Source organism: Chitinophaga cymbidii (genome assembly GCF_007992715.1).
Taxonomy (GTDB): Bacteria; Bacteroidota; Bacteroidia; order Chitinophagales; family Chitinophagaceae; genus Chitinophaga; species Chitinophaga cymbidii.
The window spans coordinates 345271-575956 of the sequence record NZ_BKAU01000002.1 but is presented as its reverse complement, the minus strand read 5'-3'; the positions used below and the strand labels follow the sequence as shown (position 1 = coordinate 575956).

General features: G+C 52.6%; 209 protein-coding genes, 7 tRNA genes and 1 other RNA gene (2 of these 217 running past the window's edge). 61 read left to right on the top strand and 156 right to left on the bottom strand.

From position 1 onward, the window contains the following. The 3 genes from CCY01nite_RS13570 to CCY01nite_RS13560 all read right to left on the bottom strand — a co-directional run. Positions 1 to 491, bottom strand: the 5' portion of a protein-coding gene (locus CCY01nite_RS13570; protein WP_146862414.1) for an endonuclease/exonuclease/phosphatase family protein. The gene continues 427 nt to the left of window position 1, outside the view; the window shows 491 of its 918 coding nt (coding positions 1-491); it begins with the start codon at positions 489 to 491; its stop codon lies off the left edge, out of view. A gap of 101 nt (positions 492 to 592) precedes the next feature. After that, entirely contained in the window at positions 593 to 1996 is a 1404-nt protein-coding gene (locus CCY01nite_RS13565) for an FAD-dependent oxidoreductase (RefSeq protein ID WP_146862412.1), read from the bottom strand. Positions 1997 to 2008: 12 nt separating this feature from the next. Continuing rightward, on the bottom strand, positions 2009 to 3265 hold the full coding sequence (locus tag CCY01nite_RS13560; protein WP_146862410.1) for an MFS transporter: 1257 nt from the start codon (positions 3263 to 3265) through the stop codon (positions 2009 to 2011). A 371-nt stretch (positions 3266 to 3636) separates the two neighbouring features. On the opposite strand from CCY01nite_RS13560, the gene CCY01nite_RS13555 reads away from it, so the two are divergent. Continuing rightward, positions 3637 to 4404, top strand: coding sequence for a DeoR/GlpR family DNA-binding transcription regulator (locus CCY01nite_RS13555; RefSeq protein WP_146862408.1), 768 nt, complete (start codon positions 3637 to 3639; stop codon positions 4402 to 4404). Between the two features lie 69 nt (positions 4405 to 4473). On the opposite strand, the gene CCY01nite_RS13550 is transcribed toward CCY01nite_RS13555, so the two are convergent. The 4 genes from CCY01nite_RS13550 to CCY01nite_RS13535 all read right to left on the bottom strand — a co-directional run bounded on the left by CCY01nite_RS13550 (position 4474) and on the right by CCY01nite_RS13535 (position 7953). Then, positions 4474 to 5169: a LytR/AlgR family response regulator transcription factor gene (locus tag CCY01nite_RS13550; RefSeq protein WP_146862406.1), complete on the bottom strand. Its 696-nt coding sequence runs from the start codon at positions 5167 to 5169 to the stop codon at positions 4474 to 4476. After that, complete coding sequence (locus CCY01nite_RS13545) at positions 5147 to 6490, bottom strand: sensor histidine kinase (RefSeq protein WP_186831043.1); 1344 nt, start codon at positions 6488 to 6490, stop codon at positions 5147 to 5149. The genes CCY01nite_RS13550 and CCY01nite_RS13545 overlap by 23 nt, the downstream gene beginning before the upstream one ends. 127 nt (positions 6491 to 6617) lie before the next feature. Next, positions 6618 to 6941, bottom strand: coding sequence for a DUF4907 domain-containing protein (locus CCY01nite_RS13540; protein WP_186831042.1), 324 nt, complete (start codon positions 6939 to 6941; stop codon positions 6618 to 6620). Further along, positions 6934 to 7953: a Kelch repeat-containing protein gene (locus tag CCY01nite_RS13535; RefSeq protein ID WP_146862400.1), complete on the bottom strand. Its 1020-nt coding sequence runs from the start codon at positions 7951 to 7953 to the stop codon at positions 6934 to 6936. Before CCY01nite_RS13535 ends, CCY01nite_RS13540 begins: the two co-directional genes overlap by 8 nt. A 283-nt stretch (positions 7954 to 8236) precedes the next feature. Here CCY01nite_RS13535 and CCY01nite_RS13530 point away from each other — a divergent pair, with 283 nt between their 5' ends. Then, a complete protein-coding gene (locus tag CCY01nite_RS13530) occupies positions 8237 to 9541 on the top strand; it encodes a DUF4270 family protein (protein WP_186831041.1) in 1305 nt (434 codons plus the stop codon). 9 nt (positions 9542 to 9550) lie between these two features. Further along, positions 9551 to 10783: a BamG family beta-barrel-assembly machinery protein gene (gene bamG / locus CCY01nite_RS13525; RefSeq protein ID WP_146862395.1), complete on the top strand. Its 1233-nt coding sequence runs from the start codon at positions 9551 to 9553 to the stop codon at positions 10781 to 10783. 173 nt (positions 10784 to 10956) lie between these two features. Here the strand turns inward: bamG and CCY01nite_RS13520 are convergent, their stop codons facing one another. Next, the gene (locus CCY01nite_RS13520) at positions 10957 to 11817 is read right to left on the bottom strand and encodes a lysophospholipid acyltransferase family protein (protein WP_146862392.1); all 861 of its coding nucleotides are present in this window, start codon (positions 11815 to 11817) and stop codon (positions 10957 to 10959) included. A 101-nt stretch (positions 11818 to 11918) separates the two neighbouring features. Here CCY01nite_RS13520 and CCY01nite_RS13515 point away from each other — a divergent pair, with 101 nt between their 5' ends. Continuing rightward, positions 11919 to 12302 carry a helix-turn-helix transcriptional regulator gene (locus CCY01nite_RS13515; protein ID WP_146862389.1) on the top strand — a complete coding sequence of 128 codons (384 nt, stop codon included), beginning with the start codon at positions 11919 to 11921 and terminating at the stop codon, positions 12300 to 12302. Here the strand turns inward: CCY01nite_RS13515 and CCY01nite_RS13510 are convergent. Further along, positions 12280 to 13632, bottom strand: coding sequence for a GH1 family beta-glucosidase (locus CCY01nite_RS13510; protein WP_146862386.1), 1353 nt, complete (start codon positions 13630 to 13632; stop codon positions 12280 to 12282). The two genes, CCY01nite_RS13515 and CCY01nite_RS13510, sit on opposite strands and share 23 nt — an antisense overlap. Positions 13633 to 13775: 143 nt before the next feature. On the opposite strand from CCY01nite_RS13510, the gene CCY01nite_RS13505 reads away from it, so the two are divergent. Further along, positions 13776 to 14813, top strand: coding sequence for a formylglycine-generating enzyme family protein (locus CCY01nite_RS13505; RefSeq protein ID WP_146862383.1), 1038 nt, complete (start codon positions 13776 to 13778; stop codon positions 14811 to 14813). A 3-nt stretch (positions 14814 to 14816) separates the two neighbouring features. Here CCY01nite_RS13505 and CCY01nite_RS13500 read toward each other — a convergent pair whose 3' ends face one another. From CCY01nite_RS13500 to hisG, 20 genes are all read right to left on the bottom strand, one after another. Beyond that, positions 14817 to 16694 (bottom strand): T9SS type A sorting domain-containing protein, encoded by a 1878-nt coding sequence (locus CCY01nite_RS13500; RefSeq protein ID WP_146862380.1) that lies wholly within the window; start codon positions 16692 to 16694, stop codon positions 14817 to 14819. A 25-nt stretch (positions 16695 to 16719) separates the two neighbouring features. Then, positions 16720 to 17079 (bottom strand): BlaI/MecI/CopY family transcriptional regulator, encoded by a 360-nt coding sequence (locus CCY01nite_RS13495; protein WP_146862377.1) that lies wholly within the window; start codon positions 17077 to 17079, stop codon positions 16720 to 16722. A gap of 22 nt (positions 17080 to 17101) precedes the next feature. After that, positions 17102 to 18238 (bottom strand): carboxypeptidase-like regulatory domain-containing protein, encoded by a 1137-nt coding sequence (locus tag CCY01nite_RS13490; RefSeq protein ID WP_146862375.1) that lies wholly within the window; start codon positions 18236 to 18238, stop codon positions 17102 to 17104. 222 nt (positions 18239 to 18460) lie between these two features. Next, on the bottom strand, positions 18461 to 19591 hold the full coding sequence (locus CCY01nite_RS13485; protein ID WP_146862372.1) for a TlpA disulfide reductase family protein: 1131 nt from the start codon (positions 19589 to 19591) through the stop codon (positions 18461 to 18463). A 79-nt stretch (positions 19592 to 19670) separates the two neighbouring features. Beyond that, positions 19671 to 20759: a TlpA disulfide reductase family protein gene (locus CCY01nite_RS13480; protein ID WP_146862369.1), complete on the bottom strand. Its 1089-nt coding sequence runs from the start codon at positions 20757 to 20759 to the stop codon at positions 19671 to 19673. Beyond that, the gene (hisIE, locus tag CCY01nite_RS13475; RefSeq protein ID WP_146862366.1) at positions 20756 to 21352 is read right to left on the bottom strand and encodes a bifunctional phosphoribosyl-AMP cyclohydrolase/phosphoribosyl-ATP diphosphatase HisIE; all 597 of its coding nucleotides are present in this window, start codon (positions 21350 to 21352) and stop codon (positions 20756 to 20758) included. The genes CCY01nite_RS13480 and hisIE overlap by 4 nt, the downstream gene beginning before the upstream one ends. Before the next feature lie 44 nt (positions 21353 to 21396). Further along, complete coding sequence (gene hisF / locus CCY01nite_RS13470) at positions 21397 to 22152, bottom strand: imidazole glycerol phosphate synthase subunit HisF (RefSeq protein ID WP_146862363.1); 756 nt, start codon at positions 22150 to 22152, stop codon at positions 21397 to 21399. Then, entirely contained in the window at positions 22152 to 23297 is a 1146-nt protein-coding gene (gene hisA, locus CCY01nite_RS13465; RefSeq protein ID WP_146862361.1) for a 1-(5-phosphoribosyl)-5-[(5-phosphoribosylamino)methylideneamino]imidazole-4-carboxamide isomerase, read from the bottom strand. Before hisA ends, hisF begins: the two co-directional genes overlap by 1 nt. Beyond that, positions 23294 to 23887, bottom strand: coding sequence for an imidazole glycerol phosphate synthase subunit HisH (gene hisH, locus CCY01nite_RS13460; RefSeq protein ID WP_146862358.1), 594 nt, complete (start codon positions 23885 to 23887; stop codon positions 23294 to 23296). Before hisH ends, hisA begins: the two co-directional genes overlap by 4 nt. 1 nt (position 23888) lies before the next feature. Continuing rightward, positions 23889 to 24656 carry a tryptophan synthase subunit alpha gene (trpA, locus tag CCY01nite_RS13455; RefSeq protein WP_146862355.1) on the bottom strand — a complete coding sequence of 256 codons (768 nt, stop codon included), beginning with the start codon at positions 24654 to 24656 and terminating at the stop codon, positions 23889 to 23891. Positions 24657 to 24662: 6 nt separating this feature from the next. Further along, positions 24663 to 25868: a tryptophan synthase subunit beta gene (trpB, locus tag CCY01nite_RS13450; RefSeq protein ID WP_146862352.1), complete on the bottom strand. Its 1206-nt coding sequence runs from the start codon at positions 25866 to 25868 to the stop codon at positions 24663 to 24665. An 8-nt stretch (positions 25869 to 25876) separates the two neighbouring features. Beyond that, on the bottom strand, positions 25877 to 26506 hold the full coding sequence (locus tag CCY01nite_RS13445) for a phosphoribosylanthranilate isomerase (protein ID WP_146862349.1): 630 nt from the start codon (positions 26504 to 26506) through the stop codon (positions 25877 to 25879). 69 nt (positions 26507 to 26575) lie between these two features. Then, positions 26576 to 27400: an indole-3-glycerol phosphate synthase TrpC gene (gene trpC / locus CCY01nite_RS13440; protein ID WP_146862347.1), complete on the bottom strand. Its 825-nt coding sequence runs from the start codon at positions 27398 to 27400 to the stop codon at positions 26576 to 26578. Then, on the bottom strand, positions 27397 to 28392 hold the full coding sequence (gene trpD, locus CCY01nite_RS13435) for an anthranilate phosphoribosyltransferase (protein ID WP_146862344.1): 996 nt from the start codon (positions 28390 to 28392) through the stop codon (positions 27397 to 27399). The genes trpC and trpD overlap by 4 nt, the downstream gene beginning before the upstream one ends. A gap of 1 nt (position 28393) precedes the next feature. Next, the gene (locus CCY01nite_RS13430; protein ID WP_146862341.1) at positions 28394 to 28963 is read right to left on the bottom strand and encodes an anthranilate synthase component II; all 570 of its coding nucleotides are present in this window, start codon (positions 28961 to 28963) and stop codon (positions 28394 to 28396) included. A 1-nt stretch (position 28964) separates the two neighbouring features. Continuing rightward, complete coding sequence (locus CCY01nite_RS13425; protein ID WP_146862338.1) at positions 28965 to 30374, bottom strand: anthranilate synthase component I family protein; 1410 nt, start codon at positions 30372 to 30374, stop codon at positions 28965 to 28967. 266 nt (positions 30375 to 30640) lie between these two features. Next, the gene (hisB, locus tag CCY01nite_RS13420) at positions 30641 to 31774 is read right to left on the bottom strand and encodes a bifunctional histidinol-phosphatase/imidazoleglycerol-phosphate dehydratase HisB (RefSeq protein ID WP_146862335.1); all 1134 of its coding nucleotides are present in this window, start codon (positions 31772 to 31774) and stop codon (positions 30641 to 30643) included. 8 nt (positions 31775 to 31782) lie between these two features. Beyond that, positions 31783 to 32838 (bottom strand): histidinol-phosphate transaminase, encoded by a 1056-nt coding sequence (gene hisC, locus CCY01nite_RS13415; RefSeq protein ID WP_146862332.1) that lies wholly within the window; start codon positions 32836 to 32838, stop codon positions 31783 to 31785. Positions 32839 to 32847: 9 nt separating this feature from the next. Further along, entirely contained in the window at positions 32848 to 34125 is a 1278-nt protein-coding gene (gene hisD, locus CCY01nite_RS13410; protein WP_146862329.1) for a histidinol dehydrogenase, read from the bottom strand. Positions 34126 to 34135: 10 nt separating this feature from the next. Continuing rightward, complete coding sequence (gene hisG, locus CCY01nite_RS13405; protein ID WP_146862324.1) at positions 34136 to 34990, bottom strand: ATP phosphoribosyltransferase; 855 nt, start codon at positions 34988 to 34990, stop codon at positions 34136 to 34138. A 330-nt stretch (positions 34991 to 35320) separates the two neighbouring features. Here hisG and CCY01nite_RS13400 point away from each other — a divergent pair, with 330 nt between their 5' ends. Continuing rightward, complete coding sequence (locus CCY01nite_RS13400; RefSeq protein ID WP_146862321.1) at positions 35321 to 36712, top strand: aminopeptidase P family protein; 1392 nt, start codon at positions 35321 to 35323, stop codon at positions 36710 to 36712. On the opposite strand, the gene CCY01nite_RS13395 is transcribed toward CCY01nite_RS13400, so the two are convergent. Then, entirely contained in the window at positions 36709 to 37446 is a 738-nt protein-coding gene (locus CCY01nite_RS13395; RefSeq protein ID WP_146862318.1) for an EcsC family protein, read from the bottom strand. The two genes, CCY01nite_RS13400 and CCY01nite_RS13395, sit on opposite strands and share 4 nt — an antisense overlap. 94 nt (positions 37447 to 37540) lie before the next feature. Between CCY01nite_RS13395 and CCY01nite_RS13390 the strand changes: the two genes are divergently transcribed. Next, positions 37541 to 38575, top strand: coding sequence for a sensor histidine kinase (locus CCY01nite_RS13390; RefSeq protein WP_146862315.1), 1035 nt, complete (start codon positions 37541 to 37543; stop codon positions 38573 to 38575). Further along, the gene (locus CCY01nite_RS13385; RefSeq protein ID WP_146862312.1) at positions 38544 to 39233 is read left to right on the top strand and encodes a LytR/AlgR family response regulator transcription factor; all 690 of its coding nucleotides are present in this window, start codon (positions 38544 to 38546) and stop codon (positions 39231 to 39233) included. Before CCY01nite_RS13390 ends, CCY01nite_RS13385 begins: the two co-directional genes overlap by 32 nt. A 6-nt stretch (positions 39234 to 39239) precedes the next feature. On the opposite strand, the gene CCY01nite_RS13380 is transcribed toward CCY01nite_RS13385, so the two are convergent. The 13 genes from CCY01nite_RS13380 to CCY01nite_RS13320 form a co-directional block, all read right to left on the bottom strand. Further along, positions 39240 to 40589: an ATP-binding protein gene (locus CCY01nite_RS13380; RefSeq protein WP_146862309.1), complete on the bottom strand. Its 1350-nt coding sequence runs from the start codon at positions 40587 to 40589 to the stop codon at positions 39240 to 39242. A gap of 147 nt (positions 40590 to 40736) precedes the next feature. After that, entirely contained in the window at positions 40737 to 41573 is an 837-nt protein-coding gene (locus CCY01nite_RS13375) for an alpha/beta hydrolase (protein WP_146862306.1), read from the bottom strand. A 146-nt stretch (positions 41574 to 41719) separates the two neighbouring features. After that, entirely contained in the window at positions 41720 to 42904 is a 1185-nt protein-coding gene (locus tag CCY01nite_RS13370; RefSeq protein WP_146862303.1) for a n-acyl-d-glucosamine 2-epimerase, read from the bottom strand. Positions 42905 to 42926: 22 nt separating this feature from the next. Further along, a complete protein-coding gene (locus CCY01nite_RS13365; protein ID WP_146862300.1) occupies positions 42927 to 43862 on the bottom strand; it encodes a DUF4434 domain-containing protein in 936 nt (311 codons plus the stop codon). Positions 43863 to 43864: 2 nt separating this feature from the next. Further along, entirely contained in the window at positions 43865 to 44539 is a 675-nt protein-coding gene (locus CCY01nite_RS13360; protein ID WP_146862297.1) for a GDSL-type esterase/lipase family protein, read from the bottom strand. A gap of 2 nt (positions 44540 to 44541) precedes the next feature. Further along, positions 44542 to 45213, bottom strand: coding sequence for a GDSL-type esterase/lipase family protein (locus CCY01nite_RS13355; RefSeq protein ID WP_146862294.1), 672 nt, complete (start codon positions 45211 to 45213; stop codon positions 44542 to 44544). 68 nt (positions 45214 to 45281) lie between these two features. Further along, positions 45282 to 47132, bottom strand: a complete 1851-nt coding sequence (locus CCY01nite_RS13350) for a sodium:solute symporter family protein (RefSeq protein WP_146862291.1) — start codon at positions 47130 to 47132, stop codon at positions 45282 to 45284. A gap of 10 nt (positions 47133 to 47142) precedes the next feature. Continuing rightward, entirely contained in the window at positions 47143 to 48474 is a 1332-nt protein-coding gene (locus tag CCY01nite_RS13345) for a DUF5009 domain-containing protein (RefSeq protein ID WP_222614384.1), read from the bottom strand. Positions 48475 to 48537: 63 nt separating this feature from the next. Continuing rightward, the gene (locus CCY01nite_RS13340) at positions 48538 to 49932 is read right to left on the bottom strand and encodes a family 10 glycosylhydrolase (RefSeq protein ID WP_146862285.1); all 1395 of its coding nucleotides are present in this window, start codon (positions 49930 to 49932) and stop codon (positions 48538 to 48540) included. A 119-nt stretch (positions 49933 to 50051) separates the two neighbouring features. Continuing rightward, the gene (locus tag CCY01nite_RS13335) at positions 50052 to 51728 is read right to left on the bottom strand and encodes a DUF5018 domain-containing protein (RefSeq protein ID WP_146862282.1); all 1677 of its coding nucleotides are present in this window, start codon (positions 51726 to 51728) and stop codon (positions 50052 to 50054) included. A gap of 32 nt (positions 51729 to 51760) precedes the next feature. Next, positions 51761 to 53467, bottom strand: coding sequence for a RagB/SusD family nutrient uptake outer membrane protein (locus tag CCY01nite_RS13330; protein WP_146862279.1), 1707 nt, complete (start codon positions 53465 to 53467; stop codon positions 51761 to 51763). An 11-nt stretch (positions 53468 to 53478) separates the two neighbouring features. After that, a complete protein-coding gene (locus tag CCY01nite_RS13325) occupies positions 53479 to 56676 on the bottom strand; it encodes a SusC/RagA family TonB-linked outer membrane protein (RefSeq protein ID WP_146862276.1) in 3198 nt (1065 codons plus the stop codon). 39 nt (positions 56677 to 56715) lie between these two features. Beyond that, the gene (locus tag CCY01nite_RS13320) at positions 56716 to 58569 is read right to left on the bottom strand and encodes an FAD-dependent oxidoreductase (RefSeq protein WP_186831040.1); all 1854 of its coding nucleotides are present in this window, start codon (positions 58567 to 58569) and stop codon (positions 56716 to 56718) included. 497 nt (positions 58570 to 59066) lie between these two features. Here CCY01nite_RS13320 and CCY01nite_RS13315 point away from each other — a divergent pair, with 497 nt between their 5' ends. From CCY01nite_RS13315 to CCY01nite_RS13305, 3 genes are all read left to right on the top strand, one after another. Continuing rightward, positions 59067 to 60296 (top strand): ROK family transcriptional regulator, encoded by a 1230-nt coding sequence (locus tag CCY01nite_RS13315; RefSeq protein WP_146862273.1) that lies wholly within the window; start codon positions 59067 to 59069, stop codon positions 60294 to 60296. A gap of 94 nt (positions 60297 to 60390) precedes the next feature. Continuing rightward, positions 60391 to 61701: a GntP family permease gene (locus CCY01nite_RS13310; RefSeq protein ID WP_146862270.1), complete on the top strand. Its 1311-nt coding sequence runs from the start codon at positions 60391 to 60393 to the stop codon at positions 61699 to 61701. A 40-nt stretch (positions 61702 to 61741) separates the two neighbouring features. Further along, positions 61742 to 62488: a DNA-formamidopyrimidine glycosylase family protein gene (locus CCY01nite_RS13305; RefSeq protein WP_146862267.1), complete on the top strand. Its 747-nt coding sequence runs from the start codon at positions 61742 to 61744 to the stop codon at positions 62486 to 62488. Positions 62489 to 62569: 81 nt separating this feature from the next. Here CCY01nite_RS13305 and CCY01nite_RS13300 read toward each other — a convergent pair whose 3' ends face one another. After that, the gene (locus CCY01nite_RS13300) at positions 62570 to 62974 is read right to left on the bottom strand and encodes a hypothetical protein (RefSeq protein WP_146862262.1); all 405 of its coding nucleotides are present in this window, start codon (positions 62972 to 62974) and stop codon (positions 62570 to 62572) included. Positions 62975 to 63128: 154 nt separating this feature from the next. Next, positions 63129 to 63485 (bottom strand): hypothetical protein, encoded by a 357-nt coding sequence (locus tag CCY01nite_RS13295; protein WP_146862259.1) that lies wholly within the window; start codon positions 63483 to 63485, stop codon positions 63129 to 63131. Positions 63486 to 63698: 213 nt separating this feature from the next. Between CCY01nite_RS13295 and CCY01nite_RS13290 the strand changes: the two genes are divergently transcribed. The 6 genes from CCY01nite_RS13290 to CCY01nite_RS13265 all read left to right on the top strand — a co-directional run bounded on the left by CCY01nite_RS13290 (position 63699) and on the right by CCY01nite_RS13265 (position 73459). Further along, positions 63699 to 64322, top strand: a complete 624-nt coding sequence (locus CCY01nite_RS13290; protein ID WP_146862256.1) for an RNA polymerase sigma factor — start codon at positions 63699 to 63701, stop codon at positions 64320 to 64322. A gap of 61 nt (positions 64323 to 64383) precedes the next feature. Next, a complete protein-coding gene (locus CCY01nite_RS13285; protein ID WP_146862253.1) occupies positions 64384 to 65505 on the top strand; it encodes a FecR family protein in 1122 nt (373 codons plus the stop codon). Between the two features lie 234 nt (positions 65506 to 65739). Then, positions 65740 to 69198: a SusC/RagA family TonB-linked outer membrane protein gene (locus CCY01nite_RS13280; RefSeq protein ID WP_186831039.1), complete on the top strand. Its 3459-nt coding sequence runs from the start codon at positions 65740 to 65742 to the stop codon at positions 69196 to 69198. Positions 69199 to 69228: 30 nt separating this feature from the next. Continuing rightward, the gene (locus CCY01nite_RS13275) at positions 69229 to 70746 is read left to right on the top strand and encodes a RagB/SusD family nutrient uptake outer membrane protein (RefSeq protein WP_146862248.1); all 1518 of its coding nucleotides are present in this window, start codon (positions 69229 to 69231) and stop codon (positions 70744 to 70746) included. 135 nt (positions 70747 to 70881) lie between these two features. After that, positions 70882 to 71949, top strand: coding sequence for a TlpA disulfide reductase family protein (locus CCY01nite_RS13270; RefSeq protein WP_186831038.1), 1068 nt, complete (start codon positions 70882 to 70884; stop codon positions 71947 to 71949). A 10-nt stretch (positions 71950 to 71959) separates the two neighbouring features. After that, positions 71960 to 73459 carry a redoxin domain-containing protein gene (locus CCY01nite_RS13265; protein WP_146862242.1) on the top strand — a complete coding sequence of 500 codons (1500 nt, stop codon included), beginning with the start codon at positions 71960 to 71962 and terminating at the stop codon, positions 73457 to 73459. A gap of 255 nt (positions 73460 to 73714) precedes the next feature. On the opposite strand, the gene CCY01nite_RS13260 is transcribed toward CCY01nite_RS13265, so the two are convergent. Continuing rightward, positions 73715 to 73924: a helix-turn-helix transcriptional regulator gene (locus tag CCY01nite_RS13260; RefSeq protein WP_222614383.1), complete on the bottom strand. Its 210-nt coding sequence runs from the start codon at positions 73922 to 73924 to the stop codon at positions 73715 to 73717. A 218-nt stretch (positions 73925 to 74142) separates the two neighbouring features. After that, positions 74143 to 74213: transfer RNA gene (locus tag CCY01nite_RS13255), tRNA-Gln, on the bottom strand. Between the two features lie 97 nt (positions 74214 to 74310). Between CCY01nite_RS13255 and CCY01nite_RS13250 the strand changes: the two genes are divergently transcribed. Continuing rightward, positions 74311 to 76215 (top strand): site-specific DNA-methyltransferase, encoded by a 1905-nt coding sequence (locus CCY01nite_RS13250; RefSeq protein ID WP_146862239.1) that lies wholly within the window; start codon positions 74311 to 74313, stop codon positions 76213 to 76215. Between the two features lie 11 nt (positions 76216 to 76226). Beyond that, on the top strand, positions 76227 to 78434 hold the full coding sequence (locus CCY01nite_RS13245) for a DEAD/DEAH box helicase family protein (RefSeq protein WP_146862236.1): 2208 nt from the start codon (positions 76227 to 76229) through the stop codon (positions 78432 to 78434). On the opposite strand, the gene CCY01nite_RS13240 is transcribed toward CCY01nite_RS13245, so the two are convergent. Beyond that, positions 78391 to 80325, bottom strand: coding sequence for an ATP-binding protein (locus tag CCY01nite_RS13240; RefSeq protein ID WP_146862234.1), 1935 nt, complete (start codon positions 80323 to 80325; stop codon positions 78391 to 78393). The two genes, CCY01nite_RS13245 and CCY01nite_RS13240, sit on opposite strands and share 44 nt — an antisense overlap. A gap of 246 nt (positions 80326 to 80571) precedes the next feature. Here CCY01nite_RS13240 and CCY01nite_RS13235 point away from each other — a divergent pair, with 246 nt between their 5' ends. After that, entirely contained in the window at positions 80572 to 80793 is a 222-nt protein-coding gene (locus CCY01nite_RS13235) for a dodecin family protein (RefSeq protein ID WP_146862231.1), read from the top strand. A 251-nt stretch (positions 80794 to 81044) separates the two neighbouring features. Here CCY01nite_RS13235 and CCY01nite_RS13230 read toward each other — a convergent pair whose 3' ends face one another. From CCY01nite_RS13230 to CCY01nite_RS13215, 4 genes are all read right to left on the bottom strand, one after another. Further along, positions 81045 to 82487: a sulfatase family protein gene (locus tag CCY01nite_RS13230; RefSeq protein ID WP_146862228.1), complete on the bottom strand. Its 1443-nt coding sequence runs from the start codon at positions 82485 to 82487 to the stop codon at positions 81045 to 81047. A 42-nt stretch (positions 82488 to 82529) separates the two neighbouring features. Next, on the bottom strand, positions 82530 to 82952 hold the full coding sequence (locus CCY01nite_RS13225; protein ID WP_146862225.1) for a secondary thiamine-phosphate synthase enzyme YjbQ: 423 nt from the start codon (positions 82950 to 82952) through the stop codon (positions 82530 to 82532). A gap of 117 nt (positions 82953 to 83069) precedes the next feature. After that, positions 83070 to 83495: an SRPBCC family protein gene (locus CCY01nite_RS13220; RefSeq protein WP_146862220.1), complete on the bottom strand. Its 426-nt coding sequence runs from the start codon at positions 83493 to 83495 to the stop codon at positions 83070 to 83072. Between the two features lie 114 nt (positions 83496 to 83609). After that, positions 83610 to 85097, bottom strand: a complete 1488-nt coding sequence (locus CCY01nite_RS13215; protein WP_146862217.1) for a hypothetical protein — start codon at positions 85095 to 85097, stop codon at positions 83610 to 83612. A gap of 129 nt (positions 85098 to 85226) precedes the next feature. Between CCY01nite_RS13215 and CCY01nite_RS13210 the strand changes: the two genes are divergently transcribed. Together CCY01nite_RS13210 and CCY01nite_RS13205 are read left to right on the top strand one after the other, a co-directional pair. Further along, entirely contained in the window at positions 85227 to 86252 is a 1026-nt protein-coding gene (locus CCY01nite_RS13210) for a S66 peptidase family protein (RefSeq protein WP_146862214.1), read from the top strand. An 83-nt stretch (positions 86253 to 86335) separates the two neighbouring features. After that, a tRNA-Gln gene (locus CCY01nite_RS13205) sits at positions 86336 to 86406 on the top strand. A gap of 108 nt (positions 86407 to 86514) precedes the next feature. On the opposite strand, the gene CCY01nite_RS13200 is transcribed toward CCY01nite_RS13205, so the two are convergent. The 19 genes from CCY01nite_RS13200 to rplK all read right to left on the bottom strand — a co-directional run bounded on the left by CCY01nite_RS13200 (position 86515) and on the right by rplK (position 113685). Then, positions 86515 to 86859 (bottom strand): hypothetical protein, encoded by a 345-nt coding sequence (locus tag CCY01nite_RS13200; RefSeq protein WP_146862212.1) that lies wholly within the window; start codon positions 86857 to 86859, stop codon positions 86515 to 86517. After that, on the bottom strand, positions 86856 to 87659 hold the full coding sequence (locus tag CCY01nite_RS13195) for a type II toxin-antitoxin system antitoxin SocA domain-containing protein (protein ID WP_146862210.1): 804 nt from the start codon (positions 87657 to 87659) through the stop codon (positions 86856 to 86858). Before CCY01nite_RS13195 ends, CCY01nite_RS13200 begins: the two co-directional genes overlap by 4 nt. Before the next feature lie 84 nt (positions 87660 to 87743). After that, positions 87744 to 88760 (bottom strand): glycosyltransferase family 9 protein, encoded by a 1017-nt coding sequence (locus tag CCY01nite_RS13190; protein WP_146862207.1) that lies wholly within the window; start codon positions 88758 to 88760, stop codon positions 87744 to 87746. Beyond that, positions 88744 to 89349: a DUF4254 domain-containing protein gene (locus CCY01nite_RS13185; protein WP_146862204.1), complete on the bottom strand. Its 606-nt coding sequence runs from the start codon at positions 89347 to 89349 to the stop codon at positions 88744 to 88746. Before CCY01nite_RS13185 ends, CCY01nite_RS13190 begins: the two co-directional genes overlap by 17 nt. A gap of 431 nt (positions 89350 to 89780) precedes the next feature. Next, positions 89781 to 90611: an endonuclease/exonuclease/phosphatase family protein gene (locus tag CCY01nite_RS13180; RefSeq protein ID WP_146862201.1), complete on the bottom strand. Its 831-nt coding sequence runs from the start codon at positions 90609 to 90611 to the stop codon at positions 89781 to 89783. 1 nt (position 90612) lies between these two features. Beyond that, the gene (locus tag CCY01nite_RS13175) at positions 90613 to 91800 is read right to left on the bottom strand and encodes a BT_3987 domain-containing protein (protein WP_146862198.1); all 1188 of its coding nucleotides are present in this window, start codon (positions 91798 to 91800) and stop codon (positions 90613 to 90615) included. Between the two features lie 73 nt (positions 91801 to 91873). Continuing rightward, the gene (locus CCY01nite_RS13170; RefSeq protein WP_146862194.1) at positions 91874 to 93715 is read right to left on the bottom strand and encodes a RagB/SusD family nutrient uptake outer membrane protein; all 1842 of its coding nucleotides are present in this window, start codon (positions 93713 to 93715) and stop codon (positions 91874 to 91876) included. A 10-nt stretch (positions 93716 to 93725) separates the two neighbouring features. Next, positions 93726 to 97046, bottom strand: a complete 3321-nt coding sequence (locus tag CCY01nite_RS13165) for a SusC/RagA family TonB-linked outer membrane protein (RefSeq protein ID WP_186831037.1) — start codon at positions 97044 to 97046, stop codon at positions 93726 to 93728. A 199-nt stretch (positions 97047 to 97245) separates the two neighbouring features. Next, on the bottom strand, positions 97246 to 98448 hold the full coding sequence (locus CCY01nite_RS13160) for a FecR domain-containing protein (protein ID WP_146862188.1): 1203 nt from the start codon (positions 98446 to 98448) through the stop codon (positions 97246 to 97248). A gap of 67 nt (positions 98449 to 98515) precedes the next feature. After that, the gene (locus CCY01nite_RS13155) at positions 98516 to 99082 is read right to left on the bottom strand and encodes an RNA polymerase sigma factor (RefSeq protein WP_146862185.1); all 567 of its coding nucleotides are present in this window, start codon (positions 99080 to 99082) and stop codon (positions 98516 to 98518) included. 160 nt (positions 99083 to 99242) lie between these two features. After that, the gene (locus CCY01nite_RS13150; protein ID WP_146862182.1) at positions 99243 to 100667 is read right to left on the bottom strand and encodes an APC family permease; all 1425 of its coding nucleotides are present in this window, start codon (positions 100665 to 100667) and stop codon (positions 99243 to 99245) included. A gap of 73 nt (positions 100668 to 100740) precedes the next feature. Beyond that, positions 100741 to 101343: an OmpH/Skp family outer membrane protein gene (locus tag CCY01nite_RS13145; RefSeq protein ID WP_146862179.1), complete on the bottom strand. Its 603-nt coding sequence runs from the start codon at positions 101341 to 101343 to the stop codon at positions 100741 to 100743. Between the two features lie 297 nt (positions 101344 to 101640). Then, entirely contained in the window at positions 101641 to 102630 is a 990-nt protein-coding gene (locus tag CCY01nite_RS13140) for a glycerophosphodiester phosphodiesterase (protein WP_186831036.1), read from the bottom strand. A 357-nt stretch (positions 102631 to 102987) separates the two neighbouring features. Further along, positions 102988 to 107283, bottom strand: coding sequence for a DNA-directed RNA polymerase subunit beta' (gene rpoC / locus CCY01nite_RS13135; RefSeq protein WP_146862173.1), 4296 nt, complete (start codon positions 107281 to 107283; stop codon positions 102988 to 102990). 111 nt (positions 107284 to 107394) lie between these two features. Then, positions 107395 to 111204 (bottom strand): DNA-directed RNA polymerase subunit beta, encoded by a 3810-nt coding sequence (rpoB, locus tag CCY01nite_RS13130; protein WP_146862170.1) that lies wholly within the window; start codon positions 111202 to 111204, stop codon positions 107395 to 107397. A 217-nt stretch (positions 111205 to 111421) separates the two neighbouring features. Further along, positions 111422 to 111796, bottom strand: a complete 375-nt coding sequence (gene rplL, locus CCY01nite_RS13125) for a 50S ribosomal protein L7/L12 (protein WP_146862167.1) — start codon at positions 111794 to 111796, stop codon at positions 111422 to 111424. Between the two features lie 97 nt (positions 111797 to 111893). After that, a complete protein-coding gene (gene rplJ, locus CCY01nite_RS13120; protein ID WP_146862164.1) occupies positions 111894 to 112457 on the bottom strand; it encodes a 50S ribosomal protein L10 in 564 nt (187 codons plus the stop codon). A gap of 48 nt (positions 112458 to 112505) precedes the next feature. Next, the gene (gene rplA, locus CCY01nite_RS13115) at positions 112506 to 113195 is read right to left on the bottom strand and encodes a 50S ribosomal protein L1 (protein WP_146862161.1); all 690 of its coding nucleotides are present in this window, start codon (positions 113193 to 113195) and stop codon (positions 112506 to 112508) included. Positions 113196 to 113241: 46 nt separating this feature from the next. Then, positions 113242 to 113685, bottom strand: a complete 444-nt coding sequence (rplK, locus tag CCY01nite_RS13110) for a 50S ribosomal protein L11 (protein WP_146862159.1) — start codon at positions 113683 to 113685, stop codon at positions 113242 to 113244. A 444-nt stretch (positions 113686 to 114129) separates the two neighbouring features. Between rplK and CCY01nite_RS13105 the strand changes: the two genes are divergently transcribed. Next, positions 114130 to 115254 (top strand): lactonase family protein, encoded by a 1125-nt coding sequence (locus CCY01nite_RS13105; protein WP_186831035.1) that lies wholly within the window; start codon positions 114130 to 114132, stop codon positions 115252 to 115254. Positions 115255 to 115257: 3 nt separating this feature from the next. Here the strand turns inward: CCY01nite_RS13105 and CCY01nite_RS13100 are convergent, their stop codons facing one another. Further along, positions 115258 to 116577, bottom strand: a complete 1320-nt coding sequence (locus CCY01nite_RS13100; RefSeq protein WP_146862153.1) for a M23 family metallopeptidase — start codon at positions 116575 to 116577, stop codon at positions 115258 to 115260. A gap of 107 nt (positions 116578 to 116684) precedes the next feature. Here CCY01nite_RS13100 and CCY01nite_RS13095 point away from each other — a divergent pair, with 107 nt between their 5' ends. Continuing rightward, entirely contained in the window at positions 116685 to 117245 is a 561-nt protein-coding gene (locus CCY01nite_RS13095) for a DUF1579 domain-containing protein (protein ID WP_146862150.1), read from the top strand. Between the two features lie 58 nt (positions 117246 to 117303). Here CCY01nite_RS13095 and nusG read toward each other — a convergent pair whose 3' ends face one another. From nusG to rpsU, 11 genes are all read right to left on the bottom strand, one after another. Beyond that, positions 117304 to 117885 carry a transcription termination/antitermination protein NusG gene (gene nusG, locus CCY01nite_RS13090; protein WP_146862147.1) on the bottom strand — a complete coding sequence of 194 codons (582 nt, stop codon included), beginning with the start codon at positions 117883 to 117885 and terminating at the stop codon, positions 117304 to 117306. Beyond that, positions 117885 to 118079, bottom strand: a complete 195-nt coding sequence (gene secE, locus CCY01nite_RS13085) for a preprotein translocase subunit SecE (protein WP_146862144.1) — start codon at positions 118077 to 118079, stop codon at positions 117885 to 117887. The genes nusG and secE overlap by 1 nt, the downstream gene beginning before the upstream one ends. Before the next feature lie 111 nt (positions 118080 to 118190). Beyond that, positions 118191 to 118261, bottom strand: a tRNA-Trp gene (locus tag CCY01nite_RS13080). A 107-nt stretch (positions 118262 to 118368) separates the two neighbouring features. Next, positions 118369 to 119556 carry an elongation factor Tu gene (gene tuf, locus CCY01nite_RS13075; RefSeq protein WP_146862141.1) on the bottom strand — a complete coding sequence of 396 codons (1188 nt, stop codon included), beginning with the start codon at positions 119554 to 119556 and terminating at the stop codon, positions 118369 to 118371. A gap of 288 nt (positions 119557 to 119844) precedes the next feature. After that, positions 119845 to 119916, bottom strand: a tRNA-Thr gene (locus CCY01nite_RS13070). A gap of 13 nt (positions 119917 to 119929) precedes the next feature. Beyond that, positions 119930 to 120002: transfer RNA gene (locus CCY01nite_RS13065), tRNA-Gly, on the bottom strand. Positions 120003 to 120097: 95 nt separating this feature from the next. Then, positions 120098 to 120180 (bottom strand) — tRNA-Tyr (locus tag CCY01nite_RS13060). A gap of 39 nt (positions 120181 to 120219) precedes the next feature. Continuing rightward, positions 120220 to 120293: transfer RNA gene (locus CCY01nite_RS13055), tRNA-Thr, on the bottom strand. 232 nt (positions 120294 to 120525) lie between these two features. Then, complete coding sequence (locus CCY01nite_RS13050) at positions 120526 to 120825, bottom strand: HPF/RaiA family ribosome-associated protein (protein WP_146862138.1); 300 nt, start codon at positions 120823 to 120825, stop codon at positions 120526 to 120528. A 253-nt stretch (positions 120826 to 121078) separates the two neighbouring features. Then, positions 121079 to 122020, bottom strand: a complete 942-nt coding sequence (locus CCY01nite_RS13045) for a tyrosine-type recombinase/integrase (protein WP_146862135.1) — start codon at positions 122018 to 122020, stop codon at positions 121079 to 121081. Positions 122021 to 122108: 88 nt separating this feature from the next. Beyond that, on the bottom strand, positions 122109 to 122306 hold the full coding sequence (gene rpsU, locus CCY01nite_RS13040; protein ID WP_146862132.1) for a 30S ribosomal protein S21: 198 nt from the start codon (positions 122304 to 122306) through the stop codon (positions 122109 to 122111). Positions 122307 to 122431: 125 nt separating this feature from the next. Between rpsU and CCY01nite_RS13035 the strand changes: the two genes are divergently transcribed. The 3 genes from CCY01nite_RS13035 to truB are packed head-to-tail and all read left to right on the top strand — an operon-like array spanning position 122432 to position 124735. After that, positions 122432 to 123028 (top strand): riboflavin synthase, encoded by a 597-nt coding sequence (locus CCY01nite_RS13035; protein ID WP_146862129.1) that lies wholly within the window; start codon positions 122432 to 122434, stop codon positions 123026 to 123028. Between the two features lie 7 nt (positions 123029 to 123035). Beyond that, complete coding sequence (locus CCY01nite_RS13030) at positions 123036 to 124022, top strand: NAD(P)H-dependent flavin oxidoreductase (protein ID WP_246129925.1); 987 nt, start codon at positions 123036 to 123038, stop codon at positions 124020 to 124022. A 26-nt stretch (positions 124023 to 124048) separates the two neighbouring features. Further along, positions 124049 to 124735 (top strand): tRNA pseudouridine(55) synthase TruB, encoded by a 687-nt coding sequence (truB, locus tag CCY01nite_RS13025; protein WP_146862126.1) that lies wholly within the window; start codon positions 124049 to 124051, stop codon positions 124733 to 124735. Positions 124736 to 124804: 69 nt separating this feature from the next. On the opposite strand, the gene tamL is transcribed toward truB, so the two are convergent. After that, entirely contained in the window at positions 124805 to 127174 is a 2370-nt protein-coding gene (gene tamL / locus CCY01nite_RS13020) for a translocation and assembly module lipoprotein TamL (RefSeq protein WP_246129950.1), read from the bottom strand. A gap of 123 nt (positions 127175 to 127297) precedes the next feature. On the opposite strand from tamL, the gene CCY01nite_RS13015 reads away from it, so the two are divergent. Further along, complete coding sequence (locus tag CCY01nite_RS13015; protein WP_186831034.1) at positions 127298 to 128038, top strand: TrmH family RNA methyltransferase; 741 nt, start codon at positions 127298 to 127300, stop codon at positions 128036 to 128038. Between the two features lies 1 nt (position 128039). Here CCY01nite_RS13015 and CCY01nite_RS13010 read toward each other — a convergent pair whose 3' ends face one another. Continuing rightward, the gene (locus CCY01nite_RS13010; protein ID WP_146862117.1) at positions 128040 to 129260 is read right to left on the bottom strand and encodes an ABC transporter permease; all 1221 of its coding nucleotides are present in this window, start codon (positions 129258 to 129260) and stop codon (positions 128040 to 128042) included. A 44-nt stretch (positions 129261 to 129304) separates the two neighbouring features. Between CCY01nite_RS13010 and CCY01nite_RS13005 the strand changes: the two genes are divergently transcribed. Then, complete coding sequence (locus CCY01nite_RS13005; protein WP_146862113.1) at positions 129305 to 130576, top strand: type IX secretion system plug protein; 1272 nt, start codon at positions 129305 to 129307, stop codon at positions 130574 to 130576. On the opposite strand, the gene CCY01nite_RS13000 is transcribed toward CCY01nite_RS13005, so the two are convergent. From CCY01nite_RS13000 to CCY01nite_RS12970, 7 genes are all read right to left on the bottom strand, one after another. After that, positions 130573 to 131907, bottom strand: coding sequence for an NAD(P)/FAD-dependent oxidoreductase (locus CCY01nite_RS13000; protein WP_146862109.1), 1335 nt, complete (start codon positions 131905 to 131907; stop codon positions 130573 to 130575). The two genes, CCY01nite_RS13005 and CCY01nite_RS13000, sit on opposite strands and share 4 nt — an antisense overlap. A gap of 167 nt (positions 131908 to 132074) precedes the next feature. Next, positions 132075 to 132842 (bottom strand): MIP/aquaporin family protein, encoded by a 768-nt coding sequence (locus CCY01nite_RS12995; RefSeq protein WP_146862106.1) that lies wholly within the window; start codon positions 132840 to 132842, stop codon positions 132075 to 132077. 31 nt (positions 132843 to 132873) lie between these two features. After that, positions 132874 to 134370 carry a glycerol kinase GlpK gene (gene glpK, locus CCY01nite_RS12990; protein WP_146862103.1) on the bottom strand — a complete coding sequence of 499 codons (1497 nt, stop codon included), beginning with the start codon at positions 134368 to 134370 and terminating at the stop codon, positions 132874 to 132876. A 139-nt stretch (positions 134371 to 134509) separates the two neighbouring features. After that, the gene (fsa, locus tag CCY01nite_RS12985; protein WP_146862100.1) at positions 134510 to 135163 is read right to left on the bottom strand and encodes a fructose-6-phosphate aldolase; all 654 of its coding nucleotides are present in this window, start codon (positions 135161 to 135163) and stop codon (positions 134510 to 134512) included. Positions 135164 to 135305: 142 nt separating this feature from the next. After that, positions 135306 to 135405: signal recognition particle sRNA small type (ffs, locus tag CCY01nite_RS12980), an RNA gene on the bottom strand. A 54-nt stretch (positions 135406 to 135459) separates the two neighbouring features. Beyond that, positions 135460 to 136131 carry a response regulator transcription factor gene (locus tag CCY01nite_RS12975; RefSeq protein ID WP_146862096.1) on the bottom strand — a complete coding sequence of 224 codons (672 nt, stop codon included), beginning with the start codon at positions 136129 to 136131 and terminating at the stop codon, positions 135460 to 135462. A gap of 97 nt (positions 136132 to 136228) precedes the next feature. After that, positions 136229 to 136930, bottom strand: a complete 702-nt coding sequence (locus CCY01nite_RS12970) for a hypothetical protein (RefSeq protein WP_146862093.1) — start codon at positions 136928 to 136930, stop codon at positions 136229 to 136231. A gap of 99 nt (positions 136931 to 137029) precedes the next feature. Between CCY01nite_RS12970 and CCY01nite_RS12965 the strand changes: the two genes are divergently transcribed. After that, positions 137030 to 137836 carry a class I SAM-dependent methyltransferase gene (locus CCY01nite_RS12965; protein WP_146862090.1) on the top strand — a complete coding sequence of 269 codons (807 nt, stop codon included), beginning with the start codon at positions 137030 to 137032 and terminating at the stop codon, positions 137834 to 137836. Between the two features lie 108 nt (positions 137837 to 137944). On the opposite strand, the gene CCY01nite_RS12960 is transcribed toward CCY01nite_RS12965, so the two are convergent. The 5 genes from CCY01nite_RS12960 to CCY01nite_RS12945 all read right to left on the bottom strand — a co-directional run bounded on the left by CCY01nite_RS12960 (position 137945) and on the right by CCY01nite_RS12945 (position 141674). Then, on the bottom strand, positions 137945 to 138424 hold the full coding sequence (locus tag CCY01nite_RS12960) for a DUF3800 domain-containing protein (protein WP_222614382.1): 480 nt from the start codon (positions 138422 to 138424) through the stop codon (positions 137945 to 137947). Next, the gene (locus CCY01nite_RS26760) at positions 138396 to 138554 is read right to left on the bottom strand and encodes a DUF3800 domain-containing protein (RefSeq protein ID WP_222614381.1); all 159 of its coding nucleotides are present in this window, start codon (positions 138552 to 138554) and stop codon (positions 138396 to 138398) included. Before CCY01nite_RS26760 ends, CCY01nite_RS12960 begins: the two co-directional genes overlap by 29 nt. Before the next feature lie 8 nt (positions 138555 to 138562). Next, positions 138563 to 139297, bottom strand: a complete 735-nt coding sequence (locus CCY01nite_RS12955) for a shikimate dehydrogenase family protein (protein WP_146862087.1) — start codon at positions 139295 to 139297, stop codon at positions 138563 to 138565. A gap of 47 nt (positions 139298 to 139344) precedes the next feature. Continuing rightward, positions 139345 to 140109 (bottom strand): phosphosulfolactate synthase, encoded by a 765-nt coding sequence (locus tag CCY01nite_RS12950; RefSeq protein ID WP_146862084.1) that lies wholly within the window; start codon positions 140107 to 140109, stop codon positions 139345 to 139347. Positions 140110 to 140243: 134 nt separating this feature from the next. After that, a complete protein-coding gene (locus CCY01nite_RS12945) occupies positions 140244 to 141674 on the bottom strand; it encodes a tetratricopeptide repeat protein (protein ID WP_146862081.1) in 1431 nt (476 codons plus the stop codon). Between the two features lie 148 nt (positions 141675 to 141822). Here CCY01nite_RS12945 and CCY01nite_RS12940 point away from each other — a divergent pair, with 148 nt between their 5' ends. The 8 genes from CCY01nite_RS12940 (at position 141823) to CCY01nite_RS12905 (ending at position 153085) form a co-directional block, all read left to right on the top strand. Next, on the top strand, positions 141823 to 142230 hold the full coding sequence (locus CCY01nite_RS12940) for a hypothetical protein (RefSeq protein WP_146862078.1): 408 nt from the start codon (positions 141823 to 141825) through the stop codon (positions 142228 to 142230). Between the two features lie 337 nt (positions 142231 to 142567). Next, on the top strand, positions 142568 to 143131 hold the full coding sequence (locus tag CCY01nite_RS12935; protein ID WP_146862075.1) for an RNA polymerase sigma factor: 564 nt from the start codon (positions 142568 to 142570) through the stop codon (positions 143129 to 143131). Between the two features lie 83 nt (positions 143132 to 143214). Continuing rightward, a complete protein-coding gene (locus CCY01nite_RS12930; RefSeq protein ID WP_146862072.1) occupies positions 143215 to 144357 on the top strand; it encodes a FecR family protein in 1143 nt (380 codons plus the stop codon). A gap of 188 nt (positions 144358 to 144545) precedes the next feature. Next, positions 144546 to 147971 carry a SusC/RagA family TonB-linked outer membrane protein gene (locus CCY01nite_RS12925; protein WP_186831033.1) on the top strand — a complete coding sequence of 1142 codons (3426 nt, stop codon included), beginning with the start codon at positions 144546 to 144548 and terminating at the stop codon, positions 147969 to 147971. 92 nt (positions 147972 to 148063) lie between these two features. Beyond that, a complete protein-coding gene (locus CCY01nite_RS12920) occupies positions 148064 to 149527 on the top strand; it encodes a RagB/SusD family nutrient uptake outer membrane protein (protein WP_146862066.1) in 1464 nt (487 codons plus the stop codon). Between the two features lie 11 nt (positions 149528 to 149538). Beyond that, positions 149539 to 150750, top strand: a complete 1212-nt coding sequence (locus CCY01nite_RS12915; RefSeq protein WP_146862063.1) for a TlpA disulfide reductase family protein — start codon at positions 149539 to 149541, stop codon at positions 150748 to 150750. A gap of 15 nt (positions 150751 to 150765) precedes the next feature. Continuing rightward, a complete protein-coding gene (locus CCY01nite_RS12910; RefSeq protein ID WP_146862060.1) occupies positions 150766 to 151851 on the top strand; it encodes a TlpA disulfide reductase family protein in 1086 nt (361 codons plus the stop codon). A 31-nt stretch (positions 151852 to 151882) separates the two neighbouring features. Next, on the top strand, positions 151883 to 153085 hold the full coding sequence (locus CCY01nite_RS12905) for a TlpA disulfide reductase family protein (RefSeq protein WP_146862057.1): 1203 nt from the start codon (positions 151883 to 151885) through the stop codon (positions 153083 to 153085). An 88-nt stretch (positions 153086 to 153173) separates the two neighbouring features. On the opposite strand, the gene CCY01nite_RS12900 is transcribed toward CCY01nite_RS12905, so the two are convergent. The 3 genes from CCY01nite_RS12900 to pafA all read right to left on the bottom strand — a co-directional run bounded on the left by CCY01nite_RS12900 (position 153174) and on the right by pafA (position 156490). Then, a complete protein-coding gene (locus tag CCY01nite_RS12900) occupies positions 153174 to 153836 on the bottom strand; it encodes a hypothetical protein (protein WP_146862054.1) in 663 nt (220 codons plus the stop codon). A 58-nt stretch (positions 153837 to 153894) separates the two neighbouring features. Then, positions 153895 to 154668, bottom strand: a complete 774-nt coding sequence (locus CCY01nite_RS12895) for an enoyl-CoA hydratase/isomerase family protein (RefSeq protein ID WP_146862052.1) — start codon at positions 154666 to 154668, stop codon at positions 153895 to 153897. A 142-nt stretch (positions 154669 to 154810) separates the two neighbouring features. Further along, complete coding sequence (gene pafA / locus CCY01nite_RS12890) at positions 154811 to 156490, bottom strand: alkaline phosphatase PafA (RefSeq protein ID WP_222614380.1); 1680 nt, start codon at positions 156488 to 156490, stop codon at positions 154811 to 154813. Between the two features lie 160 nt (positions 156491 to 156650). Between pafA and CCY01nite_RS12885 the strand changes: the two genes are divergently transcribed. Beyond that, positions 156651 to 157892: an aminotransferase class I/II-fold pyridoxal phosphate-dependent enzyme gene (locus CCY01nite_RS12885; protein ID WP_146862047.1), complete on the top strand. Its 1242-nt coding sequence runs from the start codon at positions 156651 to 156653 to the stop codon at positions 157890 to 157892. A gap of 799 nt (positions 157893 to 158691) precedes the next feature. On the opposite strand, the gene purL is transcribed toward CCY01nite_RS12885, so the two are convergent. Next, positions 158692 to 160914: a phosphoribosylformylglycinamidine synthase subunit PurL gene (gene purL, locus CCY01nite_RS12880; RefSeq protein WP_146862044.1), complete on the bottom strand. Its 2223-nt coding sequence runs from the start codon at positions 160912 to 160914 to the stop codon at positions 158692 to 158694. Positions 160915 to 161171: 257 nt separating this feature from the next. Between purL and CCY01nite_RS12875 the strand changes: the two genes are divergently transcribed. Together CCY01nite_RS12875 and CCY01nite_RS12870 are read left to right on the top strand one after the other, a co-directional pair. Beyond that, the gene (locus tag CCY01nite_RS12875) at positions 161172 to 163367 is read left to right on the top strand and encodes a glutamine synthetase III family protein (protein ID WP_146862042.1); all 2196 of its coding nucleotides are present in this window, start codon (positions 161172 to 161174) and stop codon (positions 163365 to 163367) included. A gap of 115 nt (positions 163368 to 163482) precedes the next feature. Continuing rightward, entirely contained in the window at positions 163483 to 164118 is a 636-nt protein-coding gene (locus CCY01nite_RS12870) for a hypothetical protein (protein ID WP_146862039.1), read from the top strand. 381 nt (positions 164119 to 164499) lie between these two features. On the opposite strand, the gene accC is transcribed toward CCY01nite_RS12870, so the two are convergent. From accC to efp, 3 genes are all read right to left on the bottom strand, one after another. Next, positions 164500 to 165837, bottom strand: a complete 1338-nt coding sequence (accC, locus tag CCY01nite_RS12865; RefSeq protein ID WP_146862036.1) for an acetyl-CoA carboxylase biotin carboxylase subunit — start codon at positions 165835 to 165837, stop codon at positions 164500 to 164502. Between the two features lie 74 nt (positions 165838 to 165911). Then, a complete protein-coding gene (accB, locus tag CCY01nite_RS12860; RefSeq protein ID WP_146862033.1) occupies positions 165912 to 166394 on the bottom strand; it encodes an acetyl-CoA carboxylase biotin carboxyl carrier protein in 483 nt (160 codons plus the stop codon). 66 nt (positions 166395 to 166460) lie between these two features. Then, positions 166461 to 167027: an elongation factor P gene (gene efp, locus CCY01nite_RS12855; RefSeq protein WP_146862030.1), complete on the bottom strand. Its 567-nt coding sequence runs from the start codon at positions 167025 to 167027 to the stop codon at positions 166461 to 166463. A 163-nt stretch (positions 167028 to 167190) separates the two neighbouring features. Here efp and CCY01nite_RS12850 point away from each other — a divergent pair, with 163 nt between their 5' ends. The 5 genes from CCY01nite_RS12850 (at position 167191) to CCY01nite_RS12830 (ending at position 170905) form a co-directional block, all read left to right on the top strand. Beyond that, on the top strand, positions 167191 to 167688 hold the full coding sequence (locus tag CCY01nite_RS12850; RefSeq protein ID WP_146862027.1) for a peroxiredoxin family protein: 498 nt from the start codon (positions 167191 to 167193) through the stop codon (positions 167686 to 167688). Between the two features lie 119 nt (positions 167689 to 167807). Beyond that, positions 167808 to 168746 carry a malate dehydrogenase gene (gene mdh, locus CCY01nite_RS12845; RefSeq protein WP_146862024.1) on the top strand — a complete coding sequence of 313 codons (939 nt, stop codon included), beginning with the start codon at positions 167808 to 167810 and terminating at the stop codon, positions 168744 to 168746. A 262-nt stretch (positions 168747 to 169008) separates the two neighbouring features. Beyond that, positions 169009 to 169536: a hypothetical protein gene (locus CCY01nite_RS12840; RefSeq protein WP_146862021.1), complete on the top strand. Its 528-nt coding sequence runs from the start codon at positions 169009 to 169011 to the stop codon at positions 169534 to 169536. A gap of 251 nt (positions 169537 to 169787) precedes the next feature. Next, on the top strand, positions 169788 to 170369 hold the full coding sequence (locus CCY01nite_RS12835) for a YceI family protein (RefSeq protein WP_146862018.1): 582 nt from the start codon (positions 169788 to 169790) through the stop codon (positions 170367 to 170369). Positions 170370 to 170443: 74 nt separating this feature from the next. Next, entirely contained in the window at positions 170444 to 170905 is a 462-nt protein-coding gene (locus CCY01nite_RS12830; protein ID WP_146862015.1) for a MarR family winged helix-turn-helix transcriptional regulator, read from the top strand. 2 nt (positions 170906 to 170907) lie between these two features. On the opposite strand, the gene CCY01nite_RS12825 is transcribed toward CCY01nite_RS12830, so the two are convergent. The 3 genes from CCY01nite_RS12825 to CCY01nite_RS12815 all read right to left on the bottom strand — a co-directional run bounded on the left by CCY01nite_RS12825 (position 170908) and on the right by CCY01nite_RS12815 (position 174397). Continuing rightward, positions 170908 to 172155, bottom strand: coding sequence for an MFS transporter (locus CCY01nite_RS12825; protein ID WP_146862012.1), 1248 nt, complete (start codon positions 172153 to 172155; stop codon positions 170908 to 170910). Between the two features lie 68 nt (positions 172156 to 172223). Then, positions 172224 to 172937, bottom strand: coding sequence for a DedA family protein (locus CCY01nite_RS12820; protein ID WP_146862009.1), 714 nt, complete (start codon positions 172935 to 172937; stop codon positions 172224 to 172226). Positions 172938 to 173017: 80 nt separating this feature from the next. Next, positions 173018 to 174397: a dicarboxylate/amino acid:cation symporter gene (locus CCY01nite_RS12815; protein WP_146862006.1), complete on the bottom strand. Its 1380-nt coding sequence runs from the start codon at positions 174395 to 174397 to the stop codon at positions 173018 to 173020. Between the two features lie 233 nt (positions 174398 to 174630). Between CCY01nite_RS12815 and CCY01nite_RS12810 the strand changes: the two genes are divergently transcribed. Both CCY01nite_RS12810 and CCY01nite_RS12805 read left to right on the top strand, forming a co-directional pair. Then, entirely contained in the window at positions 174631 to 176082 is a 1452-nt protein-coding gene (locus tag CCY01nite_RS12810) for an amino acid permease (RefSeq protein ID WP_146862003.1), read from the top strand. A gap of 110 nt (positions 176083 to 176192) precedes the next feature. Beyond that, complete coding sequence (locus CCY01nite_RS12805) at positions 176193 to 176903, top strand: YebC/PmpR family DNA-binding transcriptional regulator (protein WP_146862000.1); 711 nt, start codon at positions 176193 to 176195, stop codon at positions 176901 to 176903. Positions 176904 to 176945: 42 nt separating this feature from the next. Here CCY01nite_RS12805 and CCY01nite_RS12800 read toward each other — a convergent pair whose 3' ends face one another. From CCY01nite_RS12800 to CCY01nite_RS12785, 4 genes are all read right to left on the bottom strand, one after another. After that, a complete protein-coding gene (locus CCY01nite_RS12800) occupies positions 176946 to 177908 on the bottom strand; it encodes a D-2-hydroxyacid dehydrogenase (RefSeq protein WP_146861997.1) in 963 nt (320 codons plus the stop codon). Positions 177909 to 178186: 278 nt separating this feature from the next. Beyond that, on the bottom strand, positions 178187 to 178438 hold the full coding sequence (locus tag CCY01nite_RS12795) for a hypothetical protein (protein ID WP_146861994.1): 252 nt from the start codon (positions 178436 to 178438) through the stop codon (positions 178187 to 178189). Positions 178439 to 178962: 524 nt separating this feature from the next. Next, positions 178963 to 179889, bottom strand: a complete 927-nt coding sequence (locus CCY01nite_RS12790; RefSeq protein WP_146861991.1) for a DnaJ C-terminal domain-containing protein — start codon at positions 179887 to 179889, stop codon at positions 178963 to 178965. An 82-nt stretch (positions 179890 to 179971) separates the two neighbouring features. Beyond that, positions 179972 to 182347 carry an alpha-ketoacid dehydrogenase subunit alpha/beta gene (locus CCY01nite_RS12785; protein WP_246129924.1) on the bottom strand — a complete coding sequence of 792 codons (2376 nt, stop codon included), beginning with the start codon at positions 182345 to 182347 and terminating at the stop codon, positions 179972 to 179974. A gap of 325 nt (positions 182348 to 182672) precedes the next feature. Here CCY01nite_RS12785 and CCY01nite_RS12780 point away from each other — a divergent pair, with 325 nt between their 5' ends. Together CCY01nite_RS12780 and CCY01nite_RS12775 are read left to right on the top strand one after the other, a co-directional pair. Next, entirely contained in the window at positions 182673 to 182972 is a 300-nt protein-coding gene (locus tag CCY01nite_RS12780) for a DUF1573 domain-containing protein (protein ID WP_246129923.1), read from the top strand. Between the two features lie 106 nt (positions 182973 to 183078). Further along, positions 183079 to 184272, top strand: a complete 1194-nt coding sequence (locus CCY01nite_RS12775) for a pyridoxal phosphate-dependent aminotransferase (RefSeq protein ID WP_146861982.1) — start codon at positions 183079 to 183081, stop codon at positions 184270 to 184272. Between the two features lie 971 nt (positions 184273 to 185243). Here the strand turns inward: CCY01nite_RS12775 and carA are convergent. The 33 genes from carA to rpsJ form a co-directional block, all read right to left on the bottom strand. Next, on the bottom strand, positions 185244 to 186365 hold the full coding sequence (carA, locus tag CCY01nite_RS12770) for a glutamine-hydrolyzing carbamoyl-phosphate synthase small subunit (protein WP_146861979.1): 1122 nt from the start codon (positions 186363 to 186365) through the stop codon (positions 185244 to 185246). Positions 186366 to 186461: 96 nt separating this feature from the next. After that, positions 186462 to 187268 (bottom strand): hypothetical protein, encoded by an 807-nt coding sequence (locus tag CCY01nite_RS12765; protein WP_146861976.1) that lies wholly within the window; start codon positions 187266 to 187268, stop codon positions 186462 to 186464. Positions 187269 to 187317: 49 nt separating this feature from the next. After that, positions 187318 to 188124, bottom strand: a complete 807-nt coding sequence (locus tag CCY01nite_RS12760) for a hypothetical protein (protein WP_146861974.1) — start codon at positions 188122 to 188124, stop codon at positions 187318 to 187320. 76 nt (positions 188125 to 188200) lie between these two features. After that, entirely contained in the window at positions 188201 to 188704 is a 504-nt protein-coding gene (gene rplQ / locus CCY01nite_RS12755) for a 50S ribosomal protein L17 (protein ID WP_146861971.1), read from the bottom strand. Between the two features lie 110 nt (positions 188705 to 188814). Then, positions 188815 to 189810, bottom strand: a complete 996-nt coding sequence (locus CCY01nite_RS12750; protein ID WP_119078773.1) for a DNA-directed RNA polymerase subunit alpha — start codon at positions 189808 to 189810, stop codon at positions 188815 to 188817. 76 nt (positions 189811 to 189886) lie between these two features. Next, positions 189887 to 190492, bottom strand: coding sequence for a 30S ribosomal protein S4 (rpsD, locus tag CCY01nite_RS12745; protein WP_146861968.1), 606 nt, complete (start codon positions 190490 to 190492; stop codon positions 189887 to 189889). A gap of 169 nt (positions 190493 to 190661) precedes the next feature. Further along, a complete protein-coding gene (gene rpsK, locus CCY01nite_RS12740; protein ID WP_146861965.1) occupies positions 190662 to 191060 on the bottom strand; it encodes a 30S ribosomal protein S11 in 399 nt (132 codons plus the stop codon). A 108-nt stretch (positions 191061 to 191168) separates the two neighbouring features. Beyond that, positions 191169 to 191549, bottom strand: coding sequence for a 30S ribosomal protein S13 (gene rpsM / locus CCY01nite_RS12735; RefSeq protein ID WP_146861962.1), 381 nt, complete (start codon positions 191547 to 191549; stop codon positions 191169 to 191171). A gap of 43 nt (positions 191550 to 191592) precedes the next feature. Then, positions 191593 to 191709: a 50S ribosomal protein L36 gene (gene rpmJ, locus CCY01nite_RS12730; RefSeq protein ID WP_072360626.1), complete on the bottom strand. Its 117-nt coding sequence runs from the start codon at positions 191707 to 191709 to the stop codon at positions 191593 to 191595. 33 nt (positions 191710 to 191742) lie between these two features. After that, positions 191743 to 191961 (bottom strand): translation initiation factor IF-1, encoded by a 219-nt coding sequence (infA, locus tag CCY01nite_RS12725; protein WP_012789309.1) that lies wholly within the window; start codon positions 191959 to 191961, stop codon positions 191743 to 191745. Positions 191962 to 192197: 236 nt separating this feature from the next. Further along, complete coding sequence (gene map, locus CCY01nite_RS12720) at positions 192198 to 193004, bottom strand: type I methionyl aminopeptidase (RefSeq protein ID WP_146861959.1); 807 nt, start codon at positions 193002 to 193004, stop codon at positions 192198 to 192200. Positions 193005 to 193087: 83 nt separating this feature from the next. After that, on the bottom strand, positions 193088 to 194431 hold the full coding sequence (gene secY, locus CCY01nite_RS12715; RefSeq protein WP_146861956.1) for a preprotein translocase subunit SecY: 1344 nt from the start codon (positions 194429 to 194431) through the stop codon (positions 193088 to 193090). Between the two features lie 79 nt (positions 194432 to 194510). After that, positions 194511 to 194957, bottom strand: a complete 447-nt coding sequence (gene rplO, locus CCY01nite_RS12710; RefSeq protein WP_146861953.1) for a 50S ribosomal protein L15 — start codon at positions 194955 to 194957, stop codon at positions 194511 to 194513. Between the two features lie 97 nt (positions 194958 to 195054). Then, on the bottom strand, positions 195055 to 195240 hold the full coding sequence (rpmD, locus tag CCY01nite_RS12705) for a 50S ribosomal protein L30 (protein ID WP_146861950.1): 186 nt from the start codon (positions 195238 to 195240) through the stop codon (positions 195055 to 195057). Positions 195241 to 195301: 61 nt separating this feature from the next. Next, positions 195302 to 195820 (bottom strand): 30S ribosomal protein S5, encoded by a 519-nt coding sequence (rpsE, locus tag CCY01nite_RS12700; RefSeq protein ID WP_146861947.1) that lies wholly within the window; start codon positions 195818 to 195820, stop codon positions 195302 to 195304. A gap of 33 nt (positions 195821 to 195853) precedes the next feature. Beyond that, complete coding sequence (gene rplR / locus CCY01nite_RS12695) at positions 195854 to 196207, bottom strand: 50S ribosomal protein L18 (RefSeq protein ID WP_146861945.1); 354 nt, start codon at positions 196205 to 196207, stop codon at positions 195854 to 195856. Between the two features lie 135 nt (positions 196208 to 196342). Next, the gene (gene rplF, locus CCY01nite_RS12690; protein WP_146861942.1) at positions 196343 to 196897 is read right to left on the bottom strand and encodes a 50S ribosomal protein L6; all 555 of its coding nucleotides are present in this window, start codon (positions 196895 to 196897) and stop codon (positions 196343 to 196345) included. Between the two features lie 115 nt (positions 196898 to 197012). Continuing rightward, the gene (gene rpsH, locus CCY01nite_RS12685; RefSeq protein WP_146861939.1) at positions 197013 to 197411 is read right to left on the bottom strand and encodes a 30S ribosomal protein S8; all 399 of its coding nucleotides are present in this window, start codon (positions 197409 to 197411) and stop codon (positions 197013 to 197015) included. A 98-nt stretch (positions 197412 to 197509) separates the two neighbouring features. Further along, positions 197510 to 197779 (bottom strand): 30S ribosomal protein S14, encoded by a 270-nt coding sequence (gene rpsN, locus CCY01nite_RS12680; protein WP_146861936.1) that lies wholly within the window; start codon positions 197777 to 197779, stop codon positions 197510 to 197512. Positions 197780 to 197785: 6 nt separating this feature from the next. Further along, the gene (gene rplE, locus CCY01nite_RS12675) at positions 197786 to 198361 is read right to left on the bottom strand and encodes a 50S ribosomal protein L5 (protein WP_146861933.1); all 576 of its coding nucleotides are present in this window, start codon (positions 198359 to 198361) and stop codon (positions 197786 to 197788) included. Next, positions 198361 to 198699 (bottom strand): 50S ribosomal protein L24, encoded by a 339-nt coding sequence (gene rplX, locus CCY01nite_RS12670; protein WP_146861930.1) that lies wholly within the window; start codon positions 198697 to 198699, stop codon positions 198361 to 198363. The genes rplE and rplX overlap by 1 nt, the downstream gene beginning before the upstream one ends. Positions 198700 to 198904: 205 nt before the next feature. Then, complete coding sequence (rplN, locus tag CCY01nite_RS12665; protein WP_146861927.1) at positions 198905 to 199273, bottom strand: 50S ribosomal protein L14; 369 nt, start codon at positions 199271 to 199273, stop codon at positions 198905 to 198907. Positions 199274 to 199348: 75 nt separating this feature from the next. Continuing rightward, on the bottom strand, positions 199349 to 199606 hold the full coding sequence (gene rpsQ, locus CCY01nite_RS12660) for a 30S ribosomal protein S17 (protein ID WP_146861924.1): 258 nt from the start codon (positions 199604 to 199606) through the stop codon (positions 199349 to 199351). A gap of 89 nt (positions 199607 to 199695) precedes the next feature. After that, positions 199696 to 199896, bottom strand: a complete 201-nt coding sequence (gene rpmC, locus CCY01nite_RS12655; RefSeq protein WP_146861921.1) for a 50S ribosomal protein L29 — start codon at positions 199894 to 199896, stop codon at positions 199696 to 199698. Between the two features lie 53 nt (positions 199897 to 199949). Beyond that, complete coding sequence (rplP, locus tag CCY01nite_RS12650; RefSeq protein ID WP_146861918.1) at positions 199950 to 200369, bottom strand: 50S ribosomal protein L16; 420 nt, start codon at positions 200367 to 200369, stop codon at positions 199950 to 199952. A 53-nt stretch (positions 200370 to 200422) separates the two neighbouring features. Next, positions 200423 to 201208: a 30S ribosomal protein S3 gene (gene rpsC / locus CCY01nite_RS12645; protein WP_146861915.1), complete on the bottom strand. Its 786-nt coding sequence runs from the start codon at positions 201206 to 201208 to the stop codon at positions 200423 to 200425. A 51-nt stretch (positions 201209 to 201259) separates the two neighbouring features. Further along, positions 201260 to 201613 carry a 50S ribosomal protein L22 gene (rplV, locus tag CCY01nite_RS12640; RefSeq protein WP_146861912.1) on the bottom strand — a complete coding sequence of 118 codons (354 nt, stop codon included), beginning with the start codon at positions 201611 to 201613 and terminating at the stop codon, positions 201260 to 201262. A 116-nt stretch (positions 201614 to 201729) separates the two neighbouring features. Next, positions 201730 to 201996 (bottom strand): 30S ribosomal protein S19, encoded by a 267-nt coding sequence (rpsS, locus tag CCY01nite_RS12635; protein ID WP_120516921.1) that lies wholly within the window; start codon positions 201994 to 201996, stop codon positions 201730 to 201732. A 60-nt stretch (positions 201997 to 202056) separates the two neighbouring features. Continuing rightward, positions 202057 to 202890, bottom strand: coding sequence for a 50S ribosomal protein L2 (rplB, locus tag CCY01nite_RS12630; RefSeq protein ID WP_146861909.1), 834 nt, complete (start codon positions 202888 to 202890; stop codon positions 202057 to 202059). Between the two features lie 89 nt (positions 202891 to 202979). Continuing rightward, positions 202980 to 203279, bottom strand: coding sequence for a 50S ribosomal protein L23 (gene rplW, locus CCY01nite_RS12625; RefSeq protein WP_146861906.1), 300 nt, complete (start codon positions 203277 to 203279; stop codon positions 202980 to 202982). A 59-nt stretch (positions 203280 to 203338) separates the two neighbouring features. Continuing rightward, positions 203339 to 203986: a 50S ribosomal protein L4 gene (gene rplD / locus CCY01nite_RS12620; protein WP_146861903.1), complete on the bottom strand. Its 648-nt coding sequence runs from the start codon at positions 203984 to 203986 to the stop codon at positions 203339 to 203341. A 1-nt stretch (position 203987) separates the two neighbouring features. Further along, positions 203988 to 204611 carry a 50S ribosomal protein L3 gene (rplC, locus tag CCY01nite_RS12615; protein ID WP_146861900.1) on the bottom strand — a complete coding sequence of 208 codons (624 nt, stop codon included), beginning with the start codon at positions 204609 to 204611 and terminating at the stop codon, positions 203988 to 203990. 170 nt (positions 204612 to 204781) lie between these two features. Further along, positions 204782 to 205087, bottom strand: a complete 306-nt coding sequence (rpsJ, locus tag CCY01nite_RS12610; protein ID WP_012789286.1) for a 30S ribosomal protein S10 — start codon at positions 205085 to 205087, stop codon at positions 204782 to 204784. A 208-nt stretch (positions 205088 to 205295) separates the two neighbouring features. Here rpsJ and CCY01nite_RS12605 point away from each other — a divergent pair, with 208 nt between their 5' ends. Further along, entirely contained in the window at positions 205296 to 206093 is a 798-nt protein-coding gene (locus tag CCY01nite_RS12605; RefSeq protein WP_146861897.1) for an energy transducer TonB, read from the top strand. A 62-nt stretch (positions 206094 to 206155) separates the two neighbouring features. Here CCY01nite_RS12605 and CCY01nite_RS12600 read toward each other — a convergent pair whose 3' ends face one another. Next, positions 206156 to 206752: an outer membrane beta-barrel protein gene (locus CCY01nite_RS12600; protein WP_146861894.1), complete on the bottom strand. Its 597-nt coding sequence runs from the start codon at positions 206750 to 206752 to the stop codon at positions 206156 to 206158. A gap of 211 nt (positions 206753 to 206963) precedes the next feature. Between CCY01nite_RS12600 and CCY01nite_RS12595 the strand changes: the two genes are divergently transcribed. Continuing rightward, positions 206964 to 208043, top strand: coding sequence for a PQQ-dependent sugar dehydrogenase (locus tag CCY01nite_RS12595; RefSeq protein ID WP_222614379.1), 1080 nt, complete (start codon positions 206964 to 206966; stop codon positions 208041 to 208043). 82 nt (positions 208044 to 208125) lie between these two features. Here CCY01nite_RS12595 and fusA read toward each other — a convergent pair whose 3' ends face one another. Then, complete coding sequence (gene fusA / locus CCY01nite_RS12590) at positions 208126 to 210270, bottom strand: elongation factor G (RefSeq protein ID WP_146861888.1); 2145 nt, start codon at positions 210268 to 210270, stop codon at positions 208126 to 208128. Between the two features lie 434 nt (positions 210271 to 210704). On the opposite strand from fusA, the gene CCY01nite_RS12585 reads away from it, so the two are divergent. From CCY01nite_RS12585 to CCY01nite_RS12565, 4 genes are read left to right on the top strand one after another with little or no spacing between them, the layout of a single operon-like run. Further along, positions 210705 to 211208, top strand: a complete 504-nt coding sequence (locus CCY01nite_RS12585) for a T9SS type A sorting domain-containing protein (RefSeq protein ID WP_146861885.1) — start codon at positions 210705 to 210707, stop codon at positions 211206 to 211208. A gap of 34 nt (positions 211209 to 211242) precedes the next feature. After that, positions 211243 to 212403 carry a type IX secretion system outer membrane channel protein PorV gene (gene porV / locus CCY01nite_RS12580; protein WP_146861882.1) on the top strand — a complete coding sequence of 387 codons (1161 nt, stop codon included), beginning with the start codon at positions 211243 to 211245 and terminating at the stop codon, positions 212401 to 212403. Positions 212404 to 212413: 10 nt separating this feature from the next. Further along, the gene (locus tag CCY01nite_RS12575) at positions 212414 to 212833 is read left to right on the top strand and encodes a hypothetical protein (protein WP_146861880.1); all 420 of its coding nucleotides are present in this window, start codon (positions 212414 to 212416) and stop codon (positions 212831 to 212833) included. Between the two features lie 5 nt (positions 212834 to 212838). After that, on the top strand, positions 212839 to 215829 hold the full coding sequence (locus CCY01nite_RS12565) for a beta strand repeat-containing protein (RefSeq protein ID WP_222614378.1): 2991 nt from the start codon (positions 212839 to 212841) through the stop codon (positions 215827 to 215829). A 73-nt stretch (positions 215830 to 215902) separates the two neighbouring features. Here the strand turns inward: CCY01nite_RS12565 and CCY01nite_RS12560 are convergent, their stop codons facing one another. The 5 genes from CCY01nite_RS12560 to CCY01nite_RS12540 all read right to left on the bottom strand — a co-directional run bounded on the left by CCY01nite_RS12560 (position 215903) and on the right by CCY01nite_RS12540 (position 221320). Continuing rightward, on the bottom strand, positions 215903 to 218314 hold the full coding sequence (locus CCY01nite_RS12560; RefSeq protein WP_186831032.1) for a TonB-dependent receptor: 2412 nt from the start codon (positions 218312 to 218314) through the stop codon (positions 215903 to 215905). Positions 218315 to 218654: 340 nt separating this feature from the next. Continuing rightward, positions 218655 to 219122: a 30S ribosomal protein S7 gene (gene rpsG / locus CCY01nite_RS12555; protein WP_146861877.1), complete on the bottom strand. Its 468-nt coding sequence runs from the start codon at positions 219120 to 219122 to the stop codon at positions 218655 to 218657. Between the two features lie 32 nt (positions 219123 to 219154). Then, positions 219155 to 219535: a 30S ribosomal protein S12 gene (gene rpsL / locus CCY01nite_RS12550; RefSeq protein WP_026751391.1), complete on the bottom strand. Its 381-nt coding sequence runs from the start codon at positions 219533 to 219535 to the stop codon at positions 219155 to 219157. 133 nt (positions 219536 to 219668) lie between these two features. Further along, positions 219669 to 219968 carry a hypothetical protein gene (locus tag CCY01nite_RS12545; protein ID WP_146861874.1) on the bottom strand — a complete coding sequence of 100 codons (300 nt, stop codon included), beginning with the start codon at positions 219966 to 219968 and terminating at the stop codon, positions 219669 to 219671. A 245-nt stretch (positions 219969 to 220213) separates the two neighbouring features. Continuing rightward, positions 220214 to 221320 carry a branched-chain amino acid aminotransferase gene (locus tag CCY01nite_RS12540; protein WP_246129922.1) on the bottom strand — a complete coding sequence of 369 codons (1107 nt, stop codon included), beginning with the start codon at positions 221318 to 221320 and terminating at the stop codon, positions 220214 to 220216. A gap of 125 nt (positions 221321 to 221445) precedes the next feature. On the opposite strand from CCY01nite_RS12540, the gene CCY01nite_RS12535 reads away from it, so the two are divergent. From CCY01nite_RS12535 to CCY01nite_RS12520, 4 genes are read left to right on the top strand one after another with little or no spacing between them, the layout of a single operon-like run. Then, positions 221446 to 221943 carry a hypothetical protein gene (locus tag CCY01nite_RS12535; protein WP_146861871.1) on the top strand — a complete coding sequence of 166 codons (498 nt, stop codon included), beginning with the start codon at positions 221446 to 221448 and terminating at the stop codon, positions 221941 to 221943. A gap of 15 nt (positions 221944 to 221958) precedes the next feature. After that, the gene (rdgB, locus tag CCY01nite_RS12530; protein ID WP_146861868.1) at positions 221959 to 222549 is read left to right on the top strand and encodes an RdgB/HAM1 family non-canonical purine NTP pyrophosphatase; all 591 of its coding nucleotides are present in this window, start codon (positions 221959 to 221961) and stop codon (positions 222547 to 222549) included. Further along, positions 222536 to 222964 carry an acyl-CoA thioesterase gene (locus CCY01nite_RS12525; RefSeq protein ID WP_146861866.1) on the top strand — a complete coding sequence of 143 codons (429 nt, stop codon included), beginning with the start codon at positions 222536 to 222538 and terminating at the stop codon, positions 222962 to 222964. The genes rdgB and CCY01nite_RS12525 overlap by 14 nt, the downstream gene beginning before the upstream one ends. Continuing rightward, positions 222961 to 223530, top strand: a complete 570-nt coding sequence (locus tag CCY01nite_RS12520; protein ID WP_146861863.1) for a nitroreductase family protein — start codon at positions 222961 to 222963, stop codon at positions 223528 to 223530. Before CCY01nite_RS12525 ends, CCY01nite_RS12520 begins: the two co-directional genes overlap by 4 nt. Here CCY01nite_RS12520 and CCY01nite_RS12515 read toward each other — a convergent pair whose 3' ends face one another. The 5 genes from CCY01nite_RS12515 to CCY01nite_RS12495 form a co-directional block, all read right to left on the bottom strand. Continuing rightward, positions 223531 to 225057, bottom strand: coding sequence for a glycerol-3-phosphate dehydrogenase/oxidase (locus CCY01nite_RS12515; RefSeq protein ID WP_146861860.1), 1527 nt, complete (start codon positions 225055 to 225057; stop codon positions 223531 to 223533). Between the two features lie 122 nt (positions 225058 to 225179). Next, on the bottom strand, positions 225180 to 226688 hold the full coding sequence (gene glpK, locus CCY01nite_RS12510; RefSeq protein WP_222614377.1) for a glycerol kinase GlpK: 1509 nt from the start codon (positions 226686 to 226688) through the stop codon (positions 225180 to 225182). Next, complete coding sequence (locus CCY01nite_RS12505; RefSeq protein WP_146861857.1) at positions 226689 to 227039, bottom strand: PadR family transcriptional regulator; 351 nt, start codon at positions 227037 to 227039, stop codon at positions 226689 to 226691. Positions 227040 to 227643: 604 nt separating this feature from the next. After that, entirely contained in the window at positions 227644 to 229062 is a 1419-nt protein-coding gene (locus tag CCY01nite_RS12500; RefSeq protein ID WP_146861854.1) for a glycoside hydrolase family 125 protein, read from the bottom strand. A 310-nt stretch (positions 229063 to 229372) separates the two neighbouring features. After that, positions 229373 to 230074 carry a FadR/GntR family transcriptional regulator gene (locus CCY01nite_RS12495; RefSeq protein ID WP_146861851.1) on the bottom strand — a complete coding sequence of 234 codons (702 nt, stop codon included), beginning with the start codon at positions 230072 to 230074 and terminating at the stop codon, positions 229373 to 229375. A 268-nt stretch (positions 230075 to 230342) separates the two neighbouring features. Between CCY01nite_RS12495 and CCY01nite_RS12490 the strand changes: the two genes are divergently transcribed. Then, positions 230343 to 230686 carry the 5' portion of a SusC/RagA family TonB-linked outer membrane protein gene (locus CCY01nite_RS12490; RefSeq protein ID WP_146861848.1) on the top strand. The gene runs 2935 nt beyond the window's last position, so 344 of the gene's 3279 nt are visible here — the first part of the coding sequence; the start codon lies at positions 230343 to 230345; its stop codon lies off the right edge, out of view.

Sequence of the window (230686 nt, the reverse complement as noted above, 5' to 3'; positions counted from 1 at the left end):
ATCCAGTTAGCGTGACGGGCGCGCGCGGTGCCCCATGACATGCTGCCGGCTACCAGCGGCGTTTCGGACAACCAGTAGCAACCGCCGGCCAGCAGCTCGTAACGTTCCGTGGAAAAGAGCACAGGGTTCTTGGCGATGCCGTGATAGCCGGCAAGGTGCGCATCCATTTCAGGACCATCGAACCCGAACAGGCAGTGCTTCGGAAAGGCTTTCCTGATATCTTCGGCCTGCACTTTCAGCACTTCCTGGAAACAAACGATATCCGGCCGTTGCTCTTTGATGATCTTTATACACATCTCTTTCCGGTCTGGCCAGCCAACGCCTTTCACTTCATCTTCAGGGAGCGCCACGCGGATGTTGCAGGAAAGTACACGGTGGGAAGCGGGCACCGCCGGTGCAGCGGACCAGGCCAGCTCCGGAAGAAAGGGCAGCAGGGAGGCTGCCCCTAATCCTTTTATAAAGCCCCTGCGGGGCAATTGGTTTACTGTCATAACAAGAAAGAATAAACGGCAGCTACCTGTTTATAAAAATGCGAAACAACAGATGTTCTGCTGAAAAAACGATGGTGCTTGCTTCGAAGCCGGATAATAACCTAGCTATTTACAACTGAAGCAACCGGCGTGCGGAGATACGCCCCTTTCGCCAGCAATTCCTGCTGCAATTTCGATACATTGATATCCGCAGGCTGTACACCTTCCTGCACCGCCATCTTCGCGGCCCGGCCGGCCGCTTCGCCCATCGCCATGCATGGCGCCATTACGCGGATGGCGGACATCGCTTCATGTGTGGCAGAAATGCAGCGGCCCGCAACGATCAGGTTTTTAACTTTCTGCGGGATGAGCGAGCGGTAGGGAATGTCGTAGCAGTCACCGCACCATTCCAGCGTACAGCCGCCGCCCTGCGGATGGTGGATGTCCAGCGGATAGCTGGCGACGGCGATGGCATCGTCAAAATGACGGCAGCTCATGATATCTTCGCGCGTCATGGTGTAGTGTCCGTTGATGCGCCTTGTTTCACGAATGCCGAGGAACGGAGCGGTCTTCAGAAAGTACGCCTGCTCAAAGCCCGGCACGTATGTTGTCAGGTAACGCTGAATGTCGTATATCTGCCTGCGGCCTTCTATCTCTCCGTGGGTAAGGCTTTCGGGGTCCGTACCGTTCACGCCGTTCACCCGCGTCATGTTCACCCATACTTCACCCTTACGAAGACCGGTGATGAGGATCGTTCTTTCCGTAGTAAGCGTAAGGCCGGCAGCCTGCGCCTGCTGCACCAGGTTACGCATGCCCACGAGCACGAACTGGTTGTTCTGCCCGAAATACTCCGCGGGAATAAAATCCGTCAGGTAAGTTCTCGGTTCCTGCGCTACGCTGAGGCGCAGCTTTTCGGTGTCTACGCCACCAAGACAAAACATTAACGTTGGCGGCTGTACGCCGTTCTGTTCATTGCCGTATTCGCAGGGAACACCGCTCCTGTAAGCTACGTCGGCATCGCCGGAACAATCGATGATCACCTTTGCGAGGATGGCTTCACGGCCGGCCTTGCTTTCGATGATGATGCCTTTCAGCTCATCTCCTTCCATCACAACACCGGCGCAGAATGCATAGAAGAGTACTTCCACCTTGCTTTCCACGAGCGCTTCCAGCGCGACTGTTTTCACACTTTCCGGCTCCACCAGTGTGAGGCTCATGTGCAGGGGACAAGGGCGGTGCTCGCTGGCGGCGTTGCGTTCTTTCAGTTTGTCGATCAGCTTTTGCGGAAGCCCTTTGATGATCTGGTTGCCTTTTTGCCCGAGGAAACCGAGGATGGGCAGGCCGATGGTCATGTTTCCGCCAACAAAGCTCCTGCTTTCTACCAGCATTACTTTTGCGCCGTCTTCCGCCGCTGCCTGCGCCGCGATAATGCCCGAGGGGCCGCCACCCACTACCAGCATGTCCACCTGCGCACGCACGGGTATCGTCTTCGCCGGTTCGGTAATAACATCATGATGATTGTTCATACAAGTATGTAGTTAATGTAAAGACTTATTTTTCTCCGGATGCTCCCTCCGCACCATCGTCCATAATACCAGCGCTGCCAGCGGGTGCATGACGGACATCAACATAAATATCTTTTCCGCACCGAGGCTGCCGATCACCTGCCCTACGAAGTAGTTGAACAGTACTGCCCCGAGCGCTCCGAATCCCCCGGCGATGCCCAGTACGCTTGCTACGTTCTGCACGGGAAACGCTTCCGCCACCACCACGCTCACCGTGAACAGCCAGCTAAGCGCCATCACGGCCACAAGACTGAACACGATCAAAGTGCCGGTAACACCCGGGAGATAGGTTACCAGCATGCACAACGGCGCCAGTGCAGCCATCACCGTTAGCATGACCTTGCGCGCGCGCAAAGGCTGCATGCCCATGCGCACCATTCTGTCCGACCACGCGGAAGTGCCGATGCTGCCCAGATCCGCCACCAGGAAAGGTATCCAGCCCACCATACCTACCTGCGCAAGACTAAGCCCCGACCCTTCCTGCAAATAACCCGGCAGCCAGAACAGGCAGAAATACCAGACGGGATCGCTGAAAAAACGTATTAAAAGAATGCCCCAGAGGCTTTTTATGGTCCACAATCCCCACCAGCTAAAAGCTGCCGTGCCGGCAGAAGTTTCCGTAGCCTCAGGGGTTATGCCGGGAGGAGGATCACGGTATACGGCTTTCCATAAGATGGCGATCAGCAAGCCCGTCATCCCGCAAACGAAAAATGCTGTTTTCCAGTTGAACGATAAGGTGAGCCAGGCGATCAGCGGCGGCGCAATGATAGCGCCGATAGAGCTGCCGGCTACACATAAACTGTTTGCCGTGGCGCGCACGCGGCCGGAAAACCAGATGGTAACGGTTTTCAGTTGCGCGGGAAAATTGGCGGGCTCCGCTACGCCCAGCATACCACGAAAGAACCCGAACTGCCCGACAGTCCTTGAAAGTCCGCCGCCAATGCTGGCAACGGACCACACAATGATGCTGTAGAACATCACCTTTCCCGCACCGAATTTATCCACGAGCCACCCGGAAACCGGGTACATCACGGCATAACAGATCGTGAAAATATTTACGATCCATGCGTATCCGCTGTCATCCAGGCTGAACTCACGTTTCAGCAAAGGTTTCAGGATCGACACCATCTGCCGGTCCACATAATTGAACACGATCGCTAAAAATATGACCGCCACAATGAACCAGCGGCGTTTTTCATCGAACCATCCGCCGTTTTGCTGTTCTTCCATCTATATCCTGATTCCGTTCAACAGTAAATTCATCGAATAATTCCCTGCGCGGGGGAAGATGTTCCGCGACCGGCGGGCGGGCGCTTTTCTCTCCGGCCGAAATTCCGGTAAAAGCTCCGGCAGCGTTTCCGGCAGGCACCGGAAGCAGGCGAACAAGGTATGGGGAATCCATGCGTGTTTCTTCATAACGTTTTTCTTGTTTCGTGGTGGCAAAGCTGTGGAATCTTACCGATCCAAATTTAAGAAAATTAAATATTATTAAGCTAATTTAAACATATTTAAAGCATATAAAAGTAAAATAGGTCGATTTTCAGGGCTAACATTATTATTTTGTAAGTCTTTTTAAATGACGGTACTTTTATGCCGACGATATGAAGACAATTACCCAAAGGCACGAATTCATTCTGAAGAAATTAAAGCAAAAAGGAAAAGTAAGCATCCCGGAGCTGGTGAAAGACATGCGGGTAAGCGGCGTCACGGTGCGGAAGGACCTGAAGCTGCTGGAGGAAAAGAACCTGCTGTTCCGCATCCGCGGCGGCGTTTCCATCACCAGCCCTTACACCGTCGAAAGGCCCATCAATCAGAAAGAACGCATCAGGTCGGAAGAAAAGAAAAAGATCGCCCGGGCGGCGCTGCGCCTCATCGGGCAGAATGATTCCGTTATCATCGGGTCCGGCACCACGGTCTTTGAGCTGGCCCGCTGCCTTTCTCCCCAAAAAAGGATCACCGTAATCACGCCCGCGCTGAAAGTATCCCTGGAATTATGCAACCGCGCCAATGTGGAAATCCTGCAACTCGGCGGGCTCATCCACCGCAATTCGTCTTCATCTTCCGGCGACCTTACAGAGATGGTACTCGACGGCCTTTCCTGCGGCCTGCTGTTCCTCGGTGCCGACGGCATCGACGCGAAGCACGGGCTTTCCATCACCAATATGTCTGAAGCCAGCCTGAACCGGAAAATGATGAGCGTATCTCAAACCGTGGCCGTGCTGGCGGACAGCTCCAAGTTCGGGCGCCGCGGCGTTGGCCGGATCTGCCATCTCGGCGAAGTGGATTATATCATTACGGACGCGGGCGTTGACCCCGGCATGGTGAAAGAGATCGAACAAAGCGGCGTTCAGGTCATCATTGCAGACTGAATGAACGGATTACCTTGAGTTACAGCCTTTCCGGCCAAACCGGGGATCTTGCTGCAGCGGCTGCCTGTTTCAGGAATACTTCGCCACCACATCATAGAACCTGTCCCGGTAACCTTCACTGATGGGAATGGACTGATTGGCGATCATCACCGTATTCTTTTCCACAGAGTTGATCTTGTTCATCGCCACGAGGTATGAGCGGTGCACGCGGATGAACTTGTCTTTCGGTAAACGGCTCTCGAACGCTTTCAGGCTTTTCAGCGTAAGCACAGGCTGGTGTTGTGTATAGATCTTGATATAGTCTTTCAGCGCTTCAATGTAAAGGATATCTTCAAGATTGATCTTGATGATCTTGTATTCTGTTTTTACGAAGATGTAGTCATTATCCGCCTGGCTTTTCGGCTGCGAAACGGACATGTATTCATGCGCCTTGGTGACGGCGCGGATAAAACGCTCGAATGGTATAGGCTTGAGCAGGTAATCCACCACATCCAGGTTAAAACCGTCCAGCGCATATTCCTCGTGCGCCGTGGTGAAGATCACCATCGGCGGATGCTTCAGCGATTTGAGGAACTGAATGCCGGTAATATCGGGCATTTTGATATCAAGGAAGATCAGGTCCACCGTTTCTTCCTGCAAATAACGGAGCGCCAGCGCGGCATTCTCGAACGTACGGATCTGCATGGGAAAAGGCGCCCGTTTGGCAAAATCTTCGATGATCTCCAGAGCCAGCGGCTCGTCATCAAGAGCTAAACACTTCATCATGTTTCAGCGCAATTTTAAGGTCAGCAATAAATTCGTCTCCATGCTCTCTGACAGTTATGGTGTGTGCATCTGTATATAACAGGCTCAATCTTTTGAGCACATTCGTCAATCCTACGCCGCCTTTTTCTGAAACGCGCTGTTTGAATAATCTGTTGCGCACCACAAGGTGCAATACGCCCTCCGCCGAAATATCAATGCGGATGTTAATGAATGCCGGCTCTTTTATACTGATGCCATGCTTGAAGGCATTCTCCACAAATGGTATCAGCAGCATCGGCGCTATTTCAAGTCCGTTTGCGCTGCCTTCCACGGTAAACTCCACCGGCACCTGGCGCGTCATGCGCAAACGCTGTATGTCGATATAATCCTGCAGGTAGCGCAGTTCTTTTTCCAGCGCCACTTTGTCCTCATTGCTTTGATAGATCATATAACGCATGATGGTGGACAACTTCACCAGGGCATGCTCCGTTTCCGGCGACCGGCGGTGCGCCAGCGAATAGATCGTGTTCAGGCTGTTGAACAGGAAATGCGGATTGATCTGTGATTTCAGGAACTTCAGCTCCGCATTCAAATTGGCCACCTTCAAAGCTTCCCGCTGTTTTTCACTCTTGAACCATTCCAGCGCGATCTTGATAAAGCCGCTCATGAACAGCATCAGCAGTGCGAATACGGCTGATTTGCGCAACATCTCCGGGAAAAAGAAACGCCGTAAAAAGATCGAATCCTCCAGGGGATGCGCGGCTATCGCTGTTTCACCGAATGAATCCCGCAGCACCCTGATCCTCGGCCGCTGATTCCGCCAGTCTGCAAACAACCTTTTCCTCCAAGAAAAAATATGCTGCGTCAGCATGCTGTCTTCCTTCGCCATCGCCGCGGAGTCGGACAACACCGCCATATCCCGTTGAAGCATGGCAATATCCCTTTCCGGTAACGCGGGAGGATCGGAGAATGTTACAAGTCCCGTAGCCGGTGTGGAGATCGAAAAATGCGCCGGCCGCGAAAAAAGCGCCCGGCCGCCCGCCGCCAGCTTTACCCGCTGGAAAGGGCCGCTCTTTTCCATCATCGCGGTCATGAATTTATATTCCACCACCGCCTGCTGCAAGGCAATAAAAACGATCAGCAGCAACACATACATGATGTAGATACCGATCCGCTTCAGCGTAAAGAACCGTGGTATCAGCACGTATACGTTCAGGTAAAATATACCGATGAGAAATAACGTGTTGATCGCTTCCTTAATATAGAAGGAATGATCCTGCACCTGGATGCGGTAAACAAAGAAAGGAAACAGGAAAAGACAGAGCCATGCGATCAGATGCATGGAGATAATCACAAGCTTGTTCCTGAATATATTCCTGATATTGAGCATAGGTGCTAATCGGCGGTAAACATACATCAGAAGACTCTTAAACAAGTGTTAAAAGAACCTTCCAACTATTAAGCAAGTGTTAAAGTTGAATGCGCAGACTGTCCAGCTCACGGCGGGTAACAGCAGGAGAAAGCTTATGCCGGATCTTGTAGACCACCAGCGATCCCACCCGCATGGCATCTTCCTTATTGCGGAACGGCTGATATCCCGGGATGGCGGGAATGCAGTCCTGGTGGATGAACGGCTTGTTATCTATCGTGATCTGATAACCCCATCCGTATAGGGTCTGGACCGGCGCCAGCCGGAGCAGTTGCTTTTCCCTGCCGGAAAAAACGGTCAGCAATACCAACCCTGCTGCCAGCGGCGTAGTCCATATCACGAAGCGACGGAATCGTTTAGTCATTTTCATCATATGCTGCAAGCGGATCAAACTGGTAAAGATCATCGAGCGGAAGCGAGGAAGTACGGCCCGCGCAAACGTAAGCCTTGCCGCCCAGTACGAAAGCCACCGCCGCGGTGCGGGCGGGCCCTTCGAAGTCGGTGCGCCGGGTCCAGGTATCATCTACCGCGTTGTATTCCCACGTTTGTAAAGACAGGCCGCCTTTCGTGCCGGTGGCTACATAGCCTTTGTTGTTCAGCACGAAGCCAACGGCTCCGCTGCGCGGAACATCATAGTCGTTATCAAAATCTTCATCCGTGGCATCGGAGATCTTCCGTTTCTCCGTCCATATATCCGTATCGGGATTGTATTCCCACATGTCATTCTTCAGCTCGCTGTTGTTGGTACCGGTACAGATGTAAGCCCTTTCGCCGATCACGAAAGCCACGGCATCCGTTCGTTTGGCGCCGCCGAAGGTATTCTTGCTGGTCCATTTGTCCGCTGCCGGATCATACATCCATACATCTTTCAACGCGCCGCCGTCGTTACCGCATGCAATGTACCCTTTACCTTTCAGTACAAAGCTCACGGCATCTTTCCGGGAAAGATCGATGGACGGATTCGGATCCACGAGGCGGGCTTTCTCTACCCACTGGCCGGTAGCGGGAGAATAGGCCCAGAAATCGTTCAGCTCGTTATAGCGATCGAAACCCGTGCCCACATACGCAATGTTGTCGATCACAAAAGCCACCGCGCTGCTCCGCGCCGCGGCAGCGGCAGGCAGTTCAGCGATCTGCGTGATCCATCCGCCATTGTTGGCGTACTTCCAGAAGTCACGCCGGTAATCCGTTCCGTCAAACCCTGTTCCTACATAAGCCGTGTCGTTGATCACAAAAGCGACTGCTTCTGAACGGGGTTTGCCCGCCAGCTCGGATCTCTCAATCCAGTTTCCGATGAAATCATCATCATCATCGTTATTGGAACATGCAGCCAGCAGGCCCGCCAGTATCCAACAATAGTGTCTTGCATTCTGCATACAATTGTTTTTTTTGTCACCGCCAAAATTATCCGGGTAACTGTTAGGGTTAATATAAAATAGACGGACAGGGCTTGCAGCAGGATGAATATCGCTTTTTAATCGGCCAATAAGCGATTTTATGCTTTTAGCGAAAAATGGCCCTGATCAGCCTTAAAATGGCAACTAACGATGTGATCTATCAGCTCATCGATAAAAAGATGGAATTGGCATATTACGCCACACCGGGCAAAACCTTCGTGATTATCATTGCGCATCTATGCAAGTACAAAACCATTGCTTCATGTTCAGGACGATGCTTGTTGCAGCCACAGCCCTCCTGCTGTTCTCTGCCTGTGAAAAAAGCGGATTCAGTTACGATAATTCAACGAATGAGGAAGATGTGCAGTATACTTTACTGGATACCTTCACTATCCAGATGCGCACCGTGCAGCTCGATTCCATTCCTACATCCGGTACGGCCACTGCGCTGACCGGCGGGTATATGGACCCTGTCTTCGGTAGGCTGGACGCCGGCACCTATTTCAGGATCTCGCTGCCGCCGGAACGTGAAGTAGACATTCGCGCGGAATACGATTCCATAGAACTCATCATGCGGCCGAACGGCTACTGGTATGGCGATACGCTTGTGCCGCAGCAGTTCCGGGTGTACAAGCTGGCGCAAAAGCTGGAACTGCCGACGGACTATTACCGGCTGTTCAGTCACCAGCAATTCACAATAGAGAACATGCCCTGGGCGGATACCAGCATGATCGTCCGTCCCGTTCTGGGAGAGCAATTGCATATCCGCCTGAGCGATGTAAAAGGGCGGGAGCTGTTCGACATGCTGCGGAACAAGGTGCAGGAAGTTTCAACAGAAGATCATTTTGCGGAATATTTTAAGGGGATGGCGGTGCGCGGCAACAACAACCGCGCGGTGTTCGGCTTCCAGGCCATGGATACCAGCCTGTACATCCGCCTGCATTATCATATCAGCACTACGGAAGTGGAAGAGAAATATTTCGATTTTAAAATGACGAATGCGGAACTGCAATTCAATGAAATACAATCAGACCGCTCCGGCACTCCGCTGGAATCCCTCACCACCGGGCCCGCCGGCCTGCCCACCACCTCCACCGCCAGCCAGGCTTATGTGCAAAGCATTACCCGCACCGTTGCACGGATGGACTTCCCCGGCATTCCCGCATTGCAGGAGCTGGGCAAATACGGCCGGATCATGCGCGCGGAACTCGTGCTCAGGCCCGTTCTCGGCACCTATTCGGATTATGCGATGCCGCCGATGATGACGCTTTGCCCGGCGGACAACCTGCATTACGTAGCGCAGGGCGACACGCTGCTCAGCGAATACGGCACCCAGTACGGCAACATGCAGGTGGATTTCCTCAACCCGGAAAACACCGCGTATGTATATGACGTAACGGAATACTGCCGCGCGCTGTCTGATATGAACACCTATACCTACCGGGGCCTGCTTTTCATTCCCAATAACGGTGACTACTATACGACATTTAACAGGCTGGTGATCGGCGACGGGGAAAATACCAAATACCGCGCGCAGCTGAAAGTCTATTATCTCTTATACAAATAATCCGGTGTGATGCGAATATTTACCATAGGATGCTGTTTATTGCTGGCCGCCGGACAGGTGCAGGCGCAGAAAGGCGTTAATTCACTTTATTCTTCATACGGTATCGGCGACCTCGAGGAAAGGGACTACAGCCGTAACTTCGGCGTGGGCAGCTCCGGCATCGCGCGCGGCTCCAGCAGTTTCCTGAACGAGCTGAACCCCGCTTCCTACGGTCGGTTGCCGATGGAAACATTTTTCTTTGAAGCGTCGCTCGCGGCCAAGAGCCTTCAGTACAACGGCACCAATCTTAACCAGAATGCGGGCGACATTAATTTCAAACGGTTTGCGATCGGCTTCAAAGCCAGCAAAATGTGGGGCATCGGCGTGGGCCTCATGCCTTACAGCCGGGTGGATTACAAGCTGCTGAACACCCGCTACGTGGAAGGCACCAACCAGGGCACCCGCAACGCCATTGAAGGCACCGGCGGCCTGAACCGCCTGTATTTCTCCAATGCGCTCCAACTCACGAAAAATTTCTCTGTTGGCCTTTCATCCGCATTGTTGTTCGGCCCCATATCGCGGGTAGACAGCCTTGGCAGCACCGGCGCCGCCACAGATGTGTACGCGGAGCAGAAGCAGTTCATGCATAATTTCAACTTCACTACCGGCATGCAATACGCCGGAAAGCTCGGGCAATGGGTGATCGGCGCGGGCGCCACTTACCGCTTTGAAACAAAGCTCACCACGCAGGAGGATTTCTACATCCGGTTTACGGATGAAACGGTGCTGTTCGAAGAAAAGCTGAAGTCCAAAAACTTCACCCTGCCGGAGCAGATCGGCGGCGGGCTTTCGCTGACCAACGGGCACATCACCTGGCTGGCGGACTACCGCCGGCAGAACTGGAAAGGCGTGAACAAGGACGTGGGAGATTATACATTCGTTAATTCAAACCGCTATTCCGGCGGCATGGAATATACCTTTCAGAAGTTCCAGTATAACAAACAGGTGGAAGGGCTGATCGTGCAGGCAGGCATCAATTACCATACGGCGTACATGCAGATCAAGAATGAGCCGGTGCGGGACTTTGGCGTGACGGTGGGTGCTTCCCTGCCCAGCAGAACAGGTCATCTGCGCTACTACCTGGGGCTGGAAGCGGGGCAGCGGGGCACTTCTTCAAAAGGGCTCATACAGGAGAACTTCGTGAACGTAGTGCTGCACCTTTCCCTGCGGGACAACTGGTTCTATAAACTCAAGGAATTATAAAACAACGCGGCAGGTAAACCGGAGGATCAGACTTGCACTGATAAACCTTTATACATTCTCACCCCAAAACTGATCTTCCTTTTACCTGCCGCGTTCTTCATGAAACACAACAAGCAAAAGGCCCGGCACGAGCAGCAGCATACAAATAACGGCAATTATCAACAACAGCATATTCATTGATTTTGATGTTTCCAGCGGCGGTGCGTCCACAGCCAGTAAGGCGGATCATGCAGGATGTCCCGCTCCAGGTGCGCCGCAAAAGACCGCATGATCTCATGCGTGGCAGGCTCCTCCGTCAGCAATGAAAAAGACACTTCCCATCTCCGCAGCTGTTCATTTTTTTTCACGGTCGTATACAACACCACTGCATCCGCTGCCTTCGCCAGCTTTTCCGCACCCGCGAACAGGCTGGTAGGCTGGTGCAGGAAATCCACTTTACATTTTGCGCCGGGGGGCGGCGACTGGTCCGCAATGAAAATATACACGTTGGGCTGATCCCGGTGCAGCAGCATATGGCGCGCCACCTGCCCCGCCGGCAGCAGCTTCATCCCGAAGCGGGTGCGGACGTGGTACATCAGCGAATCAAAATATCCGCTGGAAAGCGGCTTGTATACAGCGTATACATCCACCGGAAAAAATTGCGGCAACACGTTCAGGCATTCCCAGTTCCCGTAATGCCCGAGCATCAGCACAACATTTCTTTGATGCCAGTATGCGGCCGGCAGTTCGGGATTGACGATATGCAGGTGGCGCTTCAGCCGTTTTGCCGGCGTTACCATCAAAGCGGTGATCTCCAGGAAAAGCCCGCTGAAATGCCGGTAGAATTTTATAGCGATCGCTTTGATTTCCGCATAGGATTTTCCGGGCAGTGAGCGGGATAAATTCTGCAGCACTACGTTGTAGCGGTAGTTGAACACCCGGAACAGGAGGGTGAATATCAGCTGCTGCAAACCCTTCCGCATGAAATACGGCAGCAGGTTCAGCAAACCGGCGACAGCGAGAACAGGCGTTAGCGCGAGGTGTTTCAGGTTCATGCTGCAATTTCCATTGCGCTTTTGTTTCGCAGTTGTATAATCGGGATTATATTTTTTTGGCGGGCATAGGGGTAGCTGCCGCCAATTCCGTTATTGTTTATATGAGCGTAGTGATCACCAACGATTCGCGGGAAGTGCTGTTCAGGGAGGAGCGGATCGTAAAGCTGTCCACCGCGGACATCCGCAACGTGCGGCTGGCGCGGGACATCATCCTGCAAGACATCCGCAACCCGCCTACCCTGCCGGCGCTCGCCATCCGCGCGGGATTGAACGAGTTCAAGCTGAAAGCGGGCTTCCGGCAGGTGTTCGCCAATTCTGTTTTTGGTTACCTGAGCGATCACCGGCTGGAACTGGCGAAGCAGGATGTATTGGAAGGAGATAAATCATTAACGGATATCGCGTACGAAACAGGATATGCTTCATTGTCGCATTTCAGTCATTCGTTCAAGAAGAAATTCGGGGTCAGCCCGGTGAAGATGCGTTGAGCAGCTGGCGGAACCACTGGCCGGAGGCTTTCACCGTACGCTGCTGCGTTTCAAAATCCACATGCACCAGCCCGAACTTTGCGCGGTAACCTTCGGCCCATTCAAAATTATCGGTCAGCGTCCACACAAAATAACCTGTAACGGGAACGCCCGCACGTTTTGCGTGCAGCACCGATTCGAGATACTCGCGGAAGTATTGTATGCGTGATTCGTCCTCCACCCTTCCGTTGAGCAATTGATCATCGAACGCCGCGCCGCTTTCCGTAACGATCAGCTCCTTTACACCGTCATATGCCGCGAACTGCCGCAGGATATTGTACATGCCGTTCCCGCTGATCTCCCAGCCCAGCGATGTAAGCGGCACATTGCGATAACGCGCCTTCACTTCAGACACCTGCACATACGGCATAAAAGCATTGTACCGCACCACCAGCGGAAAATAGTTCTGTATCCCGATGAAATCAAAATCAAACGCCAGCTTGTCCCAATCCCGCCATAACGCATAACGCCGCTCGATGCGCTGCAGCAGCGGAAACGCATCCACCGGATATCCCAGTCCCAGTGCGGGCTCAATAAAAAGGCGGTTGAACAGCGCATCGGCGCGCCTGGCAGCCTGCTGGTCATTGTTATTCTGTGTGTAGGGAATGATATGCGAGCAGGAATAGGTAGTGCCGATCCTCGCCTGCGGTACTTCCGCCCGCAGCACACGCCCACCGGCGGCCTGCGCCATCGTTACGTGATGCACGGCGGGCAGGAAATAGGACAGCCCGAATTTCCCCGGCGCATGCACACCGAGCATATAGCCCAGCGACGTAAACCCGAAAGGCTCGTTCAGCACGATCCAGTTCTTCACTTTGTGGCCGTACGCGCGGGCGCAGAGGGTTGCGAAATCCTCGAACGCATGCACCGTGCCGCGGTGGCACCATCCGCCCTTTTGTTCCAGCGCCAGCGGGAGATCCCAGTGGTACAGCGTCACATAAGGCTCCAGGCCGGCTTCGAGGCAGGCGTCTATCACTTTGTGGTAAAAGTCGATGCCGGTCTGGTTCACGCGGCCGGCGCCGTCCGGCAGGATGCGCGGCCAGGAAAGGGAGAAACGGAAAACATCAAAGCCCATTTGCTTCGCCAGCCGGATATCTTCGAGGTAAAGGCTGTAAAAATCACAGGCCGTGCAGGCATGCGTGCTGTCTTTGATCTTGCCTTTGCGGCGCGTGAAAGCGTCCCAGATAGAAAGCCCCTTGCCGTCCGCATCAAACGCGCCTTCGTTCTGAAAAGCGGAGATCACCACGCCCCATTTGAAATCAGTGCCAAAGTCGCTACGGCTGAAAGACATGTTGAATTGATGATTAGAGATCAAAATACGTATAATATGGCCGCTTCGGGCAGTGGCGGCCGCATTTCCGCATTAATTTAACAATTTGACAATCCGGGCTTGCGGCATTGATTTCACGATCCTGCGATGTAAATTTGTGCAGTATGATGAAGCTTTACTCCACCGTTATTGGAATTTCCCTGCTCGCGGCCTGCCATACGGCCGCTCCGGAACAGCAACAGGTAGCCGTACCGCCTGTTATAGCGCAACTGAACCCGATGGTCCTCATTCCGGGGGGTGAATATGAAATGGGGGCGGACGACAATACCGGCATGCCGGATGAATATCCGCGGCATGCGGTGAAGATCGATTCTTTCTGGATCGATGAGCATGAGGTGACCAACGCGGAATTCAGGGCGTTCGTAAAAGCTACGGGCTACATCACAACGGCGGAAAGGCCGATCAGTAAAGAAGAATATATGCGCAGCCTGCCGCCGGGCTCCCCGGAACCGGACAGCTCCATGCTGTTGCCGGGCTCACTGGTGTTCACGCCTACCGATCATGCGGTGGACCTGAACAATGTGGGGCAGTGGTGGCGTTTTGAGCTGGGGGCGGACTGGCAGCACCCCGAAGGGCCGGGCAGCGATATCAACGGAAAAGATCAATTTCCTGTCATACATGTTTCCTGGGAAGATGCGCAGGCTTACGCCAAATGGGCGGGCAAGCGGCTGCCCACAGAAGCCGAATGGGAGTTTGCGGCCAGGGGAAACCTGAAGGGGCAACCCTTTCCCTGGGGTACGGAGCTTCCGCAGGTGGGCAAAGCCAAAGCCAATATATGGAGCGGGCATTTCCCTTATGAAAACACGGAATCGGATGGATTTTATAACATCGCGCCGGTGAAATCCTTCGCGGCCAACGGTTACAAGCTGTACGACATGTCCGGCAACGTTTGGGAGTGGACGGCGGACTGGTACGCCAGCAACTACTATAACGAAGTGCAGCCCGGCGCCGCCAACCCCGGAGGCCCGGATACGCCTTATGATCCGGCGGACCCCAACTCGCCCAAGCGTGTGATCCGCGGCGGCTCTTTTATGTGCAGCGATGAATATTGCCGGGGGTACCGGGTTTCCGCGCGGATGAAAACGACGCCGGAATCAGGTTTGTCGAACCTCGGGTTCCGCTGCGCCAGGAGCGTCCGCTAATACTTATTTCTTCACAATTTTGGAAGATATCCTGGCTTTGTCTTTCGCGAGCACGAGGTAATAAACGCCCGCGGGGAAACGGCCCAGATCGATCTGCCCGTTGTAATTGCCCGTGAGGCCGTTGATGGATTTGCGGTATACCGGCTTGCCGCTGGCATCCGTTACTTCAATGTAACCCTTATCCACCTTGTCCTTCAGCTGGAATGAAACGTTCACGGTGCCGCTGGTCGGGTTCGGGTAGGTTTTGAATTCGCTGATCGTGGCGGCGGCTTTTTTGGCCATTACGTCTTCCAGGCTGATGTTTTCCACCTTTACACCGTTGACCGTTTTAGCGCTGAGGTCCGGCGCGGGCTTACCATCCAGTGAAATGTTCTCCACTTTCACCTGTGAACCGGGCTTGCCTTCTACCGTTGTGGCAGCTTCTTTCGAGCCGTAACCTACTACTACCACACCTTTCAGCGAACGTGTGCCGTCTTCGCTCACCGCTCCGAAATCAACATCGTCCTTATCTTTTTTTCCATATCCCACTACGGTCACTTCCTGCAGCGCGGGGTTCTTTTCTTTTGCTTTGGCTTTGGTGGAGATCAGGATCACGCCGTTGGCTGCTTTTGTGCCGTAAATAGCGGTGGCGGACTGATCCTTGAGCACGGTGATGGATTGTATGGTATTAGGATCGATATCTTCCAGCAATACACCGTTCAGATTTCTTTCCATCACCTTTCCATCCACCAGGATCAGGGGCTGCTTTGAAGTATCACCACTCATCCCGCCTATCCTGATCTTCGCCGGTTCACCACCGAAAGTGGTAGCTACAGGGGCGGATTCAGCCTGCGGCGCGGCGGATATTTCTTCGTTGATCTTCTCCGTGGTGATAACGATGCCGGATGCTTTTCCTTTGAGCGCGGGTTTCTTTTCCTCCACAACAACGGGAGCTTTAGCCGGCGGGGCGATAGTATCCACCGGCTTTTCTATGATCGCTTCCTTCACTTCCTGTACCGCTTCTTGCACAACGGTACCCGCTTTGGTAAAGTTCAGGGATAAAAGAACGCCGCACACGATGCAACCCAGAATGGCGTAACGGGTAATATGAAAGCGTGATGATCTTTGCTTGTTCATCATTTTGATGCGGTTTTTAAGATGAGAGAAATTAAAGTTGTTGGCAATGCCGGCGGCGAACTGCGCCGCGCTTACCTGCACAAGGCTGTACTGGTACGCCTTCCGGTCTACGCCGGTGCGGAGCATGGTACGGTCCGTCAGGAACTCGAGGTTTTCCTTCACCGCCGTTTTCATCAGCCATGCGCCGGGATTGAACCAGTAGAACACCTGGTTCAGCTCGCTCATCAGCACATCTGCAGAGTGCCATTCCCTTACGTGAATGGACTCGTGCTGCAGAATGGCTTTTAACTCATCGGGGCCATGTAACGATGGATTCACGTATATATGGCGGAAGAAAGAGAACGGGTTCATGGAGGCACGCATCAGCCGCACCCGGCGGTCCAGGATATTGGCGGAGCTTGTTTTCCGGTGCAGGAACAGCAGGGAAACCAGCTGAACGCCCAGGCGCACCGCCATCACGGCCACACCGGCCCAGAACATCCATTCCATGAAGGTCCAGATGCTGAAAGGCTCCGGCTGCGCCGCCTGCTGCCATGCGTTGAAATCCGGCAGATAAATAACGGCCTGCTGCGCCAGCGTTTCATGACGGTTCACAAAATCATTCACGTCCACCAGCGGGAAAAGGGAGGAAAAAACGATGCCGGACAACAGGAAGTACCGGTTGAGGGTATAAAAGGTCAATCTGCGCAAGCCCAGGCGGTAAGCCAGGTAGAACATGCAAAGCGCAATATTTGCTTTGATCAGGTATAAAATCAGTTCAGACATGCCTCGGTTGTTTACGCCATGAATCTTATTTCTTGTTCTCGATCATGTTGATGATCTCTTTCAGCTCATCCGGACTGATCTTCTTGTCCTTTGCGAAAAAGGTGACCAGCTCCTTGTAGGAATTCTCGAAGTAGTCCTTCACGAACCCGTTCATGAACTTCTTTTTGTATTCGCCCTCTCCGATGGTTGGCGTATATTCATAAACGTTACCAATCTTCTTTGCGTCCACATACCCCTTCTTCTCCAGGTTTTTAATAGTGGACGCCAGTGTGGTGTAAGGAGGCGCCGGGGCGGCGTGCGCTTCCAGGAAATCCTTCACGAAGCCTTTTCCGGCTTTCCATATCGCCTGCATGGCTGCTTCTTCCTGTTTGGTAAGTTTTTCCATATAAAAAGGATTGAAATTGATATCAGCGTTTATAGTTCAGCGGCAGCATTTCCGCCATTTTTTCCCATCCCCAGTATTGTTCGTACAGCACGTTGACGGGCGATTCCAGTATGCCGTTCATGTCCAGCGGCACTTCCGGTTCCAGGATGCTCATCACCGAAAGCTGGTCGCCCGGTTTGGCTTTGCTGCCTTCACCGAGGTAATCCCTGCCCTCCTTTTCTTTCGTGTAGGTGACGTGCAGGTAGTCGTGGAAATGAAGCACATAGCCGCTGTCCGTTTTCCGGTAGATGCTGTCGTACGGCAGGATGGCGGTGTACAGGTAGCTGACGTGCCGGGAGAACAGGCCGGGCTTCAGCACCTTTGCGCTGTCGTTTCCCGCCGGCGGCTCAAAATCTTTGCTCCGCTCCTTTCTCACCAGCTTCCGCACTTCGAATCCGTCTTCCTGTAAACGGTGATGAACAAGACTGTTAAAGAACTGAGTGGAGGAGCCGTTCCAGGCTTTCTCTCTGGCGGCCAGCCATTTTTTCTCCTGCCTTTTGTTCTTCGGCCGCATCGGTTCGAACAGGGGATTACCATAATAAATGGAATAGCCTGTTCTGAAGTTTATGTCGAAATTGATCAGCAGGAACCTGATCTTATACCCGAGCGCCTTGTTCTCGATGATGATGAAATCGTCGGAAGCGGCGCTAAGCCTGTTACTGACCATGTTGTACTGCAGATCGATGATCTCGTCGTTCAGGATCGTGCATTGTCTGGCGTTATTGCTCTTGCCGAGGAATGTTTCCCTGAACACCTTCATCCACCTGTCACGCTCGGCATTCCTTTTCACCACCACTTCTTTCAGCTGACCGGCTTTTGGTTTGAGCGTGGCCGTTACGCCGCTGATGTCTTTATCTACCGTGAGCGGTATCAAAAGCGGCTCATAACCAAGATAGGAAACGATCAGCTCATATTTGCCGGAGGGCACCTGCTGTATGGAAAAATCGCCCTGCTCCGTGGTGCGGTCGCCGATGGTCGTCTGGTTGAGGAACACGCTGGCGAATGGCAGCGGTTTTCCCTTTTCATCCTGCACTTTTCCGGTGATGCGGAAAGTTGACTGCGCGACGACTGGTGACGTACAAATCAATATCCAGGCAAATAATCCAACTACATGCTTCATAATACGAACCTATCGTAAATCTACGAATTATTCGTAGAACGACAAATATTTTTGGAGGATTTTTCAGGAATGATAGGAAATTACCCCTGTTCTCCTTCTGCTCTCCTTGTCTTCTCCTTGTGTTCTCCTTGTCTTGGGGTTGTGGTGGCGGGATTTGGTAAAATAATATTAAAAAAGGGCCGACCGGTATGTTGGTCAGCCCTGGTTATCTTGATGCAAATTTTATTTGAACAGCTCTGCCAGCTTGCTTTCGAGCGCTTCGCCGCGGAGGTTTTTCGCTACGATCTTGCCTTCGGGGTCCAGCAGGAGGTTCTGCGGGATGGCGCGGATGCCGTACATTTTGCCCACTTCGTTGGCCCAGCCTTTCAGGTCGGACACCTGCGTCCATTCCAGTTCATCCTTGGAAATGGCGTCCACCCATTTTTCCTTGTTATCGTCGAAGGAAACGCCCAGTACGGTGAAGCCTTTGTCTTTATAAGTATTGAAAGCTTTCACCACGTTGGGGTTTTCCGCGCGGCAGGGGCCGCACCAGCTTGCCCAGAAGTCTACCAGCACGTACTTGCCGCGGAAGGAAGCGAGGCTTACGGATTTGCCGGCGGGATCGTTCTGGCTGAACTCGATGGCGGGGTTGCCCACTCTTACTTTCTTCGCGATTTCGAGGCGTTCTTCGAACTGTTGGCCAGACGGCGTTTTACGTACGTCTTTGGACAGCTTTTTGAACAGCGGGTCGATCTTTTCGGGATCCAGGTCGTAACCTGCCACCTGTGAAAGCACGTACACGCCGAGCGCGGATTTGGAATGATCTTCCAGATACTTGTTCAGCACGGCTTTGCGGCTGGCTTCCAGCTCTTCAAAGCGGGATTCCAGTTTCTTCATACCGGCTTCGTCTTTTGCTTCACGGAGCTTGCGGTATTCCTTATTCAGGTCGTTGCTTTGTTTGTAAAGCGGATCCAGCAAGGCATTCAACTGGTTGTAATCTTCCTGCGCGGCAGTGCCGGTGGCCTTTCCTTTTTCACCCAGTTCGTCTACCGTGATCGTGGTGGTGCCGGGCGCCAGGAAAACAGCCGCTACTTCGGCCTTGCCGTACATATTGGTTTCGGATTTGGGAACATCCGCCACCAGCTGTACCTGCATGGGTTCGGGCACGGTCCCTTTAAAAACGAATTTACCATCCACCGTCATGGCGGTGTCTGTCACCGTTTTACCGTCTTTCCTGTATCTGAGGGTTATTTTGGCGGGAGCGTCCTGCTTTGCAATGGTGCCCTGGATGGTGTAGGGCTTCTCCTTTGCCTTCTTTTGTGCGGTTAGCACAACGGGGCACAACAGCGCCGCTGCAAGGATCAATTTCTTCATGCTTGGTTATGTTTATGATTTTAACTCTGACAAATTTGCTTTATCGCGCGGGGAAAAGCAACTTCAAAATGATAAGCGGTTACTGCAAGATTGCTGCCAGTTTTTGTTCCAGGGCTTTGCCTCTCAGGTTGGTGGCGATCACCTTGCCCTTCGGGTCGATGAGGAAGTTCTGCGGAATGCCGCGTACGCCGTAGAGCTGCGCTGCTTCATTGCCCCAGCCTTTCAGGTCGGAAACCTGCGTCCATACCAGCCCGTCCTGCTCAATAGCCTCCAGCCAGTCACCACGGCTTTTGTCGAGCGACACACCAAGTATGGTAAAATTTTTATCTTTAAACTGGTGGTAAGCGGCTACCACGTTGGGATTTTCCATCCTGCAGGGACCGCACCAGCTGGCCCAGAAATCGATGAGCACGTATTTGCCGCGGAAAGAGGACAGCTTTACCAGCTTGCCCTGCGGATCTTTCTGTTCAAATTCAATGGCTTCGCCGGATGCTTTGGTGGACTGCTCCATGGCGGCTACCTGCGCGGCCACGCTTTTGCCAAGGCGGCTGTTCTTCACCCCGGGGTCCAGCCCCTTGAACAGCTCTATGAACTGCTCTTCCGTCAACCTGCTTTTCAGCTCATTCATCAATAAAAACAGGCTGGCATGCGCTTTCGGATGATCCTTGATGAACGTAAGGCCGGTCATCAGCACTTCCTTTTCAAATGCCTGCGCTTTCTGCCGGAAGGCTTCTTTTCCCGCTTCGTCGTCACCCTCTATGCCGGCCGCTTCCATATTGAGTTTCATGGCTTTCTGGATCACGGACTGGTAGGCAAGATGATACTCCTGCATCCATTGCGTCTGCTGGCCGGCCTGCACGGCGGCTACCGGAAAATGCTGTTTTTCGCCTTCCACCTCCACCAGCGGCTGCTCGGCGAGGAAGAGCATGGGCGCGGGCAAGCCTTCGAGCAGCAACGCGAACATATCGTCTTTTCCCGGTTTATGTTTTGTGGTAAACGAGAATTCCCCCTCATCGAACAATTGCACCGTATCCCTGGTTTGTCCATCTTCACTCAGGAACACGAGGTGCAGGCTGTCTGCCCCGCTGATCTTTCCTTTCACGGTAAATTGCGCGCTGGTTGCGATGGCCGCTGCCATGCAAAGCACAAGGAGCGTTACGTTTTTCATTTATGCCGGTCTTTTAAAATGGTCACTACATCCTCCAGCGTAAAGCCTTTGGCCTGCAGCAGTATCAAATAGTGAAACAGCAGGTCCGCTGATTCATTCAAAAAGAGTTCATCGTTATCATCTTTTGCTTCAATCACCACTTCCACGGCTTCCTCTCCTACCTTTTGCGCTATTTTATTGATGCCTTTGGCGAAGAGGGACGCGGTGTACGATTTCTCCGTGGGATTGCTTTTACGGTCGCGGATCACCTGTTCCAGGGAATGCAGGAAAGCCGTTGCTTCCTTGTTCTTTTCTCCCCAGCAGGTGTCTGTGCCGGTGTGGCAAACAGGCCCTACGGGATGTACCTTAAAAAGCAGCGTATCACCGTCACAATCCACAGCCGTATGCTGCAAGTGCAGGAAATTACCGCTCTCTTCTCCTTTTGTCCACAGCCTGTTCTTTGAACGGCTGAAAAAAGTCACCTTTCCTTCCGCGAGCGTTTTGTCCAGCGCTTCACGGTTCATGTATCCGAGCATCAGCACCTTGTTGGTGATGGCGTCCTGGATGATGGCGGGCACTAGCCCGTCCGGTGACTTGGAAAAATCTACCTGCATCTATATTATGATTAAATATAATAAAACAATTTGTAAAGTTACGCCTAAAACCTGATCTGGATGCCTCTGTGGTAGAGGTAATTCTTCAGGTCCGGTATTTCCATTTCCTTGTAGTGGAAAATGCTGGCGGCGAGGGCTGCGTCCGCATGCGCAAATTCAAATACATCGGCAAAATGCTCCATGGTGCCGGCGCCGCCGGAGGCGATAACGGGCACGTTCAGGTTTTCGGACAGCCGGCCGGTGATGTCCAGCGCGAAGCCCTGCTTTGTTCCGTCGTTATTCATGGAGGTGAGCAGTATCTCGCCCGCACCGCGGTCTACCGCTTCTTTGGCCCAGTCTTCCGTGCGGGTATCTGTTTTTACGCGGCCGCCGTTGAGGTATACGAACCAGTCGCCGTCCTCAAACCGTGTATCGATAGCCAGCACTATGCACTGGCTGCCGAATTCGCGGGAAAGGTCGTTGAGCAGCTGCGGGCTCCGGAAGGCGGCCGTGTTTACGGATACTTTGTCTGCACCGGCGTTAAGCAGCACATTCACGTCTTCCACGGAAGAGATGCCGCCGCCGACGGTGAAGGGGATGTTCACATGCCGCGCGATGCGGGTCACCAGTTCGGAGAGTGTTTTCCTGCGCTCGTTGGTAGCGGTGATGTCCAGGAACACCAGTTCGTCCGCGCCCTGTTGCGCATAGAGCGCTCCCAGTTCGATGGGGTCGCCGGCATCGCGGATGTTCTCGAAATTGACGCCTTTCACCGTGCGTCCGTCCTTGATATCCAGGCAGGGTATGATGCGTTTTGTAAGCATTATATAAATTTCTTTAATTCCGCTAATGTGATGCGTCCTTCGTAGATCGCTTTGCCGATGATCACGCCGGCGAGGCCGGCGGCCTGCAGCTCTTCTACATCTTCGATACGGCTGACGCCACCGCTGGCGGTCAGCTGTATGCCGGGCAGCTTTTCAATGATCTTGCGGTACAGCTCTGTGGACGCGCCCTGCAACAATCCGTCCTTCGCAATGTCCGTACAGAATACCTGCGTAACGCCCTTTTCCATATTGGCCTGCAGGAAATCGAAGACGCTCAGCTCCGTGGTTTCCAGCCATCCGCCTACCGCAATTTTTTCTTCCTTGACATCCGCGCCGAGAAACATTTTGTCTGCCCCGTATTCTCCCAGCCAGCGGAAAAACAGATCGGGCTGCTTGACGGCTACGCTGCCGATGGTAGCCATGGCGGCGCCGCTTTCAAACACGATGGCTACGTCCTTATCACTTTTGATGCCGCCGCCAAAATCAATGACCATCCCGGTTTTCCCGGCGATGGTTTCGAGCACTTTCCAGTTCACCACAGCGCCTTTTTTGGCGCCGTCGAGGTCCACCAGGTGGAGCCGTTGAATGCCGCTGGCCTCAAATTCCTTCGCTACTTCGAGCGGATGTTCGTTATATACTTTTTTCTGGCTGTAATCGCCCTGCGTGAGGCGTACGCATTTCCCGTCTATGATATCGATAGCGGGAATGATGCTGAAACTTGCAGCTGTCTTTGGTTCCAGGCTGATCTCCATTTTATAGAATGCAATATCGTCTTTGTAAAATATGTCGCTGGTGCGTGTGAAGCCCAGCTGTAAATAAAAAGTTTCGGCGGAATCCCGGGCGTTGCACCAAAGCGTCCGGACGTTGTGGCGGAGGCAAACATTGCTGATGTGCTGCATCATCCGTTTGCCATATCCTTTGCCGCGGCAATGCGCGGCGGTGGCCAGTTTACGGAACTGTGCGGATGCGCCGCTGATGAACAGGGAAACGACCGTTACCAGCTCTCTCCCTTCATATAATCCGAAATGCAGGCCGTCATCGTCATGATCTACCCGTACCTGTTCCAGCTGCCAGTGCGGATATAATACGTCCCTGCGCAGGTGCAGGGTGTCTTCCGTAGTGATATTTCTAATGGATACGCTCACAGTTTCAGGAAACTTTCAATCAGGTTTTGCCCTGCGTCCGCGGATTTCTCCGGGTGGAACTGCACGGCGTAAAAATTATCTTTCTGCAGCGCGGCGCTGTAGTTGATCACGTAATTGGCGATGGCGGTGGTTTCCGGCCCCAGCGCGGCGTAGTAGCTGTGCACAAAGTACATGTAGGAGTTCTCCGGCACATGCTCGAAGATGACGCTGTGCAGGCCGGCGATGTTGTTCCAGCCGATCTGCGGGATCTTCAGCAGGTTGTCTACCGGCGATTCGAATTTCTTCACCGGCAGGTCGAAAATGCCGATGCAGTCCGTATCGTTCTCTTCGGAATGTTTGCATAACAGCTGCATGCCGAGGCAGATGCCGAGCACGGGCTGTTTGAGGTCGCGGATGAGCTGGTCCAGCTTCCTTTCCCGGAGGTAGTTCATGGCGGTGCTGGCTTCTCCCACGCCGGGGAAGATGACTTTGTCCGCCGCCAGCAGTTCTTCCGGGTCGTCGGTGACCGTGGCCTGCATGCCCAGGCGTTCCAGGGCGAAGAGCACGGAGCGGATGTTGCCGGCGTTGTATTTGATGATGGCTGTTTTCATATCATATAATGCCTTTCACAAAACTTTGAATATCGTGCTGCAAGTTAGTACTGTTTTCGATGGCTTTCACAAAAGCGCTGCCGATAATGGCGCCATTGCTGTTGGTGCAGGCGGTCTCGAAGGTGCCGCGATCCCTGATGCCGAAGCCGATCAGTACGGGATTCTTCAATTCCATCGCCTTCAGGCGGGCAAAATAAACCTGCTGGTCCGCCATCACCTTGTCTTTCCCCGTAGTGGAGGAGGAAGATACGGCGTACACGAAGCCTTTGCTGAGGCTGTCTATTTTGCGGATGCGCGCTTCGCTGGTTTCCGGCGTTACGAGGAAGATGAGATGAAGACCGTATTGTTCGAACAGCGGCTTGTATTCATGCTCGTATTCATCCATCGGCAGGTCCGGCAATATTAAACCGTCAATGCCCACTTCCGCGCACTTTTTGCAGAAGTTCTCCACGCCGAACTGCAGCACGGGGTTCATATATCCCATCAGTATAACGGGGAGGCTTACACGATCGCGGAAGCCTTTCAGCTGATCGAACAGCACGCTGATGCGCATGCCGTTGGCGATGGCGCGGGTGCTGCTGTCCTGTATAACGGGACCGTCCGCCAGCGGATCGGAGAAGGGCATGCCCAGTTCCACCATGTCCGCGCCGCTTTGCTGCAGGGCTTCCACAACAGAAACGGTATCGTTGAGCGCCGGGAACCCGGCGGTGCAATATATATTGAGGATGCGTTGCGGTTTGTTGCGAAAAAGTTGATCGATGCGATTCATGGCCTTTTACTTTAGATGTTTGATATAGGTTTCCAGGTCCTTATCCCCCCGGCCGCTCAGGCATACCACCACTACATTGTCCGGTTGCAGCGGCAGTTCTTTCAGTTTGGCGAGCGCATGGGCGGATTCCAGCGCCGGGATGATGCCTTCCAGCAGGCTCAGTTCGTATGCCGCGGCGAGGGATTCATCGTCTGTTGCGTTGAGGAACTGCGCGCGGCCTGTTTCATAGAGATGCGCGTGCAGCGGCCCTACGCCGGGGTAATCCAGCCCCGCGGAAATGGAGTGCGGCTCCACGATCTGGCCATCGTCCGTTTGCATGAGCAGGGTTTTGCTGGCATGGATAATACCGAGCCTGCCAAGCTGGGAAGTGGCGGCGGAATATCCGCTGTTCACGCCTTTGCCGGCAGCTTCCACGGCTACGAGCTTCACGTTCCCGCGGTCGGTGAAGTGAAAGAACGCGCCGGCGGCATTGCTGCCTCCGCCAACGCAGGCGATCACGTAATCAGGATCTTCGCTGCCTGTTTTTTCCAGCAGCTGCTGTTTGATCTCTTCGGAGATGACGGACTGAAAACGCGCGACCATATCGGGATATGGATGCGGACCAACAACGGAACCGATGATGTAATGGGTGTCTACCGGATTGTTGATCCAGTCGCGGATCGCTTCGTTGGTGGCGTCTTTGAGAGTTTTGCTGCCGCTGGTGGCGGGCACCACGGTGGCGCCGAGCATCTTCATCCTGGCTACGTTGGGGGCCTGGCGTTGAATGTCCACACTGCCCATGTACACGATGCATTCCAGGTCCATCAGGGCGCAGACGGTGGCCGTGGCTACGCCATGCTGGCCCGCGCCGGTTTCCGCGATGATGCGTTTTTTGCCGAGGCGCTTTGCCAGCAATATCTGGCCGATGGTGTTGTTCACTTTATGCGCGCCGGTGTGGTTCAGGTCTTCCCGCTTCAGGTAGATCTTCGCCTTGTATTTTTCGGATAGCCGTTTGGCAAAATATAAAGGAGAGGGACGGCCTACATAGTCTTTGAGCAGCTGCTCAAACTCCTGCTGAAAACCGGGGTCCGACATGATCTGCAGGTATTGCTGCCTTAGCTCTTCCACGTTGGGGTACAGCATTTCGGGGATGTAAGCTCCGCCGAACTGGCCGTAGTAGCCTTTTTCATTTACATGATACCTGGATTGTGAGGTATTCACCGCTATATCCATGATGCGTTTTATTTTTTTATGTTTTGTTTTAATTGTTTGATGAAGGCGGCGACCTTTTCCATGTCCTTTACGCCGGGAGCCGTTTCAAAACGGCTGTTCACATCCACCGCGAACAGCTTTTCATGACGCCATTGCAGCAAAGCTTCCACATCATCTGGACCAATGCCGCCGCTCAGGAAAAAGGGCTGATCGAGCCGGTAATCTTTCAGCAGTTCCCAGTTGAACTGCCGGCCGGTGCCGCCATAATCCGCGCTTGCCGTATCGAAAAGAAAATAATCGCTGACCTCCCGGAAAGACGATGCCTGCCCGTATCCTTTTTCATCCACATGAAACACTTTCATCACCGGCACCGTTGCGCGCAGCTGTTCGCACAGCGCGATGCTTTCATGGCCGTGCAGCTGTATCATGTCCAGCCCGTAATCCTTCACCGTCTGCAATACCTGCTGCGCGTCCGCATTCACGAACACGCCTACCTTGCCGATGTGCTTTCCTTTTTCCCGCACGGTGCGGCCGTCGAGCTTGTTGCCGGCGAAGCGCGGGGATTTACCGTAGAAGATAAAACCAGCGTAATCGGCGCCGAGTGCTACCAATGCTTCCAGGTCTTCCGGCCTGGTGATACCGCAGACTTTTATTTTCATGCGTCCATTTTGATTTTCGTACAGACTTAGTTCCTTTGATGTTTTCCGGCCTGATGGCGCGGGATCAACTCATCCACCGGTGTGGGGAGGCTGCTGTTCTGCCTGCAAGGCTTTCAACTGCCGGGTGAACGTCTCAAACGCGCTGCCCGGATTGTCTGCTTTCATAAAATGCTCTCCGATCAGGAAACCGTCGAACCCGGCGTTCTTCAGGGTGATGATCGTTGCCGGGTCATCCATCCCGCTTTCCGCTACTTTACTGTATTCCGCCGGGATCTGTTGCAGCAGTTCCATCGAGCGGTGAATGTCCACTTTAAAGGTGGTCAGGTCGCGGTTATTGATGCCCACGAGCGCCGTGTCCGGCGTGATCTTCTCCAGCTGCTCCGCGCTGTGCACTTCCAGCAGTACTTCCAGCCCGAGGTTTGTTGCGTATTTTGCAAGACGCGCCACTTCAGCTTTATGAAGGCATTCCGCGATCAGCAGGATCACATCCGCGCCAATCGCTCTTGCTTCCGCAATCTGGTATTCATCGATCACAAAATCCTTGCGAAGGATAGGTATGTTGTTCACAGCGCGCGCCTGCTGCAGGTCGTCCATCGAACCGCCAAAAAATTGCTGGTCTGTGAGCACAGACAAGCCGGAAGCTCCATTTCGTGCATACGCCGCCGTTACTTCCTGTACATTCGCGGTGCCATTGATCACGCCTTTGGAAGGCGACTGCCGCTTGAATTCGGCGATGATGCCGGTGCGCTCCGGGTTTTTCAGGAAAGCGCGCAGCGAATGAACGGGACGGCTGAACATGGGGGAACGCTCCAGCTCGTCGATCCCGCGCATCTTTCTGCGTTCGTCCACTTCTGTTCTTTTATGCGCGATTATTTCCTGTAAGATATTTCTCATGATTGTAACGCGATCAGTTGTTTGAATGATTGATATGCTGCGCCGGATTCCAGTGATTCCACCGCTGCCTGGAAGCATTCATCGTAGGTGGGGTATTCTTCCAGGCAGAACAGCCCCATGGCGGCATTCGCCATCACTACGGAGTTCTGCGCCCAGCTGCCTTCGCCCTTCAGCACTTTCATGAATATCTTCGCGGCTTCTTCGGTGGAATTGCCGCCGTAGATATCTTCCGCATGCACCTTGCGTTTGCCGAGCGCTTCGGGCGTCCAGTCCTGCTCGCCTTTGTTGGTGATGATGCGGGTATCACCGGTGAGGGAGATCTCGTCGTACCCGTCCAGGCTGTGCACGATGGCAAACTGTTTGTCCGTCTGCTGGAACAGGTAGTTGTAGATCCTCGCCATTTCCAGGCTGTACACGCCGATCAGCTGATGCTGCGCGAAGGCGGGGTTCACGAGGGGCCCGAGCATGTTAAAGAAGGTGCGGACGCCGAGCTGCCGGCGCACACCGGCCACGTTCTTCAGCGCGGGATGGAAAAGCGGGGCATGTAAAAAGCAGATGCCGGCCTCTTCCAGTTCATGCCGCAGTTGGCCCTGGTCGCTTTTGAATTTGTAGCCGACGGATTCCATTACATTGGAAGCGCCGCTGATCGAAGATACGCCATAGTTGCCGTGCTTGGCTACCTTTCCGCCAGCTCCCGCCACAATGAAGCAGGAGAGCGTGGAAACGTTGAAGGTGTTCTTTCCGTCCCCGCCGGTGCCAACGATATCCAGCACGGCGTGACCGTCAAGATTAACAGGCACACACAGTTCCAGCAAAGCGTCGCGGAAGCCGAGCAGCTCTTCTATGGTGATGCTGCGCATGAGGAAGACCGTCATAAAGGCGGCCAGCTCGCTTTCGTTGTAAGCGCCTTTGGAAATATTAGTGAGTATTTCCCGGGCGCTTTCGCGTGAGAAGGTTTTATGCTCGAAGAGGTAGTTGAGTATTTTTTTCATTTCAAATATTTAACCAGTTACGCAGTATCCGTTCTCCTTCGGGCGTCAGCACGCTTTCCGGGTGGAACTGCACACCGCTTACATCGTATTTTTTATGTTGCACGGCCATCACATAGCCGTTCTCGTCGCGGGCGGTCACTTCCAGCTCCGCGGGCAACGTTTTTTCGTCTATTACCCAGGAGTGATAGCGCCCAACATTGAGGCTGTCCGGCAGTCCGGAAAAAAGCCGTCCGCTCCGGGCGGTGATCTGCACGGGCGTCGCCACGCCGTGATACACATCTTTCAGGTTGATGAGCTTCGCGCCGAAAGCCTCGCCTATGGCCTGTTGACCAAGGCATACTCCGAAAATCGATTTGGAGGCGGCATACCTTTTAATGAGCGGCAGGAGTAATCCCGCTTCTTCGGGTATACCGGGACCGGGGGAAAGGATGATCCGGTCGTATTGTTCCACATCGTCCAGGCTGATCTCGTCATTACGCACCACGGTCACTTTGCCGCCGATGATCTTTTCCACGAGGTGCACAAGATTGTAGGTAAACGAATCGTAATTGTCAAACACCAGAATATTCATATCAGATATTTTGCGCCAGGTCGATCGCCTGTTTTAATGCATTGAGTTTATTGTTCACTTCCTGAAGCTCCGAGCTGGCAACGGATTTGGCTACTACACCGGCGCCGGCCTGGTAGTAGAGCGTGTTGTTGCGGCTGAGGATGGAACGGATCATGATGGCATGATTGAAATTGCCGTTAAATCCTACAAAGCCCACACATCCGCCGTAAAAGCCCCGCGCAGTCGGTTCATAGCTGTCGATCAGCTCCATGGCCTTGTATTTGGGCGCTCCCGAAAGAGTGCCTGCCGGGAAAGTAGCGGCGAGGATGTCGAATGGGCTTACGCCTTCGCTGATCTTCCCGGTTACTTCGCTGACGAGGTGTATGACGTGGGAGTAATATTTGATCTGACGGTAGGTTTCCACTTCCACATCTTTTGCATAGCGGCTCAGGTCGTTACGGGCAAGGTCTACCAGCATCACGTGTTCCGCGTTTTCCTTGGGATCTTCCAGCAGCTGGTCCGCCAGCTCTTTGTCCTGCTCGTCGTTGCCGGTGCGTTTGAATGTGCCCGCGATGGGGTGGATCACGGCTTTCCGGTCTTTGATGATCAACTGCGCTTCCGGCGAAGAGCCCATCAGTTTGTAATCGCCGTAATCGAAATAAAAAAGATAAGGGGATGGATTGATGGAGCGGAGGGCGCGGTAGACGTTGAACTCATCGCCCGAAAAAGTGCGGTGGAAGGCCCTTGACAGCACGATCTGGAACACGTCGCCGCGGAAGCAGTGCTGCTTGCCTTTTTCCACCATGGCCATGTAATCCTCGTCCGTCATATTACTTTGTTCCGCTTCTTTTACGGCAAACGGATAACTCGGAAAATCCTTGTTGCGGATCAGTGATTCAAGGAAGCTGAACTCGCTTTCCTGGCCGTCCACCAGGTTTTCGATGAGGAACATTTCATCCTTGAAGTGGTTGATGGCGATCACGTACTGGTAAAAACGGTAGCGCATGAGCGGAATGGTGTTTCCCGCCGCGGGGCGCTTTGTAAAGGCGATCTTTTCAAAGAACTGCACGGAATCGTAAGTACTGTAACCGAACAGCCCTTCCGCGAAGGGCACGGGCGATTTTTCGGAGAAGGAAAAGCTTTTGAGGAAAGCGTCCATCTCTTTCAGCACTTCCTGGCGGCTTTTGAGCTGTTTGTGCTCAACGGGCTGGCCGGGATATTTGAATTCAAAAATATCCGTGGAAGTCACTTCAATGCCGGCGATGGGCTTGATGCCGATGAAGGAGAAGCTGTTCTCGCTGGCATGGGAGTCCGTGCTTTCCAGCAGAATGCTGCCCGGGAACTTGTCGCGGATGCGGAGGTAGATGCTCACCGGGGTGAAAACGTCCGCCAGCATTTGTTTTGATCGTGTTTTTACCTGAATTTTCTTCATTCGTTCATTTTGATTTCTTACGGGCCTCATGGAATCTCGCATAGGCATGCTCGATTTCATCTTTTTAGTTTACCGAAACACCTGAAAACGAAGAAGGCCCGCTGTGTACAGCGAGCCTTCTAAAGTATCTATAATACAAACATGGCACTGTTACACAGCGGAGAATCCTTCTGCGTGCCACCAATGTTTGTATGTAATGTTCTTTTGCATTGTGAGAGCAAATATGGGGGGATTTATTCAAAAATGCAAATTTTCTTTTGTCCATCTTACAACACCCCTTTCGTGCTTGGTAACTGCATATTGTCCGGATTCCGCTTCACGGCCATTTTGATGGCTTTTGCAAATGCCTTGAAGATGGCTTCGATCTTGTGGTGCTCGTTCTCCCCTTCCGCCTTGATGTTCAGGTTGCATTTGGCGGCGTCGGAAAAGGATTTGAAGAAGTGGAAGAACATCTCTGTGGGCATCTCCCCTATCTTTTCGCGCTTAAATTCCGCATCCCAAACGATCCAGTTACGTCCTCCGAAATCGATCGCTACCTGCGCCAGGCAATCGTCCATCGGCAGGCAGAAGCCATACCTTTCCGTGCCTTTTTTATCAGCCAGCGCCATGGCAAAGGCTTCCCCGAGGGCAATGCCCGTGTCTTCGATGGTGTGATGCTCGTCGATGTGCAGGTCTCCTTTGGCCTGGATGTCCAGGTCTATGCTGCCGTGGCGGGCGATCTGGTCCAGCATGTGATCGAAGAAAGCGAGGCCGGTGTGGATGCTGGCCTGTCCTTTTCCGTCCAGGTTCAGGTTTATTCTGATGTCTGTTTCTTTGGTGGTGCGGATGTGTTCCACTTTCCGCAGCCCTATTTTCAGGAATTCGTAGATCTTCGCCCAGTCGGTGCTTTCCAGCGCGATCACGTCCTGCAGGCCGCCGGCGTCTGTTACTTCGCCCGCCCCCAGGGAGGTGCCGGCATTCAGCCAGATCGCTTTGGCGCCGAGGTTCTGCGCCAGCTTTACGTCCGTGATGCGGTCGCCGATCACATAGGAATTCGCGAGGTCGTAATCCGGACTGAAATACTGTTTCAGCATGCCGATGCCCGGTTTGCGGGTGGGCAGGTTATCTTCCGGGAAGCTTTTGTCGATGTGCACCGCCGCGAATTTGATGCCTTCATTCTCGAAGGATTGCATGATGTGCCGGTGCGGGGCGGTGAAGGTATCTTCGGGGAAGGACGGGGTACCCAGGCCGTCCTGGTTCGTGACCATCACCAGCTCATAATCCAGCTCGGCGGCTATTTTGCCGAGGTAGGTGAATACTTTGGGATAGAACTCCACCTTTTCAAGGCTGTCGATCTGGTAAGTGGGCGGCACTTCCTTGATCATCGTACCGTCCCTGTCTATGAATAATACTCTCTTCATAATATCATTTATTTTTGAGCGGCCACGGCCTGCAAAGCGGTCAATAATTCCCTGTTTTCGGCGGGCGTTCCGATGGTGATGCGGAGGCATCCGGCGCAAAGCTCTACTTTAGAGCGGTCGCGCACGATGATCCCCTTTTCCACGAGATGCTGGTAAATGCCTTTGGCATCCGTTGTTTTCACCAGCAGGAAATTCGCATCGCTCGGGTATACCTTTTCCACGATGGGCAGCGTGTTCAGCGCCTGTTCCAGTTGATTGCGTTCTTCTACTGTTTCTCTGATCCAGCTGTTGACCTGCTCAATGTTGTTTAACGCTTCCAGCGCCAGTTCCTGCGATGCCTGGTTGATGTTGTACGGCGGTTTGATCTTGTTGAACACGTTGATGATGTCTTCACTGGCGAAGGCCATGCCCACCCGCAGCGCGGCGAGGCCCCAGGCTTTGGAGAGCGTCTGGAGGATCACGAGGTTGGGATATTCGGTCAGCTCCTGTATCAACGTTTTCTGTTTGGAAAAGTTGATGTACGCTTCATCTACCACCACGATCCCGTCAAAGTTATTCAGTATCATTTCGATGTCTTCCCGCCGGATGGCGTTTGCCGTGGGGTTGTTGGGGGAACAGATGAAAATGAGTTTTGTATTCGCGTCGATGGCGGCTTCCATGGCGGGGAGGTCCAGCTGGAAATCTTCCGTCAGTGTGGCTTTGCGAACGGTTACATCGTTGATGTTGGCGCTTACTTCGTACATGCCGTAGGTAGGTGGACAAAGCAGCACGTTGTCGATGCCCGGCCGGCAGAACGCGCGGTAGAGGATGTCGATGGCTTCATCGCTGCCGTTGCCGAGGAAAATGTTCTGCGGCGGCACGCCTTTGATATCGGCCAGTTTATATTTCACCTTCCATTGGAGCGGGTCCGGGTAACGATGATAAGCTTGCGGCAGGGGTGAGCCGAAGCTGTTCTCGTTGGCATCCAGGAACACGGAGGCTTCGCCTTTGAACTCGTCGCGGGCGGAAGAATATGGAACGAGGCGTTTGATGTTATCTCTCAGGAGATTATTCAGGTCGAACATATAGTTGAATTACGAATTTATTCTGATGGATACCGCGCGGCGGTGCGCTTCCAGTCCTTCCGCGGAGGCCATGGCCTCAATAGCGGGACCGAGCGATTGCAGCCCTTCGCGGGTGAGCCGCTGGAAGGTGATCTTTTTCACGAAGCTGTCCACGCTCACGCCGCTGTAAGCCGTGGCATAGCCGTTGGTGGGCAGGGTGTGATTGGTGCCGGAGGCGTAGTCGCCCGCGCTTTCGGGGGAATAGTTCCCCAGGAACACGGAGCCCGCGTTGACCACCCGCGTTGCCAGTGCTTCGTCGTTTTCGCAGGCCATGATAAGGTGTTCGGGCGCGTAGGCGTTGAGCATGTCCATCGCTTCGTCCCGGTCGGCGACCAGTACCAGCTTGCTGTTATCAAGCGCTTTGGCGGCCAGTTCCTTTCGCGGAAGCGCTGCAAGCTGCTGTTGCACGGCGGCTTCCACGTTTTTCAGCACCTCTTCGGAAGTAGTGACGAGCAGCACCTGGCTGTCCGCCCCATGCTCCGCCTGCGAAAGCAGGTCCGCCGCCACGAATGCGGGCACACAGCTGTCATCCGCGAACACGGCCACTTCGGAAGGCCCCGCTGGCATGTCTATCGCAGTGCCGGCGCTGTTCACGAGCTGCTTCGCGCAGGTAACGTACTGGTTGCCCGGCCCGAAGATCTTGTACACTTTTGGCACGCTTTCCGTGCCATAGGCCATGGCGCCGATCGCCTGTACGCCGCCGGTCTTGAACACTTCTGTAATGCCGGTATATTGCGCGGCCCACAGCACGGCGGGATGTACGGCGCCATTCTTACCCGGCGGCGTGCACAGCACAATGCGGCCGCAGCCGGCGAGACGGGCGGGAATGGCCAGCATGAGGATCGTGGAGAACAGCGGCGCGGTGCCGCCGGGGATGTACAGGCCCACCTTTTCGATGCCTACCGGTTTACGCCAGCATTGCACGCCGGGCATGGTTTCCACCATCTTCACTGCTTCCACCTGCGGGCGGTGAAATGCTTCGATATTGGCGGCAGCGCGGCGGATGGCGTCTTTCAGGGATGCATCGAGGGAAGCGTCCGCGATGGCGAACTCCTCCGGAGAAACAAGTATATCCGTTAGCGTTACTTTGTCGAATTGCACTGTATATTTTCTAAGCGCCGCATCGCCGTTTGCTTTCACATCAGCGAGGATGGCGGACACGGTGGCCTCCAGCTGGCGGTTGTCCAGCACCGGGCGTTGCAGCAGCGTGGCCCATGTATCTTTTTCCGGGTAGCGGATGATCTGCATAACGAAGTTTTTATATCACCATTTTTTCGATCGGTACTACCAGTATGCCCTGTGCGCCGGCGGCTTTCAGGCTTTCGATGATGTCCCAGAAATCGTTTTCGTTGAGCACGGAGTGCACGGAGCTCCAGCCGGCTTCCGCGAGCGGCAGCACGGTGGGGCTTTTCATTCCCGGCAGCAGGCCGATGATCTCGGGCAGCTTGTCGTTCGGCGCATTCAGCAGCACGTATTTGTTGTTCTTTGCTTTCTTTACGGCCTGTATGCGGAAGATCAGCTTGCCGAGCAATTGCTCCTGTTCGGGCGTGAGGCTGTTGTTGGCCACCAGGATGGCTTCGGAGCGGAGGATGGTTTCCACTTCTTTCAGGCCATTCATGAACAGGGTGGAGCCGCTGCTCACAAGGTCGCAGATGGCGTCCGCCAGCCCGATGCCCGGCGCTATTTCAACGGAACCGCTGATCTCGTGGATCTCCGCCGTGATGTTCATTTTCTTCAGGTAGTCACCGAGGATCACGGGATAGCTGGTGGCGATGCGCTGCCCGTCGAGGTCCTGAATGGAATTGTAGGTCATTGACCGGGGTACGGCCATGGCTAAACGGCATTTGCCGAAGCCCAGCTTTTCCACGGTGCGCAGGGGGCGGTTCTTTTCCAGCACTACGTTCTCGCCTACGATGCCGATGTCGGCCACACCGTCTTCCACGTACTGCGGGATATCGTCATCACGAAGGAAGAACACCTCCAGCGGGAAGTTACTGGCTTCTGTCTTGAGTTTGTTTACGCCGTTGTTGATGTCTATCCCGCATTCTTTCAGCAGTTTGATAGAATCGTCGTGTAGCCGGCCGGACTTCTGAATGGCAATTCGTAGTTTCATCTGTTAATATTTATTTTTTACGGGCCAGATGGAACCTTACGGTTTCATCTGTTATCGTTTTTGAAACAAAAAAGGCTTACCGGGATGCGGTAAGCCTTCTATGGTGAATATCTGTGTGTACATTACAGCATCCCCTGCCTACCGCATTGGTAAGTATGGTGATGATGGGTATGTACGTTGTTGTTCATGTTTTATAATTCGAGTGCAAATTTAGGAAGTAATCCGGATAATCAAATTAATTTCTTGTAAATCCTTCCATATTTTGAAAATATCTAAAAATGGTCCTCCTCTGACCCGCATTCTTTATTTTTGAATATCAATCATCACACCATGCAATTCAATCTTTTCCCGAAAGAGGTATATATCAACAGAAGAAAACGGCTGCAGGAGCTGGTCGGCTCCGGCCTGATCCTGCTGATGGGCAACCAGGAAAGCAGTATGAACTATAAGGATAACTGGTATCCGTTCCGGCAGGACAGCACTTTCCTGTATTACTTCGGGCTGGATGTAGCCGGCCTGGCCGCTACAATAGACGCGGAGAGCGGGGCAACGACCATTTTCGGGAACGAGCTGAGCATGGACGATATCATCTGGACCGGCCTGCTGCCTACCGTCCGCGAGATGGCGGAGATGGTGGGCGTTTCCTCCACGGCGCCCTACCAGAAGGCCGGGAAGCTGGTGCAGGACGCGCAGGCGCATGGGCGGACGGTCCACATCCTCAAACCCTACCGCCCGGAAAACAGCATGCAGCTGGCCGCCTGGCTGTGCACCGCGCCGGAGATGGCGGATTCCCTGACCCTGATCAAAGCGGTCATCGAACAACGAGCACATAAAGAAGCCATCGAAATAAAAGAGATCGAAGACGCCGTGTCTATCAGCGCTGACATGCACATGGCGGCCATCCGGCACACCAGGCCGGGCATGAAGGAATACGAGCTGGTAGCGAAGGTGGAGGAAGTGGCGGCCGCGGCCAACGGGCGGCTCTCCTACCCCGTGATCCTCAGCGTAAACGGACAGGTACTGCATAATCACTATCACGGCAATACGATCCGCGATGGACAAATGATCCTGAACGACGCCGGCGCGGAAAATGCCATGCACTATGCGGGCGACCTGACGCGCACATTCCCCGTGGGCAGGGAGTTTACAAGCCGGCAAAAAGAGCTCTACCAGATTGTGCTGGGTTCGATGGACCATGCCATCAGCTTACTCCGGCCGGGCATCACGTTCCGGGAAGTGCATGCGCAGGCCAGTGAAACCCTGCTGAGCGGACTGAAAGCGATCGGCCTCGTGAAAGGCGACCCCGCGGAAGCCGTGGCTGCCGGCGTACATACGCTGTTCTTCCAGTGCGGGTTGGGGCATATGATGGGGCTGGACGTGCATGATATGGAAGACCTCGGCGAAGAATACGTGGGCTACACGGATACCCTGAAAAAAAGCAAAGAATTCGGCTGGAAGTCCCTCCGGCTGGGCCGCGAGCTGGAAACAGGGTATGTGCTGACGGTGGAGCCGGGCATCTACATGATCCCCGAGCTGATCGACCGGTGGGCGGCGGAAAAGAAACTGGAACATTTCATCAACTATAAGGCCGTAGCGGCTTACAGGGATTTCGGCGGGATCAGGATCGAAGATAATTTCCTCATTACGGAAGACGGCAGCCACAAGCTTGGAAAGCATCTGCCGAAAACATTGAAGGAGATCGAAGCGCTGCGGCTGTACTAAACCCGGTTGCGCTCCTCGTCCACATCCGCCCAATACCGCATCCGGTAAGCGTTCATGGCCGTTTCGCCCAGTTTATTGATCAACCTGTAATTGACCACCACACCCACTACCGCGCCAATGATCGGTATCAGCTGCGCCATCTTGGCGATGTCCAGATGATCGCGGTACTCCTGCTGGAATTGACGCCAGTCGAACGCATTGATATCTTCCGGCAGCTCCCGGCTTCTGTTGTTCCAGTCCGTGATCTGCTCATATACCACCTTCCGGTGCTGCGGGCTGCTGAAGGCCAGCTGGAAAATATGCAGCAGGTATAGTCTTTCTTTATAATCTTTCACATCGTAGCCGTACAGGGTGGCAATGTCGAACAGCATTTTCAGCTTGATGCCGAGGAGGATGGGAAAATCCGCCAGGCCCAGCAATATGCCGCCCGCGCCGGTGATGCCGCCTTCCGCCGCGGCGGTTTTCCGGTAAATGTCGATCTGCCTGCGCACGGCTATTTCCGTCTGCCGCAGGGAAACATGCGGCGGCAAGGCAGGTACGGTGTATTTGGCGCCGAACAGCACGCCGCGCACCATCTGCTTGATGGTGACGGTAATGGCGTTGTGCACTTTTTCCGGGATCACGCGGTTGATGCGGTTTTGCAGGGACTTCGCCGTACGGTCCACCCACGAGGGACCTTTGCGCATTTTATGCTGCCAGTCTGCCAGTTCGCGCCGTGTTTGCTGATCGTACATCCTTCGGTATTTTTATAAAGATCGGCAAATGATGAATGCGGATTATCAGATATTTGTATGGAATAGCGCCGGATCGCCTTAAATTGCCTGCTGTATGGCTTTGAAAAATATTCTGAACAAAAGCTGGGTCGCCAATATCCTTTTCCTGATCGTGCTGCTGACGCTGAATGTGCTCATCAACATACAGTATACGCCGCTCAGCAATACCAGGGTATACCTGTACCAGGGCGTGTCTGTGCTGGCCGTATACATCATGGCGGTATTGCATAACAAATACATGCTGCAGCTGCTGATCATGAAACGGCAATACTGGCAGTACACCTGGCTGCTGGCGGGCTGGCTGGCCGTAACTACCGCTATCACCTATACGTTGCGGGTGCATATTTTCAAGGTGGATATAGAGATGTTCTGGATCGGCGATCTCGTGTTCGCCGTTACCTGCCTGCTGGTGGGCATCGGGTTGTGGTTCATGTACCGCCAGGCCACACTGCATACCATGGAGCTTCGCAACTCGCTGCTGATGCGGGATAAGGAGATCCAGTACCTGCAAAGCCAGCTGAACCCGCATTTCTTCTTTAACACCCTGAACAACCTCTACGGCGTCAGCCTCCGTTATCCCAACAAAACGCCCGAGCTGATCCTCAGCATATCCGAGCTGCTGCGCTATCAGCTGGAAAGCTCCCGCAAGCAGCTGGTGCCGCTGGAAGACGAGCTGCAGTTCATCCGCAACTATGTGCACCTCGAAAGAGCGCGCGTGCGGCAGCGCTGCCAGGTGAACTTCAAGAAAAAAGGAAGCGAGAAAGACCTGCTCATCACACCGCTTATCCTCATCACCTTTGTGGAGAACGCCTTCAAATACGCGCCTTCCAGCATACAGGCGAGCTACATCAAAGTGGAACTGGAGATCAGGAACGAAACGCTGTTGCTGCGCATCCGCAATACGGTGCCGGCTAACAAATCCTCCGTATCTTCGACGGGCGTGGGATTGAATAACGTCAAGCAGCGGCTTGCGCTGGCTTACCCTGACAAACATACGCTCGTCACGCATGAAGAGAACAATATTTATCATACAGAACTCCTTTTAACACTCGAACGCCATGCAAGTACTCCGTTGCCTGATCGTAGATGATGAACCCGGGGCGCATTATGTGCTGGAGGCGCACATCGAAAAAGTACAGGCCCTCCAGATCGTCGGCCATTGCTACAACGCCATGGAAACCGCCAACTTCCTGCACCGCGAGAAGGTGGACCTGGTATTCCTGGATATCAACATGCCGGAACTAAGCGGGCTGGACCTGCTGAAAATACTGAACAACAATCATCCCAAGATCATACTCACCAGCGCCTACAGCGAATTTGCGCTGGAAAGCTACGAGTACGATGTGGTGGACTACATCCTGAAACCCATCAGCTTCCCGCGCTTCCTCAAAGCCGTGAACAAGATCCTGCAGCAGGAAGCTCCTCCCGTCAGCCAGCCACAGGAGCCGCTGGTGCTGAAAACCGGCAGCACCCAAACCACAGTGGACCCGCAGGATATTTACTACGTGCAAAGCATGGGCAACTACGTGAAGGTGTACCTGGAAAACAAATGTCTTGTGGTGAACGCCACCACCGCGGAGATGGAAAAGCTTTTACCGACCGGTACGTTCGTGCGGATACATAAATCTTACATCATTGCGGCGGACAAAGTGGAAGAATGGGGGCCGCGGCATGTGGTGATCCTGGATGAGAGCCTGCCGGTGGGGCAGACGTTCAAAATCAATCTGAACAGGTTGAAGGAGAGGTAGGATCAGCTAAAGCTGTGACTTCATCCAGTTAAGGTACTTCTCAATATGCGCAGCAAGATAATAAGGCAAGCTTAGCAAGTTATATGATTTCCCGTTTATTGTAGTCACCTGATCGATCCTGATGTTCCCGCTGTACAGTCTTACCGCAATGTCGTGAGGAGCCGCATCCATAAAAACGTGTAATGACCGCAATGTTCCTGAGGCGCCTGATTTCACTTCAACCGGGATAATAAGACCATCATACTGCACTACAAAATCGATCTCAGCGGTCGCGTCTACTTTTTGCCGTACCCAGAAATTCAGATTATTAAGCAAATTGCATTTTGACGCGAGCAGCTCCTGCGCCACGATATGTTCAGCGATCTTACCCTGGTATAAATTATCGAGATCGGCTGCGCCGATAATTTCTTTCTGAAGACCGGCGAAATGATTCATCATACCGGTATCCAGCACCTGCAGCCTTGGTGATTTCCGGTGATCCGGCACAATGGGCAAAGCCGTATTCGTTGTAGGATAGATCAAATGTACCAGCATCACTTTTTCAAGCGTTCTGAATGCTTCCCCTACTTCCTTTGAGGCATAATTGGAATTACCAAAGTGAGCAAATTTGATGCGGGTACCAGCTTCATAATAGGCGGCATTAATCACATGACGGATCACCTGTACAAGATTATTGGTCCTGCCATATTTCTCAACATCATTGATGTATGAAATGATGAGTGATTCGTACAGGGTCACCAGCGCTGTCAGGTTCCGGTGCGTTACGTAATGATTGACAATTTCAGGCATGCCGCCAATTAAAGTATAGGTGTGAAAAAGGCTTAACATCCTGTCATGGGCATAATCATTCACCGGCACCTTCCTGAACTGTTCCAGGGCTGCCTTGTCACCTGTTGCCTGAAGAAACTCATCAAAAGACATGGGGCGAACGACCTTATACTCCACCCTGCCAACAGGTATCTTTACATTTCCCTTAATAGCAGTTTCCAGCAGTGAACCTGCGGCGATAACATTCAGTTCAGGAAGCTGCTCATAAAAGTAACGCAGGATGTTGAGCGCTTCCGGGACTTCCTGTATTTCATCAATGAACAGCAAAGTATCCTTCAGCTTCCCTATGCTTTTATCCTTCAGAAAGAATATTTCTTCCGTTAACTGCCGGATGTTTTTATAATTCCTGAAAGGGGCAGCCTCTTCGTTTATTTCAAGATTAAGAGAAATATACTGCTGAAAATTACCGGCAAACATTTCCACTACTGTTGTTTTTCCCACCTGACGCGCGCCTCTTAAAATAAGTGGCTTACGATCCGGCCGGGTACGCCATTCCAGCAGCTCCTGCAGTATATTCCGGTTTAACATATCTCTATTTTGGGGGCAAAAATACGCATTTTTATACTCATTTTGGGGGCAACTATTGTAAAATCAGGCACATTTTGGGGGCAATTTTCACCGAAAACATACTCATTTTGGGGGCAAATACTCATAACATACTGATTATCAATATCATCACAAAACAACCTCCTTCGCCCCCATCCTCCTGCCATTCACCACACCTTTCATAAACCCGTCCATCTTCTCAAATTCCCGGAACATATAATTAGCCACCTCATGCCCTTTGCCGGTATAAGTGTATAACACAACCGGCTTGTTCAATGCCTTCGCCTGCCCATAAATGGTCTTTGCGCCAAAGAGCATCATCCAGCCGGGAGCATTGGCATTGCAGAAATGATGGGATGCCGTACCAAAAGGCACCAGCTGGTCTTTCGTGCCGTGCATCAGTAACATGGGAATATAATTATCCTTGCGCATGGTGTTCATATCCAACAGCGCCCCCGCGAATACCATCGCGCCGCGGAAACGTTGCTGCCGGAAGAAAGGATCGGGAGCGGCGAAAGGATTGTATAATAACTGCAGAATGGTTTCCGCGCCGGCGCTGCTGCCAGCGATGAAAACCTTGCCGGTATCCACTTGCAGCGATGCAGCGTTCCGGATCACATATTTTGATGCATCGGCGGCATCTTCCACGGCGAAACGCACGGCCTTCAACTTTTCGGACAGCGGCGTGTTGCAGCTGAAGCTGCTGTCTTTCAGGTATAACCGGTAAGAGATCACGAAAACATTATATCCGCGCTGGCTCATGCCTTCGGCAAAGGGCCGCTGGTTCTTCGGGTCCCCGGCGGAGAAACCGCCGCCATGCACGAAAACGATGGACATGCCGTTGGCTTTTACAGCGGGCGCGTAGTGGTCCATGTACAGGGTATCTGTTCCTTTAACAGCATAGGTAATGCGCGTTTGCGCCCGGGCAACGCTGCCGAGCAGCAGCAGGCAGAATATCAATCTCATATCTCAATATAGAAAAACAATCTTTATACCGCAACAGGGGCTGTATCAAAAGTAATTTTACCCGTTTTTATCCGGGTATCCGATCGGGAGAATTTTACGCAATCAGATTACTTTTGGTACAACCCCTGTCAACATTTTTCCGGCGCCTAGGCCACGACCGGCTGCTCCGCGAACGCGGGCGCCTTTTCCAGCGCCTGCCACACCTGGTACAGCGCACGCGGCACGTGGAAACATCCCTTCCATTTACCGCCCTTCAGTTCCAGCAACGGCTCACCGCGACGGTTCAGATAGCCGAACCATTCAGGATGCTCGTTGTCTTTAAAGTGCTCCCAGGTATAAGCATGCACTTTTTCGAACCACGCCTTGCAGGCTTCATTGCCCGTGAGCTGCCAGCCTTTGGCCAGGAACACCAGCGTTTCCATATGCACCCACCAGAGCTTCTGGTCCCATTCAAGTTGTTGCGGTGGCTGGTTTTTGATATCCATGAAATAGAGAATGCCTCCGTATTGTTTGTCCCATCCGTATTCCAGCATATCCAGACCGATCTTCACCGCCCTTTGAATAAGCGTTTCGTCCTTCAGCCGCACGCCGAGGTCCATAATGAACCACATGGCTTCAATCGCGTGGCCGGGATTGATCAGGCGGCCTTCGAAGGAATCGGAAAAGCTGCCGTCTTCATACACATTTTCCAGTACAAGGCCGGTATCTTTCTGATAGAATACGTTCATCACTTCTTCCAGCACCTCGGGAATGAATTCGTTCACTTTCTCGCTGCCAAGGATGTGTTCCAGCTCCAGCGACAGGTTACAGAGGATCATCGGCAGGGCGAAGTTCTTCAGGTTGCGGGTGCCTGGGACATTTTTCGTGTAGATGCCTTTCGGGTTGTTGCGGCGTTGCAGGATATTGTCGAACGTTTCTTTGGCGATCCTGTAATATTCCGGTTTCGGGTCGATCTTGTATAATGCGCCAAAACCCAGTGCGGCAAAGCAATCAGAAAAGATATTGTAAGGCTGGATGAGCGGTTGTCCGTTCTGTGCAAGCGAAAAATACCAGTTGCCCTGCGCGTCCCTTCCGTGCTTTTCCATAAAGGCGGCGCCATGCAGCGCCATTTCTTTCCATTGCGGGTTCTGCGTCACCTTATCGTACAACATGGCGAACATCCATACTTCACGGCCCTGCAGCCACATGAACTTATCTGTATCAAACACATTCCCCGCGCGGTCCAGGCAGGTAAAAAACCCGCCATGCTGCTCGTCTTTTGAATGATTGATCCAGAAGGGTAACACGTTTTCCAATAACTCTTTCTTGTATAATGCGGCTAAATGTTTCATTTTTCGATTGTAGATTAAATGGCTATTTCAACCCTTCCAGGTATTCTTTATAGCGGTTGTATAAATGTCCGGCCTGCAGGTAGGCAGATTGCGGGCTCATAAAATGCGGGAACTCGAAGGTGACGGCTTTGTCGTATCCGGCCAGGCGCGCCGCTTCGAGCTTCAGGCGCAGCTTTTCGAACTTGATGGGCAGGAACTTGATGGGCATGTCCCTGTCGAAAGATTCCGCGTTCGTCCAGCATTGCATCCCGAATTTGTCCGCCATCCTTTTGTTGACGGCGAAGAATTCGTGCAGCTCGTGATAGTCGATGTGCCCGTCCTGGAAAGCAACGGCATCCACCGCGCCGCGTACGCCATCAAATATTTCGCTCCACTCTTTCTCATGTTCCTGTACGGAAACGGCGTCTTCTTTCGTGAGGCCCGCCGATGCGGCCAGCACGGCTTTCTTTCCGTCTATCCAGGGGGAGATGAATGTAAAGAGGTCGTTGCTGACATCCTTGCACTGTTTGCCGAGGGTGCTGAAAGCTTCCACCGCGCCTTTTGTACGGCGGCTGATCTCCATGCTGAGGTACCAGCCTTTAAAGCTCTTATAGTGGCCGTATTGCTGCCATACTTCGTCTATCACATAGCGGTTGGCATCTATTTCCGGCTGCATATTGCCGGTATCCCAATAGTGACCGCTGTCGTACAGGCCGAAGTAGAACTGCATCCCGTGCTTGTCCGCCAGTTCCAGGTACATCTTCACCAGGTCCACCGGCGGTTCGTAGCAGCCGAACTGCTTTTGCAGGTAGGCGGAAGGATAGGTGATGAAACGGCGGTACCCGCTGCGGATCAGTATCACCGTATCGATGCCGATGGCCTTCATATGACCAAAATCCCGGTCCCATTCCTCACGCCCCCAGTTCTGATGGGGGATATCGTGACTGATCTCGTCCAGGAAAGTGCCTGTTATTTGCATGACTACAATTGTTTTTTTGTTTTTAACCAGGCTACCCAGTCCACATACGCTGCCGGCAACAGATGGATGCCGTCTTTCGTATAATCCGCTTTCAGCGCACCATCCGCGTCCGCGAACAGCTCATGCAGGTTGAGGTACATGAGCCTGAATTCAGCGGCCAGCTTTACGATCCCTTCGTTCAGCGCTTTCACTTTGCCTGCTTTGTTCTTCAGGTAATCGTACGCCAGCTTGCTGTCGTTCATGGGCAATACGCTTTCCACGATGATCCTTGTTTTGGGGAGGCCCGCTGTGAGTTTTACAAGGATTTGCCGGTAATTGTTCAGTATCACTTCCGTGGGCAGCCCGCGGCCGATGTCGTTGATGCCGATGAGGAGGAACAGCTTTTTCGGGCGCTGCTGTATGATGCCGTCCAGGCGGGCGAGCACGCCGAAAGTGTTATCGCCGCCGATGCCGCGGTTCGCCACCTTGCGGCCGGGCAGCAGCTCATGCCACTCCCCTCTTTCGGTGATGCTGTTGCCGAGAAAGAGGATATCCGCCGGCTGGTCATTCAGCTGATCGTAGAGTTCCATTCTTCCTTCGTAGTACCAGTTGGCGTAGCTGCTGTCGATCTTCGGCTGGTCCTGCGCAAAAGCGGCGGCAGGCAGCAGACAGGCGGTATACAGGAGTAATCGTTTCATGCTTATAAATATTTTTTGCTCCGCAGATAATTGACCCAGATGGTGTATGCCCCGATCTTCAGATGCAGGCCGTCCGGCGTGTCCTTTCTTTTCAGCTGCCCTTTTTCATCTGCAAAAGGCTCGTGCAGGTTCACATAGGCGTACCCGTTATCCTTCGCGAGTTGTTGCAATGCTTCATTCAGTTTGGCCACATTGGCGTTGGTCACTTTGCGGAAGGGTTCTATCAGAATGGTATCGTTCACCGGCAATACGCTTTGCAGGTAGAGCTTTGTTCTGGGCGATCCATTCTTCACCATGTTTACCATACGGCGGTAATTGTTGATGATCACATCTACCGGCACCTCGCGTTTCAGGTCGTTCACGCCGATCAGCAGGAAGATCTTCGCGGGCTTCGTGGCAACGATCTGCGGCAGGCGGGCCAGTACGCCGAAAGTATTGTCCCCGCTGATACCGCGGTTCTGCACGGGTTTCCCCGGCAATATCTCGTTCCATTTTCCCGCTTCGGTGATGCTGTTGCCGAGAAAAACGACTGCTTTCTTTTGAACGGGCAGCGTGGCGAACAGCTCCTGCCTTTCTTTGTAATGTGAATTGTCGTATGTGCTGTCCACGGACTGGGCGCTGACGCCGGAGATGGCGGCCAGGCTTAGCATCAGACCAAATAGTACGTATTTCATCTGTTAATATTTAATTTTTTACGGGTCAGATGGAATCTCGCATTAATCATGCTCGTTTTCATATCAATCTATTGTACCTGTTTATATTTTTCATCGGCTTTCCCAAGACGGTCCCACCAGTTCTTTTTCAACAGCCAGGTGGTGGCAATAAAGATGATCACCCATCCAAGCATCCGGTAGTTCTCGCGGATCATGAAATAAATGGGGATCACTACCTGCGCCATCTGCCAGATAATGCCAATCACGATATTGAACATATCCCTTTTGAAATCCTTGTTCGGCACAAAACCGGGATCTTCATCCATGACCGCTTTTTTCACCGGCCCCCAGAAGCCCCAGGGATTGGTCTGTTTGTAAAATGCTTTCACCGCTTCCATGTTCACGAGCGGCGACATATAGGTGCCGACGATACAGCCGATGAAAGAGAACAGCAGGATCAGCGGGAACACATAGATGTCCACGATCTCCGGGAAGAAGAACAGCTTGATGGTAGAGCCGATCAGGCCGAACAGCATGCCGTAGAAATAACCGTAACCGGTGAACCGCCACCAGAGCCATTTCAGGAAGTTGGCCGCGGCATATCCACCGTACAATGCCGAGGTGATCCAGAGCGTGAGCTTGTTCAGCGAAGCGCCCATGAAACCAAAGAGTATGCCCACGATCACCAGTACCAGTGAGGAGATCACGCTGATGCGGATGTATTTGGCGTTGGAGGCTGCCGGGTTGATGTATTTTTTGTAGATGTCGTTCACAATGTAAGCAGGCGCCGCATTCACGAAGGCCGAGAAAGTACCCATGAAAGAGGCGAGCAGACCGGCCAGCAGCAACCCTTTAAATCCGGCCGGCACAAATTTGGCGATCGCTTCCGGGGCGATCTTCTCAAAATCGATGTTGCTGCCCTGTGCGCCGAGTTCGGTTTGCAGGTACACGAGCGCCAGCACGGCAAAGCCGGCCACCATCAGGTAGCGGGGAATGTACATCACCCAGATGGTGGTGAAGCTCATCTTCGCGGCGTCGCCGGGGGTGCGGGTGGACAATACCCGCTGCATGTCATAGCTCGGCACGGGACCCGCGATGGAAGCAAAGATGCCTTTGAATAACATCATCATCATCAGAATACCGAACAGCCCGAAACCGTCTGATGCGATCTTCCCGTCTACCGCGGGGAATGGCGTGCTGCTCCAGTTCAGGTCAAGGTTCCAGCCAAATGAAAGGTCTTTCCAGCCCGCGGGAATGGCCGCATTCACCTGCTCCGCCGTAACGGCCGTATAAGCGATGTAACCTATCACGAAACAGGAAACGGTCATGATGAGGAACTGCATCACTTCCGTGGCTACCACGCTGTACATGCCGCCTTTGATCGTATACAGGGTGGTCATGATGCAGAGGATGAGCGCGTAGCTTCTTTCAGAACTGAGGTAGAAATTGCCGATCTGTACCGACAAATCCCAGGGCAGGATGGAAGTGGAAAACTTGCCGATCCCTTCAAAGAAGTAAGCGATGAAGCCGATCACGCTCACGATGGCGAACACCACGATGATGATATGCGAAAGGCGGGCGCCTTTGCCGTCGCCAAAGCGGAAGGTGATCCACTGCGCGCCGGTCATCACATTGGAGCGGCGCATCCAGATGGCGAGGTACACGAATACGAATACCTGGTTCCAGACAGGCCACAGCCACGGAATGAAGGCGCTTTTCAGGCCGTAGATGAACAGGATGCTCACCGTCCACATCGTACCTGAAATATCGAACATACCGGAAGCATTGCTCAGCCCCAGCATGTACCATTTCATTTTGTTACCGCCCAAAAAATAGGATTGCAGGTCTTTCGACGCCTTCTTCGCGATATAAAATCCGATAAAAAGAATGGCGATGATATAACCAATGATAATCCCGATATCTAATACACTTAATGACATGCTGATTGATTTATGTTTTCCAGTACCATTTACGGTTGACGAAGAAAATGGTAACGACCGATACGATGCCGGTGAATAGCAGGCCGCGCAATACGCCGAGCCATACATTATTTTCCAGCGCGCTGAAGAGCTGTATAGCGCCGGTAAGATGCAGCAGCGGCAATAACAGCAGGTTGCCCGTTACATAGGCCACCATCGGATTTCTTCCGTTGGCGGCAAGGTAGCGGATGGCGGCGGTGGCGCGGCCAAAGTGCTCCAGGATGCAGAAGCCGAGCAATACCAGGAAAGCCAGGCCGCCTGTTACGAAATAATAGGCGTAATTGGACGGATCTTTTTTAATGCCTCCCTGCGTGCTGTCGAAGCACAGCCCCAGCCATAACAGGTAAATGCCCGCCTGCAGAAAATTCTTCCAGCTTCTCACCGGCGCCGATATGCGGTTCGATAACACCAGCATGAAAGTGCCGATAGCAACGGACAACGACAGGTTCACGAGCAGCCAGCGGGACTGCAACCCTACCAGGTTCACGATCACCAGCAGCAGCGCGCAAGCCGCCATCAGCATCCATTTGCGTTTATCCGCCTCCGTTTGTTCCGGCGTCTGCAACAGCAGCCACTCTCCGGCAAAGGTACCGGGAATGATGATAAACAGGTACTTGAGGTAGTAGAACTTGTACATCCAGGGCAGCGGGGACCAGCTGAACAGCTCCTGCGCCCATCCTTCCGCGATGAAGATGGCTACTATGAATGGCAGGATACCAATGCGCACCAGCGGATGACGGCGGGTCAGCCACCAGGCCGCGGAGCCGAAAAAGGCCATATTGGCCAGTACAATGATGATGACATCACTTTTATAGATGTCAAAACCCGGCTGCAGGTACAGGAATACAATGCCCGCGGCGAAGGCGGCAATTTTAAAGAGTAGCATCCAACGGGATTCCGTGCGGATGAACATGAAGGATAATAATATGAAGCAGGCGATGGAAACAAGCTGCTCCGTCCATCCGGGGCCGGGAGATTGCACCCATGCCCTTGCATGGAGCGTGAATACGGCAAAGAACACCAGCAGCGCATAACGCAGCAGGATGTGCCCGGATACTTTGAATGCGGATGTCTTTTTTCTGAGCGCCAGCGGAATGGCCGCGCCCATGCTAAACAGGAAAAAAGGGAACACCAGGTCTACCCACGTCAATCCCGGAAGCGCCGGGTTGAACTGGTGGGAAGGCGGCGGTGTTTGTGCATGATACATCCAGCCGGGCAGGATGCCGAAGGCTATGCTGCTGGAAAGCACCATCGCCAGGATGGCAAAGCCGCGGAGTGCATCAAGACTGTTACTTCGGTTCATACTCATGTTCGTTCATAAAAGGGGCTGACCATCTGCGTCAGCCCCTTTCTTTGCTGCCTTTCTTTATTGCTTTAAACCGTTTTTCACTGCGTCCCACAGAGGCTGTTTCAGGCGGTTGTATTGCGGAGCGTAGATGTGTACGATGTCGAACAGCATAACGCCGCCGCTGGCTTTGCCCAGGATGTACTGGATCGCTTTTGTGATCTCGCCCTGGTTGGCCCAGCTTACATTGCCCATATCGATGCTGCCGTAGAGCGGCATTTTATTCTTCGTGATATACATGCCGCCGTTCAGGGAACCTTCTATGCTCCACCAGTGGTATTTCAGGGAAGCGGTAGCGGGATTGTCCGCCAGGCGGATCTGTGTGAAATAGTTGCCGGTCATCAGCAGATCGAGCTGCTCGCCGTAGCCGGTTTCACCGTAACCCGGGTAAGCCCAGTCGAAACGCACTTCCTGGTCGTTGAAGGGATCGTAGTCCTTGCTGGCCCAGTTCACGCCTACCTGGTAGTAGGTGGTGTACCATGCGCCCACGTAGGTGCCGAACTTGATGTTGGGCTTCACGCTTTTCACCGCGGTGCGGGCTTTGATGAAGAAGTCCTGTATTACGGAGCAGCGGTACATCAGCCATTTCTTATAATACTTGCCAGTGGTGGCGGGCAGGGTCTGACCGTTGCTGGACCGCCAGGTGGTCACTATATCCTGCGGGAACTTCATCTTTTTCGCTTCCGTATCGTTATACTTCTCTTCGAGGTATTTGATGAATTCGCTCTTTGAGAAATCGGAGAAGTCCGCGTCGATGTCCGTATAACGGGCATAATCCAGCATGATACCATCGAAGGCATATTTAGTGGCGATCTCCTTGATGATGTTGAGCGCGCGTTCCTGCACAGCGGGTTGGGCAGGGTTTACGAATGCGTTGCGGCCGGTGGAAGTCACCGGTACGCGGTTGCCGTTCACATCGCAAACGATGGTTTCATATTTGCTTCTGAAATCCGGATCATCGAATACCGTTCCGATATTGCGGCCGCCGTCACCTTCCACGAAAGTGACAATAGAGCCGAATACCTTGAATCCGCGCTTGTGCGCTTCCTGGAGCATAAAGCCTACGTAGTCCACACCGGCGGGGATAGATTTGCCATCCATGGAAGTGACCTGTTTGGCGATCGCGCTGGGGTACATGGTATACCCGCTGCTGCCTTTCACGTCTACCACCAGTCCGTTCACACCTACCTGCTTCAGCGTGTCCAGCACTTTCTTCAGTTCCGCCGTATCGTTCAGGCGCCCGTAGGTGCCGAACACGTTGGAGCGTGCGTCTACCCAGGCCAGCACGTCGCGCTGCGGATCGGGCGTAACGGTGGTATCACCACCGCCCGGACCGGGCGGTGGTGGAGTGTCTGATTTCTTGCAGCTCATAGCCAGCGTGAGCACGATGCCGAGAGAAAGAACAATATGTTTCATGCGTTCATTTTATTTTCTACGGGCCGCACGGAACCGGAGGTTTCATGCGTTCATTTTATTTTCTGCGGGCCGCACGGAACCGGTGGTTTCATGCGTTCATTTTTATTTTTTTATTCAGATCAGGGTGCGTACACCGTAAATTCATGGGCCATCACGCCGCCGTTGGTCAGCAGGGAATACACCTGCATCCTTTCTTTGTTCTGCGAGAACCCTACGGCAATATCCGCCGTACCGTTGCCATTATCTCCACCCGCAAACTCATCGGAAACGAACACGTTGAAAGAACCGTAGTTCGGATCAGTGAACGGCGTGGATATTTTGGAGGTGCTGGTGATATCAAAGAGGCACATGTTCACCTTGTTCAGGCTGTAATCCTTATATGTCAAAACAGCGAGGTAGGTGGCGTTATTGAAATGCACGTAGGAAGTAGGCATGTGGAATACGCCGTACACGCGCGTGTCGTAGGAGAATGCGGTGATTCGTTCGTGTGTGGTACCGTTCACCAGCGCAATATCAAACTGGTAGTTGATGAAGTAGTTGGCGTTCGCATCGGCGGAAACCGGCTGCGCTTCCGCATAGTAACCGAAGGAGCTGGCTCCGTTGGCAAGGCCCTGGTAGGCCATTACTTCCGGCGTCTGGCTAACGAGCGCACCGCCTGCAACTCTCCATTTGTAGATGATATTGGAAACGCCGGCTGGCGCCATAATGATCGCATTGCCATCCAGGTTACCGTAGACGTTCATCCTGCGTCCAACGCCGCCATCACCGGAAATGCCGGCGGGGTTGTTGTTCGTCCATTCCAGGAATTTCACCGGAGCATTGTCCATTGCGTCATTGTATTTGTACAGAATGAACTTGGCGTTCTTCGGCGCCCAGGAAGCAGCCAGCAGGTGGCCAACACTATCTTCCACCATCTGGAAAGAGAGCTGGGAACCGAAGGGGCTCGGAATATCTCTCACAAACGCAGCGGTAAAACGGTTGTAAACGCTGAATTTGGAGGGATTCGTTCTCCGGGTGATCACGATATTGTCGCCACTAACGGCCAGGCCCACTTCATTGATCGAGCTGAAGCCCATTTCGCTGCCGGTCTTCGTCCACAGCTTACGGTTGATGCCGATGCCGTAGTCGAGCTTAACAGGTTCAGCCGCGCGAAGGGTATATGTTTTAGCGACGCCGTCCACACCCGTAATAGTAAACGGTACAGGCTGCGCGAAGTCGGCCGCGCCGTCCTGCGCAATAGAAGCGGTGGAGTGACGGTTGATGGTATAGGAGATCTTTGCATTCGTGAGGGTCACGCCCGGCAGCACATAGAAAAACACATCGCCGGAGGGTTGCACTACGCCTTCGATCTGCTGCTCTTCTCCGTCTACATCTGTATAGGTCACCACAATTTTTTCAATCGCGGTGTTCCCTACTTTTTTAGCCATGACCACATAATTGCGCTGCTGGCCGGTGCCGGAGGTCACAGTGATGGGATAAGGATTCCGCAGGTCGGTGAACCCGCCCAGGGCCGGCGTCAGCTTTGCATCGGAAGGAATGGTCCCCCGAAGGATGATCCTGCTCAGGTCGGTTTCATTATCCGTGTCTTCCGGATAGAAAAAGGGAATATCAAAGTAGATGGTATCGTTGCTGATGCGGGGATTGAAAAGGCGTTGCCCGCCGTTCCCGTCGTTCGTTGCGTAGATGTCGCTGAGCAGGTTCTCTTTGCTGCGCATCACGGTGTCTGCTTTGCGGCAGGACGCAAAAGTGCCGGCTGCTGCAATAGAAAGTATGATAAGTGAATGGATACGTTGCATGTAGCTGTTTTTTTTGGTGAACAGAAGCTTGATTACCAGCCGTCGATTTGGTCCAGGGCGTCGTTGTTCTGCAATTCATTGACGATGATCGGCATGTAGTACAATTCAGGCGTGAACTGGCGGTCCGCATTGTCGGCGCTTATTTTTTCGTATTTGAAGCCGGTGCCTTCCGCGCTGACCCTGTGGCCGGAGAAGCGCACCTTGTTCAGCACGGTATGGGCTTTGCGCCAGCGGCGGAGGTCCCAGTAACGATGGCCTTCAAATGCCAGCTCTACCTTACGTTCATGCTCGATAGCCGCCATCAGCTGCGCGGGCGTGGAAGCCGGCGTATTCGGCAGGCCGCGTTTTTCACGCAGTGCATTCAGCGAGTTTTGTGCGCCGGATACATCATTCATTCCTGTTTTTGCTTCCGCATCTATCAGCAATATTTCCGCATACCGCATTTCGATCCAGGGCTGTGTGCTTTTGTTCTGGATGAAGTTGGTGTTGGACTGGTCCAGCATCTTGCGTACATAATAACCGGTCACGGTCTTGCGCGGTTCTGTTGAAACGCCATATTCCATGATGCCTTCCGTGGCGCTGGATGGTGTAGTGTTGATGGTCCTGCCTTTCCAGGATGCGCCGTTATAAAGGATCGTGCCATAGAAACGCGGTTCGCGGTTGGCATAGGGATCGGCGGCCTGCGTGGGATTGCTCCAGGAGAACTTGGTGCCGTCGTTCATTTCAAACTCGTCTACCAGCTCCGCGGTGGGCACGCCATACACGAGGCACTGGCCGGGAACGTCACCCGGCGGTGTAAAGCCGAGATCGTACTGATGCGTGAACTGCGGGGCCACGAAGTCCAGCTTGAACACCGCTTCTTTGGTGTTTTTGTTGGTAAAGAGCGCGGCAAAATCTGATTCCAGCTCGTAATATCCTTCGTTGGCCAGTTTGATCACCTCACCGGCTGCATCGGCCGCATTTTTGTAGTATGCGAGGGCGTTGGCTTCGGGTACGCCGGTCAGCGGGTCCTCGTTGAATTGCTTCCGGTCGTACTTCGCAATGGAAGCTGCATAGAGCCAGGTGCGCGCGAGCATGCCGTATGCGGCGCCTTTGGTGGCGCGGCCAGCTTTTATGCCTGTTTGTACCGGCGGCAATTTTTCCGCGGCGTAGGTGAAGTCGGACGCAATGAATTTCCAGCAGTCATCCTCGCTGGAACGCGGGTTGTCCTTTACGGTATGCTTGGCGAGGTCGTCCATAATGATCACGCTGCCATGCAGCTTCACGAGCCAGAAGTAAACATATCCGCGTACAAAGCGGGCTTCCGCTTCATACTGATCCTTTTCCGCGTCGCTTACCACGGCGTATTTGCGCAGGCCGTCGATGAACTCGTTAATACGGCGGATGCGCGTATAGGCTGCCTGCCAGTAGTTGAGCTGCGGGCCGGCGGCGTTCACACGGGTGGCGTCTGTAGCCAGGATATTCACCGTACCGTTACCCGCGGTGGAGGAGGTATATTTCATGATGTCGGTCAGCGCATCGGTGGCATTGCTGTAGCCGATGGGGAACTGTCCGAATTTGAATGTCTGGAATTCCGCATACAGGCCGTTCACATACAGCTCCATGTTGGCGGGATTTTTCCAGATCGCTTCTTCCGTATATCTGTCGGTCGGTGCTATGTCTATTTTACAACCGTGCGAGGCCATCACGATGCCGGCCAGCAGGATTGATTTTTGTATTCTTGAAGATATCTTGATCATCGCTGTTCTTTTTAGAATGAGAGGTTTACGCCTGCGGAGTACATCCTTTGCTGCGGATAGAAACCGTTGTTCACGTTCGGCATTTCCGGATCGAGGTATTTCAGCTTGTCCCAGGTCACCAGGTTATAGCCTGTTACGAAGATGCGCAGTGACTGGATATTGGCGCGGTCCAGCATTTGCTGCGGCACGTTGTAGCCGAGTTGCATGGATTTGAGGCGGAGGTAAGAACCATCCCTCACCCAACCGGAGTTGATGTGGGCGTTGTGCGCGGTCAGCTGTGCTTTGTAGGCAGACAAACGGGGGAATTCCGCATTCGGGTTATCCGGCGTCCAGGCGTTTTCCACGAGGAAGTAAGGCGAGTTGCCGTAGCCATAGAAAGATTTTGTGAAAGGGGTATTGTCATCCACACCGCTGGTGCCGCTGGAACCTTCGTAGGTACCGGCGAGGTTCACGCTGCTGAGCGCCGCGCCCTGGAACAGTGCGGAGAAATCGAAGCCTGCATATTTCAGGAACAGGTTCAGGCCGTACATGATCTCGGGCAGGTTGCTGCGGCCGATCTGTACGAAGTCGTCTGTACGGGTGATGCGGCCGTCGCCATTGATATCTACGTATTTAAAATATCCTGGAGCGATCACGCCTGCGGCCGGAGAAGCGCCGTTGCGGGCTTCTTCCCAGGTCTGGTACATACCGTCTGCCTTAAAACCGAACTTGGTGCCGAGCGGCTTGCCTACACGGCGCATCCATTCGGGCAGGGAGCTGCTTTCATCCAGACGAATGATCTTGTTGCGCGCCCAGTTAAAGTTACCGGTTACGCCATAAGTTACTTTACCGATGGTGTTGTTGTGGCGGATCTGCAGGTCGAAGCCGCGGTTGTCCATAATGCCGTAGTTCACGGCAGCGGGGTTGTAGCCGCCGTTGGACAGCGGGTACAGGTTGGCCTGTGATGCCAGGATGTCTTCCGTGAGTTTATAGAACCATTCAAAATCAAATCCCAGTTTACCTTTCAGGAAATTGGATTCAAAACCGACGTTCGTGGTGGTGGTGGTTTCCCAGGTTACGCTGGGATAAGGCGGAGCGCTCGTATAGATCGCATTTACCGGCTTGCCGCCGATCACCATTACAGGATCGGATGTCAGCTGGTAGGTTTGCAGATAGGTGAATTTGGGAATGGCGTCATTACCGCCTTTACCCCAGGATGCCTTTACTTTCAGGAAGTCGATCACATCGCTTGCCTTCTCAAAGAAATTCTCCTTGCTCACGATCCAGCCCGCAGCTACAGCCGGGAAAGCATTCCAGCGGTACTCCGGCGCAAAGTTGATGGAAGCGTCGTAACGGGTAGCCACTTCAAAGAGATATTTGCCTTTGTAAGCATAGTTGATACGGCCTACGTAACCAGCACGGGAATCGAGGCCGCTGCTGCCGGTAGGGCTGATGAAGTCTTCCGTAGCAGAGCTGCCGAAGTTGATCTCGTGAATGTCCGTCAGCGGGAAATTGGCCGCGCCGGTGGAGAACAGGTTGCTGTTATATTGTGACCATTCGTACAATGCCAGCACACTCACCTCATGATCTTTGTTGAAAGTATGGTTGTAGGTAATGCTCGGCTGGAAAGTGCGGCGGTTGTTCTGGCTGAATGACTGGCGCAGCGTGGTTTTGGTAATACCCGGCACCGTCGTGAGCAGCACATAATCGCCACTCACCTGGTCCCTTGCACGTCCCATGAGGCTATAAGGTGTTGTCCATCCTTTGTTTTCGTTGGTCGTTTTATCGTAGGCGGTCAGCAATTTTACTTCCAGTCCGTCCACCCAGGGAATTTTCGCTTTCAGCGTGATGTTCCCCTGGAATATGTTAGCCTGCTGGCGTTGATAACCGGAGTTCTGTACAGATGCGATCGGGTTCACCCATCCCGCATTACTGTTATACGCTACGGGCAAGCCGTTCGGCGCGTATTCCGGCAGGTTGGGCAGCATACGCACCGCCTGGTAGAAGGGGTTCAGGTAAGCGGTGTTATCGGGAGAGATACCCGGCGTGCGAACATTCTCCTGGCGGACAGAAAGGTCCAGCGCCACAGAGAATACGGAGTTCAGCTGCGCATCCAGGTTCGTACGAACGTTATAACGTTTGAAGCCGGTGTTTTCGATCACCCCGTCCTGGTCCAGCATACCGATATTCGCAAAGTATTTTATCTTTTCTGTACCACCTCTTACACTGAGTGCGTGGTTCTGCGAAAATGCGTTGCGGCCTACAAGCTTGCCTACCCAGTCGGTATTGCCAAGCAGCGGATTGGTGTTGGTGCCGTTGCGCACCGCATCGATCTGTTCCTGTGTATATACATACGGAACGGGATCGCCGCCGGTATGATCAAGGTAGTCGTTGTCCATATCCGTACCCCTGTTGTACCAGGTCATGTAATCCGGACCGTTGAGGAATTTCGGGAAACGGGTGTTCTGGCTGAGCGTAACGCCGCCGTCGTATGTGATCACCGGCTTTTGCAGCTTACCGCGTTTGGTGGTGATGAGGATGATGCCGTTGGCGGCTTGCAGACCGTATACCGCGGTGGATACGGCGTCTTTCAGCAAGGTGATGGTCTCTATCTCGTTCGGGTCCATACCTGAAAAGTTCGGGCGGGGCACACCGTCTACGATCACCAGCGGGCCCTGGTTGCCGCCAAAAGTGCTCACACCGCGGATGCGGAGCGTGGCATCGTCAGCGCCGGGGCGGCCGGACTGCTGCAAGGTCGTTAAGCCGGGCAGGCGGCCGGATAAAGCGTTGGTAATATTCATTACCGGCGCCTGTTTGATCTGATCGCTGCCGATCTGCACGGCGGAGCCGATCACGTTCTGCCTCTTTTGCGTACCGTAGCCGATCACCACCACTTCATTCAGGCCACTGGCGGTTTCGCCGAGCTTGATGGTGAGGTTGGCAATAGCGCCGGTCGTAATTTCTTTTGTCTCGTAACCGATAAAGCTAAATACAAGTGTAACAGAAGGTGCGTTCATCGAAAGGGAGAATTTACCGAAGACATCGGTCTTTGTGCCTTGTGAGGTGCCTTTGATCTGCACCGTAACACCCGGCAGCGGGCCTCCCTGATCATCGGTCACCGTACCGCTGACGGCGCCGGACTGTGCATAGGTCACGAGGGCCGGCGCAATCAGCATTGCCATGCATATCAGCCATCGTCCCATGTTCCTTTTGATTGATAAAAACTCCATAAAACAATTAGATTAGGTGAGTAGAGATTTATTTAAGATTTATTGTAGCTGGCCTGAAAAATTGACGTTGCGGTTGAACGGCCGCAGGTAGTGGTCGGTGAGTACGGCGGCGGCGCGGCGGTCCAGTTTCATATCCTCTGCCGGCCGGCCTTTTAGGGCAAGCTTTTGCCAGTCTGCCTCCACTTGTTGCCATGTTATTTTTACGCCTGCCTCGCTGAACAGCTCCAGCAGGTATTTCAATGTCAGCGGATCGCCGGAGGCGCCCCAGTAGTTGCGCAGCGGCTCAAAATACGGGCGCAGCCCTTCTGCCAGCTCGTAACCGCTCACCGGGCGATCCGGGTAGAACCAGGTCTGGTTCGCCCATTTGAAAGGCACGCCGGTCCCTTTCAGAATGCCGGTGGCGCCGATGCGCTGTATCGCCGCGAAGTGCGGATCGGTGCTTTCCACATCGATGTACGGCATGATGTACGCTTTCGCGTCCAGCAAAGCCTGCTGCACATCGCGGATAGCCACCTGCCGGGGCTGTACCCCTTTCTGCAACGCCAGTGCCGCGAGCGCGCCGGATGCCTGCCCGATGCCCAGCACAACGGGCTGCAGGCGGGTGGCGCCGTTCACGATATTGGTCACACTGATGCTTTTTTCCGCCACAATGAGGCCCTCCACTCCTTTCGGGATGAGGCTGCCAACGGGCACGTTGTAAGAAGGCACACGGATCTTCACAAAGTCGATCTTCGGCGCTTCTTTATTCTTATCGTGGTGATGATCGATCGTATAGTCACCAACGGCAATGCCTGTACGATACAGCGCTTCCGGCTGATCGAAAGGTTTTGCCACATGGTTCACCGTCAGCTGCGCTTCGCCTTTCACACGGCGGGACTCGCGGTGGTAAGGGATCATGGGCAACCTGTCCTTCGTCGGGAATTCATCGTCTGCGATGCCCAGATTTTTATAGCCGAGCACGGTTTGCAGATAATAGATGAAGCGCAGGCTGTGCAGCTTCGCGGCTTTGAGCGCTTCCGTTCTTTCGGCGGGCGTACTTTCAATGATGTTGAGATAATAATCGTTGCCGTATTTCGGCCAGTTGATCATGTATTTGTTGTTCGGAAGACGGCCGTACTGCATCATATGATGACAGTCGTTATTGGGCGAATCGAACGATGCGGGATCGGATACGTCGCAGCTATGCGCAAACTCCGCCGGATCATACCCTGCGGGTTGCGGAATGGTTTTGTCCGCTCCCTTGCCGTAATCTTTCAGCACCACTACATACGTCAGGTCCTGGATGATATCGTTGGCCTTTTCAGGCGCCTGCGCTTCGCCGGTTTCGCTGCGGGCATCCATCCCGATGTCGTACTTCGCGCCGGCGGCGGCCATTACATCGCCCAGTTCGGTAGCGTCGATCACCAGCTTTGCGTCGATCACGGATTTTTTCCGGCCTTGCTGAACGGTTACCTGCCAGCGGTCCCGCACACGGCGGATGGCAGTCCACCGCGTATTATATTGTATCTGCAACAACTTCTCCGCTCCGGCCATCTTCTTTAATATCTCATTCCCTACATGCGGCTCGAACAGCGTATTGCTGACCCACCCGGTGAACACCGCTTTTGCGCCGCCGTAGTGATCATACAAATGCCGGCGGAACTCGCCCCACAGCCCGGAAGGCATGCGGTGGTTGCCGTCAATGGCGGAAACGCCTGCGGAAGTCAGCATTCCTCCGAGCCAGCCGGTTTCTTCAATGATCAACGTGCGCGCGCCCATCCGCGCGGCCTGGATGCCCGCAGTAGTGCCGCTGGCGCCACCGCCCACGATCAGCAGGTCCACCTGCTGCTGTGCGTTCACGCTGGTAATAAAAAGACCGGATATCAGTATCAATAACTGAATGCGTTTGTGCATGCGTAATTCGTTACGTGTTGTTCAAATAATTTCCGGGCAAAAAATCCCCGGGCCGTAATTGACGGCCTGATCAGTAGCAATGAAAGGATGATTGAATGTTAGCGTATATCCGTCCCCGTTTTGCTGTATGTTTTTTTGTTGCGTATTAAAATGTCCCTCTAGCGTATATAATATTCAGATGTAGGTTGTGTTATCCAAATATTTAAAATGATTCCTCTAAATAAGAATATTTTTTACTAAAAGACAAGTACTTTTTAATAATTTTTTTTAATTAGAAAATAATTAACCGGAATTATGAGAAAAGTAGGGCCTCAAATCAAAATAATATTATGATATTCTTAACAGCCGGTTTATCGCGGCTAAAAATCATTAAAAACCTGTTTTTCCAGAAGAATTGTTTTTAATTTTTTTTAAAAAGATTATCTTTGTGTAGACAATACGTTTAATAATTGTGTGATCGGCTAAAAACTTTTTAAAAAAATCCTCTTTCCCCACTGATGAGTCAGCCAACATTCTTTGAAGAATTAAATAATGAAAACCTCGGCGGCGTTGCTTACAAGAACCTGAGCCTGAAGAAAAAGATCATTGCTTACTTCGCCAATATCAATAATGCCACTATTGCGGACCTTGCAAAGGAGCTGAATGCCAGCACGCCTAAAGTGACCCATTTGCTGAACGAGCTGCTGCAGGAAGGGCTGGTGCATGATTACGGCAAGGTGGACAGCACCGGCGGCCGCAGGCCGAACCTTTACGGTATGGCGCCGGATGCGGGCTTTTTCATTGGGGTGGAAGTGAAGAAATATCATATTAACCTCGGGCTGCTGGACTTCAAGAAAAACCTTGTCAAATTTGTGGAGAAGGTGCCGTACGACCTTCAAAATACGGCCGCGTCGCTGGACGAGCTGTGCAAGATCGTGGCGAAGTTCGTGGACGAGCTGCCGGTGGGCCGGGAAAAGATCCTGGGCGCAGGCGTGAACCTTTCCGGCCGTATCAACTATGCAACCGGGTACAGCTACAGCTTTTTTCATTTCGATGAAGAACCGCTGAGCAAGGTGATCGAGGCGCGCATCGGCATCCGCACCTTCCTGGAAAATGATTCCCGCGCCATGGCCTACGGTGAATTCAGCAGCGGTACGGTGAACAACGAAAAGAACGTGCTGTTCGTTAATCATGACCATGGCATCGGTCTCGGCATTCTCATCAACGGACAATTATATTATGGCAAATCCGGCTTCGCCGGTGAATTCGGCCACATCCCCTTCTTTAATAACGAGCTGATCTGCCACTGCGGAAAAAAAGGCTGTCTTGAAACGGAAGCCTCCGGCCAGGCGTTACTGCGCAAATTCCAGGAGAAGCTGAAAGAAGGTTTGTCCTCCGCCGTTATGCGCAAGCACAAGCAGCCGGAGCAGGTAACGCTGACAGACATCATTCATGCGGCCAATAACGACGATATGCTGGCGATCGAGCTGATCGCGGAAGTGGGAGAAAAACTGGGCAAAGGCATCGCCATGCTGATCAACCTGTTCAACCCCGAACTGGTGGTCCTCGGCGGCAGCATCTCCACTACGGGCGATTACATCCGCCTGCCCGTGAAAAGCGCCATCAACAAGTATTCCCTGAGCCTCGTCAATAACGACACACAACTGATCCTCTCCCGCCTCGGTGAAAAAGCGGGGATCATCGGCGCCTGTTTGCTGGTGCGGAACAAGCTGTTGTCACTCGCATAGCTGCCTGTTTCCGATGCGCGCGGCATCACCTTTGCCGCAATAACCCTATGCATTCCGGCGCAGGAATACTATATTGTGAGGATAAATATTTCCTATGAGCACAGCGTTCCTGCAAGTGCTGCTATCACTGGCAGCAGGCATCGGGTTGATCATACTGCTGACCGTTAAATTCCGCGTACATGCATTCTTCGCATTATTCCTCGCATGTTTTGTAGTGGGCCTGGGCGTGCAGCTGTCCTTCGCGGACACCATCACGGCCATGAAAAAAGGGTTCGGGCACATTTTGCAGAGCCTTGGTTTTGTGATCATGCTGGGCACGATGCTCGGCGTGATACTGGAACATACCGGCGCCACGCGGGTAATGGCCGCCGCCATCCTGCGCATGGTGGGGGAAAAACGCGCGGCTGCCGCGATGGGGATCACCGGTTTTATTGTGGGCCTGCCGATCTTTTGTGATTCGGGGTACATTGTGTTAAGCGGACTGAATAAATCTGTCGCGCGGCGCAGCGGCGTGTCTATCCTCGTGATGTCCGTTTCCCTGGCCGCGGGCCTTTATGCCGTGCATTGCCTCGTTCCCCCGCACCCCGGCGCCACCGCGGCCGCGGGGATCATCGGCGCGGACATCGGCAAGCTGATACTGGCCGGCGCCCTTGTAGCCATTCCCGCGGCCGTTGTGGGTTGCTGGTGGGCTGCATTCATGGGTAAAAAGATACCGGTAAGCGAGGTAACGGAAGAAGAAGGAACGGAGGTGCAGGAGATCCCGGATATCCCGGTGTGGAGGGCTTTTCTGCCGATCATCGTACCGATATTGCTGATCGGCCTCGGCGCTTTCGGGGATATGGCGGGCGGCATGAAAATATTTCATGTGCTCGGTGATCCGGTGATCGCACTGTTCATCGGCGTACTGCTGTCCCTCCGCAATTTCCGGAAAGATACCATGAGCAGGCTGATGATGGAAGCCGCGGAAAAAGCCGGCAGCATCCTGGTGATCATCGGCGCGGGCGGCGCCTTCGGGCAGGTGCTCTCCGCCACCAACATCGGCGCGCATTTTTCTGAAACATTCCACCTCGGCAATATCGGCATCATCTTTCCTTTCCTGCTGACGGTGCTGCTGAAAACAGCGCAAGGCTCGTCCACTGTCGCTATTATGACGGCCGCTTCCATCATCCAGCCACTATTACCGGCCCTTGGCCTTGACAGCGACATGGGCCGGCTGCTGTGCATGCTGGCGCTGGGAGGCGGTTCCATGATGATCTCCCACGCCAACGACGCTTACTTCTGGGTGATCAGCAAATTCTCGGGACTGGAAATGAAACCCATGCTGAAGGTTTATTCCGTCGCTACCATACTGATGGGACTTACTACTTTCTGCATGGTGTACCTGCTGTCCTGGTTCCTGCTGTAAACCGTTATGTTTATGGCCTGGCCTTTGCAGATCGTATATCATGCCCGAAGGTCCATCCATGATCATCCTCAAAGAAACGCTGGCGCCGTTCGCCGGAAAGAAAGTGCTGGCCGTCACGGGGCAGGCTAATATCGACTTTGAAAAGCTCCGGAACAAAACCCTCACCGGCTTCAAAACATGGGGTAAACATTTCCTCATTTGTTTCCCCCGCTTCACGGTACGCATACATTTCATGCTGTTCGGCTCCTGCCTGGTGAATGAACGAAAGAAGGCCATGCCGGGCTTGCGGCTGCAATTCAACAACGGCGAGGTGAACTTCTACGCCTCCGCGATCCGGATCATTGAAGAGCCGCTGGATGATATCTACGACTGGAGCGCGGACGTTATGAACGAGGCATGGGACCCCAAAAAAGCCCTCGCCAAATTGAAACGCGAGCCGGACATGCTGGTGTGCGACGCGCTGCTCGACCAGCAGATATTTTCGGGCGTGGGGAACATCATCAAGAACGAAGTGCTGTACCGCATCCGGGTGCACCCGGCCAGCACCGTGGGTGCGCTTCCCCTGCAGCAACGGAAAGACCTGGTGCGGGAAGCCGTACAGTACAGCTTTGATTTTTTACGGTGGAAAAAAGCGTACGAGCTGAAGAAACACTGGCTCGCACATACGAGGAAGATCTGCCCGCGCTGTGATATTCCGCTTGTAAAGGAATACATGGGAAAGACCAACAGGCGGACCTTCTTTTGTAATAATTGCCAGGTGAAATACGGAGGGAAGCGGCAGACTTAACACAAGCGACCGGTCAACTCTGTTTTCGCGGCCGTGTAAAGGCATATCAAACGTCACGGCGCCATGGTGTGGTGCACCCCTTTACCGGCTCTCCGAAGCGATCAGCACGATCTTCACAAGCGCAGTAGCCGTCAGCTTCACCGGCCGGGTACCGTCGGCGCTCTGTACATCCAGGTAAAGCGTTCCTTCACCGTAAGAATACAGGTAAGTAACGCCGCCGAACACCTGTGGCAGGGCTTCGTAAGACGCACCGTCGTTAAACGATATGTCTACCTGCACACTACTGGATTCGCTGGAATAGGCATCCAGCTCCGGCATGTCTATCGCCACCTGGTAAGTGCCGCTGGCCGACGCCAGCTGCCACATGTCCGGCGTGATCTCTACAAAAACGGTTTTGTTGGGGATGATAACTTCCTCTGTTTTCGTGCAGGACGAAAAAAATATGCCGGCTGAAAGCATCGCAAAAATGAGGGAAATAGTCTTCATAAAACGGGTATTATTGAATCAATGTACTGTTGAATTCAAAAAGCGTGCCCCTATTTCCCGCGAGGGCCGGTTAACCTGTCTGCCCAGCGTCCAGGCGGCTGAAGAGCCCGTTTTCACCGGGCCTCGCTTTCTTGATGTACGAGCCTGCCGGTATTCATCGCAATGGTTTTAAGAGCGGATATTGCAGGTAGATAATAACGAGGTTCAGCAGCATGAAAGGCAATTCCACCGTGGCGCCTTTCAGGTCTTTAACGGACAGCTGAAGGCAGATGATGAGGAGGATGGTGGCGGCCATGATGAAATTGCCGGCTACAAAAGTACGCGGGATCAATATCAGGATCACGCTGGCCAGCGTAACCACCCCGAACAGCCTCACCGCACTTTTGCCCAGCTGCCACTTTTCAAACATGGACAACATTTCCGGTTTGCCGCTCCACATGGCCCATCCCTGCTTGCATCCCATAAAGGCTACGAAAATGATCAATACTGCACTGACGATTTTGATCAACATAGTATCTGGATTTGGTTGTTGCTTCCCGAAAATAACGCATTTATCAGGTAATGGCGCAATTCCAGCGGTAGCATTTTTATAATCTACCAATTTGATAGACTGATTAATTCCCTTACCTTTGCTTCGTTTTTACGAATTTTAAGAGTAACTTGAAGCAATCTTTATTGAGTTTCATCTGTCCCCGAAGATGCTTTTATCAACCAATCATTAGGCATGGCTGAGATTTTGTACACGCAGGAATATTGGCGCCAACTGCAAAAAGGCAATACAGATGCGCTTTCAGCGCTATACCAGCTGCATTACATCGGGCTTATCAATTATGGCGTGAAGCTGACCGGCGACCGGGACCTCGCGAATGACTGTTTCATTAACGTATTGCTGGAGCTGTGGGATAAAAGGCATACGCTGCCGGATGTCACGAATGTGCGCGCCTATCTCATCACCTGCCTGCACCGCAGAATACTCCTCGAGATCCGCTCCGATAAAAGGCGGAACAACAGCCACCGCGAGATATTACCGGAAGAGCCCAGCGAAGTTTCCTATGAAGCATACCTGACCGCGCTCGAAGGCAATGATGAGTTCACCCGCCTGCTGGCCACCGCTTTCCGGCGGCTCACGCAACGGCAGCAGCAGCTCCTCCGCATGAAGTTCTATGAGAACCTGGATTACGACCACATTGCGCAGGCCTGCGGCATCACGAAAAGAACCGCTTACAACATCATACACGATGCGCTGAAACAGCTCAAGAACGAGCTGAAAGGATACGAACAGGCAACCGGGCTTACCATTCCCACGCCCACCCTGCTCATCCTCGGCATTTATTTTCTCTTCCAGTAAAAAAAAATCATTTTTTCATAGTAAAAGCGCCGGCTTGCTGCCTCTATAATTAAAAAAGGGGATGAACTACCTGCGTTTCAAGGCAGAAGACCTGGTCATGGATGAGTCTTTCCAGCAATATTGCTCGGGCACGAACCCCGCTGCGGTAAGGTTCTGGGAGCAATGGCTGAAGGAACATCCTGAAAAGAGCGAGCTGGTGAAAGTTGCAAAGACATTGTACCTGCGGCTAAACGGCGGACTGGATGAAGATGTTTTTGCCGCACACCACCGGCAGTTCAGCGAGGTGCTCGCGGCGCGGGGCATCCGGCCCGGCGAACAGGCGCCTCCGGCCAAAGTAAGACGGCTGAAAAACGGATGGGGCTGGTACGCGCTGGCTGTCGCCTCCGTGCTCATGCTCTTTATGACTACCTTGTGGTTGCAGCCGGAAAGGCCCGCGCAGCAAAGCACGGCACCGGAAGATACCCGCGTTGCCTATGTGAGCAAAGCAGGAGAACGGAAGTCCTTTCAGCTGCCGGACGGCACCAAAGTAGTGCTGAACGCCAGCAGCACCCTGTACCTGGAAGACAGCTTCAACACCGGCAACCGTTCGCTGACGCTGGATGGAGAAGCGTTCTTTGACGTAGCGCAGAATGCCTCCTCCCCCTTTGTGATCCATACCACCGCCATGGACATCACGGTGCTGGGAACGGCTTTCAACGTTAAAGCCTACAGGAACGACGAAACAAATGAGACCGCCCTCGTAAGGGGACTGGTAAAGATCTCCCTGAAATCAAACGATCATCAGCTGCTGCTGCATCCGAACGAAAAAGTAATAGTACCGGTTGGCAAAACGATCATCCGGAAAGTAAAACTCATATCCGACAATCGTCAAAAAATACCTGAACCGGCCATTGACTATGCCATCGCGTCCCTCACGCACATTCCGCATGACACTACCGCCGTTGAGCTGTCATGGGTAGACAACCGCCTGATATTCGCCGATGAAAGCTTTGAAGAGATCGCCAGGAAACTCGAACGCTGGTATGACGTAGAGATCAGGTTTGAATCAGAAGCGCTGAAGCAATACAGGTTCACCGGCAATTTCAACAAGGAAAACGTACAGCGCGTACTCGAAGTGCTGCAGCTCTCCAGGGATTTCAGCTTCCGGTTTGAAGACAACCATCATCTCGTCCTGAATCAATAAAAGGCATGTAAACGGAATGGTGACACATTCCCGCATCATACATCAGACATGAACATAAAAAAGAGGGAATGGTGACACATTCCCTCAGAAGTCCAAGTTTGGAAACAGGATCTGCTTGACATCCGAGCCTGTTCCCTTTTATTAACTATAAACCTGTACGAAAGTATGCAAAAAAACCAACTTCCAGGCTGGGGAAAGGGATTCCCATTAGGATTGATCAACGTAATTATGTTTATGAAACTGACCGTTTTCCTGACGGTGTTCGCCTGTCTGCACGTCAGCGCCAAAATCTATTCACAGGACACAAAGATCTCGCTTAATCTGAAAAGCGTATCGATCCAGCATTTGTTCCGTGCCATTGAAAAGAAAACGGCTTATCGTTTCGTATTCAGCAATGACATCATCCCGCAAAACATGAAGGTCAGTATCGATGTGCAGAATACCGCGGTGTCTGAAGTACTGAGCCACGCGCTGGACCGCTCCAACCTTGATTTCAAGATGCTGGAGAACGACATGATCGTGGTGGCGGACCGTGATAACATCCGCCAGGTGATCCGCGTCAGCGGCCGCGTGCTGGATGCCAGTGGCCAACCGCTGGAAGGCGTGAGCATCACCATCAAAGGCGGCAGCGGCGGCACGTTCACGGGGGCGAAGGGCGTTTTCGCCCTGAATGTTCCCGATGCCAATGCAGCGCTGGTGTTCAGCTATGTGGGGTTGGAAACGCAGGTCATTGCCCTGAATGGCCGGAAAACGATCGATGTGGTGATGAAGGGCGCGCGGCAGCTGGGGACCGTCACCGTTGTGAATACGGGCTTCCAGACGCTGAACAAGGAACGGGCTACCGGTTCTTTCGGGTATATCGATAAAGAACAGCTGGCCCGGCCGACCACCAATATCGCCAGCCGCATCATCGGCACTACTGCCGGCGTACAGGCGACACTGGATGTGGATGGCAACCCCACATTTGAGATCCGCGGTAAATCCAGCCTTTATGCCACCGCCCGCCCGCTCGTGGTGGTGGACGGATTCCCCATCCAGGGGGATTTCAGCACCATCAACCCGAACGACGTGGAAAGCGTGACCGTACTGAAAGATGCCGCCGCTGCGTCTATCTGGGGCGCCCGCTCCGCCAACGGCGTGATCGTGGTGGTGACCAAGAACGGCCAGCGGAACAAGCCGCTGAATGTGGAGTTCTCCGCATTCACCAAAATGGGCCGCAAATTCAACCTGGATTACGTAAATCCGCTCGCCACATCCGCCGAAACGGTAGACTACGAGCAGCGCGCTTTCAACAAATGGAGCGCCCGCGTCAATCCCGGTGTGCTGAACACCGGCTACTATTTCGCCTGGTCAGAAGCCACCATCGCATTGAGCGAAGAATACCTCGGCTACATGACCGCCGCGGAAAGGCAGGCCGTGCTGGACCGGCTGTCCCGCCAGAGCAACAAACAACAGATCCGCGACCTGCTGCTGGCAAGTCCCGCCACGCAACAGTATAATCTCAGCCTCTCCGGCTCCACCGGCAGAATGACGAATATGCTGTCCATGCTCTTCGAAAATAACCAGTCCAACTTCAAAGAAACCGGCTACCAGAAATACCTGCTGAACTTCCGCTCCACCGCCAACATCACCAAATGGCTGGACCTCCATGTAGGCGGCATGGTGAACTACAACAAGGAAAAGAACAACGGCGTTTCCCTGCAGGATATCCAGGGCATTTCACCTTACGAAATGCTGAAAAACGAAGACGGTTCGCTTACCAATATCCATCAGTATTATTATCCGATCATCGACCGGTTTGTACCCACGGAGCTGTTCCCGTATTCTGACTGGACGTACAATCCCGTACAGGAAATACAGAACCGCGACCGCACCGTTACACAGCTGAATGCCCGCCTCCAGGCCGGTATCACGCTGAAGCTGCTGAAGGGGCTGACGTTCGACAGCAAGCTGCAATACGAACTGTTCAATTCCTGGGACCGGCAGTTCAACAATGAAAATACCTATTACGTCAGGAACCGGGTCAATACCGCCACCACCTGGGACCAGGCCAACAACGAGATGACGCTGAACCTGCCGAAAGGCGGCATTCTTTCACAATACAGGAGCCGTACGCAATCTTACAACCTCCGCAACTCCGTCAGCTATAACAACTTCTTCGGCCAGGAGCATGAAGTGAATTTCATTGCGGGCGTGGAGATCAGCAACCGGGTGTCTGAAGGTTTCGGGAACCCGCTCACCTATGGTTATAACGATGAAACGCTGACCTCCGGCATCTTTCCGAACGGGCCCGGCGGCACCTTCAGTCCGATCAAAAACTGGCTGGGCAGCAACCAGACCTTCACCTATTCCAATACTTTCAGCTATACCACCAACCGCTACTTCTCTTCTTTCGCCAACCTCGCCTATACCTACCGGGGCAAGTACACGGTTTCGGGCAGCTTCCGTACGGACGCTTCCAACATCATCGCTGATGATCCGAAATACCGTTACTCTCCTTTCTGGTCCGCCGGCGCGGCATGGCAGATGCATAAAGAAGATTTCCTGCGCAGCGCCAACTGGCTCAACCGCCTGAACCTGCGCCTGACCTACGGTTACAATGGCAACGAAGACCGCTCTACATCTTTCAAACCATTGATATCCGCCAATCCCACACCGAACATCTACACGAACGACTATACCGCTGCGATATCCAGCTTCGGCAATCCCACCCTGCGCTGGGAAAAAACGGGCACCTGGAATGCGGGCATAGACTACAGCCTGTTTTCCAACAAGCTCTTCGGCAAGATCGATGTGTACCGCAAGTACGGGAAAGACCAGATCGCGCAGTTATCCATTCCCGCAGTGAACGGCACCACCACGCAAAAGCTCAACAACGCGGAGATCAGCAATAAAGGGATTGAGATAGAGCTTGGAACGATGCAGCGCATTGCCGATAGAATATCCTGGCAGGGCAACCTGAACTTTTCCTACAACAAGAACAGGATCGAAAAGCTGTTCGTGGCCACCTATGCCGCCAGTACCCTGTACAGCGGCGGCTCCGGCGCATATGTGGAAGGCTTTGACGCCAACACGCTCTGGCGCTTTGAATATGCCGGCATACACAACAAACAGCCGATGGTGAAAGGCGAAAAAGGCGCGTTGTACGATTTCGGCGCATGGACGCCGGGAGACGGCCGCGATTACCTGCTGAACATGGGCTCCACCGTGGCGCCGTATACACTCGGCTTCATGAACACCTTCCGCATACATGACTTCGACCTGTCCTTCATCATCACCGGCAAGTTCGGTCACGTGTTCCAGCGCATGGGCTTCAATTACCCACCCACCTGGAGCAGCCGCGTACTGCCGAACGTGAAGTATTCCGAAGTAGTGAACGGCGATCCTTCACAGATCGTACCATTGCCGCTGAACGACATCGAAGACCGGTATTATTTCTGGGACAGGTTCCACCAGTACCTGAACTATCTTATCGAAGATGCATCGCACATCCGCATGCAGGAAGTCAATCTTACCTACAACCTGAACAAGCGCACGCTCTCCCGGATAAAGCTGGATAACGTGCAGGTATTTGCGCAGGGGAACGACCTGTTCACCATCTACGCCAACAAAGCAAAAGAAGATCCGGAATATCCGCTGGGCACCATGAATCCTCAGCCAACACTGACGCTGGGCGTTAAATGCAGCCTGTAACCGGTTTTCGAAAAACTTAAATCAAGACTCATGACGATCAAACATAGCTATATACTTTTACTGGCGCTCGGCTTTTACTCCTGCGATTCGTTCCTGGACGAGCGCCCGAGCAAAACCTCCTCACTCGAAGTGACGAAGGTGTCCCAACTGGATGCCTTATTGAATAACCATGAAGCCTTTTACAAGGAAGGAAACCGTACTACGATCTATAGCAGCGACGACTACGGCCTTACCAAAGCCCTGTATGATGCAAGACCCGCTACATTTTCGATGGCGACGGTAGAGTTCGCCTGCTGGGATACAAAGTACCTGCCGGACGATACCCGCGAAGGATTCTGGAGCGGTGAATACAAGAAGATCTTCACCGCCAACATGGCGCTGGGTTTGGTAGACGCCGTGTCCGGTTCGGAACAGGAAAAAGCGATCGTGAAAGCGGACGCGCACCTGGTAAGGGCGTACAGCTATTTTGAGCTGGCCAATACCTATTGCCTTCCTTATACGGACGCTACAAAAAATGAGCCCGGCCTGCCCATCAAGCAGACCACCAGCTTTGAAGAACCGCTGGAACGCAAGCCCCTCGAGGCTGTATACGCCCTCATCGAATCCGATCTCGCCGAGGCATTAAAAATACCACAACCGCTCGTCCAGAACGGCCGCCCACGATACTGGCGCGCCAGCAAAGCCGGCGTGAACGGCTTCGCCGCCAGGTATTACCTCACCCGGAACAATTATACCGAAGCGCTGAAACATGCGGAGGCCGCGTTGAACGAATACAGCACACTGGTGGACTACAATACGGAAATGCATTATGGAAGAACGAGCGACGTAGTGATCAATCCCGGCACACCGGAATCGCAGACCGTTACCCTGCAATTCCCTTACACGCACGACAACCAGAGCGACCAGACCGACATGATCGGCTGGAAAGAATTCCTCTATTACAGGATGCTGAACCACGAATCCTGGTGGTACGTTCCCAGCCAGTCGCTGTTAGATCTGTACGACAAGGATCACGACCTGCGTTACCGCTATCATATGGTGGAAGGTTATTCTTACGACCGCGGGATGACCAAACCGGCCTACGATTATCCGGGATATGTTTTCTTCTTTAAAGACCGCATCCCCTCCGGCCCCACCGTAGCGGAAATGCTGCTGATAAAAGCAGAATGCCTGGCCCGTACGAACAAGGGCGGCGAAGCCATGACCGTGCTGAACCAGCTGCGTGCCAAACGCATGGAACCGGGGCCATGGGTGGACCTCACCGCTGGCAACCAGGACGACGCCATTGCAAAGGTGCTGGCGGAAAGAAGAAGAGAAATGCCTTTCACCCGCCGCTGGTTTGACATCCGCCGGTATAACAATAATGATTATCCGAATGATGATGTAGAGCTGAGCCGGGATTTCTATCCGTTTACCATATCTTCGGTGCAGGCCGACCAGCCGGTAATCAACTACACGCTGCCGAAAAATTCAAGACGTTTTGCCGCGCCCATTCCAAGAACTGAAATGATATCGAGCAACGACGTTATCACCCAGAATACTTATTAACCCGGGAGAGGCTGTATCAAAATTATTTCAACCGGCTTGAGAATCGCGTAAACGACAACTATCTCCATCCGGTGCCCGAATAAAAACGGGGAAATTTAATTTTGATACACCCTCTCTGCTGAAAAATCCATGACGATGAAAAATTTCACAGTATTTGCCGGCGGCCTGTTATGGCTGATCTCCGCAGGCTGCGCCAATGACCGGTCGTACGAGATAAACGGCTCGCTGGAAGGCGCCGGCAACGACAGCGTTTACCTGGTGGTAACGCACGGCCGCCAGCTGCCCGCCGATACACTCCGCACCGTTGCCGTAAACGGCGTATTCACCTTCACCGGTGAAACCGACAGCGTTCAGAACGTTACCCTGGTACCCGGAAGCATCCAGTCCCGCAAGTTCTTTTCGTTCTACCTGGAACCGGGCGACATCCGGCTTTCCGGGCATGTGGATTCGATGGATCATATCCGCGCCAATGGCACTTACAACAACGATCTGCAAACGCAGGTGCGGCAGGCGGAAACAAAGACCTACAACGAGATCCGCGCGCTTGCGCAGCAACCCGGCAATGAAGTCCGCATAAACGATCTCCGGGAACAGCTGAATAATAACAGGATCAGCTTCATCCGACAGCATCCGGATGCGATGGTAAGCCTGATGCACCTGTATGTGCTGCAGGACAGGGTGCCGCTGGACACCGCCATCGCGCTCTTTGCACGGCTCGCCCCGCCGCTGAAGCGCTCTTTCTATGGCCGTTTCATTGATGGAAGACTGGCCGCGCGGGAACGGGTGCGCATCGGCAATCCCGCGCCGCTGTTCGACGCGCTGGATGTGAACGGCAACCCTGTAAGCCTTGCCGCCCTGAAAGGGAAATATGTACTGCTGGATTTCTGGGCAAGCTGGTGCGTGCCCTGCCGCGCGGAGAACCCGTATGTGGTAGCGGCATACGAACGGTACAAGAACAAGGGTTTCACCGTCATCAGCGTGTCCCTCGACCATGACCGCAACAAGTGGACCGAAGCGATCGAAAAAGATCACCTCAACTGGACGCACATCTCCGAACTGAAAAGATTCGAAGAGCCCATCGCGCAGCTGTACGGCGTACAGCCCATCCCGGACAACTTCCTGATCGGACCTGAAGGAAAGATACTGGCGGCGAAGCTGCGCGGCGAAGAACTGGAAAAAACACTTGCCTCCTTCATTCAATAAAAACACAACCATGCAAAGAATACTGCTGACATTATTACTGATATGCGCCATTGGCTTCACCGCCTCGGCCCAATCTAACGGAAAGGAACCCAAGGCCACTCCTGAAGAAATAAAGGAGCTGAAAGCCGCCGTAGTAAAAGACCTCCGCAACCCCGAAGCCCACAGGGCCTATCTGAAGGCCGCCGGCGCGGAGAACAACGACGTAAAGAAACAATACGATCAATGGATCAAGGCCAATCCGCGGATGGTGGAAATTCCCTTCGCGTACGCGGAAGAATTGTACAGCCATGAGCTGCCGGCCGCCAAAGAATACCTGCTCAAAACAGTAGCCCTCGATCCGAAGAATGGTAAAGCCTGGCAGATGTTGTGGATAGATGCGGAAAGATGGGGCGACTTCGCCGGTGGCCGCGAATACCTGAAGAAAGCCACAGAAGCAGATCCCACCAGTCCCGATCATGCTTTCTATTACGCCAGCTCCTTTGAGCATGTGGATTCGGTTAAACACCACCAGCTGATGCTTTCCATCCCCGAGCGTTTCCCCGGCACGGAAAGAGGCGCGCAGGCGCTTTACTGGCTGGCGCACCGCACCAAAGACCCTGCTACGAAAATCTCTGTATATGAACTGGCCCGCAAAAAATATGATCCCTCCAAATCCAGCTGGACCGCCGGAGCGATGTCTAACTACTATGATTTCCTCCTGGTAAATAACATTGCCAAAGCCAAATCCCTGGCGGACGATATGGTAAAGCTGGATTCCCTGCGTGACATCAAGGGCTGGCAGCAACGCCAGCAGATCGCCGTGGCGCTGCTGGACGGCCAGGCGCTTTCCGCCACCGGTAAATACGCGGAAGCCCTCGAAAAACTGAACACCGTTGCGCCCATGCGGTACTCCTCCTCCAAAGTGGTGCTGCTGAAAGCAAAAGCCAAAGCCGCCGCATCCGCCGGAAACCGCAAAGCGGCTTACGACAGTCTGCTGCTGCACTACGCCAAAGATCCTACGGATGATATATACGCGGATATGAAAACTTACGCCGGAAAAGACGATGCCGCCATACAGGCGGATGTCTGGAAGCAACGGCAGTCCACCGCCCAGCCCGCCACCGCCTTTTCACTGGAAAACTACCTGACCTCCGGCAGAACATCGCTGCCGGACCTGAAAGGGAAAGTGGTGCTGGTAACGTACTGGTTCCCCGGCTGCGGTCCCTGCCGCGGGGAATTCCCTCACTTCGAGCATGTGGTGCGGAAATTCGGTAAAGATCAGCTGGCCTACATCGGCATCAATATCGTGCATGAGCAGGACCCGTACGTAGTACCCTTCATGAAGCAAAGCGGCTATTCCTTCACACCCGTACGCGACGAGCCCGAAAAACGCGGCAACCTCACCGCCCGCGGCGCGCCAACGAATTACCTGATAGACAAAAACGGGAATATCATATTCTCCAACTTCCGGACGGACGAGGATAATGAACGGACGCTGGAACTGATGATAACGGAGCTGCTGGACAAGTAGCCTGAACAAAAAAGCCTCCTGCGTGGAGGCTTTTTTGTTTAATGTATCCGTCTAAGCTTTTCAAGGTAAGCATCTATATAAGCCTGCTTCGTCACTTCATTTAAAGCTGAACCCCGTACCATCGTTTCTGCCGCTTCCTGATAAGTGCAGACTTGCCTGATGATCCGCTCGGCCCGCTTTTCCATTAGCCCCATTTTATTAGCCAGCATTTTGAAATCAGGTAATCCGTAGCAGCCATGGGTGCCGTAAAACGCATTAATCAATCACTTTTACTTTTATCAATAATTCCATTCCTAAAACATCCGATATCTTTTGCAGCGTTTTATAAGAAGGGTTTCCAATACCGGATTCAACAAGGTGGATAGTCTTAATCGCTATCCCGCCTAATTCGGCAAGATCCTCCTGTTTTATATTCAGAAACTCTCTTCTGAGCTTAATAGCATTCCCTAATTCGTGCATATCCATCGGTAATATACTACTGATTTAAAGCAAAAATGGGGAAATTTGGACATTTTCCATTCAAAATCGGTAATATATTACTGATTTAAGAAAAAAGACGACTGCAATGGTTTGTGAAATATAAATCGGCAATATGTGACCGATTTTACATACAAGAGTTTAAAATTGATAAACAGGTATAACAAAAGACCGCTGCAACCTGAAGCTGCAGCGGTCTTTTTTAGTTACCCGACCTGGATTCGAACCAAGACAAACAGAACCAGAATCTGTCGTACTACCGTTATACTATCGGGCAAATTGGGACTGCAAAGGTAAGCAAACTCAGGAAAAAAACCAACGGTTTTTTAAGAAGATTGAAATGGTAATTTCATCAATAATAAAACTGATGCCCTTTGGATAAGCTCAACCTCGCATCCACCGATCCCGTGAACGAAAATATAGCGCGGATTGCCGCCATATTCCCTCACTGCATTACCGAAAGCGATGCCGGCACAGCCGTTGACCTGGACCTCCTGCGCCAGGAACTGGGTCACCGCCTCGTGGAAGGTAACAAGGAACGGTACCGCCTTGAGTGGCCCGGCAAGCGGGAAGCCCTTGTAACTGCCAATACACCCGTTCACACCACCCTCCGGCCCGTTATAGAAGCCTCCGTCAACTTCAACGATACCGAAAATCTCTACATCGAAGGAGATAACCTGGAAGTGCTGAAGCTCCTCCAGGAAAGCTATCACGGAAAGATCAGGATGATCTATATCGATCCGCCGTATAACACGGGGAACGATTTTGTGTATAAGGACAATTTCGCGCAGAAAAGCGAAGCCTATAAACAAGAAAGCGGGCAAAAAGATGCATACAGCCGCCGCCTGGTGATGAACCCGGAAACGTCCGGCAGGTATCATTCCGACTGGCTCAGCATGATATACCCGCGCCTGAAACTCGCCAGGAACCTGCTGTCCGACGATGGCGTCATCTTCCTCTCCATCGACGACAATGAATTGTACAACCTTAAAAAGCTGGGCGATGAAATATTCGGCGAAGCCAATTTTGTCGCCAGCTTCCCCCGTATCACCAAGAAAGCGGGCAAAACTACCGGCCTCGTAGCCAGGAACCACGACTACGTACTGTGCTTCCGCAAATCCCCCACAGCCGGACTGAACGCCTGTGCTTTTGACGCGGACGGTTATGATCATACGGATGAATATGAAAAAGAACGGGGCCGGTATAAGCTGAGCCAGACGCTGGATTACGGGTCTATCCAGTACTCCCCTTCCCTCGATTACGAGATAACGATAGACGGTCAGATACTGCGTCCGGGGAATGTATCGCGCGAAGAAATGCTGGACAGGCAAAAGCGCAATCCCAAAAGTGATTTCTGCTGGCGGTGGAGCAAAGACCTGTATGAATTCGGCATGAACAACGGCTTTGTTGTGCTAAAGAGATCGAGGAACGGCCACCGGATCTACACCAAAACCTATGAAAAGGCCACCATCGTCAGGGGGCCGAACGGCTATGTGGTGGAGGACAGGGATAGAACGAAAACCTGTACCACGCTGGACTTGCTGGACAATAAATTTTCCAACGACAATTCCCGGAAAGACCTCGGCAAATTATTCAACGAAAAAATATTCGAATACTCCAAACCGGTATCGCTGATCGCCGAACTGATCACGCTGGCAACAACCGGTAACGATATCATCCTTGACTTCTTCTCCGGCTCCGCCACTACCGCGCATGCCGTTCTTCACCTGAATGCGGTCACCGGCGGCAAAAGGAAGTACATCATGGTACAGGTGCCGGAATCGGTGGATGCGCATATGGGTTATGATAATATTTGTGAGATCGGCAGGGAGCGCATCCGGCGCGCGGCGGCGAAAATAAAGGAAGAAACAGGCGCTGAATTCGATGACGGCTTTCGCGTGTACCGGGTGGACAGCAGTAATATGCAGAACGTATACCTCCATCCGCAACATTACGGGCAGCAGACGCTGAACATGCTCACCAACAAAATAAAACCGGACCGCACCGCTGATGATCTGCTCGCGCAGGTGATGCTCGGCCTTGGCCTTCCCCTTTCCCTGAAAACGGAACGGATCACCATCGCCGGCAAAAACGTGTTGAAAGTTGCGGACAATGCGCTTTACGCCTGTTTTGAAGATGATATAGATGAAGCATTTGCCAAAGCGCTGGCAGCGCATGCGCCCTTGCGCTTTGTGTGCCGTGACGGCGGCTTTAAGAACGATGCCGCCAAGATCAACATACGGCAGTTGCTGCCCGGAACCATCATGAAAGTGATCTGATCATGCCTTTTATGAAGCTGCAATTCAAGGAACAGGATTTCCAGGTACAGGCGGCAAAAGCCGTCACAGCCTGTTTTGAAGGGCAACCCTTCCGGAAGCAGGCGTGCAACAGCCCGCTGCGGATATCCGAAAAACGGATACTCGAAAACATCCGCTGGGTGCAAGTGGGCAACGGTCTGGAGGAAAATTCCCAGCTCGAAAAACCAACTACATCCGGCTATCACCTCACCATCGAAATGGAAACCGGCACCGGCAAAACCTATACTTACATCCGCACCATGTACGAGCTGCACCGCCAGTACGGATGGAGCAAGTTCATCATCATCGTGCCGGGCATCGCCATCCGCGAGGGCGTGTACAAGTCATTCGAAATTACGCAGGACCACTTCCGGGAACTGTACGGCCACAGTATCCGGCCGTTCATCTACGATTCCACCCGGCTGCAGGACATCGGGCATTTTGCGGCAGACAGCCGTATCAGCGTGATGATCATCAACATACAGGCGTTCAGCAGTGCGGATGCGCGCAGGATATACCAGGAGCAGGACCAGCTGGGCAGCCGCAGGCCGGTTGACATTATCGCACAGGCGCATCCCGTCATGATCATCGATGAGCCGCAATCTTCAGACGGCGCAAAAACGCTGCAGGGCATGCAGGATTTCAACCCGCTGTGTACGCTTCGTTATTCCGCCACGCATAGATCCGCCTACAACAAAATATTCCGCCTGGATGCGCTGGATGCATACCGTCAACGCCTTGTAAAGCAAATACAGGTGAAAGGCATTCAGCTTAAAAGCGCCGGCGCCACGGGTTTTCTTTACCTCGAGCGCATCATCCTGAGCACCGGCCAGCCTCCGGTTGCGGTCATTGAATTCGAAAAACGCACCGGCGCGGGCGTTCAAAAAGTAAGACGAAAAGCCGTGGAGGGCGCCGATCTGTATGAGCTGTCCGGCCGCATACCTGCCTACCAAAACCGGAAGATCACGGAGATCGACGGCTATCTGAACAGGATCATCATCGGGGGTGAGGACGTTCGCCCCGGTGACATGCTGCATAACAACGACGAGCCCGTATTGCGCAGGATACAGATCCGCGAAACAATATTATCCCATCTGCAAAAAGAACAGCGGCTTTTTGAAAAAGGGATCAAAGTGCTTTCCCTCTTTTTTGTGGACGCCGTGGAAAAATACAAGATGTATAACGTACATGGCGATGCGGAAGCCGGAACATACGCACAAATATTTGAAGAAGAATACGCGCTCGCCCGCACGGAAATGCTGCAGAACCAATCCCTGCCATCCCGCTACAGGCAATACCTCGAAGATGCACCGGTGCAGCGGGTACACGCCGGCTACTTTTCGATCGACCGGAAAAACAGGATGGTCAATCCTTCGGGAAAACGCGGCAGTCTTGAATCCGATGATATTTCCGCGTACGACCTGATCATGAAAGATAAAGAACGCCTGCTGAGCTTTGAAGAACCGGCGCGTTTCCTCTTTTCGCATTCCGCTTTAAAAGAAGGGTGGGATAACCCGAACGTATTTCAGATCTGCGCCTTGAAACATGCCGATGGCGGAAGCCAGACCCGCAGAAGGCAGGAAGTCGGCCGCGGTCTGCGTCTTTGTGTGAACAACAGGGGAATGCGGCAGGACTATGATGTGCTGGGCGAACAGGTGCACGAGATCAACAAGCTGACGGTTATTGCTTCAGAAAGTTATGAAGCATTTGCAAAGGGGCTGCAGCAGGAGATTACAGCCACCTGGAAGCGCGAACCCGCGCGTGTGGAAAATGAACGGACAATTACCGTATCCTCAAAAAAAATTCATCCCGCAGCATTGTATGAAATAGCTTTTGATACGCAGCAGCTCATCACCAACAGCAGCGCGCTGATCGATAGGCGGTTGAACATCAGCGAAAGCATGTACGAGATCAAAACAGGTGATTTGACAAACGATGTGGAAACCCGGTCCGGCGCGCTTCTCCATGAGCCGCCTGCCAGCGCGGCATATGATATTATTGGGGAGATCGAAGCGCTTACGCAGCTCACCCGCAAAACCATCGTGGCGATCCTGCAATCCATCCGCGAAGAAAAATTCCTGCTGCTCCACCAGAACCCGGAAGCATTCATTGCCGGATGCGGCCGGCTGATCAATGAAGCGAAAGCAGCGATCACCGTTACAGCTCCATCTTCCGCACCTGCGCGATCTTCAGAAGGGTAGACAGCATTTCCCGCGGGAAGAACGGTTTGTTGAGTATATCGAAGATGCCTTTGCGGGCAAATTTTCTTCTTACTTCCGGCATGATATCGGCCGTGAAAATAACGATGTGCACTTCACTGTATTCATTCCGGATGATCTCTGACAGCGCATAGCCGTCCAGCTCGGGCATATGCAGGTCGATGAACGCCACGTCGTATTTGTTCTCCCGCAGCAGGTCCAGCGCTTCCTGCCCGTTCAGGGCGCAATCCGGCTGTATCCCGAAATATTCCATCTGTCTTTTTGCGACCATTACGTTGATGGGATTGTCTTCCACGAACAATATCCGCATCCCCTTGAATTTCTTTGCGTAGGTGGACAATTCGGAGATCTGCGCGCGTTTGGGCGGCCGGTTTTTCTTCGTCGGCAGATCAAAGACGAGATCGAAATAAAACTCGGTGCCTTCTCCCTGTTTGCTGTTGAGGAATATGCGGCTGTTGTGGAGGGCGATCAGCTTCTGGGTGATGGTAAGCCCGAGGCCGGTGCCAGATTGCTCTGATACGGCGGACTGCGGCACCTGCCGGAAGCTCTCGAAAATGGTATCGTGATATTCTTCCGGGATGCCGACGCCGGTATCGCTCACCGAAAAATGCACGGTAGCTTTTTCCGTTTGTTTGGAAGCGAGCTGCAGCGATATGGTGACCTTGCCTTTGTCCGTATACTTGATCGCATTGCTCACCAGGTTGTTCAATATCTGGCTGAGGCGTATCACATCCGCGACCACTTTTTTAGGAATGTCTTTATCCACATGGCTTTCCAGCTCCAGGTGTTTTGCCGCGGCGAGGGATTTGAATTGATTATGGATGTTCTTCACCAGTTCGTGCAGGTTCACGATGGTGTAGGTCAGCTCGAACTGATCTCTTTCCAGCTTGTTGAGATCGAGGATATCATTGATCAGCTGCAGCAAGTGGTCGGCGGAAAAAAGCAGGTTGCTGACGTATTCTTCCTGTTCCGCGGTGTAGTTCAGCTTGAGCAGGTTGGCGATGCCGATGATGCCGTTCAGGGGCGTTCTGATCTCGTGACTCATGATGGAGAGGAAATCTGATTTCGCTTTGGCGGCGTCTTCGGCCATGTTCTTGGCGCGGATCAGTTCCAGTTCGTCCTGCTTGCTTTTCGTAATGTCCTGTATGCTGAGTACGAGAATGTAGTTCGCGGGGTCGGGGGATTTTATTACGGGGCGGATGCAGGCTTTGAACCACTGGTCCACTTTTTCATCCAGGTGCTTGTACACCAGTTCACGCGGTTCGCCGGTGCGGACCACTTCCGCCAGCACTTCGGTGAACATTCCCGCCTGGGGGCCCAGTACCTCCGCGACGGTCCTTCCGAGGAAGTCCTTTTTCGGAATGAACAAAATGCGTTCATCATGCACCCATACGTTCCGGAAAACCTGGTTGCCGTCCAGCTCAAATACAATATCTTCCAGGGAAGTGATCAGCGCCTGCAAATGCGTGGTCAGCTCCCGCTGACGGATTTCCGCCAGCTTTTCATCCGTAACATCCTGCACATAACCAATGAGGTAATGCTTGTCGCCGGATGTGCCGGCAACAGCACGTCCGTTGACGTTACAATACCGTGTTCCTTTCCGGGGATGTTCGATTCGGAAGGAATAAACAAGTGGGTTCTCCGGCGCTGTCTGCGCACCCTGAATAACAGCAGCCACAGCAGGTTGATCCTCCTTCACAATAATATCAAGCCACCCTTTTCCCAGCGACCGTTCACAGGCAAGACCGCATATTCTCTCCCATTCCTCATTCACAAACAAGCAGTTCCCTTCCATATCCGCGATAAAAGCGCCAATCGGGGCAAGCTGCAAGACCTTATAGAGTTCCTCCCCGTTATGCAAGATTGTTTCCATCGGAAAGGTTTAAAGATTCACATTCGTTCATTCAATATAGCGTTTTTTTTAAAATTATGGGGCGACTTAACATATAGCCGCCTCTGGTAAAGCCGCATGCGCCTCCGAGGCGTTACAATTTGTTGTTAGAAATCCTCACTATCGCTGTCTTGCAAATTATTCTTCAATTGTAGCCGGCTCATATACAAAGATATGCCTTCTGGCCTCCTTTTCGCGGTAAGCTTACTTCACCCAAAAAAATTTATCATGCCTATCGTAAAAGTCATCGAAGTAATTGCCTCCTCTGAAAAGGGTATTGAAGATGCGATCAGCAATGCAGTTATGGAAGTATCGAAGACGATTCACAACATTGATTCTGTTTTCGTGAAAGACATCAAGGTGCATGTGAAAGACGGGAAGATATCCACGTACGGGCTGATCTGCAAAGTGTCCTTCCGGCTGGACGATGCTGCGCGGCAGCAAAAGTAATTTTGTCAATATTCCTTCCGTATTTCCGGCCATCGATGTGGCCGGCGGATTTTCGTATGCCCGTCACGGGCAAAAAAAGAGAACGGCTCCTGCTACGAAGGCCGTTCTCTCTGCGTTTGAGGATAACATTTATGAGAGCATTTTATCCGGAACAAATATCCCGGAATATTAGCTGAATATTTTCGCATACTCGTCTGCTGCGCCCGGGCTATAGATGAATGAAAGCCTTATATCGACGAATGGTATTACGTTTAAAAAGGCCCTTTGTGGTTTACCCTGTCCGCCTGCTTTGCCGCACCGGGCATCTCCCCTCTTTTTCCACGCCCCGCCACCGGCTCCGAGGTCCGGCGGTCATACCAGTCCGGCGAGAGCTGCTCCGGCGTGGTATCCGCGGTTTGTGTGCGCCATTGGGACAATATCTTTTTTAGTTCCGCAAGCTGTTTTTTATACGCTGGATCATTGACCAGGTTGTGTTCCTGTGCGGGATCATTTTTGAGATCATACAGCTCTTCCGCCGGGCGCGGCGCGATGTAAGGGTCTGCCTGCAAAGCTGTAAGATTGCCGGCCGCCTTATGCAGCGCCAGCGCGGAAGCGCCTGTATTCACATCCTTCGCGCCTACATTGCTTAATTGCGGGCGGAGATTGAGCAGGTAGAAAAAATCCTTTGTGCGTACCGATCTTTCACAGGCTTCATAGTCGTGCCAGTTGTGTTCGGCAAAAACATAATTACGGAAAGGTTGTTCCGGATGCCTGAGCAGTTTCGCAAAGCTTTTTCCCTGGAAGGTTTCGGCGGGTTTCAAACCCGCAAGCTCCAATAATGTAGACGCAATGTCTATACTGCTGACCAGGCTGCTGCAAACCCCGCCGCGGGCGATGGACTTCGGCCATTGCAGGATGAAGGGTGTTTTTACGCCTCTGTCGTACAGCCGTGTTTTGCTGCCGGGGAACGGCCTTGCATTGTCCGCCATAAAAATGATCAGTGTATTGTCCGCGATGCCCTGTTGTTCCAGCGCTTTGTTCAGTTCGCCGAGATAGTAGTCCAGCCGCCCGATTTCATTATAATAAGATGCAATATCCCTGCGTGTTGCCGGGTTGTCAATAAGTGTAGGCGGTACCGTTACACTGTCCGGATGATGCTGCCAGCTGCCGTTATTATCCGCGCCCCAATTGCGGTGTGCATCGAACGGCGCGAGCCAGAAAAAGAAAGGTTTGTTTTTGGGGCGGTGTGCTATCAGGTTCAGCCATTGTTCTTCACCGCCGTCGCCATTGATCTTTTTGCCTCCCATGAGCGTATCGTAGGCCCTTTTGGTATTCGGCCCTTCATGCCATTTCCCGGCCAGCGCGGTGTAGTAACCGGCATTTTTCAGCAGTTCCGGGAAATACGCCAGGTGCGCGGGTAAAGGGTTGTGCAGTTCCGCGGCGCCGGTGTTGTGCGGGTACCTCCCCGAGATGATGCTGCAGCGGCTTGGGCTGCAGGAGCTGGAGGTCACGAAGGCATTTGTGAATTTCAATCCGTTGGCCGCCAGCCGGTCGATATGCGGTGTTCTGATGGAGGGGTTGCCGTAGCATCCGATATCTTCCTGGCTGATATCATCACCGATGATGAGGATGATATTCGGCTGCTGTTGTGCGTGGAGGGATGAGGAGGCAAGGAACATCAGGCCAATGAGGACCTTGCGGATTCTATGATGCATCGTCTGCGGTTTTAATATGCCGCATAAGATACAACTTGTACGTCATTCTCCCCAAACGGTCACTACGATCTTTCTTTTCCCGCCGTAGTCCCGGTGTTCGCACAGATAGACGCCCTGCCAGGTGCCGAGCGCCAGGCGGCCGTTGCGCACGGGGATCATCACGGAACTGCCCAGCATCGCGGCTTTCAGATGCGCGGGCATATCATCGGGCCCTTCGTCGTTATGCAGGAAATCCGGATCATTTTCCGGTACGGCTTTGTTGAAGTACGTTTCAAAATCCATTCTCACCGTAGGGTCGGCGTTTTCGTTGATGGTGAGGGAAGCGGAGGTGTGCTGGATAAATATCTGGCACATGCCGGTTTTGATCTCCGCGATCTGCGGCATGGCCCGCACGATCTCCGGTGTGACCAGGTGGAAGCCTCTGGGTTTTTCTTTCAGTTCGAATTGCTGCTGGTATATTTTCATGTTGATGCGTTCAGGACTTAACGTTCCGAAGATACGGCGAATGCCGCCCAACAAAAAAAATTTCGCCGGCGTTGCCCTGTTGCCGGCGAAATTTCCTGTGCATGAAAGCGGTCTTCCTTAGTTCGCTTCCGTATATTTTTTGAAGTTGTTCAGGATAGCCTGCCAGCCTTCTCTTTGCATGTCTACCGGATTCATGTCTTCTGTTTCGAAAGTTTCCACCACTTTGGTTTCGTCACCTTGCGTGATAAAGCTGATCGCTACCTGGCGGCCGTCGCCCATCGTGTATTCAAGCTGTTCGTTTTCGGCTACCTTGGTGAATTCACCACCGAAGTCGAAGCTGAAGCTGCCGTCTTTTGCAGCCATGGTGGTGGAGAACTTGCCGCCGGGGCGCAGATCGGCTTCCGCGCGGGGCGCATGCCAGTCGTCAGACGCCGCGCACCATTGTGTGATGTGAGCGGGTTCGTTCCAGAATTTCCAGACTTTGGCCACGGGGGCTTTGATAGTAGCTTCTACGGTTACGGCGGTTTTGTTGGAGGGTTGCATATCGTTTTGTTTTTTGTTTTAAGAATGATGTTTAATTCGATAATGCAAACATACAACGGCCAAATGTTACCTGTGGAGTGTGAATGCGACATTAAGGGGGAAGAATGCGACAGGTCATTTCTTCCTGATTAGGGCGCTGAAAGGCACTCCTATTTTTAGCCTGGCGGCAAAGAAGCGCCAAGCATTATCGTTTACCGGAGCGTCCATAAGGCCGACCTCCACGCCGATCGTTCCTTTGGAAATATCATCGTCCTGCTTGAGGCGGAACACCGGACCCGCGGTCAATGAGTATGTGGCCGGGTAAATATCACTGGATATCTCTTTAGGCCGGGAGATCGGTATACGTGCATCCGCACGGCCTTCCAGGCCAAACATCTTTGAAAGAAGATTAAAGAAACGGCTACCGTATACGGAAGGTTCGAACGTCAGAATATTGGGACGCAGATCTTTATAGTCTGCGAGATAGGTAGCATTCTGGTTATATACCACGTAATCATCTTTAACGGCATCGAAGCGGGCTCCGGGCTTTTTGACAGTTGGATGATCTGCATAATTACGTAGACCGAGATCGGCGCCCATCCTTGCAAACCAAAGACGTTTATGGTTTTCACTGATCCAGCTCATATTCCATCCGGCAGAGATTCTGATCAGGTTCTTAGCTTTATAGGCCAGTTTTTCACCAGCGGCCAGTGAATCTGTGGCCAGTGATATGGCGTTGTTAGACAGGGAACCTCTGAAGGTCCACCAACGCAGGTAATACCCGGTAAAAATGTCGTTCTTGATCTCAAATACCGAGATGGCGGAATCGATGATCTGTTTATAAAATTTCGTATCGTTGAAGATAGCAGAATCAGGAGTTGTTGATGCGATAAGTAGTTTCAGGGAATCGAGGCGCCTGAATTCCGTGTTAAGCCGGGTAATATCTGCCGTGGCAATTTGCAACATATCCGTGGGCAAACCCCATAACAGTTCCAGGCTATCTTTGACCTCGGCATATCGCGCCTCCACCTTAGCTCGCTGGTTAACCAGGCCATTCAGCCGGGTCAGCAAATCCAGATAATAACGTTGTCGTCCACCGGAAGCAGCTAAACTATCACACTTCTTCCTCAAAAAATAACGGCTGCGCGTCCGGATGGAAGAATAGCTTACATTAAACCCGATTTCCGAGCTCCATGCGCCGCTGGAATAAACACCGAATATTCCTTCTGTTGCTTTGGAGAATACTCCCAGGTTTACAAGTCCCCAACGGTCCGGACTGGTAAACATTGTGTAGTTGATAGACAATGTGCCTTTGTCCGGGTCCTGTGTAAAACTGCTGGCCGGGCCATCCTGCACCAGGCCATTGGAACCGATAAAAACGTTGCTCAGGATAGGCTTGAATAACGTATCAAAAGCTCTTCCTCCGGTTACGTTGATACTCTTTTTGATCGAATCGACCCTGGAATCTTTTCTGCTGCAGTTATACAAAGCATCGTACGCTTTGATCATGCGATGATAACGGGCCATTGTGCTGTCCTCATAGTGGTCCGGAAGTGCAGTCTGCTGCGCCCGGGCCGAAAAGCAAAAGACAAGGCAAAAAGGGATGATGAGGTTAATTTTCATTGTCAGGGATTAAAAGGTATAGTCAAATATTGATTGCTGCGGAAAGCAGAATGTCAATTTACATATATTTCCCTGATCAATGCATATCCCTTTATCGAAGTTTTCCAAATAATGATTACATTAACCTTTATGAATCGCAAGCATTTCCTGTCCGCTTTACTTGGCACCGGTATGAGCATCCCCCTGCTCAACAGCTTGTCAAAAGCTGCCGCCCCTCCGCTTCCGTCAACACCACCTTATCTGAAACCGGGAGATACGATCGGCATCACCTGCCCTGCCGGTTATATCACCCATGAAGAAATACAACCCGCCGTACGCACGATGGAGAGCTGGGGCTTCAGGATAGCGGTGGGCAATACGGTAGGCAAAAGGGACTACACCTTTGGCGGTACCGATGCAGAGCGGCTGCGGGACCTGCAGGCGATGCTGGACAACCCGGACATACAGGCCATTATGTGCGGCCGCGGGGGTTATGGCTGCGCGCGGATCGTAGACCAGCTGGATTTCAGCAAATTCCGGAAGCGCCCTAAATGGGTGATCGGCTTCAGCGACATTACCGTGCTGCATTGCCATATTAACCGGCATTACGGGATCGCCAGCCTGCATTCCAAAATGTGCAACAGCTTCCCCGACGATCCTGCACAGGCAGACCCCGAAGTGCAGGACACCATACAGTCCATCCGGCAAGCGCTGACAGGCAAACCCATGCGATACACCGCGGCGCCCGAAGCCAGCAACCGTAACGGTGTAGCCAGCGGCATCCTCATAGGCGGCAACCTCTCCATGATACAAAGCGTGTCCGGCACAGATTCAGAGATAGATACCATCGGGAAGATACTTTTCCTGGAAGACGTGGGCGAGTACCTCTACAGCCTTGATCGCATGCTGGGCAACCTGCAACGCTCCCGCAAGCTGGACAGCCTGGCCGGGCTGATCATCGGCGGCTTTAACCGCATCAAGCCCGATGATCCGGGGGAAGAGTTCGGGCATACCGTGCAGGATATTGTGCTGCAAAGGGTGAAGGGATTCTCTTACCCGGTGTGCTTTAATTTTCCGGTGGGGCATCAGCGGGATAACTATGCGTTGAAGTGCGGGGTGATGCATCAGTTGAGGGTTCGGGGGGATGGGGTGGAATTGAGGGAGTTAAACAGCTGATTACCAGTTTTTTTATAAAAAAACGGGCATTATTTTTGCAAAAATGAAAAAAGTTCTACTTTTGCAATCCCAATCGAAATGATTGCCTCATAGTATAATGGTAGTACGACAGATTTTGGTTCTGTTTGTCTTGGTTCGAATCCAGGTGAGGCAACAAAAAATAACCCACTGAACGCTTAATTCAGTGGGTTATTTTTTGGGCTTATATTCACCTGTTAGTTACAGGTTTCTTTCCCGGCGAGTTTTCAAATTATATACTGAACTATCTGAAATTGTTAAGAATACGTTGCTTGTCTTCGTTCTCCTTATCGTTTTTATGATACAATTCAATGAATACGATTGTTGCTTTTTCTTTGAATAAAGCATATACCAACCGAAGCCCTGAATTTACACCGCGGCCTTTAAGCGCTTTACAGGCGATCTTTTTTACCTTTATCACGCAGGTTTCAATACCTGAGTTATCTATCCGGAAACTGAATGGCGGCCGTTCATCAGGTGAAACTGTCAACACTTTTTTCACTACCTGAAGATCATCCTTCAGGGTCCGGTATTTCTTTAAAAGATCTTTTAGATCCCTTTTAAACTCCGGCAGCTCTTCAAAATTCATTGCTCCTCCATTTCGTTGCCATAATTCCTTACTGAAAACGGTGGTTCGCGGTAAAATGCGAGCTCATAATCAATCTCCTCTCCTTCCGGGGAAGCCAGCCAGGGCATATCCTTATGTGAGTAATTACTGATCGCAGCGGCGGACCAGTCAGAATATTGCCCGATTACCTTGTCTATGACTTCCTTTTCGCTCGCCTTCAGCAAAGTCAGATCCGGCTTTATCAGCGGTATATACCTTGTTTGCGGGTATCCGTGGTAGTTCGTTTTGATCCGTTGCAATTCATTCTTGTCGATCATCTGCCCCACAATGGTATCCAGCTTTTGAGGAACCGGACCAAATGGTAGTTTCCTGTACTTTGCACCGGTGAGATGTTCTTCGTAGAGCTCGTAATAATTAAAATCAGCGAAATAAAGCAGCTTGTACAGCACTGTTTCGCCAACATTGGGTTTACCGGCACAACGCTCCAGGATATACAGCAATACATTTTTGAACTTCTCTATGCGCAGCGTCGGAATAGCCATGCGTATTTCCTGACGTCGTGCTTTCGTCACAACATTTTCTTCAGCGGTATTTTTGGTAGCAAAATCCTTTGAAACAAAGTCATCCAACGAAAATTGCAACACTTCCGCGAAGCGCTGCAACTCCAATACATCCAGACCTCTGTTGCCAAGCTCAATCTGGGCAAGAGAAGGCCGCGAGATGTTCACGCTTTTAGCCAGTTCTTCCTGGGAAAAGCCTCTTAGTTTCCGGAGTTCAGTTATGCGCTGACCTATTTGTTTTTGCGACAGTTTTGCTTTCATGGTTTTGTCCTCATGTTCAAATTTACATCTGTTTCAAAACAAAACAAAATAAAGTTCTAAATTCAAACAAAACAATAAAAGCTTTTACATGCTTCCCAAAACCTCCCGTACCTTCTCCACCACCCGCTCCGGCGCCAGCTGCTCCATACAGGCATGGTCCCCCCGGAAACAGGGCTTGTTCCCGAACACAGAACACGGCCGGCAATACAGGTCTATCTGCACCGCATTTTCTTCCGGCTGCCCGAAACCCATGAACCCCGCATAAGGATGCGTAGCGCCCCATACAGACACCACCGGCACTCCTTTCAGCGATGCGAGGTGCATATTCGCCGAATCCATGCTGATCATCAGGTCCAGGCCACTGATCACGTCCAGCTCCTCCGAAAGGCCGTAGCAGCCCGCTATCACCTCCAGGCGCGGGTATTTCGTGGCCAGGGTGGTCAGCTGGTCTATTTCCTGCCTTCCCCCGCCAAAGAGCCTAATATCCACGTTTTCATGCGTCAGCAGCTGACGGATCACGGTTTCCATTTTCTCCAGCGGGTAGGTCTTTTCGCGGTAGGTGGCAAAGGGCGCGATGCCGATCTGGCGGCGGCCGGTGAGGTGTTGCTCGCGTTGCGGGATGCGGTCAGACGGGGCATAGCCCAGCTGGCGGAACACATCGCGGTAACGTTCAATGGTCGTTTTGAGCGGTTGTAATATTTTGTTTTCCCGGCGCGTGAGCATCTTTTTGCCGGCGCGGCCTTTATCGATCACGGCTACACGTATGCCGGCCAGCCGGTAAAAGCTGCGCACGATCTGTGAGCGCAGCACCTGGTGGAGGTCGGCTACGGCGGAGATCTGGGGGTGTGCTTTGCGAAGGGACGTGAATAAACGGAACAATCCCCGGAAGCCTTTGTGCGCGCCTTTCAGGTCCGCGGGGTAAAACACCAGCCGCGGGATGCCCTCGCACAGGGCGCCCCAGTTTTTATTCGTTACAAATACGATGGTGAGATCGGGATGCGCTTCCAGCACCTGTTTCATAACGGGAATGGTCATCGCCACATCCCCGAAGGCGGAGAAACGGATGGCCAGGATGGTATGACCGTTATGGCTTTTGCCCATAGAGCACGGGGTTGAGCGAAGGATCGTTGTACATCTTCATCTGCTTGTACACTTTCATGTACTTGCGGCCCTGGCTAATGTCTTCCAGCAGCTCTTCGATGGCAGTGGAAAGGTCCTGCTGCTGGGCCAGCAGTATGTCCAACTTGGCCTGGCAGGCGGCGCGGTGTTCGGGGGTGGCGTCCGTGCGCTGGGCCTCTTCGCGCATGTGGTAGATCTTCAGGCCGAGGATGGACAGGCGGTCGATGGCCCAGGCGGGGCTTTCCGTGTTGATGGAAGCGTTGGCGCCGGGTTGTATATCCTTGTATTTTTCGAGGAAATAGCTGTCGATGTACTCCACCATGTCCGTACGCTCCTGGTTGGAGCGGTCTATCCAGCGTTTGAGCTGCAGGGCTTCCACGGGGTCGATGGCGGGGTCGCGCACCACGTCTTCCAGGTGCCATTGTACGGTATCGATCCAGTTCTTGGCGTACAGCAGGTGTTCGATACGGTCACGGCTGTAGGGATTTTCAATCGTGCGGTGAATATCATCATGCACGTGATAATCCCGGATGCTTTGTTCGAAAACATTAATCGATAGTGCGGTAAACATGCAGCAAAAGTAAAAAAAAAGCACACTGTAGATACAATGTGCCGGGCATAAATCATGTGAATGTTCGAGAATGCAATTGTGTAGGCTTTTAATGGTTCTCTAAAAGAGGGCTTTTCAAAAACGTAATGTCATCACAAATGTTTATATGGAAACAATGATCGCTTCAGTGAAGGTCTCAGTGTCTTTCATGGTCAATGTCTGTTTGCTGGATTTTTTCGGGTCACACAGTCTTTTCTGTTAACAACGCGGGGTTGTTGGCAATCCTTAAGCTAAATCTGGTTCTAAATTACGAATGGCGACTGATATAATTCCGCAGTGGGCTATTTTTGGATAATTACGAAATGTGCATTTGCAAATGCCTGGGGATCATTAAAAAAGCGGCTGCGTTCATTACTGAAACGCAGCCGCTGTTGCATGATATGCGCAGGGTATCACTTCTTTTTTGTCATCTGCAGCACCGCTACCACCGGTAAATGGTCCGATGCGAGCTTGCCGGTAACGGGCCCGTAGCTGATCACCCGGAAGTGATTGGCGGGACGGTACATGATATAATCGATCGTTCTGTCCGGCTTGTCTGACGGAAAGGTGAACGCGCAGCTGGTGCATCCGGGCAGAAAGGCCTGTTTCAGTATGCTGATGGTCTCGCTGCCGGGCAGTGCATTCAGGTCGCCGGCGATCACCAGCGGCTCGTTGATCTGCGGTACGATTTGCTCCACGATCTCTCTGGCTTGCAGGAGGCGGTTGTCTTCCCGCGAAAGATGATCGAGATGGGTGGATGCAAAGCGGAAGCGCATACCTTCTTTCTCCACGGTGATCATAGCCATAGATCGCAGCTCGGAGCCGGCCACCGCGATGGGGAGGCCGAAGCGGGCGGAATCCAGTAGCGGGAAGCGGGACAATACGGCGTCGCCATACTCGCCGCCGTCGTGGCTGATCGCTTTGGTGAAATAATGGTACATGCCGGTGAGGCGGCCCAGCTCTTTGGCCTGGTCTACCGTAATGCCGCTGCGTTTCGTGAAGCGGTCCACTTCTGAAAGCGCCACCAGGTCCGGCTGAATAGCGTTGATCACATTCGCGGTGCCTTGCAGGTCAATATCCGGACTATTCATTGGAATGCCTCTGCGGATGTTGTAGCTCATCACCTTGATGTTCACTTTCACGGAACCGGTGGTAGTGTCTACGGGGTCGGGCGTTCCGCCTTTTCCTTTGCTGCACGAAAACAGCAGCGCTGCGAGCCATAACAGGCATGTAATTCTCATCATATCAATAATAGATCTGCATTTGCGAAATAACGGGCAGGTGGTCGCTCGTGGAAGCGGCGCCTACTTTGTTCTCTACCACGCGGAACCGGTCGGCGGGCGCATAGATGATATAGTCGGTGTTGGCGGACGGGTTGCTGGCGGGATAGTTGAACGCGCAGCTTTCCGTGCAGATCAGCGAAAACCTTGTTTTCAGCTTGAGGTAAGTATCGCCGGCCAGTTGGTCGTTGAAGTTGCCGCCTACGATCAACGGCCCTTCCACATCTTTCAGGAAATTCAACAGCTGGTCGGGCTGGTTTTCGCGGCGGGTGGCGTTGGCATTGAAGTGCGTGCCGGCGAAGGTCAGCGTCTGCCCTTCGGCCACGGCGACCTTGATCACCGCCAGGGGACCGGGCTCGCCGGAAGGTACGGTGAGGATGTATTTGGCGCTGTCCAGTATCGGGAAGCGGGAAAGCACGGCCGTTCCATACTCACCGCCGTCGTGGTTGATGGCCTTGGCGAAGAACTGGTGCATGCCCAGCTTTTCAGCGATGGCGGCGGGCATGTCCACATACCCGCTGCGCTTCGTATTCTTGTCGATCTCGCGGATCACGATCAGGTCTGCGTTCAGGGGGCGTAATACTTCCACTACGGCGTCCACGTCCATGACGCTGGATTTCTTGCCGAAGGATACCACGCGGATGTCTACCCCATCGCGCTGCGCTTCTACGAGGAAGTAGGCGGTGCGTAAAGATTCATTGACGGGGATGTTGTTGCTGACCTGGTCGATGGATACGGGCAGGAGGTACTGCTTCAGGGATTCGAGCACACCGGCTGTTTTCAGCTGTAATTGCAGCGGTGCGGTGTTCTGTTTTCCCTTGCCGATGATGGCGCTGGTTTGCAGCAGTTCGTAGCTGCCGGCGGGCAGCGGGTCGTAAGCGGTGCCGTGCTGCTGATTAAAGGCGGCTACCAGCGCATTGTCTACCTTGAACTTCACTTCAATATCGCCTTCGGGGGAATTGGGACCGCCGTATGCGGCGCCGAAGATCACTGTCTGCGGCGTGTCCGCCATTACCAGGTTGACTTTCGCGGGCATGTCTACCGCCTGCGGCATGTAGATCTTTACATATTTTTCCGGATCGGGAATGTCTTTATCGTATTTGCAGCCGCACAGGAAAAGAATGATGGCGAGCGTGCTGATCAAATGTTTCATCTGCTTAATTTTATTTTTTAATAGCCAGATGGAACTTGCGTTTCATCTGCATCATTTTTAAACCGCCCAATCCTCACCAACCGGTATTCTGTACCAGGTTACGATCTTTATCCAGTTCCGATTGCGGAATGGGGAAGAGATAATAGTTCTTCCGGAATACGCGCGTTTCGAACACCGTTCTGCGGTAGAAGGCGGGCGGATCAGCGTCTACGTTCAATCCCCAGAATGCGCCGTTGTCAGTTTGCTCCGCGATCTTCCAACGGCGGGTATCGAAGTAACGCAGGTATTCGAACGCCAGCTCTATCTGCCTTTCATGGCGGATAGCCTCGCGCACCGCGGCCTGGCCGGTGGGCACCGGCAGCGGGGAAACGCCTGACCCGTATTGCGGCACACCGGCTCTTTCACGGATCATGTTGAGGTAAAGCATAATATCGGAATGACCGGGTTCTATTTCATTCAATGCCTCCACATAATTCAGCAGCACTTCGCCATAGCGGAACACCACGTACGCACGTTCGGCGTATTTGCTGAGACGGGGATTGGTGAGCGGAGAAACATTCTTGCGGTTGATGTAACCGGTGCGGGAATGGTCCCAGGAGCCCTTCTTGCCGGATTCCCCGGAGAACCAGGTCTGTATCACCTTGTTGCCTTCGCTGGTATTGATCCAGTAGGAACCGGGATAGGAAACGGCCACATAAAAACGCGGCTCCCTGTTCACGAACATGTTGGAAACGCCGTTCGGGTGGTACTTTCCGGCGGAAGTGGCAAAGCCGGTTTCGGTGTAGCCGGATGCGGGATTGATAATGGGCGAACCGTCAGAATTATACCCGGTGATGGGGCGCTGCCCGTTTTCCATTTCAAACTGGTCTACCAGCTGCTGCGTGGGACCGGTAGCCGAATACCCGGCGGCGATGCCGCGGGGCGTGGCCGTTCTTTCCCATGCGGAGATGGAACTTTTTGCGCGCGCGAAGATCCACTCGGTGTTCCAGGTATCGAGGAACAGATCGCGGCAGGAAGCGAGCGGGTCGATGTTTCCGCCGCTGTATTTTTTATACAGGGAGAACAGCCCTTCGGTGATGAGCGCTTTGGATGCGTCCGCCGCGCGGCGCCATTTGTTCGGGTCCGCGGTCTGGCTGATGAGCTGTTTGCCGTCAGGGTTCTGCAGGCTCGCGTAATCTTTGTTGCCGTTGAACAGCGGACTGGCGGCATACAGCAACAGCCTTGCTTTCACGGCCATGGCGGCCACTTTCGTAGCGCGGCCGTAGTCCAGCTCCGCCTGTGTTGTAAAGTGGTCCGGCAGCTCGGTGGCCGCCTGGTCCAGCTCCGCCACCACGTAATTCACACATTCGTCGAAAGAGCTGCGCGGCAGGTTCATGCGGGGATCGCTGCCCGGTACGTCACCGGGTATCAGCTCGTCGCCGGCGATCACAACGGGACCGTATTGCTCCATCAGCAGGAAATAAGCGTAGGCACGCAGGAAACGCGCTTCACCAGTGTATTGCTTCACCAGTTCCGCGCCATTGGCTTCCATGAGTATCTGCTGGTTCTCCCCCACATGCTCCATGAAATAGGTAGCCGAGCGGATGCCCTGGTAGTAGGCCGTCCAGAAGTTATAGTAATCGGAAGATGCATTCCAGTTGCCGAGGTTCATCTTGTAGGAATTGTAGCCCGGCCGGTCGTAGGAAACATCTCCTTCGTCCGATGCGCCGATCCAGGGAATGCCCGCGGTAACGCCGGCGGGGTCTTTCATGACCACGTTGTAGATGTTGGCAAGATATTGTTCGGTAAGATCTCTCCGGGAAAATACCTGGTCCATCGTCAGCCGGTCGTCCGGCACCTGGTCCAGGAAGCCTTTCTGGCATGCTGTAAAGGATAATATCGTCAGCAGAAAAAGGATAACGCCTGTTCTGTTCATATGCAATGTTTTAGAAAGTAAAATCAATACCGGCGCTGTATGTTTTGATCATCGGGAATGCTGCGCCGCTGCCGTCTCCCAGCTCCACGTCCCACAATTTGAAGGGCGATATGGTGAAGAGGTTCATGCCTTCCACGAATATGGTGGCGTTTTTGATCTTTGCCCTGCTCACCAGTGATTTAGGCATGGAGTAGGCCAGCTGTGCGTTCTTCAGGCGCATGTAGCGGCCGTTGCGCAGCCAGAACGTGCTCTGGGCATAGTTATCGTTGATCGTTCCGGGTGTGAGCCTTGGGTAGAACGCATCGGGATTGGGATTTTCGAGTGACCAGCGGTCGTCGATGTTACTGTAAAGGTTCCCCCTTGTCAAGCCTTGCTGGAAGGGGATCATGCCTTCGCCGCTCAGGTAGATGTCCACATTCCCGATGCCCTGGAAGAGACCGGACAAGGTGAATGACTTATAAGAGAACGTGAAGCCTACGCCGTATACGATCTCCGGAATGGCGCCATAGCCGATCGCTGCTTTATCCATCGCATCGATCTTTCCATCACCATTCATATCCTTATATTTGATGTCACCCGCACGGGTATCGCCGGTCTGCTTCGGGCTGTTCGCCACTTCGTGATCGCTTTCAAAAAGCCCGAGCGCTACGTACCCGAACGCCTGCCGCACTTTATATCCTCTTTCTTCGAGCCAGGGATACGCGCGCGGCGGCTCATCGTTTTCAATGACCTTGTTGCGGTTGAAGGTAAAGTTGCCGAGCAGCTGGAAGCGGAAGTCCTTGCCCACCTTGCCGCTCCAGGTAACAGATCCGTCGATCCCCTTATTCTCTACGATCCCCACGTTGCCGAAAGGCGCTTTGCGCAGGCCGACATACGCGGGCACAGATTCCTTGCGCAGAAATATGCCTTCCCTCCTTTCCTTGAACACGTCCGCCTGGATGCTCAGCCCTTTCATGATTTGCAGGTCGATGCCGATATTGCTTTTGGCGGCTGTTTCCCAGGTTACGTCTGCGGCGTATTCACCGATGTCCTTGCCGCCGTAAACATTGTTCATGTTCTTGCCGAACGTATAGCCGGCAGGGGATTCCACGGTAGCGATGTAAGCAAAACGGCGTCCATCGATCGTACTGCTGCCCACGATGCCGTGCGAAACGCGCAGCTTCGCCATCTGGATGATGTGTTTGATGGGCTGGAAGAACTTTTCTTCAGACAACAGCCAGCCGCCGCCCACGGAGGGGAAGAAGCCGTACCGGTTATCCGGCGCAAAGTTCTCGGAGCCGTTGTAGCCGAAGTTGGCCTCCAGGAAATATTTATCGGCATAACCATACGTCGCGCGGCCGCTCACGCCCCTGAAACGCTGCGGCAGCGATATCAGCAGGTCGTCTGTTTGTGTGTCTATCTTGTCGCTTTGATTATAGATCACCATGGCGCCAACGGTATGTTTGCCAAACTCGTTCAGGTAGTTGATGGACGCTTCGTTATAGATCGAGCGGTCGCCGATCTTGTTGGTGCCGTAGCCGAGATAATCATCGCCGCGCACTACTTCCTGGTACATCAGGTTACCATCGGCATCGCGGCCGGTAGCGCGCCAGGTGCTTGGTTTCTTTGTACGGCGCTGGCTGAGGTAGTTGTACGCATCGAAGGAGAACATTGCGTTGATGGACAGCCCCTTGGTGATGAAGTCCAGGTCCTGCCGCAGCTGCAGGTTGGAATACAACTGGCTGCGCCACTGGTTGGCATAGCCGGTTTGCGTGAGCATGGCCCAGGGATTGCTCAGCGTGTTGGTGCCGGCGGGAATGTCCGGGATTTTGCCGTCTTTATACATCACAGGATAGGTGATGGGCGACAGGAAGAAGGCTTTTTCAAAAATATCCTTGGCATTGGCGCCGGGATAGTTCACGTTCTCCAGCCAGCCCTGCACCCCCAGCTTCAGATTGGTCGTCCGCGTGGGTTGCAGGGTGAGGTTGGAGGTCAGATTGTACCGCTTGAAAGCGATCTCTGAATTGTACGTGGTGAGGGCATCTGTTTTATACATGCCCACTTCATCAAAATAAGCAGCACCTACATAATAAGTGGCCTTTTCACTGCCGCCGTTGATGTTCATGTTCACGCGGCGGGTGCGGCCGTATTTATCGAATAGTTCCTTGAACCAGTCTACGTCCGGATACAGTTCCGGGTCGGATTGCGTGCGGGTGGCCTCTATCACTTCATCGGAATAGATGGGCGTGCCGCCGCGGGTGGTGAGCGCTTCGTTGGAAGCTTTCATATACGCTACGCCGTCCGCAAAATCGGGGATGCGGGTGAGGCTGGTGATGCCTTCGTTGTACCGCAGGCGTACCTGCGGCTTGCCGAGGCGGCCGGTCTTGGTGGTGATCAGCACTACGCCGTTGGCGCCGCGCACACCGTATACTGCGGTGGCGGAAGCGTCTTTCAGGATGGAAAAGCTCGCCACATCTTCAGGGTCTACGCTGTTCATATTGCGGGGAACACCGTCTACCAGCACCAGTGGTTTGCTGAGCGCGCTCTGGAAGGTAGACACGCCCCTGATCCAGATGTCCGCCCCCGCGCCGATCTCTCCGTTGCGCTGCACGGAGATCACGCCGGCGAGCCGGCCGCCGATAACGGTGCTCAGGTTGGCGGTGGGCAGCTGCAGCTCGGCGGGCTTTACGGAAGACTGCGCCCCAACCAGGCTGATCTTCTTCTGCTGCCCGAAACCGATCACCACTACTTCATTCAAACCGCCTTCCAGCGCTTCCATCACCACGTTGATCTCTTCGCGGTTACGCACCGCGATCACCTGGTGCTTATACCCGATATAGGAAAAATCCAGCGAATCCTTTGGTTCGGCGGAAATGGTGTACATGCCTTTATCGTCCGTGATGGTGCCGGTGTTCTTGCCTTTCACCCGCACGGAAACGCCGGGCAGGCTGTTGCCCATTCCATCCTTTACAAATCCTTTGATCACCAGTTCAAAGCGGGCGGCGGCAGCGGGCGGCAATGCCGGCGCGGCTGTGGAGAAGTTGCGGATCACGATGGTCTGCCCCACCAGCTCCCACCTGAGTTTCGCGGGCTCCAGCAGCTCTTTCAGTACTTCGCCGAGTTTCTTGTTCTTGACAGACAGGCTTACATTGTCTGATAACGCGGAATGTGTGCTGTAAACAAAATCCACATTCACCCATTTGCCGAGCATCTGCAATGTTGTTTCCAGCGTTTCGTTCCTGACTTGCAGGCTGACCTTCCGGTCAAATACGGTTTGCCCTTCCGCGCTGCGGGCAAATGCCAGTTGCAGCGACAGCAGCACAAACGCAAATCCAATGGCTGATCCTCTCATGATGACAAGGATTGAGTGTTTAGAGAACCGGTAAAAATCCATACATTTGAGTGTTTTTAGGAACATTAAACATGGCCCCCATGTGCAGGTTGGCGCTCGCACGGGGGGCTTTTCTTTTATGGCAACGGCATGCCCTTTCAGGCATACAGGTATGTCTGTTTGTTACGTTATCCGGTATGTTAAACTGTTATGGAAATCCTCAGTAACAGGGATGGTCATTTTTGATGACTGCCTCGTTTCCTTCGATCGTACATTCTGCGTTAATTGATTTACAGATGATAGTTAGAATTTCAGCCGGCGATTGGTTGACGTGGAACCGGCCATTAATTTCGCATTCGTTCTCGTAATTGTTGCTTATCGTGATATTGATCGGGAACACGCGCTCGAGAGCGGCGGCTACGTCGCTGAGCGGTGTTCTGTAAAAATTAAGTTTCCCTTCCATCCAGGCGTTGTAAGCAGTGTCTTTCTCCACGGAATGAACGATATGATTTTTCCGCTTGTCAAACACGGCGATCTCCTTCGATTCCACCATTACCTTTTCTTCCGTTCCGGCGTGGCTGATATGATCTTTTTCCCTGTCATACACCGCCATTTCACCGGGGTTCACCAGTATCCTGCCATCCGCGCTGATCTTGCTCAGCTCTACTTTTCCGGTCATAACGCCTACGCTTATACGTTTATCCTGCGGGTAAGCGCTGATGTTGAAGCTCGTGCCCAGTACGCGCGTCTGCACTTCTCCGCTCCTGATCACGAAAGGATGTTCCGGGCTGGCCTGCACTTCAAAATAGGCTTCTCCTTCCAGCGTCACTTTTCTTTCTTTCCAGTTATCTGCGTAGCTGAGCTTGCTGTTGCTGTTCAGCACCACTACGGAGCTGTCCGGCAGGATAACACGTTTTGTTTCCCTGTGCGCCGTGGCGATGGTATGCATCTGCGCCGGCAGCAGGCTGTTCCTGAACAGGTACAGGAGGGTACCGCCCATCAGCACGATAACGGCGGCGGCAATGCGCAGGGTGAGGCGGAGCGAGCGGCGGCGGGACGGTAAGCGGATGATGGTGGCGTCCGGCTGCTCATTTCCGGCTGCAACGTGTGCCTGACCGGAGCCAGTTTGCGGCCGTTCATTATGTGTGCCCGTGGCCAGTGCTTGACCGGTGCCTGCCTTCGGCTGTTCACTTCCGGCGGCAAACCGCTGAGCATGAACGTTTCCATCCTCCCCTATCGTGCGGCGCACGTCACGGAACAGCTCCGCCAGGTATGCCTGTTGCGCTGCGCCGGACATTTCCTTCCATCTTTGGTCCTGTTGCGGCCTGCTCTCCAGCCAGTTATGCACCGCCTGTTCTTCTTCAGGCGTACAGTTCCCGGCGAGGTATTTATCCAGCAGCCTGCTGATTTGCTCTTGCTCCATTGGCGGACTTTACATCTATATTGTCGAATGAAAAAATACGGTGGTACTATAAACGCGGAAAAAAAATTCAGAAAAGAAAGAACAGCATCTTTTTCAGGGAGAATCGCAGCTGTTTCAATACGGTGGTGAGCTGGTTCTTTACGGTTTGGGAAGATATATTAAGGGTGCTGGCAATTTCGTTGATGCTCATATGCTGCTGGCGGCTGAGCCGGTAGATCTCACGGGCGCGGGGCGGCATGCGGTCCAGCTCCGCGGTAACGGCATTGTCCAGGTCTTTATAAGCGATCACCTGGCTGGTGCTGTTATCTACATCATTATCCGATGTATTGTATGCCGACTTATAGCTATCATGGAGCATATTACGGCGGAGGTGATCGATCACGCGGAAGCGCACGGCCTGCATCAGGTAGGCGCGGAGGGACTGGTCTACCTGCACCTGCGCGCGTTTGCTCCACAGTTCCACCAGCAGATCATGGATAATGTCCCTGGCTTCTTCCAGCGACACCAGCTTGCCCGCGGCAAAATCCATCATCTCTTTTGCGTACCTGTTGTAAAGCCATTCGAATGCATCGGCGTCTCCCGTCCTGAAACGGAGTATCCATTCTGCTTCCTCTATTTTTACTGTCCCGCTCATGTTTTCGTATAGTAATAGGTAGGATCGTCGTTAAATTAGCCAAAAATAGTTAACTATCAAATATCCGGCAGTTTAAGGCGCTTTAGGTAATTGTTAACAAAATGAAGAGAGGAATGCAGCGGCTGCATTCCTCTCGCACTGATGCCGTGTAACCGGCGGATTATTTTTTGCGTAATGCGATAAAATACAAGGGAATACCCAGCAAAATGATCCCGAGGCCGGGTATGGCGTAATCCGGTTCATAGATCAGCAGCAGCACGGCCAGCGCAAACGCCACCAGGATATAAATGGCGGGCAGTACCGGGTAGCCAAAGGCTTTGTAGCTGCGGGGAACGTCCGGCTGCTTTTTGCGGAGGATGAAAATGCCGAGGATGGTGAGGATGTAGAATATCAGTACGCCAAAGATCACCATTGCGAGCAGCTCTCCGTAGCTGCCGGAGAGGCATAACAGTGACGCCCACACGCACTGTATCCACAAGCCGTTAGCGGGCACGCTGAAACGGTTCAGATTACCGACTTTTTTAAAGAACAGCCCGTCCTGCGCCATGGTATAATAAATACGCGCGCCGGAAAGTATCAGGCCGTTGTTACATCCGAAGGTGGAGATAATGATCATCCCGGCGATGGACATGGCGCCGATGCCGGTGCCGAAGATGCGCTCCGCCGCGGCCATGCCTACCCTGCCGTCTTTCGCGAAGGCGATCTCGTGGAAGGGTACAACGGCGAGGTACATAAAGTTAGCAGCGAGGTAGATAACGGTAACGATAAAGGTGCCGAGGAACAACGCGCGGCCGATGTTCTTCTGTGGGTTGCGTATCTCGCCGGCAATGAAGGTGACGTTGTTCCAGGCATCGCTGGAAAACAGGGTGCCTTTCATGGAAACGGCCATCGCTCCGAAAAGGGCGAGCCCGCTCAGCACCACCGGCACGGAAAGCTCCTTCCCGCCACCGGTGCCTATCTGCACGGCGCTCCAGGCGTTCTGCCAGTTGGCGTCCCATATCTCCTGCTTCGCGCCGATGAGAAAACCGAATATGATCAGCGCGAACAACGAAAATATTTTGGTGAAGGTGAACACGGTCTGGATGATCTTCCCGTTCTGCACGCCTCTTGTGTTGATCCAGGTCAGCAGCACAACAGACGCGATGGCGATGAGCTGCGCCACGGATACATGAAAGCTGCCGATGCCGAATACATAGCTGCTTTCGCTCAGCGCGGGCTCAAAGTACCCGATATATTTCGCGAATGCCATGGCTACCGCGGCGATGGTGCCGGTCTGTATCACGCCGAACTGCGTCCATCCGAAAAGAAATGCTACAAAAGGGTTGTATGCTTCACGGAGATAAACGTACTGGCCGCCGGCTTTGGGGTACATACCGGACAGCTCACCGTAGCTGAGCGCGGCAATCAGCGTTACTACGCCCGCTAAAAGCCACATGGCCATCATCCATCCGGCCGAGCCCATCATCTGCGCCACTTCCGCGGATACAATAAAAATACCGGAACCTATCATGGAACCGGCAACGATCATCGTGGCATCCACCAGGCTCAGACTGGGTTTGAATGCATTTTCCTGGTTGATTGACATGGAGGTTGATATAATGGAGGTTGATATAATCGTAAAAAAAATCCCGGTAGTGGTGTACCGGGACTCAATTTAGTTATTTTTTCGCGCTGGCGGCATTCAGTTCCTTGATGACTTCATGCGTCACATCGTACGCCTCGTCTTTGTAAAGGATATTACTGGCGCCGTTGCGATAGGAAAAAATGAAGGAATAACGTTTGTCCGCATTGAATTTCCGGATGCATTCGTCCAGGCGTTTCTGCAGGTCTTCATTGAATTGCGCTTCCTGTGTCTGCAGCTGTGCGAAGAGATTCTGGCGGTATACCTCGTGCTGCTGCGCTTTTTTCTGCAAGCTGGCTTCCGCGGCCTGGCCTTCGGTTTGCGTCATGGTCGGGGCTTTCTGCGCCAGTGCATTGTATTCGTTCTGCAACTGCCTTTCCCTTCCGCTCAGGTCGTTCTGCGCGCCTTCCTTTTTCTTTTCCAGTTCGGCTTTCTTCTCTTTGAAATAATCGTAATGCGCTTCCAGGGTGTCTATGTCTACATAAGCCAGCTTTTGACCAATGGCATCGGTGGATTGTTCAGTTGCTTTTTTGCCGCCGGTATCAGCGGTGGTTTTATTGCCTTGCTGACAGGCCGTGAATATGCCGGCTACCGCCGCCAGTAAAAGACCATTTTTCACAAAAAGTTGACGAGTGTGCATGTTGATCGGTAGTTTTTTAAACCCTTGAATGTTATAAAATGCTTGTGGCGGCTAAAATAAGGTTTTTGGCAAGAAAAAAAACGTTAAAATGAAAATATGGAAAGAAAGTGTGGACAAGGATTTGGGATGAAAATCCACCCTGGTGGAAGCTGTTGCCGGGGCAATGTGGCGGGCAGGCCAGAAAGCAGAACGAAGGATTGAGAAATCGCTTAAACGATGATGAGTGTTCATCAGGTACCCGGATAAAGAAGGGGCTGACCATTCCTTTGGTCAGCCCCTTCTTTTCGCTATGCATATCTATTTTACTTTCTGTAAAAGGATCTCCGGTTCGTTGGTGGTGATGTAGTCCACGCCTGCTTTCAGGTATTCGTCCATCTTCGCGGGGTCGTTCACCGTCCAGATATTGGTGGTGATGCCGGCCTTTTTTGCGGTTTGCAGGATGCTGATGTCCTTGTCGATGGCCTTCATGCTGTAATCGAGGCCCCATATCTTGTCTGCCTTCAGCTCTGCGGGTGATTTCTCGCCGTTGAGGTAGGCTACTTTGGCGAAGGGGTCCAGCTCCACCAGTTTCTTGCAGATGTCATAATCGAAGCTGATGTACAGCATCCAGGCCTGGCACTGGTACTTGCGGATCAGGTTGTAGCAGGTCTGCGTCAGTTCAATGGCCCGGCCTTTTTTGGAGGGCTTGAGTTCCAGCACCATGTGCGTGCCGTTCTGCTTCATGGCTTCCTGGATGTATTCTTCGAAAGTGGGCACGCGGTCGCCGTTCTTCAGCTCTATTTTTTGCAGTTCCGCCAGTGTGGTTTCCTCCACCACTTTGCCGCCGATGTGCGGATCGTGGGACAGCACGGGCACACCGTCGCTGGACAGCCATACGTCAAATTCAGAGCCTTCACAACCGATGCGGATGGCGTCTTTGAGGGAGGTGAGGGAGTTTTCGCTGCCGGCATTGTTCTTGAATGCGCCGCGGTGGGCCACTACCTTGTTACGGTGGAAATCGTCCCTTACCAGCGTGAAGCTTTCCTTGCTGTCACCGGTTTGCACGGTGATGGTATACTGAAAAGCGGGTGCGTCCGCGCGCAGGGCCTGTTTCTTTTTAAGGCGCAGTTCGCCTTTTTTGTTGAGGGTGAAGAGGTTGGAGGTGTCTTCCAGTATCTGCGGTCTGCTGAGCGGGCCTTTCTGATCGTGTAATTTTCCGACCAGGGCGCCTTTCTTTGCCACGGGGATGGTGTAATTATCCAGGTGAAGGTGGTGAGATTGTCCAAAGGCAGCTACAGCTGCAAACATGGCAGGGAGCATAATCAGACTTTTCGTAAGTCGATAACGTAGACGCATGGTATAATGTTTTCGGATTGAGATGAAAAAAGTGCTTATCAAATGTTACAAACGAGTTTTATAAGCTTACAAAATACTTACAGTTAGTTACATTTCAAAATCGAAACAAGGTAAAACGAAAGTTTTAAAATCGGGTGGGCGGGGGATTAAATTAGTATTAAAAAAGAGGCCTGCCCGCATGCGCGGGCGCGGCAGGTGTGGCGGCGGGTATTGCAGCGCCCTGGCATGCGGGCACAACCACGTATGCCTAAAAGTAAAAGGGAACACCGAAGCGTTCCCCTTTCTCTATCATTACTGGTTTGATACAAATTATTCCTCTTCGTCGAACTGGAATACTTCTTTGGAAGATGCCAGGATATCGTATTCTTCTTTGGAGCCTACGATCATATTTTCGAACTCGCGGAGACCGGTACCGGCCGGGATCAGGTGACCCGTGATCACGTTTTCTTTCAGACCGAGCATGTCATCTGTTTTACCGTTGATGGCGGCAGAAGACAGTACTTTGGTGGTTTCCTGGAAGGATGCGGCGGAGATCCAGCTGTGCGTACCCAGTGATGCTTTGGTGATACCGAGCAGCAGCGGGCTGGACGTTGCAGGGTTGGCGTCGCGGTATTCCACGAGCTTTTTGTCTGCACGGCGCAGCAGGGAGTTTTCTTCGCGCACCTGGCGGAGGGTAACGATCTGGCCAGCTTTCAGGTTGGCGGATTCCCCTTCCTCGGTCACTACTTTTTTATCGAAAATGTTATCGTTCTCTTCAAAGAATTCGAACTTGTCGGTGGTATCGCCTTCCAGGAAGCGGGTATCTCCCGGGTCCTCGATGGTTACCTTGCGCATCATCTGGCGTACGATCACCTCGATGTGTTTGTCGTTGATCTTCACACCCTGGAGGCGGTATACTTCCTGGATCTCGTTCACCAGGTATTCCTGTACGGCGAACGGACCTTTGATGGAGAGGATATCGGCGGGGGTGATGGAACCGTCGGACAAAGCGGTACCTGCTTTCACGAAGTCGCCGTCCTGTACCAGGATGTGGCGGGTCAGCGGAACGAGGTACTTCTTGATCTGGCTTTCGCGGCTTTCGATGATGATCTCGCGGTTACCGCGTTTGATATTACCGAAGGCTACCACACCATCGATCTCGGATACGATCGCGGGGTTGCTCGGGTTACGGGCTTCAAACAGCTCGGTAACACGGGGCAGACCACCGGTGATGTCGCGCAGCTTGCCGATCACGCGGGGGATCTTCACGATCACCTGGCCTGCTTTCACGGCTTCGCCTTCTTCGATCACGATATGTGAGCCAACCGGCAGGTTGTAAGATTTGCTTTCTTTATTTCCGTCAACGAGTACGGAAGGGATCTTGTTCTTATCCTTCGTTTCGATCACCACTTTTTCACGGTGGCCAGTCTGTTCGTCCGCTTCCTCACGGAAGGTGATACCTTCGAGGATGCTGTCGAAACGGATCTTACCGGTGATCTCTGATACGATTACGGCGTTGAAGGGGTCCCATGTGCAGATCACATCGCCTTTGGTTACTTTCTGACCGTCTTTTACGTTCAGGGTAGAACCGTAAGGTACGTTGTTGGTGATGAGCAGGCGGTCGTTCTTCACGTCCATGATCCTCAATTCACCGGTACGGCCGATTACCACCTGTACTTTCTCGCCTTCGTTGTTTTCGAAGGTAGTGGTACGGAGACCGTCGAACTGCACGGTACCATCGAACTTGGCGTTGAGGGTAGACTCCACGGAAGCGGAGCCGGCCACACCACCTACGTGGAAGGTACGGAGTGTCAGCTGTGTACCGGGCTCTCCGATGGACTGTGCGGCGATGATACCTACGGCATCACCTCTTTGCGCGGTATAACCGGTTGCCAGGTTCTTGCCGTAACATTTCACGCACACGCCCCTGCGGCTTTCGCAGGTGAGTACGGAGCGGATCTCTACGGTTTCTATGGTGCTTTCGTCGATGCGTTTTGCGATGTCGTCCGTGATCTGCTCGCCTGCCGCCACGATCAGCTCTTCAGAGATCGGGTCGAACACGTCGTGCAGGGAAGTACGTCCGAGGATACGGTCGAACAGCGGTTCTACTATTTCCTCGTTGTCTTTCAGCGCTGAAGTAGCGATGCCGCGCAGGGTGCCGCAATCTTCTTCTGTGATCACCACGTCCTGCGCCACGTCTACAAGACGGCGGGTCAGGTAACCGGCGTCGGCCGTTTTCAGGGCCGTATCCGCAAGACCTTTACGCGCACCGTGCGTAGAGATGAAGTATTCCAGTACGTTCAGGCCATCCTTGAAGTTGGAGAGGATGGGGTTCTCGATGATCTCGGAACCGGTGGAACCGCTCTTACGCGGTTTCGCCATCAAACCTCTCAGACCGGCCAGCTGTTTGATCTGCTGTTTGGAACCACGCGCGCCGGAGTCCAGCATCATGTACACGGAGTTGAAGCCCTGTTTGTCGGTCGCCAGCTCACGGATCAGTGTTTCCGTTACTTTGGTGTCCACACGGCTCCAGATGTCGATGATCTGGTTGTAGCGTTCGTTGTTGGTGATCAGACCCATGTTGTAGTTATCCCACACTTCGTCCACCTCGCCGGAAGCTCCGTCGATCATGAGCTGTTTGGCTTCGGGGATGATCAGGTCGTTGATATTGAATGACAGACCGCCGCGGAAGGCTGTACGGAAACCAAGTTGCTTGATATCGTCCAGGAACTTCGCTGTTTTCGGAATGTCTGTGGCGACGATGATGTCGCCGATGATCTCCCGCAGTGACTTCTTGGTGAGCAGGGCATTTACATAACCTGCTTCTTTCGGAACGAACTGGTTGAAGATCACGCGGCCTACCGTTGTTTCGATCAGCTTGCGTTCGAGCGTGCCGTCCGCTTTACGTACATCGGCTTTTACGCGGATGTGCGCGTGCAGGTCCACACGGCCTTCGTTATGCGCTATGATCACTTCTTCCGCGGAGTAGAAGGCTTTGCCTTCGCCTTTCACGATTTCGGTGTCGGTAGATTTTTTACCCTTGGAGATGTAGTAAAGACCGAGTACCATGTCCTGTGAAGGCAGGGTGATCGGCGTACCGTTCTGCGGGTTGAGGATGTTGTGTGAAGAGAGCATCAGCAGCTGTGCTTCCAGGATCGCGGCGTTGCTCAAAGGCACGTGTACCGCCATCTGGTCACCGTCAAAGTCCGCGTTGAACGCAGAACACACGAGCGGGTGCAGCTGGATCGCCTTACCTTCCACGAGTTTGGGCTGGAAAGCCTGGATGGACAAACGGTGGAGGGTCGGAGCACGGTTGAGCATCACGGGGTGACCTTTCAGTACGTTCTCCAGGATGTCCCACACCACTGCTTCTTTTCTATCTACGAGCTTCTTCGCTGATTTTACTGTTTTTACGATACCTCTTTCGATGAGCTTGCGGATGATGAACGGCTTGAACAGCTCTGCCGCCATGTCTTTCGGAAGACCGCATTCATGCAGTTTCAGTTCGGGGCCTACCACGATCACGGAACGGCCGGAGTAGTCCACACGTTTACCGAGCAGGTTCTGACGGAAACGGCCTTGTTTGCCTTTCAGCACATCGGAGAGGGACTTCAGGGCGCGGCCGCCTTCTGCTTTCACGGCGTTGGATTTCCTGGAGTTGTCGAACAGGGAATCCACGGCTTCCTGCAGCATACGTTTTTCATTCCGCAAGATCACCTCGGGCGCCTTGATCTCGATCAGGCGTTTGAGACGGTTGTTACGGATGATCACGCGGCGGTACAGGTCGTTCAGGTCGGAAGACGCGAAACGGCCGCCGTCCAGGGGAACGAGCGGGCGCAGTTCCGGCGGCACCACGGGGATGTATTGCATCACCATCCACTCGGGACGGTTGTCAACACGGCCGTTGGCTTCGCGGAAAGCTTCCACTACGCTGAGGCGTTTCAGCGCCTCGGCTTTACGTTGCTGGGAAGTTTCGGTGGCAGCCTGGTTACGGAGCTGGTAAGAGAGGCCGTCGAGGTCGATGCGTGCGAGCATCATCTCTACTGCTTCAGCGCCCATTTTGGCGATGAACTTGTTCGGGTCTTCGTCCGGCAGCAGCTGGTTGTCTTTCGGAAGGGTGTCCAGGATGTCCAGGTACTCTTCTTCCGTCAGCAGGTCGCCGTAGTTCAGCCCTTTTTCCTGTTTCACGCCGCTCTGGATGATCACGTATCTTTCATAATACACGATGGTTTCCAGTTTTTTGGACGACATGCCGAGCAGGTAGCCGATCTTATTGGGTAATGATTTGAAATACCAGATATGTACAACGGGCACAACTAAACGAATATGGCCCATTCTTTCGCGACGCACTTTCTTCTCTGTTACTTCTACCCCACAGCGGTCGCACACAATGCCTTTATAACGGATACGCTTGTATTTTCCGCAATAGCATTCGTAGTCCTTCACGGGACCGAATATCCTTTCGCAGAACAAACCATCACGTTCCGGTTTGTAAGTACGGTAGTTGATGGTTTCGGGTTTCAGCACTTCGCCATAAGAGCGCTCCAGGATGGTGTCCGGTGAAGCGAGACTGATGGTGATGCTGCTAAAATTTGATTTAGGACGATTTTCTTTTTTGATGGCCATTGTATGTTTTTTAAAGAAAACATTCACACTAAAATTTTCTACTCTCCACGTTCCTGCTGCGCGACACAATTATGAAGAGCAGTGCCCGCGGGGGGCACTGCTATAATTATGTTAGTCGAACTTCAGGTCCAGACCGAGACCGCGCAGCTCATGGATCAATACGTTGAAGGATTCAGGCACACCGGCTTTCGGGATGTTGTCTCCTTTCACGATGGATTCATATGCTTTTGCACGGCCAACGATGTCGTCGGACTTGATCGTCAGCAGCTCCTGCAGGATGTTGGATGCGCCGTATGCTTCGAGCGCCCATACTTCCATCTCACCAAAACGCTGACCACCGAACTGGGCTTTACCACCCAGGGGCTGCTGCGTAATGAGGGAGTACGGTCCGATTGAACGGGCGTGCATCTTGTCGTCCACCATGTGGCTGAGCTTGAGCATGTAGATGATACCTACGGTTGCTTTCTGGTGGAAGCGTTCCCCGGTTTCACCATCGCTCAGGTAAGTGTGGCCGAAGCTCGGGAGTTTCGCTTCAGTGATATAGTCTGCGATCTCTTCGGTGCTGGCACCATCGAAGATCGGCGTTGCAAATCTTACACCCAGTTTCTGACCGGCCCATCCGAGTACGGTTTCGTAGATCTGACCGAGGTTCATACGGGAAGGTACGCCCAGCGGGTTCAGTACGATGTCTACCGGTGTACCGTCTTCCAGGAACGGCATGTCTTCGTCACGCACGATCTTGGCTACGATACCCTTGTTACCGTGGCGGCCCGCCATCTTGTCCCCTACTTTCAGCTTACGTTTGCTGGCGAGGTATACTTTCGCCAGTTTCAGCACGCCGGCGGGCAGTTCGTCCCCGATGGAGATGTTGAACTTCTCGCGTTTGTAGCGGCCCAGCTCCTCGTTGTACTTGATGTTGTAGTTGTGGAGCAGGGTGTTGATCTGGTCGTTCGTGTCCTGATCGGTGGTCCAGCCTAACGGATTTACGTTCTGGAAGTCGATGTTCGCCAGGTTTTTGGCGGAGAACTTGGAGCCTTTTGAGATCAACACTTCACCGTAGGTGTTGGTGATGCCTGAAGAGGTTTTCTCTTTCAGCAGCACCTGCAGCTTGCTCATCAGCACTTCCATCAGGTCTTCCTCGTTCTTCTGGTGTATTTTTTCCAGTTTCTCCAGGGCCGCTTTTTCGCGGGTCTTGGAGTTCTTGTCTTTCTTCGCACGGGAGAACAGCTTCTTGTCGATCACCACGCCTTCGGTAGACGGGGGCGCCTTCAGGGAAGCGTCTTTCGCGTCGGAGGCTTTATCACCGAAGATCGCGCGGAGCAGTTTTTCTTCGGGTGAAGGATCGGATTCACCGCGTGGGGTGATCTTGCCGATCAGGATATCGCCTTCCTTGATATGTGCGCCTACGCGGATGATACCGTTCTGATCCAGGTCCTTCGTGGCTTCTTCGCTCACGTTGGGGATGTCCGGCGTCAGTTCTTCTTCACCCAGCTTGGTGTCGCGCACTTCGAGTTCATATTCGTCGATGTGAATGGAGGTGAACCAGTCTTCACGGGCTACACGCTCGGAAATCACGATCGCATCCTCAAAGTTGTAACCTTTCCAGGGCATGAACGCTACTTTCAGGTTGCGGCCCAGTGCCAGTTCCCCGGCGCGGGTGGCGTAACCTTCGGTGAGGAAGTCCCCGTCCACCACACGCTGACCTTTTTTCACGGCCGGGCGGAGGTTGATACAGGTGCTCTGGTTGGTTTTAACGAATTTGGTCAGCTGATAGATCACGAGATCATCTTCAAAGCTTACCAGCTTCTGCATTTCATCGCGCTCGTAGCGGACGTGGATCTCGTTTGCATCTACAAACTCCACCACGCCTTTGCCGTTGGCGGTGATCTGCAGGCGGGAGTCGCGTGCTGCCTTGCCTTCCAGGCCGGTACCTACGATGGGCACCTGCGGTGAGATCAGGGGCACAGCCTGGCGCTGCATGTTTGATCCCATCAATGCACGGTTGGCGTCGTCATGTTCCAGGAAGGGGATCAGGGAGGCGCTCAGACCCACGATCTGGTTCGGGGCCACGTCCATATATTCCACTTCTCCCGGTTCCAGGATGGGGAAATCGCCGGTTTCGCGGGATTTCACCTTATCGTTCACAAACTGTCCCTTTTCGTCGAGGGGGGCGTTTGCCTGTGCGATCTTTACAGAATCTTCTTCTTCGGCGCTCAGGTATTCGATCTTGTTCATGTCCACTTTACCGTCTTTTACTTTGCGGTAAGGTGTTTCAATGAAGCCCATTTCGTTCACCATGGCGTGTACGCACAGGGTGGAGATCAGACCGATGTTCGGCCCTTCCGGGGTTTCGATCGTACAGAGGCGGCCGTAGTGGGAATAGTGCACGTCACGCACCTCAAAGCCTGCGCGCTCGCGGCTCAGGCCACCGGGGCCGAGTGCGGAGATCCTGCGTTTGTGCGTGATCTCGGAGAGCGGGTTGGTCTGGTCGAGGAACTGTGACAGCTGGGAGGTTCCAAAGAAGGAGTTGATCACGGAAGACAGCGTCCTCGCGTTGATCAGGTCTACCGGTGTGAACACCTCGTTGTCCCTTACGTTCATTCTTTCACGGATGGTACGGGCCATACGTGCGAGCCCTACGCCGAACTGGGCGTACAGCTGTTCTCCCACGGTACGTACACGGCGGTTTGACAGGTGGTCGATATCATCGATCTCGGCTTTACCGTTGGTGAGCTGCACCAGGTATTTGATGATCGAGATAATGTCCGCCTTGGTCAGCACCTTCATGTCCAGCGGCGTAGGCAGACCGAGCTTACGGTTGATCTTGTAGCGGCCTACGTCCCCGAGGTCGTAACGTTTGTCGGAGAAGAAGAGTTTATCGATGATGCCCCTGGCTGTTTCATCGTCCGGCGCATCAGCACCGCGCAGCTGGCGGTAGATGTGCTGAACGGCTTCCAGCTCGGAGTTGGAGGTATCTTTGTTGAGGGTGTTGTAGATGATGGCGAAGTCGCCGCTCACCTCTTCCTTCTGCACAAATACGGATTTCACGCCCATGTCCGTGATCAGCTCGATGTTCGCTTCGTCCAGGATGCTGTCGCGTTCCAGAACGATCTCGTTACGTTCGATGCTCACCACCTCGCCGGTGTCCTCATCCACGAAATCTTCCACCCAGCTGCGTAAAACGCGGGCGGCCAGCTTTTTGCCGGCGTATTTTTCCAGGCTCTTCTTGTCTGCTTTCACTTCGTCAGCCATGCCAAACAGTTCCAGGATGTCCTTGTCTGTTTCATAGCCGATGGCACGCAACAGGGTGGTAACCGGGAACTTCTTCTTACGGTCGATGTAAGCGTACATGACGTTGTTGATGTCTGTCGCAAACTCCATCCAGGCGCCTTTGAAGGGGATCACCCTCGCGGAGTAGATCTTGGTACCGTTAGGATGGATGGATTGACCAAAGAACACACCTGGCGAACGGTGGAGCTGTGAAACAACTACACGTTCAGCGCCGTTGATAACGAAGGTACCTCTGGGGGTCATATAAGGAATGTTCCCGAGGAACACGTCCTGTACAATGGTCTGGAAATCTACGTGCTCCTCGTCGTTACAGCTCAGGCGGAGTTTAGCCTTGAGCGGCACGGAGTACGTAAGCCCCCGCTCAATACACTCTTCGATGGTATAACGCGGAGGGTCCACAAAATAATCCAGGAACTCCAGATTAAAGATGTTACGGGTATCCGTAATCGGGAAGTTTTCCTTGAATACTTTAAAAAGGCCTTCGTTGTTTCGCTTGTCTGGTGTGGTTTCTAATTGGAAGAAATCCTTGAAAGATTGGATTTGGATAGCCAACAGATCCGGTGTCTCAGCAACTTGTTTGATCTTTCCAAAATTTACTCTTTCGTTAGTTTGGGCTTTTTTTAGAGACATATTCGAAGTTAGCAGTTAATATGACTTGTAAGAATAGGGGAAATTAAGGATTCTTTGCCATAATACATCCAATTTATTGTGTTCCAGTCTCAAAGCCAACTCACTTTCCAGTGATTTCCCCATTTATTGACCTTTAAAAAAGACACGTTCCCAAAGGGCTAAGGTCAAAAGTGAAAATTCACTTTTGACCTTAAAAAGATGTATCGTAAACAAAGAATTACTGAATTTCGATGTCAGCACCAGCTTCAGTGAGCTTAGCTTTCAGATCTTCTGCTTCAGCCTTGCTTACGCCTTCTTTAATGGCTTTCGGCGCACCGTCAACCAGTTCTTTGGCTTCTTTCAGACCGAGACCTGTCAGATCTTTTACTACTTTCACTACGTTCAGTTTGCTGGCACCTGCAGATTTCAGGATTACGTTAAATGCAGTTTTTTCTTCCGCAGCAGCGGCACCACCACCACCGTCAGCAGCTACAACAACTGCAGCAGCAGCGGGTTCGATACCGTAATCGTTTTTCAGTACGTCTGCGAGTTCTTGAACTTCTTTAACAGTAAGACCTACTAATTGTTCAGCTAATGCTTTTACGTCTGCCATTGTATGATGTTTTGTAATGTTTTTTAAAAATTGATGTGTTTATGTTGTGACTTGGAAGCCGGTGTTATGTTCCCGGACGGGTCCGGGATGAAGAAGATTACTCTGCTGCAGGCGCTGCGGGTGCTTCGGGAGCATCCGGAGTTGCAGGAGCTTCGGCTGCTTCGCCGCCTTCTTTTTTGCCTTCCAGCAATGCCGCGATAACGCGCTTTGCGGGAGATTGCAGCAGGCCGATCACTTCGCCGATCAGTTCGTTCTTCGTCTTGATCTTCACCAGGGTAGCCAGCTGGTTGTCGCCCAGGTACACTTCATCGGAGATGAAAGCGGCCTTCAGAACGGGTTTTTCCAGTTTGGCGTTTTCCTTGCGGAAGGTAGAGATGATCAGTGCGGGCTCTTTCGGGCTGTCGGAGAACATCAGGGCGGTTACACCGTTCAGGGCGTCGTACACACCTGCATATTTCTCGTTGTCCAGGCTTTCGAGCGCCTTTTTGATGAGGGTGTTTTTAGCCACCTTCATTTCTACATTCTTGTCGAAACACACCTTGCGAAGGTGGTTCACCTGCGCTACCGTCAGTGACTCTGTATTGGTGATGTAGAAGTTGTTGTATTGAGAGAACTTACCTTTCAGCAGCTCAATAACCTCGTTTTTTTGATCTTTGTTCATTGCTTTTTGTTTGGCATTGATAACTTGTAATTCCTACAGGTCCGTCAATTAGTTTTGAACAGATTTGGTGTCAATTGCAATGCCCGGGCTCATTGTGCTGGCCATGGACAACCCTTTCAGGTAAGTGCCTTTTGCAGTAGTAGGCTTCAGTTTGATGATCGCGTTGATCAGCTCCTGTGAGTTCTGTTCGATCTTTTCGGGAGCGAAAGAAACACGGCCGATAGACGCATGCACGATACCGGCTTTATCTACTTTAAAGGTGATCTTACCGCCCTTTACCTCGTTCACCGCGGCTGCTACGTCGTTGGTAACAGTACCGGTCTTCGGGTTGGGCATCAGGTTACGGGGACCGAGGATCTTACCCAGTTTACCGATCTTGGGCATTACGGCAGGCGTAGCGATGATCACATCGATATCGGTCCAGCCGCCTTCGATCTTCTGGATAAATTCATCCAGTCCTACATGGTCGGCACCGGCTTCTTTAGCAGCAGCCTCTTTGTCGGGCGTGCAAAGCACCAGCACTTTTTTGGTCTTACCAGTTCCGTGGGGAAGCGTTACAGAGCCACGGATAGCCTGGTCGGCCTTCTTGGGATCAACGCCCAGGCGGATATGTAAATCGACGGAAGAGTCGAATTTAGTACAGTTAATGTCTTTAACGAGGGTAGAAGCCTCTTTCAGGCTGTAAGACTTGTTTTTGTCCACCTTAACGTCAGCGACCTTTCTTTTCTTAGTTGCCATTGCAAAATGTTTTAAAAGTTTAACCCGTTACAACGGGGTGAACAAATTAGTTTTCCCAGGGAGCTTTACCATCTACGGTAATACCCATGCTGCGCGCGGTGCCGGCTACCATTCTCATGGCGCTTTCTACCGTAAAGCAGTTCAGGTCGGGCATCTTGTCTTTAGCAATTGCCTCAACCTGTTCCCAGGTCACTTTACCCACCTTGTTGCGGTTAGGTTCTTTTGAACCACCCTGCACTTTGGCCGCTTCCAGCAGCTGTACGGGAGCCGGAGGCGTTTTGATAACGAAGTCAAAGGATTTGTCAGTGTAAACGGTCAGCAGAACAGGCAATACCTTACCCATCTTGTCCTGGGTACGGGCATTGAACTGCTTGCAGAACTCCATGATGTTCACACCCTTGGAACCCAAAGCGGGACCAATCGGAGGTGCAGGGTTGGCTTGGCCGCCTTTCACCTGCAATTTCACGTACGTTGCGATCTCTTTTGCCATGATGTCTGTTTTAATTTGGTTAAACGTTCCCTCCCGTTTTACCGGGAAAAAACTCCCAAAACTCAAAAGTCTTAAAAAGACCTTTTAAGGGGGATGCAAAGGTAGGTAAATAATAAATTATTAGCAAAAAATGTTTGGAGTTCGGCATTTTTTTTGCTATCATCCGTGGAATTGTAATAACAATAATGACTAATTTATTGATTACGAGTTTTTTATCATTTAATTCATAGACCCGCCAAAATTTTCGCCCGCACTAGAAAAATTGCCTTTAATCCTTTAAATTTACAACACCCGAACCAAAATCTCAACCACACTTCTTTCATTCATTACAGTCCGGGTGTTAATGCCTTCGCAATATTCGGGGTTTGAAAAGAACCGTAGATGTAGTATTTTTAGTCTACCAATCCTACATACTATATGTATTACACACTTATCCTCCTATGCATGACAGCGACTGCTCTCCCAATCGCTTCTTTTGCAAGACAACAACCAGCCGACACCGCAACCATTTATCTCCTCGCCGGCACTTATACAGACACCGGCAGTGAGGGCATCTATGTTTACAAATTCGACCGCCACACCGGCGCCCTCACCCCGGTAGACACCGCTTCCGGCCTCAGCAACCCGTCCTTTCTCGTGGTGGCGCCGGATAAAAAGCATGTGTACGCCGTAGGGGAAACCGGCGACGCCGGGAAAGTCTACGCCCTCAGCTTCGACCCGGCCAACGGCAAGCTGCAGCTGCTGAACGAGCAGCCTGCGGGCGGCGACGGGCCCTGCCACATCAATATCGACAGCGCGTCCAGGAACGTACTGGTCGGTAATTACGGCGGCGGCAGCCTCTCGGTGCTGCCCGTGAAAGAAGACGGCAGCCTGGCCGCCCCGGTGCAGACGATCCAGCACACCGGCTCCAGCATCGTGGAGTCCCGCCAGAAAGCCCCCCACGTACACGCCGTGATCTTCTCCCCCGACGGCAAACAGCTGTTCGTGCCGGACCTGGGGATCGACAAGATCGTGGTCTATAACTATAATTACGAAAACGCCTTCCAGCCGCTGACGCCCGGCACCCCGCCGGCAGTAGGCATCCGCCCCGGCGGCGGCCCCCGGCACTTCGTGTTCCATCCGAACGGCCAACACGCCTACGTGGTGCACGAGATCAGCGGCCATATCACCTGCTTCCATTATGATACCAGCCGCCTGATCCCCTTCCAGATGGTAGCCTCCACGCCCGCCAGCTACAAAGGGAACAAGGCCAGCGGGGCGGACATCCATATTTCGCCGGACGGGAAGTTCCTCTACATGAGCAACCGCGGCGACCTGAACAACCTCGCCATTTTCAGGATCGACGCGCGCAGCGGGAAGCTCACCCCCGCCGGGCACCAGTCCACCAAAGGAAAATCCCCCCGGAACTTCCTGATAGATCCGTCCGGCGCTTACCTGCTGGTGGCGAACCAGGACAGCGATAACATCATCGTCTTCAAAAGGAACAAGAGCACCGGCAGGCTTACCGCTACCGGGCAGGAGGTGAGCATTCCCAAACCGGTTTGCCTGAAAATGGTGGAAGCGGAATAAGGATCAGCGGATCATCCATCCTTTGTCACCGCCGTTATATTGCACAAAAAGGTATTCGTTGTACTGCGCCAGCACCGCCACCGTTTCGTCGGCGGGCAGCGTTGTTTTCCTGGCAGCCAGCGTGTCCGGCGCTTCATGCACCGTAGCCGCGGTGTTCAGCCTGCGGTCCCGCAACGGCTTGTCCAGTGACGCCACGGCCGTTGTGCTGATGTACCCGCTTTGCGCATCCGGCAGCACAACCCGTAACCAGTTTCCCATAGCGGCTTCCACGCGCAGGGGCGTATGCCGGGGCACGGAAACGGCGGTGGTATCCGTTACCGGAGCGCTGTAAATTTTTGCGGAGGGAAGTTGTACGCGCACATGTTCTCCCGGCAAACTTCCTTTCGCTTTGATGACCGGCGGCTCCTTTACGACCGGGTTTACGAAGGCCAGCGGGTCTACCGCCCCTCCCCGGCCGTAAATACCGAAATGCAGATGCGGCGGTGTCGTACGTGCGTTGCCGGTATTGCCCATCAGGCCCAGCGTATCTCCCGTTTTCACGCGCTGCCCCTCCCGTACCAATTGTTCATCAAGGTGTGCATAGTAGAGGACATATGATTTGTCTTCGGGGCGCATCCAGACCGTTTTCCCGCCGAGATTGCTTTCGCTCACGCTGGTGACAACACCGTCCGCCGCGGCCACAACCGGTGTGCGGAACTTTGCAAAGAGGTCTATTCCCTCATGCCGCCGTGCCCCCGCATCCCGCGCCGCGCCCCAGAAACTGCGGATATGATTGTTGCCCGGCGCCCTGATGGGGTACGCAAGGGAAGGGCCGGTGCGGATGCTGAGCGTATATTCCCCGCTTTCCAGCAATGCGGGCTGCAGCCGCAACAGCAGGGACTCGTCGCCTTCCACCTCGTATTCCAGCGCGCGGGCCGCGGTATCCGCTGCGGCCAGGAGCTTCAGCTCGTTATTGCTCCCTTCCACCCGCCACAGGTCCATATACACGGTGAAACCCGTTGCCGGCACCGTTTCCAGCGATATCAGCAGCTTCTCTCCCATCTTTCCGGGAAAACGCAGGCCCACCGCGCCGGGGCGCTCCGCGGCAAAGTACCCTCTTTCACTGTACGGCGTAGTGATCACGGCAGGTGCGGCAAGGCTCCGGCTGGCCGCATCCAGCCAGCTGCGGCCCATGACCGTTTGGTCCAGCCCCGCGGCGCTGATCTTGTCCGTATACACTTCATGCGGCGTTCTTTTGCCGAAAACGCCGGCTATCGGGGCTTTGCAGGCTTCCATCAGGCAAAGCAAAAGGAAGACCCCACCCGGAAGAAATAAACGTTTCATACGGAACGCTCATCAAAATATGCGCCATCAAAAATTTAGATGTGGCACCATCCAAAAAGCGGCCAAATCATCTATTCTGTAACTTCATCGTTCTAAATCACCCCATTATGAAACGCACTTGGTTACTTTTACTCGCACTTTACTGTACCTCCGCTGCCGTTGCGCAGGATGAAGCTGCCCAGAAGGCGTGGATGGATTACATGACACCCGGTTCCATGCATAAAATGATGGCAATGGCGGACGGGGACTGGAAAACGGATATGACTTTCTGGATGGCGCCGGGCGCCCAGCCGATGACGCAGGCCGGCAATTGCACCAACAAAATGATCCTTGGCGGCCGCTACCAGGAATCGCGGCACACCAGCAGCTTTGACGGTCAGCCTTTTGAAGGCATCGGCATACTGGGATACGATAATGCCAAAAAAGTATTCCAGAGCACCTGGGTAGACAATATGGGTTCCGGCATTATGTATCTCGAAGGAAAATGGGACGATGCCACCCGTTCGGTCACGCTCACGGGAAAGACCACGGACCCGGCCACGGGAAAGGAGCAGCTGATCCGGGAAGTATTTAAATGGGTGGACGATAACAACCAGGTCATGGAAATGTACATGATGGCGGATGGAAAGGAGTTCAAATCCATGGAACTGAAGCTCACCCGCAAATAACCGCATAAAAAAAGCCGCAGGCAATGTGCCTGCGGCTTTTTCAAATATCTGAACAGCTTTAGCTGATCTTTTCTACCTGCATGAAGTTCAGCTCTACCGGCGTGGCGCGGCCGAAGATCTTCACGGTCACTTTCAGCTTCTTCTTGTCTTCCAGCACTTCTTCGATCACACCGTTGAAGTCGTTGAACGGGCCGTCGATGATCTTGATGGTTTCGCCAACGATGTAGGGCTCGCTCATGGTGAGTCCCTGGTCGGAGATCTCGTCTACTTTACCAAGCATTTTATTGACTTCCGCCTTGCGGAGCGCGATGGGCTTTTCTTTTCCGAGGAAGTGGATCACACCGGAAACCTGGCGGATGGACTGGATCACCTCATCGGTCATCTTGCCGTCGATCGCTTCGATCATTACATAACCGGGGTAGAAGTTCTTTTCGCGCATCACTTTTTTACCGGCCTGCACTTTATATACTTTCTCCACCGGCAGGAAGATCTGGGTAATTACATTGCCCCAATCGCTGCGGCGCACTTCAATATCCAGGTATTCTTTTACTTTCTTCTCTTTGCCGCTCACTACCCGCAGTACGTACCATTTCGTTTCCTGGGCGGGAGCCTGGGCTTCTTCCTTGTGGATGTCCTCCATTATTGAAACAGTTTATAGTATTGCGTTAATACCAGGTGAGACAGGGTATCCATGCCCCATACCATCAGTGTGATGATGATAGTGGCAATGAGAACGATCATCGTAGATGATTGCAGCTCCTGCCAGGTAGGCCAGGATACTTTATGAACCAGCTCGTGATATGATTCTCTGAAGTAGCTCGTGATTTTGTTCATCGTAATTAGTTAACCTGATATGAACGATAAAAATTGCCGTGCGGCAAAATTGCTTGTTTCTGTTAAAAAATGCAAACAATTTAAGCTTCCGGCAATTTTTCATTTACTCAGCACGGGTACTAGGATTCGAACCCAGATCAAAGGTTTTGGAGACCCGTATGCTACCGTTGCACCATACCCGTGTGTAAAAAAAGCCATTAACTGTGGCGGTCACCTTTAGCAAATATAATCTTCTATTGATTAACCGCCGCTGGTCAATGGCTTTTTTATAGACAGTATCGCTACTGGATTATTTCACGATTTCAGTAACCTGACCAGCGCCTACGGTACGGCCACCTTCGCGGATAGCGAATTTCAGACCTTTTTCCATAGCGATCGGCTGGATCAGTTTAACGGTCAGGCTGATGTTATCACCAGGCATTACCATTTCAACACCTGCAGGCAGTTCAACTTCACCGGTTACGTCAGTAGTACGGAAGTAGAACTGAGGACGGTATTTCTGGAAGAACGGCGTGTGACGGCCACCTTCTTCTTTGCTCAGTACGTAAACTTCGCATTTGAAGTCGGTGTGCGGAGTGATGGAACCGGGCTGGCAGATAACCATACCGCGACGGATCTGGGATTTTTCAATACCGCGGAGGAGCAGACCGGCGTTGTCACCAGCTTCACCTTCGTCCAGCAGTTTTTTGAACATTTCCACACCAGTACAGGTAGATTTCAGTGATTCGGTGATCAGACCTACGATCTCAACGTTCTCACCTACTTTGATACGACCGCGCTCGATACGACCGGTAGCAACAGTACCACGACCGGTGATAGAGAACACGTCTTCTACTGACATCAGGAACGGTTGGTCAACCGGGCGCGGAGGCAGCGGAATGTAAGTATCAACAGCTTCCATCAGCTCGTCGATCTTGGCCACCCATTTTTCGTCACCAGCCAGTGCGCCGGTAGCAGAACCCTGGATGATGGGCACATTATCGCCATCGAAACCATAGGAAGACAGCAGGTCGCGGATCTCGATCTCAACGAGTTCCAGCAGTTCCGGATCGTCTACCAGGTCTACTTTGTTCATGAATACTACGATACGGGGTACACCTACCTGACGGGCCAGGAGGATGTGCTCCTTCGTTTGCGGCATCGGACCATCAGTTGCGGCAACCACGAGGATAGCACCGTCCATCTGAGCAGCACCGGTGATCATGTTCTTCACGTAGTCAGCGTGGCCGGGACAGTCAACGTGAGCATAGTGACGGTTTGCTGTCTGATACTCAACGTGTGCTGTATTGATGGTAATACCTCTTTCTTTTTCTTCAGGAGCTGCGTCGATCTCGTCATAACCTCTCTTCTCAGCCAAGCCCTTGTTTGCCAGAATTGTCGTAATGGCAGCAGTCAAGGTAGTTTTACCGTGGTCCACGTGACCGATGGTACCAATGTTAACGTGGGGTTTATCCCGCTTAAAGGTTTCTTTTGCCATTGTATTTTTTTTTAAGATGGTTTGTAAAGATTGTATTATAGTTGTTTAAAAACGTTTTTACAAACTTGAGCCAATTACAGGGATTGAACCCGCTCCTTTCCGCTTACTGGCGGAACGCTCATCCATTGAGCTTACCGGCTTAGTTAAACTTCAAATTTCGGACACCGTACACCGCTTGCCGGTTACCTGTATCCGAAACTTTTTCAGAGCCCTGCCGGGAATCTGCAGATCCCCCTTTCAAATCTCCGAAATCCGAAAGAAAGCATATCGCATCTTCCCTTCTTTTTGAGCTGTTGATGAGAATTGAACTCACGACCTCTTCCTTACCAAGGAAGTGCTCTACCCCTGAGCTACAACAGCAGTGGTTCTTTAGAGCGGGAGACGAGGTTCGAACCCGCGACCTACAGCTTGGAAGGCTGTCGCTCTACCAACTGAGCTACTCCCGCATTTAAATCACTGTGACATTCCCTGCTGCCCCTACTCGTTTTCTTGCACAAGTTTGTTCCGCCCCTGTTGAACAAAAGCGGAACAAAATAAGTTGTGGGCAGGACAGGATTCGAACCTGTGAAGTCGAAAGACAGCGGATTTACAGTCCGCCCCATTTGGCCGCTCTGGAACCTGCCCAACTAAAAAACTTTGCCCGGACCGTTCCGGAAACGCCTGAGCCAGCAGAGGGATTCGAACCCCCGACCCACTGATTACAAATCAGTAGCTCTGGCCAACTGAGCTATGCTGGCGTTTTTTCTGTCAAGAAAAAGCTTAACAACCTCTCAAAAGGAAGCGCAAAATAAGTGGTAATCTTTTTAAGAAACAAATATTTTTTTCACTTCCGGACCGTAAAATTTTTGCTGCTCAAAGTTGGCCTAAATGCCCTACAGTAAAGAATTTTACTACCTTCGCCGATCCCTTTTTGAATCGGGATGGCAAAGGTAGTAAAGAGAAAATTAATTCCAAAATATTTTTAGAAAATTAATGTAAATTCTTCTCCTTCTTGCGTTTGATCTGGTTAACAAGCGAGTCAAATGCGAGGTCTATTGACTCTTCGAAGGATTTGGATTCATGCTTTACAAAGAAATCGTGGCGCGGGATATGGACCTTGATCTCGGCGATCTTGTCCTTGATCTGGTGGGCTAACTGATCCAGCTTCAAAAATACTTCTACAGTGACAATTCGGTCATAAAACGTGGAGAGCTTCTGAATCCTTTTATTCACATGGTCAATGAGTTTGGCGTCAGCATCAAAACGCACAGTTTGAATTTGAACATTCATAGCACTAAATTTTAACTTTTAACAATCTGATTTCAAATTAGTAACAAACATCCATAGGCGGTTTTTTAAGTGAGTATCTCGACATTACTAATTTACTGAACTTTCTCTCCTTTTCCGATTTCCGGCAGAAAAATTTTGTTAAAATGTACAACAGTACAATAGTCGCTCTTTTTAATGCCTTAACAAATGAGCGCCGTCAGCCGGCACACTGCGCTTTGTCAGTATTCACTGTAAACATTTTAATTGATAAATTCTACGCTTTGGGATGCGCCTGCTGATGTACCTTCTTCAGCTTTTCGATGGAGTTGTGGGTGTATACCTGGGTGGCGGCAAGACTGGAATGACCGAGCAATTCCTTTACTGCATTGAGGTCCGCCCCATTATTCATGAGATGGGTGGCAAAAGTATGCCGCAGGATGTGCGGGCTTTTTTTGGGGACGGTGGTTACCTGGCTAAGCGCGGCTTTGACCACTTTGTAAACATAGTTCTCGTCCAGCGGCTTGCCGTTGGGCTTCACCAGCAGGCGATGCGGATCGGGTTGTTCGATCTCCCGGCGTTTACGCGCTTCATATGCCGTTATCTGTTCCAGCAAAAGGGGGCTGATGGGCACGAACCGCTCCTTGTTGCCTTTGCCGCGTATTTTCAGCTGTTTATTCCCTTCATCTACCTGCTCCATGGTAAGCCCTATCAGCTCGGCCCGCCGCATGCCGGTCTGGTACAACAGGTCCATGATCAGCTGCGCGGTGGCGCCCCGGAAGTCGTCTGTAAAGACCGGCTGCCCTTCCACCGCATTCTGTTCCAGCTGCTGCATGCCTTTCTCTTCCACGAACACGGGGAGGCGCTTGCGCACCTTCGGGCTGTTGACCTTCGCCATCGGGCTTTGCACCAGCAATTGCTTGCGTACGGCGTATTTAAAGAATGATTTGAGGGTGGATATCTTGCGGCGGATGGTAACCGCGGCCACGCTGGAGGATGCTTTTTTGTCGGGATGAATGCCGGTTACTAGCCATGACTGAATATGGAAATACCGGATCTCCGGCAGCGGCATGTCGCCGTAAGTGCCCTGCATGTACTGAAAGAACTGCTCCAGATCTGTCCGGTAGGCCAGCACAGTATGGGGTGAATAGCGCTTTTCCAGCTCGAGGTAAGCCAGGAAAGCCAGTGCGAAGGATGGCAGGTGCTGTTCTTCTTTCATAACCAACACAAAAAAATTGATGACTGTAAAGTTATCGAAAACCTTACAATCATCAATTTTATGTATTAGAATTTAATTCTGATCGTTACTATGCGTCGAACTTGCCGGTAGCTACCTGCTGTTTGTAGACAGCTTTCAGCACCTGGGTACGGCGGCGGATAGACGGCTTGGTAAATGACTGACGCTCTCTCAGTTGCAGCAGGATCTTCGCTTTCTCAAATTTCTTTTTATACTTTTTGAGCGCTTTGTCAATGTTTTCGCAGTCTTTGGAATCGATAATTAACATATTTCTCCTTTATTTTTACGGACGGCAAAGATACACCTAAATTTTCAAAATCCAAATAAAAATCCCTCCTCATTTATCTCCGTCGGTAATTGACTAATTTTGCCTTTCAATATCAAAGATAAAACATGTTTACCGGCATTATAGAAACAATAGGCACTGTAACGTCAGCGGTCAAAACGGGAGGAAACCTTGAACTGACCATCCGCTCGGCCATAGCGCAGGAATTGAAGATCGACCAGAGTGTTTCGCACAACGGGGTTTGCCTGACCGTCACGCAGGTAGCCGGCCAGCAATATACGACCGTGGCAGTGGCGGAAACCCTCCAAAAATCCAATATCGGGCAGTTCCGCGAAGGGTATGCCGTGAACCTGGAAAGGGCCATGGTCTTTAACAGCCGCATAGACGGGCACCTGGTGCAGGGGCATGTGGACGGTACCGGCGTCTGCGAATCCGTTACGGAGCAGGACGGCAGCTGGCTGTACCGCATCCGCTTCCAGCCGCAGTTTGCGGGGCTGATCGTGGAAAAAGGCTCTATCTGCCTGAACGGCATCAGCCTCACGGTGTTCGACATTACCGATGATGCGTTCTCCGTGGCAGTGATCCCTTACACTTACCAGCATACCAATATACAATATCTCCAACCCGGCGACACCGTGAACCTGGAATTCGACATCCTGGGCAAATACGTGGCGCGGCAACTGAACCGCTCACCCATCAAATAAACCGACATTGAACCAGACACTAACGCAAACCCTGGGCATCAAATACCCGCTGATCATGGCCCCCATGTTCCTCGTGAGCAACGAGCCCATGATGCAGGCCGCCATCCGCAGCGGCATTGCGGGCACTTTCCCCTCCCTCAACTACCGCAGGGAAGGCGAGCTGCCCGCGCTGCTGGAAAGGCTCAATGAAGCCAGGGCAAGCCATCAGCAGGGCACCTACGGCGTGAACCTCATCGTACAGAAAACGAACCCGCTCTATAAAAAACACCTGGACGCCTGCGTGGCGGCCAAAGTGCCGTTCTACATCACCTCGCTCGGCAATCCCCGCGATGTGATCGATGCCGCGCACAGCTACGGCGCCAAGGTGCTTTGCGACGTGACCAACCTGCAGCATGCCGAAAAGGCCGCGCAGAACGGGGCGGACGGCTTTATTGCCGTGAGCGCGGGCGCGGGCGGCCATGCCGGCCCCTACCCCATGCATGTGCTGATACCGGCCCTGAAAAAAGCTTTCCCGCACATGCCCGTAGCCGCCGCGGGCGCTATCGCCACGGGGCAGCAGATCGCCAGCGCACGGGTGCTCGGGGCGGACGGCGTATCCATCGGCACGCGGTTCATCGCCAGCCGCGAAGCCACCGTCAGCGACGAATACAAGAACGCCATTGTCAGTCACGGCATGGAAGACATCGTGCTCACCGAAAAACTCTCCGGCACGCCCTGCAATATCATCAACACGCCCGCCGCGCAAAGAATGGGCTACAAGCAAAGCCGCTTCCAGAAGTGGCTGTCCCGCAACCCGCGCACGCGCAAATATTACAAGATGATGGTGCAGATGAAAGGCATGCAGAAACTTCAGCGGGCCATCACGCCCAATCATTACAACCAGCTGTGGTCCGCCGGGCAAAGCGTGGAGATGGTGGACGATATCCTCACCGTGGAAGAGATCGTGCAGCGGCTCATGCAGGAATACAATGAAAGCCTGCAGGCGTTGCGGTAAGCGGGCAAAAACGGTATCTTTGCAAAATGTCTTTACCCAATAATTACCAGGAAGGCGCAGTGCTGTTGATCAACAAGCCGTTGACCTGGACTTCCTTCGACGTGGTGCGCAAGATCCGTAATACCACCAAAGCCAAAATAGGTCATGCCGGCACGCTGGACCCCTTAGCCACGGGCCTCCTCATTTGCTGCACCGGTAAAATGACCAAAAAAATAAATGAATACCAGGCGCAGGAAAAAGAATACACCGGCACCTTCACCCTCGGCGCCACCACCCCTACGTTCGACCTGGAATCGGAACCCGAAAATCATCAGCCTGTTCCGGAGCTGGACAAAGCCGCGCTGCAGGCGTATGCGGACCGCTTTACCGGCGAGCTGCAGCAGCTGCCTCCCATCCATTCCGCCATCAAACAGAACGGCAAACCGATCTATCACCTTGCCCGCAAAGGCGTTGAAGTGAAAGTGGAGCCCCGCAACATTAAAATATTTGCTTTCGAGATCACCGCGGTGGAACTGCCTGTTGTGCATTTCAGGGTACAATGCAGCACCGGCACCTATATCCGCTCCCTGGCGAACGACTTTGGCGCGGCCATCGGATGCGGCGGGCACCTGAGCAGTCTTTGCCGCACGCGCATCGGGGATTTCAAACTGGAAGACGCGGTGGAAGTGACGGATTTTATTGAGCAGTACAGGCAGGCGCAGCAGAACGGGTAGGCAGTTCCAATCATCAGCATCGCAAACAGTATGCGGGAACAGAAGCTGGCAGGCAGCTCTCCGCGATGATCAGAACGGATACCCGATCGCGATATTCCAGATAATATTTTCCCGCCGCCAGCGCGCATCGCCCAGCGTCCATTGATTTACGAACCAGCCGCTTTTATTCTTTTCGGAAGGATAGGGTTTCTTGAGCGGTATGCCCCAGTCGAAACGTATCAGGAAGTAGGTGAAGTCCAGCCGCAGACCCGCGCCGGTACCGATCGCCAGGTCGTTATACAGGTTGCTGAACTGAAAGTCCGCCCCCGTTCGCAACGTATCCCGCTTCAGCATCCAGATATTGCCGAAATCCAGGAAGGTAGCGCCTTTCAGGTTCATGCTGCCCCCGAAGAGGCGGAACAGGTCGAAACGGTATTCCACATTTCCTTCCAGCTTCATGTCCCCCGTCTGGTCCGGGAAGATCTCGGCAATGGAAGAAGTATCGCGGAAAGAACCCGGCCCGAGCGTGCGCAGGCGCCAGGCGCGGATGCTGTTAGGCCCGCCGGAAGTGAACTGGCGGATGTACGGCAATACGTCGCTCTGGCCGTATGGTATGCCCACGCCGGCGTAAGCGCGCGTGGCGATGGACGATTTGCTGTAGTTCCAGTAATGCCGGAAATCCAGCTCCAGCCGCAGGAACTGCGAGATATTCACGTTGGACAGTGTTTCGAGGCTTTCCCGGCCGCTGGTGACCCAGTTCGTCAATCCGTTGATGCCTTTCAGCCAAAGCCCGGATTCCTCGAAGTTCGCGCGGAAAAAAGAGTTCTGGCGCTGATGGAAAATATCGTTATTGCTAAAAGTATAGGTAATGCCTTCGCCGCCGATGAAAGCCGGTTCAAAGCTGCGCCGCAGGTACGGGTTCCGGTCCACCACCGTATCCTTGAACAGGCTGTTCAGCGTAACGCCCACGTAATTCAGCGTGAAAGGCTTTACGATCCAGCGTTTGTATTGCGATTCATTCCATTCGTAACCGAAAGAAGCGTTCAGCTGCCGGATGTCAAACCGGTCGATGCGCGTGAGGTTGTTCCAGCCCGCGGAGATACGTGTTCTCGCGGTGGAGCGGTTGTTCTGCCGGAGCCGGAACGGCAGCAGGAAACGCGGCATCACCAGGTCCGCATTCAAACCGTATTCCCGCGCCTGCAGATCAAACGCGCTGCTGTTGCGCACCACTTCAAGCCCGCCTTTGAGCGTAATGTGCAATTCGTTGGCGGAACGGTTCAGGTTGAAGTGGCGGTAGCCGAGGGTTACGCCGCTACCCACGAAATAGTCACTGCTCGTGGTGATGTCTATGTTCGCGCTCAGCTCCTGTTTCTTGCGGGGCGTCAGCAGTATGTACGCATCCAGCTTCTGCGCCGTGTCTTTCCTTTCGCGGTATTGCACGGTAACGGATTGCCAGAGGTTGAGATCGTATAAACGGTTAACGGTATTGTTATAATTCTGGATGGAGTATTTTTCATTCTTCCGGAGCTGGATGGCGCGGGCCAGTACGCGCGGGCGGATGATGTCCTCATGGAATTTGACGGTGAGCACCCTGCCGGAATATGTTTTAAAAGTAGTGTCGCTGGTGTTGCTGAGCGGTGAAAAATCGGGGTAGATGATAATGTCATGCAGGTAGAACACCTTGGTGAGGTCGGTAGCGGAATCTTCCGGGTTTTTGATCACCACGTCTACGTCCATCGTGGGCCGCTGGTCCGCGCTCAATACCGTGGGCATGCTGGCGAAGGGGTTGAGCGGATCGAGGAAGAGCGATTTGTTGAGGGTGTCTACCGTGAAGCTCACCAGGTCGCGGTTGAACTTGAAATATCCCGCATCGCGGATGAGCCTCGTCAGGCGTTCCCTTTCGCCGTTGAGGTTTTCGGCCTTGTAAGGCGCGTTCACTTTCAGCAGCGAGAACTTCTCCCCTGCTTTTACAATATTGCGGATGGCCGTATCGGGAATATCGTAGTTGATCTTTTTGATGACGAAGTTCTTGCCGGTGTTCACCTCGTAGGTAACGGTGGTTTTCCTGTTCCGGGTGTTTTCTTTATAAGCAGCGGTCGCATAGAAATATCCCTGGTTGTTCAGGTAAGCGATCATCCGGTTCAGGGATTCCGTTGTTTTCGTGGAGTCGTAGATCGCGGGGGCTTCCAGGTTACGCTCCGCGAGGATGAGGTTCCAGAACCAGTTGCTTTTTTTCTCGTGCGATTTCTGGTTGTACAGCCAGACCTTCAGGCGCGTGCCGAGGAACTTTGAATTGGGCTGCTGCAGCATCAGCGATCGGGACGAAAGGTCGCTCTTCAGATTGTTCTTTTCCGTGGAGGAAAGCGTGCCGTTAACGACTACGCTCGTCTTCGTCAGCAGCTCCTGGTCCTGCTGCAGGTAACGGGTATTCGAACAGGCGTTTAAAAGCAGGCATACCATCAGCAACACGACCGGCAACGGCAGATTTGTATATGATGAGTATCGCTTTTTCTTCACTTGATTCCTGAATTAACGGGTATGGCCTGCTTGGCTGAATGCCGGATTTCATGTAGGTTTGATCCTATGTTGTCAAAGGCGCAAATTAAATATATTCAATCATTACAGCACAAAAAATACCGTCAAAAATTTGGCCAGTTTATAGCGGAGGGGGACAAGATCGTGCAGGAGCTGCTGCAAAGCGGGAAAGACGTGCAGGCCGTATATGCTACGCGGGACTGGCTGCTGGACCACCGCGAACTGGCTGAAAGCGCCACCGGCATGGATGTGCAGGAGGTGGAGCCCCCGGCGCTCAAACAGCTATCTTCCCTTTCCACCCCCAACCAGGCGCTGGCGCTGGTGAACATCCCGCCCGCCTCCGAGCCAGTTTTGTCCGGCCAGGTCACCATCGTACTGGAAACCATACAGGACCCCGGCAACCTGGGCACCATTATTCGTATAGCCGACTGGTTTGGTATCCGCCAGATCATCTGCTCACCGGATTGTGTGGACGCCTATAACGCCAAAACCATCCAGTCCACCATGGGCAGCATCATGCGTATACCCGTTATCGTGAAAGATATTCTGGAGCTGCTGGCCGCCAACAAACACATCCCCTCCTACGCCGCGACGCTGCATGGCGATAATATCGCCGGCACACCGAAGATCACCGAAGGATTGATCCTGATCGGGAATGAATCGCGCGGCCTTGGTGAAAAGGTACTGGCGCTTTGCAGCCACCGCATCACCATCCCCCGGATCGGGCAGGCGGAATCGCTGAATGCCGCCGTGGCTGCCGGCATTATCTGCGGGCGGCTGTTAATATAGCTTATTTGAACTGTATGGCTTTCACCGGCAGGATCTTCCGGGTCAGTAAAGTAGGGATGAGCAGGATGAGCAGGCAGATGCCCAGCGTCACCCCGTTTATCAGCAGCACCTTCCACCACTGTATCGCGATCGGCGCCACCGTCATGTAGTAGGATTCTTCCGGTAGTTTGAAGAAACCGGTGTACTGCTGCAGCAAGGCCAGCCCTATGCCGAGGATGTTCCCGATGATAATGCCCGCCAGCACAATGTACCCCGCCTGGTAGATGAAAATACCCTGTATGGCGCCGTTGCGCATGCCGAGCGCTTTGAGGATGCCCACCATGTTCGTGCGTTCGAGGATAAGGATAAGGATGGCCGTGGTCATGTTGATGATCGCCACGATGGTCATAATGATGAGGATGATCGATTCATTTTTGTTCTGCAGGCCGAGCCAGTCGAAAATATTGGGATAGATCTCCTGCATGCTGCGCACCGCCAGCTCATCCGGCAGCTGGTCCCCGATGTGGCTTTGCGCGCTGTCCATCTGCCGGTAATCTTTCAGGAACACTTCATATCCCCCGATCTCGTCCGCCCGCCAGTCGTTCAGCCGGCGCACAAGATTGATGTCGCCGATGAGATAGGTCCTGTCGTATTCTTCGATGCCCGTTTTATAGATGCCGCAGACGTTAAGTTTTCGCACGCGCGGCGGCAATCCGTCCCCCCGCACGAAGTAAACGATCACGTCATCGTTCAGCTTCAGCTGCAGCAATGCCGCCGTGTTGGCGGAGATGATCATTTCGGAAGCGTAGCCGCTGTCTGTAAACCGGATGGGGCGGCCCTCCATGAGGAAATCAAGCTTCGAGCCGCTGTCGATCCCCTTGAAGATCATGCCTTCCGTTTCCTTTTCCGTTTTTACGATCACCGATTTGGTGGCGAACTTGTTGAGCGCCTCTATCTGTGGATATTGCAGGATGTTCTTTTCCAGCTCCGGCAGCGCCTCAAACGGCACCTGCTCCGTTAAAGGCCCCGCGTTCACCTGGTATTGCGTGATGTGGAGGTGCCCCCAGAAGCTGAAGATCTTGTCGGAGATCACCAGCTGGAAGCCATTGATCAATGCCGTAGCCAGTATCATAACGGCCACACTGAACGCTGTGGCTATCATGGCAATGTTGATGATGAACTTGGAAAAGGAAGAAAAACGGTTAAATGCAATCCTTCCGGCAATAAACATGGATACGCGCATGCCGCTAATTTATGGAATTTAGAAATGTGTTGTAAATTACGCCTATGAGGAAAGCATTTATCGTGATAGCGTTACTATCCGTTCTGTGTGCCCGCGCGCAGCACGAAGATATCTCGCAGGATCACGTTTACAGCCCCACCGTCAAGACCGTCAAACTCAATCCCACCGGCGAACCGCTGGCCCTTCCCATCTATGCGCTTAACAGCGGGGAAAGGCTGGAGCTGAATTTCGATGATATGCAGATGGAGGTCAGGAATTATTTTTATACCATCCAGCTTTGCAATGCAGACTGGACGCCCGTCCGCCTCAATACCATCGAATACCTGAAAGGCTTCTCCGAAAGCCAGATCAGGGATTACCGCTTTTCCAGCGTGGCGCTGCAGAAGTATGTGCATTACCACCTGGACTTCCCGAATCAAAACTGTACGCCTACACGCGCGGGGAATTATATTTTAAAAGTCTATCTCGATGGGGACACCTCGCAGCTCGCGTTCACCCGGCGTTTCATGGTGATCCAGCAAAAAACGACGGTGGAAGGCTACATTTCCCAACCCATCAATCCGAAACTTTTCCGTACCTCCCAGAAGATCAACTTCGCGGTAGGCACCAAAGGGCTCAACATACCCAACCCGTTCGACCAGGTGAAGATCGTGATCATGCAGAACTCGCGGTGGGACAATGCTATTACCAACATCAAGCCCCGCTTCATCAAAGGCGACCTGCTGGAATATAATGCGGAACAGGATTGCATCTTCCCCGGTATGAAAGAATGGCGGTGGATAGACCTTCGCAGCTTCCGGCTGCAAACGGAAAGAGTGGAAAGATCGGAGTACGGCAGGACCACCACCGATGTGTACGTGCTGCCCGATTTTCCCAGGGACAATACCGTATACCAGTACATCAAGGATTTCAACGGGCGGTACATCCCTTCCGTGCTGGAAGATTATAACCCGAATTTTGAAGGGGATTATGCCCGGGTGCATTTCGTATATCCGGCGAAGGAGCCCTACGCGGGATACGACCTGTATATCTTCGGCGAGCTGACCGACTATGAATGCAATCCCGGCAACCGGCTCACCTACAACGGCGCCCGGCAGGCGTACGAAGGCACGCTGTTCCTCAAACAGGGCTACTACAATTACATCTATGCGCTGATAGACCGCACCAACGGCCAGTTCAACACCGAGTATACGGAAGGTAATTCCTGGGAAACCGAGAACGACTACACGGTGCTCGTGTACTACAAAGCGCTTGGCGGCAGGAACGACGAGCTGGTGGGCATGCTGAAGCTCAATTCTATGACAAGCCGCCGCTAGGGAACGATCAGCGGGTCCGTTTGGTTCACCGTCTGCCCCAGCTTCACGATGTTGGCCGCGCCGCGTTTGATGATGATGCGGGTACCGCGGTCGTAAGTGAAATAGCGGTAAAACCAGTTGATGAATACCACCAGCTTGTTCCGGAAGCCCATGAGGTTCAGCAGGTGCACGATCATCCACGCGATCCAGGCGATATAACCGCTCAGCCGTATGCCGCTGAATTCCGCTACCGCCCTGTTACGCCCGATGGTGGCCATGCTGCCCAGGTCCGTATACTTGAAAGGCTGAAGGGGTTTTCCTTTTAATTCATTTGCGATATTCTTACCCAGTTGTTTGCCCTGCTGCATCGCTACCTGCGCTACCATGGGGTAACCTTTGGGAAAACGTTCATCCGTCACCTGCTGCGCAATATCACCGATCACGAAGATGTTCGAAGAGCCCTGCATGCGGTTCACCCCGTCTACTATCACACGCCCGTTGGGAAGGGTGATGTCTTCCGGGATGCCTTTGATCGGGAAGCCCTTCACGCCGGCAGACCAGAGCAGGGATTGCGTAACGATCGTATCGCCGTTGCTGAGCGTGAGCGTATGCCCGTCGTAATCCTTCACGGCAACGCCGGTGAGCACTTTCACGCCCAGGAATTCCAGCCCTTCCAGCGTTTTCTGGCTGGATTTTTCGCTCATGGAAGCCAGCACTTTCGGCCCCGCTTCTATCAGGTAGATGTTCATGAGGTGCAGCGGCAGTTCAGGATAATCTTTCGGCAGGATGTATTTGCGCAGCTCCGCAAAAGCGCCGGCCAGCTCCACGCCGGTGGGACCACCGCCTACCATCACAAAATTCAGCTTGGGGCGGATGGCCGATTCATCATTCATCAGCAACGATTCCTCAAACTGCTTCAGCACGTAGTTACGGATCTGCACCGCCTCGATCAGCGATTTCATGCCAATGGCATGCTCCTCGATGACCTTGTTGCCGAAGAAGTTGGTATTGCTGCCGGTGGCGATCACCAGATATTGATATTTTATATCGCCGATATTGGTGTGAAGGATATTATCCGCGGAGTTTACGCTTTTTACTTCCGCCATGCGGAAATGGAAGTTCTTTTGTCTTTTGAAAATACCTCTGAGGGGAAAAGCAATGCTGTCCGGTTCCAGCCCCGCCGTCGCTACCTGGTAAAGCAGCGGTTGAAAAAGGTGATAATTGTTCCTGTCCAGCAGCACAACCTGTACGGGGGCGTGCTTTAAAGCTTTAGCCAGGTTGATGCCTGCAAATCCTCCTCCAACGATCACCACCCTGGGCCGGTCTGTTTCCGGTATGTTCGGTTGTATCATGACTAATGGTTTAAATGCTATAGCGTTGAGGCCTCAAATGCCATACCATTGTTAATTATTATCAAAAGTACAAAACTTTCAGGAAAAAATGAAAGATTAATTAGATCAACAAAAAAGGCAGCCTCATCAAATGCGAGACTGCCTTTACGCTTATCAAACAAAAAGACTTATTTCAGTGCCATGTGCAGGGCGGCGGCCAGCAAAGCGCCGATAACGGGGCCTACGACGGGTATCCATGCGTATCCCCAATCGCTGTCCCTTTTCCCCTTGATGGGCAAAATAAAATGCGCGATGCGCGGCCCGAGGTCACGGGCGGGATTGATCGCATAACCGGTGGGGCCGCCGAGGGAAAGACCGATCGCCAGTACCAGCAAGGCAACCGGCAGAGCGTCTACCGCGCCGAGGCCCACGGGTATGGACGATAAGGATTCAAAACCGCCGGGCAGACCTTCCAGCTTGGCGAGGTTCACCTCTCCTTTCGCGATGTAGAACACCCCGAAGATGAGCACGAAGGTGCCGATGATCTCTGTCAGCAGGTTGGGAACAGTACCGCGTACGGCCGGTGCGGTACAGAATACCGCCAGCTTGCCGTCGGGATCATCTGTTGCGTCGAACTGCTGCTTGTAGGCCACCCATACCAGGCATGCGCCGAGGATGGCGCCCATCAGCTGGGCCACGAGGTATGCGGGCACCTGCGCCCATTCAATGCCGCCGGTAACGGCCAGCGCCAGTGTTACAGCGGAGTTAAGGTGCGCGCCGCTGTAAGCGCCTACGGCAAATACGCCAACGAAAACGGCCATGGCCCAACCCATTGTGATCACGATCCATCCGCCGTTCTGCCCTTTGCTTTTATTGAGTACACAGTTCGCTACCACGCCATCCCCGAGGAGGATGAGCAATGCGGTACCGATGAGTTCTGCCAGGAATGTGGACATTTTTATATCAGTTTTTTAAACGTTGTAATGATTATTGTTCCGCCCAGGCTTTCGCCGCGCGAACGGCACGGTGCCAGTCTTTCGTCAGCTGCTCGCGGGTGGCGCTGTCCATTTCCGGCACAAAACGCGCATCTTCCTGCCACTGGCTCCTGATAGTATCAATGCTATCCCAGAACCCGGTGGCCAGTCCCGCCAGGTAAGCCGCGCCCAGCGCGGTGGTTTCCGTTACCTTGGGGCGTACCACATTCGTGTCCATGATATTCGCCTGGAACTGCATCAGCAGGTTGTTGGCCGTTGCGCCGCCGTCTACCCGCAGCTCCGCGATGTTCATGCCCGCATCGGCTTCCATGGCCTGCAGCACGTCCATCGTCTGGTAGGCGATGCTGTCCAGCGCCGCCCGCGCGATGTGCGCGTCTTTTGTGCCGCGCGTCATGCCCACGATGGTGCCGCGCGCATACTGGTTCCAGTGCGGCGCGCCGAGGCCGGCGAAAGCAGGCACCAGGTAAACGCCGTCCGTATCTTTCACGGACAAAGCCAGCGCTTCCACATCGGCGGAATGGCGGATAATGCCCAGCCCGTCGCGGAGCCATTGCACCACAGCGCCGCCGATGAAAATGCTGCCTTCCAGCGCATATTGCGTTTTATCGCCGATCCGCCAAGCGATGGTGGTCAGCAGGTTGTTGCCGGACTCGATGGCCTTGTCTCCCGTATTCAGCATCATGAAACAGCCGGTGCCGTAAGTATTCTTCACCATTCCCGGCTCAATGCACATCTGGCCGAAAAGAGCGGCCTGCTGATCGCCCGCGATGCCCGCGATGGGAATCTCGTAAGGCGTGAGCGTGGCCTCGGTATGGCCGTATACCTCGCTGGACGCGCGGACTTCCGGCAGCATGCTCGCCGGGATGTTCATGAGCTTCAGCAGGCTTTCATCCCACTGTTGCGTGTGGATATTATATAACATGGTACGGGAAGCGTTGCTCACGTCCGTTACATGCAGCTTTCCCTTGGTGAAATTCCAGATCAGCCAGCTGTCTACTGTGCCGAAAGCCAGTTCCCCGGCCTCCGCGCGCTGCCGCGCGCCTTCCACGTTGTCCAGTATCCATTTTACCTTGGTGCCGGAAAAATAGGCGTCCAGGATCAGGCCCGTTTTGCTGCGGATATCATCCGCCAGCCCTTTCCCGCGCAGCTCGTCGCAATACGCGGCCGTACGGCGGTCCTGCCACACGATGGCATTATATAAAGGCTTGCCTGTTTTGCGGTCCCATACGATGGTGGTTTCCCGCTGGTTGGTGATACCGATGGCCGCGATCTTGTCGCCGCTGGTGCCGGCTTTCACGATCACTTCCGCAGCAACGCCCGCCTGTGTGGACCATATCTCGTTCGGATCATGCTCCACCCATCCCGGCTGCGGATAGATCTGTTTGAATTCTTTCTGCGCCACCGCTACAATGTTCCCCTCCTTGTCAAAGATAATAGCGCGGGAGCTGGTGGTTCCCTGGTCCAGGGCCATGATAAATTGTGCTTCCATTCGTGTACTTATATTGTTTAACGTGGTACCTAGGTTTACGAGGTAGTAAGATAGGAAGAAAATTAAAAATAAGAAAAATAAAAAAAAGAGCATGCCGGTCAGTCCGGCATGCTCTTGCAATATGATGCGTTAAAAGTTGTTACATTTTCTTGGCGTCCTCGAGGAACTTGGCCAGGCCGATGTCCGTGAGGGGGTGTTTCAGCAGGCCGAGGATGGAATCCAGCGGGCAGGTGCACACGTCGGCGCCTACTTCAGCGCACTTCACAATGTGGAGGGCGTTGCGGATGGAGGCGGCCAGGATCTCTGTTTTGAAGCCCTGTACACTGTAGATCTGTGCGATCTGCGCGATCAGTTCCACACCGTCCCAGCTGCTGTCGTCTATACGGCCGATGAAGGGAGATACGTAAGCTGCGCCGGCTTTAGCGGCCAGGATGGCTTGTCCTGCGGAGAACACCAGCGTGCAGTTGGTGCGGATACCGTTTTCAGTGAACCATTTGATGGCTTTTACACCGTCTTTTATCATCGGCACTTTCACCACGATGTTCGGGTGAATGGCGGCCAGTTTTTTACCTTCTTCCACGATGTTTGCAAAATCGGTGGAGAGTACTTCGGCGCTCACATCACCGCCTTCCACCACTTCGCAGATGGCTTCATAATGTTTCATGATGGCAGCTTCCCCTTTGATACCTTCCTTCGCCATGAGTGAAGGGTTGGTGGTAACACCGTCCAGTATCCCGAGGTCATGCGCCTCCTGTATCTGCGCAAGGTTTGCTGTATCTATAAAGAATTTCATAAAGAGAGATTAAGTATTTGTTTATGTTCAGAAACGTGTATTATTTCCCTGGTCCGAAAGATGCTCCGGGCAATTCAAATAAACCATCATACTAATTTCGGAAACAGCGGGGAGAGAGCTTTCGGCCATTCATAAAATAAAAAAATGGCAAGTTACTTATATCGCACCGCTTCAACCGCCTACCCTTGCTACATTCCTGTCCTGGGGGAGTTCAGCAGGAGCTGGTCGTATAAGACTTGCCACTGCAAAGGTAAATCAACGGATATTAATTTGCAAATAATATTCATGACTCCTTGTTATACCAGGTTGAAAGCCTGTGCAAATTTCATTACATCAAAGTTGTTCTTCAGGTTGAGCTTCGTGCGGATATTTCTTCTGTGCGTATTGGCCGTAGTGAAAGAGATGGAAAGCCGTTCTGCCATTTCCCCCGAGTTCATACCCTTTGCCATACATTTCAGTATTTCCTTTTCGCGCCGGGTGAGGGCGGCGAACATGATGCTGTTGTTCCGTAAAAAATCTACTTCATCTATCAGCCTGTTGATCTTGTCGGTCACGTGGTGCTCGGGCGCCAGCGGACTGGCAATGGTCAGCATGTGGGTGGCCTCGTTCTGCTCGTTACGGGCGAATATCTTCGTGTTGGTGGCATACAGCTGCCAGCCGTCCGCCGTACGCACCTGCTGAAAGTAGGAAGCATACTCACTGGCGGGGCTTTCCGTCAGCTCCACAACCCTGGGTTCCAGCTCAAAAGTGGCGTCCTTGTTAAAGTACCGCTCGTAATACTCTTCCTTGCTCATGTACCGGATCGTATCCAGCGTTTCCCCGAGTACCGTCAGCCCGAAAGTGTTCATATGCAGCACACGCGCCCCTTCCGGCCGTATCTCAAGAATGATGAGCGCCACGGAAAGCTCTTCTCCTATTCGCCGGATGTCGTCCAGGCGCTTTGAAAGATCAGCTGAAATGTTAGTCATCCTTATCGCAGGTTTTTGACTAAAAATAATAAAGTTTGGAATTTATACGGGTTAACAGGATTGCGGACGGCCCTTGGCACAGGAAACACGGCCGTTGTTACTGCTTCTTTTTCCGGCCGGGTTTGCGGAACAGGTCTTTTTCGTTTTCGATGATGAGGGATTCGTCTTCCGGCCCCTGTTTCACAGGCACTACCGAAGATGCATTGATCTGTTTGTTGCCGCGGTACACCGCTCTTACGGCTATTTCCTTCGTCACGCTGTCTTTCTGCGGTATCAGCAGGTCCTGCCCGATGAGCTGCCCTTCGCTGGCGTACAGCCTGACCCGCGTGGTATCCAGCGGGTAGATGCGGCCGGTATTGTAGATGCCTTCTACATTCAGGTAAAAATGAATCCCACGCTTCAGGCTGTCCGTATAATGACGGAAGCGGATGGCCGTGAGGTACGGCAGTTGCAGGAATACTTCATGCTGCCTGTTCCCCGGCTCGTCCTGCAGGGTAACCAGCAGGCGGATGCGGTAGTTGTCCGGCCGGATGGCGTTGCGGTTGAAGCGCAGCACGCCGTTGCGGCATTCGCCGTCCGGCGATTCCACCCGGATCCGGTTCCAGCTGTAATCGCCCTTTAGCAAGCCGCTGGTAGTGCGCACCGAGCTGTCCGCATACTTTATTTCCAGCCCTATCGGCGTAGTGCTGTACAATTCCGCCACGGAGGTGGAATCAAATACGGCCGTGATCCGCGCTACTTCCTTCTGTTGCGCGAAAGCCGGCAAAGCACAACACATCAGCATCATCCATTTTAACATATGCATCATTTTACGAAAACCGTTCCAAATTTAAGGATTGCAGTCCGTGGATGCGGACACTTGAAAAAAATTTCTATTTTCACGGAATTTTAGCACAACATGTCATTACCACAACATACGGATGCCACCCTCCGCTACCAGCAGCAGGTAGAAAATTCCCGGAACTATGTGCTGCCGTTCATCATGCAGGAGTTCCCGGATCTGAACGGATTGCGCGTGATGGAGATCGGCTGCGGCGAAGGCGGCGTACTGACCCCTTTCCTGGAAAAAGGCTGCCGTTGCGTGGGCGTGGACCTCTTTCCCGAAAGGATCGAACTGGCAAAAGGCTTTCTCGGCGATTATGTGAACAACGGCCAGTTGCAGCTGATCGCGAAGAATATTTATGATGTTGACTTCTTCGGGGAATTCCAGCATGCTTTCGATATTATCATCCTGAAAGACGCGATCGAGCATATACCCGATCAGGACAAACTGGTCGCCTATCTGAAAGAACTGCTGTCCCCACGTGGACAGGTGTATTTCGGTTTCCCGCCCTGGTACATGCCGCACGGCGGCCATCAGCAGATCTGCCAGAGCAGGGTGCTCAGCTTCCTCCCTTATATCCACCTCCTCCCCCGCCCGCTGTACCGCGGACTGCTGAAAGCTTTCGGGGAACACGACGGCACCATCAGGGAACTAATGGAACTGGTGGATACCGGCATTTCCATCGAACGGTTTGAAAAGATCGTGAAAGCGGCCGGGTTTGATATTACGCAACGCAAATACTATCTCATCAACCCGATCTACAAATACAAATTCAAGCTGCAGCCCAGGGAGCAATTCGGCTGGATGAAGGGGATACCGTTTGTGAGGAATTTCTTTACGACGTGTATGTATTATATGATCAGGCCGAAAAGGGGGAATTGATTTTCCAGGAAAAATTGTAACTTTGGGGGGTAATAGCATTGCTATAAAAAAATTGGACCGGGGTGTCCCCGATCGGTATAAAGCCTGACGCAAGTCGGGCTTTATATTTTATGGGTATATTTTGAGGAGGTGTACCTTACTGCTCAGCAGGTCAAATGCGGGATTTGCCCGTTCCGGCTCTATCACATGCCTGGCAATAGGATAAGCTACCAGATCTGCAAGTTGCAACCCATTTATATTTTCCCGTTTGCTTTTGAACACGATCGTCAGATTATATGCCTTCAGCGTGGCAGCACTAATATATGCCGTTCCATTTGCCAACAGCTTTTGAAAATGTTCTTCGAGCTTTTTATCCTCCCGCGTTCCCCGCCTTTCGATTATTATTTCCAGCTCTTTTCCTGCGATGTTGAGTTCATTCAGGTAATACACAACCCGTTCTACAATAAAAGAAAGTGATATTTCATAAACATCATCCGACAGCTTGCCAAAACGCATAATATATTCATTCTTCCTGATCGCTGATGCAATTACTGTGTAATTATTGTTGGCAATTACGCCATTAATTCCCTTGTAGAATTTTTCTTTCAATGCTATCTCTCATGGCCGGATAATGTTCTTCCGCCACCAAAACACCGCATAGCAGGAACACCGGGAAGCTGCCATTGATCTGCGTCAAGCCATGATCCCCGCTTTCATCCATATATAAGCAGAACTTCATAGCACCGCTTATTTTTCATTCCATATCTCCCACGACGCCTCCGCTTGCAGGATCAGCATCTCGTGCCCGTTCTTCACGGCCGCGCCGCGCGCCGCGCCTTGCTGCATGAACTGCGTTTCAGCGGGGTTGTAGACCAGGTCGTACAATAAATGATCTTCGTTGATAAAATGATAAGGGATCGGCGGAGCTTCCGCTACGTTGGGATACATGCCCAGTGGAGTTGTATTGATGATCAGCGGATGGGCGTCCATGATCTCTTTGCTGATAGCTTCGTAGCCGATAGTGCCGTTGCAATACTTACGGCTGACTTCGGTATAGGTGATGCCAAGCTGCTGCAATGCGAACTTCACAGCTTTGGCGGCGCCGCCGGCGCCGAGGATCAGCGCTTTGGTGTGCTGCGGTTTCAGCAGCGGCTCGAGCGAGCGCCGGAAACCTGTCACATCGGTGTTATGCCCTTTCAGCCGGCCATCTTTCAGGCGTACGCAATTCACCGCGCCGATGGCTTGTGCGGCTTCGCTCAGCTCATCGAGGAAAGGGATCACCACCTGTTTGTAAGGGATGGTTACGTTCAGCCCTTCCAGTTGGGGATGTTCTTTCCACAACAACGGGAACTGGCCGATGTCCGGGATGGGGAAATTTTCATACCGGCATCCGGTGATACCTTCTTTTTCAAACTTTTCGGTGAAGAACCCTTTTGAAAAAGAATGGGAAAGCGGAAAACCGATGAGACCGAATAAACGCATGGTATGCTGTTACAGGCCGGGCATGGCGCCCGGCCGGATGTGATGTTTTATGCTTTGTCCAGGAAAAGATGGAACGTATCGCCGCGAAGGCCCACGCGCATCGCTTCCAGGGGAATGACCTCATTCGGCGCGAGGTTACCGAGGTTGGCGTTGCAGCCTACCAGCTCCAGGAAGTACAGCTGCTGATCTTTCTGCGGCGCTTCCCAGATGATCTTCTCCGCGGGTATCTGCGTAAGTATTTCCTGCACCAGCCCTTCCCGCACTTCGCCGGAACCGCGGTAGATGCCCACGTTCCCGCCTTCGCGCGCTTCAGCGATCACGTAAGTGGCGCCGGCGGAAAGCTCCGCGCGCATCAGCTCGATCCATTTATAAGGAGGAATGATATGCTCTGCATCTTTTGATCCTACTTCACTGAGCACCAGTCCATGTTTGGTAAGCTTTTCGATGTAGCCGCATTTTTCAGCGTGCGGAATGGTGATGGAGCCGTCGGAAACTTCCATATAGCTGATCCCGTAGTCCTTGATCGTTTTCACATATTCATCGAACTGGTTGCGGATCAGGAACGCTTCAAACAAGGTTCCGCCAAAGTATACAGGGATGTTGGCCGACTGGTATAGTTCAATTTTCTGACGAAGGTTGGGCGTTACGAACGAGGTCCCGAAACCGAGCTTGATAATGTCTATGTGTGGCGAGGCGGCGGATAGAAAGTTTTTGGCTTCTTCTACGCTCAAGCCTTTGTCCATGACCATGGTCAATCCATGGGTACGGGGCCTGGTGGTCCTTTCGGGAATTTGCGTCAGATTAAAATTCATTTTTGCACGGTTTTATTCTTCTTAATGGTCATTTCCACCAAACGTTGGATTGGTTAAGTTGGCCTGTTTTTAAAATGTTGAACAATTTAGAAAACCGCCGCAAAAATAAGAAGTAATCTTTTAGAAAGTGAATTTTAACGTTTCCGCCTGTACCGGGCTACCAGTTCCACCACGCTGATGTGCTGAAGGATCGAGGGATCGAGGTCCACCAGCTTTTTTACCTGCCGGGGATGCAGCTGCAATGCGGTTTCCAGGTGTAACAGCCCTTCCTTGGTCCTGCCCATGGCAATGAGCATGGCGGCCCTGTAGAACATGAACACGGGCTTGCGGCCGATCTTGGCTTCGGCGGCTTCCAGCTGGGTAAGGGCTTCTTCCACGTGGCCGGCCACATACAGGCCGCGGACCAGCTCTTTCCAGGCCAGCGCGCTGCTCGGGCGAAGGCGTACGGCGTTGAGGAAAAACACCAGCGCTTCCTTGTCGCTTCCTATCTGGAGGTAACACTGGCCGATGGTGATATTGTATTCCACGCTCTGTTTGTTGATGCGGAGCGCGGACTGGAGGGACTTGATGGCGCAATCCCAGTTCTCTTCCGTCATGTACGCTTTCGCGATCTTGAGGTAGAGCTTGTCGTCATTGGGACTGAGGTGCGAAGCCTTGCGGTAGTAATAGCGGGCCTGGGTGAACTTGCGCATCTTTTCGTAGCAGTGGCCGATGGCTTCGTAGATCACATCTTCCGGCTTGGCTACTTCCAGGTGCTTCTGCAATACTTCAATGGCTTCGTTGTACTTACGCAGATGAATATACGCATCGCCCATGTTGCGGTAGGCGTAATCGAACTTTTCATCTATCACTACGGCATACTGGTAGGCGTCTACCGCCTTTTCGTAGAGTTTCAGGCCCTGGTAGGCGGTGCCGAGGTTGAACCAGGCGAGCTGGTTATAGGGGTGGTCGTTAATGATCTTCGTATGCAGGCGGATGCTTTCTTCGTTCCGGCCGGTGAACTCCGTCCAGAAGCAGATCTTGTGCAGGGCCTCCTCATTATTGGGATCGAAGTCCAGCAGCATTTTCAGGCAATCGAACACCTTTTCGAACTCCTCCCAGTCGTCGTACACGTCCGCCAGCTCCAGCAGCAGGTCTGTACGATCTTCCCCTTCGAACATGCCGATCTGTTCTTCCAGGAGGGCGGCGGCTTTCTCGTGCTGGTTCATGGCCAGATACACGTCTGTTTTCAGAATATAGAGGTTGATATCGTTACTGTCCAGCAATGCGGCTTTTTCCAGCAGCGCCAGGGCTTCACGGTATTTTTTGGTTTCTATGAGAAGGGCTGATTTTTTCAGAAGCAGTGCGGAGGAGAAGGGGAACTGCTCGATGGCGATCTCAACGGCCTGGAGGGCATTGTTAAGCTCGTCGTGTTCATCATAGTAGTCGATGATCTGTTCGAAAGAGTCCTCATCCAGAAAGGAATGCGAGCGCCCCTCCTTTAGATTTTCAAATTGCTGAAGCAGGTCCCTCAAATCTTCAAAATCCTCATTAAACTCGTTAAATGATGGGAAGTCGTGATTCATTAATGTAAATATATGGGATTTTAGTGCTGTCACCAAACAGCCGCCTATCTCACCGTTTATGTATTTTTTAACATTTTATTAAGATAACTTTGTATTTTGCATTAAGATTCCGTTATGATAGATAATTTTTTCGTATATTTGCAGTACAATGAAGAAGATAAATAACATAATTCACACGTTTTCATTGTCTTGCCTCATGGTAAGTGCTTTATTCGTGCTTGCACTTAGCGTGAAAGCCAATGATCTGGGCATCAATCCGGATGATAACAACGATGACAAGGTAAAAAAGACGGAAAACCGTTTCTCCCTTGGCACCAACACCAGCATGCCCAAAACAAACCTGAGCCTTGACGCCGGTTTTACAGCTAGTGGTATCCTGAAGACCTCATTCAACCTGAGTTCTAAAAATACCGTAAATGTTAAGTCTGTAATGACTTACAAAAAAGGTAATGTTACTTATATCGTTCCTTACAATGTAAATGTAAGCGTACAAGCGGCAGAGCCCAACATGCGGTACCACCAGGTACAGATTAAACTGCCGTTCAGAAAAGGTTAAGGATATTTTGAAAGAGATTTTCGAAAAGCCGTATCGGATCCGCGATGCGGCTTTTTTGTTGCCCAGGGGTCGCGTTGCGGCTTTTTTTGTTGGCCGGATTCGCGTTATCGCTTTTGCTGGCCGGGTTTGTAATACGGCTTTTTGCTGGCGGGGTTTGCGTTACTACTTTTTTTGTTGACCGGATTCGCGTTACCGCTTTTGCTAGCCTGATTCGTGATACGGCTTTTTTTGTTGAAGCGCCTCCCCTCAAAATAAAAACCTGCACAGAAAGAACAGTGTTTCCGCCCTTTTTGTAAATTTATGCTGTTGCAGTTATCAGCTGCTGTCTTAGTTGTTTATGCGTGAAACCAATGATATAGCTTTATTGGCGTTATTGAAAGACGGGGATGAAACTGCTTTTGCCGAAATCTACAACCATTACTGGGAGCGGCTGTATTTCATGGCGCACAAGCGCCTGCAATCAGCACAGGATGCGGAAGAAATCGTTCAACAGGTTTTCCTCACGCTCTGGCACAAAAGAAACTCACTCGTCATTCAATCCCTCCCCTTTTACCTGGCCGCCATGGTGCGATACGCCATTTACCGGCACCTCGCGCAACGTCAGCGTAAAAAGGAGCAGTCCAGCACTCTGCAGGCCGTAACCGGCGAACAGCTGCCCGCTTTTGATATCGACAACAAATTTCTGCTGGACATACTGAACAAGCTGGCTAACGAACTGCCCGACAAACACCGCATCGTTTTTCTGCAGCACAAGCTGCTGGACCGGCCCCTGGAAGAGGTGGCCGGGGAACTGGGCGTATCCGTACGCACCGCCGAAGGGTACGTTGCCCGCGTGATGCAGATCATGCGCCAGAAACGGGACTACCTCACCCTGGCCATGGTTTTTATGCTGATCAAATAACCCCGCATTTTTTTTCTCCTTTTTTGCGTGTGAATTCCACCGGCAGGTCTCTATTATATAAAGGCCCGCTTTAATTGCACTCAATGGATACAGAGCAGATCAGTGTTTTGGCAAAGAAATACCTGGACGGCAACGCTACCGCGGCCGAACAGGAGGCGCTGCACAATTGGTACGATCACGTGAACGGGGGCGATACCGAAGTAGTGGTAGGTGCACAGCAGGATACGCTGGAAGGAACAGGAGCGCGGATGCTGCGGCAAATGCAGGAGCAGATCGCGCGGGACAAACAGGCCGCGCCGGCCCGCGTAGTGACCTTGCGCCGGAAGTGGCTGCCCTGGGTGGCAGCCGCATGCATCATGGCAGCCGCCGGTATTTTCCTGCTAAAGCAGCCGGAGCGGCCTCGGCAGACAACCGCTACGGCGCCCGCACCGCCGCCCGCGAGCAACAAGGCCATCCTCACCCTCGGCAACGGCACCGTGGTGGACCTCAGCGCCAGCGGTGACGGCACCATCGCGGAGCAGGGCGGCACCAACGTGAAAAAGCAACAGGCACTGCTGATATATGATGCCGGCAGCGGCAAGGCTAAACCGTCCATCAACAAATTGTCCGTTCCCAAAGGCAGCACCTATCAGCTGGTACTGCCGGACGGCACCAGGGTATGGCTGAACGCCGCCAGCAAACTGCAATTCCCCACCGCCTTCAACGGTGCAGAACGCCTGGTGGAGCTGGACGGTGAAGGTTATTTTGAAGTAGCCGGGGATGCGGAGAAACCTTTTATTGTTACAGCAGCCGGCCTTCGGGTGGAAGTGCTGGGCACGCATTTCAACGTCAGGGCTTACCTGGAAGAACCGACCATCAACACCACTCTCCTGGAAGGAAGCGTGAAAATTGTAACGTCGAACGGAAAAAGCAGCCTGCTGAAACCCGGGGACCAGGCGAAAGTAGGCGCCGGTCAGGATATCCGCATCATACCCGATACAGACGTGTACCAGGCCATTGCATGGAAAGAAGGGTTCTTTGCCTTCAGGAACGAAAATATCGCCACCATACTCCGGGAAATAAGCCGGTGGTATGATGTGGACATCACATATGAAAAAGCAGTTACGCGCCGCCGGTTTACCGGGAAGGTATCGCGCAGCTACAGTCTTTCCGAAACGCTCTCCATACTGGAAGCCAGCGACCTGCACTTCAGGCAGGAACAAAACAGGATCATCGTTTTACCATAAAAACCAAAAAACCAGATCGCCAGAAATCAAAAGAACCACTAAATCGTACACCAGCTTCTGAAAGAATTTTATTAAATCATTAACCAACCAGTTTTATGATCTCAACTACCTATTGCCCGCAGCGGCAAGGCAGGTCATGCCTATCAACCAAATCAGGGCTAAGCCCGTTCACAAAAAGATTAATTACTGTGAAGCTGTCCATCATCATTTTATTACTCGGCGCCATGCATGTAAGCGCCGCCGTATCCGCGCAAAAGATCACCATCTCACGGGAGAACGCGCCACTGGAAAAGATCCTTGGGGAAATAGAACGGCAAAGCGGGTACCAGGTCTGGTACGAGGAAGGAACGTTGCCTTCCGGCGCCGTGGTGAACGTTGCCATCAAGGACGCCACGCTGGAAGAGGCGCTCAACGCCTGCCTCAGCGGCCAGCATCTCAAATGGACCGTTATCAGGAAAACCATCGTGCTTAAAAAAGATGCTGCCCTGCCCTTCCTGCCGCAGCCGCCGGAAAAGATACGCGGCGTGGTGAAAGATGCCGTGTCCGGCGAGCCGATGCCCGGCGCCAGCGTGCAGATCAGGGGCACGTCCAAAGCCACCGTCACCAACGCCAGCGGCGAGTTCGAACTGGAAACGGATGCCAGGGAAGTAATGCTGGACGTATCTTTCGTGGGCTATGAAAGCCAGCTGGTAAAAGCATCCGGCAAACGCTCCGTGACCATCCTGCTGATCGTTTCCACATCAAAACTGGAAGAGCTGATCATCACCGGTTATTCCGCCAAGAAAACAGGCGAGCTTACCGGCGCGGTGCAGAAGATCAGCGGAGAAACGCTCCGCAAAGGCATTACCACGTCCGACCCGGTTTCCCTGCTGAAAGGGCGCGCCACCGGCCTCTACATCTCCGAACAGGGCGCGGGCGACCCCACCAGCGCCGGCGGCCAGATATTTGTCCGCGGCCAGAGCAGCGTAGTGGGCGTGGGGGTAGACCAGTATAACGAATTTGTGATGCCCACACAGAACTACGGACCGCTGCTGGTGCTGGACGGCGTGATCATGCCCAACCAGAACCTGAAAGAACTGGTCAATGTACAGGACATCGATAACCTCACCATCCTGAAAGATGCCGCGGCCACCGCGATCTACGGCTCACGCGCCGCCGCGGGTGTTATTGTTGTGACCACCAAGAAAGGCATGATCGGCAAACCGCAGATGCTGGCGGAAGTGAAATACGGGATCAATCAGCCCAACCGCGGCTCCACGCGGTTCCTCTCCGGCCCCGAGCTGTACGACCTGCAAAAACGCTACTACACGGAAGACTACCGCGTGAACAACGGCAGCCTCGCGCCGCAATATCCCACGCTGGAAGACTACCTGGATGACCGCCTGCCGGACATGGCAGACGTGCAGAACAGCTACGACTGGCAGAAGTATGCTTTTATCCGCAGCAACACCAAGGAAGTCAATCTCTCCGCCCGGGGAGGTACTGAAAACAGCCGCTACTACATAGGTGGCACTTACTACGATGAGCAGTCCACCGGCGTGAACAACGGCCTGAAACGCGGCACCTTCCGCGTGAACCTGGAAAACAGGCTCACCAAAAGGCTGACCACCAACATATCGCTCAACGGAATTTTTGATAAGGGTACAAGAGAAAATTCCAACAGCGGCACTTTTCTGTACGGCATGATTCCCTGGGTCAACCCGTATAACGCGGACGGCTCTCCGAAACCGTTCCTGGAGTACAAAATGAACGGAAGAATGCAGAAAAGGGAAAATCCCATCTTTGAAAACCAGTTCAACTACATGCACCTCAAAGCACAGCGCTTCAACGGCTCTATCAAGGCGGACTACAGGTTTACGGACTGGCTGAGCTTTTCCAGCACCAATTCCGCCAATCTCAATTATACCAAAGACGAACGGTATATAGATGTCAGAAGTTTTGCCGGCTCCGGAACCACCACTTCCTCCAAAGGTTTCCTCGGCACCAATACCAACCAGATACAGTCATTCCTCACCTCCAACCAGCTGAATTTCCAGAAGGCATTCGGCAGTCACTCCCTGCGCGCACTGGTAGCCACGGAATACGGCCGCACGAAAATGGAAAACATCCTGGTGAACGTGAACAACGTAAGGGCCGGATACCCGGTGATAACACTGGGCAGGCAGATCGGCAACCGTTATGATTACTCGATCTACGGCATTCCTACTACCAAGAACGGCAATGTTGAAGGCGGCAAGGAAGACCGCGCTTCTTTCTCCGCTTTTGGTGAAGCGGGATACACCTATGACAACCGCTACAGCGTGAGCGCTTCCCTGCGGACGGATGCGTCCAGCAGCTTCGGGGCGGACAAGCGGTACGGCACCTTCTATTCCCTAGGCGGCGCCTGGGTGATCAGCAACGAACGTTTTGCCGACAGGCTCGGTTTCCTGACCAACCTGAAGCTGCGCAGCAACTACGGCACCAGCGGCTCGCAGTTGGGCGACAACTTCCTCACCAGCACACTCTACGATCCCCGCTATACCTACAGCATGCAGCCGGGCGCGATCATCACCGTGCTCGCCAATCCGGACCTGCAATGGGAGATCACCAAAACTTTCAGCGCGGGTGTGGACTTCGGCCTGTTCAACAAAGTGACCGCCAGCGTGGACTACTATCACCGCCGCTCGGAAGACCTTTTGCAGAAAGTGACCCTGTCCGCCATCAGCGGCTTCCCCACACAATGGCAGAACGTAGCCACCGTGCAGAACAAGGGATGGGAAGTGCTGATCAATTCAGACAATATCACCGGCAAGAACTTCCAGTGGAACACCTCTTTCAACATCAGCTTCAACAGGAACAAGATCATCAACGTAGCCAACGACTCTCTGCGGCAAGGCTTCTATAACGCCAACAGCTTTTATCTTTTCCCCGGCGATGATATCAATTCACTGAAAGCCGTTAAATATGCCGGCGTAGATCCCGAAACCGGCAAGCCCCGCTTCGAAAAGCTGATCTTCGACGACAAGGGGCAGGTAGCGGGCGTTACCTACGTGAATACGATGGATGAAGTGGGCGCCGCCGCCGACCCGCGGCAGTTCCAGTATATCGGCAACTTCCAGCCGAAATTCTTCGGCGGCCTCACCAACAACTTCACCTACAAGAATTTCTCCCTGAACGTGCTCATCACTTTTGCATACGGATATGTAATCACGGACGACCTGGCTGAACAGAACCAGGGCTCCAATATCACCAGTTACAACCAGCTCGCCTACCGCAAGCACCAGAAGCAATGGACCACACCGGGGCAGACGGACGCTACAGAGCCGGAGCTTTACACGCATGCCAACACCGATTACTTCGGTTCCAGCAAATACATGCACGATGGCAGCCATGCCCGCCTGCGCACCGTTCGCCTGGGATATGACTTACCGAAACCATGGCTGCGGAAACTGGGCATCTCGCAAGCCAATTTTTACGTTAGCGGCGATAACCTGTACACGCTCTATTCCAGAGAGATCATCTCCTCCGATCCGGAAGGGCCCTCTGTTGGACAGGCGCAGGATTTCGGCGGCTCCATCGGTTCCGGGATAGGCATCCCGCGGCGCTATGTGTTCGGTTTACAAGTCGGGTTTTAATTTTTTGAGCTTCAAATTTGGAAAGATGAAACCGAGCATGGGCTATGTTAATGCGAGGTTCCATCTGGCCCGTAAAAAATAAATATTAACAGATGAAATACACTATCATACTTATTATGACCGGCCTGCTGGCAACCGCCTGCAACAAGCAGATAGACAGCGTACGGCCATTGACGAAGATCGACAAGGAAGGGGAACTGGCATCACTGGCAGGTATCGAAGAAACAACGGTCGGCAATTACGCCCTGCTGCAAGGCAGCGGCTTCAACAGCTTCGATGTGCCTATGCACGATTTTGCGGAAAGCCGCGGCAACAACGTGACGCTGCAAAACTGGACGCCTGTGAGCAAGACCACCGACGCTTTCTTCTTCCGGAACAGCAACGGCCCCACACTGGGCAACAACGTTGATTTCTACCGCGGAGCCTACCAGGTCATCGTAAGCGTGAACACCACGCTCGAAGGCATTGCCGCATTGGAAGGCACCACCTTTTCCTCGCTCACGGATGCTGAAAAAGACAGGTTCCTGTATGCCAGGGGAGAAAATCATTTCCTTCGCGCGCTCGTTTACTTCAACCTCGTGCGCGTATACGGCAAACCCTATTACCAGGCCGCCGGTGAAAATCCCGGCGTGATCCTCAAAACCAGCAGCGACATCAAGGACGTGCCGGAAAGAGGCACGGTAAAAGAAGCATACGACCTCATCATCAGCGACCTGAAAACCGCGGCTCAATTGATGAAAGCGCCCGTCACCAAAACCAACGCCTTCGGCAGCACCGCCGCCGCATGGTCGCTCCTCTCCCGCGTATACCTCTACATGGGCGGCAGCATTGCCGATCCGGACGATACCGCCAATGAGCTGGCGATCGTGTACGCGGACAGCGTGATAGATCATACCGCCGGAAAATATACATTGCTGCAAAACGACGCCTATCGCAAAATGTTCGGAGACGATGAGTTCGGGGATATCGGCCGCGCCAACGGCACTACTAACAAAGAACTGATCTTCGCATACGATAATGCTTCCGGCGGCAGCTCCATCGGCCAGTTTTATCACTTCGATCTCACCTACGGCGTGGGCGCTACTTTCCTGCCTTCCGCCAGCTTTAAAAACCTGTTGGCGCCGAACGATATCAGGGGTGCTTTCCTGAAGCTGAATCCCAATTCCGGCTTCGTGGAAACCACCAAATACCTCGTGCTGAACGAGGCCTGGCTGACCCGCGCGCCATACGTTTTCTTCCGCCTCGCGGAGCTGTACCTCAACAGGGCGGAAGCATACGCCAAACTTGGCAATACCGCCAAAGCAAAAGAAAACCTGAAAGCCATTCACACCCGCGCAGGATTGCCCGCGGCTGATATCGACAACCTCGCCGCGCAGGACGTGCTGGCCGCCGTGCTGAAAGAAAGAAGAATAGAACTGGCCTTTGAAGGGCATAACAGCTTCGACTATTTCCGCAACGGCCTGCCCATGACCAGAACCGCGGAAGACAATAACGGAACGGCCATGACCATTGAGCCCACCGATCCGAAAGTAGTATTTGAAATTCCTAATGATTAATTGAACCAGCCATGTTAAGACAAACGATCCTGGCAACACTCGCCGCTACGCTCCTTTCCGCGTCCCATGCGCCGGACGGCTTCCGGATAAAAGGAAAGATCAGCGGCAAGGTGGAAGGGAAAAAGGTATACCTGAAGTATGCGGACATTCCCTCCAAAACAATACTGGACAGCACGGTGATCCGCAACGGAACATTTACTTTCAGCGGAACGGCCGCCACGCCGCGCTTCTATTCCATCGTGCTCAAAAATGAAGAACCGACGAACAGGTACTACCAGGACCGCGTGATCAACCTCTTCGCCGAGAACAACGACAACATCAGCATCACAGCGGCGTACGACAGCCTGAAAAAGGAAATAGACCTCTATTCCGGCGGCGGCACTTCGCTGGCGGCGAAAGTAAGCGGCTCCGCCAGCAACGACCTGTTCCTGCAATATTACCGGCAGAAGAAAGTGTTCGACGAAGAAACAGACAAGTATTTTGATGGTTATATCGCTTACCTGAACCCCGGCAAAGGAAAGGAAAAAGGGCCAAGGGAAAACGGGATGGACCTTTGCAGGAAGATGGATGCGGTAGACAAAAAAAGGAAAGCATTCATGACCGGTTTTGTGCTCGATCATAAACCGTCGGAAGTGCTCGCCTTCATTGCGCTGCAAACTGTGGAACAACGCAGCATGCATATTACGGAGATCGACCGGATGATGGAACATTTTGCCGGCGTAACGGACAAAGGGATGCTCACCCAACATTTCCTCGAAAAAGCGGGATCGAATAAGCAGGCTGCCGTAGGCGCCACCGTGCTGGACTTCACCCTGCAGGACACCACCGGCCAGTCGCACCGCCTGCGCGACTATATCGGCAACGGCAAATACGTGCTGTTCGAATTCTGGGCATCCTGGTGCGGGCCCTGCCGCGCGGACATTCCGCATCTTCGTGAAGTATACGATCTGTACAATAAAAAAGGATTCGAGATCGTAAGCATTTCGATGGATGATGACAAGGAAAAATGGTTGAAGGCCATCCAGGAAGAAAAGATGAAATGGACGCAGCTTTCCGATCTCAAGGCTTTTGACAGCGAACTGGCCAAAGCCTACCGCATCCGCGGCATTCCTTCCTGCCTGCTGTTCGACCCTCAGGGAAAGCTCGTTACCCGCAACATGCGCGGCTCCTGGATGGACGCCTCGCTGATAGACATGTACGGCGATCTGTTTCCAAAAAAATAAAAAAACCAATACATCATGCATACAAAAAAGATCATTGCCTGCCTCGCTGCCGCCGCCATCTACGCATGCGGGCCAGTGAAGAACAACAAAGCAACCATTACGGCCGACATTACGGACCTCAAAGACACCGTTGTATATCTTTCCACACCGGTAGCCGATTCAGCGAAAACAGACACGATCGCTGTTAAAGACGGCAAGTTCACCTGGACCGGCGAAATCAGCGAACCGGTAAAAGTATACCTGATGTTCCCCACCCGCTACGTGGAGCTGTTTGCGGAGAATGCGGACATTACCATCACCGGCCACGCGGATTCGCTGACCGACCTGAAGATCTCCGGTTCCGCCACGCACGACGAGTACGTAGCTTTTCAGGCATCGCTCAAACATATCACGGACCAGGAACGTCAGCTGTACGGAAAATACCAGGAAGCACAAAAGAACGATACCGCGAAAGCCGCATGGGAAGAGCAGATAGCGGAACTGCGCAATCAGCGCAGAGCGGAAACAATGCAGTACATCGCCACACATCCCAAAAGCCCGGTAAGTGTAGCCAGGCTGGCCGACATGGCCATCATGGGAGAATACAAACAGCTGGACAGCCTGTACAAACTGCTGGACGTTTCCGCGCAGCAAACGGGCACCGGCAAACGCCTCGGCGACCGCATCGCTATTCTGAAGAAAAGCGCTATCGGCGAGCCGATGATAGACTTTTCGCAACCGGACGTAAACGGCAAGCCCGTAAAGCTGTCTGACTTCAAAGGCAAATACGTGCTGCTCGATTTCTGGGCCAGCTGGTGCGGACCCTGCCGCGCGGAAAACCCCAACGTGCTGAAAGCCTACAACAATTACAAGGATAAAAACTTCACGGTGGTAGGCGTGTCGCTGGACGATGACGGTGAAAAATGGCACAAGGCCATCGAAGAAGACGGCATGCCCTGGATACAGCTTTCAGACCTGAAAGGCTTCAGGAACGAAGTAGCCAAACAGTACGGCATACAGGCGATACCGTCCACCTTCCTGCTGGACCCGCAAGGCATTATCATCGCCAAGGACCTCCGGGGCGAAGCGCTGCATAAAAAACTGGCGGAACTGCTGAACTAGTCTTTCATCCATTTACATAAAATCTTCCATTATGAAACATTTTTCGCTGGTGGCCGCTGCCTGTTTGTTGCAGGCCGCCACCGCCCGGGCGCAGTCTTTCACCCTTACCGGCACCGTGGAAGGCAAGCCAACAGGATATGTATACCTGAGCTATGACGCCGGAGCCGGTGACTATAAAATGGACAGCGCACAGCTGCAACAGGGCAGGTTTACCTTCAAAGGCACCATCGACGGGCCCTCCATGAGCAGCCTGTTCCTGGAACGGCCTTCTCAGATGTCATTCAACGAGGACGTGGCCTCCCTGTTCCTGGAACCCGGCAACATGACCGCTTCCCTCCAAAAAGGCAAAATGAAAGAAGCCACCCTGAAAGGCTCCAAAGCACAGGAGGACATGAACAAACTGAATGCCGCCCGGAAACCGGTGATGGTTAATCTCGCGCCGCTCTCCGCTTCCTACAACAAGCAAAACCTCGCGTACATCGAAGCCCGCAAAGCGAAGAAAGACAGCGCCACGCTGGCCGGCATGCTCAACGAGCTGGAAGAAATAAAAGAAAAGATGGAGCCGTACTACGAAAAGATGAACGCCATCGACAAGGATTTCATCGAAAAAAATCCTGCATCCTTCGCCAGCGCTTACCTGCTCCGCTTCCGCATCGGCAGCATGAAGCTACCCGAAGCCGAAGCCAGCTACAACAGGATGCCGCCCGCCGTGCAGCAAAGCGCCTTCGGCAAAGAGATCAAAAAGGAACTGGAAGGATTGCGCGGCGGCTCCCCCGGCAGCCAGGCGTATGTTTTCAGCAAAACAGACATCAACGGCCAGCCGCTCAGCCTGAATGATTACAAAGGCAAATACGTGCTCGTGGATTTCTGGGCCAGCTGGTGCGTGCCCTGCCGGAAAGGGAATCCGCACCTGAAAGCGTTGTATGCAAAGTATAAAGACAAAGGTCTGGAGATCATCGGTATTTCCGATGACGACGGCCGGCCGGATGCATGGAAAAAAGCCGTGGCGCAGGATGGCATCGGCCACTGGAAACATGTGCTGCGCGGGCTGGACATGCAGAAGCGCCAACGCAAGGAGCCTAATCCGGAAGATATCAGCGACTATTACGGCATTCATTCCCTGCCCACTAAAATACTGATCGATCCGAAAGGAATGATCATCGGCCGGTACGGCGGTGGCGGAGAGAATGATGAAGCGATGGACAAAAAACTGGCGGAAGTGATGGGGAACTGAAGCTTGCAGTAAACGGCCGCGGTATACTATCAGCGGTCTGAAGCCTCCTCAAAAAGAAGCGCCCTGCCGGATGAGCAGGGCGCTTCTTTTATCCTCTTATTTTCTTCAATTCTTCCGCCGTGATCTCCTTATACCCCCTCGGCAGATCAAATACCGACGCCGGCACGGGGCTCAAGTCTACTTTAGTGGCTATTACACGCATTTTAGAGCCCGCTCTGAGCACGATCTCGTATTCCAGCGGTATACCCTTCAGATTCACAAAACGGCGGTTATATTCGCGGTTTTCGGGCACCAGGTCGATCGTGTAGAACACTTCGAAGGTGGTGCCGTCTTCCATTTTGCCGATCGCCTTGCGGCATTTGTAGCCCGCGATCTCGCGGATTTCTTTCTGATCGGTGAACTGGGTGGCCTCATACTTTTTCATATCGGCCTGGTATGCCTTTTTATCGCTGCGGATCAGGTATTTATCGCCGTGATTGTCCATCAGCGTAACAACTGTTTCCTCCCTGATATTGATGATATAAATGTAGTTGACCACGTTGAAGTTCATGTCTATCCGGCTGTGATTGCCCCGGATATACTGGACCATGGAGCTGCCGGCCAGCATGGCCTCCATCTGGAGCTGTTCCGGCGGCATTTCCACCCTGTAGGTGATACTGGCATCCGATACGGTACGTTGTGCTAACAGCGGCGCCGCCAGAGCCATTAAAAACCCGATCAGCAGTACCCCTATTTTTAACAATTTTCGCATAAGTTTCAGTTAATTCATAGGTATATGTGAAAAATCTGTGCCAAACGCATCAAATCCGCTACCATACTGGCTTTGACTTATCCAGAAAGGCACTGATCCCCTTTTTGCAATCCGGGTGCTGCCGGGTTTCGGCATTCAGCCGCGCCGCCGCTTCCAGCGCTTCGGTCAGGGAATGGTCCAGCGCGGTGCGCACCAGTTGCTTCGTTATCTTTAACGAATTAGCGGACGTTTCATTGCAAAGCTGCGTGGCAATGCCCGCTACAAATGCCCGGATGTCTTCCGCGGGCACTACGGCGTTGATCAGGCCACAGGCCGCCGCCTGTTCAGCGATGATCAAACGGCCCGTGAGCAGCAGCTCCCGCGCCCTTCCCTCTCCTGTTTTCCGTACCAGGAATACGCTTACCAGCGCCGGCACAAACCCGATCCGCACTTCCGTATAACCGAATTTCGCATCGGGCACGGCATAGCTCAGGTCCGCCACGGTAGCCAGTCCGCATCCGCCGGCAATCGCATCTCCTTCGATCTGCGCGATCACCACTTTCTCCAATGTGTAGATCTCCTGCATCAGCAGCATCAGCTCCCGCGAATCCGCCAGGTTTTCCTCGAAATTGTTCTGCTGCAACTGTTGCAGGTATTCCAGGTCTGCCCCCGCGCAGAATGCTTTTCCATTCGCCGCCAATACGATCACTTTCGCCTGCTCATCCGCTTCCGCCCTCGCGAACGCTTCGCGCAAAGCCCGCACCACGGCCGCATTCAGGGCGTTCCTTTTATCCGGGCGGTTCAGCGTGATCGTGGCGATCCGGTTCTCTGTATGGTACGTTACGAGGGACATCTTCCAAATGTAAGCGAATTATTTTTACCGGATAAAGCGTATGCGTAAATGAGTGAGAACCAGGAAACTGAAGGGCGGCCACAAATAAAAACAGGCTGTATCGTTGTTTTGATACAGCCTGTTTTCATCACTTATTTACAGATCATTTCGTTATTTCCTCGATCACCTTACCCACGTTTCCGCTCGGCATCTGGATGCGCAGCATAGCCGCCACGGTCGGCGCAATGTCCGTCATGCCCACGGTGCGGTTGGTCTTACCATGCTGAATGCCCCATCCCATCCATACCAGCGGGATATGCGCGTCATACGGGTTCCAGAGGCCGTGCGTGGTGCCGGTAGCGCCGCCGTCCAGCCATCCGGGCTGCAGCGTTACCATAATGTCGCCGCAGCGGGTGGCATTGTAGCCGTTCACCACCATTGTTTTCTGTGGTTCCGGCAATGCGGTGGAGCCGAGCTTGTGCAGGTCGAACGCATTGGCCACGCCGGGATATTCCAGCGCTTTTTCAATAATAAAAGCCTTGATCTCCTCTTCTTTGCCGGAGGCCCTTACCTTATCACGGTCCAGCGTGAACTGGTAGTTATAAGCCGCGATGATCGCTTTTTTAACGCCGAAGGTCAGCTCCACGATATCGTTCAGCGATTTCATCATCGCGCTGCCTTTCCAGGTGCCGTTCGGGAATTTGTTTTCCTCGAGGAAGCCCGGCACATGGCCCACGCCGTGATCGGCCGTAATAAAGAACAGCCACTGGCCTTTGCCTACTTTTTTATCGAGATACTTGAAAAACTCGCCCAGGTCTTTATCCAGGCGCAGGTAGGTATCTTCTATTTCGATGGAGTTGGGACCGTGCTGGTGGCCGATGTAGTCGGTGGAAGAAAGGCTCACGGCCAGGAAGTCCGTGAACTCGCCTTTGCCCAGTTCATAATTATCCAGCGCTTTCTTGGCGAATTCCAGGGTGAAAGTATTGCCGTACGGAGAAGAAGCCAGGATGCCGAAGCCGTCTCCCATCATACCCGCGAGGGCGTGGGGAAAAGCGGAATTTTTCTGTCCGCGGTAGCGGCCTTCATACGCTTTGTCGTCCGCCGTGCTTTGCTTGTATGTTTCGATGGGATACAGCGTATTCCAGGGCTGTGACAGGTATTTTGCCGGCAGCTTCTGGCTGTTGAAATCATTCACCCAGGAGGGCAGCTCCTTCATGTAGAAGTCGCTGGTAATGAAGTTGCCGGTGGCGCCGTCGTACCAGTAAGCGGCGTTAGCGCTGTGGCCGGCGGGCAGAATGGCGCCGCGGTCCTTGATGGCCACGCCCACCACCTTGCTGCGGAAATTGGTAGCCAGCCGCAGCTCGTCGCCGATCGTGGAAACATGCATGTTGCGGGGGCTCATTTTCCCGGCGGAAGTGTGGGTGCCCACTGAATGTGCGGCGGTATCTTCCGCGCAGTATGCGCTGCGGCCCAGCAGCTTGTCGTACCAGTTATTACCGGTGATCCCGTGAATGGCCGGTACAGAGCCGGTGTAAACACAGGTGTGGCCGCAGGCGGTATACGTAGGCATGTAGTTGATAAGGGTATTCTCGCAGGAAAACCCCTCGTTCAAAAGGCGTTTGAAGCCGTCATTGGTGTAACGGTCGGAGTAGCGGTACAGGTAATCCCATCTCATCTGGTCCACCACCATCCCTACTACAAGTTTCGGGCGGCTGACCTCTTTTTGCGCCTTCTTTCCGAAGTTGGGCGGGAATCCGGTGGTGGGGGAAGTAGCTTTTTGCCCAATGGCCACCGGGCCCAGCATCAGGAGGATGACAGTGAAAAATTTGATACGACTCATCATATAAACTATTGGTTTGTTCCTTATTTTACATTCCTTTGAGAACGTGATTGACATTCCTTTGAAAACGTGGAAAAAAAGATCGGTAAAAGTAACCTAAGTTTACAAAAAATAATATTTTAATACCTTTGTGGGCGAATTTTAATTTCATTTTAATAATCACATGGATATATTCGAGAAACTGCTGAAGCACATGGGCCCGATCGGAGAGCATTCCGACAGAGCCCACGGTTATTTCGCGTTCCCCAAGCTGGAAGGCGAAATCGGACCCCGCATGAATTTCCGGGGCAAAGAAAAGATCGTATGGAGCCTTAACAACTACCTGGGGTTAGCGAACCACCCCGAGGTACGATCGACCGACGCAAAGGCCGCAGCGGATTACGGGCTCGCGGCGCCGATGGGCGCCCGTATGATGAGCGGTAACACCAATTATCATGAGCAGCTGGAGAAAGAGTTGAGCGAGTATATGCAGAAAGAAGATACCACCCTGCTTAACTATGGTTACCAGGGCATTATGAGTGCGATAGACGCTGTCTGCAACCGCCGCGACGTGATCGTGTACGACGCCGAATGCCACGCCTCCATCATCGACGGCCTCCGCCTGCACCAGGGTCACCGTTACGTGTTCAAGCACAATGATGTGGACGATTGCGAAAAGCAGCTCAAACGCGCCGTGGAACTGATTAAAACCACCGGTGGCGGTATTCTCGTAGTAACCGAAGGCGTTTTCGGCATGGCCGGCGACCAGGGAAAACTCAAAGAGATCGCCGCACTGAAAGATAAATATGAGTTCCGCTTCCTGGTAGACGATGCGCACGGCTTCGGCACCATGGGTAAAACCGGCGCCGGCACAGGAGAAGAGCAGGGCGTACAGGACAAAATAGACCTGCTGTTCAACACCTTCGCCAAATCCGGCGCTTCCATCGGCGCTTTCATGAGCGGCGATAAAGCGATCATCAATTACCTGCGCTATAACATGCGCTCGCAGATCTTCGCCAAATCCATTCCCCTGCCCATCGTGATCGGCCACCTGAAACGTGTGCAGCTGATGCGCCAGCATCCGGAAATGAAAGAAAAGCTCTGGTCCAACGTCAACAAACTGCAACAGGGCCTGCGGGAACGAGGCTTCAACATCGGCAAAACCAATTCACCGGTAACGCCCATCTACCTGCAGGGCGATATCCCCGAAGCTACCGCCATGTGCCTCGATCTGCGCGAAAACTACAATATTTTCTGCTCCATCGTGGTATACCCGGTGATCCCGAAAGGCCAGATCATCTACCGCCTGATCCCCACGGCAGCGCACTCCGACGAGGACATAGCGCTCACCCTGAAGGCGTTCACGGAAACGAAAGAGAAACTGGACCAGAAGGCCTACGCGGTCGCGGAAATTCCGATGGTCTGAGGAATATGATTTTCAGCAAAAAAGGTTGTCCGGGTAACGGGCAGCCTTTTTTTATGCGTTTTTTCTGTGGATTTTTTTGCGGAGAGGTACCCTGAACGTCACCAACGGGATATTATATAAAAAAAAGAGGGCTGATGGTTAATCAGCCCTGGCAAACAAATCGTTCTTTCACTAGGTGTAATACATGATCTCAGAATCGATCGTTCAGTAGGACATGGTAATAAAAAAATCTTCAGGTCATCATAGAACATGGAACACAAGCCATGTATTCCATAAATTCCTTTATAAAAAGTTGTTACAATAAATATCGTTAGGGGATTCTAGTGATAGCGCTTGCTCACGGCGCCAGCCTCTTGAACATTCAACGTTGTGTTATATCTTCAACGTTAACCAAAATTAACGTAGTTCTACGTAACAACCATCACACTAATGTGGTATTTTGTTAACGTACTGTTAAAATACATCGAAGAATTTCGATATTATACTGCTTTTGCGTAGGCTTATGGGGACTGGTTTTCATCGGTTAGGCCCTTCTTTTTCCAGCCCGGAAAGCGCAAAAACAGCACTATATTGACTTTACGACGCCCCACTTCATTAACAAATGGCGGGCTTTATACTGAAATCTTATTAACAAATTAAAACCGGTTGCCGGATATTTTTCTTAAAAAAACTTCCGCCCGGGGTTAAAAAAACTTCCGGCCGGCCGCCATTTTTCGTTTCCCGGCACTTCCCTGATACTTCCGGGGCATAAAAAAAGGCAACCTATCAGGCTGCCTTTCTATGTTGGATACAATATTTATCAAAGGTGATTTTCCAGCGAAGTATCATATTTCACTTTCCATTCTTCCACAACGCCCCAGTCTTCTCCGTCCACCACAACATGCTCTCCTTTCACCACACCGATCTTTTCATACCGTACGGAATGATCGGAGGCGTCTACGAGCCCGTGGAGCAATGCTTCGAACTTCTCTTTGTCGGCGGGACTAACGCTCACCACTACACGGCTCTGCGCTTCACCGAACAGGTAGGCGTCTTTCCGGAAGGCTTTGTTGGTGCTCACCTCGAACCCGGTTTTTCCGGCCATGGCGCTTTCCAGCAAAGTGGTGAACAGGCCGCCTTCGCTAACGTCGTGCGCGGACTGAATGAGGCCGGCTTTGATCAGTTTGGTGATGGCCTGCTGAAGCTGCTGCTCTTCTTCAAGGTGGAAGTGCGGCGCCGGGCTGTATTCCACGCCCAGCAGCTTGTGCAGGTATTCGGAGCTGCTGATGTCGTTATAGCTGCGGCCTACCAGGTAGATCAGGTCGCCGGTCTGTTTGAAGCCGAGGGTCATGCGCTGGTCCATGGAATCCAGTACGCCCAGCATGCCGATCGTTGGCGTGGGGTATACGGGACCGTCTGGCGACTGATTGTAGAAGCTCACGTTACCACCGGTCACCGGGGTATTGAACTTGCGGCAGGCTTCGCCCATGCCTTTGATGGCGTGTACGAACTGGTAGTATACTTCCGGATCGTAGGGATTGCCGAAGTTCAGGCAGTTGGTGATAGCCACCGGTTCGCCGCCGCTGCACACGATGTTGCGGGCCGCTTCCGCCACGGCGATCTGTCCGCCTGCATGCGGATCTGCGTGTACATAGCGGGAGTTGCAGTCCGTTGTAACAGCCAGCGCCTTGCGGGTGCCTTTTACCAGCACAATGGCCGCATCGCTGGGCGCGTTCGTACTGGCGTTGGCGGTACCTACCATGCTATCGTACTGCGTATATACCCAACGTTTGGAAGCAATGTTCGGCAGCTGCGCGATCTTTTCCGCTACTGCTTTCGCGTTGGTGATGTCCGGGAACTCCTGGATATCATACGTTTTGATCTTCTCGAAATATTTCGGCTCCACATAAGCGCGGTGGTATTGCGGAGCGCCGCCGCCCAGCACCAGGCTTTCCGCGGGCACTTCCGCTTCCAGCTCTCCATTCATATAGAAACGCAGCACGGGCTCTTTCGTTACTTCACCGATCTGCACGCAATGCAGGTCCCACTTGTCAAAGATGTCCAGCACTTCTTTTTCACGTCCTTTATGAATAACGATGAGCATGCGCTCCTGGCTTTCGGAGAGCAGCATTTCCCATCCTTTCATATTGGCCTGGCGGGTGGGCACTTTATCCAGGTGGATGATCATGCCGTGCTCGCCTTTGGCGCTCATTTCCGCGGTGGAGCAGGTGATACCGGCCGCGCCCATGTCCTGCATGCCCACCAGCGCATTTGTTTTCACCACTTCCAGGCAGGCTTCGAGAAGCTTCTTTTCCTGGAAAGGATCGCCTACCTGCACGGCAGGCAGGTCTTTCGCGCTTTCTTCGGTGATGTCCGCAGATGCAAAAGAGGCGCCGCCGATGCCGTCTTTACCGGTGGCGGAACCTACAATAAATACAGGGTTGCCGGCACCGTAGGAAGTGGCGGACACCATGGTGCCCACTTTCAATACGCCCACGCTCATGGCGTTCACGAGCGGGTTGGTGCTGTAGCAATCCTCAAAATATACTTCACCGCCTACCGTGGGTACGCCAAAGCAGTTGCCGTAATGGCCGATGCCGTCTACCACGCCTTTCAGCAGATGTTGTGTTTTCTTATCTTTAATATTACCAAAGCGCAGGGAGTTCAGTGCCGCGATGGGGCGTGCGCCCATGGTAAAGATATCGCGGTGAATGCCGCCTACGCCGGTGGCAGCCCCCTGGAAAGGCTCCAGGGCGGAAGGGTGGTTGTGCGATTCGATCTTGAATACGCAGGCCCAACCATCACCAATATCAACAAGGCCCGCATTCTCCTCTCCCGCTTTTACCAGCAGCCGGCCGCCTTCACGGGGCAGGCTCTTCAGCCATACAATGGAATTCTTGTAGCTGCAATGCTCACTCCACATAACAGAGTACATGCTGAGTTCGGTAAAGTTGGGCGTGCGGCCCAGGATGGTCTTTATGCGTTCGAATTCGTCTGAGGTGAGTCCCAACTGCTCGGCGGTTTCAACTGTCGTGGTTTGCATGTATTGATGAAGGTTTAAAAAGAAGATGCAAAACTACATAGTTTTCTATCAATTGACAAGCAGGGAAAAGATAGGCGGAAATACGCATTACAATATTTTTAATATATCAGTTTGGCGATACTGAAGCCATCAATATTTACTTAAAAATTAAAAATATAAGGTTTTTTCGGGACAAATGCAATATTTTGGTAGAATTAACTAAAAGATGTTGCATTTTCCCTCAAACTAGCGTTCTTTTGTAAAAAATTTTCCACATCATGCAATCGTTACGCTTTCAAGCGCTGGAAAAAGTGACCGGCGTAGATTTTAAAGTTAAGCCCGAACTGAATGGTAAGATCACTGACGTGTTCGGCAGCAATGTGTTCAACGGCAAGGTAATGCGTGAGCACCTGAGCGATGAGGCTTACAAGAGCCTGATGAACTCTATTAAAGGCGGTAATAAGATCGAGCGTAAAATGGCTGATCAGATCGCTTCCGGCCTCAAAGCATGGGCCATGAAAAAGGGCGTAACCCACTATACCCACTGGTTCCAACCCCTTACCGGCACTACTGCGGAGAAGCATGACTCTTTCTTCACTATTAAAAGTGATGGTTCCAGCATCGAAACTTTCGACGGCGACGCGCTGGTTCAACAGGAGCCTGATGCATCCAGCTTCCCGAACGGCGGTATCCGCGCTACTTTCGAAGCACGCGGCTACACTGCATGGGACCCCTCCTCTCCCGCTTTCATCATTGAGCAGGGAACAGGCAAAACACTTTGCATTCCTACCATCTTCGTTGCTTATACCGGCGAATCCCTCGACTACAAGGCGCCCCTGCTGAAAGCGCTGTCCGCGCTGGACAAAGCGGCGGTTGACGTGTGCAACTACTTCGATAAAAATGTTACCAAAGTGACTGCCACCCTCGGTTGGGAGCAGGAATATTTCATGATCGACGAAGGCCTGGCCAATGCCCGCCCTGACCTCGTACTCGCCGGCCGTACCGTTGTTGGTCACGCTCCCGCGAAAGGCCAGCAGCTGGAAGACCACTACTTCGGCGCGATCCCCGAGCGCGTGTATGCGTTCATGCGCGACTTCGAAGAAGAGTCTTACAAACTGGGCATTCCTTTAAGGACCCGTCACAATGAAGTGGCGCCCGCACAGTTCGAGTGCGCTCCCATCTTCGAGGAAGTGAACATCGCGGTGGACCACAACTCCCTGCTGATGGACGTAATGAGCAAAGTGGCCAAACGCCACAAGCTGAAAGTGCTGCTGCACGAGAAACCCTTTGCCGGCATCAACGGTTCCGGTAAACACAACAACTGGTCACTCGCTACCGATACCGGCGTGAACCTGCTGGCTCCCGGCAAAACGCCGAAGACCAACCTGATGTTCCTCACTTTCTTTGTGAACACCATCAAAGCGGTACACGACTATTCCGACCTGATGCGCGCTTCCATCGCTTCCCCGAGCAACGACTTCCGTCTCGGCGCGAACGAAGCTCCCCCGGCGATCATCTCCGTATTCACCGGCAAATACCTGTACGAAGTATTACAGGAAGTAAAAAGCCGCGTAAATAATAAATTCGACGAGCAGGACGAAGCCATCCTGAAACTGGACCTCCACCGTCACATTCCGGAACTGCTGCTGGACAACACCGACCGTAACCGTACTTCTCCGTTCGCTTTCACCGGCAACAAGTTCGAGTTCCGCGCCGTAGGTTCTTCCGCAAACTGCGCTTCCGCAATGACCGTGATGAACACCATCATGGCCAAGACACTGGCAGACTTCAAGAAGGAAGTAGACAGCCTGATCGAAAAAGGCGAGAAGAAAGAGATCGCCATCATGCAGACCCTCCGCAAATACATCGTTGATTCCGAGAAGATCCTCTTCGAAGGCGACGGTTACAGCGAAGACTGGGCGAAAGAAGCGGAAAAACGCGGCCTGCCCAACGTTAAGACCACTCCGAAAGCACTGGATGCCATGGTAACACCGAAAGCAACCAAACTTTTTACGGAAACAGGTGTTTATAACGAGAAAGAACTGCATGCCCGCCACGAGATCCTGCTGGAAGACTACGTGAAGAAAGTGCAGATCGAAGCGCGCGTGATCGGCGACCTGGCTACCAACCACGTACTGCCCGCCGCTATCAAGTATCAGAACGAACTGCTGGCCAACATCAGAGGTCTGAAAGAAGTAGGTCTGAAAGAAGGCGCATACAAAGCGCAACTGCAAATTGCAACAAAGATATCTGAACATATCAACGTCATCAGTGAGAACGTACAGGCGATGATCGAAGCGCGTAAAGTAGCGAACAAGCTGGAAGACAGCCGTCAGAAAGCGATCGACTACTGCGAGAAGATCAAAGAACCTTACTTTGATGTGATCCGTTACCACTCCGACAAACTGGAGTTCCTGGTGGATGACAAGATCTGGGGTCTTCCCAAGTACAGAGAACTGCTTTTCTTGCGATAAAAACCGTAAGATTGTTTTGGTGTATGATGGCCCCCGGTATTCACCGGGGGTTTTTTTTATGCCCCTCCGTTAAACCTTGAATATTTCCGCTAGTCTATCTTCTAAACGAATATTTATGAAGAAGATCTTAATGTTGTTATTCCTGGCAGGCACGGTAAGCGCCGGATTTGCCCAGGAAAGGAAAAAAGTGAGGCCGCTGGAGGATCTGAAGCTGACCGAAGCACAGGATAAACAGGTAAAAGATATCAACCGCGCCTATATCAACAATGTAAAGGAGATCCGGCAGGATCAGACGCTTGGAAAGGAAGAGCAAAAAAGCAAGCTGCAGGCCCTCGGCACAGCACGCACCGAAAAGCTCAAATCCGTACTGGACGCGGAACAGTTCGCCAAACTGCAACGCAACCGCACCGCCACCGGCGAACGCATGAAACACGACCGGAAACGGGGCATGCACAAGAAAAATGACGCGGCGGCGTTAAAAGAGATCGGGCTGAATGAAACAGAAGGGCAGGAACTGCAATCCATTAACAAAGATTTCAAGTCCAAAGCCGTAGCTTTAAAGAAGAATAGCGGGATGACGAAGGAACAACGGATGCGGGAAATGAAAAAGCTCAACGACGAAAGGCTGACAAGGATCAAAACAACGCTGGGTGAAGAAAAATATGCCCGGTACGATGAATGGAAGAAGAAGGAAAGGGAACAGATCAGGGCTATGCGCAAGCAGCGGGCGGACAAAAAATCGATACAATAAGTTTTTCATTAGCATACATACCATAATTTTTCAAGGTTTTAAGGTTTAAACAGGTCGCTTTTCCAGGCGGCCTGTTTTGGTTTTATTTTACCCTGTTTTGCTAAACGTTTACCTTGTGTTCTCCTTGTGTTCTCCTTTAGCTCTCCTATAGCTGAGCGTTTTTGGTTAATATAATATCAAAAAGCCCCCTGTGTGCCAGCGCTGACCTAAAAGAGAAAGGATGCGGCAGAAGAATTGCTTAAACGAGATACCCTCTCCACCCGCATCCCCCAAAAAGAAGAGGCTGACCATTACTTGGCCAGCCTCCGGGCAAATCTTTATATCATCTCTTTATATCATCCGGCAAAACCGCAGTTCTGCCTTACTGTAATTCCTGAAATGCTATTGCAGTTTGAACGTTTCCGTAAACTTCGTGGTGAAATTCCCTTTCCGGAAGTTCTCGTCCTGCATCAGCTGCTGATGGAACGGAATGGTGGTTTTCACCCCTTCGATCACGAACTCGCTCAGCGCCCTTTCCATGGTGTTGATGGCTTCCTCGCGGGTTTGCGCTACCGCGATCACTTTGGATACCATGGAATCATAATACGGCGGGATCACGTAACCGGCGTAGATGTGTGAATCCACGCGCACGCCGTGACCGCCGGGCGTATGCAGCACGGTGATCTTGCCGGGAGAGGGACGGAAATCGTTATACGGATCTTCGGCGTTGATGCGGCATTCGATAGCGTGCATCTGCGGCGTATAGTTCTTCCCGGAAATGGGGATGCCGGCGGCGATCTTGATCTGTTCCTTGATCAGGTCGAAATTGATCACTTCTTCGGTCACGCCGTGCTCCACCTGGATACGGGTGTTCATTTCCATGAAGTAGAAATTGCGGTGCTTGTCTACCAGGAACTCGATGGTGCCCACGCTTTCGTAGTTGATGGCGCTGGCCGCCTTGATGGCCGCTTCCCCCATTTTCTCCCGCAGCTCGGGCGTCATGAAGGGAGAGGGCGATTCTTCCACCAGCTTCTGGTGACGGCGCTGAATGGAGCAGTCGCGTTCGCTGAGGTGGCAGACTTTCCCGTACTGGTCGCCTGCGATCTGTATTTCAATGTGGCGGGGCTCCTCCACGAATTTTTCCATGTATACGCCGTCGTTGCTGAAAGCGGCCTTGGCTTCTGTTTTAGCCATGGTATAGGCGTTCTCCACCTCGCTTTCGTCCCACACCACGCGCATGCCTTTACCGCCGCCGCCGGCCGTGGCTTTCAGGATAACGGGCAGGCCCATTTCCTTTGCCAGCTTTTTGGCCTGCTCCACGCTTTCCAGCAGCCCTTCGGAGCCGGGGATCACGGGTACGCCCGCTTTGATCATGGTTTCCTTGGCCGTCATTTTGTCCCCCATCTTGCGGATCATATCCGGTGTGGGGCCGATGAACTTGATGCCGTGCTCGCCACAGATCTCTGCAAAGCGGGCATTCTCCGCCAGGAAGCCGTAACCGGGATGGATCGCGTCCGCATTGGTGATTTCTGCAGCCGCCATCAGGTGCGGGATATTCAGGTAAGAATCAGTGCTCTGTGGTTTTCCAATACATACGGCCTCGTCTGCAAAACGGACGTGCAAACTGTCTTTATCCGCTGTAGAATATACTGCCACCGTTTTGATGCCCATTTCCTTGCAGGTACGGATAATACGCAGGGCGATCTCGCCACGGTTGGCGATCAGTATCTTTTTGAACATGTTTTTCTTATAGGTTAAAGAAACTAAAGGAAAAAGGTTGCAAGCAACCTTACAACCTTTCGCTATCAAAGAGTTTATGGTTCTACCAGGAATAGCGGCTGATCGTATTCTACCGGTGAAGCGTCATCTACCAGTACTTTCACGATCTTTCCGCTTACCTCGCTTTCGATCTCGTTGAACAGCTTCATGGCTTCGATGATGCATACCACTTTGCCGGGAGCCACATCGTCACCAACATTCACGAACGGCGGTTTGTCCGGTCCCGCGCTGCGGTAGAACGTGCCGATCATGGGAGATTTGATGGTGATGAGGTTGCTGGCGGCCGCGGGGCCTGCAGCGGGAGCGGACGGAGCCGCCGGTGCGGGAGCGGGGGCTATAGCCTGCGGAGCCGCCACTACGGGCTGCACCGCGGTCACTGCCGGTACTGTTACAATTTGCTGTACTTCCTGTTCCTTCTGTTTTATTGTAATCTTGAACTTGTCCTGCTCAATGCTCAGTTCGCTGATATTGGATTTGTTTACCATCTTAATCAGCTCCTGAATCTGTTTAAAGTCCATGTAGACAGTTTTTTGTTTTAGAAATTGCTGGTTCTCAGTGATAGAAAAATAGAAAATAGTATATGGCTATTCTTTTACTCTCTCGATGTATTCACCGGTTTTGGTGTTCACGCGGATCAGTTCTCCTTCATTCACGAAGAGGGGTACCATTACGGTAGCGCCGCCTTCAACGGTAGCGGGTTTCAGGGTACGGGTAGCGGTATCGCCTTTCATGCCCGGCTCCGAGTAGGTCACTTTCAGCACGATCTTGTCCGGCAGCTCCACGCCCATGGGCAGTTCGGTTTCCGTATTGATGGAAATGGATACTTCGTCCCCGTCTTTCAGGAACTGGGGAGCGTCTACCAGCTGCTCGCTTACAACGATCTGCTCAAAGGTTTCCTTATCCATGAAATTATAACCGCTTTCATCCTGGTACAGGTACTGGAAAGCTTTTTTCTCCACGCGCACCGGGTAAATGGTGTCGCCGGAGTTCCAGGTATGCTCTATTGAACGGGTATTGTCGACGCCTTTCAACTTTGCCCACACTTTGGCCGCGGCACGGGCGGTTTTATTCTGACCAAACTCTACAACAGAATACAAGCTGTTATCCAGCTTAATGATCAATCCTGTTCTGATATCTGCAGTGGTAGCCATAAAAGGTCAATTGATTTAAAGTTAAAAATTTACATTAGGATTGCAAAAGTAAAAATTTTCGCATATGAACAAACAAAACTTACCGGAATTCCTGCAAAAGCGGTACAATTTTGGCTGAACAACAGCAACCTGCACGTCACTTTAACAATTAAAAAATATAAAAATGAGAAGATGGATGTTCCTGCTTATGTGCCTTCCCTCGCTGCTGAAGGCCCAGACCAACACCAATACCAACACCAACACTCCTCCCTACAAGCAATATTCGATCATTTCCCCCGCTCCCCTCACTTTGTACGACGGCCATACCTTTTCCAAAAATGACCTCCCGCGGAACAAGCCCGTGATCGTTTTCCTGTTCAGCGTGGAATGCGATCACTGCGCGCACATGACGGAGGAGATCATCAAGAACATCGGCCAGTTCAAGAACGCCACGCTGCTGATGGTCACTCCTTTCAAGCTGGACCGGATGAAGGCCTGGTACGACGAATATCATATCGGCAATTACCCGAACATCATCATGGCGGCGGAGCCTACCCGGCAGATCGTATACTATTATGACCTGAAAAATTTCCCCGGCGTGTACATTTACGATAAAAAGCACAAACTCGTGGCGGACTACGAAGGTACCGTTAAACTTGAGACTTTGTTAAAGCACTTGTAAATTTCTGCCGCCGCCGGCTCAAAAGCGGAATTTTTAGCAGGAATATCGGAAAATTCAAGGCCGATACCCTACTTTTGTTTTCCAAATAATTCTTCACCTTTTTAAAATATTCAGATACGATGAAAGTTACTGTTGTAGGAGCCGGGAATGTAGGCGCAACTTGCGCTAACGTACTGGCCCACAGGGATTTCCTCCAGGAAGTAGTTTTGCTTGACATCAAGGAAGGCACTGCGGAAGGAAAGGCATTGGACACATGGCAGCAGGCTCCTATTGATTATTACAGCACCAAAGTGACCGGTGTTACGAATGATTATGCTAAAACCGCCAACAGCGATGTGGTGGTGATCACCTCCGGCCTGCCCCGCAAACCGGGCATGAGCCGCGACGACCTGATCTCTACCAATGCCAACATTGTGAAATCAGTAACCGAGAATGTCACCAAATATTCTCCCGACGCCATCATCATCGTAGTATCCAACCCGCTGGACGTAATGACCTATTGCGCGTTCCTGACTGCGAAGAAAGACAGCAACAAGGTATTCGGCATGGCCGGTATCCTGGATACCGCCCGTTACCGCGCGTTCCTGGCAGACGAGATCGGATGCTCCCCGAAAGACATCCAGGCCATCCTGATGGGCGGCCACGGCGATACCATGGTTCCCCTCCCCCGCTTTACCACCGTTGCCGGCATCCCGGTAACTGACCTGGTGGCAAAAGACAAGCTGGACGCTATCATCCAGCGCACCAAAGTGGGCGGCGGCGAGATCGTGAACCTCCTGGGCACCTCCGCATGGTACGCTCCCGGCGCTGCCGCCGCACAAATGGTGGAAGCGATCCTGAAAGATGAAAAACGCATCTTCCCCGTTTGCGCATGGCTGACCGGCGAATACGGCCTGAAAGACATCTACCTGGGCGTTCCCGTGGTACTTGGCAAAAAAGGTATCGAAAAGATCATCGAACTGAAGCTGGATAAAGACGAACAGGCCCTCCTGGCTACTTCCGCCACGCACGTGAAAGAAGTGATGGACGTGCTGGACAACATGAAAACACCCGCCTAAACGGTCATGCATATTACAGGAAAACATCCGCCAGCCGGCGGATGTTTTTTTATGACATATCATGAGCCTTCCGGTTGCCGGAAGTGGCCTTTTCCCGGGTTTTCCGCCGGAGCGGATGTATTTCCTCCCGCGCAGCGGCCCAAAGCGTTCGGGGCAACTTCTTTCCCCGCTCCCAAAACTTCATCCAAAATTCAATAAGATTAATCATAATATATCGGAAAATTTTCTATATTAGATAATAAGAATTAATCCGAAATAACGCATGCCATTCTACCTCAAATATGCCTTTACCTACAAGATCTCCGACGACTCAGGTTTTTCCGCGATCGTAAATGCAGACAAGTACGCTTCGTTTGTTAAGCGTGACTGGCATTTTTCCGACCTCAAGCTGCACTTCACCGAAGCGATGAACAACGAAACCCTCATCATCTGGGGCACCGGCACGGAAGGCGACTGGGCCGTTAAATTCGTGGAGCAGCCCTCGCCGCAGCATGCTTTCCGGGAGTTCAACAAAGTGATCCGCGTAACGATGGGCGGCCTCTACCTCACCAATTACGAAGACCTCACCATGGCCGCGCAGTTCGAAGACCGGAAGATCCCCGCCATGCACCGCTCCGACCTGTTCGTTCCCATGTCTAACGGCCGGTACACCCTCACCGTCCGTCAGATGTTCGACCCCGGCGGCCACCGCGCGGCGCATGCCGGCCAGGTCAACTTTGAAGTGGTGGTGCAAAAGGCGCCGGAAGCAACGGAGCAGAAAGTGGAATCTATCTTCTGGTGCGAGCAGTAGCGGCCCGGCCATACATGCGCATGGGCTACTCTACCGTTCACCAGCGCTCCTGCCGCTGAAGTGAGTGACACAACGGCGGCCCGGCCAGCCATCCTCCCGCCGGCCAAAAAATAATCCTGCCTGCCAACCGGGTTGACCAATTATAACGGGGGTTCTTCGTAACTTTAATATCGTGTAGGGTTAACAGTTTGTCAGTCGCACCACCGGAAAGGAGCATTTCTGTATTACGTCTCATCCCAAAAAACCATATCATGAAAAGGCTAATACTGGCGGCGCTGGTATGCAGCCCGCTGAGCGTTCTTGCACAGGTCGGTACGTGGAAGGTAGACAAGGATCACTCCTCCGTTAATTTTTCAGTGGAACACCTCGTGATCTCGGAAGTAGATGGCAGCTTTAAAAATTTCGACGGCGCCATCACCGCTTCCAAACCCGATTTCTCCGATGCCCGCATCTCGTTTACCGTAGATGTAGCCAGCATCAACACAGGCAATGATCCGAGGGACAAGCATCTCCGGTCCAACGATTTTTTTAATGCGGAACAGTATCCGCAGATGCGCTTCAAAAGCACATCCTTCAAAAAGGTGACAGACGGTAAATACCTCGCGGAAGGCGACCTCACCATCCGCGACGTTACCAAAAGCGTGAAGTTCAACGTCACCTACGGCGGCACGGCGAAAGACGCGGAAGGCAAGCAGCGGGCGGGTTTCAAGGCCAACACGTACATTAACCGCTTTGATTACAACCTGAAGTGGGACAAAACCACCGAAGCCGGCGGCATGGTGGTGGACAAGATGGTGGACATAGAGCTGAAGCTGGAATTCGTGAAGCAGTAACTGCAACAGCTTGAAGGGATTGCAACGTTTTATATGATCATATCACTTAAATTGCGCTATATTTTTTACCATTTATGTCTAACATCGAAAAGCTGATTTCCATCAAGACGTTTACCAGTGAGCATCACAAAGGCCTGATCAGCCTCATTTTCGTTGGTAACTGGATCATATCAAAACACCAGCAGTTCTTCCGGCAGTACGACATTACGATGCAGCAGTTCAATATCCTGCGCATCCTCCGCGGACAGCACCCGAAAGCGGCGAGCATCAACACGCTCAAGGAAAGGATGCTGGACAAGATGAGCGATGTATCCCGCCTCGTGGAAAGACTGCGCAAGGCGGGGCTTGTGGAAAGGAAAAGCAGTGAAATGGACCGCCGCGCGGTGGACGTGATGATCACGCCCAAAGGGCTTGAGCTGCTGAAAGTGATCGACAACGAGATAGAATGCCTGGAAGACACCCTCAAAGATTCACTGAATGAAAAGGAAGTAGTGCAGCTCAACCGGCTGCTGGACAAAATGCTGGATTCCTACTAGGCTCAGTCCTCTTCCACGTAGTCAAGGTCCTTCCCGAAGGTTTCCTTCATCATGAACGCCGCCACGAAAGCCAGTCCGGTGCAGATAATGCCGGTCACCAGCCCGCTTTGCAGGTAGCTAAGCCCGAACGAGGTTTGCAGCCCCCCGAACACGATGGATATCACGGGCAGGAGACCCCGCGCATAGTTAGGCACCGTAGTAGCCGCCGTGGCACGCAGGTTGGTGCCGAACTGCTCCGCCGCCACCGTTACAAAGATGGCCCAGAACCCCACGCTGAAGCCCATCAGCCCGCATATGGTATAGAACGCCGCCGCGGAAATGCCGTGCGCGCTGAAATACAGCACTACCGCTACCAGCAGCAGGGTATAAAATATATACAACACTTTCTTCCGGCTGCGCATCAGCTGGCTGATGTACCCGCTCGCAAAATCCCCCACGGTCAGCGCCGCGTAGCAGATCATGATCGCCTTGCCGGGATCGATATCTCCCTGCACATGCATGGCCTTCGCAAAGGCATTGGAGAAGGTCATGAGAATGCCCACAGCGTACCAGGTGGGCAGGCCGATCAGGATGCATTTGAGGTAACGGAAGAAGCGTTCCCGGTTGGTAAAGAATTGGAGGTAATCCCCGCGGCTCACGCTGCGCTCTTTCATGCTGCTGAACATGCCCGATTCCACCACGCTCACCCGCAGGATCAGCAGGGCCAGTCCCAAAGCGCCACCGATATAATAGCACACCCGCCAGTTATCGCCGAAATATTCTGATACGAAATAAGCCACCACCGCGCCGGAGATGCCCACACTCGCCACGATCATCGTGCCCAGGCCGCGCTTTTCCTTCGGGAGAATTTCAGACACTAGGGTAATGCCCGCGCCCAGCTCGCCCGCCAGGCCCAGTCCGGCCACAAAACGCCAGATCATATACCAGGCGATCGCATTGTCGCCGCCGATCATGCCATTGGCGATATTGGCGACGGAATATAAAAGAATGGACCCGAAGAGCACGGACAGCCGCCCGCGTTTATCTCCCAGCACGCCCCAGATAATACCGCCCACCAGCATGCCCGCCATCTGGATATTGATGAGCCACATGCCCACGGTGTCTATTTCCGCGCCGCTGAGGCCAAGAGAGGTAAGGCTTTTGATACGGATGATGCCAAACAGCAAGAGGTCGTAAATATCTACGAAGTAACCCAGGGACGCCACCACTACGGCGGCGTTGATCAGCTTAACGGGTTTGGTGGAATGCATAAAGGTTGATATTAAAAAAAAGAGACGTAAATCATTTTACGTCTCTTCGCTAAAAATATGAAATATTTTTATGATTTTTTCTCTTCCTCTGCCGCTTCCTCTACTACCGGCTTTTCGATGGGATTGCCATACTCGTCGAAATGAGCATGGATAGTGGTTTTGCCGAAGATCACCTTGATGGCTACCGGCAATGTGGTGATCACGATGATGATGATGATGATCCACTCCAGGTGGTTCTTGAGGTTGGGAAATGCCTTGTCCAGGTAATGCCCTGCCAGCATCATGGAGAACACCCAGGAGAAAGATCCCACGATATTCCAGAACATGAACTTCTTGCGTTCCATACCTACGATACCGGCTACGATGGGCGCGAATGTACGTACCACCGGCAGGAAACGCGCGATGAAAATGGCGCCGCCGCCGTATTTATCGTAAAACTCCTTGGCCTGCCAGAGGTGCTTCTTGCGGAACAGGAACGTATCCTTTTTCTTGAAAAGCAGCGGCCCGGACTTTTTGCCGAACCAGAAACCTACCATATTGCCGATCACGCCTGTTAACGCGATCATGGTCATGATCACCACAAAGGGCATGTTGAAGAAGCTTTCGCTTAACAGCTCGCCGTAAATACCGGCTATGAACAGCAAAGAATCCCCCGGAAGAAAAAATCCCACAAACAACCCTGTTTCCGCAAAAATGATTGCCAGAATAAGGTACAGTCCCCCGTGATCAATGATCCACTGCGGATTGATCAGGTGCTTAAAAAACTCAATAATTTGATCCATGCTGTTGTTGATAAAAAATTAGAACGCCTAAAAATAGCCCATAATATGTCAAGACGAAGTTAAATCTTTTGAAACCCTTGCTAGGCTTTTGTTTCAGGCGGGAGCTGTTTAAAGTCCACTTCCCCTTCCCATTTACCGATCACCGCCGTGGCCAGGCAGTTGCCGATCACGTTCACCGAGGTGCGGGCCATGTCCATCAGCTCGTCGATGCCGAGGATGAGGAATACGGGCCATACGGGCAGGTGGAAAGACGCTACGGTGCCGAGGATGATCACCAGCGTAGCCCGGGGTACGCCGGCCACGCCTTTGCTGGTGAGCATGAGGGTGAACACCATGAGCAGCTGCTCTCCGATGCTGAGGTGGATGCCGGCGGCCTGCGCCACGAAAACGGAGGCCAGCGCAAGGTACAGCGTAGAGCCGTCCAGGTTAAAGCTATAGCCCGTAGGCATCACAAATGCGATCACCTTGCGGGGAACGCCCATTCTTTCCATGGCTTCCATGGCTTTGGGGAGGGCGGATTCGGAGCTGGTGGTGGCGAAGGCGATGGAAACGGGCTCGGAAATTTCTTTGATGAACCGGCGGATGGGCAGGCCGATGATCAGCGCCACCGGAATGAACACCAGCAGGATGAACGCGAACAGCGCCACGTACAGCGTGAGCAATAGCTGCAACAGGTTGCCCAGCACGGAGAGCCCGCCGTGCCCGACGGTATATGCAATGGCGGCGCCCACGCCCACCGGCGCGAAGTACATCACGATGTTGGTGAACTTGAACATCACTTCGGACAGACTTTCGCAGAAACCGAGCATCGGCCCGCGGAACTTGTCTTTCACCAGTAATAACGATATGCCGAAGATCACGCTGAAGACCACGATGGGCAGGATCTCCCCATGATAGATGGACTTGGCGATGTTCTCGGGGAATACATGCAGCACCACGTCCTGCCAGTTCTGCGGTTTTGTTTCCGGCAATTTCTCGTGCAGCGATGCGGGCGGCGCCTGTATGCCCACGCCTGCCTTGCTGAGATTGATGGCGGCCAGGCCGATGAACAGCGCAATGGTGGTAACGATCTCGAAATATAATAACGACTTCCAGCCCATTCTTCCTACCTGCCTGATATCCGAGTGACCGGCAATCCCCACCACGAGCGTGGCAAAGAGCAGCGGCGCGATAACTGTTTTGATAAGCTGAAGGAACACTTTGCTGAGTACCTGGAACTGCACGGCAATGGCCGGGTAATCATGGCCCAGCTCCGCGCCGATCACCATGCTCACGAGGATCCAGGTGGTGAGGGACTTTTTCTTTACGGCAAACCATACCACTCCCGCAATGGCTATCCAGCGGCTCACCATCAGTACCGGCTCAGCGATCCGTATGATTTCGAAGTGGTCCAGTGTGTGTAATATCGCAACTAAAGTGAAGAGAATTAACGCAATAAGGGCTGCCTGCTTTTTAGTCATTTAGAGGTGGTTTAGTTATTGTTGGCTGAGGGTCAAAAATAAGGTTCTCACCGCAAAATCCGCAGAAATCTTGCCGGAAACGAGTCATGAACACGTCACTACCCAATGGCAGCAAGCATTCCGGCGGAGGGCGCACTGGTAAAATAAAAGTACGCCTTTCCGATTTAGATACTATATTTGACGATCTGTAAAATCTAAACAAAGCTTAATATCAACCACAACCTTATCATCGTATGAGTAGACTCTTCGCTAAAAAACCATTGTCTATTTTATTAAATGAAGCTTCTGACTCTGAAAAAGGATTGAAAAGAACACTCAGCTCCGGCGCGCTGGTAGCATTGGGTATCGGCGCCATTATCGGTGCGGGTCTTTTTTCACTGACGGGCATCGCCGCCGCGGAAAACGCCGGGCCTGCCGTAACGATATCCTTTGTGCTCGCGGCTGTTGGCTGTGCTTTTGCGGGGCTGTGTTACGCGGAATTTGCATCCATGATACCGGTTGCCGGCAGCGCTTACACTTATTCATATGCAACGATGGGGGAATTCATCGCCTGGATCATCGGGTGGGACCTGGTGCTGGAATATGCGCTGGGCGCCGCTACCGTGGCTGTCAGCTGGTCGAGGTACCTGCTGGAATTCCTGCAAAAGTTCAATATTCACATTCCGCATCAGCTGGCCGTTTCTCCCTGGGAGACGATCACCATGAGCAACGGCACCGTGGTGGAAGGCGGCATCTTCAACCTTCCCGCGGTGATCATCGTGCTGCTGCTGTCTTTGCTGCTGATAAAAGGCACCCGCGAATCCGCCGGCATGAATAACTTCCTCGTGATCCTGAAAGTGGCGGTAGTGCTGACCTTCATCATCCTCGGATGGAGCTACATTGACCCGGCTAACTACGATCCGTACATTCCCGCCAATACCGGTAAATACGAACACTTCGGGTGGACGGGCATCGCTTCCGGCGCGGCGGTGGTGTTCTTCGCCTTCATCGGCTTCGATGCGGTATCCACGGCGGCGCAGGAAGCAAAGAACCCCCAGAAAGGCATGCCCATCGGCATCCTGGGTTCCCTGGTGGTGTGTACCATATTATATGTGCTGTTCGCGCATGTGATGACCGGCCTGCTGAACTATAAACTCTTTGCCGGCGACGCCAAGCCCGTAGCTACCGCATTCGCGCAAACGCCGTACGACTTCCTGCAAACCGGTCTTATCATCGCTATCCTGGCGGGTTACACCTCCGTGATGCTGGTGATGCTCATGGGCCAGAGCCGCGTGTTCTACTCCATGAGCCGCGACGGCCTGCTGCCGAAGTTCTTCAGCGATGTGCATCCCAAGTTTCGCACACCCTGGAAGACCAATATTTTCTTCCTCGTATTCGTGAGCCTCTTCGCGGGCCTGGTGCCTGTGAGCGACCTCGGCCACATGGTGAGCATCGGTACGCTTTTCGCCTTCTCCCTCGTGTGCGTGGGCGTAATGATCATGCGGAAAAAAATGCCGGAGATTCCGCGCGCTTTCAAAACACCGCTCGTACCGTTCGTACCCATCATGGGTATCATCGTTTGCGTATACCTGATGTATTCGCTGCCCAATGAAAGCTGGCTGCGCCTGGCCGTATGGCTGGCCCTCGGCCTGGTGATCTACTTCACCTACAGCCGGAAGAACAGCAAGCTGAACAACAATAATTAATTCATGACCGCTTTTGCATATAACTGCCCGCTCCCGCAGCGGGCAGTTTTGTTTGCAGAATAATGCGATGATCGGCAGAATTTAATATTTTTGCACCCACATAATTCACTATGGGACGTATATTCGAAGTAAGAAAACATACCATGTTCGCCCGCTGGGACCGCATGGCCAAACAATTCACCCGCATCGGGAAGGAAATAGCGATCGCCGTTAAGCAAGGCGGCCCCGATCCTGACAATAACCCCGCCCTGCGCCGCTGCTACCAGAACGCCAAAGGTGTGAACATGCCGAAAGACCGCGTGGAAGCTGCGATCAAACGCGCCATGGGTAAAGATAAAACGGATTACGAAGAGGTTTTATACGAAGGATATGCGCCGCATGGCGTGGCCGTAATGGTGGAAACCGCTACGGACAACCCTACCCGCACCGTGGCGAATGTGCGCATGCACTTCAACAAATGCGGCGGCAGCCTCGGCAACAGCGGCTCCGTGGGCTTTATGTTCAACCGCCTGGGCGTGTTCAAGATCAAGAATGAGGGGCAGGACCTGGAAGAGCTGGAACTGGAGCTGATCGATTTCGGGCTGGAAGAGATCGGTGAAGACAGCGAGGGAAATATCATCATCCGCGCTACTTTCACGGAGTTCGGCAATATGGCGAAAGCGCTGGAAGATAAAGGCATTACGCCTATCAGCGCCGATCTGCAAAGGATTCCGGCTACCACGGTAGAGCTGAACGAAGAGCAGGCCAAGGAAGTGCTGGAACTGATCGACCGGCTGGAGCAGGATGACGATGTGCAGCAGGTGTTCCACAATCTGAAATAATTATATTCATCGATATGAGAACGGCTGACCATTGCTTTCTGGTCAGCCGTTTTTGTTGACAACATTCTCCGCTTTCCCGTCCAGGAAAGCTTTCACATTCCCCACCACTTTATCCATCAGCCGTTTGCGCGCTTCCAGCGTGGCCCACGCGATATGCGGCGTGATGAGGCAGTTCCGCGCCGTCAGCAACGGATTGTCTGCCACGGGCGGCTCCACGGATAACACGTCCAGCCCCGCGCCGGCGATCACGCCGTTGTTCAACGCCTCCGCCAGATCCGCTTCTTTAATGAGCGGGCCGCGGCTGGTGTTGATGAGAAAAGCGGATGATCGCATGATGGACAGCAATGCGGTATTGACAAATTCTTTATTCTGATCGTTAAGTGGACAATGCAGCGAAACGATGTCCGCTTCGCGGAAACAGGCTTCCTGGCTGGTGAAACGCACGCCTTCCATTTTGTCGCGCTCCGGGTGTTTATGGCTGACGATCACGCGCATGCCGAATGCCAGCGCGATGCGCGCCACGGCCTGCCCTATCTGTCCGAACCCGATGATGGCCAGCGTTTTTCCCTGTAACTCGCAAAGCGGCATTTTCCAGTAGCTGAAATCCTTGCTCGCCGACCAGTCGCCATTGCGGACGCTTTCCGCATGCATACCTACACCCTGGCATAGCTCAAGGGTGAGCGCAAAAGTAAGCTGGGCAACGGATGCGGAGCTATATGCGGGAACGTTGGTGACGGGGATGTTCTTCTCCCGCGCGGCCTTGATGTCTACCACATTATAGCCGGTAGCCATTACACCGATGTAGCGCAGGTTTTCCGACTGCCGGATGGTCTCTGCCTGTACGATGGCTTTGTTGGTGAGGATGATCTCCGCATCTTTCGCGCGTTCCGCCACGAGGTCCGGCGGCGTTCTGTCGTAGATCTTCACATGACCGAGGGCTTTCAGCGGGCTCCAGTCGAGGTCTCCCGGGTTGAGGGCGAAGCCGTCAAGTACAACAATGTTCATGGGTATGTTGATGATGAGGGATAAATTTACAGGATTTCATCACAACATATGCATGCAGGGTTTATTGCAGTAGATTCTTTGCGGTTATATATGACAGATGCGTGCAAGGTTTACCGCAGTAGATTCTTCGTGGTTATATATGACAGATGAGTGCAGTATTTAACACTGCAAATTCTTTACCGTCATATGCGAGGCATTCGTTGCAGCAGGACGCTTCGCCCGAAAGCTCCAGAGGCGGCGGCATCATGCGCGTTTGCCTCCGCCGTATCGTTTGCAGGCTACGCCATATCCACCCGTAAAAAAGTATTATTGACCCGGTCGATAATAAAGTTGCCGTACACCGAGCGGTAGGTGCCATAGCAGAGCTTGCCGTTCAGTTCAATATTATGTTCTTTGCCAAGCGGGTGCTGGCCTTCGATCAAACGGATGAAACGCATCCTTTGCAATTGACCGCCGCATTTGCAGCGGCTTTCGGAGATCTTTTTGTGTGAATGCACAATGTTGCTGCATCTGATACATCTTGCTTCCATAATAGGTTCTTTAACGCTATTAGATTAATTAGACAATACGCGCTGTGGCGCTCTCATGTTTCATGTCTAATGCACGCATATATCAATGGCAGTTGATGGTAGTTGCCCGCAGGGCAAGGCTAACAATTCTTTTTAAAAGGAAGCTAAAGGAGAAAGTACACCGGGAAGAACCGGTTATCTAAAGTTACACGATCTGTATCAAAAGAAAAAATTTGCCATGATATTATGGATATTATGCCGCGCGTTCAAAAAACTGAAGAGGCCGCCTCCCTTCGGAACGGCCTCCATTTTCAGCCTATTTGAACCGTCTAAGCAATTTTGATCTTCGTTAATGTATCGTTGATACAGATGCAAGATATACGATTACCTTATCCGGTGCATACAGGCGCGAATAATGAACAGAGAATGAACAGCGCGTAAAAATGAACACGTAAATAATTGCAGGAAAGTTATTTATAAAGTAGAATGAACAATTATGTCAGAATAAAAAAAGAGGAGGGCTTTTTATCCTGATTAACCGCTTGTTATTTATTTCCCCCGAGCTTCGACAGCCGCGTAAACAATTCTTTTTCTTCGTCAGACAGCTGCTTGGGCACGGTAATGCGCACCTTCACATAAAAATCTCCCGGCGTTTCCCGGCCGCCTTCCGGCGCGGGCAATCCCTTCCCTTTCAAACGGAATAAACGGCCGCCGTCTGTTCCCGCGGGAATGCTTAACTGCAAAGGGCTTCCCGGCACAGCTACCGGTACTTTCCCGCCGAGCACAGCAGTATACAGGTCTAGCGGCAATTCCAGGTACACGTCCTTTCCCTTCAGCTCGTACCGCGGATCTTCGGCAATACCGATCTCCAGCAACAGGTCGCCGGGCTCCCCGCCGTTGCGCCCCGGATGCCCCTTGCCTTTCAGGCGCAGCACCTGCCCCTGGTAAGTACCAGGTTTTATTTTAAGATTGAGCTTTTGTCCGTTTACTTCTATCTGCTTCGTGGCGCCGGTATACACATCCTGCAAGCCTACCTGCATGGTGGCATGCAGGTCCGTGCCCTTGCGCGTGCGCGTACGGCCCTGCTGGCCGCGGCTTCTGAAACCGCCGCCGAACAAATGCTCGAAGAAATCAGAAAACTGCCCGCCTTCACCGAATATATCTTCGTATTGCTGCTGACCGCCACCCTGACCCCGCCAGCGGCCCCAGTCAAAATCGCCGGTGTTGCCGCCGCCGCCCTGTTCATAATATTTCCAGTTCTCCCCGAACTCGTCGTATTTCTTCCGCTTTTCTTCATCGCTCAATACTTCATACGCTTCGTTCAGCTCCTTGAACTTCTCTTCCGCAAGCTTGTCATCCGGATTTTTGTCGGGATGATATTTCACGGCCAGCTTGCGGTATGCTTTCTTGATGTCTGCGGCGCTGGCCTTTTTATCCACGCCGAGTATCTTGTAATAATCCTTGTATTCCATATGCCTGGTAATCGCTACAACAACACGCCCCCTGTATAAGTTACAGGGGGCGCTCCTTTGATAAAAAATATTATGCAGGATGCTACTCCCTGATCATGTCTGCCACTATTTTCACCACGTCTTCCACATTGGGTTTGGAGAAATAATCTCCGTCGGAACCGTAAGCGGGCCGGTGCGCCTGTGCCGCGAGTGTGCGCGGCGCCACATCCAGCCAGCGGTAGCCGCCCTGCACTTCCATCACCTGCTGGAACATGTATGCCGTGCCGCCGCCCGGTACGTCTTCATCCACAAAAAGAATACGGTTTGTTTTCTTCAGTGATCCGATGATGGAATGATGGATGTCGAACGGCAACAGCGTCTGCACATCGATCAGCTCGCAGGAGATGTTCATCTGTTCCAGCGTTTGCATGGCTTCTTCTATGATCCGCAGCGTGGAGCCGTAGGACACGATGGTGATATCTGTACCGCTGTGCAGCACTTCCGGAATGCCGAGCGGAACGGTGAATTCTTTCAGGTTCTCCGGCAGCCGCTCTTTCAGGCGGTAACCGTTGAGCGATTCGATCATGATGGCGGGCTCCTTTGCCTGCAGCAGCGTATTGTACATGCCGGCGGCCTGCACCATGTTGCGGGGCACGCAGATGTGCATGCCGCGCAGGGAGTTGATGATCATGCCCATGGGCGAGCCGGAGTGCCAGATACCTTCGAGGCGGTGCCCGCGGGTGCGTACGATAATGGGACAAAACTGCGTGCCTTTGGTGCGGTATTGCAGCGAGGCCACATCGTCGCTGAGAGGTTGCAGGCCGTACAGCATGTAGTCCAGGTACTGGATCTCCGCAATAGGGCGCAACCCGCGCAATGCCATGCCGATGCCCTGCCCCATGATGGTCAGCTCACGGATACCGGTATCGGCTATACGTGTTTTACCATGCTTCTGCTGCAAACCGGCAAAGCCCTGGTTCACATCCCCGATCTTGCCTACGTCTTCACCGAAAGCAAATACCAGCGGATGATAGCTGAAAAGCTGGTCAAAATATTTATTCAGTACTTCATATCCATTCACCACCGGCGCGTTGTCCGCATATACGGCGGGCACCTCCGGCACTTCGAGCACGGAGTTGGGGCCGGTAGCATAGAGGAAAGTATTATAGTTCTCTTTTTCCGCGGCCAGCTGCCGGTCGTAATACGCCTGCAATTCATCCAGCGCCGGTGAAAAATTGCGCGGATGTTTGAACAGGATATGCGCGGCGGCTTTCAGGATGTCCCGCCGTTGCGGCTCGCGGTTGGCGGACAGCTCCTGTATCTGCTGTGAAACGAAGCCGGTATCTCCCCTTCCTTCTTCCACGATGGACTGGCATACGCCGATGAATACCTGCACCTGTTCGCGGATGGGGGCTATGTATTTGTCCCACGCCTTTTTACGTCCTTCCTGCGCAACAACTTTGGCTTCCGCTTCAATGCCGCGCAGCAGCTCTTCTTCCGCCAGCGCGTTTTCCAGCAGCCACTGGCGCATCTTCCCGTTGCAGTCGAATTCTTTTTCCCAGGCGAGGCGCTCCTTGCTTTTGTAGCGCTCGTGGGAGCCGGAGGTGGAGTGCCCCTGCGGCTGCGTGATCTCTTCCACATGGAACAGCACGGGCACATGGTTCTCGCGGGCTTTGCGTATCCCTTCCTCAAAGGTTTCGCAAAGGCCGGCGTAATCCCATCCCTTTACATTATATATCTCTATGCCGTTGGAATTGCCATTCTTTTTAAACCCTTCCAGCACCTCGCTGATAGAGCCTTTGGTGGTCTGGTACTTGCGGGGGACGGAAATGCCGTAGCCGTCGTCCCACACGAACACGGCCAGCGGTACCTGCAGTACGCCCGCCGCATTGATGGTTTCCCAGAAGTGCCCTTCGCTCGTAGAGGCGTCGCCGATAGTAGCGAAACAAACTTCGTTGCCGTGGCTGGAAAGGTGGCTGTATTGCTCCAGTTCCGGCACTTCGCGGAACAGTTTGGAAGCGAACGCGAGCCCCAGCGCGCGCGGCATCTGGGCGGCCGTTGGCGCCATATCTGCCGCGGTGTTCTTCATCCCGGCGATATTCAGCCAGTTGCCTTCCATATCTACATTGGGCGTGGCAAAATGGGCGTTCATCTGCCGGCCGGCGGAAAAGGGATCATTGGTAATGTCCGGATCAGCATACAACTGCGAGAAAAACTGTTCAACCGTAGCAATGCCGCTGGCAAAAGCAAAGGTCTGGTCCCGGTAGTATCCTGAACGGAAATCGCCCGGCTTGAAATATTTCGCCATCGCGATCTGCGCTACTTCCTTTCCATCACCAAAAATGCCAAACTTCGCCTTGCCGGTCAATACTTCCCGGCGCCCGAGCAAGCTTACTTCCCTGCTGATACAGGCTTGCCGGTAATCATTCAGGACTTCCTTCCGGAACTCTTCAAATGATAACTGGCTCTGCATATTCATAGCTAATTCGTTGTTTTCGATCATGCCGTACCTGGTTAAAGCACAAATGTAACGGAAAATGATGAATGGGTAAATCCGAATACGATTTAGCCGAAATAATTAAGTTTTTAAGAATTTTTTAATATCTTGATACTCCCGGTTAAAATTTTGGCCGTAAATTTGTTCTGGAACTGGTAGAAAACTATTGTTTTAACCAAATCGTTTTAAAACCAAATAATACAAGATGAAAAAGTTTATCTTATCCCTATTTGCAAGCTTGTTGTTAACAACAGCAGTTTGGGCACAGTCTCAGGGTGCAGGTTCAAAAAATCCGGTTGACCTGAAATTGAAGTTCAAGAAAGAAACGGTGGATTTCGGCACTACGAAGTTCAACAAACCCGTTACAGTTACTTTCGAATTCACCAATATATCCAAGGAACCCGTGCTGATCGAAGCTGCGAAGGCCAGCTGTGGCTGTACTGTGCCTAACTGGACGGTAGAGCCGATCCTGCCCGGCAAATCCGGCAAGATCACCGCCACCTACAGCGCGAACGCGGTAGGCAAGCCTACCAAAACGGTATACCTCAAGCTGAAAGGCGTAGACCAGGAAAAAGAATTGATCCTCACCGGTACGGTCGAGAACTAATCATAAAAGTGCTTACGAAAGCCTCCTGATCGCTGGTCAGGAGGCTTTTTTTGTTGTAGTGCTCCCACTTGTCTTACATTTGCATCGCAAAATCAACTAACCAACAATGCCGAACATCAGTCAACGTGGACAGGCCATGCCGCCCTCTCCCATCCGTAAGCTGGTACCCTATGCGGAAGCAGCAAAAAAGAAAGGTATAACCGTGTATCACCTCAATATCGGGCAGCCTGATATTGAAACGCCCAAACCCGTGCTGGACGCGGTACGGCAGTCGGAATTCAAAATACTGGAATACAGCCACAGCGCGGGCAATGAAAGTTACCGCCGCAAGCTGACGGGCTATTATGCGAAGTTTGACATTACGGTGGACCATACCGAGATCATTGTAACCACCGGTGGCTCCGAAGCGATCCTGTTCGGTTTCATGGCCTGCCTGAATCCCGGCGACGAAGTGATCATCCCCGAACCGTTTTACGCCAATTACAACGGCTTTGCCGTGGAAGCCAATGTGAACGTGGTGCCGGTGACTTCTTATATCGACAATGGCTTTGCGCTCCCCCCTATCGGCGAGTTTGAAAAACTCATCACGCCAAAGACCCGCGCGATCCTTATCTGCAACCCCAACAACCCCACCGGCTACCTGTACAGCCGCGCGGAAATGGAAGTGCTGAAGGAGATCTGCCTGAAACATAACCTTTTCCTCTTTTCTGACGAGGCTTACCGGGAGTTCTGCTACGACGGCGAGAATATTTCCGCGCTGAACCTGACGGGCATGGATAACCATGTAGTGGTATTCGACACCATCTCCAAGCGTTACAGCGCCTGCGGCGGCCGCATTGGCGCGGTGGTGACCCACAACCGGGAGATACTGGACTCCGTGATGAAATTCGCGCAGGCGCGCCTCAGCCCGCCGAGCTTTGCACAGATCGCGGCGGAAGCGGCGGTAGACCTGCCCGATGATTATTTCGACGGGATCAAGGCCGAGTACCAGGCGCGCCGGGACCTGCTGGTGGAATTGCTGAACAGGATACCGGGTGTGTTTTGTCCCAATCCGGGCGGCGCTTTCTATGCCATTGCCCGTTTACCGATCGATAATGCGGACAAGTTCTGCCAGTGGCTGCTGGAATCTTTCTCGCATGAAGGACAAACGGTAATGCTGGCGCCGGCGACCGGCTTTTATGCCACGGCCGGGCTCGGCAGGCAGGAAGTGCGGCTGGCGTACGTGCTGAACCGGGAAAGCATTGCCAAAGCGATGGAAACGCTGGCCAAAGCGCTGGAAGTGTACCCGGGGAAGGCATAGGCGTTATTAATTCAATGGTAACACTGGCCGTGCAACAATACAGCACCGGCGCCGGTTATAGTACATGTCGGCGGTTACTGAAAAAATACCGCCACATGTTTCAGCAAGCTGGCCGCAAAGAGAACGGGAAATCACACTAATGCAGAATTGCTATAGTTGTTAAATATGTTCTTTGAGGAAGAAAAGGGAGATATGGATGTTTTTTAGCGAAAAAGCGGAGGCGGCAGTTATATCAATTCAGATAAAAATCCGCAAAATCGTGTTAAAAAAGCATTATTCTTTAAAAACATGACAAAAATCATATTTCAAAAAAGATCGCCTGGAAGCCTTGTCAATACCAGTTATTTGAATTAAAAATAATTCTATATGACTTTTTTTGACCGTCATTCTGATTTTTTAATGAAATATAGTTTTGTAATTTGATTTTATTGTCTACTTTTACTGTGTAATCGATACGCAAAGGAATTAAAGTAGACAAATAGTAAAATTAAAAATACATGTTGAACAAATTTCTAAACCTGCTTAGCAAAAATTTAACTTGTATAATTTTGACAAATGGGAAAATGGCCCGACCTTTGCATTATCAACATTATGTAAAAAGACGGCGACAAACTAAAACGTTTTAGCTAAATAACATATTTTTGTATCAGTTTTTCATAACGTGGAATTTATAAAGGCAAACGGCTCTGTTCACAGAGCCGTATTTTTTTTCCCACATTCTCCGGATTTTCCACGATCCAACCGATTGCATTTATATTCAGACCCTTCTCAAGGAAATTTCCGGCACATTTGACAGGTGGACAATCTATTTTTTTCATAATATTGTCTTGTAATGAAAAGACAAGGGTGAGGTGTCGTGTATTACATGATGCCTTAACGCTAGTTTTCATAACGTGGAATTTTAAAATGCAAACGGTCCTGATTCCTCAGGACCGTTTCTCATTTTATAATATCGCAGGCAGCGCCTGTCTTTATTTTCCTTTCATATCCGCTTTGATCATCGCAAAGAAATCATCAAACAGATAGCGGGAATCGTGCGGACCGGGCGTGGATTCCGGGTGGTACTGCACGGAGAATGCCGGTTTGTTTTTGATGCGGATGCCTTCCACGGAGTTATCGTTCAGGTTCACGTGGGTGACTTCCACATGCTCGGATGCGGCTACCGCTTTTGCATCGATCGCGAAACCGTGGTTCTGCGTGGTGATCTCACATTTGCCGGTGAGCAGGTTCTTTACCGGGTGGTTCAGGCCGCGGTGGCCGTGATGCATTTTATAAGTGGGGATGCCGTTGGCCATCGCCAGCAGCTGGTGTCCGAGACAGATGCCGAACAGCGGACGTTCCACGTCCAGCACCTTTTTGATCGTGTCTACCGCATAGGTCAGCGGCGCGGGATCGCCGGGGCCGTTGGAAATAAAGTAAGCATGCGGCTTGAATGTTTCGCATTCCTCGAAAGAGGTAGCGGTGGGATGCACTTTCAGGTAAGCGCCTTTTTCGGACAGGCATTTTAGCATGTTCCGTTTTACGCCGTTATCCAGTACGGCTATACGAATTTCCGCTTCCGGGTCGCCGATGAAATAAGGTTCTTTGGTTGAAACGTCCGCGCAAAGGGCAAGTCCTTCCATAGACGGCACTTTCGTGAGCTTCGCTTTCAGCTCGGCCTCGTCCAGTATTTCGGAAGAAATGATACAGTTCATCGCGCCCTTGCTGCGGATGTGCGATACGAGGGCCCGGGTGTCTACCTCATGGATCGCCACCAGGTTGTTCTGCACCAGGAATTGCTCCAGTGATTCGTCCGCCATCTTGCGGGAGTAATTGTATGCGATGTTCTTGCAGATCAGTCCGCTGATCTTCACATCACTACTTTCCACATCCTCTTTCTTTGTTCCATAGTTACCTACGTAACAGTTGTTCATGATCAGCACCTGGCCTTTATAGGAAGGGTCGGTGAACACTTCCTGGTAGCCGGTCATACCGGTGTTGAAACAAAGCTCTCCGGCGGCGGTGCCGATCTTTCCGAACGCTTTACCATGAAAAACGGTGCCATCTTCTAACAACAGTATGGCAGGCTGTGTGGATCTGGTGGTTTGCGGCATTTCTTCTTACCCTTTCTTTTTTTATGTTCCCCGGAGGGAACGGTTAAAACTGTGCAAAGTTAGGGCATGAAGATGAATTTTGAGCAGAAAAATTATTCAATTCAGGCGGGCGGACCGCATGACTTTTTCAGCCACCTGCTGCCCGGTCTGATCATTCCTCCGGTAAGTGACCAGCACCTGCACCCGGGTGCCTCCCTGCACCACCACCAGGCTGTTGAATTCCATCTCCGCCGTCTGCTGGTAAACGTAGCTGCCGCGCTGCCACACGGCTTTTTTGCCGGATATTTCCAGCAGCTGTTCTTTCATGGTGAACCGGGAGATGTTTGGCAGGTTGCTCAGCGTTTCCGCTACTTCACCGGCCACGGGTTCCAGCTTTATATCCGCATCCGCGAGGTAAACGGCTTCCTGCATCTGGATGACCAGCCCTTCCGTTCTGGAGCCTCCTTTGAAGGCTTTGATCCGCATGTTGGGGGCGTCTTTGGTATTGACGGGGGTGAGGGACAGGGGGGTCTGCACCTGCAGCACATTGCCCCTGAAAGTCCGCCAGCTGGCCGTTTCCAGCAAAGCCGGGGAAACGGCGGGCTCCCGCAGCATCTTAACGAGGGAAGGCCCGTACCAGGCCCCGAGGGCGCTGAAAGCCAGCAGTATCACCAGCCCCGTAATCAGCGCGGTCTTTTTCCGGAGGTCAAAACCGGTCCGGTAGCGCCTTTTCATGAGCGCCTGGTACTCCGCCGCCGTGATGCCGGTGGCTTTCCGGAAATCTTCGAAATCGCCTTCCGGGTGCGCCGGCTTCCAGGTGGCATACGAAACCGGTAGTTTCTTGCCGCAGTGGTCGCAAAACGTGATGTATTCGGATTTTAATGCGCTGTATTCCGCGCAGTGGCTGCATTTCAGGTAATACATAGGTATATGGGCGTTTACATAGGCTATGCCACTAAATTATGGTTTTATTTTATATATTTTTCAGTTTGACCGAATTAATTATCCGTTCGGCGACTTCTTCGGCGGTTTTGTCCCTTGCCGGGTAGATGACCAGCACCTGTACCAGCCGCTGGCCTTTCAGGATGAGCAGGTTCCGGAACAGTACATTACTTAGCAGCATCTGCCGGTACTTTCCTGTTTGCCGGATGGCTTTCTCTCCCGATACTTCAAGGTTTACCTCTTCATAATCAAAATCACGCACATTTTTCCGCATTTCATTGATCGCGCCGGCGGCAGCTCCCTCGAGGGAGGGCTCCACGCCGGGCTTGCATTCAAACTCGGTCATAGCGATCTGCAGCAGTATGGTGGAATCGCTCCGGTAAGGTTCTATAAACTCGAGGTACTCCATTTGCGCGGACGGCGGCAGTTCAAACGGATGCAGCGCTGTGGGCGTGGCGATCTCCCCAATGCCCCTGGGCGTACTAAATGCCCGCCATTCGCTGGTGAGCCATGCCTCCGGCACTTTTCCCACGCCGAAATTTCCTTTGACCCATTTTTCCACGGCCAATCCGCCTGCCGCGGAGATCAGCACCGCTACAACAGCGATCACCACTTTCCGGGTATCCCAGTAAAACCGTTTCCTTTTCACCGGTTTTCCCGGCTCGTTTTCTGTAACGCCCACCGCTTCGCAATAAGACGCAAAATTTCCTTCGGGATTCCGTTGTTTCCAATCGGCATAGCTATTGGCCATTTTCTTTGAGCAGGACGCACAGAAGGTGACGTATTCGGATTTCAGGGCGTTGGTATGGCCGCAGTGATTGCATTTCAGGTAATACATATTCCAGGTTTACAGGGATAAAAAAAGGGATGAAGTGTGGCACTTCATCCCTCTAATATAACTAGTTTCAGAAAAACTATTCAGCAGCTTTCTCTTCTGCAGCGGGCGCAGCGGGAGCTTCAGCTTCAGCAGCTTTTTCTTCTGCTTTCTTCTTGCTACCACCAGCACGACGGGTTTTCTTGGCCGGCGCTTTTTCTTCTGCAGCGGTTTTACCGTAGATCTCGTTGAAGTCTACCAGTTCTATCAGGGCTACTTCGGCGTTGTCACCAATACGTTTGCCCAGCTTGATGATGCGGGTATAACCACCGGGACGGTTGGCGATCTTTTCAGAGATCACGCCGAACAGTTCCTTGATGGATTCTTTATCCTGCAGGTAGCTGAAAACGATACGGCGGTTGTGAGTATCGTCTGTTTTAGCACGGGTTAACAGCGGTTCGATGTAAACGCGCAGTGCTTTTGCTTTTGCTAAGGTGGTCTGAATGCGCTTGTGGCTGATCAGTTCGATCGCCAGGTTGCTCATCAGGCTTTTACGGTGAGCGGAAGTACGGCTCAGCCTGTTTAATTTTACTCCGTGACGCATGACTTTGTTTGTTTGTGTTCCCTTGCACCGTGTCAGGAATTACAAGGTACTTGTTATAAAATACAAATCACGGAAGCCAAACGGCCACCGTGATTTGAGTTATACAGATTTTATTCTTCGTCCAGTTTCAGTTTGGACAGGTCCATACCGAAGTGGAGACCTCTTTCGCCGAGCACCTGCTCGATCTCGCTGAGTGATTTCTGACCGAAGTTCCTGAATTTCATCAGTTCCTCCTGTTCGTATTGCACCAGCTCGCTCAGGGAGTTGATCTTCGCGGCTTTCAGACAGTTGAATGCGCGTACGCTCAGGTCCAGATCTTCCAGCGGGGTTTTCAGGATCTTGCGCAGCTGCAGTGTCTGTTCGTCTACTACATCTTCTTTTTCCGTGTCCTTGGTATCGAAGCTGATGTTCTCGTCGGTGATGATCATCAGGTGCTGGATCAGGATGCGGGAAGCCTGTTTCACGGCTTCTTCCGGGTGGATGGTACCGTCGGTGATCACTTCCATGATCAGCTTCTCGTAGTCCGTTTTCTGTTCCACACGGGTATTTTCGATGCTGTATTTAACGTTCTTGATGGGTGTAAATACGGAGTCGATGGCGATGTAACCGAAGATGGCATCCTTGGGCCTGTTCTCTTCAGCGGGAACATAACCGCGGCCTTTGCCGATGGTCAGTTCGATGTCCAGCTTCGCAGAGGGGTCCAGGGTGCAGATCAGCAGCTCGGGGTTCATGATCTGGAAAGAATTGGTTGCTTTCTCGATCATGTCTGCACGAAACTCTGTTTTACCCTTGATAGAGATCTGGATCTTTTCGCTGCCTACTTCATTCTCAACGATCTTCTTGAAACGTACCTGTTTCAGGTTGAGGATGATCTCGGTTACGTCTTCCGTGATCCCTTTCAGTGTAGCAAACTCGTGATCGGCGCCTTCAATCTTTATTCCCACAATGGCATAGCCTTCCAGAGAAGACAACAGCACACGGCGGAGCGCGTTACCGATTGTCACACCGTAACCTGGTTCTAATGGACGGAATTCGAATTGAGCTTCAAAGTCGGTTGACTTCTGCAAAACGATCTTGTCAGGCTTTTGGAAATTAAGAATTGCCATTGATATGCTTGATTTATGAGTTTTAACTAATGTTTAGTTATATAGCTATAGCCACCTGTCCGGTGGCTATAATGTATTACTTGGAGTACAATTCTACGATCAGCTGTTCCTTGATGTTCTCAGGAACGCTTTCTCTTTCAGGATATGCGATGAAAGTACCTTTCATATCCTTTTCGTTCCAGTCCAGCCAGCTGAACTTCGGGTTCTTGCCGCGGATGGCGCTGGTCAGGGAGGTGTTACCGGCGGTCTTGTCTTTCAGACCGATAACATCACCGGGTTGCAGTTGATAAGAAGGGATGTTCACCACTACGCCGTTCACGGTTACGTGCTTGTGTGCCACCAGCTGACGTGCAGCGGGACGGGAAGGCGCGATGCCCATTCGGAATACGGTGTTGTCCAGGCGGGCTTCGAGCAGTTTGATCAATACCTCACCGGTTACGCCTTTTCTGCGGTTCGCTTCCTCAAAGAGGTTACGGAACTGGCGCTCGAGCACACCATAAGTGTATTTTGCTTTTTGTTTTTCTCTCAGCTGCAATGCATACTCGCCCAGTTGCTTACGTTTGCGTTGCGCACCGTGCTGGCCGGGAGGGTTGCTGTTCTTGCCTAAGTATTTGCCGTTGCCTAAGATAGGCTCTCCAAAGATTCTGGAGATCTTGGTCTTTGGACCTGTGTACCTTGCCATGTTGTCTGGTTCAGATTTTTAAGTTCCGGTGTACGCTCATTTAAAAATCTTAAAATTCGATCGCACACCCACTTGTGATTAATAAATATATCAAATTATACATTACAAATACGAATTACCCCATACAAATGTTTAATTGTAAGGATAATTCGTATCGAAAGTGCGTTGACTATACCCTTCTTTTCTTGGGAGGACGGCAACCGTTGTGAGGAAGCGGCGTCACATCTTTGATGAGGGTTACCTCGATGCCGGAGTTGGAGATGGCGCGGATTGCGCTCTCACGGCCGGCGCCGGGACCTTTTACAAATACATCTGCTCTTTTCAGACCTGCGTCAAAAGCGGTTTTTGCTGCATCGGAAGCGGCCAGTTGAGCGGCATACGGGGTATTCTTCTTAGAACCCTTGAAGCCCATCTTACCGGCAGAAGACCAGGAGATCACCTGACCCTGCTTGTTGGTGATGCTGACAATGATGTTGTTGAAACTTGCGGAGATATGTACATCTCCGTAGTTATCCACCTTTACTACCCTCTTTTTAGCGGCAGCTTTTGTATTAGTTGCTTTTGCCATAATTCGTTATAATTCCAACTATGAAATTCCAAATCCCTGTTGATATAAAAACCCTTCATGCTGCACGTCCCCGGATCTGGATAAAGGGATACCTGCAAAGGGATCTTACTATTTCTTCGGTGCCTTCTTTTTACCAGCAACGGTTTTACGCTTACCTTTCCTGGTGCGGCTGTTGGTACGTGTACGCTGACCTCTTACCGGCAGACCCTTCCTGTGACGAAGACCACGGTAGCAGGCGATATCCAGCAGACGCTTGATGTTCATCTGAACTTCAGAACGGAGCTGACCTTCTACCTTCAGTTCGTTATTGATGATATTCCGGATGGCGGCCTGATCGTCGTCGTTCCAGTCTTTCACCTTTTTATTCAAATCAATGCCTGCTTTCTCCAGGATATACTGGGCGGTGGAATGTCCTATACCGTAGATATATTGCAAACCAATTTCGCCTCTTTTGTTTTTAGGAAGATCAATACCGGCTATACGTGCCATATTAATTGTTTAATTTATAATTCTTAAATGTTCAAAATGCAGATTAACCCTGACGTTGCTTAAAACGGGGATTCTTTTTATTGATCACCAGCAGTTTACCTTTGCGGCGAACAATTTTGCAGTCTGCACTTCTTTTCTTGATGGAAGCTCTTACTTTCATGAGTCAAATGTTATAAATCGATCAGCGTTTTGCTTATTTGTACCTGAAAATTATACGGCCCCTGCTTAAATCGTAAGGGCTCATCTCTACGCCCACCTTGTCGCCGGGCAGGATGCGGATATAGTGCATTCTCATTTTTCCAGAAATGGTCGCCAGAATCTCGTGACCGTTTTCCAGCTTTACCCGGAACATCGCATTTGATAAGGCTTCTAGAATAATACCATCCTGTTTAATGAGTGCCTGTTTCGCCATAAAAATTTTTAGGAATGCAAAGATACCACAAAAGTTTATTAAACTGAAAAAATTACACTAAATAATCTTTCAAAATGCCTGATTATGTGGATAACTTTCGGAAGTGCCACGCAGATCCATCGAAAGTAATTAAATATCAGCCATTTACAGATTGACTATTTTGAAATTCCGATACAGGGAAATTTCAGGGTTACGTCATTTTTCCAGCCGGAAGGCAAATATAGGCATTAATTCCCTTAGTTCAGCACCGCAATGCTCAATGCGGGATTTTCCTTTTCCGCCAGCTCGATGTCCGCGAAAGTGGACAATACATCCGGTTTCCCTTTCATCACGGCAACGGTATGCTCGTAGTGTACGGATACCTTCCGGTCCCTCGTCACCACCGTCCAGTTATCTTCCAGGTATTCCACTTCCCGGGTGCCGAGGTTCACCATCGGCTCGATGGCGATCACCAGCCCTTCCTTCAGCACGGCCCCGCTGCCACGGCGTCCGTAGTTGGGCACCTGCGGGTCCTCGTGCAGGTTGCGCCCCAGGCCGTGCCCTACCAGCTCCCGCACCACGCCGTATCCGCGTTCCTTCTCCACGTACTCCTGGATGGCGTAGGCGATATCCCCTACCCTGTTGCCCACCACAGCTTTCTCCAGCCCCTTGTTCAGGGCGGTCTTCGTGGCGGTGATCAGCTTCTGCACATGCGCGGGCACCTCTCCCACGGCGAAGGTATAGGCGCTGTCCCCATGAAACCCGTTGGCATATACGCCCACGTCCACAGAAACAATATCTCCCTCTTTGATAATATACTGGTTGGGTATTCCATGCACAATGGCTTCATTGACGGAAATGCAGCAGGTGGCGGGAAATCCCTTGTAGTTCTTGAAAGACGGAACGGCGCCGTGGTCGCGGATGAAGGTTTCAGCGATGGCGTCTAGCTCTAAGGTGCTCATGCCGGGCTTCAGCTGCCGGGCCACTTCGGCCAGCGTAGCGCTGACCAGTTGGGCGCTGTGCCGGATCAGCTCTATTTCTTCTTTCGTTTTATAATGGATCATAACTTGCAAAAATACGGAATAAATACAACAGCCATCAGGAACTCCCGATGGCTGCTGGAATGCGTTTATGCGGACGGTGTCACTCAGGCGTTGGCCGGGGTGGTCCTGCCCTTGATACGGCCGGAGCTCATCAGGCCATCGTAGTGGCGCATGAGCAGCTGGCTTTCGATCTGTTGCAGTGTATCGAGGATCACCCCTACCATGATGAGCAGGGAGGTACCACCGAAGAAGGTGGCGAACGCGCTGTTGATGCCCACCGCCGCGGCGAAGCCGGGGAGAACACCTACCAGTGCGAGGAACAATGCTCCGGGAAGGGTGATACGGTCCATTACCGCACCGATGTAATCCGCTGTGGCCTTACCGGGTTTCACGCCGGGGATGAAACCGTTGTTGCGTTTCATTTCGTCCGCCATCTGGGTGGGATTGAAGATCAATGCAGTATAGAAGAAGGTGAACACCACAACCAGCACCGCGTAGATCAGGTTATACCAGCCATTGGTATGATCGCTGAAGATGCGGATGAAGCCGGAAGCGCTTTCGCTTGTTGTGGCGAAACCGATGGCGGTCGCCGGTATGAACATAATGGCCTGGGCGAAGATGATGGGCATTACACCGGCTGCATTCACCTTGAGGGGAATGAACTGGCGTACGCCGCCATATTGCTTGTTGCCAACAATACGTTTTGCGTAGTTCACCGGGATCTTGCGGGTACCTTGTACCAGCAGGATAAGGCCAACGGTGATGAGGATAAAGAATGCGATCTCTATCAGGAACAGCAGCATGCCGCCGCCTGCGCCGGTTGTTTTGAGCGAAAGCTCCTGCAACAGGGATTCAGGCAAACGGGCAAGGATGCCCATCATGATGATAATGGAAGTACCGTTACCGATGCCTTTGTCTGTGATCTTTTCACCGAGCCACATCACAAACAGGGTACCCGCCGTGAGCACTACAGTGGTGGAAAGCCAGAACATGAAGCTGCCGTATTCCGCGATGAGCGCACCGCCGGATTGCCCTCTCAGGTACGCCACATAGGCGCTGGCCTGGAAAGCAGTCACCACCACGGTGAGCAGACGGGTGTACTGGTTGATCTTCTTACGGCCGCTGTCTCCTTCTTTCTGCAATTTCTGGAAATAGGGAACGGCGATCGTCAGCAATTGAATGGCGATAGATGCCGAGATATAAGGCATGATGCCGAGTGCAAAGATGGAAGCGCGGGAGAATGAACCACCGGCAAACATATTGAACAGGCCGAGGATGCCTTGCTGGGAAGTCTCGGAGAAATTGGCCAGGGCATTGGGATCGAGACCGGGAAGGGTGATATAGGAACCGACACGGTACACCAGTACCAGCAATAACGTGGTGAGAATGCGCTTACGCAGGTCCTCGATGCTCCAGATGTTCTTTATGGTTTCAATAAATTTCTTCACAGGAAGACAAGAGTTTAATAGAGCGTGTAAAATCCGAAAAGACGCACTACTCCGTAGGCGCCTTTTCTATCGTAATTTCTTAAACCAGTTCTACAGATCCGCCGGCTGCTTCGATAGCCTGTTTTGCTTTCTCACTGATCGCGTTCACTTTCAGCGTTACTTTGCCTTTTACCTCACCCTGACCCAGCAGTTTCACTTTGTCAGTTTTGCTGATGAGGCCGTTCATGTACAGGTTCTCGAGGGAGAATTCCTGCAGACCATATTTTTCGATGATCTGATCCAGCTGGCCAACGTTGAACACTTTATATTCAGTACGGGAGATCGGGATAAAACCACGTTTGGGCAGACGGCGCTGAATAGGCATCTGACCACCTTCGTGGCCTCTCTTGCTGGAGTAACCGGTGTTGGATTGCGCACCTTTGTTACCTTTCGTAGCGGTACCACCTTTACCGGAAGCTTCACCACGACCCAGGCGTTTCTCTTTATGTACGGCGCCTTTTGCGGGCCTTAAATTCTGTAAGTTCATAGCTTTAATTGTTTTACTTACGCGGAAATCAACCGCTCGCTTTTACAATGATAGTTCAAAAATGTAAGATGCCAAATGTAAAAATAATATTTCTACATTATGCATTTACCTCTTCCACTTTTACCAGGTGGTTCACGGCGCGCACCATACCCAGTACCTGGGGGGTGGCTTCCACTTCCACGGAAGCGTTCATCTTCTTCAGACCGAGGGCCTTCAGGGTGAGCTTCTGTTTTTCCGGGCGATCGATACCGCTTTTTACCTGAGTGACTTTAATCTTTGCCATTTCGTTTTATATTTCCGCTGCCGGGGCTTGCACACCGGAGCGGGATTTTGGAATCAGGTTATTAACCGTTGAATACTTTCTTCATAGACACGCTGCGTGTTCTTGCGATCTGGATCGGCTCGCGCAGCAGGCCCAGGGCTTTGAAAGTAGCTTTTACCACGTTGTGCGGGTTGGCGGAGCCGAGAGACTTGGCCAGCACGTCCGTGATACCGGCGCTTTCCAGCACTGCGCGCATGGAACCACCTGCGATCACACCGGTACCGTGAGCGGCCGGTTTGATCAGCACTTTAGCGGCGCCTTCCTTTGCGAGCTGGTCGTGCGGAATAGTACCGTGGTGAATGGGAACTTTGATCAGGTTCTTCTTAGCGTCGTCGATACCTTTGGTGATGGCTTCCTGCACTTCCTTGGCTTTACCAAGACCGTGACCTACCACGCCGTTTTCGTTACCTACCACAACCAGTGCGGAGAAACTGAAGGTACGTCCGCCTTTGGTAGTTTTGGTAACCCTGTTGATCGCTACAACCTTTTCTTTCAGTTCCAGATCACCAGCTTTTACTTTATTGAATGAATTCTTTGCCATTTTTATTTAATAAGAATTACGATATCAGATTGTTTAGAATTGCAGACCGCCTTCACGTGCACCGTCAGCGGTTGCTTTTACACGGCCATGGTACAGGTAACCGCTTCTGTCGAATACGCAGGTGGTAATGCCCAGTGCAGTGGCTTTAGCGGCCAGTGCGGCACCTACCAGCTTTGATTTTTCGGTTTTGTTACCTTGCTGCGCTTTGATGTCCTTATCACGGGAAGAAGCGGAGGCCAGGGTAGTGCCATTGGTATCGTCAATCAGTTGCACATAGATCTCGGTGTTGCTGCGGTATACAGCCAGCCTGGGTTTTTGTGCAGTTCCGCTGATCCTTTTACGGATACGGTAGCGGATATTCTGTCTTCTGTCTGTTCTTGTACTCATTACTAAGTGTATTTAGAGCCCCGATGCTGCCGGGGCCATGTTCAGGGTAAAAGGCTTTCCGGCCTTTTACCCTGTGGTATTTTAATAATTCAGTTCATTGTTACCGGCGCCTATGCGGCCCGGAGCGGCCTGCTATTACTTACCGGCAGACTTACCGGCTTTCTTGCGTACCACTTCATCGCTGTAGCGAACACCTTTACCTTTGTACGGCTCGGGTTTGCGGAGGCTGCGGATCTTCGCGGCCACCTGGCCCAGCAGTTGTTTGTCGATGCCTTCCAGCATGATCTGCGGGTTCTTACCTTTTTCGGTGAGGGTCGCTACTTTCAGCTCCTTGGGCACTTCGAAGACGATGTTGTGGGAATATCCTAAAGATAAGTCCAGCAACTGCCCCTGGTTCGCAGCCTTGTAACCTACACCTACAAGCTCCAGCTGTTTTTTGAAACCATCGGTTACACCGGTCACCATGTTGGCCAGCAGTGCGCGGTACAGACCGTGCAGGGCGCGGTGGCGGATCTGGTCGGTCGGGCGCGCGATGTGCAGTTCACCTTCCTTTACTTCCACTTTGATATCGCGGTCGATCGTCTGTTTCAGCTCGCCTTTCGGGCCTTTCACCGTGATCTCGTTGGCAGGGGATACATTTACAGTAACGCCGCTGGCCAGTTTAATAGGAGCTCTTCCTATACGTGACATAATCAGTCAGTTTAATTGTGTTGTGAATCCGGTACTCCGTGTTCAGCGCCGTATAGAACGCTTAATTGTCAGACATACCGTTATCCCGCGCTGTTGAGGCGCGGGATAAAATATATTAATAAACGTAGCAAACTACTTCGCCACCTACATTCTGTGCTTTGGCTTCCTTATCGGTCATTACACCTTTGGAAGTAGAGATGATCGCGATACCAAGACCGTTCTTGATACGGACAAAGTTCTCGGGCTTGGAGTACTGGCGCAAACCGGGACGGCTGATGCGCTGCAGGTCATGGATGGCCGGAACCTTGGTTGTCGGATCGTACTTCAGGGCTATCTTGATGAGGCCCTGTTTGTTGTCTTCCTCGAATTTGTACTTCAGGATATAACCTTTGTCGTACAGGATCTCGGTAATGCGTTTCTTCAGTTTTGAAGCCGGGATTTCCACGATCCGGTGATTAGCCATCTGGGCGTTACGGATGCGTGTTAAAAAATCTGCTATTGGATCAGTGACCATTGTTTGTCAGTTTTTAAAAAATAAATGTGATAGCAAATCACAACAATGCGATATCCAATCGATATAGAAAGGTATCAATTACGTTTTTGTGCTGATAATTACCAGCTGGCCTTTGTTACGCCAGGGATCTTACCTGCCAGCGCCATGTCGCGGAACATGTTACGGCAAATGCCGAACTGACGGATGTATCCTTTCGGACGGCCGGACAGTTGACATCTGTTGTGCAGGCGAACGGGAGAAGCGTTCTTGGGCAGTTTGTCCAGTTCAGCATAGTTACCTTCTGCTTTCAGCGCGGCGCGCTTTTCAGCAAATTTGGCCACCATGGCTTCTCTCTTTCTTTGTCTGGCTTTTACGGATTCTTTTGCCATATTCTATTATTGATTATCTTTTTTAACGTTCTTGAAAGGCATGCCCAGTTCTTTCAGCAGCTCGTAAGCTTCTTCGTTGGTGGGGGCAGTGGTCACGAAAGTGATGTCCATACCGCTGATACGGGTCACCTTGTCGATGTCGATCTCCGGGAAGATGATCTGCTCGGTCACGCCCAGGGTATAGTTACCGCGGCCGTCGAAAGCTTTCTCGTTGATGCCTTTGAAGTCACGTACGCGGGGCAGGGATACGGAGATCAGCCTGTCCAGGAACTCGTACATGTTCACACCGCGCAGGGTCACACGCGCACCGATGGGCATGTGCTTACGCAGTTTGAAGTTGGAGATATCCTTTTTTGACAAAGTAGCGATCGCTTTCTGACCGGCGATACGGGTCATTTCGTCAACGGCGATATCCACCAGTTTCTTGTCGCCAACCGCACCGTTGATGCCCTGGTTCAGGCAGATCTTGGTGAGGCGGGGCACCTGCATGGTGCTTTTATAGTTGAATTTCTTTTGCAAAGCAGCCACCACTTCATTGCGGTATTTGGTTTGCAGCCTGGGTTGATACGTTGTGTTTGCCATTATTTGATTACCTCCCCTGATTTTTTAGCGATACGAACTACTTTTCCGTTTTCTCTCTGGCGGCCTACGCGCGTAGGTTTGCCAGCCTTTGCGTCCCACAACATCACGTTGGAGATGGCAATAGGCGCTTCCTGCTTAACAATACCGCCTTTGGTATTCTGGGCAGAAGGTTTGGTGTGCTTCGTGATGATATTAACGCCTTCCACTAATACACGGGACTTGTCGATAATCACCTCCAATACCTTGCGGGGCTTGGTCCGGTCCTTATCATCACCGGCAATTACCACAACCAGGTCGCCTTTCTTAATGTTGAACTTAGGCTTAAATCTAGTTTTCATCTGTTTGTTTATTTAAACGCCAAGCGAAACCCTTGTTCCGCTTGATTAATACTTTATGTCGTTTTTGAAACGGGCTGCAAAGATAAGCTTAAAAACTAACAATCTAAAAAGTAAATATTGAAAGGCGTTTCCGGTTCTTCATCGTTTCCATCACACCTTTCAATTATTCAATTTTTTAATCTCTTATCCGTTACAACTCACCTCATTAAAGCACTTCAGGTGCCAGAGAGATGATCTTCATATATCCTTTATCGCGAAGCTCACGGGCAACCGGACCGAAAATACGGGTACCGCGGGGCTCGTCGGCATTGTTCAGCAATACAACGGCGTTGTCATCGAAGCGGATGTAAGAACCGTCGCGGCGGCGCAGTTTCTTTTTGGTCCTTACAATAACAGCTTTTGTTACTGTGCCTTTCTTTACGCCACCACCGGGGATCGCGTCTTTTACCGTCACCACAATCTTGTCACCCACCCCTGCATAGTCCTGGCCGGAGTTGCCGAGTACGCGGATGCAGAGCACTTCCTTGGCACCACTGTTATCAGCTACGTTCAGCCTTGATTCTTGTTGTATCATCGTAATACGTTTGTTAATTGTTTTAGCAGCGGCTGCAGGTCATGATACTACCGGCAGCTTGAAACAAATGAATAATTACTTTACTTTCTCGATCACTTCCACCAGGCGCCAGCATTTGTTTTTGCTGATCGGGCGTGTTTCCATGATCCTTACGAGGTCACCAATGCTGCACTCGTTCTTGTCGTCCTGTGCCATGAACTTGGTGGTTTTCTTTACGAACTTACCATAGATCGGGTGTTTTACCTTACGTTCTACGTTCACGGTAATGGTCTTATCCATTTTGTTGCTGGATACGACGCCGATCCTGGTCTTTCTTAATTTTCTTTCGGTCATTTTGAAAGTTGTTTTACTTCCGGGCCTCGTTCACGAGGCGATAAAATTGTTTATGAATGCAGTTCCTGCCCGGGGCCTTCCGGCTGAGGCTAGAATCCCAGTTCTCTTTTGCGCAGTTCAGTCTGAATGCGTGCGATCTCCCTTCTCATGAAACGGATGCTCATGGGATTTTCGATCGGTGTTACCGCATGGCTGAACGTGATCTTTTTCAAGCGCACTTGCTCTTCAGACAGTTTGTCTTTGAGATCCTGATCGCTCAGGCCTTTCAGATCCAGTTTTGCTTTAGGCATTTGTATAAATTTTGTGCTGGTTATCAGGTTTTGTTAAATTCCGCGCTTTGCAATTAAGCAACGTAATCGCGGCGTACTACGAATTTCACCTTGATCGGCAGTTTCTGTGCGGCCAGTTCCATCGCTTCTTTAGCGACCTGCAGGGGCACACCGTCTGCTTCGAACAGGATGCGACCGGGCTTTACAACGGCTGCCCAATGGTCGGGAGCACCTTTACCTTTACCCATCCTCACTTCCAACGGCTTGGCGGTGATCGGTTTGTCGGGGAAAATACGGATCCACACGTTACCTTCACGCTTCATATGCCTGGTCAGCGCCACCCTGGCAGCTTCAATCTGCCGGTCTGTGATCCACTTAGGTTCCAATGCTTTAAGGCCGAATGAACCGAAAGAAATGGCTGCGCCTCTCTTTGCGTTACCTTTGATGCGGCCTTTGTGCATCTTCCTGTGTTTCGTTCTCTTGGGCTGTAACATCGTTTATGTTGTTAAAAAGTTTGTTTAAATGATATTTCCAACGGGCAGTGCGATTATTTGCGCGGGCCACGGTCTCCACCACCTCTTCTTTCTCCGCCACCACGGTGATCCCTTCTCTCGCCGCCACGGTCGCCACGGTGATCGCGGCCGCCGCCTGTACGTCCTTCTCCTTCCTTACCGGAGATAGCGTTCGGGTTCAGATCACGTTTGCCCAGTACTTCACCTTTACAGATCCATACCTTGATACCGATCTTGCCGTACACGGTCAGTGCGAACAGGGACGCATAGTCGATGTCCATACGGTAAGTATGCAGGGGCACACGGCCTTGTTTCATTTCTTCGGAACGGGCGATCTCCGCACCACCCAAACGGCCGCCTACTTTCACTTTGATACCTTCTGCACCCATGCGGAGCGCGGTAGCAATGGCCATTTTGATAGCGCGTTTGTAGTTGATACGGCTTTCGATCTGCTTGGCGATCGTTTCAGCAACGATGGTTGCATCCACCTCGGGACGACGGATCTCCAGGATGTTGATCTGGACGTCTTCCTTGCCGGTGAGCTTTTTCAGCTCTTCCTTGATGCGATCCACTTCGTTACCGCCTTTACCTATGATGATACCAGGTTTGGAGGTATGAATGGTAATAATGAGCTTACCGAGCGTTCTTTCGATCACTACCCTGGAAATGCCGCCTTTGTTGATACGTGCATTCAGGTAAGTTCTGATCTTGTTATCTTCGATCAGCTTGGCTGCATAGTCTTTCTTGCTGCCATACCAATTAGAGTCCCATCCTCTGATGATACCTAACCTGTTACCAATAGGATTTGTTTTCTGACCCATGTTCTGGTTTTATTTGTCTATGAGTTTAAATATTGTTTTTCCTTTGTTCGTTTATTGCTGCGCAGCGCGGCCGTCTACAACAATTGTTACGTGATTGCTTCTTTTGCGTACACGGTAACCCCTTCCCTGCGGAGCCGGGCGCATCCTTTTGAGAACGCGTCCACCATCAACAAAAATGGTTTTAACGAACAGGTTGGCATCTTCTACCCTCGCGCCTTCATTCTTCACTTTCCAGTTGGCTACTGCAGACAGCAGCAGTTTCTCCAGCGGAGTGCTCGGGTGTTTAGGATGGAATTTCAAAATATTCAAAGCTTTCTCTACTTCCATGCCGCGGATCAGGTCTGCCAGCAGACGCATTTTGCGGGTGGAGGTAGGATTATTGTTCAGCTTAGCTACTGCTTCCATTGTTATTTGTTTCTGTGTTATATAAGTTTCGTATTACAGTTTCCGGTTCTGCTGTTTCCTTCGTCCTTCCGATGTTCCTTAACCTGAACCGAAAACGGGAAACTTTAAAACGGATACTACATTTTCTTGTTAGCGTGCCCTTTGAAGTTACGGGTAGGTGCAAACTCACCAAGCTTGTGACCTACCATGAACTCGGTTACGTAAACCGGGATGAACTTGTTACCGTTGTGCACAGCAAAAGTGTGACCCACAAAGTCGGGAGTAATGGTAGAGCGGCGGCTCCAGGTTTTGATAACCGTACGCTTGGTGCCCTCGTTCTGTTTTTCTACCTTCTTCTCTAATTTGAAGTCTACGTAAGGACCTTTTTTAATGGAACGACCCATGTTCTTGTTTATTTAAATTTCAACCCCGGTGTTAGCGGGATTGAAACTTGTTAAGCGTTATTATAATTTCTTACCGTTTTTCCGCGTGATGATCAGCTTGTCAGAGCTCTTATGCGATTTCCTGGTTTTCAGACCTTTCGCATATTTGCCTGTTCTGGACCTCGGGTGACCGCCGGAAGAACGGCCTTCACCACCACCCATCGGGTGATCCACAGGGTTCATCGCTACACCACGGTTGCGGGGGCGGATGCCTCTCCAGCGGTTGGCGCCTGCCTTACCGATGGACTGCAGTGCGTGGTCGGAGTTGGAAACGGTACCTACGGTGGCCATGCAGGTGCTCAGCACTTTGCGCAGCTCGCCGGAGGGCATTTTCAGCACGGCGTATTTTTCTTCCTTGTTGCTCAGCTGGGCATAAGCACCGGCGCTGCGTGCGATCGCACCGCCTTTACCAGGCTGCAGCTCGATGTTATGTACAACAGTACCCAGGGGCATGTTCTTCAGCGGCAATGCGTTACCCAGTTCAGGCGCTACTTCCGCACCGCTGATAACAGTGGTGCCTACCTGCAGGCCCTGGGGCGCAATGATATAACGTTTCTCACCGTCCGCATAGCTCAGCAAGGAGATGAATGCGCTACGGTTCGGATCGTATTCGATCGATTTAACAGTAGCGGGGATGTTTACCTTATCACGTTTGAAGTCGATGATACGGTATTGTTTCTTGTGGCCACCGCCGATATAGCGCATGGACCTTCTACCTTGCACGTTCCTGCCGCCGGTTCTCGGAGCGGGCGCCAGCAGGCTCTTCTCCGGGGTGTCGGTGGTCAGCTCTGCGAACGCATTGCCGATCTTCCAACGGGTACCGGCTGTGACCGGTTTGTACTTTTTCAGTGCCATTTTCTACTTAATTCAAAATGATTTAATAGACTATTTATAAGTTGATCTGTATATACATCCAGGTTAGCGGCTTACGCCGTTAACGGCACTTATATGTTAGCATACAGATCTATGGTTTCTCCTGCGGCCAGTGTGATCACGGCTTTCTTGTAGGAGGGCTTGCGGCCGGAAATAAAACCTGCTTTGGTAAAGCGGGTCTTGTTCTTGCCAGGCATCACCTGTGTGTTCACTTCTGCAACGGTTACACCGTAGAAGTCTTCCACTGCTTTCTTGATCTCCAGTTTGTTGGCTTTTTTGTCAACAATGAAGTAAAAGCGGTTGAACTTTTCAGTCGCCTTGTTTACCTTCTCCGAAATCACCGGCTTGATTAAAACATCAGACAGTTTCATCTTATTTATTATTTGTTGCGAGGTCCGATCACTCATCCCCCGCATGCATTTTTAATTTGTTACGCTTCAACTACATCAGCAGGCTCTTCGGTGAAGATCTTTGCTGCGCTTTCCGTGAAAACCAGGTAGTTGCTGTTCATGATCTCGTAAGTGTTCACATCGCTCAGCACGGTACCGTCTACGGTAGGGATGTTGCGGAGGGACAGGTATACGTTATCATTGTACTCAGGCAGCACCACGAGGGTTTTCTTGGCGCCTGTGTTGATGTTCAGGTTTTTGAGGATGCCCTGGAACTGTTTGGTCTTCGGCGCATCCAGGCTGATATCCTCCACGATGATGATGCTGTTTTCCTTTGCTTTCGCAGACAATGCGGAGATCTTCGCCAGGTCCTTCACTTTACGGTTCAGTTTGATATCGTAAGCGTGAGGCTTGGGGCCGAAGATGGTACCACCACCTTTATAGAGCGGGTTACGGATGTTACCTTTACGGGAACCGCCGGTACCTTTTTGTTTGTGCAGTTTGCGGGAAGCACCTTTTACTTCAGCACGGGTCTTTACCTTGTGCGTACCCTGACGTTGCGCAGCCAGGTATTGCTTTACAGCGAGGTAGATCACGTGATTGTTCGGCTCCACACCAAAGATCTCTTCAGGAAGCTCGATGGTCCTGCCGGTTTTCTTACCTTCTATATTTAAAATATCTAGTTGCATACTATTTCTGGATTAAAACGATTGAACCAATGTGGCCGGGAACGGAACCACTTACCAGGATATAATTCTTCTCAGGGAATACCTTCAGCACTTTCAGACCTTTTACTTTCACCCTTTCGTTACCCAGCTGGCCTGCCATGCGCATACCTTTGAATACACGGGAAGGATAAGAAGAACCACCTACGGAACCGGGCGCTCTCTGACGGTCGTGCTGACCGTGGGTAGCTTCACCCACACCGCTGAACCCGTGGCGTTTTACAACACCCTGGAAGCCTTTACCTTTGGAAGTTCCCACAACGTCAACAACCTCACCTTCAGCGAAGATCTCGCAGGTGATGGTTTCGCCGAGCGCCTTGGCAACGGCCGCGTCCGGATTGCGGAATTCTTTTACGTAACGTTTAGGGGAGGTCTGTGCTTTCGCGAAGTGATTTTGTTCTGCTTTGGTGGCGTGCTTTTCTTTCTTGTCACCAAATGCTACCTGTACGGCATCGTACCCGTCGGTGGATTGGGATTTCACCTGGGAAACAACGCATGGGCCAGCTTCGATAATGGTGCAGGCAGTCTGCTTACCATTGGCCTCGAAGATACTGGTCATGCCAATCTTTTTACCAATAATACCTTTCATTTGTTATATAATTTAGCCCAGCGCCTGAGGGATCTCCAGCTATCCTCAGGATGAGCGGTTTAAATACTGTTTATTGGGCGGCTACCCAGAAGGCGTAGCCTGATGTTTGCTGTCGTCATAAAACACCTCAGGCGGGCCTTGTGCCCACCTTGCCGAGGTCCTTTCTCCTGTTACGCCTTGATCTCCACTTCAACACCGGAAGGCAGATCCAGCTTGCTCAGCGCATCCACGGTCCGGGAAGAAGATGTGTAAATGTCCAACAAACGCTTATGCGTACACAGTTGGAATTGCTCACGCGCTTTCTTGTTCACGTGCGGAGAACGCAGTACCGTAAAGATTTTTTTCTCTGTAGGTAAAGGAATGGGACCTGTTACCACGGCACCCGTGTTACGCACGGTTTTTACGATCTTCTCGGCAGATTTATCAACCAGATTGTGATCGTAGGACTTCAGCTTGATTCTAATTCTCTGAGACATATGCAATGAACTTCTTCTTATTTACCCCTTACAATTTGGGAGGGCAAAGGTATGTTTTATTTTAATTACGGCAAAGATTTTGGAGGGATATTTCTGTAGAATGTTGGATTATATTGATTTTTTGCCGCGCTTCCCGTAGCTTTATCTGGTCATTGCAAGTTACATCATTTATTTAAACTGTTTATTCCCAATACATTACTATCCCGCCATGCGCCTTCTGCCGATCACTATACTATTATTGCTCAGCTACCCGGTTTTTTCCCAGGATACGACCGAAAAGCCCCTCACGCCCGCAGAAATGGAGGAGGAATTCCGGAGCAGCCTCGCCGCGCTGAAAGCGGACGTGCTTCCCGAATTCCCCGGTGGACAAGCCAATCTGGAACGCTGGCTCGCCGGCAGCCTCAACGTTCCCTACATCCGCCTCCGCGAAGATACCGTGGTGACGGTGTACGTGGACTTCATCGTAGATCAGGAAGGAAGGGTGACGGACGCGAAGATCAGGTATCCGACCTTCCGGCAGCTGGACAAGGAGGTGCTGGAAATGTTCTACCGCATGCCGAAGTGGAAACCCGGCATCCTCAACGGCAAATTCGTTCCCCTGAACCTCACCATCCCCATGAAAGTGGCCCTGGGCAACAGCATGCGTAAACCATACGACGTGCCGGCGCCGGAACTGAGCAAGCTCCCGCAATACAAGGGCGGCGGCAAAGCCCTGGCCTATTTCATCCGGAAAAACCTGCAATACCCGGCGGAAGCCCGGTCAGCGGGCATCGGCGGAGCGGTGGTGGTGGAATTCCTGGTGATGTCTAACGGGCGGGTAGACAATGCGGCTACCATCGGCAGCGCCATCGGGTACGGGCTGGAGGAAGAAGCGGTCCGGATCGTGGAGAAAATGCCCAAATGGATACCGGCGCAGCTGGAAGGCAGGTCCGTGACGGCCAAACACCAGCTGGTGATCCGGTTCGATCCGCCGAAGGCGGCAAGCGCGGCGGGAAGGAAAGAATAAGCGGACCTTACCCGCCCGGAGGCGTGCAAAATCCGCTTTATCATTGCTTGCGATGGGAAAAACTATCTGTTGCCTTCTTCCCGGATGATCTGCTTCGCTTTTGCGGAAGGCAGATAGATCTGGAAACCGAGGTTCACGCCTACCCTGTGTGCCGTTGTGGAACTTCCGAAACCTACCGTCAGATCGTATTTCAGCAAACCTTCCAGGGCTACATTTGGCGTAATGAAATAAGCCAGGCCGGGACCGAAACCAACACCAAGGCCATTGGTATTCGTACTCTCATCACCCGCTTTTGTGTTGACCCCGTTGAAGCCTACATTCGCTTCCAGGAACCAGCGGGCCCTTTTGGATACCTCTATGTCCTTATCCTTAATATAATAGCGGCCAAATGCGCCAATACCATACAGGAAATCCGTCTGATCATTCCCGGTAGAAAGGCCCAGGTTAACATCAATACCGATGGCGATATCGTCCTTGATAAACCATCCCAGTTTCGGCGTAAGGTTCAGGTTAAATTTGCTTCCTCCATTCTGGAAAGTACCGCCAATATTGGCAAGATTCGCACCTGCCAGCATATTTCCTTTCTCTGTCTGGGCATAAGTAGTAGCAGAAAACAACATGGCGGTCAACACCAGGGTTAAGTAACCAACTTTTCTCATATAGATGTGTTTTGATGAATTGCTTGCTCTCATTAACATTCATCGGTAGCAGGGGTAAACAGGAAAATGCTGATTATGAAGACAATAAACATACCATTTAACAACGGGATCAAAAAAAGGTTGAGGGGACGGGAGGATTTTTTTAACATGGCAACAAATTTGTTCGTTCTATATTAAAACATCTATGAAACCGCTGGCCATATCAACCTGCATGCTGACACTGCTTTGCATCACGCTTTCCTGTAAAAAGAACTCCGGAAAATCGCCGGAAGACCCCAACTGGCCGAAAGACAGCGTCCGCGTAGTGGTGGACGACGGCATTTCCCGCCCCTGGGAGATCCTCTGGGGACCGGACGATCACATCTGGATGACGGAAAGAAACGGCCGCATCAGCCGGGTAGATCCCAAAACAGGGGAAGTAAAGCCGCTGCTGACGATTGAGGACGTGGTGGCGAACGGTGAAGGCGGCCTCCTCGGCATGGTGCTCCACCCTGATTTCGGCCAGACGCCGGACGTGTACGTGGTGTACAACTACAACAGCGCCAACGGCTACCGCGAAAAAGTAGTGCGCTACCGCTACGCCAACAACACGCTCAGCTCCCCCGCCATCATCATCGACAACATCCCCGCCGCCGGCATCCACAACGGCTCCCGGCTGCTGATCAGTCCGGATAACAAGCTGTTCATCACCACCGGGGATGCCTCCAACTCCGGCAACGCCCAGCTGCCCGGCTCCCTGAGCGGCAAGGTGCTCCGGCTGAACCTGGACGGCTCCGTGCCGGCGGACAACCCCTACCCCGACAATCCCGCCTGGAGCATCGGCCACCGCAACCCGCAGGGGCTGGTATATGCGAACGGCATCCTGTATGCCGCCGAGCATGGCGCCGGCATTGAAGACGAGGTGAACATCATAGAAAAGCAGCGCAACTACGGCTGGCCCACCGTGGAAGGGCCATGCAACGGCGGGGAAACCGTGTTCTGCACGGCCAATAACGTGAAGGAACCCATCTGGTCTACCGGCAACAGCACATTCGCGTTATGCGGACTGGACTATTACAACAACGACCGCATCCCCCAGTGGAAAAACTCCCTGCTGGTACTCAGCCTCAAAAACACTACGCTGTACCAGCTGAAGCTCAGCGGCGACGGTAAAAGCGTGGCATCCACGAAGAACTATTTCACCGGGGCATTCGGCCGCCTGCGGGACATTTGCATTTCGCCGGCCGGGAGGGTATATATCTGTACGGACGAAAACGACGGCCAGCTCATCGAAATAAGCAAACCGGAATGATCATTTGACCGTTCATTCATAAAAAAAAGACCCTCCGGAATCCGAAGGGCCTTTTTTATTTCTATCTATCAACTTGTGCTAATTAGGCATTCACTTTTCCTTTCACCTTGGCCACCACTTCTTCAGCGATGTTGTTCGGTGCAGGGCTGTAGTGAGAGAACTCCATGATGGACGTAGCGCGGCCGGAAGACAGTGAACGCAGCTGCGTCACGTAACCGAACATTTCGCTCAGGGGCACTTTGGCTTTGATCACCTGTGCGCCTGCACGGGATTCCATACCTTCCAGCATACCACGGCGGCGGTTGAGGTCACCGGTCACGTCACCCATGTACTGGTCAGGCGTGGTTACCTCTACTTTCATGATAGGCTCGAGCAGTACGGGTTTCGCTTTACGGCCGGCTTCACGGAAGGCGGACTTGGCGCAAAGCTCGAAAGACATGGCGTCGGAGTCCACTGCGTGGAAAGAACCGTCGAACAGGCGAACCTTCAGGCTGGTCATCGGGAAGTTTGCGAGCACGCCATTGTTCATGGATTGTTCGAAACCTTTCTGTACAGCCGGGATGAACTCTTTCGGGATCGCACCACCGAAGATGTCGTTCACGAACTGGAAGAACTTACCGTCGTTTTCTTTCAGCCATTCTGAATCAGCAGGGCCGATTTCAATCTGGATGTCGGCGAATTTACCGCGGCCACCGGTTTGTTTCTTGAACACTTCGCGGTGCTCCACCACTTTGGTAAATGCTTCTTTATAAGCAACCTGGGGCGCGCCCTGGTTTACTTCTACTTTGAATTCGCGGCGCATACGGTCCAGGATGATCTCCAGGTGAAGCTCACCCATACCGGATAATACGGTCTGGCCGGTTTCTTCATCTGTTTTCACCTTCAGGGTAGGATCTTCTTCCACAAGCTTGGCGATGGCGAGGCCCATTTTATCAACGTCCGCCTGTGTTTTAGGCTCGATCGCGATAGAGATCACCGGATCGGGGAAGGTCATGGATTCGAGTACGATCGGATGATCTTCATGGCAGAGGGTATCGCCTGTTTTGATATCCTTGAAACCAACAGCCGCGCCGATGTCACCTGCTTCGATGAAATCGATCGGGTTCTGCTTGTTGGCGTGCATCTGCATGATACGGCTGATACGCTCGTTCTTGCCGGTGCGGGTGTTCAGCACGTAAGAACCTGCGTCCAGGTGACCGGAATAAGCCCGGAAGAAGGCGAGACGGCCCACGAAAGGATCGGTCATGATCTTGAACGCCAGCGCAGCGAAAGGTTCTTTCGCGGAAGGTTTACGTTCCAGCTCTTCACCGGTATCGGGGTTGGTGCCTTTTACCGCTTCGATGTCCATCGGAGAAGGCAGGTAGCGGCAAACCGCGTCCAGCATCTTCTGCACACCTTTGTTCTTGAAGGAAGAACCGCACATCATCGGGATGATGGCGATGTCTATCGTAGCCTTACGGATCGCTTCGTGGATCTCCGCTTCGGAAATGGAATTGGGATCTTCGAAGAATTTCTCCATCAGGGTATCGTCGTATTCAGCAACCGCTTCCACCAGCTTGGCTCTCCATTCTTCTGCCTCTTCTTTCATGTCGGCAGGAATCTCGATCTCCTGGTAGGTAGCGCCTTTACCGGCTTCGTCCCAGATAATGCCTTTCATGGTGATCAGGTCCACCACGCCTTTGAAGTTATCTTCAGCGCCGATCGGCAGGGTCAGGGGAACGGGGTTGGCGCCGAGCATTTCCTTCACCTGTTTTACCACGTTCAGGAAGTCCGCTCCGGAGCGGTCCATTTTGTTCACAAAACCGATACGGGGTACCTTGTAACGGTTAGCCTGACGCCATACAGTCTCGGACTGAGGCTCAACGCCGGATACGGCGCAGAACAATGCAACCAGACCATCCAGTACACGCAGGGAGCGCTCCACCTCTACGGTAAAGTCAACGTGGCCCGGCGTATCGATGATGTTGAATTTATACTGTTTAGTATCAGGCGTACTTTGTCCCTGTAAGGTAGGGAAGTTCCAGAAACAGGTAGTGGCCGCAGATGTGATGGTAATACCTCTCTCCTGCTCCTGGGCCATCCAGTCCATCGTGGCTGCCCCTTCGTGAACCTCACCTATTTTGTGGGTCTTCCCTGTATAATACAGGATACGCTCTGTGGTAGTGGTCTTACCCGCATCAATGTGCGCCGCAATACCAAAGTTTCTTTGAAATCTTAAGTCTGCCATAAAAGTAAAATGACTATAAGTAATGCAATTTGGGGGGCAAAGGTAATCTATTTCGATCAATAAATAAAGATGGATTTATTTGCCAAATTGTTAAATCGGCCTTCAACCGTATGCGGATGAATTTCCGCCAGCCATCCGGCAAAAGCCGCCAGAAATGAAATTGAACTCCCAAAGCCTTTACTGCCAATGATTTTTAACTATCTTTAAGCTGTTAAAAGCTAATTGAGCCCCCATTATCTAAGCAATTAAAGGAAGTTTAACATTCACCGGCCGGGAAGCCCCGATATATTTTCCCGGCTGACGGAGCATTTATAACCCGGTAAGAGCATTGATGTTGATATAACCCGAGGCGAAACCTGTTCGAGTCATGACCAATATGCTCGCACTGCGGTATTATAGCAGTATTCCATAACCATCACATAACCCACTCTCACATGAACCATTTATCTACAAAACATCTATTGATCGCCATCCTGCTGGCAATGGCCTGGCTGCCTGTAAAGTCGCAGCTGGTGCTGGTGCGGCAGGTCGTGGCGTCCGGCGGCGGCAGCGGCACCGCCGGAGGGGTCAGTTTCGACTATACCATCGGTGAAACGATGGTGACCACCGTCAGCGGGGGCATCATGCTCTCGCAGGGCTTCCAGCAACCCGAAGTATTGCCGCCTGTTACCCCGGGCACCAACCCCGTGCTGGACTTCATGCTTTTCCCCAACCCCGCCGTCACCACCGTAAAAATGCAGTTTGACCTACTGATGAACGCCACCGTGGTTTACCTGATCGTAAACACCGCCGGGCAGGTGATCTACCAGGACATCAAAAACTTCGGGGCCGGCAAGATCACCATCCCCACGCCGGTAGACAAGCTGGCGGCGGGCATCTACACGGTTATCCTCAAAGTGAACGGCCATGTACAAACGGAAAAGCTGATCGTGCAGTAAGCACGTCCTTCTGTAAATTCTAAAACTATTACACATGAAGCTAAAGCACCTGCTGTCCATACTTTGCTGCGTGCTGGCCATACATCCGTTACTTGCCCAGAAATCGCAGCAGCAGCCTATGAATATAGGCGCGGCATTCCTCCTCGTCAATCCCGATGCGCGCAGCAGCGGAATGGGCGATGCGGTAACGGGCATCGAGCCGGATGCCAATGCCCTCTTCGGCAACGCCGCCAAGATCCCCTTTGCGGGCGATTGGGGCGTCAGCGCATCCTACTCGCCCTGGATGTGGGACCTCAATGACAGCAAGACCCATATGGGCTACGTATCCGCTTTCAAAAGCTGGAATAACTGGGACGGCGTTGGCCTTTCCGTAAAGTATTTCGATCACGGACAAGTGACCTTCCGCGACGAAAACGGCATGGAACTGCAACAGTACCGCCCACGCGAATATGCCATAGACGGCAGCTACGCCCGGAAACTGGGCAATCACCTGGCAATGGCCGTGTCTTTACGGTACATCCGCAGCGAACTGGGCTCCGGCACCTACAACGGGCTCGTACAGAAACCGGCTTCCGCCGTGGCGGGAGATGTGGGGCTGTATTATGAAAACCATGCGGACCATATCGAATACGGTAACCGCTACAGCTGGGGGATCAGCTTTACCAATATCGGTTCGAAGCTGAAGTACACGGAAGACAATAACCGCACAAGCTTTCTGCCCATGAACCTGCGGATCGGCGGCGGCTATACTTTCGTGCATACGCAGGACCACCAGTTCACACTGGCCGTGGACGCCTGCAAGCTGCTGGTACCCACGCCCCCGGTGTACAAGCTGGACGATAACGGTTTCCCGACAGACGAGATTGAAAAAGGCCGCGACCCGGACCGGGGCATTGTGGAATCCATCTTTTCCTCCTTTGGCGACGCTCCCGGCGGATTTGGCGAGGAAATACGCGAGTTCACGCTCGCCAGCGGCATGGAATACGCCTACCAGCACCGGTTCTTTGCGCGGGCGGGATACTTCTACGAGCATCCCAACAAAGGGAACCGCCAGCATTTCTCCGCGGGCCTCGGCGTGAATATCTCGGGCTTCCAGGTAGACATGGCATACCTCATGCCCACCGGCACCAGCCTCCTGCAGCGCAAGACCCTCCGGTTCACGCTGCTGTACAGTCCAAAATTTTCAGAAAAATAAACGCATTGATATGAAAACGATTCTTTGTATAGCAACCTTCTCAGTTTTAGGTCTTTCTACCGCATTTGCACAGGAGAAAGAACACGATGTTTCCAAAAAAGCCAAGGAACGGCTCTTCCCGGAATACGCGCAGGACGTGGCGCGCCTCAAAGCGGCTGAAAAAGCCTCCTCAGCGAAACCCCGCGAAGCGCTGGCCACCACACCACAGGCGGTGCGCGAGCTGATATTTACCAAAGCCCCCGCGCCCGGCTCTTCCAGGCCCGCCTCACCCGCACCGGCCGCGCGGAAAAGCGCCCAGCCGATGCCCTCCGATATAAGCAGCGCGGAAACAGCCAAAGCGATCAAAGCCGCCGAGGCTTCAAAACCCAAACCAGCACAGCCTAAAATTGATCAGGGTGCAGAAACCGGCACCTCCAAACCTAAAAACTGAGCACTATGAAAAAAATATTATACACCCTCCTATTCCTCCTGTTGCTGAGCCTGCAGGATACCTTTGCACAAGACGGCCTCTCCGGCATCAACTACCAGGCGGTAGCCCGCAATGCCAATGGCACCGTGCTGGCGAACCAGGCGCTGACGGTGCGGTTCTCTATCCGTGGCGGCGCCGCGGCCGGGCCCGTTCAATACCAGGAAACACATAACGTCAATACCAACAATCTCGGCCTGTTCACCGCACAGATCGGGCGCGGCACCCCGGTGACCGGTACTTTCAACGCCGTTCCCTGGAACAACGCCAACCAGTACGTTCAGGTAGAAGTTAATGCCGGCAGTGGGTTCACCGACCTCGGCGCCGCTCAGCTGATGAGCGTGCCTTTTGCACAGTTTGCTGCGAACGGCGTAGCGGGCCCGGCCGGACCCGCAGGACCCGCCGGCCCTCAGGGACCTGCCGGCCCGGTTGGCCCGGTTGGACCCGCTGGTGCAGTTGGGCCTGCCGGACCCGTTGGGCCCGCCGGGGTAGATGGTGCTGACGGCTCTGTTGGGCCCGTTGGACCTGTTGGACCCGCAGGGCCCGCAGGACCCATTGGTCCCATTGGACCCGCCGGAGCAATTGGTCCCGCCGGAGCTGCTGGACCTGCCGGCGTAGCCGGACCTGCAGGGCCCGTTGGTCCTATCGGTCCCGCCGGCCCAGCCGGCCCCGCGGGACCTGCAGGTTCCATTGAATCCGCACCCGCCGGCGGCGACCTCAGCGGCACCTACCCTGATCCGGTAGTCGCAAAAATCCAGACCCGGCCGGTATCCGCTGTGGCGCCCGCAGCCGGACAAGTACTGAAATTCGATGGCGCGAACTGGGCGCCCGCAGCTGATAATGCCGGTGGTGGCGGGTTAACGCTGCCTTACAGCGCCGCCGAAAACAACGCCGCTACCCTGTTTTCCATCACCAACAACGGCGACGGCACTTCGCTGGAAGGCGTCAACAACACCACCACTTCCAATATCAGCGCAATAAGAGGTATCGTTTCATCTGCCTCCCCGGGTGGCTTTTCAGCCGGTGTGAGAGGTATCAACAACGGCACTGGCGGTTTGGGAGTAGGTGTATATGGCTCCCAGAATGGCTCCGGATGGGGAGTATACGGCAATACCCCGAACGGGCTTGGTGTATACGGGAATGCGTCTGCCAACGGGTATGGCGTGTATGCGAACAGCAATACCGGCACGGGGCTTAACGCTACCAGCAACAACGGTATCCCCGCTAACTTTTCCATTTACAACAATGCGAATAATAACAATGTGGTCGTTGCCAATAGCGTCGGCAATGGAACTGTGGTGAACGTAACCACCTCCGGCAACGGTGCGGGCGTGCGAAGCAGCACAATCGCCGGATTCGGGGTTCACGGTATTACCAGCGCACAGACCTCCGCGGGCGTTGTTGGTGATAACAACGGCGGCGGTGAAGCGGTAGTAGGCCGCACCACCAGCGACATCGCAGGCGCCGTAGTAGGCCGCAACGATGGCGGCGGTTACGGTGTACGCGGGTTCGTAGCCACCAATACCGCCGGCACCGCCATTGGCGTACTCGGACAAGTGGGCCTGAACAACAGCACCGGTAGGGCCGGGCGTTTCGAGAACTTTAATCAAACCAATACTACCGGCAACACGCTGGAAGTGGAAACCAGCGGCAACGGCAACATCCCCGATAACACACAGGGCAACGCCGCTTCTTTCCTGGTCAATAATACCAACAGTGTAGCCGCAGCCGTTAGAGGCGAGGTAAAGACCATTTTCGGCAATTTCGGCGCGGCGGGCATCTTCGGTATATCTTCCGGCACCGGCGGGTTTGCCGGATTGTTCCATGCGTCCAATCCCTCCGGCAACGGGGCTTCGCTTGTAGCCATCACAGATGGTAACGGCAATGCGATCACCGCCAATGCCTCAAAGGACGGCAATGGCGTGGAGACCAATATCGATGGCGCGGGTAACGCCCTCTATGCCTGGGTGCCCTCGTTTGCCACCGGCCGCGCCGGCAGGTTCAATATCTTCAATGAAAACAATACCAGCGATGCGATCACCGTAACCACAATTGGTAACGGTATTGCCGGCAATTTTATGGTAGATAGAGTGACGGGTACCAAACCTGCCGTGAGAGGCGAGGTCAACTCCCAGTTCTCCAACTTCGGAACAGCCGGTATTTATGGCATTTCCTCCGGTACCGGCGGCTATGCCGGTCTTTTCCACGCTTCCAACCCAGCAGGCAACGGTCCCGCGCTGATCGCTATTGCCGACGGTAACGGCAATGGTATTACCGCCAATGCGTCCAACACAGGCGACGGCGTGGAAACCACGGCGGACGGCACCGGTAGCGCGCTGTACGCCTGGACGCCCAACTTCAGCCAGGGCAGGGCGGGACGCCTGGTGAATTTCAACACCTCCAATACCAATCCTGTATTGACCGTAGAGCAGCACAGCAACGGCTCCATCGCGCTGTTCAAATCCGGCAATCCCGGCACCGTGAATGTTGCCCGGATCAACTCCGCCGGCCGCGGTTTCTTCAACGGCGGCACACAGAACAGCGGCGCGGACGTTGCGGAAGCATTCGATGTGGAAGGATCGATAGATGCCTATGAACCAGGCGATGTAATGGTGATCTCCACCACGCAGGACAGAACGATGGAAAAATCCGCAGGCGCCTATTCCACCCTCGTGGCCGGCGTATACGCCACCAAACCCGGCGTGCTGCTTACAGAAAGAGAAACGGTGGAAGACATCACCGACCAGATACCCCTGGGCGTAGTAGGCGTGATCCCCACCAAGGTGTGTGACGAAGGCGGCGCCATCAGGCGTGGCGACCTGCTGGTGACCGCCAGCAAACCCGGTTACGCCATGAAAGCAGACCCCGAAAAAGTAAAACCTGGCCAGGTGATCGGCAAGGCTTTGCAGGAACTCGCTTCCGGCGAAGGCAAGATCAAAGTACTGGTCAATGTAAAATAAGAGAGAAAGGTCAATGTTTGGTTAGTGTGCAAAAGCCGCCCCCATCAGGAGGCGGCTTCTTCTTTATAGTCAATTAAAACTGATATCCGATCGTCATTCTGAAATTGCGGCGGGGCTCCACAATGTAGGAGTAGATGCCGTTAGAGAAAGATGCGGCGGTTAGCAGGGCGCGGTCGTCCAACAGGTTGTTCACCAGCAGCGACACGTTGTATTTTCCGCGCTGGTATCCAATGCCACCATCTACCCGAAAATAATTCGGCATGTTAGCCACTTTGGTAGTGCCCATATAACGCTCCGCCTGCCATTGCAATCCGCCGGTGATCCCGAAACCGGTCAGCGCGCCGCTGCCGATGCGGTAGTTCAGCCAGGCGTTGGTGATGTGCGCAGCGGTGTTGGGGGTAACGTTCCCCACCTTTTTGTTGGGATCGCCGGGGGCGTCTTCGCTCACTTTCGAATCGGTGAACGCATAGTTCAGGTTCACGTTGAAGCCGGGCAGGATCTCGCCGTTGACATCTACTTCCACTCCTTTCGTCAGCGTTTCGCCGAGTTGCTCGGATACGTTGTTGCCACGGCTGTCCTTGATGCCGAGGGCTACCACGGCGTTCTCGCGGGAAATGCGGTACGCGGATGCGGAGGTCACCCAGCGGCCGTTGAACCATTCTTTTTTAACGCCTACTTCGAGGTCTTTTCCGTTAACGGGTTTGAAGGGGATGAGGTTGGAATCAAGGCCGGGCACCGGTACGAAGGATTGATCGTACAGGGCGTATACGGAGGTGGAACGGTCGATGGAATAGCTGAGGCCCACGCGCGGCGTCACCATATCGTCACTGATGCCGGCGGTTTTGGTCTTGCCGACCGTTTCCGCATGTGTAAATCTCACGCCAAGGGATAAACGAAGGCTGTTATTGAAGAACGCCAGCTCGTCTTGCGCATAGGCGGATACATAGTTCTGAACAGAGGCATAGCCCGTCCAGCCCGCCCTTGTGCGCACGCTTTGAGAGCGGTCGATAGCAGGAATGGAATCGAAGTGGATGCCATACGAAGGATTGTAAACGTTGAACACAGCGGCATTTGGCAGCTTGATGGAAGGATGCAGCTGGCGGAAATCTCCCCAGAATTTCTTGTTGCCCATGTCTACGCCCGCCAGTATCCTGTGACGGATAGAACCGGTGTATTCTTCACCGGACAGGGACATCTGCGCGAAGCGGTTCTCACCGGCTTCATCACCAATGCTGAAGTAGCGTTCCATATCACCGTTCTCTTCCATGCTGCCGGCCCAGACGCTATTGGCCACCATGCTGAAGTTGAAATAGGCCACCTGCGCATGCGCCTGCCATTTTTCGTTCAGCTGATGATCGAGGTAAAGATATATGCTGTGATCTCTTAACCGGCCGGGCTCCAGGGAAGGATCGCCGTAGAAGAAATCGTTGCCGATGCCTTCGTCCGCCAGCTTCTTCGGGGAGAAGGAATAGTTGCCGTTGGCGAGATATTTGGAAGCCTGGAAGGAATATTCCAGTGTAACGGAAGTTCTGTCGTCTACCAGGTATTTCAGCACGGGAGCGAACAGGTAGCGGTTGCTGTAATTGTATTTGGTGTGGAAGTCTTTTTGCTGACCGGCTACATTCAGCCTGTAGAGCAGCTTGCCGTCCTTGCTCAGCTTGCCGTCGAAATCCAGTGCGGCGCGGTAAGTGCTGAAACTGCCCATGCTGATGTTGGCGGAACCTTTGGTGACGCCGGTAGGTTTCTTGGTGACTACATTATAAAAGCCGCCGGGCTCGCCGTTGGCCAGCATGAAACCGGCAGGTCCTTTCACAAATTCGATCCGTTCGATCATAGCGGCGTCTTCGCTCGTAGGTCCCCAGCTGGCTTCGATGTTCATCCCGTTGCGGAAGGCCGGTATCTTGGAACCTCTCATGCGGATGTTCGCGTACTGGTTGTCCCAGTGACCATAACGGGTGGCGCCGCTGATATTGCGGGTAACGCCGTCAACAATGTCGAACACCTGCTGGTCGGCCATCAGGTTGGCGGAGATCACCTGGATGTTCTGCGGCAGCTCCAGCAGGGGCGTTTTCAGCCGGAGGGAATTGGATACGGCTTCCGCGGTGTACTTGTTCCGCGCGCCGTTTACGATCACTTCCTGCAGTTGCTTGTCGGAAGCTTCAAGCTGGATGGTGATGCTGGTTATTTCATCCTGCACCACGTCCACTTCCTGTGTTACGGTTTTGTACCCCATGAGGATCACCTGGAGGGTATAATGGCCGGGCTGCATTCTCCTGAACACAAATTCGCCTTTTTCATTCGTCAGCGTCCCCCTGTTTTTCTCCTTGATCTGTACGGCTACATAAGCGGCGGGCGTGCCATCTCCCGTTACTACTTTCCCCTTGATGGCGGAAAGCGGCTCGGTGGCGGCGAATGCCGGTATAGCAAAGATCATGGCAAATAACAGGCTGGTCAATCTTGACAGTAGGCTGGATGTGATATACATATAGGTTAAGTTATTTGAAGAATTGATTGCGGGCACAAAGGTATGGCGGGATATAGCGACAGGATTTACGCAATCGGGAAAACAGTTTACGGGATACGGAAAAATGTGATTGAAGATCAATGCGGGAACCGGTGGAAAGCGAAGAGCAGCGCGGACGGGATGAATCAGGTAAGAGCGGTGAGCAGCAAATGCCGGGCGGGTTAACGCAGATGCCGGAAAATCTTTGCGGAAAGGATAACCAAAAAAAAGAACATCTCTGTTTCCGGAGATGTTCAATTATATGTATTCCGCGGAGCGGAACGATTGTACTACCTAATTGTAATGCGCAAGAAAGCTGGCACTATACCTTGAAGTGGGAGAATGCCTTGTTGGCTTCTGCCATACGGTGCGTATCTTCTTTCTTTTTGAAAGCGGCGCCTTCACCTTTGCTGGCGGCGATGATCTCGTTAGCCAGTTTTTCAGCCATGCTCTTACCGTTTCTTTCGCCGGCATAGCGCACGAGCCATTTGATGCTCAGGGAAACTTTCCTGTCAGCACGAACTTCCGCGGGAATCTGGAAGGTGGCGCCACCGATACGGCGGCTGCGTACTTCTACGGCAGGCGTAACGTTAGACAGGGCTTTTTTCCAGATTTCGTAGCCGTTCTCGTTGGTTTGAGCGCTTACGCGGTCTACTGCATCATAGAAAATTTTATAGGCAATGCTCTTTTTTCCTTGTTCCATGATGTTATTCACGAAACGGGTCACCAGTTTATCCTGAAACCTGGGGTCCGGAGCCAGTGGTAATTTCTTCGCAGCTTGCTTTCTCATTTATTTGAAAAATTTCGAACTTTTATAATTTGTTATTTCTTGGCCTTTTCCTTTTTGGTACCATACTTGGAACGGCTTTGTTTCCTGTCCTTCACACCAGCAGTATCCAGGGAACCACGCACGATGTGGTAACGTACGCCCGGCAGATCTTTTACCCTTCCGCCACGGATCAGCACGATGGAGTGTTCCTGCAGGTTATGACCTTCACCTGGAATATACGCGATCACCTCTACCTTGTTTGTCAGACGCACTTTGGCTACCTTGCGCAAAGCAGAGTTCGGTTTCTTCGGAGTGGTAGTGTACACACGTGTACATACGCCACGACGCTGCGGACAAGCATCCAACGCTCTGGATTTGGATTTGGCCCGGATAATTTCTCTTCCTTTTCTTACTAATTGTTGTATAGTAGGCATTCTTACCTATTTTATTTTCTGCTGGTTTACAATCTGGTCCAAATATCCCATTATGGGAATTTGGGAGGGCAAAGGTATCACTTACTAATCAGAATGCAAAATTATGCGGATAAAATTTCCAAAAAAAGCCCGTTTATCCTGCATTCTCCCGTAACAGCACCGTTACCACCTGCTCCCACTCTGCTTCCAGGCTTCCTCCCGGCATGGATTTCCCGGCCCTGGCGTACCAGTAGGCCGCATTGCCCCGGTCGCCTTCCTTGCGGTGCAGGTAGGCATGCACCCAGGACCCCTCGGCCGAATGCACCTCCTGCGCAATATCGTGCGACCGGTCCCAGTCCCCCTTCCCGTCCCACCACATCGCCTCCAGCACCGGGCGCAAGCCCGCCGGCGGCTGATCGTTCTTCAACGTTTCTTTAAATGCTGCGAAAGTCATAATTGCAAAGATAATATCAGCTTCCGGTTTTCTTACCTGTTCGTATCTATGGGTATGCCATGGATATGCTATGGATGATCCATGGATAATCTATGGGTAATCCCCGGTTTAACTCCCCACATGCCATGGTTATCACTAGGGGGAGGTGGACTTGATCCAGTGATGGATTGATAAAAAATATCTTATATATTGTAAAAAAGCCCCCTATCCGGAGGCTTTTTCGAAAGACTAATATAATATTATCACTAGATCCTGAAGTTCCAGCCCTTATCGTCCGCCGTCTTACCCGTACGGATCGCATCCAGGCGGTTGATCACTTCGGCGCCCACATCATATTTATTGGTATCCAGCCGGATCTGGTGCTCCTTATAATCCAGGTGCTCCACATACGCCACGCTGGACGCGGTGCCCGTACCGAACACCTCCCGCAGGCTGCCGTCTTTCCACGCTTTCACCACGTCTTCAATAGACACCGGCCCCTCGATCACCTCCAGCCCCATATCCGTCAGTATCTCCATCACGCTCATGCGGGTAACGCCCGCCAGGATGGTGCCGTTGGTCAGGTCCGGCGTATAGGCGCGGTTGCCGATGATCACAAAAACATTCATCGTACCGCATTCCTGCAAATACTTATGCTCAAACCCGTCCACCCACAATATCTGGTCGTATCCCTGCTTGCGGGCCTGCATAGTAGGGTACATGGCCCCGCCATAGTTCCCCGCCGCTTTGGCATAACCCACGCCGCCGGGGAAAGCCCTGATATATTTATCCTGCACCAGCAGGTGGATCGGCTTGTTAAAATAAGGCCCTGACGGGGAATTGATGATCATGAATTTGTATGTGTCGGACGGCCGTACGCCGATGAACTCGTCCGCCGCGATCATGAACGGCCGCAGGTAAAGGGAACAGCCGGGATTGGAAGGCACCCATCCACGGTCCAGGTCTATCAGCATCGCCATACCGCCCACAAAAAGCCACTCCGGCACGTCCGGCATACCCATCCGCTCCGCGCTCCTGTTGAAGCGCGCGTAATTATCATGTGGACGAAAGATCATGGGATTACCCTCCTCGTCCTTATACGCCTTGATGCCTTCAAAAATGGCCTGTCCGTAATGCCAGGCGGCATTGGACGGGCTTACACTGATGTGCTGGAACGGCAGTATCTCTGCATTTTTCCATTCTTTACCATCAAAATCGGCCACCAGCATGTGGTCCGCATACTTTTTACCGAAAACCAGGTTATTGAAGTCCACCTCGCTGAGCCGGCTTTTCGTGGTTTTGGTCACTTTAATCTTCTTCACCGCTTCTTCCATTATTGTAGATTTAGCGGTGGGATAGTCAACTGCCATCATGGTTAATCGATTTTATCTCAATATTTTTACACCCTAAAGCTGGTCATCGTTCCATCCGGACGATCCGCAAATAAACGTTTTTTCCCTAACATGGGATCGTTACATTAATCTTTAATAATATATTTATGAGCCTTGAGCAACTTCAACTGGACCCCTACCTGCTGGCGCAAATGTACGACCAGCCTATCATCCCGGAGGAGAACAGGGCGCAACCCGCGGTGGCGAAAGCTTTGCCACAGGTCAAATATTTAGGCGAAAATCAAAAAAACATCCTGCTACTCATACAAAATGAAAGCGAAGCGTATTTGAACGAGGAATTGTTCAATCTCCTCGCCAATATATTGAATGCATGCAAACTGGGGATGCAGGATGTTGCATTGATCAACACAGCCACTTACCCTGGCCTCACGCTGGCGAACTATAAGGAAGTCACCGCCGCCAGGCAGTGCATTATCTTCGCCATTCCCCCCGCCAGCCTGGGTTTGCCGCCCATGCAACCCTATCTGCTGGAAACCCATCTGCAGATACCGGTGCTACATTCGGACCATTTGCAACAAATTGCAACCGACAAGCAACTGAAAGGCCGTTTATGGCAGGGATTGAAACAACTTTTCGGGATTTGATTAACTTGCGCGGCTATGACGCTTGTATTTGCTACGAATAACGACAACAAAGTAAACGAGATACGGTCCATGCTGGGCGATGCCTTTCAGATCATCACCCTCCGCGAGGCCGGCATCGATATAGACATTCCCGAACCGCACGATACCCTCGAGGCCAATGCGCGGGAAAAATCGGAAACCATTTTCCGGATGACCGGCCGCAACTCCTTTTCGGAAGATACCGGCCTGGAAATAGACGCGCTGAACGGCGAACCGGGCGTGCTCTCCGCGCGCTACGCGGGAGAACAGAAAAGCGCGGACGACAACATCGCCAAGGTGTTACAACTCCTCGAAAACCGCACCGACCGCAAAGCCCGCTTCAGAACGGTCATCTCCCTGATCCTAGACGGACAGGAACACCAGTTCGAAGGCGTGGCGGAAGGCGTCATCCTCACCGCCCGCAAAGGCGGCAAGGGCTTCGGCTACGATCCCATCTTCCAGCCGGAGGGCAGCGGAAAAGCCTTCGCCGAAATGGACATGGCGGAAAAGAACCAGTACAGCCACCGGGGCAAAGCGCTCCGCAAGCTGATCGATTTTTTACAACAACAACAGCATGGCAAGAGTTAAAATAGACATGCCCTCCGCCTACCGCTTCTCCTGCGCCATCCCGGTGCGGATCGGCGACGTGAACTACGGCGGGCACCTGGGCAACGACGCGGTCGTTTCCATCCTCCACGAATCCCGTTTGCAATTCCTCGCCTCCATCGGCTGCACCGAGCTGGATGCCTTCGGCACCGCCATGATCATGGCGGACCTGGCCGTGCTCTACAAAGGTGAAGGTTTTTACGGCGATATATTGACAGTGGAAGTAACGGCGGACGAATTGACCAGCGCGGGCTTCGACCTGTTCTACCGCATCAGCGCGGAGCGGGACGGAAAAACGGCCGTGCTGGCGGAAGCCAAGACCGGCATGATATGCTTTAATTATGAACAGCGGAAAGTGGCCAGGCTGCCGGAAGCACTGAAACAAAAATTGATATGAACATACAGGAGATCATACAGCTTCGCCGCACGGTGAAGCCTACGAGCATGAACGGACAAAAGATTGACGACGCCACCGTACAGGAATTGCTGCAGCTGGCGGACTGGGCGCCGACGCACGGGCTGACCGAGCCCTGGTACTTTACGGTATTCGGCGGTGACAAGGTGAAAGGCTTTTGCGCGGACCATGCGGAGATGTACAAAACTTTCACGCCACAGGCCAGCTACATCCCCGGCAATTACGACAAGCTGAAAACACAGGGCGACCTGGCTTCCCATGTGATCGCGATCTGCATGAAGCGGGGCGCCAATCCTAAAATACCGGAAATAGAAGAGATAGCCGCGGTGGCCTGTGCCGTGCAGAACATCTGGCTGGCGGCAACTGCGCAAAACATTGCCGCGTACTGGGGCTCCGGCGGTATGACCTATACGCCGGCCATGCAGGATTATCTTGGTTTGCGGGACGAGGATAAAGTGATGGGATTCCTGTATCTCGGATATTCGGAAGAGGCTCCCCGGCCGGGACGGCGCGTGAAGCCTCTTGATGAAAAAGTAAAGTGGATGTAATTAGTTGGACAGTTGGTACGTTTGGGCCAGCTCCCGGAACGAGCGTACCTGCTGTTCTTCCCAGCTTTTGTCTTTCCCCAGTTCCGCCGCCATGATCGCCGCCACCTTCGGCGCAATGCGCACTGCTTCTTCAGCATCCAGGAACAACGCCCTCGTTCTCCGCGCCAGCACGTCTTCTACCGTATGCGCCATTTCTGTACGCACCGCCCATCTCGGCTGTGCGTCGATGATGCCGAGCGATTCGCTCAGCACTTCGTGCCCCAGCTGTTTCACAGCATCCGCATCCGCGCCATAATAATATAAAGGATCTTCCTGGTCGATCTTTACCGCCGAGCCGTGGATCGGCAGATCGCGGGTAACGGAAGTTTTATGCGGCCAGTGCTTCACCTGTTCCAGTTTGTCCACCACATCTTCCCCCATTTTCCGGTAGGTCGTCCATTTACCACCGAGGATGGTCACCAGTCCGGACGGCGATACCATGATCTTGTGATTGCGGGATATTTCTTTCGTTTTTTCGCTTTTCTCCGGTTTCGCCAGCGGCCTCAGCCCGGCCCATACGCTTTTCACGTCTTTGCGGGAGGGCGGGTGCGCCAGGTATTGCTGCGCCGTGGTGAGGATGAAGCTGATCTCTTTTTCCATCGCCACGGGGTCGAGGCTGATCTCTTTCACGGGATTATCGGTGGTGCCTACCACTACTTTATTATGCCAGGGCACGGCGAACAATACCCGTCCGTCGCTGGTCTTGGGGATCATCAGGGCATTTTCTCCCGGCAGGAAAGAGCGGTCCAGCACCAGGTGCACGCCCTGGCTCGCCACAATGCTCCGCTTGATATCGGGATTGTCCATTTCAAGAATGTCGTCCACAAATACGCCGGTGGCGTTGATGATGCCTTTGGCTTTGAGAGTATATTGCTGGCCGGTTTCCACATCCTCCGCCACTACCCCGCTCTGCTGCAGCGCCACTACTTTCATATAGTTCAGCGCCACGCCGCCTTTCTCGAAGATGGTCTGCATAAGGTTTACGGCCAGCCGCGCATCGTCGAACTGCCCGTCGTGGTACAAAATGCCCGCGGACAATTTATCTGCTTTCAGGCCGGGGAGCTTTTCCAGCGTTTTTCTTTTGGAGATGTGTACGGAGCGGCCGAGGCTGAGCTTTCCGGCCATCCAGTCGTACAGCTTCAGGCCGATGGTATAATAAATGCCTTCCCACCAGCTGTAGGCGGGAATGATGAATGACAGGTTGCGGGAAAGATGCCGGGCGTTGCGGAGCAGGAGCCCTCTTTCTATGCTGGCCTCCCTTACGAGGGCTACATCGCCCTGGGCGAGATAACGGACGCCGCCGTGGAGGAGCTTGGTGGCTTTACTGGAGGTTGATTTGGCAAAATCCGATTGTTCCAGCAGCAGGGTCCTGTATCCCCGGGTGGTCGCTTCCAGCGCGGCGCCCAGTCCGGTGGCGCCTCCCCCGATAACGATCACGTCCCACTCCTGCTGCTTTTCTAAGATTCCTAATTGTTCTGAACGGTTCATTTTCTCGTATGTTCAAGCATTATTATACAATATACATCGCATTCCGATACTTGCAAAATTAAGCGGAATTTTTGGGTATTTCCGGGTTATTTGTGTCTTGTGCATATCCTGATGGATTGATGTCAAAAATCCCAGTTCTTCACCCGCGCAATGGCTTTCCGCCATTTTTCGCGCAGCGCGGTCTGCCCCGCTTTCGCCTGGTCCGGCTCAAAGACCCTCGCAATGGTATATTGCGCCTTCACTTCCTCCAGCGTCCAGAAGCCGGTGGCCAGTCCCGCGAGATAAGCCACGCCTGTGGCGCTCGCAGGCATTACGCTCGGCCGCATCACAGGATACCCGAGGATGTTCGTCTGCATCTGCATGAAAAACTCGTACGTAGCGGAAGTACCCGCCACCCGCAATTCTGTGATGGCGCGGCCGCTGTCTTTTTCCATGGCTTCCAGTGCGTCCGCAATGCCGAGCGCCACGCCTTCCAGCGCCGCGCGGGCGATATGGCCGGAGGTGGTGCCGCGGGTAATGCCGATGATCATGCCCCTGGCGTACGGGTCCCAGTACGGGGTACCGAGCCCCGATAACGCCGGCACAAAAAGCACGCCGCCGTTGTCCGGCTCCGTCTGCGCGAGCGCTTCTATTTCAGCGGTGGACTCGATCAGGCCGAGGCCGTCCCGTATCCAGCGGAACACGGAGCTGCCGCCAAACACGCTGCCTTCCAGCGCGTAGGTCACCTCGTCGCCGATGCGCCAGGCAATGGTGGTCAGCAGCTGCTGATCGGAGATGATGGGTTTTGACCCGATGTTCATCAATGCAAAGCATCCGCTGCCGTAAGTATTTTTAACCATGCCCGGCTCCAGGCACATCTGCCCGAAAAGCGCTGCCTGCTGGTCCCCCGCCATGGCGGCAATGGGAATGGCAGCTTCCAGAATGGAGGGTGCGGTATGCGCAATGATCTCGCTGTTGGAGCAGATGCCGGGTAATAATTGATGCGGAATATTGAAAAGGCGCAGCAGCTCTTCGTCCCATTGCAACGAATGGATATTGAAAAGCATGGTACGCGAAGCGTTCGTTACGTCCGTTACATGCGTTTTGCCGGCAGTGAGCTTCCAGACCAGCCATGCGTCGATGGTGCCGAAAGCCAGCCTGCCCTGCTCGGCGCGGATGCGCCCGTCTTTCACATGATCGAGTATCCAGGATATTTTGCTGGCGGAAAAATAAGCGTCGAGGATAAGGCCGGTCTTCTGGCGGATCATGCCGGTGAAGCCCTGGTAGCGGAATTCGTCGCAGAGCTTGGAGGTGCGGCGGTCCTGCCACTGGATAGCATTGTACACCGGTTCGCCGGACTGCCGGTCCCATATCACCGTGGTCTCCCGCTGGCTCGCGATGCCGATGCCCGCGATCTCCTCCGCCCGGATGCCCGCGCTGCCGATCAGCTCTTCGGTGGCGGACAGCATGGTGAACCATATCTCGTTCGGGTCCACTTCGATCCATCCCGGCTGCGGATAATATTTTTCGTATTCTTTCTGAACCTGCTTCACCACCTGCCCCTGGCGGGAGAACAACACCGCGCCTGCTGCGCTGGAACCAAGATCGAGGGACAGGATGTATTTCTTTTGACCGTTCATTTTCTCAGACATTTACACGTTTTTCAGATCTGCGATGGCCTGCATCAGCTCACCGAGGTATTGATACATGGTTTCAAGGTACTCGTTGCCCAGCTCCGTGAGTTTGTAATATTTCCGGGGCACGCCTTCCTCCATTTCCACCCACCGCGAGTCCACCAGCTTCTCTTTCTTGAGGCGGCTCAGCAACGGATAGATCGTTCCTTCGGCAATGTCCATGTCCGCCATCTGCTTGATCTCGCTGATCAGTTCATATCCGTACCGCTCTTTTTTTTGCAGGAGCAGCATAATGATATACTCGAACAGTCCTTTTTTGATCTGGGATTGCCAGCGGGTGATGAAATAGGCATTTTGCTTATTCTCCATAAGGGAATTTGGTACATTAAGGTGAATAAAAATAAGCAAATAATTCTATTCTCCGGGAAGAATAGCGGGGCGGGGATCTGCGCGGATAAACGTGTAGGCATGTTAGTTAGGATTCCTGATTTTCTGATAAAAATTATCGCAGGATGAGATTTTGTTCAGCAGGAAATACTTAATATTGTGTTGTAACCCGTAAAACTCCATGCTTATGACAAACCGGATTTCCATTTTTTCATTTATTATCAAACCAATCTGATCTTTTTCGGATTGATCTGATTCTTTCGGAGTGATCTGATTTTTTTAAACCGATCTGATCTTTTTCGGACTGATCTGATTTTTTCAACCCGATCTGATTTTTTTCGAACCGATCTGAAGCCAGCGCGTGATGATGCTTTCGGGCATCTGCCGGTAGCCTTTCATTCTGTTGATCCCAGGTTTCGTTAACCCGTGGATGGAGTTAGTCATGCATGAAGAAAGGCTGACCCTTTGAGTGGTCAGCCCTTCGAATGCTGTGCAAATTGTATGTCGAAAACGATACGTTTGCCGGCGCTTCTGTGAAACGCAGCGTTTCAGTGGGAGGTGCTCATCTTACGTCCCGCATGGCGCATCATTTCAGCAGATGCGGTCTTTCATTGAACACTTTCCAGATAAACTCGCCGAAGATGGTATTCGCCCAGGCGAACCATGAACGGGAAAATTCCGCCGGATTATCTTTATGGAAAGATTCGTGCATGAAGCCTTTGTCTGCGTGACATTTCTGCAATGTTTGCAGGCATTGACGGATCTCTGCTTCGTTGTTGCTGGTGAGGCCCTGCATCACCAGGCTGATCGGCCAGATGCGGTCGATACCCGTATGCGGACTACCGATCCCCTTCGCGGCTTTGCCGGAAAAGAAGAAAGGATTCTCGGAAGAGAGGATCAGCTTGCGCGTGTTCACGTACACCGGGTCTGATGGTTTGATGGCGCCGAGATACGGCAGGGACAGAAGGCTCGGTACGTTAGCGTCGTCCATCAGGTTGAAGCTGCCGTAACCATTCACTTCGTATGCATATACCTTGCCGAATTGCGGATGTGTGACTACCGCGTATTTTTTCAGCGCGTTCTCCACTTCCGTCGCCAGCGCGCGGCATTCGCCCGCCAGCGCCGCATCTTTTTGCAACGCCTGCACCATCTCGGCGGCCTGCCGGAGGCTCACCACGGCAAAGAAGTTGGAAGGAATGAGGAAGTTGTAAATGGTAGCGTCGTCACTCGGCCGGAAGGAAGAACAGATCAGTCCCACGGGTTTCACCGGGTAACCGTATCCGCTTAAAGGCACGCCGTCTGTTGCCCAGGCGGTCTTGCGCTGGAAGTGGTATGGACCGGGGCCGTCTTTCCGCTGCTGTTCCTTGAACGTTTTCACCGTGAGCGTGATGGATTCTTTCCAGGCGGTATCGAACGGCGCGGTGTCGCCTGTGATCTTCCAGTACTGGTAAGCCAGGCGGATCGGGTAACACAGGGAATCGATCTCCCATTTGCGTTCGTGGATGCCGGGTTTCATATCGGTGAGATCGGATGCCCATTCGCCGCGTTTGTTTTCGTCTTTATAGAAAGCATTCGCGTAGGGATCTTTATGGATGCATTTCACCTGGTGGTTGATCACGCCGGCGATCAGGTGTTGCAGGTCTTTGTCTTCCTTCACCAGCGGAAGGTAGGGAGATACCTGCGCCGTGCTGTCGCGCAGCCACATGGCGTCGATGTCGCCCGTGATCACATAGGTATCAGGCCGGCCGTCTTTCATTTCATATTCAACGGTGGTATCCAGCGTGTTCGGGAAACAGTTCTCGAAGAGCCAGGCAATTTCCCGGTTGCCGCTTTTGCTTTTCACAGCGGCGATGGCCTTTTCTACGGCCTCACTGCGGAACTTCCGCTGTGCGGCGGGAATACGTACCACTGGGAAGTCGGCGTTGCCTGCCCATGAAAGAACAGGGCGCAGCAGCACTGCCGATGAAAGTAACGCGGATTGTTGTAAGAATTTTCTTCTGCTCATAATGTAGACGCAATACGATGATAAAATACTGTTGTCAAAACGATTGTCAAAGAGGAAAAAATACGACTTTTAGATCACTCCAACAGCATTTTAACAAATAAAATCTACCGGCAGGCATGCTAAATTTTAGCCGGACGGATATCTTGCTAAAACGATTTGCACGGGAGATTGCGGGGGATGACGGCTGAGCGCGGCTTATCGGGGAAAGCTTGCTAAAACGATTTCTACGGGAATTTTAAAACGCGCACTTTGGTTGGAAGGAAAACCTCTACTCTTTTGCAGGAAGGAAACGCTCCCGCAGCCTCACCTCTCATGAAGGGTTCGCCGGCGTCGCCTCCTTATCCAGAAATAACGTATGCATATTCTCGAACCGGGTATTCAGATGCAGGCGCATCGCCACACGGAAAGAATCCGGCGTTCCGCTGCGCAGGATCTCCAGCAGCGATTCATGCGAAATGATCTGCTTCACTTTCCAGTCCTTCCGCCGGGGCGCGAACGTAGCAAACAGGGTATTGAGCAGGTTCTGGAATGCAAAAAGGGACTTGTTGCCGGACATCTTGTATAACGTGCTGTGAAAACGGATGTCCAGCCGCGTCAGCATTTCAGAGTCCGTTGTCACATTCTCCTCGCTGATGATCTTCTGCAGCTCGGCCAGGTAACGCTCCTCCCGGTGCATGAACAAAAAATCCGCCATACCTATCTCCAGCATCAGCCGCACTTCATACAGATCTTTCAACGCATCCTTATCCAGCGTACCCGAAGTAAGGATCGTTTTAATACCGTAAAAAATATTCGGCGAAGTGAGCACGGTACCGCGTTTGCGCCGGGTCTCCACGAAGCCCAGTATCCGCAGCCGGCTCAACGCCTCCCGCACCACCACACGGCTTACACCCAGTATTTCCGACAGCTCATTCTCTTTGGGGAGGGCATCTCCGGTCTGGAAACCCTTTTCTGCAATGTATTTGAGGATTTTACGCTCCGTCTGCTCAGCAAGAGTCAGGTCCTTTTGCATATTAATAAGTAGTATTAAATAATAACAAAAGTAGCCTTTTTGACGACTTTCCAGTGAAAATATCCTCGTTTCGTAATAATTTTTCCAAATTATGTACTACAAATAGAATGATTTACTTACTTTTAGTGCCACAAAACGTACCAAAACACAAGTTGACAAACATATATATACTACATAATACCTGACCACAACCAGAACCACGTTCAAACCGGAATTTGTAATACTTAATCGAAACAGGCCATCTGACTATTATAAAATTTCACAAATTATGAGAAAGCTAACTTTACCACGTTCTCTATGGCAAAAAAGCTGGCTGGTGCTTTGTATCGCCACGTGCCATCCCTGGAATGCACAGACCTATGCCGCAAAGCCAGCAATCAGCCAGCAACAGGAAAAGATCAGGATCACCGGCCAGGTGACCGATGAATCAGGACAGCCACTGCCCGGCGTCACCGTGGTGGAAAAAGGCACCACCAACGGCGCCGTAACCGACGGAGAAGGAAAATTCTCCCTGATGGCGGGATCAGACGGCGTGCTCGTCTTCTCCCTCATCGGCATGGAAAAGAAAGAGATCGCCGTTGCCGGAAAAACAGTGATCGGCGTCACGCTCTC

Coding starts and splice junctions, on each gene's coding strand:
- CCY01nite_RS13565 (WP_146862412.1), bottom strand. CDS start 1,996: ATGAACAATCATCATGATGTTATTACCGAACCGGCGAAGACGATACCC.
- CCY01nite_RS13560 (WP_146862410.1), bottom strand. CDS start 3,265: ATGGAAGAACAGCAAAACGGCGGATGGTTCGATGAAAAACGCCGCTGG.
- CCY01nite_RS13555 (WP_146862408.1), top strand. CDS start 3,637: ATGAAGACAATTACCCAAAGGCACGAATTCATTCTGAAGAAATTAAAG.
- CCY01nite_RS13550 (WP_146862406.1), bottom strand. CDS start 5,169: ATGATGAAGTGTTTAGCTCTTGATGACGAGCCGCTGGCTCTGGAGATC.
- CCY01nite_RS13545 (WP_186831043.1), bottom strand. CDS start 6,490: ATGCATCTGATCGCATGGCTCTGTCTTTTCCTGTTTCCTTTCTTTGTT.
- CCY01nite_RS13540 (WP_186831042.1), bottom strand. CDS start 6,941: ATGACTAAACGATTCCGTCGCTTCGTGATATGGACTACGCCGCTGGCA.
- CCY01nite_RS13535 (WP_146862400.1), bottom strand. CDS start 7,953: ATGCAGAATGCAAGACACTATTGTTGGATACTGGCGGGCCTGCTGGCT.
- CCY01nite_RS13530 (WP_186831041.1), top strand. CDS start 8,237: ATGTTCAGGACGATGCTTGTTGCAGCCACAGCCCTCCTGCTGTTCTCT.
- bamG (WP_146862395.1), top strand. CDS start 9,551: ATGCGAATATTTACCATAGGATGCTGTTTATTGCTGGCCGCCGGACAG.
- CCY01nite_RS13520 (WP_146862392.1), bottom strand. CDS start 11,817: ATGAACCTGAAACACCTCGCGCTAACGCCTGTTCTCGCTGTCGCCGGT.
- CCY01nite_RS13515 (WP_146862389.1), top strand. CDS start 11,919: ATGAGCGTAGTGATCACCAACGATTCGCGGGAAGTGCTGTTCAGGGAG.
- CCY01nite_RS13510 (WP_146862386.1), bottom strand. CDS start 13,632: ATGTCTTTCAGCCGTAGCGACTTTGGCACTGATTTCAAATGGGGCGTG.
- CCY01nite_RS13505 (WP_146862383.1), top strand. CDS start 13,776: ATGATGAAGCTTTACTCCACCGTTATTGGAATTTCCCTGCTCGCGGCC.
- CCY01nite_RS13500 (WP_146862380.1), bottom strand. CDS start 16,694: ATGTCTGAACTGATTTTATACCTGATCAAAGCAAATATTGCGCTTTGC.
- CCY01nite_RS13495 (WP_146862377.1), bottom strand. CDS start 17,079: ATGGAAAAACTTACCAAACAGGAAGAAGCAGCCATGCAGGCGATATGG.
- CCY01nite_RS13490 (WP_146862375.1), bottom strand. CDS start 18,238: ATGAAGCATGTAGTTGGATTATTTGCCTGGATATTGATTTGTACGTCA.
- CCY01nite_RS13485 (WP_146862372.1), bottom strand. CDS start 19,591: ATGAAGAAATTGATCCTTGCAGCGGCGCTGTTGTGCCCCGTTGTGCTA.
- CCY01nite_RS13480 (WP_146862369.1), bottom strand. CDS start 20,759: ATGAAAAACGTAACGCTCCTTGTGCTTTGCATGGCAGCGGCCATCGCA.
- hisIE (WP_146862366.1), bottom strand. CDS start 21,352: ATGCAGGTAGATTTTTCCAAGTCACCGGACGGGCTAGTGCCCGCCATC.
- hisF (WP_146862363.1), bottom strand. CDS start 22,152: ATGCTTACAAAACGCATCATACCCTGCCTGGATATCAAGGACGGACGC.
- hisH (WP_146862358.1), bottom strand. CDS start 23,887: ATGAAAACAGCCATCATCAAATACAACGCCGGCAACATCCGCTCCGTG.
- trpA (WP_146862355.1), bottom strand. CDS start 24,656: ATGAATCGCATCGATCAACTTTTTCGCAACAAACCGCAACGCATCCTC.
- trpB (WP_146862352.1), bottom strand. CDS start 25,868: ATGGATATAGCGGTGAATACCTCACAATCCAGGTATCATGTAAATGAA.
- CCY01nite_RS13445 (WP_146862349.1), bottom strand. CDS start 26,506: ATGAAAATAAAAGTCTGCGGTATCACCAGGCCGGAAGACCTGGAAGCA.
- trpC (WP_146862347.1), bottom strand. CDS start 27,400: ATGAGAAATATCTTACAGGAAATAATCGCGCATAAAAGAACAGAAGTG.
- trpD (WP_146862344.1), bottom strand. CDS start 28,392: ATGAAAAAAATACTCAACTACCTCTTCGAGCATAAAACCTTCTCACGC.
- CCY01nite_RS13430 (WP_146862341.1), bottom strand. CDS start 28,963: ATGAATATTCTGGTGTTTGACAATTACGATTCGTTTACCTACAATCTT.
- CCY01nite_RS13425 (WP_146862338.1), bottom strand. CDS start 30,374: ATGAAGAAAATTCAGGTAAAAACACGATCAAAACAAATGCTGGCGGAC.
- hisB (WP_146862335.1), bottom strand. CDS start 31,774: ATGAAGAGAGTATTATTCATAGACAGGGACGGTACGATGATCAAGGAA.
- hisC (WP_146862332.1), bottom strand. CDS start 32,838: ATGTTCGACCTGAATAATCTCCTGAGAGATAACATCAAACGCCTCGTT.
- hisD (WP_146862329.1), bottom strand. CDS start 34,125: ATGCAGATCATCCGCTACCCGGAAAAAGATACATGGGCCACGCTGCTG.
- hisG (WP_146862324.1), bottom strand. CDS start 34,990: ATGAAACTACGAATTGCCATTCAGAAGTCCGGCCGGCTACACGACGAT.
- CCY01nite_RS13400 (WP_146862321.1), top strand. CDS start 35,321: ATGCAATTCAATCTTTTCCCGAAAGAGGTATATATCAACAGAAGAAAA.
- CCY01nite_RS13395 (WP_146862318.1), bottom strand. CDS start 37,446: ATGTACGATCAGCAAACACGGCGCGAACTGGCAGACTGGCAGCATAAA.
- CCY01nite_RS13390 (WP_146862315.1), top strand. CDS start 37,541: ATGGCTTTGAAAAATATTCTGAACAAAAGCTGGGTCGCCAATATCCTT.
- CCY01nite_RS13385 (WP_146862312.1), top strand. CDS start 38,544: ATGCAAGTACTCCGTTGCCTGATCGTAGATGATGAACCCGGGGCGCAT.
- CCY01nite_RS13380 (WP_146862309.1), bottom strand. CDS start 40,589: ATGTTAAACCGGAATATACTGCAGGAGCTGCTGGAATGGCGTACCCGG.
- CCY01nite_RS13375 (WP_146862306.1), bottom strand. CDS start 41,573: ATGAGATTGATATTCTGCCTGCTGCTGCTCGGCAGCGTTGCCCGGGCG.
- CCY01nite_RS13370 (WP_146862303.1), bottom strand. CDS start 42,904: ATGAAACATTTAGCCGCATTATACAAGAAAGAGTTATTGGAAAACGTG.
- CCY01nite_RS13365 (WP_146862300.1), bottom strand. CDS start 43,862: ATGCAAATAACAGGCACTTTCCTGGACGAGATCAGTCACGATATCCCC.
- CCY01nite_RS13360 (WP_146862297.1), bottom strand. CDS start 44,539: ATGAAACGATTACTCCTGTATACCGCCTGTCTGCTGCCTGCCGCCGCT.
- CCY01nite_RS13355 (WP_146862294.1), bottom strand. CDS start 45,213: ATGAAATACGTACTATTTGGTCTGATGCTAAGCCTGGCCGCCATCTCC.
- CCY01nite_RS13350 (WP_146862291.1), bottom strand. CDS start 47,132: ATGTCATTAAGTGTATTAGATATCGGGATTATCATTGGTTATATCATC.
- CCY01nite_RS13345 (WP_222614384.1), bottom strand. CDS start 48,474: ATGAACCGAAGTAACAGTCTTGATGCACTCCGCGGCTTTGCCATCCTG.
- CCY01nite_RS13340 (WP_146862285.1), bottom strand. CDS start 49,932: ATGAAACATATTGTTCTTTCTCTCGGCATCGTGCTCACGCTGGCTATG.
- CCY01nite_RS13335 (WP_146862282.1), bottom strand. CDS start 51,728: ATGCAACGTATCCATTCACTTATCATACTTTCTATTGCAGCAGCCGGC.
- CCY01nite_RS13330 (WP_146862279.1), bottom strand. CDS start 53,467: ATGATCAAGATATCTTCAAGAATACAAAAATCAATCCTGCTGGCCGGC.
- CCY01nite_RS13325 (WP_146862276.1), bottom strand. CDS start 56,676: ATGGAGTTTTTATCAATCAAAAGGAACATGGGACGATGGCTGATATGC.
- CCY01nite_RS13320 (WP_186831040.1), bottom strand. CDS start 58,569: ATGCACAAACGCATTCAGTTATTGATACTGATATCCGGTCTTTTTATT.
- CCY01nite_RS13315 (WP_146862273.1), top strand. CDS start 59,067: ATGAGTCAGCCAACATTCTTTGAAGAATTAAATAATGAAAACCTCGGC.
- CCY01nite_RS13310 (WP_146862270.1), top strand. CDS start 60,391: ATGAGCACAGCGTTCCTGCAAGTGCTGCTATCACTGGCAGCAGGCATC.
- CCY01nite_RS13305 (WP_146862267.1), top strand. CDS start 61,742: ATGCCCGAAGGTCCATCCATGATCATCCTCAAAGAAACGCTGGCGCCG.
- CCY01nite_RS13300 (WP_146862262.1), bottom strand. CDS start 62,974: ATGAAGACTATTTCCCTCATTTTTGCGATGCTTTCAGCCGGCATATTT.
- CCY01nite_RS13295 (WP_146862259.1), bottom strand. CDS start 63,485: ATGTTGATCAAAATCGTCAGTGCAGTATTGATCATTTTCGTAGCCTTT.
- CCY01nite_RS13290 (WP_146862256.1), top strand. CDS start 63,699: ATGGCTGAGATTTTGTACACGCAGGAATATTGGCGCCAACTGCAAAAA.
- CCY01nite_RS13285 (WP_146862253.1), top strand. CDS start 64,384: ATGAACTACCTGCGTTTCAAGGCAGAAGACCTGGTCATGGATGAGTCT.
- CCY01nite_RS13280 (WP_186831039.1), top strand. CDS start 65,740: ATGAAACTGACCGTTTTCCTGACGGTGTTCGCCTGTCTGCACGTCAGC.
- CCY01nite_RS13275 (WP_146862248.1), top strand. CDS start 69,229: ATGACGATCAAACATAGCTATATACTTTTACTGGCGCTCGGCTTTTAC.
- CCY01nite_RS13270 (WP_186831038.1), top strand. CDS start 70,882: ATGAAAAATTTCACAGTATTTGCCGGCGGCCTGTTATGGCTGATCTCC.
- CCY01nite_RS13265 (WP_146862242.1), top strand. CDS start 71,960: ATGCAAAGAATACTGCTGACATTATTACTGATATGCGCCATTGGCTTC.
- CCY01nite_RS13260 (WP_222614383.1), bottom strand. CDS start 73,924: ATGGATATGCACGAATTAGGGAATGCTATTAAGCTCAGAAGAGAGTTT.
- CCY01nite_RS13245 (WP_146862236.1), top strand. CDS start 76,227: ATGAAGCTGCAATTCAAGGAACAGGATTTCCAGGTACAGGCGGCAAAA.
- CCY01nite_RS13240 (WP_146862234.1), bottom strand. CDS start 80,325: ATGGAAACAATCTTGCATAACGGGGAGGAACTCTATAAGGTCTTGCAG.
- CCY01nite_RS13235 (WP_146862231.1), top strand. CDS start 80,572: ATGCCTATCGTAAAAGTCATCGAAGTAATTGCCTCCTCTGAAAAGGGT.
- CCY01nite_RS13230 (WP_146862228.1), bottom strand. CDS start 82,487: ATGCATCATAGAATCCGCAAGGTCCTCATTGGCCTGATGTTCCTTGCC.
- CCY01nite_RS13225 (WP_146862225.1), bottom strand. CDS start 82,952: ATGAAAATATACCAGCAGCAATTCGAACTGAAAGAAAAACCCAGAGGC.
- CCY01nite_RS13220 (WP_146862220.1), bottom strand. CDS start 83,495: ATGCAACCCTCCAACAAAACCGCCGTAACCGTAGAAGCTACTATCAAA.
- CCY01nite_RS13215 (WP_146862217.1), bottom strand. CDS start 85,097: ATGAAAATTAACCTCATCATCCCTTTTTGCCTTGTCTTTTGCTTTTCG.
- CCY01nite_RS13210 (WP_146862214.1), top strand. CDS start 85,227: ATGAATCGCAAGCATTTCCTGTCCGCTTTACTTGGCACCGGTATGAGC.
- CCY01nite_RS13200 (WP_146862212.1), bottom strand. CDS start 86,859: ATGAATTTTGAAGAGCTGCCGGAGTTTAAAAGGGATCTAAAAGATCTT.
- CCY01nite_RS13195 (WP_146862210.1), bottom strand. CDS start 87,659: ATGAAAGCAAAACTGTCGCAAAAACAAATAGGTCAGCGCATAACTGAA.
- CCY01nite_RS13190 (WP_146862207.1), bottom strand. CDS start 88,760: ATGGGCAAAAGCCATAACGGTCATACCATCCTGGCCATCCGTTTCTCC.
- CCY01nite_RS13185 (WP_146862204.1), bottom strand. CDS start 89,349: ATGTTTACCGCACTATCGATTAATGTTTTCGAACAAAGCATCCGGGAT.
- CCY01nite_RS13180 (WP_146862201.1), bottom strand. CDS start 90,611: ATGATGAGAATTACATGCCTGTTATGGCTCGCAGCGCTGCTGTTTTCG.
- CCY01nite_RS13175 (WP_146862198.1), bottom strand. CDS start 91,800: ATGAAACATTTGATCAGCACGCTCGCCATCATTCTTTTCCTGTGCGGC.
- CCY01nite_RS13170 (WP_146862194.1), bottom strand. CDS start 93,715: ATGAACAGAACAGGCGTTATCCTTTTTCTGCTGACGATATTATCCTTT.
- CCY01nite_RS13165 (WP_186831037.1), bottom strand. CDS start 97,046: ATGAGAGGATCAGCCATTGGATTTGCGTTTGTGCTGCTGTCGCTGCAA.
- CCY01nite_RS13160 (WP_146862188.1), bottom strand. CDS start 98,448: ATGGAGCAAGAGCAAATCAGCAGGCTGCTGGATAAATACCTCGCCGGG.
- CCY01nite_RS13155 (WP_146862185.1), bottom strand. CDS start 99,082: ATGAGCGGGACAGTAAAAATAGAGGAAGCAGAATGGATACTCCGTTTC.
- CCY01nite_RS13150 (WP_146862182.1), bottom strand. CDS start 100,667: ATGTCAATCAACCAGGAAAATGCATTCAAACCCAGTCTGAGCCTGGTG.
- CCY01nite_RS13145 (WP_146862179.1), bottom strand. CDS start 101,343: ATGCACACTCGTCAACTTTTTGTGAAAAATGGTCTTTTACTGGCGGCG.
- CCY01nite_RS13140 (WP_186831036.1), bottom strand. CDS start 102,630: ATGTTTGCAGCTGTAGCTGCCTTTGGACAATCTCACCACCTTCACCTG.
- rpoC (WP_146862173.1), bottom strand. CDS start 107,283: ATGGCCATCAAAAAAGAAAATCGTCCTAAATCAAATTTTAGCAGCATC.
- rpoB (WP_146862170.1), bottom strand. CDS start 111,204: ATGTCTCTAAAAAAAGCCCAAACTAACGAAAGAGTAAATTTTGGAAAG.
- rplL (WP_146862167.1), bottom strand. CDS start 111,796: ATGGCAGACGTAAAAGCATTAGCTGAACAATTAGTAGGTCTTACTGTT.
- rplJ (WP_146862164.1), bottom strand. CDS start 112,457: ATGAACAAAGATCAAAAAAACGAGGTTATTGAGCTGCTGAAAGGTAAG.
- rplA (WP_146862161.1), bottom strand. CDS start 113,195: ATGGCAACTAAGAAAAGAAAGGTCGCTGACGTTAAGGTGGACAAAAAC.
- rplK (WP_146862159.1), bottom strand. CDS start 113,685: ATGGCAAAAGAGATCGCAACGTACGTGAAATTGCAGGTGAAAGGCGGC.
- CCY01nite_RS13105 (WP_186831035.1), top strand. CDS start 114,130: ATGACAGCGACTGCTCTCCCAATCGCTTCTTTTGCAAGACAACAACCA.
- CCY01nite_RS13100 (WP_146862153.1), bottom strand. CDS start 116,577: ATGAAACGTTTATTTCTTCCGGGTGGGGTCTTCCTTTTGCTTTGCCTG.
- CCY01nite_RS13095 (WP_146862150.1), top strand. CDS start 116,685: ATGAAACGCACTTGGTTACTTTTACTCGCACTTTACTGTACCTCCGCT.
- nusG (WP_146862147.1), bottom strand. CDS start 117,885: ATGGAGGACATCCACAAGGAAGAAGCCCAGGCTCCCGCCCAGGAAACG.
- secE (WP_146862144.1), bottom strand. CDS start 118,079: ATGAACAAAATCACGAGCTACTTCAGAGAATCATATCACGAGCTGGTT.
- tuf (WP_146862141.1), bottom strand. CDS start 119,556: ATGGCAAAAGAAACCTTTAAGCGGGATAAACCCCACGTTAACATTGGT.
- CCY01nite_RS13050 (WP_146862138.1), bottom strand. CDS start 120,825: ATGAATGTTCAAATTCAAACTGTGCGTTTTGATGCTGACGCCAAACTC.
- CCY01nite_RS13045 (WP_146862135.1), bottom strand. CDS start 122,020: ATGAAAGAAGAACAGCACCTGCCATCCTTCGCACTGGCTTTCCTGGCT.
- rpsU (WP_146862132.1), bottom strand. CDS start 122,306: ATGTTAATTATCGATTCCAAAGACTGCGAAAACATTGACAAAGCGCTC.
- CCY01nite_RS13035 (WP_146862129.1), top strand. CDS start 122,432: ATGTTTACCGGCATTATAGAAACAATAGGCACTGTAACGTCAGCGGTC.
- truB (WP_146862126.1), top strand. CDS start 124,049: ATGTCTTTACCCAATAATTACCAGGAAGGCGCAGTGCTGTTGATCAAC.
- tamL (WP_246129950.1), bottom strand. CDS start 127,174: ATGGTATGCCTGCTTTTAAACGCCTGTTCGAATACCCGTTACCTGCAG.
- CCY01nite_RS13015 (WP_186831034.1), top strand. CDS start 127,298: ATGTTGTCAAAGGCGCAAATTAAATATATTCAATCATTACAGCACAAA.
- CCY01nite_RS13010 (WP_146862117.1), bottom strand. CDS start 129,260: ATGCGCGTATCCATGTTTATTGCCGGAAGGATTGCATTTAACCGTTTT.
- CCY01nite_RS13005 (WP_146862113.1), top strand. CDS start 129,305: ATGAGGAAAGCATTTATCGTGATAGCGTTACTATCCGTTCTGTGTGCC.
- CCY01nite_RS13000 (WP_146862109.1), bottom strand. CDS start 131,907: ATGATACAACCGAACATACCGGAAACAGACCGGCCCAGGGTGGTGATC.
- CCY01nite_RS12995 (WP_146862106.1), bottom strand. CDS start 132,842: ATGTCCACATTCCTGGCAGAACTCATCGGTACCGCATTGCTCATCCTC.
- glpK (WP_146862103.1), bottom strand. CDS start 134,370: ATGGAAGCACAATTTATCATGGCCCTGGACCAGGGAACCACCAGCTCC.
- fsa (WP_146862100.1), bottom strand. CDS start 135,163: ATGAAATTCTTTATAGATACAGCAAACCTTGCGCAGATACAGGAGGCG.
- CCY01nite_RS12975 (WP_146862096.1), bottom strand. CDS start 136,131: ATGACTAACATTTCAGCTGATCTTTCAAAGCGCCTGGACGACATCCGG.
- CCY01nite_RS12970 (WP_146862093.1), bottom strand. CDS start 136,930: ATGTTAAAATGGATGATGCTGATGTGTTGTGCTTTGCCGGCTTTCGCG.
- CCY01nite_RS12965 (WP_146862090.1), top strand. CDS start 137,030: ATGTCATTACCACAACATACGGATGCCACCCTCCGCTACCAGCAGCAG.
- CCY01nite_RS26760 (WP_222614381.1), bottom strand. CDS start 138,554: ATGAAGTTCTGCTTATATATGGATGAAAGCGGGGATCATGGCTTGACG.
- CCY01nite_RS12955 (WP_146862087.1), bottom strand. CDS start 139,297: ATGCGTTTATTCGGTCTCATCGGTTTTCCGCTTTCCCATTCTTTTTCA.
- CCY01nite_RS12950 (WP_146862084.1), bottom strand. CDS start 140,109: ATGAATTTTAATCTGACGCAAATTCCCGAAAGGACCACCAGGCCCCGT.
- CCY01nite_RS12945 (WP_146862081.1), bottom strand. CDS start 141,674: ATGAATCACGACTTCCCATCATTTAACGAGTTTAATGAGGATTTTGAA.
- CCY01nite_RS12940 (WP_146862078.1), top strand. CDS start 141,823: ATGAAGAAGATAAATAACATAATTCACACGTTTTCATTGTCTTGCCTC.
- CCY01nite_RS12935 (WP_146862075.1), top strand. CDS start 142,568: ATGCGTGAAACCAATGATATAGCTTTATTGGCGTTATTGAAAGACGGG.
- CCY01nite_RS12930 (WP_146862072.1), top strand. CDS start 143,215: ATGGATACAGAGCAGATCAGTGTTTTGGCAAAGAAATACCTGGACGGC.
- CCY01nite_RS12920 (WP_146862066.1), top strand. CDS start 148,064: ATGAAATACACTATCATACTTATTATGACCGGCCTGCTGGCAACCGCC.
- CCY01nite_RS12915 (WP_146862063.1), top strand. CDS start 149,539: ATGTTAAGACAAACGATCCTGGCAACACTCGCCGCTACGCTCCTTTCC.
- CCY01nite_RS12910 (WP_146862060.1), top strand. CDS start 150,766: ATGCATACAAAAAAGATCATTGCCTGCCTCGCTGCCGCCGCCATCTAC.
- CCY01nite_RS12905 (WP_146862057.1), top strand. CDS start 151,883: ATGAAACATTTTTCGCTGGTGGCCGCTGCCTGTTTGTTGCAGGCCGCC.
- CCY01nite_RS12900 (WP_146862054.1), bottom strand. CDS start 153,836: ATGCGAAAATTGTTAAAAATAGGGGTACTGCTGATCGGGTTTTTAATG.
- CCY01nite_RS12895 (WP_146862052.1), bottom strand. CDS start 154,668: ATGTCCCTCGTAACGTACCATACAGAGAACCGGATCGCCACGATCACG.
- pafA (WP_222614380.1), bottom strand. CDS start 156,490: ATGATGAGTCGTATCAAATTTTTCACTGTCATCCTCCTGATGCTGGGC.
- CCY01nite_RS12885 (WP_146862047.1), top strand. CDS start 156,651: ATGGATATATTCGAGAAACTGCTGAAGCACATGGGCCCGATCGGAGAG.
- purL (WP_146862044.1), bottom strand. CDS start 160,914: ATGCAAACCACGACAGTTGAAACCGCCGAGCAGTTGGGACTCACCTCA.
- CCY01nite_RS12875 (WP_146862042.1), top strand. CDS start 161,172: ATGCAATCGTTACGCTTTCAAGCGCTGGAAAAAGTGACCGGCGTAGAT.
- CCY01nite_RS12870 (WP_146862039.1), top strand. CDS start 163,483: ATGAAGAAGATCTTAATGTTGTTATTCCTGGCAGGCACGGTAAGCGCC.
- accC (WP_146862036.1), bottom strand. CDS start 165,837: ATGTTCAAAAAGATACTGATCGCCAACCGTGGCGAGATCGCCCTGCGT.
- accB (WP_146862033.1), bottom strand. CDS start 166,394: ATGGACTTTAAACAGATTCAGGAGCTGATTAAGATGGTAAACAAATCC.
- efp (WP_146862030.1), bottom strand. CDS start 167,027: ATGGCTACCACTGCAGATATCAGAACAGGATTGATCATTAAGCTGGAT.
- CCY01nite_RS12850 (WP_146862027.1), top strand. CDS start 167,191: ATGAGAAGATGGATGTTCCTGCTTATGTGCCTTCCCTCGCTGCTGAAG.
- mdh (WP_146862024.1), top strand. CDS start 167,808: ATGAAAGTTACTGTTGTAGGAGCCGGGAATGTAGGCGCAACTTGCGCT.
- CCY01nite_RS12840 (WP_146862021.1), top strand. CDS start 169,009: ATGCCATTCTACCTCAAATATGCCTTTACCTACAAGATCTCCGACGAC.
- CCY01nite_RS12835 (WP_146862018.1), top strand. CDS start 169,788: ATGAAAAGGCTAATACTGGCGGCGCTGGTATGCAGCCCGCTGAGCGTT.
- CCY01nite_RS12830 (WP_146862015.1), top strand. CDS start 170,444: ATGTCTAACATCGAAAAGCTGATTTCCATCAAGACGTTTACCAGTGAG.
- CCY01nite_RS12825 (WP_146862012.1), bottom strand. CDS start 172,155: ATGCATTCCACCAAACCCGTTAAGCTGATCAACGCCGCCGTAGTGGTG.
- CCY01nite_RS12820 (WP_146862009.1), bottom strand. CDS start 172,937: ATGGATCAAATTATTGAGTTTTTTAAGCACCTGATCAATCCGCAGTGG.
- CCY01nite_RS12815 (WP_146862006.1), bottom strand. CDS start 174,397: ATGACTAAAAAGCAGGCAGCCCTTATTGCGTTAATTCTCTTCACTTTA.
- CCY01nite_RS12810 (WP_146862003.1), top strand. CDS start 174,631: ATGAGTAGACTCTTCGCTAAAAAACCATTGTCTATTTTATTAAATGAA.
- CCY01nite_RS12805 (WP_146862000.1), top strand. CDS start 176,193: ATGGGACGTATATTCGAAGTAAGAAAACATACCATGTTCGCCCGCTGG.
- CCY01nite_RS12800 (WP_146861997.1), bottom strand. CDS start 177,908: ATGAACATTGTTGTACTTGACGGCTTCGCCCTCAACCCGGGAGACCTC.
- CCY01nite_RS12795 (WP_146861994.1), bottom strand. CDS start 178,438: ATGGAAGCAAGATGTATCAGATGCAGCAACATTGTGCATTCACACAAA.
- CCY01nite_RS12790 (WP_146861991.1), bottom strand. CDS start 179,889: ATGGAATACAAGGATTATTACAAGATACTCGGCGTGGATAAAAAGGCC.
- CCY01nite_RS12785 (WP_246129924.1), bottom strand. CDS start 182,347: ATGAATATGCAGAGCCAGTTATCATTTGAAGAGTTCCGGAAGGAAGTC.
- CCY01nite_RS12775 (WP_146861982.1), top strand. CDS start 183,079: ATGCCGAACATCAGTCAACGTGGACAGGCCATGCCGCCCTCTCCCATC.
- carA (WP_146861979.1), bottom strand. CDS start 186,365: ATGCCGCAAACCACCAGATCCACACAGCCTGCCATACTGTTGTTAGAA.
- CCY01nite_RS12765 (WP_146861976.1), bottom strand. CDS start 187,268: ATGTATTACCTGAAATGCAGCCACTGCGCGGAATACAGCGCATTAAAA.
- CCY01nite_RS12760 (WP_146861974.1), bottom strand. CDS start 188,124: ATGTATTACCTGAAATGCAATCACTGCGGCCATACCAACGCCCTGAAA.
- rplQ (WP_146861971.1), bottom strand. CDS start 188,704: ATGCGTCACGGAGTAAAATTAAACAGGCTGAGCCGTACTTCCGCTCAC.
- CCY01nite_RS12750 (WP_119078773.1), bottom strand. CDS start 189,810: ATGGCAATTCTTAATTTCCAAAAGCCTGACAAGATCGTTTTGCAGAAG.
- rpsD (WP_146861968.1), bottom strand. CDS start 190,492: ATGGCAAGGTACACAGGTCCAAAGACCAAGATCTCCAGAATCTTTGGA.
- rpsK (WP_146861965.1), bottom strand. CDS start 191,060: ATGGCAAAAGCAACTAATACAAAAGCTGCCGCTAAAAAGAGGGTAGTA.
- rpsM (WP_146861962.1), bottom strand. CDS start 191,549: ATGGCACGTATAGCCGGTATTGATCTTCCTAAAAACAAAAGAGGCGAA.
- rpmJ (WP_072360626.1), bottom strand. CDS start 191,709: ATGAAAGTAAGAGCTTCCATCAAGAAAAGAAGTGCAGACTGCAAAATT.
- infA (WP_012789309.1), bottom strand. CDS start 191,961: ATGGCGAAACAGGCACTCATTAAACAGGATGGTATTATTCTAGAAGCC.
- map (WP_146861959.1), bottom strand. CDS start 193,004: ATGATCCATTATAAAACGAAAGAAGAAATAGAGCTGATCCGGCACAGC.
- rplO (WP_146861953.1), bottom strand. CDS start 194,957: ATGAACTTACAGAATTTAAGGCCCGCAAAAGGCGCCGTACATAAAGAG.
- rpmD (WP_146861950.1), bottom strand. CDS start 195,240: ATGGCAAAGATTAAAGTCACTCAGGTAAAAAGCGGTATCGATCGCCCG.
- rpsE (WP_146861947.1), bottom strand. CDS start 195,820: ATGGCAAAGAATTCATTCAATAAAGTAAAAGCTGGTGATCTGGAACTG.
- rplR (WP_146861945.1), bottom strand. CDS start 196,207: ATGAGTACAAGAACAGACAGAAGACAGAATATCCGCTACCGTATCCGT.
- rplF (WP_146861942.1), bottom strand. CDS start 196,897: ATGTCACGTATAGGAAGAGCTCCTATTAAACTGGCCAGCGGCGTTACT.
- rpsH (WP_146861939.1), bottom strand. CDS start 197,411: ATGGTCACTGATCCAATAGCAGATTTTTTAACACGCATCCGTAACGCC.
- rpsN (WP_146861936.1), bottom strand. CDS start 197,779: ATGGCAAAAGAATCCGTAAAAGCCAGACAAAGAAAGAGAGAAGCCATG.
- rplE (WP_146861933.1), bottom strand. CDS start 198,361: ATGGCAAACACAACGTATCAACCCAGGCTGCAAACCAAATACCGCAAT.
- rplX (WP_146861930.1), bottom strand. CDS start 198,699: ATGAAAACTAGATTTAAGCCTAAGTTCAACATTAAGAAAGGCGACCTG.
- rplN (WP_146861927.1), bottom strand. CDS start 199,273: ATGATACAACAAGAATCAAGGCTGAACGTAGCTGATAACAGTGGTGCC.
- rpsQ (WP_146861924.1), bottom strand. CDS start 199,606: ATGACCGAAAGAAAATTAAGAAAGACCAGGATCGGCGTCGTATCCAGC.
- rpmC (WP_146861921.1), bottom strand. CDS start 199,896: ATGCCTAAAGCAAAACTGGATCTGAAAGGCCTGAGCGATCAGGATCTC.
- rplP (WP_146861918.1), bottom strand. CDS start 200,369: ATGTTACAGCCCAAGAGAACGAAACACAGGAAGATGCACAAAGGCCGC.
- rpsC (WP_146861915.1), bottom strand. CDS start 201,208: ATGGGTCAGAAAACAAATCCTATTGGTAACAGGTTAGGTATCATCAGA.
- rplV (WP_146861912.1), bottom strand. CDS start 201,613: ATGGAAGCAGTAGCTAAGCTGAACAATAATCCTACCTCCACCCGCAAA.
- rpsS (WP_120516921.1), bottom strand. CDS start 201,996: ATGGGTCGTTCCATTAAAAAAGGTCCTTACGTAGACTTCAAATTAGAG.
- rplB (WP_146861909.1), bottom strand. CDS start 202,890: ATGGCACTGAAAAAGTACAAACCGGTCACAGCCGGTACCCGTTGGAAG.
- rplW (WP_146861906.1), bottom strand. CDS start 203,279: ATGAAACTGTCTGATGTTTTAATCAAGCCGGTGATTTCGGAGAAGGTA.
- rplD (WP_146861903.1), bottom strand. CDS start 203,986: ATGCAACTAGATATTTTAAATATAGAAGGTAAGAAAACCGGCAGGACC.
- rplC (WP_146861900.1), bottom strand. CDS start 204,611: ATGAAAGGTATTATTGGTAAAAAGATTGGCATGACCAGTATCTTCGAG.
- rpsJ (WP_012789286.1), bottom strand. CDS start 205,087: ATGTCTCAGAGAATTAGAATCAAGCTGAAGTCCTACGATCACAATCTG.
- CCY01nite_RS12605 (WP_146861897.1), top strand. CDS start 205,296: ATGCGCCTTCTGCCGATCACTATACTATTATTGCTCAGCTACCCGGTT.
- CCY01nite_RS12600 (WP_146861894.1), bottom strand. CDS start 206,752: ATGAGAAAAGTTGGTTACTTAACCCTGGTGTTGACCGCCATGTTGTTT.
- CCY01nite_RS12595 (WP_222614379.1), top strand. CDS start 206,964: ATGCTGACACTGCTTTGCATCACGCTTTCCTGTAAAAAGAACTCCGGA.
- fusA (WP_146861888.1), bottom strand. CDS start 210,270: ATGGCAGACTTAAGATTTCAAAGAAACTTTGGTATTGCGGCGCACATT.
- CCY01nite_RS12585 (WP_146861885.1), top strand. CDS start 210,705: ATGAACCATTTATCTACAAAACATCTATTGATCGCCATCCTGCTGGCA.
- porV (WP_146861882.1), top strand. CDS start 211,243: ATGAAGCTAAAGCACCTGCTGTCCATACTTTGCTGCGTGCTGGCCATA.
- CCY01nite_RS12575 (WP_146861880.1), top strand. CDS start 212,414: ATGAAAACGATTCTTTGTATAGCAACCTTCTCAGTTTTAGGTCTTTCT.
- CCY01nite_RS12565 (WP_222614378.1), top strand. CDS start 212,839: ATGAAAAAAATATTATACACCCTCCTATTCCTCCTGTTGCTGAGCCTG.
- CCY01nite_RS12560 (WP_186831032.1), bottom strand. CDS start 218,314: ATGTATATCACATCCAGCCTACTGTCAAGATTGACCAGCCTGTTATTT.
- rpsG (WP_146861877.1), bottom strand. CDS start 219,122: ATGAGAAAGCAAGCTGCGAAGAAATTACCACTGGCTCCGGACCCCAGG.
- rpsL (WP_026751391.1), bottom strand. CDS start 219,535: ATGCCTACTATACAACAATTAGTAAGAAAAGGAAGAGAAATTATCCGG.
- CCY01nite_RS12545 (WP_146861874.1), bottom strand. CDS start 219,968: ATGACTTTCGCAGCATTTAAAGAAACGTTGAAGAACGATCAGCCGCCG.
- CCY01nite_RS12540 (WP_246129922.1), bottom strand. CDS start 221,320: ATGATGGCAGTTGACTATCCCACCGCTAAATCTACAATAATGGAAGAA.
- CCY01nite_RS12535 (WP_146861871.1), top strand. CDS start 221,446: ATGAGCCTTGAGCAACTTCAACTGGACCCCTACCTGCTGGCGCAAATG.
- rdgB (WP_146861868.1), top strand. CDS start 221,959: ATGACGCTTGTATTTGCTACGAATAACGACAACAAAGTAAACGAGATA.
- CCY01nite_RS12525 (WP_146861866.1), top strand. CDS start 222,536: ATGGCAAGAGTTAAAATAGACATGCCCTCCGCCTACCGCTTCTCCTGC.
- CCY01nite_RS12520 (WP_146861863.1), top strand. CDS start 222,961: ATGAACATACAGGAGATCATACAGCTTCGCCGCACGGTGAAGCCTACG.
- CCY01nite_RS12515 (WP_146861860.1), bottom strand. CDS start 225,057: ATGAACCGTTCAGAACAATTAGGAATCTTAGAAAAGCAGCAGGAGTGG.
- glpK (WP_222614377.1), bottom strand. CDS start 226,688: ATGTCTGAGAAAATGAACGGTCAAAAGAAATACATCCTGTCCCTCGAT.
- CCY01nite_RS12505 (WP_146861857.1), bottom strand. CDS start 227,039: ATGGAGAATAAGCAAAATGCCTATTTCATCACCCGCTGGCAATCCCAG.
- CCY01nite_RS12500 (WP_146861854.1), bottom strand. CDS start 229,062: ATGAGCAGAAGAAAATTCTTACAACAATCCGCGTTACTTTCATCGGCA.
- CCY01nite_RS12495 (WP_146861851.1), bottom strand. CDS start 230,074: ATGCAAAAGGACCTGACTCTTGCTGAGCAGACGGAGCGTAAAATCCTC.